Annotated in this window: 193 protein-coding genes, 5 tRNA genes and 4 pseudogenes (1 of these 202 running past the window's edge); 116 read left to right on the top strand and 86 right to left on the bottom strand. The window is 35.3% G+C overall.

Annotation, left to right across the window (positions count from 1 at the left end; genetic code table 11):
* Window positions 1-122: 122 nt before the first annotated feature.
* On the bottom strand, window positions 123-512 hold the full coding sequence (locus EKM01_RS02080) for an SPOR domain-containing protein (protein WP_126458404.1): 390 nt from the start codon (window positions 510-512) through the stop codon (window positions 123-125).
* 215 nt (window positions 513-727) lie between these two features.
* Here EKM01_RS02080 and EKM01_RS02085 point away from each other — a divergent pair, with 215 nt between their 5' ends.
* From EKM01_RS02085 to queG, 10 genes are all read left to right on the top strand, one after another.
* Window positions 728-2,062 carry a c-type cytochrome gene (locus EKM01_RS02085; protein WP_126766589.1) on the top strand — a complete coding sequence of 445 codons (1,335 nt, stop codon included), beginning with the start codon at window positions 728-730 and terminating at the stop codon, window positions 2,060-2,062.
* Window positions 2,063-2,091: 29 nt separating this feature from the next.
* Complete coding sequence (locus tag EKM01_RS02090; protein ID WP_126766592.1) at window positions 2,092-5,148, top strand: TAT-variant-translocated molybdopterin oxidoreductase; 3,057 nt, start codon at window positions 2,092-2,094, stop codon at window positions 5,146-5,148.
* Between the two features lie 39 nt (window positions 5,149-5,187).
* Window positions 5,188-6,591: an NrfD/PsrC family molybdoenzyme membrane anchor subunit gene (nrfD, locus tag EKM01_RS02095; RefSeq protein ID WP_126458410.1), complete on the top strand. Its 1,404-nt coding sequence runs from the start codon at window positions 5,188-5,190 to the stop codon at window positions 6,589-6,591.
* Entirely contained in the window at window positions 6,584-7,108 is a 525-nt protein-coding gene (locus EKM01_RS02100; protein WP_126458413.1) for a DUF3341 domain-containing protein, read from the top strand. Before nrfD ends, EKM01_RS02100 begins: the two co-directional genes overlap by 8 nt.
* 8 nt (window positions 7,109-7,116) lie before the next feature.
* Window positions 7,117-7,662: a cytochrome c gene (locus tag EKM01_RS02105; RefSeq protein ID WP_126458417.1), complete on the top strand. Its 546-nt coding sequence runs from the start codon at window positions 7,117-7,119 to the stop codon at window positions 7,660-7,662.
* 27 nt (window positions 7,663-7,689) lie between these two features.
* The gene (locus EKM01_RS02110; protein ID WP_126553155.1) at window positions 7,690-9,162 is read left to right on the top strand and encodes a quinol:cytochrome C oxidoreductase; all 1,473 of its coding nucleotides are present in this window, start codon (window positions 7,690-7,692) and stop codon (window positions 9,160-9,162) included.
* A gap of 19 nt (window positions 9,163-9,181) precedes the next feature.
* Window positions 9,182-10,318 carry a cytochrome c oxidase subunit II gene (locus tag EKM01_RS02115; RefSeq protein ID WP_126553157.1) on the top strand — a complete coding sequence of 379 codons (1,137 nt, stop codon included), beginning with the start codon at window positions 9,182-9,184 and terminating at the stop codon, window positions 10,316-10,318.
* Between the two features lie 30 nt (window positions 10,319-10,348).
* Entirely contained in the window at window positions 10,349-12,145 is a 1,797-nt protein-coding gene (locus EKM01_RS02120; protein ID WP_126562636.1) for a cbb3-type cytochrome c oxidase subunit I, read from the top strand.
* Between the two features lie 266 nt (window positions 12,146-12,411).
* Complete coding sequence (gene ruvB / locus EKM01_RS02125; protein WP_126454217.1) at window positions 12,412-13,434, top strand: Holliday junction branch migration DNA helicase RuvB; 1,023 nt, start codon at window positions 12,412-12,414, stop codon at window positions 13,432-13,434.
* Window positions 13,435-13,575: 141 nt separating this feature from the next.
* The gene (queG, locus tag EKM01_RS02130; RefSeq protein ID WP_126562634.1) at window positions 13,576-14,496 is read left to right on the top strand and encodes a tRNA epoxyqueuosine(34) reductase QueG; all 921 of its coding nucleotides are present in this window, start codon (window positions 13,576-13,578) and stop codon (window positions 14,494-14,496) included.
* 19 nt (window positions 14,497-14,515) lie between these two features.
* Here the strand turns inward: queG and EKM01_RS02135 are convergent, their stop codons facing one another.
* The 4 genes from EKM01_RS02135 to EKM01_RS02150 form a co-directional block, all read right to left on the bottom strand.
* Entirely contained in the window at window positions 14,516-15,544 is a 1,029-nt protein-coding gene (locus EKM01_RS02135) for a LacI family DNA-binding transcriptional regulator (RefSeq protein ID WP_126458431.1), read from the bottom strand.
* A gap of 550 nt (window positions 15,545-16,094) precedes the next feature.
* Window positions 16,095-16,982 carry a carbohydrate kinase gene (locus EKM01_RS02140; RefSeq protein WP_126562632.1) on the bottom strand — a complete coding sequence of 296 codons (888 nt, stop codon included), beginning with the start codon at window positions 16,980-16,982 and terminating at the stop codon, window positions 16,095-16,097.
* 2 nt (window positions 16,983-16,984) lie between these two features.
* Window positions 16,985-18,313, bottom strand: coding sequence for a sugar porter family MFS transporter (locus EKM01_RS02145; protein WP_126454209.1), 1,329 nt, complete (start codon window positions 18,311-18,313; stop codon window positions 16,985-16,987).
* A gap of 49 nt (window positions 18,314-18,362) precedes the next feature.
* Window positions 18,363-19,952 (bottom strand): glycoside hydrolase family 32 protein, encoded by a 1,590-nt coding sequence (locus tag EKM01_RS02150; protein WP_126766594.1) that lies wholly within the window; start codon window positions 19,950-19,952, stop codon window positions 18,363-18,365.
* Window positions 19,953-20,148: 196 nt separating this feature from the next.
* On the opposite strand from EKM01_RS02150, the gene EKM01_RS02155 reads away from it, so the two are divergent.
* From EKM01_RS02155 to EKM01_RS14955, 28 genes are all read left to right on the top strand, one after another.
* Complete coding sequence (locus tag EKM01_RS02155; RefSeq protein ID WP_126766598.1) at window positions 20,149-22,155, top strand: glycoside hydrolase family 65 protein; 2,007 nt, start codon at window positions 20,149-20,151, stop codon at window positions 22,153-22,155.
* 507 nt (window positions 22,156-22,662) lie between these two features.
* Window positions 22,663-25,650 (top strand): SusC/RagA family TonB-linked outer membrane protein, encoded by a 2,988-nt coding sequence (locus EKM01_RS02160; protein ID WP_233589281.1) that lies wholly within the window; start codon window positions 22,663-22,665, stop codon window positions 25,648-25,650.
* Window positions 25,651-25,660: 10 nt separating this feature from the next.
* Window positions 25,661-27,190 (top strand): RagB/SusD family nutrient uptake outer membrane protein, encoded by a 1,530-nt coding sequence (locus EKM01_RS02165; protein WP_126766601.1) that lies wholly within the window; start codon window positions 25,661-25,663, stop codon window positions 27,188-27,190.
* A gap of 265 nt (window positions 27,191-27,455) precedes the next feature.
* Window positions 27,456-30,773 (top strand): VCBS repeat-containing protein, encoded by a 3,318-nt coding sequence (locus EKM01_RS02170; RefSeq protein WP_126563413.1) that lies wholly within the window; start codon window positions 27,456-27,458, stop codon window positions 30,771-30,773.
* The gene (locus EKM01_RS02175; RefSeq protein ID WP_126766604.1) at window positions 30,766-34,026 is read left to right on the top strand and encodes a VCBS repeat-containing protein; all 3,261 of its coding nucleotides are present in this window, start codon (window positions 30,766-30,768) and stop codon (window positions 34,024-34,026) included. Before EKM01_RS02170 ends, EKM01_RS02175 begins: the two co-directional genes overlap by 8 nt.
* Window positions 34,027-34,059: 33 nt before the next feature.
* Entirely contained in the window at window positions 34,060-35,415 is a 1,356-nt protein-coding gene (locus EKM01_RS02180; RefSeq protein WP_126454194.1) for a vanadium-dependent haloperoxidase, read from the top strand.
* Window positions 35,415-36,332, top strand: a complete 918-nt coding sequence (locus EKM01_RS02185; protein WP_126563411.1) for a hypothetical protein — start codon at window positions 35,415-35,417, stop codon at window positions 36,330-36,332. Before EKM01_RS02180 ends, EKM01_RS02185 begins: the two co-directional genes overlap by 1 nt.
* Before the next feature lie 133 nt (window positions 36,333-36,465).
* Window positions 36,466-37,767: an MFS transporter gene (locus EKM01_RS02190; RefSeq protein ID WP_126563410.1), complete on the top strand. Its 1,302-nt coding sequence runs from the start codon at window positions 36,466-36,468 to the stop codon at window positions 37,765-37,767.
* On the top strand, window positions 37,751-38,947 hold the full coding sequence (locus tag EKM01_RS02195; RefSeq protein WP_233584048.1) for a glycoside hydrolase 100 family protein: 1,197 nt from the start codon (window positions 37,751-37,753) through the stop codon (window positions 38,945-38,947). The genes EKM01_RS02190 and EKM01_RS02195 overlap by 17 nt, the downstream gene beginning before the upstream one ends.
* Entirely contained in the window at window positions 38,948-39,886 is a 939-nt protein-coding gene (locus EKM01_RS02200) for a carbohydrate kinase family protein (RefSeq protein WP_126562619.1), read from the top strand.
* A 39-nt stretch (window positions 39,887-39,925) separates the two neighbouring features.
* Window positions 39,926-41,140 carry a sugar MFS transporter gene (locus EKM01_RS02205; protein ID WP_126562617.1) on the top strand — a complete coding sequence of 405 codons (1,215 nt, stop codon included), beginning with the start codon at window positions 39,926-39,928 and terminating at the stop codon, window positions 41,138-41,140.
* Window positions 41,137-43,002: a trehalase family glycosidase gene (locus EKM01_RS02210; RefSeq protein WP_126576547.1), complete on the top strand. Its 1,866-nt coding sequence runs from the start codon at window positions 41,137-41,139 to the stop codon at window positions 43,000-43,002. Before EKM01_RS02205 ends, EKM01_RS02210 begins: the two co-directional genes overlap by 4 nt.
* A 72-nt stretch (window positions 43,003-43,074) precedes the next feature.
* Window positions 43,075-43,500, top strand: coding sequence for a CBS domain-containing protein (locus EKM01_RS02215; protein ID WP_126458474.1), 426 nt, complete (start codon window positions 43,075-43,077; stop codon window positions 43,498-43,500).
* A 158-nt stretch (window positions 43,501-43,658) separates the two neighbouring features.
* Entirely contained in the window at window positions 43,659-45,935 is a 2,277-nt protein-coding gene (locus EKM01_RS02220; protein WP_126554769.1) for an NADP-dependent malic enzyme, read from the top strand.
* Between the two features lie 101 nt (window positions 45,936-46,036).
* Entirely contained in the window at window positions 46,037-46,618 is a 582-nt protein-coding gene (ruvA, locus tag EKM01_RS02225; RefSeq protein ID WP_126458479.1) for a Holliday junction branch migration protein RuvA, read from the top strand.
* Between the two features lie 26 nt (window positions 46,619-46,644).
* Complete coding sequence (gene sprA, locus EKM01_RS02230) at window positions 46,645-53,811, top strand: cell surface protein SprA (protein ID WP_126766607.1); 7,167 nt, start codon at window positions 46,645-46,647, stop codon at window positions 53,809-53,811.
* Between the two features lie 93 nt (window positions 53,812-53,904).
* Window positions 53,905-54,285, top strand: a complete 381-nt coding sequence (gcvH, locus tag EKM01_RS02235; RefSeq protein WP_126742529.1) for a glycine cleavage system protein GcvH — start codon at window positions 53,905-53,907, stop codon at window positions 54,283-54,285.
* Window positions 54,224-54,640, top strand: coding sequence for a VanZ family protein (locus tag EKM01_RS14950; protein ID WP_126742527.1), 417 nt, complete (start codon window positions 54,224-54,226; stop codon window positions 54,638-54,640). Before gcvH ends, EKM01_RS14950 begins: the two co-directional genes overlap by 62 nt.
* A gap of 221 nt (window positions 54,641-54,861) precedes the next feature.
* The gene (gene deoC / locus EKM01_RS02245) at window positions 54,862-55,605 is read left to right on the top strand and encodes a deoxyribose-phosphate aldolase (RefSeq protein WP_126562648.1); all 744 of its coding nucleotides are present in this window, start codon (window positions 54,862-54,864) and stop codon (window positions 55,603-55,605) included.
* On the top strand, window positions 55,595-57,748 hold the full coding sequence (locus tag EKM01_RS02250) for a gliding motility protein RemB (protein ID WP_126766612.1): 2,154 nt from the start codon (window positions 55,595-55,597) through the stop codon (window positions 57,746-57,748). Before deoC ends, EKM01_RS02250 begins: the two co-directional genes overlap by 11 nt.
* Before the next feature lie 105 nt (window positions 57,749-57,853).
* Window positions 57,854-58,756: a heme o synthase gene (cyoE, locus tag EKM01_RS02255; protein WP_126554776.1), complete on the top strand. Its 903-nt coding sequence runs from the start codon at window positions 57,854-57,856 to the stop codon at window positions 58,754-58,756.
* A 3-nt stretch (window positions 58,757-58,759) separates the two neighbouring features.
* A complete protein-coding gene (locus EKM01_RS02260; RefSeq protein WP_126766615.1) occupies window positions 58,760-59,347 on the top strand; it encodes a cytochrome c oxidase subunit 3 in 588 nt (195 codons plus the stop codon).
* A gap of 42 nt (window positions 59,348-59,389) precedes the next feature.
* On the top strand, window positions 59,390-60,367 hold the full coding sequence (locus tag EKM01_RS02265) for a cytochrome c oxidase subunit 3 (protein WP_126458495.1): 978 nt from the start codon (window positions 59,390-59,392) through the stop codon (window positions 60,365-60,367).
* A gap of 21 nt (window positions 60,368-60,388) precedes the next feature.
* Window positions 60,389-60,739: a cytochrome C oxidase subunit IV family protein gene (locus EKM01_RS02270; RefSeq protein ID WP_126454166.1), complete on the top strand. Its 351-nt coding sequence runs from the start codon at window positions 60,389-60,391 to the stop codon at window positions 60,737-60,739.
* A gap of 77 nt (window positions 60,740-60,816) precedes the next feature.
* The gene (locus EKM01_RS02275; protein ID WP_126458498.1) at window positions 60,817-61,458 is read left to right on the top strand and encodes a hypothetical protein; all 642 of its coding nucleotides are present in this window, start codon (window positions 60,817-60,819) and stop codon (window positions 61,456-61,458) included.
* Between the two features lie 11 nt (window positions 61,459-61,469).
* On the top strand, window positions 61,470-62,156 hold the full coding sequence (locus EKM01_RS02280; RefSeq protein ID WP_126554780.1) for an SCO family protein: 687 nt from the start codon (window positions 61,470-61,472) through the stop codon (window positions 62,154-62,156).
* Entirely contained in the window at window positions 62,157-62,741 is a 585-nt protein-coding gene (locus tag EKM01_RS02285) for a DUF420 domain-containing protein (protein ID WP_126766618.1), read from the top strand.
* Window positions 62,742-62,850: 109 nt separating this feature from the next.
* Entirely contained in the window at window positions 62,851-63,000 is a 150-nt protein-coding gene (locus EKM01_RS14955; RefSeq protein WP_317125129.1) for a hypothetical protein, read from the top strand.
* Window positions 63,001-63,033: 33 nt separating this feature from the next.
* Here EKM01_RS14955 and EKM01_RS02295 read toward each other — a convergent pair whose 3' ends face one another.
* A complete protein-coding gene (locus EKM01_RS02295; RefSeq protein ID WP_126766622.1) occupies window positions 63,034-64,443 on the bottom strand; it encodes a DUF4403 family protein in 1,410 nt (469 codons plus the stop codon).
* 240 nt (window positions 64,444-64,683) lie between these two features.
* Between EKM01_RS02295 and EKM01_RS14705 the strand changes: the two are divergent.
* The 5 genes and pseudogenes from EKM01_RS14705 to tsaB all read left to right on the top strand — a co-directional run.
* Window positions 64,684-64,820 (top strand): annotated as a pseudogene (locus EKM01_RS14705) (ATP-binding cassette domain-containing protein); the annotation flags it as partial.
* Window positions 64,814-65,365 (top strand): annotated as a pseudogene (locus EKM01_RS02300) (efflux RND transporter periplasmic adaptor subunit); the annotation flags it as partial. The pseudogenes EKM01_RS14705 and EKM01_RS02300, both read left to right, overlap by 7 nt.
* Before the next feature lie 82 nt (window positions 65,366-65,447).
* The gene (locus EKM01_RS02305; RefSeq protein ID WP_126554788.1) at window positions 65,448-66,818 is read left to right on the top strand and encodes a TolC family protein; all 1,371 of its coding nucleotides are present in this window, start codon (window positions 65,448-65,450) and stop codon (window positions 66,816-66,818) included.
* A 6-nt stretch (window positions 66,819-66,824) separates the two neighbouring features.
* Complete coding sequence (locus EKM01_RS02310; protein ID WP_126554790.1) at window positions 66,825-68,123, top strand: efflux RND transporter periplasmic adaptor subunit; 1,299 nt, start codon at window positions 66,825-66,827, stop codon at window positions 68,121-68,123.
* 97 nt (window positions 68,124-68,220) lie between these two features.
* Window positions 68,221-68,889 carry a tRNA (adenosine(37)-N6)-threonylcarbamoyltransferase complex dimerization subunit type 1 TsaB gene (gene tsaB / locus EKM01_RS02315; protein ID WP_126458522.1) on the top strand — a complete coding sequence of 223 codons (669 nt, stop codon included), beginning with the start codon at window positions 68,221-68,223 and terminating at the stop codon, window positions 68,887-68,889.
* A 57-nt stretch (window positions 68,890-68,946) separates the two neighbouring features.
* Here the strand turns inward: tsaB and EKM01_RS02320 are convergent, their stop codons facing one another.
* The 4 genes from EKM01_RS02320 to EKM01_RS02335 form a co-directional block, all read right to left on the bottom strand.
* Window positions 68,947-69,795: a mechanosensitive ion channel family protein gene (locus tag EKM01_RS02320; RefSeq protein WP_126766625.1), complete on the bottom strand. Its 849-nt coding sequence runs from the start codon at window positions 69,793-69,795 to the stop codon at window positions 68,947-68,949.
* Between the two features lie 66 nt (window positions 69,796-69,861).
* Entirely contained in the window at window positions 69,862-70,482 is a 621-nt protein-coding gene (locus tag EKM01_RS02325; RefSeq protein WP_199749384.1) for a hypothetical protein, read from the bottom strand.
* Window positions 70,483-70,992: 510 nt separating this feature from the next.
* Window positions 70,993-71,091: a dodecin domain-containing protein gene (locus EKM01_RS14960; protein ID WP_317125150.1), complete on the bottom strand. Its 99-nt coding sequence runs from the start codon at window positions 71,089-71,091 to the stop codon at window positions 70,993-70,995.
* A gap of 204 nt (window positions 71,092-71,295) precedes the next feature.
* Window positions 71,296-72,195: a NifU family protein gene (locus tag EKM01_RS02335; protein ID WP_126458528.1), complete on the bottom strand. Its 900-nt coding sequence runs from the start codon at window positions 72,193-72,195 to the stop codon at window positions 71,296-71,298.
* Window positions 72,196-72,363: 168 nt separating this feature from the next.
* On the opposite strand from EKM01_RS02335, the gene EKM01_RS02340 reads away from it, so the two are divergent.
* Window positions 72,364-73,362, top strand: a complete 999-nt coding sequence (locus EKM01_RS02340) for a type IX secretion system membrane protein PorP/SprF (protein ID WP_126562599.1) — start codon at window positions 72,364-72,366, stop codon at window positions 73,360-73,362.
* Between the two features lie 11 nt (window positions 73,363-73,373).
* Window positions 73,374-73,889 carry a gamma carbonic anhydrase family protein gene (locus EKM01_RS02345; protein WP_126458534.1) on the top strand — a complete coding sequence of 172 codons (516 nt, stop codon included), beginning with the start codon at window positions 73,374-73,376 and terminating at the stop codon, window positions 73,887-73,889.
* A 12-nt stretch (window positions 73,890-73,901) separates the two neighbouring features.
* On the opposite strand, the gene murI is transcribed toward EKM01_RS02345, so the two are convergent.
* The 8 genes from murI to EKM01_RS02385 all read right to left on the bottom strand — a co-directional run bounded on the left by murI (window position 73,902) and on the right by EKM01_RS02385 (window position 82,245).
* Window positions 73,902-74,681, bottom strand: a complete 780-nt coding sequence (murI, locus tag EKM01_RS02350) for a glutamate racemase (protein ID WP_126766628.1) — start codon at window positions 74,679-74,681, stop codon at window positions 73,902-73,904.
* A 110-nt stretch (window positions 74,682-74,791) separates the two neighbouring features.
* Window positions 74,792-75,292: an OmpH family outer membrane protein gene (locus EKM01_RS02355; RefSeq protein WP_126458540.1), complete on the bottom strand. Its 501-nt coding sequence runs from the start codon at window positions 75,290-75,292 to the stop codon at window positions 74,792-74,794.
* Window positions 75,293-75,313: 21 nt separating this feature from the next.
* Window positions 75,314-76,336: an OmpH family outer membrane protein gene (locus EKM01_RS02360; protein ID WP_126562598.1), complete on the bottom strand. Its 1,023-nt coding sequence runs from the start codon at window positions 76,334-76,336 to the stop codon at window positions 75,314-75,316.
* Between the two features lie 37 nt (window positions 76,337-76,373).
* Complete coding sequence (locus EKM01_RS02365) at window positions 76,374-79,103, bottom strand: outer membrane protein assembly factor (protein ID WP_126766633.1); 2,730 nt, start codon at window positions 79,101-79,103, stop codon at window positions 76,374-76,376.
* Window positions 79,036-79,776, bottom strand: a complete 741-nt coding sequence (locus tag EKM01_RS02370) for an isoprenyl transferase (RefSeq protein WP_126458549.1) — start codon at window positions 79,774-79,776, stop codon at window positions 79,036-79,038. The genes EKM01_RS02365 and EKM01_RS02370 overlap by 68 nt, the downstream gene beginning before the upstream one ends.
* 4 nt (window positions 79,777-79,780) lie before the next feature.
* Entirely contained in the window at window positions 79,781-80,455 is a 675-nt protein-coding gene (locus EKM01_RS02375) for a DUF6089 family protein (protein WP_126554807.1), read from the bottom strand.
* A 167-nt stretch (window positions 80,456-80,622) separates the two neighbouring features.
* Entirely contained in the window at window positions 80,623-81,507 is an 885-nt protein-coding gene (locus EKM01_RS02380; RefSeq protein ID WP_126554809.1) for an NAD kinase, read from the bottom strand.
* A gap of 78 nt (window positions 81,508-81,585) precedes the next feature.
* Window positions 81,586-82,245 (bottom strand): CBS domain-containing protein, encoded by a 660-nt coding sequence (locus tag EKM01_RS02385; protein ID WP_126766636.1) that lies wholly within the window; start codon window positions 82,243-82,245, stop codon window positions 81,586-81,588.
* Between the two features lie 113 nt (window positions 82,246-82,358).
* Here EKM01_RS02385 and EKM01_RS02390 point away from each other — a divergent pair, with 113 nt between their 5' ends.
* From EKM01_RS02390 to EKM01_RS02455, 14 genes are all read left to right on the top strand, one after another.
* On the top strand, window positions 82,359-83,072 hold the full coding sequence (locus tag EKM01_RS02390) for a pyridoxine 5'-phosphate synthase (RefSeq protein WP_126458562.1): 714 nt from the start codon (window positions 82,359-82,361) through the stop codon (window positions 83,070-83,072).
* 106 nt (window positions 83,073-83,178) lie between these two features.
* On the top strand, window positions 83,179-83,937 hold the full coding sequence (locus EKM01_RS02395; protein WP_126766639.1) for an alpha/beta fold hydrolase: 759 nt from the start codon (window positions 83,179-83,181) through the stop codon (window positions 83,935-83,937).
* Window positions 83,938-83,991: 54 nt separating this feature from the next.
* A complete protein-coding gene (locus EKM01_RS02400; protein WP_126458568.1) occupies window positions 83,992-84,336 on the top strand; it encodes a phage holin family protein in 345 nt (114 codons plus the stop codon).
* A gap of 86 nt (window positions 84,337-84,422) precedes the next feature.
* The gene (locus EKM01_RS02405) at window positions 84,423-84,794 is read left to right on the top strand and encodes a hypothetical protein (protein WP_126766641.1); all 372 of its coding nucleotides are present in this window, start codon (window positions 84,423-84,425) and stop codon (window positions 84,792-84,794) included.
* A 152-nt stretch (window positions 84,795-84,946) separates the two neighbouring features.
* Window positions 84,947-85,822: a DUF3347 domain-containing protein gene (locus EKM01_RS02410; protein WP_126766643.1), complete on the top strand. Its 876-nt coding sequence runs from the start codon at window positions 84,947-84,949 to the stop codon at window positions 85,820-85,822.
* A 19-nt stretch (window positions 85,823-85,841) separates the two neighbouring features.
* Window positions 85,842-86,312, top strand: coding sequence for a TlpA disulfide reductase family protein (locus EKM01_RS02415; protein WP_126563393.1), 471 nt, complete (start codon window positions 85,842-85,844; stop codon window positions 86,310-86,312).
* Window positions 86,313-86,318: 6 nt separating this feature from the next.
* Window positions 86,319-86,846, top strand: a complete 528-nt coding sequence (locus EKM01_RS02420; RefSeq protein ID WP_126563392.1) for a heavy-metal-associated domain-containing protein — start codon at window positions 86,319-86,321, stop codon at window positions 86,844-86,846.
* Window position 86,847: 1 nt separating this feature from the next.
* Entirely contained in the window at window positions 86,848-87,657 is an 810-nt protein-coding gene (locus EKM01_RS02425; RefSeq protein WP_126458580.1) for a hypothetical protein, read from the top strand.
* A 77-nt stretch (window positions 87,658-87,734) separates the two neighbouring features.
* Window positions 87,735-88,463 (top strand): DUF3347 domain-containing protein, encoded by a 729-nt coding sequence (locus EKM01_RS02430; protein ID WP_126563391.1) that lies wholly within the window; start codon window positions 87,735-87,737, stop codon window positions 88,461-88,463.
* 2 nt (window positions 88,464-88,465) lie between these two features.
* Complete coding sequence (locus tag EKM01_RS02435; protein WP_126458586.1) at window positions 88,466-89,026, top strand: AraC family transcriptional regulator; 561 nt, start codon at window positions 88,466-88,468, stop codon at window positions 89,024-89,026.
* A 106-nt stretch (window positions 89,027-89,132) separates the two neighbouring features.
* The gene (locus tag EKM01_RS02440) at window positions 89,133-89,354 is read left to right on the top strand and encodes a hypothetical protein (protein WP_126458589.1); all 222 of its coding nucleotides are present in this window, start codon (window positions 89,133-89,135) and stop codon (window positions 89,352-89,354) included.
* A 58-nt stretch (window positions 89,355-89,412) separates the two neighbouring features.
* Window positions 89,413-91,947, top strand: coding sequence for a heavy metal translocating P-type ATPase (locus EKM01_RS02445; protein ID WP_126563390.1), 2,535 nt, complete (start codon window positions 89,413-89,415; stop codon window positions 91,945-91,947).
* Window positions 91,948-91,949: 2 nt separating this feature from the next.
* Window positions 91,950-94,256: a multicopper oxidase domain-containing protein gene (locus EKM01_RS02450; RefSeq protein ID WP_126563389.1), complete on the top strand. Its 2,307-nt coding sequence runs from the start codon at window positions 91,950-91,952 to the stop codon at window positions 94,254-94,256.
* A 45-nt stretch (window positions 94,257-94,301) separates the two neighbouring features.
* Entirely contained in the window at window positions 94,302-95,120 is an 819-nt protein-coding gene (locus EKM01_RS02455; protein WP_126563388.1) for an MOSC domain-containing protein, read from the top strand.
* 482 nt (window positions 95,121-95,602) lie between these two features.
* On the opposite strand, the gene EKM01_RS02460 is transcribed toward EKM01_RS02455, so the two are convergent.
* From EKM01_RS02460 to EKM01_RS02480, 5 genes are all read right to left on the bottom strand, one after another.
* The gene (locus tag EKM01_RS02460) at window positions 95,603-97,054 is read right to left on the bottom strand and encodes an NAD(P)/FAD-dependent oxidoreductase (RefSeq protein WP_126563387.1); all 1,452 of its coding nucleotides are present in this window, start codon (window positions 97,052-97,054) and stop codon (window positions 95,603-95,605) included.
* 554 nt (window positions 97,055-97,608) lie between these two features.
* Window positions 97,609-98,148 carry a GNAT family N-acetyltransferase gene (locus EKM01_RS02465; protein WP_126458604.1) on the bottom strand — a complete coding sequence of 180 codons (540 nt, stop codon included), beginning with the start codon at window positions 98,146-98,148 and terminating at the stop codon, window positions 97,609-97,611.
* Between the two features lie 68 nt (window positions 98,149-98,216).
* Window positions 98,217-99,155: a hypothetical protein gene (locus EKM01_RS02470; protein WP_126455665.1), complete on the bottom strand. Its 939-nt coding sequence runs from the start codon at window positions 99,153-99,155 to the stop codon at window positions 98,217-98,219.
* A gap of 204 nt (window positions 99,156-99,359) precedes the next feature.
* The gene (locus EKM01_RS02475; RefSeq protein WP_126455663.1) at window positions 99,360-99,707 is read right to left on the bottom strand and encodes a type II toxin-antitoxin system PemK/MazF family toxin; all 348 of its coding nucleotides are present in this window, start codon (window positions 99,705-99,707) and stop codon (window positions 99,360-99,362) included.
* Window positions 99,697-99,927, bottom strand: a complete 231-nt coding sequence (locus EKM01_RS02480; protein WP_066082045.1) for a hypothetical protein — start codon at window positions 99,925-99,927, stop codon at window positions 99,697-99,699. The genes EKM01_RS02475 and EKM01_RS02480 overlap by 11 nt, the downstream gene beginning before the upstream one ends.
* Window positions 99,928-100,196: 269 nt before the next feature.
* Between EKM01_RS02480 and EKM01_RS02485 the strand changes: the two are divergent.
* Both EKM01_RS02485 and EKM01_RS02490 read left to right on the top strand, forming a co-directional pair.
* Window positions 100,197-100,730 (top strand): annotated as a pseudogene (locus EKM01_RS02485) (transposase); the annotation flags it as partial.
* Window positions 100,731-101,005: 275 nt separating this feature from the next.
* Window positions 101,006-101,734, top strand: coding sequence for a hypothetical protein (locus EKM01_RS02490; protein WP_126766645.1), 729 nt, complete (start codon window positions 101,006-101,008; stop codon window positions 101,732-101,734).
* A gap of 48 nt (window positions 101,735-101,782) precedes the next feature.
* Here the strand turns inward: EKM01_RS02490 and EKM01_RS02495 are convergent, their stop codons facing one another.
* A complete protein-coding gene (locus tag EKM01_RS02495; RefSeq protein WP_126766648.1) occupies window positions 101,783-102,619 on the bottom strand; it encodes an SHOCT domain-containing protein in 837 nt (278 codons plus the stop codon).
* 69 nt (window positions 102,620-102,688) lie between these two features.
* Here EKM01_RS02495 and EKM01_RS02500 point away from each other — a divergent pair, with 69 nt between their 5' ends.
* Complete coding sequence (locus EKM01_RS02500) at window positions 102,689-103,015, top strand: hypothetical protein (protein WP_126766651.1); 327 nt, start codon at window positions 102,689-102,691, stop codon at window positions 103,013-103,015.
* Between the two features lie 616 nt (window positions 103,016-103,631).
* Here the strand turns inward: EKM01_RS02500 and EKM01_RS02505 are convergent.
* Both EKM01_RS02505 and EKM01_RS02510 read right to left on the bottom strand, forming a co-directional pair.
* Window positions 103,632-104,108, bottom strand: a complete 477-nt coding sequence (locus tag EKM01_RS02505) for an RES family NAD+ phosphorylase (protein ID WP_126766655.1) — start codon at window positions 104,106-104,108, stop codon at window positions 103,632-103,634.
* On the bottom strand, window positions 104,108-104,608 hold the full coding sequence (locus EKM01_RS02510; RefSeq protein ID WP_126451734.1) for an antitoxin Xre/MbcA/ParS toxin-binding domain-containing protein: 501 nt from the start codon (window positions 104,606-104,608) through the stop codon (window positions 104,108-104,110). Before EKM01_RS02510 ends, EKM01_RS02505 begins: the two co-directional genes overlap by 1 nt.
* A gap of 381 nt (window positions 104,609-104,989) precedes the next feature.
* On the opposite strand from EKM01_RS02510, the gene EKM01_RS02515 reads away from it, so the two are divergent.
* The 4 genes from EKM01_RS02515 (at window position 104,990) to serB (ending at window position 110,115) form a co-directional block, all read left to right on the top strand.
* Window positions 104,990-106,315, top strand: coding sequence for a trigger factor (locus EKM01_RS02515; protein WP_126562747.1), 1,326 nt, complete (start codon window positions 104,990-104,992; stop codon window positions 106,313-106,315).
* A gap of 408 nt (window positions 106,316-106,723) precedes the next feature.
* Window positions 106,724-107,398, top strand: coding sequence for an ATP-dependent Clp endopeptidase proteolytic subunit ClpP (gene clpP / locus EKM01_RS02520; RefSeq protein WP_126458632.1), 675 nt, complete (start codon window positions 106,724-106,726; stop codon window positions 107,396-107,398).
* Window positions 107,399-107,484: 86 nt separating this feature from the next.
* Window positions 107,485-108,717: an ATP-dependent Clp protease ATP-binding subunit ClpX gene (clpX, locus tag EKM01_RS02525; protein ID WP_126515929.1), complete on the top strand. Its 1,233-nt coding sequence runs from the start codon at window positions 107,485-107,487 to the stop codon at window positions 108,715-108,717.
* A 162-nt stretch (window positions 108,718-108,879) separates the two neighbouring features.
* A complete protein-coding gene (gene serB, locus EKM01_RS02530; protein ID WP_126766658.1) occupies window positions 108,880-110,115 on the top strand; it encodes a phosphoserine phosphatase SerB in 1,236 nt (411 codons plus the stop codon).
* A 58-nt stretch (window positions 110,116-110,173) separates the two neighbouring features.
* Here serB and EKM01_RS14510 read toward each other — a convergent pair whose 3' ends face one another.
* A complete protein-coding gene (locus EKM01_RS14510) occupies window positions 110,174-110,323 on the bottom strand; it encodes a hypothetical protein (RefSeq protein ID WP_158616080.1) in 150 nt (49 codons plus the stop codon).
* Window positions 110,324-110,333: 10 nt separating this feature from the next.
* A complete protein-coding gene (locus EKM01_RS02535) occupies window positions 110,334-111,857 on the bottom strand; it encodes a GH3 auxin-responsive promoter family protein (protein WP_126766662.1) in 1,524 nt (507 codons plus the stop codon).
* A 102-nt stretch (window positions 111,858-111,959) separates the two neighbouring features.
* Here EKM01_RS02535 and EKM01_RS02540 point away from each other — a divergent pair, with 102 nt between their 5' ends.
* Entirely contained in the window at window positions 111,960-112,754 is a 795-nt protein-coding gene (locus tag EKM01_RS02540) for a DUF2797 domain-containing protein (RefSeq protein ID WP_126562754.1), read from the top strand.
* Window positions 112,755-112,988: 234 nt separating this feature from the next.
* Here EKM01_RS02540 and EKM01_RS02545 read toward each other — a convergent pair whose 3' ends face one another.
* Together EKM01_RS02545 and sppA are read right to left on the bottom strand one after the other, a co-directional pair.
* Window positions 112,989-115,601, bottom strand: coding sequence for an AsmA-like C-terminal region-containing protein (locus EKM01_RS02545; protein ID WP_126766671.1), 2,613 nt, complete (start codon window positions 115,599-115,601; stop codon window positions 112,989-112,991).
* Between the two features lie 186 nt (window positions 115,602-115,787).
* Window positions 115,788-117,548: a signal peptide peptidase SppA gene (sppA, locus tag EKM01_RS02550; protein ID WP_126563381.1), complete on the bottom strand. Its 1,761-nt coding sequence runs from the start codon at window positions 117,546-117,548 to the stop codon at window positions 115,788-115,790.
* 136 nt (window positions 117,549-117,684) lie between these two features.
* Between sppA and folK the strand changes: the two genes are divergently transcribed.
* The gene (gene folK, locus EKM01_RS02555; protein WP_126766676.1) at window positions 117,685-118,821 is read left to right on the top strand and encodes a 2-amino-4-hydroxy-6-hydroxymethyldihydropteridine diphosphokinase; all 1,137 of its coding nucleotides are present in this window, start codon (window positions 117,685-117,687) and stop codon (window positions 118,819-118,821) included.
* A gap of 10 nt (window positions 118,822-118,831) precedes the next feature.
* Here folK and EKM01_RS02560 read toward each other — a convergent pair whose 3' ends face one another.
* From EKM01_RS02560 to EKM01_RS02570, 3 genes are all read right to left on the bottom strand, one after another.
* Entirely contained in the window at window positions 118,832-120,919 is a 2,088-nt protein-coding gene (locus EKM01_RS02560) for a T9SS type B sorting domain-containing protein (RefSeq protein WP_126766681.1), read from the bottom strand.
* 20 nt (window positions 120,920-120,939) lie between these two features.
* Window positions 120,940-121,476, bottom strand: a complete 537-nt coding sequence (locus EKM01_RS02565) for an RNA methyltransferase (RefSeq protein ID WP_126451746.1) — start codon at window positions 121,474-121,476, stop codon at window positions 120,940-120,942.
* A gap of 68 nt (window positions 121,477-121,544) precedes the next feature.
* Window positions 121,545-121,988 (bottom strand): DUF1573 domain-containing protein, encoded by a 444-nt coding sequence (locus EKM01_RS02570; protein WP_126568061.1) that lies wholly within the window; start codon window positions 121,986-121,988, stop codon window positions 121,545-121,547.
* Between the two features lie 158 nt (window positions 121,989-122,146).
* Between EKM01_RS02570 and mutS the strand changes: the two genes are divergently transcribed.
* From mutS to EKM01_RS02590, 4 genes are all read left to right on the top strand, one after another.
* Window positions 122,147-124,783: a DNA mismatch repair protein MutS gene (mutS, locus tag EKM01_RS02575; RefSeq protein WP_199745210.1), complete on the top strand. Its 2,637-nt coding sequence runs from the start codon at window positions 122,147-122,149 to the stop codon at window positions 124,781-124,783.
* A gap of 148 nt (window positions 124,784-124,931) precedes the next feature.
* A tRNA-Gly gene (locus EKM01_RS02580) sits at window positions 124,932-125,004 on the top strand.
* Between the two features lie 14 nt (window positions 125,005-125,018).
* Window positions 125,019-125,104, top strand: a tRNA-Leu gene (locus EKM01_RS02585).
* 130 nt (window positions 125,105-125,234) lie between these two features.
* Window positions 125,235-125,582 carry a DUF1508 domain-containing protein gene (locus EKM01_RS02590; RefSeq protein ID WP_126563378.1) on the top strand — a complete coding sequence of 116 codons (348 nt, stop codon included), beginning with the start codon at window positions 125,235-125,237 and terminating at the stop codon, window positions 125,580-125,582.
* A gap of 159 nt (window positions 125,583-125,741) precedes the next feature.
* On the opposite strand, the gene EKM01_RS02595 is transcribed toward EKM01_RS02590, so the two are convergent.
* The 4 genes from EKM01_RS02595 to EKM01_RS02610 all read right to left on the bottom strand — a co-directional run bounded on the left by EKM01_RS02595 (window position 125,742) and on the right by EKM01_RS02610 (window position 130,042).
* Window positions 125,742-125,957: a hypothetical protein gene (locus EKM01_RS02595; protein WP_126458662.1), complete on the bottom strand. Its 216-nt coding sequence runs from the start codon at window positions 125,955-125,957 to the stop codon at window positions 125,742-125,744.
* Between the two features lie 200 nt (window positions 125,958-126,157).
* Window positions 126,158-128,326 (bottom strand): S46 family peptidase, encoded by a 2,169-nt coding sequence (locus EKM01_RS02600; RefSeq protein WP_126563377.1) that lies wholly within the window; start codon window positions 128,324-128,326, stop codon window positions 126,158-126,160.
* 23 nt (window positions 128,327-128,349) lie between these two features.
* Window positions 128,350-128,796: a GNAT family N-acetyltransferase gene (locus tag EKM01_RS02605; protein ID WP_126562773.1), complete on the bottom strand. Its 447-nt coding sequence runs from the start codon at window positions 128,794-128,796 to the stop codon at window positions 128,350-128,352.
* A complete protein-coding gene (locus EKM01_RS02610; protein WP_126576576.1) occupies window positions 128,789-130,042 on the bottom strand; it encodes a 3-deoxy-D-manno-octulosonic acid transferase in 1,254 nt (417 codons plus the stop codon). The genes EKM01_RS02605 and EKM01_RS02610 overlap by 8 nt, the downstream gene beginning before the upstream one ends.
* 229 nt (window positions 130,043-130,271) lie before the next feature.
* On the opposite strand from EKM01_RS02610, the gene EKM01_RS02615 reads away from it, so the two are divergent.
* The 3 genes from EKM01_RS02615 to EKM01_RS02625 all read left to right on the top strand — a co-directional run bounded on the left by EKM01_RS02615 (window position 130,272) and on the right by EKM01_RS02625 (window position 134,309).
* Window positions 130,272-131,402: a DegT/DnrJ/EryC1/StrS aminotransferase family protein gene (locus EKM01_RS02615; RefSeq protein ID WP_126766684.1), complete on the top strand. Its 1,131-nt coding sequence runs from the start codon at window positions 130,272-130,274 to the stop codon at window positions 131,400-131,402.
* 83 nt (window positions 131,403-131,485) lie between these two features.
* Window positions 131,486-132,499 (top strand): UDP-glucose 4-epimerase GalE, encoded by a 1,014-nt coding sequence (gene galE / locus EKM01_RS02620; RefSeq protein WP_126766688.1) that lies wholly within the window; start codon window positions 131,486-131,488, stop codon window positions 132,497-132,499.
* 355 nt (window positions 132,500-132,854) lie between these two features.
* On the top strand, window positions 132,855-134,309 hold the full coding sequence (locus EKM01_RS02625) for an NAD(P)/FAD-dependent oxidoreductase (protein ID WP_126766691.1): 1,455 nt from the start codon (window positions 132,855-132,857) through the stop codon (window positions 134,307-134,309).
* Between the two features lie 113 nt (window positions 134,310-134,422).
* Here EKM01_RS02625 and EKM01_RS02630 read toward each other — a convergent pair.
* Window positions 134,423-134,497, bottom strand: a tRNA-Val gene (locus EKM01_RS02630).
* 85 nt (window positions 134,498-134,582) lie between these two features.
* Window positions 134,583-135,803 carry a folylpolyglutamate synthase/dihydrofolate synthase family protein gene (locus EKM01_RS02635; RefSeq protein ID WP_126766695.1) on the bottom strand — a complete coding sequence of 407 codons (1,221 nt, stop codon included), beginning with the start codon at window positions 135,801-135,803 and terminating at the stop codon, window positions 134,583-134,585.
* A gap of 129 nt (window positions 135,804-135,932) precedes the next feature.
* Between EKM01_RS02635 and EKM01_RS02640 the strand changes: the two genes are divergently transcribed.
* Window positions 135,933-136,628 carry a MotA/TolQ/ExbB proton channel family protein gene (locus EKM01_RS02640; RefSeq protein WP_126576579.1) on the top strand — a complete coding sequence of 232 codons (696 nt, stop codon included), beginning with the start codon at window positions 135,933-135,935 and terminating at the stop codon, window positions 136,626-136,628.
* Between the two features lies 1 nt (window position 136,629).
* Window positions 136,630-137,025 carry a biopolymer transporter ExbD gene (locus EKM01_RS02645; RefSeq protein WP_126458690.1) on the top strand — a complete coding sequence of 132 codons (396 nt, stop codon included), beginning with the start codon at window positions 136,630-136,632 and terminating at the stop codon, window positions 137,023-137,025.
* A 216-nt stretch (window positions 137,026-137,241) separates the two neighbouring features.
* Here the strand turns inward: EKM01_RS02645 and EKM01_RS02650 are convergent, their stop codons facing one another.
* The 3 genes from EKM01_RS02650 to EKM01_RS02660 all read right to left on the bottom strand — a co-directional run bounded on the left by EKM01_RS02650 (window position 137,242) and on the right by EKM01_RS02660 (window position 141,107).
* Window positions 137,242-138,141: an energy transducer TonB gene (locus EKM01_RS02650; protein WP_126458693.1), complete on the bottom strand. Its 900-nt coding sequence runs from the start codon at window positions 138,139-138,141 to the stop codon at window positions 137,242-137,244.
* A gap of 601 nt (window positions 138,142-138,742) precedes the next feature.
* On the bottom strand, window positions 138,743-139,969 hold the full coding sequence (locus EKM01_RS02655) for a Glu/Leu/Phe/Val dehydrogenase dimerization domain-containing protein (RefSeq protein WP_126451759.1): 1,227 nt from the start codon (window positions 139,967-139,969) through the stop codon (window positions 138,743-138,745).
* A gap of 67 nt (window positions 139,970-140,036) precedes the next feature.
* Window positions 140,037-141,107, bottom strand: coding sequence for an anhydro-N-acetylmuramic acid kinase (locus EKM01_RS02660; RefSeq protein WP_126766699.1), 1,071 nt, complete (start codon window positions 141,105-141,107; stop codon window positions 140,037-140,039).
* An 88-nt stretch (window positions 141,108-141,195) separates the two neighbouring features.
* On the opposite strand from EKM01_RS02660, the gene EKM01_RS02665 reads away from it, so the two are divergent.
* The 10 genes from EKM01_RS02665 to EKM01_RS02710 all read left to right on the top strand — a co-directional run bounded on the left by EKM01_RS02665 (window position 141,196) and on the right by EKM01_RS02710 (window position 148,571).
* Window positions 141,196-142,335: an acyl-CoA dehydrogenase family protein gene (locus tag EKM01_RS02665; protein ID WP_126451761.1), complete on the top strand. Its 1,140-nt coding sequence runs from the start codon at window positions 141,196-141,198 to the stop codon at window positions 142,333-142,335.
* 99 nt (window positions 142,336-142,434) lie between these two features.
* A complete protein-coding gene (locus EKM01_RS02670) occupies window positions 142,435-143,112 on the top strand; it encodes a Crp/Fnr family transcriptional regulator (protein ID WP_126458705.1) in 678 nt (225 codons plus the stop codon).
* An 80-nt stretch (window positions 143,113-143,192) separates the two neighbouring features.
* Window positions 143,193-143,792, top strand: coding sequence for a peroxiredoxin-like family protein (locus EKM01_RS02675; protein ID WP_126458708.1), 600 nt, complete (start codon window positions 143,193-143,195; stop codon window positions 143,790-143,792).
* 2 nt (window positions 143,793-143,794) lie between these two features.
* A complete protein-coding gene (locus EKM01_RS02680; protein WP_126568075.1) occupies window positions 143,795-144,253 on the top strand; it encodes a YHS domain-containing (seleno)protein in 459 nt (152 codons plus the stop codon).
* Between the two features lie 186 nt (window positions 144,254-144,439).
* Window positions 144,440-144,646 carry a hypothetical protein gene (locus EKM01_RS14710; RefSeq protein ID WP_231507385.1) on the top strand — a complete coding sequence of 69 codons (207 nt, stop codon included), beginning with the start codon at window positions 144,440-144,442 and terminating at the stop codon, window positions 144,644-144,646.
* A gap of 9 nt (window positions 144,647-144,655) precedes the next feature.
* Window positions 144,656-145,144, top strand: coding sequence for a DinB family protein (locus tag EKM01_RS02690; RefSeq protein ID WP_126766704.1), 489 nt, complete (start codon window positions 144,656-144,658; stop codon window positions 145,142-145,144).
* Window positions 145,132-145,842 carry an NRDE family protein gene (locus EKM01_RS02695; RefSeq protein ID WP_126458717.1) on the top strand — a complete coding sequence of 237 codons (711 nt, stop codon included), beginning with the start codon at window positions 145,132-145,134 and terminating at the stop codon, window positions 145,840-145,842. The genes EKM01_RS02690 and EKM01_RS02695 overlap by 13 nt, the downstream gene beginning before the upstream one ends.
* Window positions 145,843-145,864: 22 nt before the next feature.
* Entirely contained in the window at window positions 145,865-146,914 is a 1,050-nt protein-coding gene (locus tag EKM01_RS02700; protein ID WP_126458720.1) for an ATP-grasp domain-containing protein, read from the top strand.
* Window positions 146,915-146,918: 4 nt separating this feature from the next.
* A complete protein-coding gene (locus EKM01_RS02705; RefSeq protein WP_126766707.1) occupies window positions 146,919-147,572 on the top strand; it encodes a hypothetical protein in 654 nt (217 codons plus the stop codon).
* Window positions 147,573-147,590: 18 nt separating this feature from the next.
* Complete coding sequence (locus EKM01_RS02710; RefSeq protein WP_126766710.1) at window positions 147,591-148,571, top strand: M28 family peptidase; 981 nt, start codon at window positions 147,591-147,593, stop codon at window positions 148,569-148,571.
* Here EKM01_RS02710 and EKM01_RS02715 read toward each other — a convergent pair.
* Window positions 148,564-149,142: a GNAT family acetyltransferase gene (locus EKM01_RS02715; protein WP_126563366.1), complete on the bottom strand. Its 579-nt coding sequence runs from the start codon at window positions 149,140-149,142 to the stop codon at window positions 148,564-148,566. The two genes, EKM01_RS02710 and EKM01_RS02715, sit on opposite strands and share 8 nt — an antisense overlap.
* A 131-nt stretch (window positions 149,143-149,273) precedes the next feature.
* Between EKM01_RS02715 and EKM01_RS02720 the strand changes: the two genes are divergently transcribed.
* Together EKM01_RS02720 and EKM01_RS02725 are read left to right on the top strand one after the other, a co-directional pair.
* On the top strand, window positions 149,274-149,951 hold the full coding sequence (locus tag EKM01_RS02720) for an SDR family oxidoreductase (protein WP_126451771.1): 678 nt from the start codon (window positions 149,274-149,276) through the stop codon (window positions 149,949-149,951).
* A 19-nt stretch (window positions 149,952-149,970) separates the two neighbouring features.
* On the top strand, window positions 149,971-150,573 hold the full coding sequence (locus EKM01_RS02725; protein WP_126458730.1) for a SprT-like domain-containing protein: 603 nt from the start codon (window positions 149,971-149,973) through the stop codon (window positions 150,571-150,573).
* A 4-nt stretch (window positions 150,574-150,577) separates the two neighbouring features.
* On the opposite strand, the gene EKM01_RS02730 is transcribed toward EKM01_RS02725, so the two are convergent.
* The 6 genes from EKM01_RS02730 to gcvP form a co-directional block, all read right to left on the bottom strand.
* Window positions 150,578-151,339 carry an ABC transporter ATP-binding protein gene (locus EKM01_RS02730; protein WP_126766713.1) on the bottom strand — a complete coding sequence of 254 codons (762 nt, stop codon included), beginning with the start codon at window positions 151,337-151,339 and terminating at the stop codon, window positions 150,578-150,580.
* Window positions 151,336-152,085, bottom strand: coding sequence for an ABC transporter permease (locus EKM01_RS02735; protein ID WP_126451774.1), 750 nt, complete (start codon window positions 152,083-152,085; stop codon window positions 151,336-151,338). The genes EKM01_RS02730 and EKM01_RS02735 overlap by 4 nt, the downstream gene beginning before the upstream one ends.
* 79 nt (window positions 152,086-152,164) lie before the next feature.
* Complete coding sequence (locus EKM01_RS02740) at window positions 152,165-153,013, bottom strand: glycosyltransferase family 2 protein (protein WP_126766717.1); 849 nt, start codon at window positions 153,011-153,013, stop codon at window positions 152,165-152,167.
* A 104-nt stretch (window positions 153,014-153,117) separates the two neighbouring features.
* Window positions 153,118-153,642: a methyltransferase gene (locus EKM01_RS02745; RefSeq protein WP_126766720.1), complete on the bottom strand. Its 525-nt coding sequence runs from the start codon at window positions 153,640-153,642 to the stop codon at window positions 153,118-153,120.
* 235 nt (window positions 153,643-153,877) lie between these two features.
* Entirely contained in the window at window positions 153,878-154,936 is a 1,059-nt protein-coding gene (locus EKM01_RS02750) for a 3-oxoacyl-ACP synthase III family protein (RefSeq protein WP_126766725.1), read from the bottom strand.
* A gap of 278 nt (window positions 154,937-155,214) precedes the next feature.
* Window positions 155,215-158,064, bottom strand: a complete 2,850-nt coding sequence (gene gcvP, locus EKM01_RS02755) for an aminomethyl-transferring glycine dehydrogenase (RefSeq protein WP_126766729.1) — start codon at window positions 158,062-158,064, stop codon at window positions 155,215-155,217.
* A gap of 240 nt (window positions 158,065-158,304) precedes the next feature.
* Between gcvP and EKM01_RS02760 the strand changes: the two genes are divergently transcribed.
* Window positions 158,305-159,024 carry a hypothetical protein gene (locus EKM01_RS02760; RefSeq protein ID WP_370274143.1) on the top strand — a complete coding sequence of 240 codons (720 nt, stop codon included), beginning with the start codon at window positions 158,305-158,307 and terminating at the stop codon, window positions 159,022-159,024.
* Window positions 159,025-159,280: 256 nt separating this feature from the next.
* Here the strand turns inward: EKM01_RS02760 and EKM01_RS14965 are convergent, their stop codons facing one another.
* The 3 genes from EKM01_RS14965 to EKM01_RS02775 form a co-directional block, all read right to left on the bottom strand.
* Window positions 159,281-159,532: a DUF2071 domain-containing protein gene (locus tag EKM01_RS14965; protein WP_126767046.1), complete on the bottom strand. Its 252-nt coding sequence runs from the start codon at window positions 159,530-159,532 to the stop codon at window positions 159,281-159,283.
* A 16-nt stretch (window positions 159,533-159,548) separates the two neighbouring features.
* Entirely contained in the window at window positions 159,549-159,764 is a 216-nt protein-coding gene (locus EKM01_RS14900) for a DUF2071 domain-containing protein (RefSeq protein WP_304984758.1), read from the bottom strand.
* Window positions 159,765-160,008: 244 nt separating this feature from the next.
* Window positions 160,009-162,036: a M3 family metallopeptidase gene (locus tag EKM01_RS02775; protein ID WP_126766737.1), complete on the bottom strand. Its 2,028-nt coding sequence runs from the start codon at window positions 162,034-162,036 to the stop codon at window positions 160,009-160,011.
* Window positions 162,037-162,227: 191 nt separating this feature from the next.
* Between EKM01_RS02775 and EKM01_RS02780 the strand changes: the two genes are divergently transcribed.
* The gene (locus EKM01_RS02780; RefSeq protein WP_233589282.1) at window positions 162,228-162,935 is read left to right on the top strand and encodes a hypothetical protein; all 708 of its coding nucleotides are present in this window, start codon (window positions 162,228-162,230) and stop codon (window positions 162,933-162,935) included.
* A gap of 51 nt (window positions 162,936-162,986) precedes the next feature.
* Here the strand turns inward: EKM01_RS02780 and purE are convergent, their stop codons facing one another.
* Entirely contained in the window at window positions 162,987-163,469 is a 483-nt protein-coding gene (gene purE / locus EKM01_RS02785) for a 5-(carboxyamino)imidazole ribonucleotide mutase (RefSeq protein ID WP_126458759.1), read from the bottom strand.
* A 107-nt stretch (window positions 163,470-163,576) separates the two neighbouring features.
* Window positions 163,577-164,728, bottom strand: coding sequence for a 5-(carboxyamino)imidazole ribonucleotide synthase (locus EKM01_RS02790; RefSeq protein ID WP_126766739.1), 1,152 nt, complete (start codon window positions 164,726-164,728; stop codon window positions 163,577-163,579).
* 216 nt (window positions 164,729-164,944) lie between these two features.
* Here EKM01_RS02790 and hpt point away from each other — a divergent pair, with 216 nt between their 5' ends.
* The 4 genes from hpt (at window position 164,945) to obgE (ending at window position 168,582) form a co-directional block, all read left to right on the top strand.
* The gene (gene hpt / locus EKM01_RS02795) at window positions 164,945-165,475 is read left to right on the top strand and encodes a hypoxanthine phosphoribosyltransferase (protein ID WP_126458767.1); all 531 of its coding nucleotides are present in this window, start codon (window positions 164,945-164,947) and stop codon (window positions 165,473-165,475) included.
* A gap of 13 nt (window positions 165,476-165,488) precedes the next feature.
* Window positions 165,489-166,061, top strand: a complete 573-nt coding sequence (locus EKM01_RS02800; protein ID WP_126766741.1) for an adenylate kinase — start codon at window positions 165,489-165,491, stop codon at window positions 166,059-166,061.
* Between the two features lie 162 nt (window positions 166,062-166,223).
* Window positions 166,224-167,498 carry a hemolysin family protein gene (locus EKM01_RS02805; RefSeq protein WP_126766743.1) on the top strand — a complete coding sequence of 425 codons (1,275 nt, stop codon included), beginning with the start codon at window positions 166,224-166,226 and terminating at the stop codon, window positions 167,496-167,498.
* Between the two features lie 82 nt (window positions 167,499-167,580).
* Window positions 167,581-168,582, top strand: a complete 1,002-nt coding sequence (gene obgE / locus EKM01_RS02810) for a GTPase ObgE (protein ID WP_126451789.1) — start codon at window positions 167,581-167,583, stop codon at window positions 168,580-168,582.
* Window positions 168,583-168,647: 65 nt separating this feature from the next.
* On the opposite strand, the gene EKM01_RS02815 is transcribed toward obgE, so the two are convergent.
* Together EKM01_RS02815 and EKM01_RS02820 are read right to left on the bottom strand one after the other, a co-directional pair.
* The gene (locus EKM01_RS02815; protein ID WP_126458778.1) at window positions 168,648-169,640 is read right to left on the bottom strand and encodes a glycosyltransferase family protein; all 993 of its coding nucleotides are present in this window, start codon (window positions 169,638-169,640) and stop codon (window positions 168,648-168,650) included.
* 80 nt (window positions 169,641-169,720) lie between these two features.
* Entirely contained in the window at window positions 169,721-170,536 is an 816-nt protein-coding gene (locus EKM01_RS02820; RefSeq protein ID WP_126766746.1) for a UDP-2,3-diacylglucosamine diphosphatase, read from the bottom strand.
* A gap of 144 nt (window positions 170,537-170,680) precedes the next feature.
* On the opposite strand from EKM01_RS02820, the gene EKM01_RS02825 reads away from it, so the two are divergent.
* Genes EKM01_RS02825 through EKM01_RS02850 form a run of 6 tightly spaced genes read left to right on the top strand, consistent with a single transcriptional unit; the run spans window position 170,681 to window position 175,400 of the window.
* Window positions 170,681-171,388, top strand: a complete 708-nt coding sequence (locus tag EKM01_RS02825; RefSeq protein WP_126766749.1) for a lipopolysaccharide assembly protein LapB — start codon at window positions 170,681-170,683, stop codon at window positions 171,386-171,388.
* A 37-nt stretch (window positions 171,389-171,425) separates the two neighbouring features.
* Window positions 171,426-172,781: a UDP-N-acetylmuramate--L-alanine ligase gene (gene murC / locus EKM01_RS02830; protein ID WP_126766751.1), complete on the top strand. Its 1,356-nt coding sequence runs from the start codon at window positions 171,426-171,428 to the stop codon at window positions 172,779-172,781.
* Between the two features lie 8 nt (window positions 172,782-172,789).
* Window positions 172,790-173,248 (top strand): GNAT family N-acetyltransferase, encoded by a 459-nt coding sequence (locus tag EKM01_RS02835; RefSeq protein WP_126458793.1) that lies wholly within the window; start codon window positions 172,790-172,792, stop codon window positions 173,246-173,248.
* An 11-nt stretch (window positions 173,249-173,259) separates the two neighbouring features.
* Complete coding sequence (gene radC, locus EKM01_RS02840) at window positions 173,260-173,955, top strand: DNA repair protein RadC (RefSeq protein WP_126451795.1); 696 nt, start codon at window positions 173,260-173,262, stop codon at window positions 173,953-173,955.
* 9 nt (window positions 173,956-173,964) lie between these two features.
* On the top strand, window positions 173,965-174,654 hold the full coding sequence (locus EKM01_RS02845; RefSeq protein ID WP_126766753.1) for a YjjG family noncanonical pyrimidine nucleotidase: 690 nt from the start codon (window positions 173,965-173,967) through the stop codon (window positions 174,652-174,654).
* 2 nt (window positions 174,655-174,656) lie between these two features.
* Window positions 174,657-175,400, top strand: a complete 744-nt coding sequence (locus EKM01_RS02850) for a hypothetical protein (RefSeq protein ID WP_126458800.1) — start codon at window positions 174,657-174,659, stop codon at window positions 175,398-175,400.
* Between the two features lie 62 nt (window positions 175,401-175,462).
* On the opposite strand, the gene EKM01_RS02855 is transcribed toward EKM01_RS02850, so the two are convergent.
* The gene (locus EKM01_RS02855) at window positions 175,463-176,740 is read right to left on the bottom strand and encodes a replication-associated recombination protein A (RefSeq protein ID WP_126451798.1); all 1,278 of its coding nucleotides are present in this window, start codon (window positions 176,738-176,740) and stop codon (window positions 175,463-175,465) included.
* Window positions 176,741-176,976: 236 nt separating this feature from the next.
* Here EKM01_RS02855 and EKM01_RS02860 point away from each other — a divergent pair, with 236 nt between their 5' ends.
* Window positions 176,977-177,774 carry a rhomboid family intramembrane serine protease gene (locus EKM01_RS02860; RefSeq protein ID WP_126766756.1) on the top strand — a complete coding sequence of 266 codons (798 nt, stop codon included), beginning with the start codon at window positions 176,977-176,979 and terminating at the stop codon, window positions 177,772-177,774.
* Between the two features lie 54 nt (window positions 177,775-177,828).
* Here the strand turns inward: EKM01_RS02860 and rlmB (EKM01_RS02865) are convergent, their stop codons facing one another.
* The 18 genes from rlmB (EKM01_RS02865) to EKM01_RS02950 form a co-directional block, all read right to left on the bottom strand.
* Window positions 177,829-178,563 carry a 23S rRNA (guanosine(2251)-2'-O)-methyltransferase RlmB gene (gene rlmB, locus EKM01_RS02865; protein WP_126458809.1) on the bottom strand — a complete coding sequence of 245 codons (735 nt, stop codon included), beginning with the start codon at window positions 178,561-178,563 and terminating at the stop codon, window positions 177,829-177,831.
* Window positions 178,564-178,633: 70 nt separating this feature from the next.
* Window positions 178,634-179,500, bottom strand: a complete 867-nt coding sequence (locus tag EKM01_RS02870) for a hypothetical protein (protein ID WP_126458813.1) — start codon at window positions 179,498-179,500, stop codon at window positions 178,634-178,636.
* 60 nt (window positions 179,501-179,560) lie between these two features.
* Complete coding sequence (locus tag EKM01_RS02875; RefSeq protein ID WP_126458816.1) at window positions 179,561-181,213, bottom strand: SusD/RagB family nutrient-binding outer membrane lipoprotein; 1,653 nt, start codon at window positions 181,211-181,213, stop codon at window positions 179,561-179,563.
* Window positions 181,214-181,230: 17 nt separating this feature from the next.
* Entirely contained in the window at window positions 181,231-184,437 is a 3,207-nt protein-coding gene (locus EKM01_RS02880; protein WP_126766758.1) for a SusC/RagA family TonB-linked outer membrane protein, read from the bottom strand.
* Window positions 184,438-184,971: 534 nt separating this feature from the next.
* Complete coding sequence (pruA, locus tag EKM01_RS02885; protein ID WP_126458822.1) at window positions 184,972-186,600, bottom strand: L-glutamate gamma-semialdehyde dehydrogenase; 1,629 nt, start codon at window positions 186,598-186,600, stop codon at window positions 184,972-184,974.
* 164 nt (window positions 186,601-186,764) lie between these two features.
* On the bottom strand, window positions 186,765-187,151 hold the full coding sequence (gene apaG, locus EKM01_RS02890; protein ID WP_126451805.1) for a Co2+/Mg2+ efflux protein ApaG: 387 nt from the start codon (window positions 187,149-187,151) through the stop codon (window positions 186,765-186,767).
* 81 nt (window positions 187,152-187,232) lie between these two features.
* Entirely contained in the window at window positions 187,233-188,498 is a 1,266-nt protein-coding gene (locus EKM01_RS02895; RefSeq protein WP_370274147.1) for a DUF5103 domain-containing protein, read from the bottom strand.
* Between the two features lie 252 nt (window positions 188,499-188,750).
* Window positions 188,751-189,515 carry a class I SAM-dependent methyltransferase gene (locus EKM01_RS02900; protein WP_126562913.1) on the bottom strand — a complete coding sequence of 255 codons (765 nt, stop codon included), beginning with the start codon at window positions 189,513-189,515 and terminating at the stop codon, window positions 188,751-188,753.
* Between the two features lie 52 nt (window positions 189,516-189,567).
* Complete coding sequence (locus EKM01_RS02905) at window positions 189,568-189,984, bottom strand: GxxExxY protein (protein WP_126554561.1); 417 nt, start codon at window positions 189,982-189,984, stop codon at window positions 189,568-189,570.
* Window positions 189,985-190,053: 69 nt separating this feature from the next.
* Window positions 190,054-190,872, bottom strand: coding sequence for a type I methionyl aminopeptidase (map, locus tag EKM01_RS02910; RefSeq protein WP_126561614.1), 819 nt, complete (start codon window positions 190,870-190,872; stop codon window positions 190,054-190,056).
* A gap of 43 nt (window positions 190,873-190,915) precedes the next feature.
* A complete protein-coding gene (locus tag EKM01_RS02915) occupies window positions 190,916-192,304 on the bottom strand; it encodes a TolC family protein (protein WP_126739849.1) in 1,389 nt (462 codons plus the stop codon).
* Window positions 192,304-193,650, bottom strand: a complete 1,347-nt coding sequence (locus tag EKM01_RS02920; RefSeq protein ID WP_126458830.1) for an HlyD family secretion protein — start codon at window positions 193,648-193,650, stop codon at window positions 192,304-192,306. The genes EKM01_RS02915 and EKM01_RS02920 overlap by 1 nt, the downstream gene beginning before the upstream one ends.
* Window positions 193,651-193,656: 6 nt before the next feature.
* A complete protein-coding gene (locus tag EKM01_RS02925; RefSeq protein ID WP_126458833.1) occupies window positions 193,657-195,315 on the bottom strand; it encodes a peptidase domain-containing ABC transporter in 1,659 nt (552 codons plus the stop codon).
* Between the two features lie 24 nt (window positions 195,316-195,339).
* Window positions 195,340-196,011 carry a TetR/AcrR family transcriptional regulator gene (locus EKM01_RS02930; protein WP_126458836.1) on the bottom strand — a complete coding sequence of 224 codons (672 nt, stop codon included), beginning with the start codon at window positions 196,009-196,011 and terminating at the stop codon, window positions 195,340-195,342.
* 350 nt (window positions 196,012-196,361) lie between these two features.
* Window positions 196,362-197,000 carry a leucine-rich repeat domain-containing protein gene (locus EKM01_RS02935; protein WP_126458839.1) on the bottom strand — a complete coding sequence of 213 codons (639 nt, stop codon included), beginning with the start codon at window positions 196,998-197,000 and terminating at the stop codon, window positions 196,362-196,364.
* Between the two features lie 344 nt (window positions 197,001-197,344).
* On the bottom strand, window positions 197,345-198,862 hold the full coding sequence (gene gpmI, locus EKM01_RS02940; protein WP_126561617.1) for a 2,3-bisphosphoglycerate-independent phosphoglycerate mutase: 1,518 nt from the start codon (window positions 198,860-198,862) through the stop codon (window positions 197,345-197,347).
* Between the two features lie 141 nt (window positions 198,863-199,003).
* Window positions 199,004-201,409 carry a DUF5916 domain-containing protein gene (locus EKM01_RS02945; protein WP_126739851.1) on the bottom strand — a complete coding sequence of 802 codons (2,406 nt, stop codon included), beginning with the start codon at window positions 201,407-201,409 and terminating at the stop codon, window positions 199,004-199,006.
* 132 nt (window positions 201,410-201,541) lie between these two features.
* On the bottom strand, window positions 201,542-203,935 hold the full coding sequence (locus EKM01_RS02950) for a DUF5916 domain-containing protein (RefSeq protein ID WP_126766760.1): 2,394 nt from the start codon (window positions 203,933-203,935) through the stop codon (window positions 201,542-201,544).
* A gap of 189 nt (window positions 203,936-204,124) precedes the next feature.
* On the opposite strand from EKM01_RS02950, the gene EKM01_RS02955 reads away from it, so the two are divergent.
* The 3 genes from EKM01_RS02955 (at window position 204,125) to EKM01_RS02965 (ending at window position 205,795) form a co-directional block, all read left to right on the top strand.
* On the top strand, window positions 204,125-204,847 hold the full coding sequence (locus tag EKM01_RS02955; protein WP_126458852.1) for a murein L,D-transpeptidase catalytic domain family protein: 723 nt from the start codon (window positions 204,125-204,127) through the stop codon (window positions 204,845-204,847).
* A 757-nt stretch (window positions 204,848-205,604) separates the two neighbouring features.
* Window positions 205,605-205,677, top strand: a tRNA-Gly gene (locus EKM01_RS02960).
* Window positions 205,678-205,722: 45 nt separating this feature from the next.
* A tRNA-Gly gene (locus EKM01_RS02965) sits at window positions 205,723-205,795 on the top strand.
* Window positions 205,796-205,850: 55 nt separating this feature from the next.
* Here the strand turns inward: EKM01_RS02965 and pepE are convergent.
* A complete protein-coding gene (pepE, locus tag EKM01_RS02970; protein ID WP_126766762.1) occupies window positions 205,851-206,558 on the bottom strand; it encodes a dipeptidase PepE in 708 nt (235 codons plus the stop codon).
* A 149-nt stretch (window positions 206,559-206,707) separates the two neighbouring features.
* On the opposite strand from pepE, the gene EKM01_RS02975 reads away from it, so the two are divergent.
* From EKM01_RS02975 to EKM01_RS03010, 8 genes are all read left to right on the top strand, one after another.
* The gene (locus EKM01_RS02975; protein WP_126766765.1) at window positions 206,708-207,469 is read left to right on the top strand and encodes a hypothetical protein; all 762 of its coding nucleotides are present in this window, start codon (window positions 206,708-206,710) and stop codon (window positions 207,467-207,469) included.
* Window positions 207,459-208,187, top strand: a complete 729-nt coding sequence (locus EKM01_RS02980; protein WP_233589284.1) for a carboxypeptidase-like regulatory domain-containing protein — start codon at window positions 207,459-207,461, stop codon at window positions 208,185-208,187. The genes EKM01_RS02975 and EKM01_RS02980 overlap by 11 nt, the downstream gene beginning before the upstream one ends.
* Window positions 208,174-208,551 (top strand): hypothetical protein, encoded by a 378-nt coding sequence (locus tag EKM01_RS02985; RefSeq protein ID WP_126766769.1) that lies wholly within the window; start codon window positions 208,174-208,176, stop codon window positions 208,549-208,551. Before EKM01_RS02980 ends, EKM01_RS02985 begins: the two co-directional genes overlap by 14 nt.
* A gap of 17 nt (window positions 208,552-208,568) precedes the next feature.
* A complete protein-coding gene (locus EKM01_RS02990; protein ID WP_233589285.1) occupies window positions 208,569-209,324 on the top strand; it encodes a hypothetical protein in 756 nt (251 codons plus the stop codon).
* 80 nt (window positions 209,325-209,404) lie between these two features.
* A complete protein-coding gene (locus tag EKM01_RS02995) occupies window positions 209,405-209,911 on the top strand; it encodes a DUF6702 family protein (RefSeq protein WP_126458867.1) in 507 nt (168 codons plus the stop codon).
* Window positions 209,912-209,970: 59 nt separating this feature from the next.
* Window positions 209,971-212,214: a M1 family metallopeptidase gene (locus EKM01_RS03000; RefSeq protein WP_126739857.1), complete on the top strand. Its 2,244-nt coding sequence runs from the start codon at window positions 209,971-209,973 to the stop codon at window positions 212,212-212,214.
* A 108-nt stretch (window positions 212,215-212,322) separates the two neighbouring features.
* Window positions 212,323-212,724, top strand: coding sequence for a twin-arginine translocase TatA/TatE family subunit (locus EKM01_RS03005; RefSeq protein ID WP_126451902.1), 402 nt, complete (start codon window positions 212,323-212,325; stop codon window positions 212,722-212,724).
* Entirely contained in the window at window positions 212,724-213,299 is a 576-nt protein-coding gene (locus tag EKM01_RS03010) for a phosphatase PAP2 family protein (RefSeq protein WP_126554537.1), read from the top strand. The genes EKM01_RS03005 and EKM01_RS03010 overlap by 1 nt, the downstream gene beginning before the upstream one ends.
* A gap of 133 nt (window positions 213,300-213,432) precedes the next feature.
* Here EKM01_RS03010 and EKM01_RS03015 read toward each other — a convergent pair whose 3' ends face one another.
* On the bottom strand, window positions 213,433-214,074 hold the full coding sequence (locus tag EKM01_RS03015; protein WP_126458875.1) for an O-methyltransferase: 642 nt from the start codon (window positions 214,072-214,074) through the stop codon (window positions 213,433-213,435).
* 80 nt (window positions 214,075-214,154) lie between these two features.
* Here EKM01_RS03015 and rlmN point away from each other — a divergent pair, with 80 nt between their 5' ends.
* The gene (gene rlmN, locus EKM01_RS03020) at window positions 214,155-215,198 is read left to right on the top strand and encodes a 23S rRNA (adenine(2503)-C(2))-methyltransferase RlmN (protein WP_126554535.1); all 1,044 of its coding nucleotides are present in this window, start codon (window positions 214,155-214,157) and stop codon (window positions 215,196-215,198) included.
* A 64-nt stretch (window positions 215,199-215,262) separates the two neighbouring features.
* On the top strand, window positions 215,263-216,240 hold the full coding sequence (locus EKM01_RS03025) for a polyprenyl synthetase family protein (protein WP_126766771.1): 978 nt from the start codon (window positions 215,263-215,265) through the stop codon (window positions 216,238-216,240).
* Between the two features lie 337 nt (window positions 216,241-216,577).
* On the opposite strand, the gene EKM01_RS03030 is transcribed toward EKM01_RS03025, so the two are convergent.
* From EKM01_RS03030 to EKM01_RS03045, 4 genes are all read right to left on the bottom strand, one after another.
* Window positions 216,578-218,149 (bottom strand): SusD/RagB family nutrient-binding outer membrane lipoprotein, encoded by a 1,572-nt coding sequence (locus EKM01_RS03030; RefSeq protein WP_126568127.1) that lies wholly within the window; start codon window positions 218,147-218,149, stop codon window positions 216,578-216,580.
* A 10-nt stretch (window positions 218,150-218,159) separates the two neighbouring features.
* Window positions 218,160-221,279, bottom strand: coding sequence for a SusC/RagA family TonB-linked outer membrane protein (locus EKM01_RS03035; RefSeq protein WP_126766773.1), 3,120 nt, complete (start codon window positions 221,277-221,279; stop codon window positions 218,160-218,162).
* A 595-nt stretch (window positions 221,280-221,874) separates the two neighbouring features.
* Window positions 221,875-222,957 carry a response regulator gene (locus tag EKM01_RS03040; protein ID WP_126576610.1) on the bottom strand — a complete coding sequence of 361 codons (1,083 nt, stop codon included), beginning with the start codon at window positions 222,955-222,957 and terminating at the stop codon, window positions 221,875-221,877.
* Entirely contained in the window at window positions 222,944-224,941 is a 1,998-nt protein-coding gene (locus EKM01_RS03045) for a PAS domain-containing sensor histidine kinase (RefSeq protein ID WP_126766775.1), read from the bottom strand. Before EKM01_RS03045 ends, EKM01_RS03040 begins: the two co-directional genes overlap by 14 nt.
* A 307-nt stretch (window positions 224,942-225,248) precedes the next feature.
* Here EKM01_RS03045 and EKM01_RS03050 point away from each other — a divergent pair, with 307 nt between their 5' ends.
* Window positions 225,249-226,034 carry a response regulator gene (locus EKM01_RS03050; protein ID WP_126458896.1) on the top strand — a complete coding sequence of 262 codons (786 nt, stop codon included), beginning with the start codon at window positions 225,249-225,251 and terminating at the stop codon, window positions 226,032-226,034.
* A gap of 130 nt (window positions 226,035-226,164) precedes the next feature.
* Here EKM01_RS03050 and rlmB (EKM01_RS03055) read toward each other — a convergent pair.
* The 5 genes and pseudogenes from rlmB (EKM01_RS03055) to EKM01_RS03075 form a co-directional block, all read right to left on the bottom strand.
* Window positions 226,165-226,895, bottom strand: a pseudogene (gene rlmB, locus EKM01_RS03055) (23S rRNA (guanosine(2251)-2'-O)-methyltransferase RlmB).
* Between the two features lie 101 nt (window positions 226,896-226,996).
* Window positions 226,997-227,998 carry a Calx-beta domain-containing protein gene (locus EKM01_RS03060; protein ID WP_126766777.1) on the bottom strand — a complete coding sequence of 334 codons (1,002 nt, stop codon included), beginning with the start codon at window positions 227,996-227,998 and terminating at the stop codon, window positions 226,997-226,999.
* A gap of 12 nt (window positions 227,999-228,010) precedes the next feature.
* On the bottom strand, window positions 228,011-228,853 hold the full coding sequence (locus EKM01_RS03065; RefSeq protein WP_126766780.1) for a hypothetical protein: 843 nt from the start codon (window positions 228,851-228,853) through the stop codon (window positions 228,011-228,013).
* A 95-nt stretch (window positions 228,854-228,948) separates the two neighbouring features.
* Entirely contained in the window at window positions 228,949-230,370 is a 1,422-nt protein-coding gene (locus EKM01_RS03070) for a SusD/RagB family nutrient-binding outer membrane lipoprotein (RefSeq protein WP_126766782.1), read from the bottom strand.
* A gap of 19 nt (window positions 230,371-230,389) precedes the next feature.
* Window positions 230,390-230,686: the 3' end of a SusC/RagA family TonB-linked outer membrane protein gene (locus tag EKM01_RS03075; RefSeq protein ID WP_126766783.1), read on the bottom strand. The gene runs 2,841 nt beyond the window's last position; 297 of the gene's 3,138 nt are visible here — the last part of the coding sequence; its start codon lies beyond the right edge, outside the window; it ends in the stop codon at window positions 230,390-230,392.

The following is a 230,686-nucleotide window of genomic DNA, read 5'->3' on the forward strand; positions in this document are numbered from 1 at the left end:
TAGAGGATAATTTTGCTATTTTTCAATTGTCTTTGGTTTTTTTTAATCCAATTATAAAAACAAAAAAACCACTTTTGAAGTGGTTTTTTTAAAATAGGAGATGCATGATTACTGATGCTGTTTTATTTGTTAGGCTTTATCAAATGTACATTGGAATAGCTTTTTTTGATCTCTATTAGATTTCGTTCTGCTTCAATTCGTGTTTTGAAATTCCCAACCCAAACTTTGTAGTTTGGAGTAAAAAAAATAATGGTGCCGTCAATATCTCGAAATTGTTGTCTAAATTGATTAAGAGTGTTTCTTGCTTTTTCACTTTCGCCACTAAATATTTGAATTTTATATTGGTCATTTATAGCATTAGAAATATTTGTTTTTCTCTTTTCATTTAGTAATTGTTCAAATTTAGGGTCTTGATTAACGGTTAAGTTTTTGTCTTGTGCAATTGCATGTATATAAGATATACAAAATGCAATAGTGATAAAAAAAGCTTTTTTGGAGGCTAAAATTCTCATAATGTGATTGTTTTTGTGTAAAAGTACTATTTAATAAATCATACTAAACTCAGAATATTATTTAGAATAGATATAAATTGAAATTAAGACTATTTTAAGGTTTTGAGAGTAGTTCTTAAGTCGTATTTTTGTGCAAGTTTAAAATAAAGGATCAGTTTTTATAAAAATAATTAGAAAAAACTGTGCCAATTTTTAGTAGATAATCATTATACTATATGAAAAAGGTGGGTAACCATAATTCGATCTCAAGGAAATTAATTCTTAGCATAGCTTTAATGCTGTCTGTTTCCTTTACTTCATTTGCTCAAGAAGCTACTCCAGCAGTAGCGGATGTTACTGCGGATGCTACAGCTACTTCACAAAGTGCTGATCCGGTTAAGGGTAAAGAGCTTTTTAATGCTAACTGTGCGGCATGTCACAAACTTGATGCGAAAGCAACAGGACCGGCTCTTAGAGGCGTGGGTGCTAAATATGATGCTTCATGGCTTCATAAGTGGGTTAGTAATAGTTCAGATCTTATCAAATCAGGAGATGCTCAAGCTGTAAAAGTTTATGAGGAAAATAACAAGGCCGTAATGTCTGCTTTTCCTCAATTATCGGATGCTGATATTGATAATATAATTGCTTACACTTCAGAGCCAAAAGCGGAGGCTCCTGCAGCAGCTTCAGGTACTGAGGCGGTTCCGGGAACAGCTGATGCAGACAGTGGGGTTTCGAATAATATTATTTTAGGGGCTTTGTCCTTGGTGATGTTAGTTCTTGTGGTAATGTTGTTTCTTGTAAATAATGTGTTAACTAAAGTAGCAAAAGCAAATGGTATTGAAGTTGCTCCAAAAACTCCAACAACACCTATTTGGAAATCGTTTGTTAGAAATCAGTTTTTAGTATTGGTTACTTCTGTGTTTTTGTTGTTGGCGAGTGCGTATTTTGTATATGGTTATCTGATGCAAATTGGTGTTGACCAGGATTATGCGCCAGTTCAGCCGATTCATTATTCTCATAGAATACATGCTGGAGATAATGAGATCAACTGTAAGTATTGTCACTCCTCGGCAAGAGTTAGTAAGAATGCTGGAATTCCTTCATTGAATGTTTGTATGAATTGTCATAAGAATATTGCTGAAGTTGCTGAAACAACAGCTACTCCTGAATACAGTAAGGCGTTTTATGATGAGCAAATTCAGAAATTATATACAGCAGTTGGTTGGGATCAAACAACTCAAACGTACACAGGTAAAACACAGCCTGTAAAATGGGTTCGTATTCATAACTTGCCGGATTTTGTTTATTTTAATCACTCGCAACACGTAACGGTGGCTGGTATTGAATGTCAAACTTGTCACGGTCCAGTACAAGAATATGAGATTCAAAAACAATTCGCTCCTTTAACAATGGGTTGGTGTATTGATTGTCACAGGAAAACTGAGGTAAAAATGGAAGGCAATGAATATTATACTAAGATTCACGAGGAGCTTTCTAAGAAATACGGTGTAGATAAGTTGACTGCGGCTCAAATGGGAGGTTTAGAATGTGGTAAATGCCATTATTAATCAAATTATTAAGATTTTAATATTTATATATGTCATCAAACAAAAAATACTGGAAAAGTGTTGAAGAGCTAGATCAAAATAGTTCTGTTGTTGAGGCCCTTAGAAATAACGAATTTGTTGAAGAAATTCCTACGGATGAATTTTTAGGAAATGATGGTACTTTGTCATCTTCGTCAACATCACGTCGTGATTTTTTAAAGTACGTTGGTTTTAGCACAGCAGCAGCCACGCTTGCGGCTTGTGAAGGACCGGTTAACAAGTCTATTCCTTACGTGCTTCAGCCGGAACAAATTATCCCCGGAGTAGCCGATTATTATGCAACGTCAGTTTTTGATGGTTTTGACTTTGCAAATCTTTTGGTGAAAACACGCGAAGGGCGCCCTATTAAAATAGATAATAATACTATTCAAGGTGCTGCGTTTAGTGCTAATGCAAGAATTCATGCTTCTATTCTTTCGTTATACGACAGTATGCGTTTGAAGGAACCAAAGATAGAAGGTAAAAATGCGGCTTGGTCTGCTGTTGATTCTAAAATAAAGTCTAGTATCGCTGCTGCTGCTGCAAAAGGCGGTCAAGTGGTGCTTTTGACTAATACACTGGCGAGTCCATCATCAGAAAAGCTTATTGCTGAATTTATTGCCAAAAATCCAAATGCGAAACATGTTGTTTACGATGCTGTTTCTTCTTCGGAAGCATTAGATGCTTTTGAAACTGTTTATGGAGAAAGAGCTTTAGTTAATTATGATTTTTCAAAAGCATCTCTTATCGTTTCTGTTGGAGCTGATTTTCTTGGAGACTGGCAAGGCGGGGGTTATGATTCGGGTTATACGCAAGGAAGAGTGCCAAAAGCAGGAAAAATGTCTCGTCATTTTCAGTTAGAAGCTAATATGACACTCTCGGGTGCTGCAGCTGATAAACGTTTGCCAATGTCTACGGCTAATCAAAAGCAAGCGTTAGTTCATATTTATAATGTGGTAACAGGTTCTTCTGTTGGCGTAACTTTAGAAGATAAATTTAAAGCTGAAGTTACTAAAGCGGCTCAGCAGTTAAAAGCTGCAGGTGCAAAAGGAGTTTTAGTTTCTGGTATTCAAGATAAAAATGCTCAGTTAGTAGTTTTGGCTGTGAATCAAGCATTGGCCAGTGAGGCTTTTACTACCTCTGGTGTAAGACAAATCAGAAAAGGTTCAAATGAAAAAGTGAATCAATTAATTAATGATATGAAAGCAGGAAGTGTTCATACGTTGATTATGAGTGGTGTTAATCCAGTCTATACTTTACCAGACAGCACTTCTTTTGTTGAAGCACTGAAGAAAGTTAATACATCAGTATCTTTTTCTTTGAAAGAAGATGAAACGGCTTTAGTAAGTACAATTGCAGCAGCTGTTCCTCATTATTTGGAATCATGGAATGATGTAAGTTTCACCAAAGGAACTTATGGGATTACTCAGCCTACGATCCGTCCTCTTTTTAATACCAAACAATTTCAGGATGTATTGTTGTCTTTAAATGGAATGACTGGTACATTTTACGATTATATTAAAGGGAATGCTTCGACAATAATAGCAGGTTCTTCTTGGAATAAAGTGTTGCATGATGGTGTTTATGTGGGTGTTGTACCAACTGTAGCTGCAGGTTCTGCTGATTATGGTGCTGCTGCAACTGCTTTGGCACAATCAAAAGCTTCTGAAGGACTAGAACTTGTTTTATACACCAAAACTGGTTTAGGGGATGGACAACAAGCAAACAACCCTTGGTTACAAGAATTTCCGGATCCAATTACAAGAGTTTCTTGGGATAACTATCTTACGGTTTCGAATGCTGATGCTAAGAAATATGATCTTTCGAATGAAATTGTTGCTAATGGGGGGTTAAACGGAAGTTATGCTAGCATTACCACAGCAGACGGAATTAAATTAGAAAATGTTCCTGTAATTGTGCAACCGGGTCAGGCTGTTGGTACTATTGGCTTGGCGTTAGGGTACGGTCGCAAAGCGGCTTTGAAGGAAGAAATGATGGTGGGTTTAAATGCCTATTCTTTATATAAAGGTTTCAATAATGTACAGTCAATAACCTTGGTGAAAGCTGAAGGTGAACATGAGTTTGCTTGTGTTCAAGGTCAGAAAACATTGATGGGAAGAGGGGATATTATAAAAGAAACATCTTTAGAAATTTTTAATACAAAAGATGCTCAAATCTGGAATCCTCAACCTATGGTGTCATTGGATCATAAGGAGGTAGAGGCTACTAAGGTAGATTTGTGGTCTTCATTTGATCGTTCTGTCGGGCATCATTTTAATCTTTCTATAGATTTAAATTCATGTACCGGTTGTGGTGCTTGTGTGATAGCATGTCATGCTGAAAATAACGTTCCTGTAGTAGGGAAAGCTGAGATTAGAAGAAGTCGTGATATGCACTGGTTGCGTATTGACAGGTATTATTCTTCCGAAAGTACTTTTGAAGGTGATAACGAAAGAAAAGAAAATATAGCAGGTTTATCAAGTTCATTATCTACATTTAATGAAATGGAAAAGGCAGGTGATAATCCTCAAGTTTCCTTTCAGCCTGTAATGTGTCAACATTGTAACCATGCGCCCTGTGAAACAGTTTGTCCAGTAGCGGCAACTTCACACTCGCGTCAAGGTCAAAATCATATGGCTTATAACAGATGCGTTGGTACGCGTTATTGTGCTAACAACTGTCCGTATAAAGTACGTCGTTTTAACTGGTTTTTATACAACAAAAACAGTGAATTTGATTATCATATGAATGATGATTTAGGACGTATGGTATTGAATCCGGATGTTAATGTTCGCTCTCGTGGAGTTATGGAAAAATGTTCAATGTGTATTCAAATGACACAAGCAACTATTTTGAAAGCTAAAAACGAAGGAAGAGTAATCATTGATGGTGAATTCCAAACGGCATGTTCAAATGCTTGTTCTAATGGAGCAATGAAATTTGGAGATATAAATGATAAAGATGCGGAAGTGGCTGCCTTAGTTGCTGACGAAAGGATGTATCATTTGTTGGAGCATGTTGGAACAAAACCTAATGTGATTTATCACGTTAAAGTTAGAAATACTTAGTACAAAAAAAGAATTAATTAAGAATCAATATAAAGGATTATGTCGTCTCACTACGAAGCAACCATTAGAAAACCCTTAGTTATAGGTGATAAAACTTATCATGATGTAACTGTAGATGTAGCAGCACCTGTTGAAGGTAAAGCAAATAAACATTGGTGGATTGTATTTTCAATTGCATTAATAGCCTTCCTTTGGGGTTTAGGCTGTATAATTTACACTGTTTCTACAGGTATTGGAACATGGGGGTTAAATAAAACTGTTGGATGGGCTTGGGATATCACGAACTTTGTTTGGTGGGTTGGTATTGGTCATGCTGGAACTTTAATTTCGGCAGTATTATTGCTTTTCCGTCAGCGTTGGAGAATGGCTATTAACCGTTCTGCTGAAGCAATGACAATTTTCTCTGTTATCCAGGCAGGTTTATTTCCAATTATTCACATGGGTCGTCCATGGTTAGCCTATTGGGTTTTACCAATTCCGAATCAATTTGGTTCTCTTTGGGTGAATTTTAACTCACCATTACTTTGGGATGTATTTGCAATTTCTACCTATCTTTCTGTTTCATTAGTATTTTGGTGGACTGGTTTATTACCTGATTTTGCCATGTTGCGTGACAGAGCAATAACTCCTTTTAATAAAAGAGTATATTCTATATTGAGTTTTGGTTGGAGCGGTAGAGCAAAAGACTGGCAACGATTTGAAGAAGTTTCTTTAGTTCTTGCAGGTTTAGCAACTCCGCTTGTGCTTTCGGTGCACACAATTGTATCAATGGATTTTGCCACGTCAGTTATTCCTGGCTGGCATACTACAATTTTTCCGCCTTACTTTGTTGCTGGAGCAGTTTTCTCAGGGTTTGCAATGGTAAATACGTTGCTGATTATTATGAGAAAAGTTTCAAATTTAGAAGCTTATATCACAGTTCAACACATTGAATTGATGAATATCGTAATCATGATTACAGGTTCAATTGTAGGTGTTGCTTATATTACGGAATTATTTGTTGCATGGTATTCCGGTGTAGAGTATGAACAATATGCCTTTTTAAACAGAGCTACTGGACCGTACTGGTGGGCTTATTGGTCTATGATGACTTGCAATGTTTTTTCTCCACAATTCATGTGGTTTAAAAAATTAAGAACAAGTATTATGTTTTCCTTTATAATTTCAATTGTAGTGAATATTGGAATGTGGTTTGAAAGATTTGTAATCATTGTAACTTCATTGCACAGGGATTATTTGCCATCTTCATGGACAATGTTCTCTCCTACATTTGTTGATATTGGAATTTTTATTGGAACTATAGGATTCTTCTTCGTACTGTTTTTACTCTATTCCAGAACATTTCCTGTGATAGCTCAGGCAGAGGTGAAAACAATTTTAAAAGGAACCGGAGATAATTACAAAAGAGAAAGAGAAGCAAATAAAGATTCACACCATGAGTAATAAAGTAATATACGCCATTTATAATGACGATGATATTTTGATGGATGCGGTTAAAAAAACCCGAGCAGCCCATCATCATATTGAAGAAGTTTTTACTCCATTCCCTGTACACGGTTTGGATAAAGCTATGGGAATCGCACCAACGAGATTAGCGATTTGTGCTTTCCTGTATGGTTGCGTAGGTATTTCGGTAGCAACAGCCATGATGAATTATATAATGATTCAAGATTGGCCTCAGGATATTGGTGGAAAGCCAAGTTTCAGTTATATTGAAAATATGCCAGCTTTTGTTCCAATTATGTTTGAACTTACAGTGTTCTTTTCTGCTCACTTAATGGTTATTACTTTTTATATGAGAAGTAAATTATGGCCTTTCAAAGAAGCGGAAAATCCTGATGTAAGAACCACAGATGACCATTTTTTAATGGAAGTTGCTGTAAACAATAATGAAGAGGAATTAGTTTCTTTTTTCCAAAGCACGGGAGCTGTAGAAGTTAAAGTAATAGAAAAGCATTAATTATAGATATGAAAAGCGTATATAAAATAACACTTTTATTTGGTATAACTATTTTAGTTTCCTCCTGCCATAATAATGCGGCACCAAACTATCAGTATTTTCCAAATATGTATGAGTCAGTAGGGTATGAAACTTATTCTGAATCAAATGCATTTAAAAATGGTAAAGAAGGACAACTTCCTGCTCAAGGATCCATAAACCGAGGGTTTGAGCCTTTTGAATACGAAAACTCTACGGCTGGATATGAGTTAGCTAAAGTGAATCTTAAATCTCCTTTAGACTCCTTAAGTAGAGAACCTGAAAAGGCAAAAGAACTTTTTGAAATTTATTGTATCAGTTGCCACGGTGCTTCTGGAAACGGTAAAGGTAAACTGGTAGAAAGAGAAAAATTTCTGGGTGTTCCTAGTTATAAAGATAGAGTTATTACTGAGGGAAGTATTTATCATGTAATAACGTATGGTTTGAATTCTATGGGCTCGCATGCAAACCAGTTGAGTGCCCATGAACGTTGGTTGGTTACTGACTATGTTCTAAAACTAAAAAGCGAATTATAATTGTTGAACAAACTGATCGTAATAGATATGTATACATTTTCAAGTAAATTAAAAACTTTTTCTTTCCTCTTAATGGCCATAGGCGTATTAGGGATTGGATATGGTTTTTGGAGTGCACCAAAGGATATTCAAGAAGTTGAAACTCTTCTTGCTGCTGAAAGCCATGGTAGTCATGGAGAAGTTAAACATGAAACTTCAAAACCTGTTGAAGAGCATGTTGTTTCTAACGGGCACGAGGAAGCTCAAAGTACAAAAGAGGGCAATGCAATAGTATCGCCTACGGACAGCACTTCAGAAGTTATTAATGAAGTTCATGAGAATTCGTTACACACCGAAGTAGCTGTAAAAAAGGGTGAACATGAAATTAGTGAAGAAGTGAAACATGCGGAACATGCGGAACATTTGAATCATGTTTTGCATCAGTTGCAAAATAAGCCATGGGCTGCTTTTTATGTTGCCTGTATATTCTTTATGTTGGTGTCTTTGGGTGTTTTAGCTTTTTATGCTATTCAACAAGTAGCTCAGGCTGGTTGGTCGCCTGTTTTGTTTAGAGTTATGCAGGGTATAACGTCTTATTTACCAGTAGGGTCTGTTGTCTTTTTTATAGTATTATTGTTATGTGGTCTTCATCTTAATCATCTTTTTATATGGTTAGATCCTGAAGTTGTTGCTACGGATAAATTAATTGCGAATAAAGCGGGGTATTTAAATTTTCCTTTTTGGATTATTAGGGCAGCTATATTTTTGACTGGTTGGAATTTGTATCACTATTTTTCTAGAAAATATTGTTTAGCGCAAGATGATGCTAGTGATGATTTATTTTACAAGAAAAACTTTAAATTATCGGCTGTCTTCTTAGTTTTCTTTATTGTTACAGAATCGATAATGTCCTGGGACTGGATTATGTCTATCGATCCACATTGGTTTAGTACTTTATTTGGGTGGTATGTTTTTTCAAGTTTCTTTGTTAGTGGAATCACCACGATAGCATTAGTTACTTTGTATTTGAAATCTAGAGGTTTTTTAGAGCACGTTAATACGAGTCATATTCATGATTTAGCAAAATTCATGTTCGGTTTTAGTATATTTTGGACTTATTTATGGTTTTCACAATATATGCTTATTTGGTATGCTAATATTCCGGAAGAGGTAACTTATTATATAACTAGAATCGAATTATATAATATTCCGTTCTTTGGTGCTGTGGTTATGAATTTTGTATTTCCTTTGTTGATCTTAGTTAATACTGATTTTAAAAGAATTACATGGGTTTTAGTCATGGCAGGTGCCGTTATTTTGGTTGGACATTATATAGACTTTTTCAACATGATTATGCCAGGAACTGTTGGAGACAGATGGTTCATTGGGGTTTCAGAGATAGCTTCTGTTCTTTTCTTCCTTGGATTATTTATATATGTTGTTTTTACAGCATTGACAAAAGTTCCTTTGTTGCCAAAAAGAAATCCATTTATTGAAGAAAGTAAACATTTCCATTATTAATATTTAAAGAAAAAAACAGATGACAAGTTTGTTGGTAATTATAGTTTTAGCTTTATTAGCTGTTGCTTTGTGGCAATTGACTAAAATATTCGATCTGACGCAAGTTGGATCCAATTCCGATAGCTCTGAAGTAGCTACAGATAATGACAATAACGTTCAAGGTTATTTAATGTTTGGTTTTTTGGCCTTTATTTATATTTTTTCAATATATGGTTTGTTTGCTTGGGGACCTTTAGTCCTTCATACATCTGCTTCTGCTCATGGTGAACAAGTGGATTATTTGATGAACATAACTTGGATTCTTATCTTTATTGTGCAAGCTATTACTCAGGTTTTATTGCATTATTTTGCTTTCAAATACAGAGGAAAAAAAGATCAAAAGGCACTTTATTTTGCCGATAATAATAAATTAGAAGCTATTTGGAGCGTTATTCCTGCAGTAGTTTTGGCAGGATTAATACTTTATGGATTGTATGCTTGGAATAATATTATGTTTGTTGATGAAGATGAAGATACAATCGTAATCGAATTATATGCGCAACAGTTTAACTGGAAAGCCAGATATTCAGGAGAGGATAACGTACTTGGAAAAGCAAATGTAAGGTTTATCGAAGGTGCAAATGCTGTAGGAGTTGATTTATCGGATCCATATTCTCAAGATGATATATTGGTAACAGAATTGCATATTCCAAAAGGGAAGAAAATTCATTTCAAAATGCGTTCTCAAGACGTTTTACATTCTGCTTACATGCCTCACTTTAGAGCGCAAATGAATTGTGTTCCTGGTATGGTAACTGAGTTCGCTTTTGAGCCTGTTTATACCACTGTAGAATACAGAGAATTGCCTTATATGGTTGAAAAAGTTGCAAATATTAATGCTTTAAGGGCTAAGAAAAGTGTTGGTTTGGTGGCAAAAGGAGAGGCAGCTTTAGATCCTTATACTTTTGATTATCTGTTACTTTGTAATAAAATTTGTGGTACATCTCATTACAACATGCAAATGAAGATCATTGTAGATACTCCTGAAGACTATAAAGCTTGGTTGAAAGAGAAGGCTACTATCGTTAATGAAGTTAAAGCAGCTTTAGCTACGCCAGCTCCTGTAGATACTGGAGCAAGTACTGATACTGCTGCTGCTGTAACGGCAATGAAATAATATTATAAAAAAAATTTAAAGTAAACATATATGTCAGCAGAAGGTCACGATCACGCAATAGATCACGAACACGAACATCACCATAAAGACACTTTTATTACTAAATATATTTTTAGTATTGATCATAAGATGATTGCCAAACAATACCTAATTACGGGTATCATTATGGGGATTATTGGTGTTGGGATGTCTATGCTTTTTAGAATGCAATTAGCATGGCCGGAAGAATCTTTCCGAATATTTAATATTTTACTAGGGGATAAATTTGCTCCTAATGGAGTCATGGCTAATGATATTTACTTAGCATTGGTTACTATTCATGGAACAATAATGGTTTTCTTTGTTTTAACGGCTGCCCTGAGTGGTACTTTTAGTAACTTATTGATTCCACTTCAAATTGGAGCGCGAGATATGGCATCCGGTTTTATGAATATGATTTCGTATTGGTTGTTTTTCTTATCTAGTGTAATCATGATTAGTTCCCTTTTTGTTGAGGCTGGTCCTGCTTCTTCAGGATGGACGATATATCCTCCCTTAAGTGCTTTACCACAAGCTATTCCTGGTTCAGGTATGGGTATGACATTATGGTTAATTTCAATGGCTATTTTTATTGCATCTTCTTTAATGGGATCTTTGAACTATGTTGTTACGGTAATTAACTTAAGGACTAAGGGAATGTCTATGACTCGATTACCACTTACTATATGGGCTTTCTTTGTGACTGCTATTATTGGTATAGTATCTTTTCCTGTTCTTTTATCAGCTGCTTTATTATTGATTTTTGATAGAAGCTTTGGTACTTCATTTTTCTTATCTGATATTTATATTGCAGGGGAAGTGTTACATTATCAAGGAGGTTCTCCAGTATTGTTTGAGCATTTATTCTGGTTTTTAGGTCACCCTGAAGTTTATATAGTTTTATTACCTGCTTTGGGTATTACTTCTGAAGTGATTGCTACAAATTCTCGTAAACCAATTTTTGGTTACAGAGCAATGATTATGTCAATTATTGCAATTGCATTCTTATCGACGATAGTGTGGGGGCATCATATGTTTGTCTCCGGTATGAATCCGTTTTTAGGATCTGTATTTACATTTACAACATTGTTAATTGCGATACCTTCAGCGGTAAAAGCGTTTAATTATATTACAACATTGTGGAAAGGAAATTTACAATTGAATCCGGCTATGCTGTTTTCTATTGGATTGGTTTCTACATTTATTACAGGTGGTTTAACAGGGATTATTCTTGGGGATAGTACACTTGATATTAATGTACACGATACTTATTTTGTTGTAGCTCACTTTCACTTGGTAATGGGAATTTCTGCACTTTATGGAATGTTTGCAGGTATTTATCACTGGTTTCCAAGATTATTTGGAAGAATGTTAAACAAGAATCTTGGATATGTACACTTTTGGGTAACTGCAATTTGTGCCTATGGAGTTTTCTTTCCGATGCACTTTATTGGACTAGCGGGTCTGCCAAGACGTTACTATACTAACACCAACTTTCCGTTATTTGATGATTTACAAAATGTTAACGTTTTGATCACAATATTTGCTTTAATTGGTGGTGCCTTTCAATTGGTTTTCTTGTACAATTTTTTCAGTAGTATCTTCTACGGTAAAAAATCAGTAATGAATCCTTGGAAATCAAATACATTAGAGTGGACTGCACCTGTGGAACATATTCATGGGAACTGGCCAGGAGAAATTCCTGAGGTTCATCGTTGGCCTTATGACTACAGTAATCCAGCTCATGATGTAGATTTTGTACCTCAAAATGTTCCAATGAAAGAAGGTGAAGAAGTTTTACATCACTAAAATATAAAAAAAGCCTCGCGAAAGTTGAGGCTTTTTTTTAGGACATTACTCAATTTTCATCCCTTTTGTAAGTGTGTAATCACTGTATTTATAGAAGAGTTCAATTGTCAATGCAGTGCATTCTATAACCATTGTGGTGTCTGGATTTTGTTTGAATGAATAAAAAAATAACATACTGAAATAGATTGCTTGATAGTATTGCTTTTTTATTTATAGCATTTGAAATTTAAATTTATAATTCAATATTGCTTTGCTATCTTTGTTATATGAATGAAAATTTAGACCCAACAGCAAATGGTTACAATTCAGAAGAGCTAGATCTTGAAAAAAAATTGAGACCACTTTCTTTTGATGATTTTGCAGGACAAGACCAAATATTAGAAAATCTGAAAGTTTTTGTTCAGGCTGCAAATCAACGAAATGAAGCACTTGATCACACGCTGTTTCATGGTCCACCTGGCTTAGGAAAAACAACTTTAGCCAATATTCTTGCCAATGAATTGCAAGTGGGAATCAAAATTACTTCCGGTCCGGTTTTAGACAAACCTGGAGATTTAGCCGGTTTACTGACTAATCTAGAAGAAAGAGACGTTTTATTTATTGATGAAATTCATCGTTTGAGTCCAATAGTAGAAGAATATTTGTATTCTGCTATGGAGGATTTTAAGATTGATATCATGATTGAATCTGGACCTAATGCAAGAACCGTCCAAATCAATCTAAATCCATTTACCTTAATTGGAGCCACCACGCGTTCTGGTTTATTAACCGCTCCTATGAGAGCGCGTTTTGGAATTTCTTCCCGCTTACAATATTATACCACTGAGTTACTCACCACAATCGTAGAAAGAAGTGCTACTATATTTAAAATGCCTATATCCATGGAGGCAGCTATAGAAATAGCTGGTCGTAGTCGTGGAACTCCTCGCATCGCTAATGCATTGTTACGGCGTGTGCGTGATTTTGCTCAAATAAAAGGGAATGGCACCATAGACATAGAAATTGCCCGTTACGCCTTAAAAGCACTTAATGTAGATGCTCATGGCCTGGACGAGATGGATAATAAAATACTAAATACAATTATCGATAAATTCAAAGGCGGACCTGTAGGTTTATCTACTTTGGCGACAGCCGTATCTGAAAGCAGTGAAACAATCGAGGAAGTCTATGAACCATTTTTGATTCAGGAAGGTTTTATTATGCGTACGCCAAGAGGTAGAGAAGTTACCGATAAAGCATATCAACATTTAGGGAAATTAAAAACAAACAATCAAGGCGGTTTATTCTGATTTTTAGGAGCTGTTTCCCGCTTTCCGCTGTATTTCCGATATAGAAAACAAGGCTTTTTCAGCCGTAGTTTTTGTTAATCGGGAGACGCCGATGCTATCAGGTCTTGGAATCCCGTTTATTAACTTCTATTTTTTAACTATATTAATACAAAAGCGACATACACGCAATTTATCAAATCTGAAGCGAAACGTCTCGGATTTTTATCCTGTGGAATAGCTAAAGCTGGTTTCTTGGAACAAGAAGCACCGCGGTTAGAAAACTGGTTGGAGAACAATAGAAATGGCCAAATGTACTATATGGAAAACCATTTTGACAAGCGTTTAAATCCAACTTTACTCGTTGAGGATGCTAAAAGTGTAGTTTCACTGTTGTTAAATTATTATCCAGAAGACCTGCAAAATACAGATTCTTATAAGATTTCAAAATATGCGTACGGTCAGGATTATCATTTTGTGATCAAGGAAAAACTCAAAGAATTTTTATTTTCTATTCAATCTACAATCGGAGATGTTTCTGGTCGGGCCTTTGTAGATTCTGCTCCAGTCCTTGACAAAGCTTGGGCTGCCAAAAGTGGTTTGGGTTGGATAGGCAAAAACAGTAATTTATTGACACAAAAAGTAGGTTCTTTTTACTTTATCGCGGAACTCATTATCGATTTAGATTTAGACTATGACAATCCTACAACCGATCATTGTGGTACGTGTACAGCTTGTATAGATGCGTGCCCTACAGCGGCAATAGTTGCGCCTTATGTAGTAGATGGCAGCAAATGCATTTCCTATTTTACAATTGAATTAAAAGAAAATATCCCTCAGGAGATGAAAGGTAAATTTGATGAATGGGCTTTTGGATGCGATGTGTGTCAGGATGTTTGTCCTTGGAACAAGTTTTCAAAAGCACATAATGAACCTTTATTTAACCCAAATCCAGAATTACTGTCCTTGTCCAAAAAAGATTGGATAGAAATTACTGAAGAAACATTTAAAGCTGTTTTTAAAAACTCACCAATTAAAAGAGCCAAGTTTCAAGGATTAAAAAGGAATATTGATTTTTTACAGTAACGAAATTTTGAAACTTAATTTATTTGAATTTTGTAGAAGATTCTCTAACAATAATGCTTGTTTCTAATTCAACAGTTCTTGGAGTAAAAGGAATTCCTTCTTTATGACAATTCATTTCTTCTAACAATAAGTTAAAAGATTCAATTCCCATTTCATGGCTTGGCTGATCTACAGTACTAAGTTTTGGAGTCAGTACTTGCGATATAAACCAATTGCTAAAACCAATTACCGCTACTTGTTCCGGGACATTGATTTTGTTTTCATTAAAATAGTCTAATACTCCCACTGCTACCAGATCTGTTATAGCAAAAATGCCGTCTATATCAGCATGCTCTTGAATAATCTGTTTAGCAAAATATCTTCCTTCTTCAAAAGTCACATTTTCACATGCAAAAACTAATTTTGTGTCAAAAGGAATGTTATTTTTCTCTAATGCTTTTTTATATCCAATATACCGATCTATTGAATTTTGTGGATTCAATGGCCCTCTAATGTGTGCTATTTTTCTACAACCAGTGTCGATTAAGTGTTGCACTGCATTAAAGGCCGCTTTTTGGTCATCAATTATTACTTTCGAGCATTTAGAAAGCTTTGCTATTTTGTCAAACATAACAAAAGGAATATTTCTATTCATTATTTCTTTTATATGATCATCATTATTGGACTCATTTGATAAGGACATGATGATTCCGTCAACTCTTTTGTTTATAAGCAGTTCTACTTGTTTTTTTTCTAAAGCCAGTGTCTCATTTGATTGTAAAATGATTACTAAATAGCCGTTTTTTTCAGCTTCGTTGATGATAGCATTGACCACATTCGAAAAGAAATGATGTACAACTTCAGGAATAATTAGACCAATGGTTTTTGATTCTTTTGTTCTTAAATTTACAGCAAAACTATTAGGAGTGTAGTGTAATTGCTGGGCAAGTTCAATTACTGCTTTTTTAGTTTTTTCACTAACATCAGGGTAATTTTTAAGCGCTTTTGAAACAGTCGTTATTGAAATTCCCAGTTTTGTTGCAATTTCCTTAAGAGTAATGTCTTTCATGAATCGAATTTCTACGTATTTAATTTTAAGAAAAGGTGTTTATAGTAACTTTGCTGTGCGTCCTTTTTCAGTCTTTGACATAGGTATAAAAAAGACTATAAGTTCAAATATTCCTTACCAAGGTATTGATTTTTATCTTATTTCTGTAATTTTTTAATAATAAAACAAATTATTACACATTCGTTACATAAACTAATTGGATCTGCCATTTTTAGTAAAGGCGGGAACATCCTAGGTTGACGTTCTTTCATTTATACGTGTTCCGATCTTAATGTACTTAAAACCAGAAGGGAATTGTTTTCTTTAATAGATTTCGGCATTCCTTCAATGACTCTGAAACGTGGGTTTTAGAAATCCGTAATTGAGTGGCTATTTCGTTGATAATGGGATTTTTCAAAGTTCAATACTTTTGTTTAAAACCCTAAAAAAAAGCACAATAACTTTTTTGTTATCCTAAAAAATTTCTGTAAATCAATCTTTTCATGATTGATTTACAGATGCATGGGTTTTTTTTGGGTTGTTGTAATTGTTAAAAATCAGTTTCGCTAAACTAGCATGGATTCATAAAGGCACTAATTTCATTATTTGAAATTTTGGGATTGGCTCCTTCATTTTTGGCTACAATGGCTCCTATTGCACAAGCGAAATCAATTGCTTCTTGGGGATCGGCATCCTTTAATAGTTTAGAAAGCAATCCGGCTAAAAAAGAATCTCCGGAACCCACGGTATCTACAACATCTATTTTATAGCCACTATTGTAGTACATTTTTTCATTGTAATACAACACCGCACCATGATTTCCTTTTGTAACGCAAATGTGTTTTGTATTCGTTTGTGTAGCAATAAAAAGAATATTTTGCTCTAATGAATGGTAGGGTGAATTCATAAAAGCACTTATTTCATACAATTCCTCATCATTAAATTTTATAAAATCTGACTGCATCATCAAATTAATCAGTAGTTCCTTAGTGTAAAAAGGAGCACGTAAATTAACATCGAAAACAGCATATTTTGCATAGTTAATTATTTCTAATAGGGAATCGTGCGAAACAGAATCTCTACATGCAAGACTCCCAAAAACTAGTGCATCTGCTTTCTTGACCATTATTTCGTCTTCCGGAATACATATAATTTTGTCCCAAGCAACCGGATAATTGATTGTGTATGAAGCAGCTCCTTTCTCATTTAATTGAACAATAACTTGTCCGGTAGAAGCGTTTTTATCAACTTGAATCGTATCGGTAACAACTCCATTTTTTTTAACAAAGGCAAGGAGTTTTTTTCCGATTTCATCATTTCCTACCCGGCTTATTATTTGAGCATCAATACCAAGTGATGCTAAACGCAGCGCCACGTTCAATGGCGCTCCTCCGATTTTTTGGTGCGTTGGGAAAACGTCAAATAAAACTTCCCCGAAACAGATTATTTTTTTGGTCATAATTATTCTTTTTTTGACAAACTTTCAGATAGTTCTTCTAATGTTCTCCCTTTGGTTTCCGGCATTTTTGTAAATACCCAAAGCAATTGGAAAACCATCATTATGCAGAAGACGGCAAAAACGGTTGTTGTTCCAATCTCTTTAAACAAAAACGGAATGAATGATGGGATTAATGCTGCTAAAATCCAATGTACAGAAGTGCCAAAAGAGGTTCCGGCAGCTCGAAGTTTATTCGGGAACAATTCAGAGATAAATACCCAAATGACGGCTCCTTGACCTATGGCGTGTGAGGCTATAAACAAAAAGAAAAATAACGGAACAGCCATTCCTTTCCATTCAAAATAAAAGGCGGTTGTCACTAATCCTAGAGAAATAATGTATCCTACCGAACCCAAATACATGAGCGTTTTTCGGCCATATTTATCTATTAGCGAGATTCCAATCATGGTAAATATTAAATTGATTATCCCAATTCCGATACTACTCAAAAAAGAGGCAGATTTTTCTAATCCTGCCAATTCAAAAATTCGAGGCGCATAATATAAAAAAGCATTAATTCCGGAGAGCTGATTGAAAAAGGCAATAAAAAACGCTAAGAGCAATGGTTTTCTATATTTAGCCATGAAAATAGATTCGTTTTTCCCCTCCTGAACAGTTTCTTTTTCTATAGCAGCAATTTCCGCTTCTACTGCTGCGTCACTATTGATTTGTTTCAAAATAGCGACTGCTTTTTGTCTGTCTTTTTTGTATTCTAAAATCCAACGCGGACTTTCCGGGATTCCAAATACCAGAAGTGTGTAAATGAAAGATGGAAACGCTTGTATTCCTAACATCCATCGCCAGGCATTTTCTCCTATATCTTGCAAATAGTAGTTGGATGTAAAGGCGATTAAAATCCCAAAAACAATATTGAATTGGTACAAAGCAACCAGTTTTCCACGGTCTTTTGCAGGAGCAATTTCAGAAACATAGGTTGGAGCAGCAATGGTTGAAGCGCCAATACCAATTCCGCCAAGAAATCTAAAAACGGAAAAGAAAATGGGATCATTTGCGAATGCAGTTCCAATGGAAGAAACCAAAAACAGTAATCCTATAATTATTAGAGTCTTTTTCCGACCTAAAATATTCGTTGGAAACGCACCAAAAATAGCGCCAATAACCGTTCCCCATAATGCGGATGACATCACTACTAATCCATGAAACAAATCAGAAGAACCCCATAGTTGTTGCAATTGTTTATCTGCTCCTGAAATTACGACGGTGTCAAATCCAAATAGAAATCCTGCAAAGGCAACGATAATGGACCAATAGAGTATTTTTTTGTTATTCATTATTCTGTTTTTTTTAGTTAGTGGTTTTGGTTATTATAAATGAATTTTATTACCAGATTCCTTTTATTTCAGCAATACTAAAATTTTTAATTTCTTGATTTTCATCTGATTGAATGGTTAGTTTGGTATATGGTTTGTTAGGGAAAATTTGTTCTGTGAAACTGTAAACGCCACCGTTGAGGAAAATTTCTATTGAGGACCAATCTACTATGATTTGATAATCAATAGCCTCAGGAATTATATTTGGAATTTTGGTGTTGTGTATTTCTTCTCCAAAACTTTTTTCAAAATTGACTACGCCGGAATGTCTTCTGTCAACAGAAAAAGTCTTTCGTTTCGCATCGTAATTCATGACCAAAGAATCCTTTACATCATTGGAAAAAACCAATTTTAAATTTTTATTTTTAGCATTAAATTGTACTGCTGATTGATTTAAATATTGGTAATTAAATGTAGTTTTTTGATTCGCTTTTAGGATAATTTCATCTTTAGAAAAGGCTATGACCTCTTGTTTTTTGAATTGTTCCACAGGAACGTTTTTTAGGACATAATCGCCATTGATTTTTGCAAGCGAAAGTTCTCTTGGTAACGTCATGGCGCTTCTCCAGTTTTTGGTAGGCGTATTTCTGGCATACAGCCAATTGCTCATCCAGCCTATGAATATCCGTTTGTTTTCTGGCGTATTATTGTACGTGACTCCGGCATAGTTATCAGCACCATTGTCAATCCATTTGATGTTTTTTTGGGTGGTTTTAAAACTTTTTCCATCAAAATCACCAATGAAATATTGTGTTCCTGAACCACCAAGTGGTGCACCGGGATTGATGCTAATGAGTAGAACCCATTTTTCTTCATTGGAACCGGCAATTTTTAATTTGAAAAGATCAGGACATTCCCAAACACCGCCATGAGCTCCTATATTTTTACCAAATTCACTTTCAAATTTCCAATTAATTAAATTTTTGGAAGTATAAAATTGTGCATGATCTCCTGCTACTAATACCATATTCCAAAGATTAGTTTCGGTATTCCAGAACATTTTAGGATCTCTAAAATCTTTCTGATCAACATTTCCTATGATTGGATTTCCATTGTATTTGAGCCAAGTTTCGCCTTCGTCTAAGCTATATGCCAATCCTTGCGTTTGATAATTTCTTTTGCCCGCTTTTTCGCCTGCCATGTCGTGATAGGTAAAAATGGCAATCATTGGTGGATTTTCTTTTGTTCCCAAACCAGAAGTATTTTTTAAATCTACAACGGCACTTCCTGAAAATATCATTCCTAATTTGTCAGGAAACAAAGCGATTTTTTGGTGTGTCCAATGGATTAAATCTGTACTTGTGGCGTGTCCCCAATGCATTGGTCCCCAAACGATATCATCTGGGTAATATTGGTAAAATAAATGATAAATCCCTTTATAGAAAACCATTCCGTTGGGATCATTCATCCATTTTTTTTCCGGAGAAAAATGAAATTGTGGTCTAAATGGTTCTTTGTATTTTTTAGAGGAATCTACTGCTAATTTTCCAGAAGCATCAATGGTGATAACATCATTTTTAGTTTCTTTTTTACAGGAAAACAAGGATAAAGAGACTCCCAATAGTATAAAAAAATAGGTGATTTTATTTGTGAACTTCATTAAAAAAAGGATTAATTAGTATAGTATCCTCATAAAAATAGAATTATATTTTGTAATTGTTCATTTGGGACCGATCAAAAACGTTTTCGATTAGTCGAAAACGTTTTCGATTTGTATTCCATATACTATATTGAGCTATTTAATGTTTTTACGAATAATTTATATATGTTTGAAGATATTATTAAAAAATTATATGATGAATTTAACAGTTAAAGCATTGGTGTTCATGTTCTTAGTTAGTGCTGTGGTTTGTGGTCAAGCCCAATCAGACGAGTGGCACTTATATGCTAATTCCAGAGAGAATTATTTTGGAGTTGCCATGGCCAATGGTCAAATAGGAATCGTTACTAACGACACACCTCTCAAAACAAAAGAAATTATCCTGAATGGTGTGTATGACGGAAGTCCTGAAAATGGGATCAGCAGAATAGTACGCGGAATCGAGTTTTTAAATCTGCATTTGAATATCAATAAGCAAGAAATCAAATCAGACAATATCGATAATTGGAGTCAAGTGGTTTCAATGAAAGAAGGAATGAGTACCACTTCCTTTTCGTTTAAAGATTTGGCCACAATTAATTACACGATTTTGGCTAATAGAGCTGTTCCTTTTTCAGCGATGGCAATTGTCGAAATTACTCCTATTAAGGATATAGAAATTACCGCTAACAATTACATGGTTGTTCCTGATGAACTGAAAGAGGCAAAAAGTCAGTTTCGGGTCTTAAAGGATAATCAGTATTTAATGCCGGTTTTTGGTACTACAGCTAAAACGCTAACCGGTAAATATACAGTGGCCGCTTCAACAACTTTTCTTTTTGATGATGAAAGCGAAACCTTAAAACAAACCGGAAATGAAGTTGGGTTTACTAAAAAATTGATCAAAGGCAAAAAATACCGTTTTGCGGTTGCAGGAGGAATTTGCACTTCCAAGGATGTTACGGATCCTTTGAACGAATCCGAAAGACAACCTATTTATGCCCTTCAGGAAGGAATTGATAAATTATTGAACCGTCACAAACAAGCTTGGGCCGAATTATGGAAAACGGGTGACATACAAATTGAAGGCGATCTGGATGCGCAACAACGGGTGCGTTTTGCATTGTATAACTTGTATTCTTATATACGTCCAGGAACCAGACAAAGTATTGCGCCTATGGGGTTGTCGTCTCAAGGCTATAACGGACATATTTTTTGGGATACGGAACTTTGGATGTATCCAACGCTCTTGGCACTGCAACCTGATATGGCAAAATCATGTTTGGATTATCGCTCAGATCGTTTGCAAAAAGCAAAACAAAAAGCCTTTATTTATGGGTACAAAGGAGCAATGTATCCTTGGGAATCTGATGATACAGGAGAAGAAGCAACACCAACTTGGGCCTTGACAGGTATTTTTGAACAGCACATCACAGCAGATGTTTCGATAGCTTTTTGGAATTATTACGCCTATACACAAGACACTTCTTGGTTGAAAAAAGAATGGGCGGTTCTTAAAGAAACAGCCGATTTCTGGGTTAGCAGAGTAGTTAAAAATCAAGACGGAAGTTTTTCTATTTTGAATGTAGTTGGTGCCGATGAGTATGCGCAACATGTAGATGACAATGCTTTTACCAATGCATCAGCGATCGAGTCTTTGAAAAATACGATTAAAGCAGCGACACTTTTAAATGAGCCGATCAATCCAGAATGGATAGCAGTATCAGAGAAATTAGTGATTCATAAAAAGGATGGGATTACTCAAAATTATAAAGGATATCAAGGACAAATGATCAAACAGGCAGATGTCAACTTATTAGCATATCCTTTGCATACAATCACTGACAAAGAACAAATAAAAAGAGATTTGGAATATTACGCCGAAAAAATTGATAAAAAAGATGGTCCAGCTATGGCTTCCGGAGTTTTATCGGTTCTATATGCTCGATTGGGAGATAGAGATAAAGCCTATAGTTATTTTGTGAAATCGTATTTACCTAACAGTCGGCCTCCTTTTGGCGTATTTTCGGAATCAGCCAATAGTAATAACCCTTATTTTGCTACTGGAGCCGGAGCAATGCTTCAAGCCGTTATTTATGGTTTTGGCGGAGTGGAACAAACGGATATGGGATTGAAATACAACAAGGGACTGCTGCCAAAACAATGGAAATCACTTAAGATTATTGGACTGGGAGTGGATAATAAAACAATTGTTGTCAAATAATACAGTAACCCGTTTGGTGTAATTACACCCAACGGGTTACTTTAAATAATTTTGCCGCGAATATACAAGCAATCTATTTTGAAGATTGTTATAGTATTCGTGGTTTTTTTGTTTTTAGAAGCCATTGGGTTTTATTCAATTTAAATTTTCGACAGAAAAAGCTGCATGATTGCTTTTACTATTTTAGGACTGATTATTTAGATAAAATAAATAGGATGAAGTGATAAATGGTTTAATTATGTAATTTATTCCGAATATGCAATTGATTTGAAGTGAAAAAGCCACTAAATTATAATAATATGTTTTTTAGTCTTTTTTTTTTATATTTAGTATAATTTTAGTATTAAATTTTTAAAGGATTAATTTTAAAATCGAAAACGTTTTCGGCGTAACGAAAACGTTATAGTTTAGTAGTATCTTAATATTATCATAAATTTATAATTATGTTTGATGTTAGTATTTAAACAAACCAATAAAAAAAATTATTAACCAACTTATTTATTACGTATGAAAAATAGTCTAATTAAAGGCTTGATGGTGTTTCTAACGATGCTGTGTACAAGCTTGACTTATTCGCAAGATGTGTCTGGTACAGTATCTGATGGCAGCGGTCCGCTTCCAGGGGCTTCTGTCTTAGTTAAAGGAACAACAAATGGAGCGCAAACTGATTTCGATGGAAAATTTACGATCAAAAATGTAGGCTCAAATGCAGTTTTAGTATTCAGTTACATTGGTCTTAAATCTCAAGAGGTAAATGTAGCAGGTAAGAGCACTATTAGTGTAGTCTTAAAAGAAGATTCTGCAGAACTGAACGAAGTAATCGTCATTGGTTACGGAACGGTTAAAAAGAAAGATGCAACTGGAGCAGTAGACATCATTACTTCTGAAGATTTTGATAATATAGCGGCAACATCGCCTGCGGAATTATTAAGAGGAAAAGTATCTGGAGTTCAGGTAACGCAATCTAGTGGAGAGCCAGGTGCAGGAGTTTCTATCAGAATTAGAGGGAATTCATCTATACGATCCGGGAACGGACCATTAATCGTTATTGATGGAGTTCCGCTTGACGGAGGAAACGTTTCTTCCGGAGGTTCTGAAATTGCTGATTTAGGGGCTTCCTCGGCTAAAAATCCATTAAATTTTGTGAATCAAAATGATATCGAGAGTATGAGTATCTTAAAAGACGCCTCTTCTACGGCTATTTATGGTTCTCGTGGTGCGAATGGTGTTATTGTTATCACAACTAAAAAGGGGAAATCAAAAATCCCTCAGTTATCGTACAATACATCTGTTAGTTTTAGTAAAATGTCAGGTGATTTTAAGTTACTTAACGGGGATGAATTTGTTGCTGCTGGTGGGACAGACAGAGGATCTAGGTCTTACAATTGGGAAGATGCTATTTTGCGTGGTGGTTTTTCTAATAATCATGATATTGCATTTAGTAGTTCAACGGACAACTCAAATACCAGACTTTCATTTGGAGCCAATGTCACAGATGGAATTGTGAAAAATACTGGGATTGATAAATATACAGCATCTTTCGCAAACACGAATGAATTTTTCAATAAAGCCTTAAAAGTAGAATCAAGATTGTTGTATGCTGCAATAAAGGATGAAACAACTTTATTAAGTAATAATGCGGGCTTTATAGGAAATTTAATTGGTAGTGCCCTTTACTGGAACCCGACTTTGCCAATTTATCAGGCCAATGGAGATTATACTTTTGTTGGGAATGATTATTTAAATCCGGTGCAGTTATTAAATGCCTATAAAGATTACACAAATACGAACAAGATATTAGGAAATATTAATGCTACGTTAAAGATAACGAATCATTTAAAATATCAAATTTTATTCGGTATTGAAACGTCAACATCAATAAGAAAAAGACAAATAGCTCCTACAATCCAAATTAATAGTCAAGATCTTGTAAAAAGTGATGCTGCTAATGGTGGTATTACCAAAAGAGGTTTTGCTGAAATTGCGGATTTAACTAAATTTAATAAAACATTAGAACATACACTTACATATACTAATGATTTTAGTGATAATTTATCTGTAAATGGATTAGTAGGCTATTCCTATTATTCCTATGATGTAGATGGTAGTAGTGCAAGAGGTCATGGGTATGTTAAAGAACAAACAAATTTAATAGACAATATTCAAGGCGGTATTCAAGCGGAATTTAGAGCGTCGTCTTTTAGAAATAAAACGGAATTACAATCGTACTTTGCAAGAGCTGAATTTGTTGTGTATAAAGATTTGATTCTTACTGGTACAGTTCGTGCTGACGGATCCACTAAACTGGGTGCAGATAATAAATGGGGTTATTTCCCCTCCGTAGGTGCAGCGTACAAATTGATAAGCAGTAAAGACGGTGCGGTGAATGACTTTAAAATTAGAGGAAATTATGGTATCACCGGAAATCAGGAATTTGCTGTGAATTCTGCGGTTTCGAAAGCCAATTATGGAAATGGTGGTTCGCCAAATACCATATCTGGAGCCAATAATTTATTGCGTTGGGAAACAACTACCTCTTATGGTATAGGGACTGATTTTACCTTCTTGAAAAATCGCTTAACAGGTTCCTTAGATTATTTTAACAGAGATACTAAGGATTTAATTGCTCCTGTACCGCAAGCTACCGCTCAACCAGGACCTGGATCGAACAGAAGTGTTAACTTGCCTGGGAATTTAATTAACAAAGGTTTTGAAGCTGCTTTGAGTTATAAAGTTATTGATTCAGAGGACATGGCCTGGGATATTTCAGGGAATGTAGCTTTCTTAGACAATGAAATTAAAAACTTTGGTTCAGTGTCCTTATTAGCAGGTGGAATCAATGGTCAAGGTTTGTCTGGGGCTAATGCTGAAATCATCAAAGATGGTTACCCATTATACACTTATTTTTTATATGATTTCCGTGGGTATGACGCTTCAGGTAATTCAATATATGCTGCAGCTGATGGATCTGATACAGGTTTAGGTAATGCAGATAAAAAATTATTAGATAAACAACCGTTACCAAAAATAAATTTAGGATTCTCTACTAATTTTTCTTATAAAGGATTTGATGTAGGAGCTTCTTTTTATGGTGCTTTTGGTCATTATTTATATAATAACACGGCTAATGCTTATTTCTTTAAAGGAGCATTAATCGGAGGAAGAAACGTAACTCCCGAGGCAGCAGCTACTCCTCAGGTTCAGTCAGATCCAAACTCACCATCGACAAAATATTTAGAAAGTGGTGATTTCTTAAGAATGGGGAATTTAACAGTAGGGTATACTATTAAAGGAGATGTTTTAGAAAAATTAAAAATTAAATCAGCGCGTTTCTTTGTAAGTGGACAAAACTTGTTCGTTATCACTGGATATTCTGGATTTGACCCGGAAGTAGATACTGATAAAGCTTTAAATGGAGTGCCTTCTGCAGGTATGGATTATTTATCCTATCCAAGAGAAAAAAGTATTGCTATTGGACTTAATGTAACATTTTAATTAACAAAAAATGAAAAGAATAAATATTATAAAAAGCATCTTTTTTATAGGTACAATTGCATGCGGAGTGAGTTGTACAAATTTAGAAGAAGAAGTATTAGACGGGTATGTCACTGCTGATGGCGCTGGTGGTAATGTAAATACAGGAAATTTTTTACAATCTGCTTATGAAGGATTAAGAGGTTTTCAGGACCAAGACAAAATGTTTACCATGAACGAAATGTCTGGTGATGGATTGGTAGGACCTACCAGAGGAGGAGACTGGGATGATAATGCGAAATGGAGACAATTTCACGTTCATACTTGGGGATCGGACAATGTTGAAATTAGAAATGCATGGAATTCATTGTTGACAAATGTTTACAATTGTAATTTGGTTATTAATAACACGGCAACTGCACAACAAAAGACGCAAGCTCGTTTTTTAAGAGCCTTTTATTATTATAACGTAATTGATTTATTTGGACAGGCACCTTATAGAGAGGTAGGGTCTCTTATTACAGAAAGCCCAAAATTCTATTCTAGAAAAGAAGCTACGGCATTTGTTATTACTGAATTAGAAGCTGTTTTGGCAGATTTGCCAGCACGTGTTGCCAATGACGCAAGTATTGCAAATAAAGATGCCGGTAATTTTCTATTAGCAAAACTATATTTGAATAAAGCAGTTTTTAATGCGGATAACGCCTCAGGTCCTTATACTTTTGATGCCGCTGACATGAATAAAGTTATCACTCATGTTAATGCGATAAACAGTTCATTAGTATCAGAATACTGGAGTAATTTTGCACCGACAAACAATACATCAGGAGAGATTTTATTTTCTTCTAAAAATGTACTTGGTACAGGTGGAGGAATTCAGTCCAGATGGAGAATGAGTATGCACTACAATCAAACTCCAGATGGTTGGAATGGTTTTGCTACGGTAGCAGAATATTACAATAGGTTTGATGCTGCGGATGATCGCAGACAACATACTTCCTCTTCGATCATTGCTAATTTTGGTAATCCAATTGGGTTTCAAGCGGGTCAAATGTTCGCTCCGGGAGGGGTAACGCCTTTAAAAGATAGAACTGGTAGACCTTTGTTTTATACTTCAGCAGTTACAATGATTACAAGTGGAGCTACCTTAGAAACCGCGGGTATACGTACTCAAAAATACGAGCCAGACAATGCTAATTTAGGAAATCCTGCTAACGATTATGTTTTAATGCGTTATTCTGATGCCTTGTTGATGAAAGCTGAAGCTGCCTTAAGAGGTGGTACAGGTGGAGCAGCAACAGCTAAAGTAATAATCGATCAAATAAAGATTAGAGCCAAATTGACGGCAAGTGCAAGTGCAGCAACTTTAGATGCCGTTTACTTAGAAAGAGGGAAAGAATTATGGTATGAAGGTTGGAGAAGAAATGATATGATCCGTTTTGGTAAATTTTTAGCTCCAAGAGAGTTGAAACCAACTACTTCAGATAGTAAATACGCATTATATCCAATTCCAGCGGATGCATTGTTTAATCCTAATGTAGTTCAAAACCCAGGCTACTAAAAAGTTATTTAAAATCAATTATTTTTGAGTTAGTTATAAAGAGGGTATTTAGTACCCTCTTTATTTTTTACATAATGCAGCAAAATGTGTTTTAATTTAATCTTGAGTTCTTAATCAATGTTAAAAGTAGTCTTCAAATAATTATAGAAATAAGGAACGTTTTTTTAACTGTAAAGCCTCTATTTTATCTATTTTTAATTTTTTTATATAATGTTTATTATATAAATTAGGCATTTCTAATTACCTAATCAAATAGTTTGTAAATATGTTTAATCGTATTTTTTTATTTATTCCTTTAATAATTATTTTTTCTAACTGTTCTAAAGATAACCCTGGAAACAACGATACTTTGTTCTCTAAATTAGATGCCTCCCAAACCGGAATTAATTTTATCAATGAAGTGAAGAATGGTTCGGATATGAACATATTCAAGTACAGGAATTTTTATAATGGTGGTGGTGTCGCTATTGGTGATATCAATAATGATGGTCTATCAGATGTGTATTTTACTTCAAATCTGGGCGATAATAAACTCTACTTAAATAAAGGAAATTTTAAATTTGAAGATATTTCTAAAAAAGCCAGAATCGAAGGAACTAAAACCTGGTCAACTGGTGTCGTGATGGTCGATATCAATGCTGATGGGTTTCTGGATATTTATGTCTGTAATGCCGGAAACAGCATGGGTGACTTGCAACAAAACGAACTTTTTATTAATAATGGTGACAATACTTTCACGGAAAAGGCAGCTGAATACAATCTTGCGGATACGGGCATAACAACTCATGCCGCTTTTTTTGATTACGATAAAGATGGCGATCTAGATGTTTATATTCTAAATAATAGTTTTATACCGGTAAGTAGTCTTAATTATTCTAACAAAAGAGATTTAAGAGACAAAGACTGGGATGTGGCTGAAATCCTAAAAGGAGGAGGCGATAAATTAATGCGCAATGACAACGGAAAATTTGTTGATGTCAGTAAAGAAGCAGGTATTTATGGAAGTCTGATTGGCTTTGGTTTGGGCGTTACCGTAGGAGATGTAAACGGAGATTTGTATCCGGATATTTATATTTCTAATGATTTTTATGAAAGAGATTATTTATACATAAACAATAAAAACGGAACCTTTACCGAACAAATTCAGGGATGGACGTCTCATATCAGTCAATCTTCTATGGGTGCTGACATGGCCGATGTAAACAATGACGGGAAAGCCGATATTTTTGTAACCGATATGTTACCGGAACCGGACGAACGCTTAAAAACGACTACTAATTTTGAAAATTATGATTTATTTACCCGAAAAGTAAATCTCGATTTTTATACGCAATATATGCAGAACACCCTGCAAATTAATAATGGGAATAATCAATTTCTTGAAATAGCAAATCATGCTGGCGTTGCTAAAACGGATTGGAGTTGGGGCGCATTATTATTTGATATGGATAACGACGGATACAAAGATATTTATGTTTGTAACGGAATTTATAACGATTTAACCAATCAGGATTTTGTAGATTTCTTTGCCAACGAATTCATGCAGAAAATGGTCGTTACGGGCAAAAAAGAAGAAATTCAAACCATTATCAGTAAAATGCCAAGCACTCCAATACCTAATTATGCCTTCAAGAATAACAAAAATCTGACCTTTACGAATGAAGCTTTGAAATGGGGATTAGATACACCAAGTTTTTCTAATGGGGCAGCGTACGGCGATTTAGATAACGATGGAGACCTCGATTTAATTGTCAATAACGTTAATATGGAGGCTTTTATTTATCGAAATAATTCCGAAAAAAACAAAAATAATCATTTCATAAAAGTAAAACTAAAAGGCGGAGGACAAAATACATTTGCGGTAGGAAGTGTCGTGGAGTTGTTCTCAGGCAAAGAAATTCTCAGACAAGAATTAATTCCTTCCAGAGGATTTCAGTCTTCGGTAGATTATGTGATGACTTTTGGAATAGGTACCAAAAAAATTGACTCTTTGCAGGTAATTTGGACAAATGGAAAGTTTGAAATGATTAAAAAAGTGGTAAATAATACCACGATGAATTTAAATATTGCGACAGCTAAATTGGATTATGTTCCAAAAAACAAGGTGCTCAAGCCATTGTTTTCTGAAAAGGAAGCACCGTTTTTAGCCCACAAAGAAAATAATTATGTCGATTTTGATCATGAAGGATTAATTTCTAAAATGCTTTCACAAGAAGGACCTGCACTTGCGGTGGCTGATATTAACGGTGACGGAAATGAAGATGTTTTTATTGGCGGAGCCAAAGGACAAGCCGGAAAAATATATGTGAACAAAGGAAATGGTAATTTCACTCTTTTGGCTCAAAAAGACTTGGAGTCAGATGCCGGTTTTGAAGATACTGCCGCTAGTTTTTTTGATGCCAATAATGATGGACACGTCGATTTATTAGTTGGTTCAGGAGGAAATGAGAAATCAGATCAGGCCAATTATAAAAACCGCTTGTATTTGAATGATGGAAACGGATTTTTTGTAAAAAGCAAAACCAATATCCCAACAACGAACAATAATGTTTCCGTAATTGCACCCTGTGATTTTGATGATGATGGTGATATTGATGTGTTTATTGGAAGCCGAAGTGTTCCTGGCGTATATGGTATAGATCCAAAACATCTACTATTAGAAAACGACGGAAAAGGTAATTTTGTGAATGTAACAGATAAAAAAGCTTTCAAAATAAATACGGTGGGAATGATAACCGATGCCGTTTGGGAAGATATTGATAACGATGCTAAAAAAGATTTAATTCTGGTTGGTGATTGGACTGCACCAATGATTTTCAAAAACACAGGAAGACGATTGACAGCATACAAAACGAACCTCAGTGGATACACTGGTTTTTGGAATGCTGTGGCTTGTGTTGACCTAAATAAAGATGGAAAAAAAGATTTAATTCTGGGCAATAGAGGGACCAATATGCCTTATAAACCAACCAAAGGAAATCCGTTGAAATTATTTACCAATGATTTTGACAACAACGGAACCATTGAGCAAATAGCCACCCGATCCGTTAATGGAAAGGATTTGCCAATCCATTTAAAACAAGAATTAGCAAGGCAAATTCCTTCTATAAAGAAGAAAAATTTAAGTTATGCCGATTATTCTAAGAAAACGTTTCAGGAACTTTTCACTCCGGAGATCGTCACTAATTCTATTCAGAAAACCGTTGCTATTCAAGAAACCGTGATTGCCATTAATAAAGGCAATGGAAAATTTGAAATACAAATGCTTCCAAAAGAAGTGCAGTTCTCCAGCGTAAACACTATTTGTGTGATGGATGTAAATAATGACGGAATACTAGACCTGATCTTAGGAGGAAATCAATATGAATTTAAACCTCAGTTTTCCAGATTAGATGCTAATTTTGGGAGTGTCCTCTTAGGAAATAAAAAAGGCACTTTCTCATGGACTCCTTATGATAAATCTGGTTTTTTCATAAAAGGCGAAGTAAAACAACTTACGGTGATCAAAGACAAAAACAATACGATTTCAATACTAGCCGTTGTAAATGATAATACCCCTAAACTATTTAGACCCAATGAATAATTTTATTAGAATAGGACTCGCATCACTTCTATTTATGGGGTGTTCCAAAAAAGAAGGGCAGTTGTTTGAAAAATTGTCTTCGGAGGAAAGTAATGTTACATTCAATAATCAATTATTAGAGTCCAAAAACATTTCCATTTTAGATTACCTTTATTACTATAATGGCGGTGGTGTAGCGCTTGGCGACGTCAATAACGATGGTTTGGTCGATATCTATTTTACTTCTAATCAAGGTAAAAATAAATTGTACCTGAATAAAGGCAACAATAAATTTGAAGATATTTCCGCTAAAGCTGGAGTAGAGGGGCAAAGTGATTGGAATGCCGGAACGGTGATGGCCGATGTAAATGGTGACGGATATTTAGATATTTACGTATGTGCCGTAGTAGGAATTAATGGTTTCGAGGGACAGAATGAACTGTTTATCAATAATAAAGACAATACATTTACCGAAAGTGCGGCTGAATACGGATTAGATCTTGATAATTACAGCTCTTCGGCAGCATTTTTTGATTATGATCTGGACGGGGATTTAGACATGTATTTGTTGAATCATGCGGTTCACTCCGAATTGTCTTTTGGAAATGCCGCTACAAGAAATAAAAGAAGTTACGAATGCGGGGATAAATTATTCCGCAATGACAATGGAAAATTTGTAGATGTTAGCGAGCAGGCAGGAATTTTTGGAGGTGCCAATGGCTATGGTTTAGGATTAGCCGTTTCTGATTTTAATTTAGATGGGTATCCGGATATTTATGTGGGAAATGATTTTCATGAAGATGATTATTATTATCTGAATAACGGAGACGGAACTTTTACGGAAAGCTTAAAACAGTACTTTGGACACACTAGCAGGTTCTCTATGGGGCTGGATGTCGCGGATGTGAACCATGATGGTTTCCCTGATATCTTCAGCCTTGATATGCTTCCTGAAGATGAAAAAGTATTAAAATCTTCCTTGGGAGATGATAATCCTCAAATGCTAAAAATGAGAACCGAAAAATTAGGCTATCATTATCAGTATGCCAGGAATATGTTGCAATTAAACCAAGCCGGTAATCATTTTACAGAAACGGCTTTATTAAGTGGACTTTCCGCTACGGACTGGAGCTGGAGTACCTTGTTTGGCGATTATGACCAAGATGGGGAGCAGGATATTTTTGTTTTTAATGGTATTCCTAAACGACCTAATGATTTAGATTATGTCAAATATTATTCAAATGATCAGATCAAGAGTAAAATTAGTACTACCAAGTTATTGGACAAAGAGGCGTTGAAGCGAATGCCAAAAGGAAATGTAACAAATTATATTTTTCAAGGATCTTCTGATTTGCATTATAAAAACAGATCAGCAGATTGGATAGAAAACGACTCTATTATTTCAAACGGAAGTGGTTATGCCGATATTGATAATGATGGTGATTTAGACGTGATTACTAATAATACAAATAGTATCGCTACCGTCTACATTAATAAAACGGACGGAAAAGCAAACTACCTGAAATTGAAATTGCGGTTTATAGGAAAAAACACCTTTGGGATTGGAGCCAAAGTGATTTCCTATGCCAAAGGAAAAAAACAATTCAAAGAACTGCAAACTACCAGAGGATTTCAGTCCTCATCAGAGCCAATAATTCATTTTGGATACGGAAAAACGACTAAAATAGATTCCTTAGTGGTAATTTGGCCGGATAAAACCTATCAAACTCTGAAGAATTTAAAAACGAATCAAACCCTCACTGTAAAAGCAAAGACAAACAGAAAAGCGTTTGATTACAGGAAATTACACCCTGCTGTTTTGCCCATTTTCAAAAAGGTGGAAACAGGATTGGGTATTGATTTTATACATAAGGAAAATGATTATATTGATTTCTTAGTTCAAAAACTGATTCCATATCAACGTTCTGACCGCGGTCCGGCTACTGCAGTAGGGGATTTAAATGGAGATGGAAAAGAGGATGTCTTCTTTGGTGGTTCCAAAGATAAAAAAGCGACAATCTACTTTCAAAATCAAAATGGATTTACCAAGAAAGGTTTTGCTGCCATCGAAAAGGATTCTGTTTATGAAGATGCTTCAGCAGTGATCGGGGATTTCAATGCAGATAAAAGGAATGATTTAGTAGTGGTTTCTGGTGGGGGCGAAAATGCATCCAATCTGGAAGACCGGCTATATCTAAGCAAAGACAATCAATTTCTAAAAGCAACCTTGCCTAAGCTGGCTCAAAACGCATCCGTTGTCAAGGCTTTTGATTACGACAAAGATGGTGATTTAGATATTTTTGTAGCCAATAATTCCGTAAATAATAGATTTGGAAGTATGCCCGATTGTTATTTATTGAACAACAATAAAGGCGTATTCACTATTGTTCAAAACAAAACTTTTGAAAAAATAGGAATGGTTACGGATGTCATTTTTACAGACTTCAATAAAGACGGTCAAACAGATTTAATTGTGGTAGGTGAATGGATGAAGCCTACTTTTTTTGCGAATAAAAACGGTAAATTCACGGATGTGACAACAACTGTTTTTCCTGAAAAAAGCAATGGACTATGGCAGTCAATACTTTCTTTTGATATTGATCAGGACGGTGACGAAGATTATTTGGTTGGTAATTGGGGAATGAATTCTAAATTTAAAGCCTCGCAGGAATTTCCAATGAAAATGTATTACGGAGATTTTGATGCGAACGGATCTTTTGAAACTATTGTGGCAATAGAAAAAAACGCAAAATATTACACCACTTTAGGTCTGGACGAATTAGTAGAGCAATTCAGTGGCATGCTAAAAAAGAAGTTCAATAGTTACAAATCATTTGCAGGAAAAACTCTCGAAGAAGTTTTTGATCCAAAAATGCTTGCGACAGGAAAATTATTTGAAGTTCATAATTTAAAATCCGGTTATTTAAAAAACGATAAGGAAACCTTTACTTTTGTCCCTTTTTCGAATAAAATGCAAGTAGCGCCTATCACCAGTTTTGTGAAATCTAATTTTGATTCAGATGCTAGGGAAGAAGTTTTTGCTGCGGGAAATTATTTTGGCGTTGCTCCATACCACAGTAGATTTGATGGGTTTTCCGGTGCTTTGATCAAGAACGAAAAAACAATCCTGCTAGGACATCAAATTGGAATTGATCTGACTCAAAAAGCAGTTAAGCATCTGGGGATTATCAATTTTAAAGGCAAAAGATATTTACTAATTACCATCAATAATAAAAAGGCAGAGCTGTACGAAATGCCTTCAGCTAAGAACTAATTTAATAAAAAAAACACACTTAAACCTAGTAAAATGAACTCTAAAATTTATCTTTTAGGACTTATAATGCTCTTTTTGACCTCTTGTGGCAAAGAGATGCCAATTAAAGTATCATCAGCTGATTTTTGTGCTGCAGTTGATACAGTAACAGGAATTATGGTTCATGACATATTTTCGCCGCCAGTAGCGAGTAGAATTTATGTTTATCCCAATGTTGCCGCTTACGAGATTATGGCACAAAACAGCACGAAATACGAAAGTTTACAAGGGCAGTTAAAAGGTCTGGATTCTATTCCTAAACTAGATCCTAAAAGTGGAGTGAATAAAAATTTGGCGGCGCTTATTGCCCATATTGAAGTGAGTAAAGAATTGATTTTTTCTGAGGAAGCTATAGAAAAATATAGAGATAGTTTGTATGAAAAATGGAGCGCTGAAAATCAAAAAGAATTTGATGTTTCCAAAGCGTACGCTTTAAGAGTGGTAGACAGAATAAAAATGTGGATGGGGAAAGATAATTATAAACAAACGCGTACTTTTTCTAAGTTTTCAGTGTATGCAGATCAACCCGGTCGATGGCAGCCAACGCCACCCTCTTATATGGATGGTGTGGAGCCGCATTGGGGCGAAATAAGAACTTTAGTTATGGATTCAGCCTCTCAATTTAAAGCCATCCCACCTTATCCTTATTCTACGGATAAAAATTCTGCTTTTTATAAAGAGGCAAAAGAAACCTATGATGTCGGAAATTTAATTTCTGAAAAATTAATTGAAGTCGAAAAAAATCCAAGCAAACCAATTCCTGAGGAATCGGCTATAGCTTCCTTTTGGGATTGTAATCCCTATGCTACAGTCATACAGGGACACATGATGTTTGCAAAGAAGAAAAATACACCGGATGCACATTGGATTAATATCACTAAAATAGCCTTAAAAAAATCGAAATCAGATTTTGAAACTACTGTTTTTGCTTACACTATAACATCTATCGGAATTTTTGAGAGCTTCATTAGTTGTTGGGATGAAAAGTATAGGAGTAATGTTGTGCGTCCTGAAACGTATATCAATCAAAACATAGATGAAAACTGGAGACCACAATTACAAACACCTCCTTTTCCGGAATATGTAAGTGGACACTCTGTGGTTTCGTCGTGTTCGGCAATTATTCTAACCTCGATTTTTGGAGATAATTTTAGTTATATCGATGACTCAGAAGTTTCTTTTGGGTTGCCTAAAAGACCTTTTAAATCATTCAAGCAAGCTGCGGCAGAAGCTTCAATAAGTAGGTTGTATGGAGGAATTCATTACAGAGCCGCTATTGAGAATGGTGTTGTACAAGGCAATAATATAGGACATTACATTAATAATACATTAAAAATGAGTAAAAAATAATGACAGTTAGAAAAAAAAGTATAGTAGTATTAAGCGTTGTGTTGTCCTTGTTTTTAGTTTGGTATTTTTTTCTAAAGCAGGCCGATTATTGTATTTCTTTTAAAGTAAAAGCTGCTACAGGAACCGTATTTCAAGGGATTCAGGAATGGTCGATCCTTCAATTGGAAAATGAAAAAGAAAATTACACTATTCTCGAAAAAAGAAATTTTGATTTTATCAAACAAGAAATGAAAAAAGGAGCTGCCCAAATGGAATATACTTGGGATATTAAGTTTGTAAACGATTCAGTTACAAAAGTAAGTGTTGGAATACACGATTTGAATCATAGTTGGTACAATAAAATAACCGTTCCTTTTTTTAATACGAGTTTCAAAGAGGATCAAATCAAGAAAATAACGAATTTTAAAAATGGTTTAACAGAACATCTAAAAAATTTCAAGGTCAGAATTGACGGGGAAGGTTCCTCCGAAGAAACATTTGTGGCCTATATTAGTTTAAAAAGTGTTTTACAGGAAAAAGCACAAAATATGATTGCGAATGACGCTGTAATTACCGGATTTTTATTTCAAAACAAAATAGAAATAGTTGGAAAGCCGTATGTAGAAATTACAAAATGGGATTTGGATAAAGAAATAATCGATTTTAATTATTGTTTTCCAATTAATAAAAAGACAAAAGTCATTGAAAATGAAGTGGTTAAATTTAAAACCTTACCTGCACGCAAAGGATTAAAAGCGACTTACTATGGTAATTTCAGAACTTCAGACAGAGGTTGGTTTGCCTTGATTGATTATGCAAAAAATCACAACCTTAAATTAGAAAATACCGTTTTGGAACATTACATGGACAATCCTTTTAATGGGGGTGTAGAATCAGAATGGGAAACAAAAATCATCATTCCTTTTGCTTCAAAATAAAGGTTGATTGTCGTTGATTTAAAATAATCGAAAACGTTTTCGGGTCTTCCGAAAACGTTTTTGTTTTTAATCTGTTTTTAATTGGCAATATTAAAATTATTTTTAGATAAAATTAACAAATCAACCAACCAAAATGAGCTTTAAAGTAAAATTAAAATTTTGGCAGATAATCAATATGAATGTTGGTTTTTTCGGCATACAATACAGTTTTGGCTTGCAACAAAGTGCCGTAAATCCTATTTATGATTTTTTACATGCAAGTCCGGATCAAATTCCTATTTTAAATCTTGCCGGACCCTTAACGGGCTTATTGATTCAACCCATTATTGGCGCGATGAGTGATAAAACGTGGCATCCAAGGTGGGGAAGGCGCAAACCGTACTTTTTTATCGGAGCCATAATTTGTAGTATCGCCTTATTTCTATTCCCATTTAGCAGTTCCTTATGGATGGCTGCAGGTTTGCTTTGGATTCTGGATGTTGGTAACAATACTGCTATGGAACCGTATCGGGCTTTTATTGCGGATACGCTGGATGAAGAACAACAACCAACAGGTTTCCAGGCGCAAAGTTTTTTTACTGGTTTCGGACAGTTTCTGGCTTATATTTCCCTTTTTCTGTTTCCAATTATTTTTGTAGGATATACAGGATCGCTACCAACGTGGATTTATGCCTCCTTTTTTTTAGGAGCAATTCTTTCAGTAACTTCCATTTGGTGGAGTATGGGTAAAACTACAGAAATCCCGCCAACAGCAGAAGAATTAGCTATCTTAAAAGCAGAACCTCTAAATATTTTTTCGCCTTTTATCGATATTTATAAAGCAGTTTTAGAAATGCCAACGGTCATGTGGCAACTGTTTCTGGTGTATTTGTTTCAATGGTATGCCATGATGTGCTATTGGCAAAATAATTCGAAAAGTATTGCTTTGTCCGTGTGGAATGTAACTCCGATGAATACAATGGGCTATGAAAAAGCGGTAGAATGGAACGGATTAATTGGTGCTTTTGGATTTATAGTTACTTTTTCAATTGCCTTTTATTTGGCAATATTAGCTAAAAAATACGGTGCAAAAATGATTCATTTTGTCTGTCTTTTATTTGGAGCCGTTTCTTTTTTATGGTTTCCAATGGTGCAAAATCAATACATATTTTTTGCAGTAATTATTGGTTACGGAATTGCTTGGGCCAGTATGATGGGAATACCATATTTGATGGTCGTTGCTGTTATTCCAAAAGAGCGCTATGGAGTGTACATGGGTATTATTAATATGATGATTGTTATTCCAATGATTATCCAAAATCTCTCTTTTGGTTATATTTTAAAGAATTTCTTAGATAATGATGCTCGCCAAGCCATTACTTTTGCTGGGGTTCTGATGCTAATCGGTGCTTTTTGTACTCTTTTGATTAAAAGTAAAAATGTTTCAAGACAATAATATGAACAGTGATTTGAATTATACAAAAGCAATGGAGTTGCTTGAGAAAGTGTCTTCTTCTGAAGGATTTCTAGCCAGTGCTCAAAATATTTCCAACTATAAAAGAGTCTGGGCCCGAGATGGAGTGATTTGTGGATTGGCGGCTTTGGCCTCGGGAGATAAAAAATTGATCGAAACATTCCGTAACACATTAGAAACATTAGCTAGTAATCAACATCAAAATGGCACTATTCCGTCTAACGTGATGACAATTGGCGAGCAAGCTGAGGTTAGTTATGGCGGATTGGCAGGAAGAGTCGACGCCGTGACTTGGTTTGTAATTGGGATCTGCCAATATGCGTATTATACAAAGGACATTACTTTTGTAGCAAAATACGATACTGAAATTGAAAAGTGTTTTGCGCTCCTGGAATCCTGGGAATTTAACAATAAAGGCCTTTTGTATGTGCCATTATCAGGAAATTGGGCGGATGAATATATTACGGACGGCTATGTTTTGTACGATCAATTACTCCGAATTTGGGCCTTAAAAAGTTACAATCATTTTGCACATGACGAGGATATTACCGTAAAGATTGAAACAATAACAGCGCAACTAGAAATTAATTTCACTCCAAATTCAGTTGGTGAAAAATACCACGAACGTGCATATAATGAATTGAACTTCCAAAAATACATGCCGTGTTCTTTTTCACCGGCTGGTTACAAAACACAGTTTGATGCTTTTGCAAATTCGCTGGCTTTGTACTTAAACATTGGTTCCGAAGATTTTCAAAATTCAATTTTAGAATATTCAATTGCACTCAAAAACGAAATGAAATTGCAGTTGTTACCTGCTTTTTGGCCACCAATACAAGAAACTGATTTAGACTGGAATTTGCTTAAAAACAATTGCAAATACGAGTTCAGAAATTACCCTAATGAGTTTCATAACGGTGGAAGTTGGTCCATGGTCAATGGCTTTTATGGTCTGGCTTTGCTTTCGAAAGGAAATAATAAGGAAGCAGAGGCGCTTTTAACGGCTATAAATGAAGCCAACGCTATTGAAAATTTTAGTTTCTACGAAAATTTTAATAGCGAAACCAAAGAGCCAAACGGCGTTCCTTTTTGCGCTTGGAGTGGCGCAGCAACGGTGCTGTTGCACCAAAGTGTACATACAAATTTTAAATTTTTAGTTTAAGTGAAAAAGTCAATAGACATATTATGTGCAGGCGAAGTTTTGATTGATTTTATTGGTCATGAAATGAATACGTCTATAAATAGAACCAAAGATTACCATCGTTTTCTGGGCGGTTCGCCAACAAATTTGGCCGTAAATGCTGCGCGTTTGGGTCTGAAATCAGTATTAGTGGCCACCTGTGGAGAAGATGGTTTAGGCGAATATATTGTTCGAAAGTTAAAAGCAAATCATGTCATTACGTCACAAATTAGAATATCAGAAAGTCATCCGACGTCTGTAATATTTGTTTCAAAATCGACAAGTACGCCGGATTTTATTCCGTACAGAGAAGCAGATTGTCAGATTGAGCAAAGTCAAATACCGAATGATTTACTGGAAAGTGCTAAAATTTTCCATACGACTTGTTTTGCTTTAAGCAAAAATCCAGCTCGGACCACTATTGTGGAAAGTGCCAAACGAGCGAAAGCATTAGGATTACAAACGAGTATTGATATTAATTTTTCGGAGAGAATTTGGCCTGATCGGGAAGAGGCAAGTGAGGTTTTAAAGGATTATTTGTCAACAAATCCTTTGGTAAAATTAAGCGAAGATGACTGTTACCGTCTTTTTACGGAAGAAAAAACCGAAAATTTTATTTTTGATTATTTTCATAGCTTGGGCGCTTCAACGATTTGTTTGACAAAAGGGAAAGATGGCGTAGTATTGTCTAATGTTGACTATGGAAGGTTTCATCAAAAAGCATTGCCGGTAGAAGATATTAAAGACACCACAGGAGCAGGAGACGCTTTCTGGACGGGTTTTTTATATGCACAATTGTTGAATAAAAACTTTGAAGAAACAATAACTATTGCACAGAAACTGGCAGTATTGAAACTTCAGAATGTAGGCAGATTGCCAGAAGGAATAGATATTCAGGAATATTTAATTTCCGATTTGTAATGTCTTCGAATAAAAATTAATTGTTATAATAGGTAAAACATGAAAAAAAGCACTATAAAATTAGCCATGTATCTCAACTACTTTGTATTTGCAATTCTGCTGAACAGCGTGGGAATTGTGATATTAAAGGCGCAAAAAAATTATGGTGTAGATGAATTTCAAGCCAGTGTTTTGGAAGCATACAAGGATTTGCCCATTGCTATAGTTTCGTTTTTAATCGCTTCGTTTTTACCCAGAATTGGATATAAGAAAGCTATGCTTATTGGTTTGGCTTTGGTTTCAGCAGCTTGCGTCAGTATGTATTATGGAAATTCTTTTGGAACGGCCAAATTGCTTTTTGCTACCGTGGGCGTTTCTTTTGCATTGATAAAAGTATCGGTGTATTCACTTATTGGAACCATAACAACCAATCAACACGAACACAATAGTTTGATGAGTAGCATTGAAGGCGTGTTTATGATAGGAATTGCATTAGCGTATTTCTTGTTTCCGGCTTTTAATTCAGATGCGAATCCAGATGCTTGGTTGAACGTGTATTGGTTATTGGCCGGTATTTCGTTATTGTCTTTTGGTTTTTTATTTTTTACTAAATTCGAAAATAAAATTGAAATTCCGGGCGTTGATCTAGCTGATGACTTCAAACAAATGTTCAAATTATTTGCGAAACTGTTAACCATCGTTTTTGTAATCAGCGCATTCCTATTTGTAATGATTGAGCAGGGAATTATGTCTTGGTTGCCTACTTTCAATAATAAGGTGTTGCATCTTCCGGAGAATATCAGTATCATGATGGCGAGTATTTTGGCTATTTCATTGGCTGTAGGCCGACTTGTTGCTGGGGTGATTACTAAAAGAGTCAATTGGATTTGGGTACTCAGTTTTTGTATTATAGCAGCTATGCTCATTGTGATTTTTGTACTTCCTAAAACAGTTGGATTGAATGTCAAAGAAATCAATTCATTAAGCGATATTCCTTTGATAGGATTTGCATTTCCGTTAGTAGGACTTTTTATTGCACCGATTTATCCGCTTTTAAATTCAGTAGTTTTAAGTGCCTTGCCAAAAAAATTACACAGTTCTATGACTGGTTTAATTGTGGTTTTCTCTGCACTTGGTGGCACTTTGGGCTCTAGAGTTATTGGTTACTTATTTAAAAATGAAGGGCCTGAAAACGCCTTTTATTACACTTTAATTCCAATGTCATTACTGCTTGTTTCTTTCTTTATTTTAAAAAAACTTACCGCTAAACAATGAAATTCATACTCAACATAGACAAAGTATTCCAGGAACTATTGCTTCAAGAGGATACAGATCAGGATAAAAAAATTACGAAAGACGACAATGGGCCTAAAAAATTTGTTTTGGTTGACGAAAACACCAAACAGGAAGTGGCTATCATAGGTACATATCATTTGTCCAATTTATTACAGGAATTAGCGCAGCTTAAGGAAGCGAATTCAGTATTGGGTGAAGTCGATTTGAGTCGCATTCAAGAGAATCCAGTTCACCGAATTTCAAGAAAAATCAAGGATGATTATTGGGAGGAACTGACTCGTACCATTGATAAAAAAGGGTTGAAACAAATTATTGAAGATGAAAAAACGTCCAGTGATGTGGCAACACTTTATGTTGCTGCCAAAGACAAAACGGGAGTTGCTTATTTTCAAGAATTAGAAAAAGAATTGCCAAATTTTAAAGTTGAAATTCTGCCTGAGAATTATTCGGTGGAATATGTGGAAACTTTAAATGAAAAACCAGGAATTCTGGCTTTGGCTTTGGAACAAAAAATATACAGTCTGCAAGGTGTGCCTTTTGTTGTTCCTGGTGGAAGATTCAACGAAATGTATGGTTGGGACAGCTATTTTATTGGCGTTGGCTTGTTAATAGATGGTCAATTAGACAAAGCAATCGCAATTGCTGAAAATTTTAAATACCAAATTATACAGTATGGTAAAATTCTGAATGCGAATAGAAGTTATTATTTGACCAGAACACAACCGCCTTTGTATTCTTCTTTGCTAATCGAAATTGCAAAAAAGAAAACACCAAGTGTAGACTGGTTAACAAGTCATTTGGAAACGGTCATTTTGGAGTACAATACAGTTTGGATGGTGCAAGGAAATCGCTTGACCCCAACAGGTTTAAACAGGTATAAAGCCGATGGGATTGGAATGCCATTTGAAGTAGAACCGGGGCATTTTGATGATGTTTTAGAGCCGTATGCTAAAAAATACAATTTACCTATTCGAGAATTTGAAAAACAATATTTACAGCGAACGCTTGTTGATGACGAACTGGACATTTATTTTGTTCATGATCGAAGCATGAGAGAAAGCGGGCATGATACAACAAACCGCCTGATAAATACGTGTACTAATTTGAATTCAGTAGATGTCAATAGTTTTCTTTACAAATATGAAAAAGATGTCGCTTACTTGATAAAAGAATATTTTAGTAATGCTTTTCAAAGTGGCGAGATCCTTTACACTTCAGAAGAATGGGAGCAAAAAGCACTTTCCCGTAAAGATAAAATGAATGAATTGTGCTGGAACGAGGACGCAGGTATGTATTTTGATTATGATTTTGTGAGCCATAAGCAGTTCCCGTTTGAAGCGGCGACAACATTTTTTCCTTTGTGGGCTGGGTTATGTGATGAAAATCAGGCCAAAAAATTAGTGGAAATTGCTTTGCCGCAATTTGTGAAAACAGGTGGAATTACAGGAAGCACTAAGGCTAGTATTGCTAATGCTTCAAAAGAGGTACCGCAACGACAATGGGATTATCCTTTTGGTTGGGCGCCGCACCAAATGTTGCTGTGGGAAGGATTGATTAACTATAATTATCTAGATAAAGCACAAGAAATGGTGTACCGATGGTTGTGGTTGATTACTAGAAATGCAGTGGATTATAATGGAACAATCCCGGAAAAATTTGATTTGGAAATCAGTTCCCATAAAGTTTTTGCCGAATATGGTAATGTAGGGACTGAATTTGATTACATCGCAAAGGAAGGTTTCGGCTGGGTGAATGCGTCCTATCAATATGGATTACAAATTTTGAATGAAGAATTAAAAGCTAAATTAGGAGCGTTGGTTTCTCCTGATGCTATATTTTAGAGCTTAAAAAAAAGTTTTTGTTGTTTGAATGCATATTTTTTTTAACTTTATGATTCACTAAATGAATCAATTATGACAGTTAATCAAATTTTAAGTACTAAAGGGAAGGAAGTGTATTCCATACTTTCCACTAACACTGTTTACGAAGCATTGTCAGTGATGAGTGAAAAAAACATCGGAGCAATTCTTATTATTGAAGATACGATTTTGAAAGGTGTGCTGTCTGAAAGAGATTATGCTCGGAAAATTGTTCTGAAAGCAAAATCTTCAAAAAAAGCCTTTGTTTATGAAATCATGGAGACGGATGTGGTTACAGTAAGTCCATCGGATAATTTGGAGTACTGCATGGAGTTGATGAGTGCCAAAAGAGTGCGTCACCTGCCCGTTTTGGAAAATGAAATTGTAATTGGAATTATCTCAATAAGTGATGTGGTAAAGGCTATAATCGAGATCCAAAAAGAGACTATTCAACATTTAAACTCCTACATTACCCAATAAAAAAGATTCAAAAAAATAATAATTATTTAAAGCTGCATTACGTGTAGCTTTTTTTTTGGAATCAAATCAGACCTTTTTATGCAAAAGAATGGGAGAAAAGTCCTCTCTTTTTAAATCTAGACCCCTATCTTTACGCGCTAGAATAAAATCTAAAAACAATGGAAAAGAATAGCAAAAGAAGAGAAGCATTATTATACCACGCAAAGCCGACTCCTGGTAAAATTCAAGTAGTTCCCACCAAGAAATATGCAACACAAAGAGATTTATCTTTGGCCTATTCTCCTGGTGTAGCTGAGCCGTGTTTAGAAATTGCTAAAGACGTAAACAATGTTTATAAATATACTGCAAAAGGAAATTTAGTTGCAGTGATTACTAATGGAACTGCAGTTTTAGGATTGGGAGACATTGGTCCGGAAGCGTCAAAACCAGTAATGGAAGGAAAAGGGTTGTTGTTTAAAATTTTCGCCAATATCGACGTATTTGATATTGAAATTGGGACAAAAGATATAGAAGAATTCATCCAGACGGTAAAGAACATAGCGCCAACTTTTGGGGGCATTAATCTGGAAGATATCAAAGCACCGGAATCTTTCGAAATAGAAAGACGGCTTGTAGAAGAGCTTAATATACCCGTGATGCACGATGATCAGCATGGTACAGCCATCATTTCTTCGGCAGCATTGCTAAATGCCCTTGAGCTGGCCGGCAAAAATGTAGAAGATGTAAAATTGGTAGTTTCAGGAGCAGGTTCAGCCGCTCTTGCTTGTGCAAATTTATATATTTTACTGGGTGTAAAACTAGAAAATATCCTAATGTATAACAGCAAAGGATTGTTGACCAAAGACAATCCGAAATTGTCTGATTTACAATTAAAATATGCCAAAGACATTTTACCTATCAGTCTTGAAGAAGCTTTAGTTGGTGCTGATGTCTTTTTAGGGTTATCATCAGGAGATATTATGACCCCTAAAATGTTACAGGGAATGGCTGTAAATCCTATCGTTTTCGCTATGGCAAATCCAGATCCGGAGATTGATTATAATTTAGCCATTGCAACTCGAAAAGATGTGATTATGGCTACTGGAAGGTCTGATTATCCTAATCAAGTGAATAATGTTCTTGGATTTCCTTATATTTTTAGGGGTGCCTTAGACGTGCGTGCGACCAAAATAAATGAAGCCATGAAAATGGCTGCAGTCAAAGCGCTGGCAGCTTTAGCGAAAGAGTCCGTTCCTGAACAAGTGAATATCGCTTACGGGGCTAAAAAGTTAACATTTGGACGGGATTATATTATACCTTCTCCTTTTGACCCAAGATTGATTATAGTTGTTGCTCCGGCGGTAGCTAAAGCAGCAATGGATTCTGGGGTTGCATTGAATCCTATAACGGATTGGGTCAAGTATGAAGAGGAACTTTTAGAGCGTTTAGGGAATGATAATAAAATGGTTCGATTGATTACCAATAGAGCTAAAATGGATCCTAAAAAAATCGTTTTTGCCGAAGCAGATCACTTAGATGTTTTGAAAGCAGCCCAGATAGTATTGGAAGAAGGAATAGGTTTTCCAGTTTTATTGGGGAATAAAGAAATTATTTTAGAATTGAAAGCAGAAATTGGCTTTGATGCCGATGTTGAAATTATTGATCCGAAAATCACTGAAGAAGAAGGTCGAAGAAATAAGTTTGCCACGACATACTGGACCTCCAGACAAAGACGAGGAATCTCATTATTAGATGCTCAGAAGCTGATGCGCGAAAGAAATTATTTTGCGGCTATGATGGTCAATGAAGGCGAAGCTGATGCATTGGTAACAGGATATTCCAGAAGCTATCCTACGGTGGTAAAACCTATTTTACAGCTTATCGAGAAAGCACCTGGGGCTTCGCTGGTGGCTACAACTAATATGATGATGACGGCTCGTGGACCAATGTTTTTATCTGATACGGCTATAAATATTAATCCATCAGCAGATGATTTGGCAAAAATTGCAGTTATGACAGCTAAAACCGCCAGAATGTTTGGAGTAGAGCCAGTCATTGCCATGATTTCCTATTCTAATTTTGGATCTTCCTCAAATGAAAGTGCCACTAAAGTAAGACAAGCGGTTGCTTATTTGCATGAAAATCATCCGGAAATGATTATTGATGGAGAACTTCAGGCTGATTTTGCCCTTAATCCAGAAATGCTGAAAGAGAAATTTCCGTTTTCTAAATTGGCAGGCAAAAAAGTAAACACCCTTATTTTCCCCAATTTGGAATCGGCTAATATCACCTATAAACTGTTGAAAGAACTAAATAAAGTAGATTCTATTGGGCCAATCATGTTAGGGATGGGAAAACCTGTTCACATATTTCAATTGGGAGCCAGTGTTGAGGAAATGGTAAACATGGCAGCTATTGCTGTGATTGATGCTCAGGAAAAACAAAAGAAAAAATAAATTAAATTCAGAAAAGCGTCAAGAAGCTAACAAAGTTAAATTAATGAATTTACTAAAATAGTATGCTAATTTTGTTATATTTGTTAACATATTGTTAATTCATGATAGCACACTTACAAGGGAAACTAGTTGAAAAATCACCCACTCACATAATTATTGATTGTGGTGGCGTAGGTTACCACGTAAATATTTCCTTACATACTTATTCGTTACTTCCTAGTACAGATTTTATAAAAGTGTATACGTATCTTCAGATAAAAGAAGATGCGCATACACTTTTTGGTTTTATGGAAAAGTCAGAAAGAGAAATATTCAAAATGTTATTGTCCGTTTCAGGAATAGGAGCGAGCATAGCAAGAACAATGCTTTCCTCGCTAGATCCTAAACAAATCATACAAGCAATTGCGACTGCGGATGTAATTACTGTTCAGTCTATAAAGGGAATTGGAAGTAAAACAGCACAAAGAGTCATACTGGATCTAAAAGAAAAAGTATTAAAATTATACGACTTAGATGAAGTTTCTATGTCACAGAACAATACAAATCGAGATGAAGCGTTATCAGCTTTGGAAGTTTTAGGTTTTGTACGAAAAACTTCGGAAAAAATTATAGAAAAAATTGTTAAAGAAGATCCGGACGCCACAGTGGAAACAATCATCAAAAAAGCATTGAAAAATCTATAAAAAGGGATTCAAGAAACACGAGTTGTATGCATAAAATTTGTATTTTTTCACTTGTTTTATTTTGTGGTTTTATGTCAAATGCACAAGTAACTCAGACAGTTCAGGATACCGTAAAAACTGGATTTTCTATAGGGAAGGTACAGTTAAAAAATCCTCAAAGTGTCCTTTCGGCATATACCTATGATCCTGTAACTGACAGGTACATCTATACAAATTCCGTGGATGGTTTTTCTATTAATTACCCTATTATTTTAACACCAAAAGAGTATGAAAATCTTGTTTTGAAGGAATCCATGCGGGATTATTTCAAGAAAAAAGTAGACGCTATTGACGGAAAAAAGGAAGGAAGTGAAATTGCTAAAAGAGATTTATTACCTCGATATTACGTAAAATCAGGGCTTTTTGAATCTGTTTTTGGTAGCAATACCATTGATGTAAAACCTACCGGATCTGTTGAAATGGATTTAGGAATGCGGTATACCAAACAAGACAATCCCTCATTTTCCCCGAGAAACAGGACTACTACTTCATTTGATTTTGATCAAAGAATTAGCATGAGCTTGATGGGAAAGGTAGGGACTCGGCTCAATGTAAATGTAAATTATGATACGCAGTCAACATTTGCTTTTCAAAACCTGATCAAGCTGGAATATGCACCATCAGAGGACGATATTATTCAAAAAATAGAAGTGGGTAATGTCAGCATGCCATTGAATAGTTCCTTGATCCGTGGAGCACAAAGTCTATTTGGTGTAAAAACACAATTACAGTTTGGGAAAACAACAGTCACCGGTGTTTTTTCGGAACAAAAATCGCAGACTAAAAGTTTAATCGCTCAAGGTGGAGGCACAATTGAAGATTTTGAGATGTTTGCCTTAGATTATGATAGTGACAGGCATTTTTTCTTATCCCAATATTTCAGAAACAGGTATGATAAATCCCTGGCAAATTATCCTTTTATTGACAGTAGAGTTCAGATCTCCCGAATCGAAATTTGGGTAACCAATAAGCAAAACCGTGTCACGACCACGAATAATAACCTTAGAAATATTATTGCACTTCAGGATTTAGGGGAAGGACAATTATCGGGTTTGGCAGACAACGAAGTAGTTGTTTTAGATCCATCAACAGGTATTTTTAATAATCCCTTAGATTCTCCTGCTGACAATTCAAATAATGATTATGATCCTGCACAAATTACTACAGGAGGAGGTTTGCTGAATCCCAATATACGTGAAATTGTAACGGCAAACTCCGGTTTTAATGTGACAGTAAGTGAAGCACAGGATTATTCTAAACTAGAAAATGCTCGAAAACTGAATCCAAATGAATATACTTTTAATTCACAATTAGGATATATTTCATTGCAACAACGACTGGCAAATGATGAGGTTCTGGCAGTGGCGTATCAATATACCATAGGCGATCAGGTCTATCAAGTGGGGGAATTTGGTAATGATGGAGTAGATGCAACGGTGGTTACGGGGAATGGTTCCTCAAATCAAGCGGTTATCTCGCAAAGTTTGATATTGAAAATGCTGAAAAGTAATTTGACTAACGTTAGAAACCCTATTTGGAACCTGATGATGAAAAACATCTATCAGATTCAAGGAGGCTATCAATTGAAACAAGAAGATTTCAGATTTAATATTCTCTACACGGATCCTTCGCCTCTAAACTATATTACGGAAGTACCTGGAAGTCCTTTTCCGGATGCTAACAATAAAAATGAAATTCCCTCAAAAGATTATACTGTTACCAGCACACCATTGTTGAAAGTTTTTAATTTAGACAAATTAAATTTCAATAATGATCCGCAAGCCGGAGGTGATGGTTTTTTTGACTTTATGCCAGGGCTGACTATAGATGCTCAGAACGGAAGAATTATTTTTACCACAAAAGAACCGTTTGGAGAATTATTGTTTTCTAAATTAGCAAACCCCGCTTTAATAGAAAATTATAACAATGTAAGTTCTTATAATGAGAATCAGAAAAAATATGTGTTCCGCAATATGTACCGCAACACCCAATCAGGGGCTTTGCAGGATAGTGAGAAAAATAAGTTCTTATTAAGAGGGAAATACAAATCTACAGGTGGTGATGGAATACCAATTGGCGCTTTTAATGTTCCTAGAGGTTCTGTTGTAGTGACCGCAGCAGGAAGGGTTCTGGTAGAAGGAATTGACTACAGTGTCAATTATCAATTGGGTCGCGTACAGATTTTAGATGCTTCACTTCAAGCCTCTAATACGCCTATTGAGGTGTCATTGGAAAACAACTCTGTTTTTGGCCAGCAAACCAGGCGGTTTATGGGTGTAAATGTAGAGCATAAAATTGCTGATAATTTTGTGGTTGGAGCCACTTTTTTGAAAATGAGCGAAAGGCCATTTACTCAAAAATCGAGTTTTGGACAGGAATCGGTCAACAATACTATTTTTGGATTTAATACTAATTTTTCAACCGAAGTGCCATTCTTGACTCGATTGGTAAATAAATTACCCAATCTGGATACGGATGTGCCTTCTAATCTTTCTATACGAGGCGAAGTTGCTTTCTTGAAACCGGATTCGCCTAAAGCAGATCAATTTCAGGGTGAATCTACGATTTATGTAGATGATTTTGAAGGAACTCAATCTACTATTGATATGCGAAGCCCATATTCTTGGAGTCTTGCATCAACCCCAGAAAAAAACACAACTAGTACGTATGATTTTAATGCCAGTGCCAATGACTTAAGTTACGGGTTTAAAAGAGCCAAATTATCATGGTATTCTATAGATCCGATATTTTATACACAAAAACCATCCGGTGTTTCTAATGAAGACCTTTCCTTCAATACCACCAGAAGAATTTTTAGTCAGGAATTGTATCCCCTGACAGATATCGCTCAAGGACAATCACAAGTGATAAACACATTAGATTTAAGTTATTATCCTTTAGAACGGGGGCCATATAACAACAGCCTAAATGTTGGTGCAAATGCCAAAGACAATTTTGGTGGAATCATGCGAGCATTAAATTCGACTAATTTCGAACAAGGAAATGTGGAATACATCCAGTTTTGGATTTTAGATCCGTATGTAGGAAATGGTCAGGCAGCACAAACAAATACGGGTAAAATATACTTCAACTTAGGAGAGATATCAGAGGATGTCCTGAAAGATGGAAGAAAACAATATGAAAACGGATTAGGACCGGATCAGATAGTGGCAAATCCACAGCCAATATGGGGCGATGTCCCGGCTTCTCAATCATTGATTTATGCTTTTGACACAAATGTTGATAATAGAAAAAATCAAGACATTGGTTTAGATGGTTTGTCTAATGCTAATGAAGGATCAGTATATACTAATTTTGCTTCTGAGCTGGATCCAGCGGCAGATGACTATACTTTTTACTTGAATGCATCAGGCGGCATTATTGATCGATACAAAATGTACAACGGTACTGATGGCAACTCAACAGTAGATATCAATGATCCTAACAGAGGGTCTACCACTCTTCCTGATGTCGAGGATATCAATAAGGATAATACGATGAATACCATTAATGCGTATTATGAATACAGCATTACTGTCCAGCCCAATATGGCCGTGGGACAAAATTACATTACGGATATTAGAAATACGCAAGTGACCTTGCCCGATGGTTCAAATACAGAGGCCCGATGGCTGCAGTTTAAAATTCCGGTTTCGCAACCTGAAAACACAATAGGAAATATTTCCGATTTTAGATCTATTCGTTTCATGAGAATGTTTATGACCGGTTTTGAAGATCAAGTAACGGTTCGTTTTGGAGCCTTGGATTTAGTTCGAGGAGAATGGAGACGCTATACCAATACCCTTGATTTTAATGATACTAACATAGACGATGACAATACTAATTTAGATGTTTTAGCCGTAAATGTTCAGGAAAACAACCAAAGATGTCCTGTTAATTACATTACTCCACCGGGCGTAACGCGTGAACAGCTGTTTAATAACAACACGGTAATTAATCAAAACGAACAATCATTAGCCTTGCGGGTATCCGGAAACGGACTGGAACCATTAGACTCCAGAGCTGTTTTTAAAAACGTTAGTATTGATATGCGCCAATTCAAGAAATTAAAAATGTTTTTGCATGCAGAATCGTTACCAAACGAAATTGCACTTCAAGAAAATCAAATGGTAGGTTTCATTCGTTTTGGAAATGATTTTACCCAGAATTTTTACCAAATTGAAATCCCTTTAAAAGTCACCACGCCATCATCAGCATCTAATTCTGATTGCTCGCCTTTGAGTGCCGAAACAGTTTGGCCCGCAGAGAATGAAATTGATTTGTCACTTGCTTTATTAACGCAATTGAAGATTCTGGCTATGAGTATCGATCCTGCCACACTGCCAGTAGATGGGATTTATTATCAAAATGAAGATGAATTGGATTCCTCCCTGGGCAATAAAATAAATAAATTAAGAATAGGAGTTAAGGGTAATCCTAATTTTGGGTTAGTACGAACCTTGATGGTTGGGGTCAAAAATAATGATGCCCGCAACGATATTAAAGGAGAAGTTTGGTTTAACGAACTTCGCCTGGCAGATATGGATAATAAAGGCGGAATGGCCGCAGTGTTGAATATTGATTCAAATTTAGCTGATTTCGCCACTGTTTCAGCTTCCGGTAGAAAAAGCACTATTGGTTTTGGAGCATTGGAGCAAGGCCCAAATGAAAGAAGCAGAGAAGATACGCAACAGTATACTATTGTTGCTAATGTGAATTTAGGAAAATTACTGCCTCCAAAATGGCAGATTAACCTGCCTTTTAATTACGCTATAGGCGAAGAAACAATAACGCCGGAATACGATCCTTTTAATCAAGATATAAAACTAAAACAGTTACTGGATAAAACCACGGATCAAAATCAAAGAGATAATATTGCCAGTAGAGCTATTGATTATACAAAACGCAAAAGCATAAACTTTATCGGGGTTAGAAAAGAACGTGGTCCGGAACAAAAACAGCATGTTTACGACCCGGAAAACTTTACTTTTTCGCAATCTTTTAATGAAGTAGAAAGACATGATTTTGAAATCGAAGATTATGTGGATCAACAGGTAAACTCTTCTGTAGATTATGCGTACACATTTCAGCCTAAATCAGTGGAGCCGTTCAAGAAAACTAAGTTCATGAAAAACAGTAATTATTGGAAGTTACTGAGTGATTTTAATTTTAATTATTTGCCTTCAAATATTTCGTTTAACAGCAATATTATTAGACAATACAACCGTCAGCAATTCAGACAGGTTGAGGTAGAAGGCATAGGACTTGATCCGTTGTATCGCAGAAATTTTGCTTTTAATTACCAATATGGATTTAATTATAATTTGACAAAATCACTGAAATTAAACTATACCGCTTCATCCAGCAATATTGTAAAAAGCTATTTGAACGAGAATAATGAGCCTATTGATACGTTTACAATTTGGGATAGTTATTGGGACATGGGAGATCCAAATCAACACATGCAACAACTGGTTTTGAATTATGAAATTCCAATTAATAAAATTCCGTTGTTCAGTTTTGTAAAAGCAACGTATTCTTATACCGGTGATTACAGCTGGCAGCGTACTTCTAATGCTTTGTCAGAAATACAAATTGAAGGCGCTAATTATAATCTGGGAAATACCGTTCAAAATGCAAATTCCAATAATTTGAATGCAACATTCAATATGGATTTGTTGTATAAATATTTAGGACTTGCCAAAAACAGTACTAAGACAGTATCTAAACCTAGAATGACTGCTCCAAAACCGGGAGAAAAAATAGTAAATAGGAATGCAAACCAAGCTCCAAAAAACAATCCATTTGTAGATGGTTTGATTGGGATGTTGACTAGTGTCAAAAACATTCAGATGACCTATACACACAATAGCGGTACCGTTTTGCCGGGATACACACCAAGCGTGGGGTTTCTGGGTTCTTCAAGACCATCGTTAGGATTTATTTTTGGAAGTCAGGATGATGTTCGCTTTGAAGCAGCAAAAAATGGATGGCTGACCAATTATCCGGATTTCAATCAAAATTTTTCCCGAGTGACAAATAAATTATTTAAAGCTACAGCAAATGTAGATTTACTGCCGGATTTAAAAATTGATTTGACTTTAGACCGGGCCTACTCTGAAAATTTTTCGGAACAATATGACGTTACCGATGGCGTTTATAACGCAAGATCTCCCTACACTGCCGGGATTTTCTCGATATCGACCGTTCTGATAAAAACTTCCTTTTCGGGTAGTGATGAAAATATATCAGCTGCATTTGATGACTTTAGATCAAACAGGCTTACTGTGGCAAATAGACTGGCAACACAGCGCGGCATCGACATTAATAATCCGAGTAACCTGGATCCGGAAGGATTCCCTTTGGGTTATGGAAAAAATAATCAGGCCGTATTGTTACCAGCGTTTTTAGCTGCTTATTCCGGGGGAGATGCTTCCGCTGTTTCGCTGGGAATTTTTAGAAATTTTCCAATCCCAAACTGGGCTGTGAAATATAATGGACTGATGCGTTATGAAGTTTTTAAAAAGAATTTCAAACGATTCTCCCTGCAGCATAATTACAGGGCTTCATATACGATAAATGCATTCAGATCAAATTTTGAATACGATAAAACACCCGACGGAACTGATGCAAGTGGTAATTTTTTTAATCAAACCATCATGTCTAATATCAATTTAGTAGAGCAATTTAATCCGTTGTTGCGAATGGATTTTGAACTGAAAAGTTCCTTGAAAGTATTGGCCGAAATCAAAAAAGACAGAGCGTTATCCATGAGTTTTGATAATAATTTATTGACCGAAGTCAAAGGAATTGAATATGTGGTTGGGCTAGGCTACCGTTTCAAAGATGTTATTTTTTCTTCCAGACTCGCAGATAATCCCACAGGAATAATAAAAAGCGATATTAATTTGAAAGCAGATTTGTCCTATCGGAACAATCAAACCATTGTAAGGTACTTGGATTATAACAACAATCAGCTGGCAGGCGGTCAAAATTTGTGGTCACTTACCGTAAAAGCTGATTATTCCTTTAGTAAAAACCTTACGGCTATTTTCTATTACGATCATTCTTTTTCTAAAGCAGTAATCTCGACTTCTTTTCCACTGACAAATGTTCGTTCCGGGTTTACACTTCGGTATAATTTTGGGAATTAATTTTCTTTAAATCTAAACCAGATTTGAATTGAGATTGCTACATTTGTCACATAAAATTCAAATTATCATTTAATAATTATCAATTACAATAATATGAACATACCAGCAAATTTAAAGTACACAAAAGATCACGAATGGGTAAGCCTTGAAGGGGATATTGCAACAGTAGGAATCACTGATTTTGCGCAAAAAGAATTAGGGGATATCGTGTATGTTGAGGTGGAAACTTTAGATCAGATTTTAGAGAAAGATGAGGTTTTTGGGACTGTGGAAGCGGTTAAAACGGTTTCTGATTTGTTTCTTCCTCTCTCAGGAGAAATTATCGCTTTTAATGACGCACTAGAGAACACTCCGGAAAGTGTAAACTCAGATCCTTATGGCGCCGGATGGATGGTAAAAATTAAAGTAACTAATGTTGCTGAATTTGATTCGCTTCTTTCGAGTGATTCGTATAAAGAAATTATTGGTGCATAAGCAACTATTTTTGTGGGCAGTTATTGTATGGGCTGGAATTATTGCCTTTTTTTGTTTAATACAATTGAACAATGTCCCTCTTGGGAATGTGTCCAATATAGATAAATATGTCCATGCTTTTTTTCATTTTGTACTAACGTCATTTTGTTATTTGTTTTTAAAAAAACAGATAAGCAGTTCGAATAGTTTAAAACCGTTAGTGTTTTCTTTTTTGTTTTCCTTTTTTTTTGGAATAGTAATCGAGATTTCACAAGAGTTGTTTACCCTTTCCAGACATGCAGACATATATGATGTTTCAGCAAATACATCCGGAGCGGTGCTGGCAGTAGCAATCGCGGTGCTGTTTAAGAAATAAAAACATAAAGATAAAGTCCCACTTCTTGTGGGATTTTATGTTTTAGGCACTAGAAGAGTTGCGGTTTTACGGAACAGGATTTTTACTATTTTTAATGTAGTGAAAGTATCAGTTGTAGTATCAAAAATAATTAAATTGTACGATCTAGCACTAAGCTCATGTGCATATAAAATGTATTTTTGTCAGTCAGAGTTCACTATAATTATGAAATCAAAATCGCTATGGATATCAAGCAATATTTAGACTCAACCTATTTGAAAACTGCGGTACAAGCGGGTCTCAGTCATGAAGAAAATACGCTTGTGGCTCAGGGATTTATTCAGGAAGCCATTGAGGAACGCTTTAAACTCATTATGATACGTCCCGAGATGGTTCCTTTAGCTAGAAAAATGATTCTTTCGGCACATTCAAATCTGGAAATAGGAACTGTAATTGATTTTCCGCAGGGCAAATCTTCAATTGAACAGAAGTTGATTGAGGCCGGACAGGCTATAGATAATGGGGCTGATGATCTGGATTTTGTTTGTAATTATGAAGCCTTCAAAAATGGTGAAATTGACTTGGTCAAAGATGAAATTCTAAAGTGCACGCAATTGGGATTGGCCAATAAGAAAGTTGTAAAGTGGATTATTGAAGTTGCAGCGCTCAATGATAAAGAAATCATCCAATTATCAAGTTTGATTAAAAATGTTATTGTTTCTAATTTTCAGCAAGAGTTGTTCGCTACGATTTTTGTGAAGTCTTCAACCGGATTTTATAAAACGGAAAATAATCTGCCCAATGGCGCTACGATTCCTGCTATAAAAATGATGCTCGAAAATGCGTCGCCTTTACCGGTAAAAGCTGCCGGAGGAGTGCGGACGTATGAGGAAGCTGTTGAAATGATCCGATTAGGCGTGAGACGAATAGGAACTTCGGGAGCTAAAATGATTGCTAACGGTCAAAATTCACACAATGAATATTAGATTTATAAAGGAAATTGAGGTAAAAAAAACAGTGTTTGTAATGCTTTTGTTCCTGTCTTCTTTCTATACAAACGCTCAGCAGATTAATAGTTTACTGCAAGAGTCAGGAAATTCAGCCGAACGATTTCCTGTTTTTCCAGATTGTGTAAACTTGCAATCCAAAACATTAGAAACGTGTTTCTATAATCAGGTTCAGGATTTTGTTTTTCAAAACTTTGAAATTCCAGAGCACCTAGTCCAAAATGATTTTCAAGGAGCGGTAAAAGTGCTCTTTGAAGTAGATAATACGGGGGTATTTAAAGTGATTTATGTAGATGCCATAGCGCAAGACCTGATAAAGGAAACCAAAAGAGTTTTTGCAAAATTGCCTAAAATTCAACCCTCAACCTACAACGGTAACCCCACCTATAATAAGTTTACAATGACGATTGCAATTCCTTTAAAAAGCAGGGAAGAAGTTGTTGCTGAAGCTTTGGCGAAAGCCGAATTCCTGCCTAGTAGCAATAAAAAGGTAACAGAACTGGATAGCATCGTGTATAAAAAATTTAATAACCCTGAATTTGATAGCCATTTGAATGTGCCCTTTTCACACAGTTATTATGCGCAATTTGATGCTTCGTTAAATCAAGTGGGGAGCAATAGTCATACGGCATCAAAACCATATACGTATACGGAGGTGTCAAAATATTATGACTTAAAAGGAGCCAATGAAAAGCTGAAAAAGAATGTTTCCGGCTGGTGGGCCAGAAAACTATGGAATGAGAGTACAGTTGCAATTCAAGGGGAAGACTATTGGTTTACAGTTAACCCTATTTTTGACCTGCAGCTTGGGAAGGCTACCCAAACGGAGGCTTCTTATACTTATGTAAATACACGGGGGATAAATTTTCGTGGTGGTATAGGAAAACAACTCAATTTTACCACAACCATTTTTGAAAGTCAGGGTCGTTTTGCGGATTATTACAATCGGTATGCTGAGTCAATCAAACCGGATGGAGGCAATCCTGCGATTATTCCGGGAATCGGAATTGCAAAAGATTTCAAAACGGATTCGTATGATTTTCCTTTGGCCGAAGCCAATTTGACTTTTGCGCCCAGCAAACATATTGATATGCAATTGGGTTACGGAAGAAATTTTATTGGGGATGGTTATCGCTCTTTGTTAGAAAGTGATGGTGCCAGTCCCTATCCTTATTTTAAATTGAATACTAATTTTTGGAAAATAAAATATACCAATACTTATATGTGGCTTAAAGACGTTCGCCCGGACGCTACGCTGGAAAGAACCTACGCTACGAAGTTTATGGCCAACCATTATTTGAGTTGGAATGTTTCGAACAGGCTGAATCTAGGTTTCTTCGAATCTGTGATTTGGACAAATACCAATGAGAGAGGATTTGACATGAGTTTTGTGAATCCCATAATTTTTTATCGTGCGGTCGAATTTGCTTCGTCAGCAAGAACCGGAAATGCGCTTTTAGGATTGACTTATAAATACAAATGGAGCAACCAGATTAACTTATACGGACAGTTTGTTCTCGATGAATTTTCGCTTGGTGATGTAAAAAAACGGGATAACAGCTGGAAAAATAAATACGGATACCAACTTGGAATTAAATATTTTGATGCTTTCAAAGTAGATAATTTACTATTGCAGTTAGAGTACAATCATGTTCGTCCGTATGTATATTCTCATAGTGCTCCAATCACAAATTATGGACATAATAATCAAAGTATAGGACATCAGTGGGGCGGAAATTTTAAGGAATTTATTGCAATTGCCCGATACCACAAAGGAAGGTATTTTGCTGACGCAAAAGTTACTATGGGAACTCGAGGCCTGGATTTTGGTACAACAGAAGATGTTTTTAATTATGGAGGAAATATTTACAAGGATTATGATGAAAACAGGCCGTTTGACAGTGGTGTAAAAGTGGGTCAAGGAAATAAAACAGCTGTTTTTATTGCGGACTTTCAAGGGGGATATTTAGTCAATCCGGCAACCAACCTAAAGTTTTTTGGAAGCTATATTTACAGGAGTTTCGACCCTTCAAAAAATACGGAAACAACTTTCAATCAGAGCACTAATTGGCTAACTTTAGGATTAAGAGCTGATATTTTTAACTGGTATTTTGACTATTAGTTTTCATTTTCATTTTAAAAAAGTTTTTTATGAATTGTTTTTTGTCAAATCCCTTTTGATACCCTACTTTTGCAAAAGTTTTTACAAAGCAAATCATCTTTAGCATTGAGCACAACACAAAGTACCCTTTCATTAAAATCTATTTATATCGATTTCCGCGAAATCACTAAGGCTCGTTTAGCCGTTAGTGTCGTATTTTCATCTATTGCAGGATTTATGCTTGGGATTTATGATTTGCACTCTTTAGATTGGGCGGTGTTGTTCAAATTAGCTGTAGGCGGGTATTGTATGGTGGGCGCTTCGAATGTCTTTAATCAGGTAATTGAAAAAGATTTAGATGCTTTGATGGACAGGACCAAAAATCGTCCGGTTCCAACGGGAAGAATGTCTCAACGCACTGCATTGCTGGTAGCAAGTTTGCTTACCGTTATAGGAATTGCGATGCTTTATACGATCAACCCGAAGACGGCCATGTTTGGTGCTATTTCCATATTTTTATACACAAGTGTTTATACGCCATTAAAAACAATGACTTCATTGTCCGTTTTTGTGGGGGCATTTCCGGGTGCAATTCCTTTTATGTTGGGGTGGGTAGCGGCAACGGGAGAATTTGGAATAGAGGCAGGAACCTTGTTTTTGATTCAGTTTTTTTGGCAATTTCCACATTTTTGGGCTATTGGTTGGTTTCTATACGAAGATTATGAAAAAGCAGGGTTCTTTATGTTACCAACGGGAAAGAAAGACAAAGGAACCGCTTTGCAGGTTATTCTGTATACAGTGTGGCTTATTTTGGCTTCCTTATTGCCGGTTTTAGGGTATACGGGACGTTTTTTTATCACGCCAATTGCAGCAATTGTTGTATTTTTACTGGGTATTTGGATGCTTTTTTATGCCGTTCGATTGTATAAATTACGAACCGCAAAAGCGGCTAAAACTTTGATGTTAGTTAGTGTAGCCTATATTACTTTGTTACAATTAGTCTATATATTTGATAAATTTTTAAGATAAATTATGGAAATGATAATGACAGCAGCCGAGCAAAAATCAAGAACGGCAAGATCCTATAAATTGATTTTGTTGTTTGCTATGGTGAGTATGATTATGATGTTTGCAGGACTAACGAGTGCTTTTGTAGTGAGTAAATCAAGAGCCGACTGGTTGAAGGATTTTCAATTGCCTATTGCTTTTTACTATAGCACTGCGGCAATTATAGGGTGTAGCGTGACTTTTTACCTAGCCAAAAAAGCGATTCAAAAAGACAATCAAACACGAACTACAATGTTTCTTTTAGCTACTTTAGCATTAGGAATATTGTTTGTTTTTTTGCAGTTTGCAGGTTTTGGAGAAATAGTCGAAAGCGGGTATTATTTCACGGGAAGTGGAAGCTCAATAACGACTACTTTTTTATATGTTGTAACGGTTGTGCACCTGATTCACCTTGCTGGCGGTGTGATTTCACTACTAATTATAATTTATAATCATTTTAAACAAAAATACAATTCATCTCAAACCCTTGGTATAGAACTAGGTGCAATGTACTGGCACTTTTTGGATCTATTATGGGTTTATTTGTTTTTGTTTTTATATTTCTTTAAATAAGAAAAAAACGTAAATTTGGGAACTTTTTAACGAATAATTTTTATGGAAGCGACAGTTACTACTGCAAATAGTGAAGAGAAAACTTGGGGAGGCGGCAATGAGCCAATGAGGGCAAGTTATGGCAAATTGATGATGTGGTTTTTTATCGTATCGGATGCTTTAACGTTCTCTGGATTTTTAGCCGCGTATGGTTTTTCTAGATTTAAATTTATTGAGACATGGCCGTTGGCTGATGAAGTGTTTACACACTTTCCATTTATGCACGGGGTATCTGCTCCGATGTATTATGTAGCATTAATGACTTTTATTTTGATCTTTTCATCTGTGACTATGGTTTTGGCCGTTGACGCAGGGCATCAAATGAAAAAAAATAAAGTAATCCTTTATATGTTTTTGACTATTATTGGAGGTTTGATTTTCGTAGGGTCTCAAGCTTGGGAATGGAAAAATTTCATCAAAGGCGAATACGGCGCTATTGAAACAAAAGGAGGTAGTTTGCTTCAGTTTGTTGATAAAGACGGAAATCGTGTAGCTTTGGCTGATTTTGCTGCCAATCTGCACGAAGAAAGAGAGCAATTGACTCCAAATAAAGCCAAATGGTTTATGAGTGAGCCATCATTACCTTCCTATTCTGTAGCCGAGGTTCAAGCCGGTTTCAAAGCACATCCTGAACTTTTGATTCGAACAGAAGTGATGACCGCAACCAAACAGAAAACAATTCTTTCTAGAGAAGAATCCGTATCTAGATTGGGTCAGGCACATTATGTTGTGGAAGGCGCAAATCTGGTCAGAAATGAATATGGAAGTAAATTATTTGCTGATTTCTTTTTCTTTATTACCGGTTTTCACGGTTTTCACGTTATTTCAGGAATAATAATTAATATTATTATATTTTTTAATGTATTAATTGGAACCTATGAAAAAAGAGGTAGCTACGAAATGGTAGAAAAAGTGGGGCTCTATTGGCATTTTGTCGATTTAGTTTGGGTGTTTGTATTCACCGTTTTCTATCTTGTTTAATTTTCAAAAAAAGTAATTATCATGTCACACGTACACGTATCTAACATAGGCAGAATCTGGAAAGTTTTCGGAATATTATCTGCCGTTACCATAATAGAAGTTATTCTTGGGATTTTGAAACCTGAAGTTCTTCACATGAATAATTTTATGGGTATGAATTTGCTTAACTGGATATTTTATGGCCTTACAATTTATAAGGCGTACTATATAGTTTGGGCCTTCATGCACATGGAGGGTGAAAAAAGTAGTTTAAGAAGTGCAGTTGTTTTGCCTTTAATTTTCTTGATCATTTACCTGCTTTTCATTCTTTTGACAGAAGGAGATTATATTCATGAGGTTTTTAAAAATTCCACGATTAAATGGAATTTTTAACACGATATTAATTCAAAAAAGGGTGCGCATTGCGTGCCTTTTTTTATTTTTGTACTTTAATAAATAGCATTGTCACAATGAAAAAAAATAGTGTTCTTTTTGTTCTTTTTATTTTACCCATCGTTGCGTACCTCTTTTTTGCTTCTGGTGTAAACAGTTTTACAAAACTTCCTATTGTAACCCCTAAAACAGCTGATTTTGGAGATTGGTCTACTTTAGACGGAGGAAAAATCAGTTTAAATGATAAGGTTACCGTTCTGGGGTTTTCAGGGACAGATCTTTTGATAAACCGAGGCAACCTTTTTAACCTAAATCAGAAAATTTATCAAACGTATCATAAGTTTAAAGATGTCCAGTTCGTAGTAATTTGCCCTATAGGGACTGAGAAAGATGCGAAGAAAGTAGTTGATGCCTTGTCCGCTTTTACAGATATGGCACAATGGCGTTTTGTGTTTGCCTCAGCTGAAGAAATTCAAGCGTATCACAAGCAATTAAAACTGATCGAGAATCTTGACCAAAAGTTAGGGACTCCCAAAGTGTATATCATCGATAAAGAACGCAATCTTCGAGGGAGGAAATTAGTAAAAGATACCAAAGAGGGGTATAATACGTTTCACCCCGCTGAGTTAAGCAATGAAATGCTGGATGATTTTAAAGTCATTTTGTATGAATATCGCGCTGCTCTGAAGAAAAATAAGAATGCCAGTAGAAAAATTTAAATTTATAGTTTATGTTTAAGAATAAATCATATATCGGTATTTCGTTTATTATTTTGATTTTTGGCATCTATGCGATTCCAAAAATTGTAGATAGAATTAAAAATGACAAAGTGGTTCAGGGCGACCGTCTTGACAGTGTGAGGCCAGCAGTTATAGAAGGTGAGAAGCTAACTAAAATTGGTCCAGCCCCACAATTCGAATTGACAAATCAAGACAATAAAAAAATAACGAATGAAACCTACAAAGGAAAGGTCTATGTTTTAGAGTTTTTCTTTTCAACATGTCCTACTATTTGTCCAAAGATGAATGAAAGTATGCTTCTTATTGAAAAAAGTTTTTTCGGAAATCCTAATTTTGGGATCGTTTCTATTACTATAGATCCAGAGCACGATACTGCAGAAGTATTAAAAGAGCATGCAGACTTTTTAGGAGTAAAATCTACGAATTGGAATTTTTTGACCGGGGATAAAGCCTATATTTTTAATTTGGCCAATAAGGGATTTAATCTTTATGCTGGGGAAAATAATAAAGCAGCAGGTGGATTCGAGCATTCAGGATTGTTTGCCTTGATTGATAAGAATGGAAATATTCGTTGTAGAAAAGATGATTTTGGGAATCCAATTTTATATTACGATGGTTTAGATAAAAAAGGAGTAAGGAACATTCAGCAGGATATTAATATTTTATTAAAAGAGTAAATGGAAAACAGTTCTTTAGAAAAAAAATACAATACGCTAATTATAGCGGTATCGGTACTAATACCAGTAGTTGTGGCTATACTCTTTGGGGTCAAATTAAAAGATTTGGGATATGATGTAGCGCCTCTTTCTTTTTTGCCACCCATTTATGCTACTACTAATGGGGTTACTGCGATTTTGTTAGTTGCAGCCGTAGTAGCAATTAAAAACGGAAAAAGGAAACTTCACGAAAGGTTGATGACAGGAGCTATTGCATTGTCTATCGCCTTCTTGGTAATGTATGTTGCCTATCACATGACGTCCGTTTCTGCTATTTTTGGAGATTCTAACCATAATCTTATATTAGAGGATTCTGAAAGAGTAGCTATAGGATCATTACGAATCGTTTATTTATTGATTTTAATCACGCATATTATTTTATCGATTGCGATTATTCCAATGGTTTTGATTACATACGTTAGAGCATTAGCACAAAATTTTGAAAGTCATAAAAAGATCTCCAAAATTACTTTCCCAATCTGGTTGTATGTCGCCGTTACCGGAGTAATTGTTTATTTAATGATTTCCCCTTATTATGTATATTAAAAGTAAAAGCCAGATTTCAAAAACCAAGAGTATAATCAGAAAGTGGTCTGTATCTATATTTGTACTAATTTGTTTTCTTTTTTCGTCTTCTGTAAAGGCTCAATGTGCGATGTGTCGCGCGGCATTGACGAGTGAAGGAAATACCACTACAGCAGCAGCGGTTAATGACGGAATTGTATATTTAATGGTAATTCCTTATCTTCTGGTTGCAGGGATTGGTTACGCTATTTATCGAATGAAAAAAAACAAATCCAGTTAAACAGCACTTTTTATTTTTTTTAAAATGGAAAAATTATTTCAGGCCGTTTATAGCGACATTGATGGTTCCTTTTACTTTTATAAAGGCTAAGATGGCTTGATTTGTCAATTGGATTCTTTGAAATTGAATGTTTTCCATTTTTCCATTGATGAACACGCCTTGCATTGGAGAATAATTTTTTAGATAAGGCAGTATATTTTTTTGACCCTCTTCAAGATTTGGTATCAAGGAATATCGGCAAGATTGTTCCATTTTTCGCAATACAAATCCTTGTGCAAGCCAACTAGCAGTGCGCATCAATTTATTTTTGGTATCCAAAGCATAGGTCAATTGATCAAAATAGATCTCTTTTGTTTGTTCATTATATTTGGGTAATCCGGACAAATAGAGTGTTCCGTTTACAGATCCTGTTATTTCTAGCGCAATAATCATTTTTCCGGTTTTGTGCCAAATTGCTACATTTTGCACTTTTACTTTCTTTGATCCTGAGCTAAATTCTTGGCCTGCAAAATTCCTGGTCATTATTTTTGAAGCCTCCTGATATGTCGAAACAGCAATGATATTTGCAGTGATGGCTTCTGGAATTTTAGTAACTGGTTTTAAAATGATCTTTGAGGCATCAAATTTAGAATCAGGTTCTTGTCCTATTATGGTTTCCATGTTGCATTTCATCCCCATTTGCAACACAAAAGTGTCTTTTTTTAGTTGGGCATTTGTAGAATAAATTTCAACAGGAACAATACGAAGCCAACTGTTGTAAGTTGTACTCATTTGAAAAGGGATGCAGACTTTTTCTAAAGCGGCCAACACATTCGGCTTGAAATCCATTGATTTCGCAATCGCGGCATCAATTTTATTTTCGATTTTCGATTTAAATAATTGGATGGCAGGATTGATTAAATAGGTAACTGGAACATTTTTTCCAAAAACGCGCATCGTTGGGCTTTCGTTCCAGTCCAATGATTGCAGTTGGGTTGTGGTATTCAATTTCCAATTGGTTAAGCTAATTTCGCTTACTAAAGTGATCACGCCATTCAGGTTGAATTCCCGCGTATCATACAATTCAATACCCATTTTTTTAGTGCCAATTCGGTATTTCACAACCGCTTTTAAGGGTAAAATAGTTTTTATTTTTTCTCCTGAGTTCTCCGGGTCATTCACGACACTTATTGGTTCCAATTTCCAAACTTTCATTTCAATGCCATCATCGTCAATGTTGTTGTCTTCGTAAATCAAGCCGTTCATTAGAGTGTTGGTTTGGTTTTGAATTTCTTTCAGTTTGATACTGATGGGCAAGTTGATAAAGGACGGAGTATTTTCATAGACTAATGGTGTTGCATCGTCAGGCTCAGGTTTCAAAGCTTCAATTTGATTTGTTGACGAACAGCTAAAAAATAAAATTATAGAACAGAGTGTAAGCAGGGTTGATAGCGTTTTTGGCATTTAATTCGGGTTTAAAGCGGTAAAATTAATAAAACTATTCTTTTTTAAGATTAAAGTGTAACATTTTATCTGCAACGAAGTCTTATGGTTAAAATCCTTGAAGTCATTCTTTTTATTTCCGTATAATTTACTGTTGAAACTAATTAAATAGTGTTTTAAAATTGCCAGATTATGATTGAAATTAAAGACCTGTACAAATCGTATAAAATATGAAGTTCTGATCTACATGTTTTAAAAGGGATTAATTTCAATATCAAGGAAGGCGAGCTAGTGGCCATTATGGGTTCCCCCTTGTTCAGGGAAATTAACACTATTAAACATACTTGGAATTCTGGATGAGGCAGATTCCGGGAATTACAATTTAGATACTGTTCCCGTAAAAGTAGGGAATCAGGTTGTTGAAAGTAATAACTTCAATGAAGGGACAACAATTGCAAGTGTTGCAGATGTAGGCCGAATGATATTTGTGGGAAAAATTGACGAGTCAGAAGTGGGCGAAATAAAAGAAAAATTACCCATCGAAATTACCATTGGCGCTATCGAGAACAAAAAATTTGACGCCGTATTGCAATACATTGCTCCAAAAGGTAAAACTGAAAATGGTGCCATCCAATTTGAAATCAAAGCATCATTAGCCAATAGTGAGAACACTTTTATTCGCGCTGGTTTGAGAGTAAATGTGTCAATTATACTTGAAAAAGTGGATAAGGTATTGGCGCTGAAAGAGGCGCTGATTCAATTTGATAAGAAGACACAAAAACCATACGTAGAGATTCAAACGGGGACGCAGGAATTTATAAGAAAGGAGTTAATCTTGGGTATCAGCGATGGTATTTATGTCGAAATCAAAAGTGGAATTAAAGCTTCCGATACGATTAAAGTTTGGAATCAAGTCTTAAAAAGCGAAGAAGTGAAACCCTAAATCTGTACTTAAAAAAGAAATTCAGTTTTTTAAAAAATGTTAAATATGTGTAGTACCTTTGTTACACTTTCATCTAAAATATATGAAAAAAAATAGTTATATCAGTTTCGTTTTTATCACGCTGTTCAGTTTGTCTATTCAGGCGCAATCCAAAAAATGGACCCTCGAGGAATGCGTGAAATATGCCATTCAAAACAATATTTCCATCAAGCAATCTGAATTAGATAGTAAAACAGCTCTTATTGATAAAAAAGGAGCCATCGGAAATTTTCTGCCGTCTTTAAATGCAAATGCATCACATTCCTGGAACATTGGTTTGAATCAGGATATTACAACAGGGCTTTTGCAGAACCAAACGACGCAGTTTACTTCGGCTGGAGCCAATGTTGGAGTGGATATTTATAAAGGACTGCAAAATCAAAATACACTTCGAAGAGCTAATCTTTCAATTGTGGCGGCTAAATACCAATTACTCAAAATGCAGGAGGATATTGCCCTGAATGTTGCCAACGCTTTCTTACAGATTCTTTTTAATAAAGAAAATCTAAAAGTACAAAAAGAACAGTTGGAAATTAATGAAAAACAATATGTACGCTCTGAAGAATTAGTTAAAGCAGGTTCAATTCCTCGTGGGGATTTATTAGATATCAAAGCTACAGTAGCATTGAACAATCAAAATGTTATTGCTGCAGATAATGCTTTATTAATTTCTAAATTAAGTTTAGCGCAGTTGTTGCAATTAAAAGAGTTTGAAGATTTTGATGTAGTAGATGATACTGACATTAGAGATAAAAATAATATAATGGTACAAACTCCAGCTGCTATTTATGACAAAGCATTAGAAAACAGAACTGAACTGAAAATTGCCAGAACAAATCTGGAGATTGCACAGAAAGATCTGGAGATTGCCAAAGGAGCTTTTCAACCTACTTTACAAGGTTTTTACAGCTTTAATAGCCGAGTTTCTTATGCAGATGTCCCTTTCTTTGATAGTATGAGGAATCTAATTGGCACTAAAAATTCAGCTCCGTTTTTCGAACAGTTTAATAGTAATAAAGGACAGTCTTTTGGAGCACAATTGTCGATTCCGATATTCAATGGGTTTTCGGTGAGGAACAATGTAGAACGTTCAAAAGTAAGTTTAGAACGGTCAAAAATTGCAGTGGAACAGCAGGATTTAGATTTGCAGCGTAATGTTTTTACTGCCTTTACAGATGCTAAAGGCGCACTAAATACCTATGAATCCTCAGTTGTGGCACTTGAGGCGAGACAAGGCGCTTACGATTATGCCAAAGAAAAATATGATGTAGGTTTGATGAATTCATTTGATTTTAATCAATCACAAACCTTACTGACGAATGCACAATCAGAAATTATTAGAACCAAATACGATTATATTTTTAAAATCAAAATACTAGAATTCTATTTTGGAATTCCAATTATCAAATACTAATTTATCATGTCAAAAAAAACAATTTATATTGTATTAGGTGTTTCAGTAGCAGCTATTGTATTGTTAGTAACGCTTTCAAAAGCAGGTGTTATAGGAAATAAAGATGAGGGAACAGAAATTGAAATCGCCCAGGTCAATCCCTCAACTATTATTGAAACCGTATCGGCTACCGGGAAAATTCAACCAGAAATTGAAGTTAAAATTTCATCGGAGGTTTCAGGCGAAATTATTTCTTTGAATGTAAAAGAAGGACAAGCCGTTAAAAAAGGCGATTTATTGGTCAAGATAAATCCGGATTTGTATACTTCAGGATACAATCGTTCCGTTTCTAATTTATCAGGCACACGAGCTGCTTTGAGTCAGGCGGAGGCCTCTTTTAAAGAATCCAAATCAAATTACGAGAGAAACAAAATATTATTTGAAAAAGGCATTATCTCAAAATCAGATTGGGATAAAGCAGTTGCTTCTTATGAAGTTGCTAAAGCATCAAAACAAACGGCTTACTTTAATGTTCAAAGTGCTGCGGCAACCGTAAATGAGGCTAAAGATAATCTAGGGCGTACCACCATTTATGCACCCGCTGACGGAACCATTTCAGTACTGAATGTAGAGCTGGGCGAGCGCGTTTTGGGTACGCAACAAATGACCGGAACGGAGATTTTAAGAGTGGCCAATTTAAATAATATGGAAGTGGAAGTGGATGTCAATGAAAATGATATTGTAAAAATTAAAGTAGGAGATGAAGCAAATGTGGAGGTAGATGCCTATTTAAAAAAACAATTTAAAGGGACGGTAACTAGTATTTCTAATTCAGCCAGTTCCGCCTTGACAGCTGATCAGGTCACTAATTTTAAAGTAAAAGTTAGAATTTTGAAGGAATCTTATCAAGATTTACTTAAAGGAAGACCAGAAACATATTCCCCTTTTAGACCTGGAATGACCGCAACGGTTGATATTATTACCGATACAAAAACAAATATACTGACAGTGCCTATAAGTGCTGTTGTTATAAAGTCAGATACGGCTTCAGTCAAAGAGATTAAAGTGGCAGATCCAGCTGAAGAACAAAAAGAAGCATCGCCTAAAAGTGATAAAAAATACGAATGTGTGTTCGTAAAAGTAGGGGATAAAGCAAAAATTAGAGTTATTAAAACCGGAATTCAGGATGATACTAATATTGAAGTTTTGACAGGTCTTAAAAAAGGCGATGTGGTCATTACCGGGCCATACTCTACAGTCGCTAAGGAACTGAATTCAGGAGATAAAGTGATGCTGAAAAAAGATAAGGAAATTATGAAAAAATAAAAGCGAAAAACAGGATAAATAATGCGAATTTTGTAATTCAAAAATAAAACAAATTAAAGGTTTCGAGAGGAACTTTAAACTTTAAACTTTAAACGGCTTGTCTTACTTATTAAATATTGAAACCGCCACTAAAAATTGCTCGGTAGCTCTTGCAAAAGGAGGAAAAACGATTCTCTGCAAAGAAATAGCAGAAGAAGGATATTCCCACGCGGAACGATTGCATGTTTTTATTGAGGAAATTATCAAAGAAGCCGGAATTACGCTTCAGGATTTATCCGCTGTTGCCGTAAGTCAAGGACCGGGTTCTTATACTGGATTGCGAATTGGGGTTTCGGCAGCAAAAGGGCTTTGCTATGCACTGAACATCCCATTGATTGCTATTGATACTTTGCAAGCGTTGGCATCGCAGGTTACAGTTTCCAGCGGATTGATTATTCCCATGATTGATGCGCGAAGAATGGAAGTATATAGTGCTGTTTTTAACCCGAATTTAGAAAAAAAACGAGAAGTTCTTGCCGAAATAATTACGGAGAATTCATTTGAAGATTTGCAGGAATCCATCTATTTTGTTGGAGATTGTGCCGAGAAATGCAAGCTGGTTTTAACTAAAAAAAATCATATTTTTTTAGAGGAGATTAAATATCCTTCTGCCAAAGAAATGAGCGCTTTGAGTTATGAGAAATTCAAAGTAAGTGACACCGTTGATGTTGCGTACTTTGAGCCTTATTATTTGAAAGATTTTTTGATTACGACTTCAAAAAAATAGTTATTGCTTTTGTGGAATCTGGGTTTTAAAATAATAGTGTCGTAACTTCTGCCTTTCTTATTCTATTTCATTACTCTCCGTGTTATTCTTTTTTGACGACTCCTTAACATAAGGCTGAATAATAATTCCAGCAGTATCAAACGCTTGTTTGCAGTTTTCCAATGTATCGGCATAAACATCCCAAAAATCTTCATTTGTGGCCCAAGGTCTTACCGCTATTTGGATGGCGCTGTCGGTGAGGTTTTTTACGGATACTTCAGCAGCAGGTGTTTCAAGCACTTTTGGATTGTTCTTTAGAACTGCCGTGATCATTTCGCGCGCTTTTTTAATATCCGTATCATAAGAAATAGCAATTGTCAAATCAGCTCTTCTGATCCTTTGTAAAGAATAATTTATGATATTTCCATTTGATAAAGATCCATTGGGTATAAAAATAGTTTGATTGTTAGCGGTGATTAATTTGGTTACAAATATTTGTATCTCGTTAACAGTTCCAATGACCCCTTGGGCTTCAATTGTATGGCCAACCTTAAAGGGTTTAAAGAGAATAATCAACATGCCGCCTGCAAAATTGGAGAGTGATCCTTGGAGAGATAAGCCTACAGCAAGTCCCATTGCGCCAAGAATAGCCACGAAGGAAGACGTTTCAATCCCTAGTTTTGAGATGAAAGAAACAAATAAGATGATCCGCAAAACCCAAAGTAAGATATCTGCCAGAAATTTTGTCAGTGTAGGGTCTAGATTCCTTTTCACCATTATTCTTCTTATGAATCTATTGATGAGGCGGATGATATAAAGTCCAGCAAATAGAATTATAAAGGCAGAAATCAATTTTGGAGAATAATCTATCAATACTTTTAAAAAAGTATTAGCGTAACTAGAAAGTTGGTCTGGATCTAAATTCATTTTTATGTAATAAAAAACCTTCTCAAAAGGAGAAGGTTAAGTTTGAAAGACAAAAATACGAATAAATTAATCGGCATCTTCTTCTTCTATTTTATTTATGGTTTCTTTTTTGCTCTGTTTTAGTTCTTCATCGCCCTCATGTGCAAGGGAACTTGCCTTTTCTTTTAGAGTGTCAACAACTTCAGAAGCGGTTGTTTTTGCATCACTGGCTAAGTCTTCTGCTTTGTCAGCAGTTTCGCTTGCTTTTTCTTTTAGGGTATCAATAACTTCAGATACGCTTGTTTTTTCCTCAATGGCCATATCTGATGCTTTGTCAGCAGTTGCATCAGTTTTTTCTTTTATACTATTTACTAAATCCCCAAGAGCTTCTCCGGTTTTGGCTGAATACTCGCTTAATACTTCTCTAGTATTGCTGGCAAAGTGTTCTGCTTTTTCTATAATTGGCGCTGCCGTTTCTTTTGCTTTTTCAAAAGTATCTTCAGCAAAAAGTTCTGCTTTTTCAAAATAGGGTGTTGCGCTTTCTTTTGTTTTTTCAAATGTTTCTGCTACGAAATTCTCTGCTTTTTCTAAGTAAGGTGCCGCTGTTTTTTTGGCGTGATCAAAACTAGTTTCTGCTTTGTTCGCTAATTCATTAGTCGTTTCTTTGGCTGAGCCAAATAATTTTTTAAAAAATGATGCTAGTCCCATGGTATTTCTATTTGATTGGTCTTACAATAGTAGTGATTTTTTTCTATGATTACTTTATTAAATCATTAATAATTTGTTGATAATCAGTATTTGGCATTGAACAGGTATAGTTTTGACTCAAGGATGACAGCTTTTCTTGGTTTGAGATGCGTGCCTGTAAAAAAGATAATTTGATAGTTTTGTATTTCTGTCATTGCTGCCTTAGTGCCATACAGGTTGGTTGTTAATGGCTGGGAAATTAGCGGTGTTTATAATCCTGGGCTTGTCTTTTTCTAGGGTTGGTGCCAATGATTTTGAAATCAGAGTTTTCGGTTTACTGGATTTTTGGGGTGTTGTAATAAATAGGGACTGGTTTTAAAATGGAATTTATTCATGGGAATTTTTTTAGCCCCGGTAGAAGTGGAAATCCTTTTTCTTTTTTCTTTAAAAAGAAAAAGATTGTAACGGATGACGGGAAATTGCTCCTAAAAAAAGCGCTTCTGATGAAACGCTTTGATTTTTTTAGCTACTCTATTCGTGTTCGAAAGTTAATTTTAGATTTATTCTAAATTCTGTTATAACACCAGTACTGATGGTTGCGCTTTGGTCATGGACATAGACGGACCGCATGTGTTTTACAGATTTTCAGGCTTTGGCTATTCTTTTCGAGCTCCATCTTGCCAACTTGTTTCAGAACTGCAAAGAATTTCAATTACTTTTGATAGTGACCTGATTTCTAGGTGTTAAGTTAAATATTAAAATGTATTTTCAATTTAAAACACATTTTTTTAACGTAACTATATTTAAATCAATGTTTTGAATTATTTTTCCTTTTTATGCATTTATTGCCTCTACTTTGATGCTTTCGTCATTTAACATGCTTTTTAACATGTTTTCTATCCCGCTTTTTAAAGTAAATGTAGAAGAAGGACATCCGCTACAAGCACCTTGTAAAATCACTTTTACAGTTTTGTCGGCTTCATTATAGGAATCGAAGGCTATATTTCCACCATCAGCTTGTACTGCGGGTTTTACATATTCTTCTAATATATTAATGATTTGTTGCGAAGTGACATCCAGGGTGTCAAATTCTTTTACTTTTATTTTTTCTTCTGCAGTTACCGTGGCAATATAATTTTCATCTAAAACAGTTCCGCCATTTTCTATGTATTGCTTGATGAAACTTCTTAGTTCTAAGGTAATTTCTTGCCATTCATTGACTTCGTATTTAGTTACGGAGATGTAATTTTCATCAATAAAAATTTCTTTTACGTAAGGGAATTTGAACAGTTCTTTTGCCAATGGAGAAGCGCCAGTTTGATCGATATTTTTGAATTCAATAGCGTTTTTAGTGAGTATTTTGCTAACTACAAATTTCAAAGCTGACGGATTAGGAGTTGTTTCGCCATACACGGTCACCGGTTGTTTTTTAGACTTATTTTCTTCTATAGTAATGATTGATCCGCCATCATTTACAAATTTTTCTATTTGTTGCGCCACAGCATCTTTGACATCATCCCATTCAACAATATTATATTTTTCAACGGCAATAAAATTCCCGGAGATATAAATTGTTTTTACGAAAGGCAGGTAAAATAATTGTTGTGCTAAAGGGGATGTTTTTGCCTCGTCTATATTTTTGAATTCAAAACTTTCATTTTGAGTGATGAAATCGTTAAATTCAAATTTTAATATCGTTGGATTTTGGGTCTCTTTTATGGTAACTTTGTTCATCAGTTTTGAATTTTTTACAAATTTACTAAAGTTATTTTCTACGAATACCTATATTTGATTTTTTAATGAATAAATTAACTTTAATTTACGTGTTTGATTCGGCTTTTGCTTTTTTTTAATAATTTATATTGTTTTTTGATCGCATCCGTTTTACTAAAAAGTATTTGAATGTATAATAAGATTAGATTTCTAGCCATTATTTTTTTGATGTCACATTATTCCTTTTCTCAGGAAGGAATACCGGTGTACTCAGATTATCTGTCAGACAATTATTACTTGATACATCCTTCTATGGCCGGAGCGGCAAATTGTGCTAAAATTAGGTTAACCGGTCGTAAGCAATGGTTCGATCAGAAGGACGCGCCTGAATTACAAACACTTAGTTTTAATGGTAAAGTAGGTGAAAAAGCAGGAGCGGGTTTTATACTTTTTAATGATAAAAACGGGTATCATTCTCAAAAAGGAATAAAATTGACATATGCGTATCACCTTATGTTTTCAAGAGATGAAATTGATTTAAATCAATTGTCTTTCGGGATTAGTGGTGGATTGATACAAAGTCAATTAGATGAAACCGCTTTTTTGCAGTCAGGGGATTTTGATCCAATAATTGACGGAACCGTGGTGCAAAAAGATTCTTATTTTAACGTGGACTTTGGAATATCCTATAATTTTTTAGATTTTTACGCGCATGCGACAGTAAAAAACGCAATTGAAACGAGAAGAAATATTTACACGGAATATGAAAGTGATAACTTAAGGAAGTTTCTATTCAGTGCAGGGTATGTTTTTGGTAATTCAGATCAAATTTTATGGGAGCCTTCTGTTTTATTCCAATTGGTGGATCAAACAAAAGAGAAATCAATTGACCTTAATTTGAAAGCATATAAAAATTTAGATTTTGGTAGAGTTTGGGGTGGATTGTCCTATCGAAGAAGTTTTGATGGTGCAGAATATCTTGATGGCAATACAATTTCCAAACAAAAACTGCAATACATAACACCAATTGTGGGTGTGAATTTTGATCAATTTATGGTCGCTTATACGTATTCTCAATTGTCTGGAGCGGTTAAATTTGATAATGGTGGGTACCACCAAATTACCCTTGGGATTGATTTGTTTTGTAAACCTGTAAAATACGATTGCAATTGTCCGGCAATTAACTAATTTATCTTATCATGCTAATAAAATCTGTCAACGGTAAATCACCTTCTATTCCGAAGGATTGTTATGTTGCTGAAAATGCCACTATTATTGGGGATGTTACTTTTGGAACCAACTGTAGTGTATGGTTTAATGCTGTTATCAGAGGCGATGTTAATTGTATTAAAATTGGAAACAAAGTCAATATTCAAGATGGTGCTATTATTCATTGTACGTACAAAAAACATCCTACACTCATAGGAAATAATGTTTCTATTGGACATAATGCAATCGTGCATGGTTGTGAGGTTCACGACAATGTATTGATTGGAATGGGGGCGATAGTAATGGACAATTGTGTTATCGAAAGTAATTCTATTGTAGCTGCCGGTGCTGTTGTTACTCAGAACACTGTTGTAGGCTCAGGGACAATCTGGGCAGGAGTTCCCGCTAGAAAAGTTAAGGATATAGATCAGTCCGATTTTGCAGGAGAAATTGAACGCATTTCGAATAATTATGTTATGTATTCCAGTTGGTTCAAGGAGGAGTAATATTCAGCCGTTTTAGAAATTTTCCTGTTCTACCCTATACTTGTTTTCTAAAATTTCAGTCAATACTTTTGGATTGGTGTTGGTATAAAAAATAGGTTCGTTGTTTTGTGATGATGCGAAACCTATATTTTCCCGCAATATGTTTTGAGTTTGTTTGGCAACTGCTTCACCGGAATCTATAATGTGAATGTGTTTGGGAAGGATTTTTTTTATTTGAGGAATCAGATACGGATAGTGACTGCAACCTAATACTAAATAATCAATATTGGCATTAATCATAGGAATCAGGTAGGCTTGAAGTAATGTGGTCATTTCGGGCGAGTTGATCTCTCCATTTTCAATTAATTGCACTAATCCATGTCCCACCTGCTCAATTATTTTAGTGTCTTGGTACTTTTCAGTGGTTTTATTGAAAAGTTCACTGTTTAGTGTGCCTTGTGTAGCCAGAATTCCTATTATTTGTGTTTTTGAATGAGTGACTGCTGGTTTTATCGCAGGTTCTATTCCTATGAAAGGAACATTATATTTAGATCTTAATTCTTGAATGGCATTAGTTGTTGCCGTATTGCAGGCAACTACAATTAATTTACATTTCATATCAAGCAGGAATTCGGTATTTTTCATGCTTAATGCAACAATTTCCTCTTTTGTTTTTTGTCCGTAAGGTGCATTCCTGCTATCGGCAAGGTATATGGTTTTTTCGTTTGGAAGTAGTTTGTGAATTGCTTTCCAGATGGAGGTGCCACCTATTCCTGAGTCAAAAATCCCTATAGGTTGATCGTTGTTGTTCATAGAAACAAAGTTACGCGCTGAAATTTTAATTTCCTAGAATATTTGTTAAACAAAAAAACTGCTCTGTCCTAATATAAGGTGAGCAGTTTTTTTGAATTTTGTTCTTTTTTTTAGAAACCTAAATCTTTTTTTACATCCATAGTCAAGTTTGGACCATCAGCAAGTAAAAGAGTTGAACCGTCTAAAACATATTGATATCCTTTTGCTTTACCCACTTTTTGGATCGAAGCTCTTACTTTTTCCATTAATGGTTTTACGATATCAGATTCTTTTTGTTGCAATTCTTTTTGAGCATTGTCTCTGTAGTCAACAATTCTTTTTTGCATGTCCTGAACTTCTTTAGAACGTTCTGTGTTTATAACTTCAGTAACTGTTGCTGCTTCTGCTTCGTACTTTTTTAATTTAGCTTGGTATTCTTCAACCATTTTTTTGTAATCAGCATCATACGTAGTACTCAATTTGTCTAATTGTTTTTGAGCATCTAACATTGCAGGCATTTTTGTCATAATTTCACTTACATCTACATGTGCTGTTTTTGTTTGTGCAGTAATTGTTTGATTTGCTCCTAAAATAACAAGGGCAGCAATTAATAGGGTTTTGATTTGTTTCATCGTTTTTAAAGTATTTAGTAATTAATTATTGTTTGTATTTTCTTTTATTTTTTCCTCTTTTGCTTTTTTGAGAGCTTCTCTGTCTTCCAGTATTTTTTTTCTTCTTTCTTCTAAAGCTTTCCTGCGATCTTCAATGACTTTTTTACGATCTTCCAATGTTTTAGTTCTGGCATCAGCTTGTTTTTGTTTGGCTAATTCAACAGTTTCTTTAGCTTTTTCTTTTTTTAAGTCACTTACTGATGGTGCTGTAACGGTGTCAATTGTTTTGACATTTGCAGAAACCGTGCCAGTTTTTTTAGCTTCTCTGTCAGCTATTATTTGTTTTCGCTTGTCGTTAAATTCTTTTTTTCTTTGTTCTTGAAGTAATTTTCGGTCTTCAAGCAATTTGTCTCGGGCTATTTTTTTATCGTTCAGGATTTTTTGTCTATCGGCTAAGGTAGGATTTTCATCTAACGCATCTTCCTTGCTTTCTCTGGCTTCTTCTTCCTGAAGTTGTTTTTTTGTCAGTTGTTCTCTTTTTTCTGTACGGTTCAATACACGTAAAACTTGCTCACTGATATCAAATCTTTTTGCTGCAAACAGCATGGTAAGATCAGAGGCTTTATCAAAGATGAAATCATATTTTTTTGCTTCAGCAATATCCTGAACGGCAGTAAAAATTTGATCCTGTATTGGTTTTACCAAAATAGATTTTTGTAGGATCAAATCGCCATTGGGTCCAAATCTTTTTTGTTGATAGTCTAAATTTTCATTTTCGAGGAAACTAATTTCTGTTTCTCTTTCGCTAATGAGTTCTTTGGTTAATAGTGCTTTTTCGGCTTTTAACGCATCTTTCAATTTATTGATTTCAATTTTTTTAGTTTCAATTTCTAGTTTCCATTTTTGGGCTTTTTGCTCTAATTGAACTTTTGCTTCGGTATAATTTGGAACATTCTGTAAAATGTATTCCATATCAATATAGCCCAGTTTGGTTCCTCTAGTTTGCGCTTTCATAGTCTGCGCAACTGCTAAAATTAAAAAAAGATATAAAAATTGTTTTCTCATAAATAGTAACGTACTAGAAAAATTTTAAATCAATTTTTTAGAATTGTTGTCCAATAATAAAGTGAGTTTCCCATCCGTTTGGTTCTGCTTGTCCGGGCAGAGCGTCAAAACCATGGCCAAAATCAATTCCCAATAAACCAAATGCGGGCATGAATACACGCAATCCAACTCCTGCGGAACGATTTAAGGCAAAAGGGTTATAGCTCTTGAAATCACTAAATGACGAACCTGCTTCCATGAATGCCAAAGCATAAATTGATGCGGATGATTTTAATGTTATTGGATAGCGTAACTCCATTGAAAATTTGTTAAAAACCGTAGCTCCAATTTGATCTCCTGTGCTATTTACGGGTGTCAATGAATTATTAGGATACCCTCTTAACTGAATGGTTTCTCTACCATCCATAGAAAAGTTAGCCAGTCCGTCACCCCCAAGATAAAATCGTTCAAACGGAACTGAACCTCTGTCTTGATTGTATGCTCCAAGAAATCCAAATTCAGTCAACGTTCTAAGGACTAATTTTCCGTAAATCTTAGTATACCAGTCCGCTTTAAACTTTATTTTATAATATTCCAACCATTTAAATCGCTCTTGATCTACTTTACTAATGTTTGTTGCCGCCAGGTTAAAATCGGTCACTTTGTTTCCGTTGGTGTCAATATAATCTCCAATTTGAACAATATTCCCATTTCCATCAGGCACATTTTGTCGGTCTACAGTGTTTTTTAATTTGTATTCTTCTTTATCGCCTAGTGTGGCATAATCTATTCCATTCAACAATGAATAGGGTGGTGTAAATTTAGCGGTTAAACTAAATTCAGAACCATACGTTGGAAATATAGGATTGAATCCTTTATTGGTATGCGTTAGTCCTATAGTATACGCTAAATTTCTGGAAGACCCGTTTCCAAAAGTAAATAATCCAGTGTTGTAATTATTTAAATCATAATGTTGGTAACTTACGGATTGAGATAAATATGTGTTATCATCCGGCACCGTTAATCTTTTTGACAAGCCAACGGACAATGTAATTATATTAAAACTCTTACTTTTATCGGCTCTTTGTGTTATAAAATTATTCAAAAATTGTTTGCTGTATGACAATGAGGTACTAAAAGATACGGGTTTTTTACCTCCAAACCAAGGCTCGGAAAACGAGACGCTATACGTTTGAAAAAAGGTGCTGGCCTGTAAACGTAACGATACTTTTTGACCATCTCCCATAGGAAGCGGTTTGTAGGCTTCTTTATTGAGTAAGTTTCTGGCTGAAAAGTTATTAAAAGAAAGTCCTAATGTTCCAATGAAACCACCACCACCGTAACCACCTTGAAGTTCGATTTGGCTGGATCCTTTCTCCACCAGATTGTATTCAATGTCTACAGTTCCTGCTCCTGAATCTACATTCCTGAATTTTGGATCGATGGCTTCCGGATCAAAAAATCCTAATTGGCCAATCTCTCTAATGGTTCGTACTAACTCTTCTTTGCTATATTTCTCTCCTGGTTTGGTTCTTAATTCCCGGTAAATTACACGGTCATTGGTCTTGTCATTTCCTACTACTGTAATTTTATTGAAGTATGCAATTGGTCCTTCAGTAACTCTGATTTCAAAGTCAATGGTGTCATTTGCGGTTCTTACCTCTACAGCATTGATATTAGAAAATAAATAACCGCTGTTTTGGTATAAATTCGTGATGTCCTCTCCGTCAGGTTTTGATTTGTCTGCAATTCTTTTCTCCAGAAGTACTCCGTTGTAGGTTTCCCCTTTTTTGACACCTAAAATTCTGTTTAGATATTGATCCGGATAAACGGTATTTCCTAAAAATTTAATGTTTCCAAAAAAGTATTTATTTCCTTCCTCGACATTTATTTTAATCATTAAGGCTTTTTTGTCTTTGTCATAGGTAACAGAATCCGAAAGTATTCTGGCATCTCTATAGCCTTTCTCTTTGTAAGAAGCGATTACGTTTTCTAAATCCGATTTGTATTTTTCTTTTATAAATTTAGAGCCTTTTAAAACACGCAGGAACTTTTTTTGTTTGGTATCCTTCATTGCTTTACGCAATACTTTATCGGATATTTTTGTGTTTCCTACAAAATCAATTTTTTGTATTTTTACTTTATTTCCTTTGTCTACATTGACAACCATGTTGACTTGGTTTATCGTAGCTGTGTCTTTGGCAGTATTTATGTTTACTTTGGTGTTGTAATACCCATCTTTTTTATACTTGTTCTCGATGTAGTTTTTTGTAGTGGTAATTAAATTTTCATTGACTACTTTCCCTTTGTTAAGGCTGTTGTCTTTAATTAAAGCTTCCGTTTTTGATTTTTTTACACCTACAAATTTTACACCACTCAATTTAGGTAATTCCACGATATTCAAATCAAGATAGATGCTGTCATTTTCTATTCTATTGATATAAAATGAAATTTCATCGAACAAGCCCAGTTTTCCTAGTTTTTTTATGGCGCTGCTTATTTGTTCACCAGGAATAGTTATCGATTGTCCTTTTTGCAGACCAGCAAAAGTAACTACAGTTTGAGTGTTGAAAGTGATATCGCCAACAACTGTTACATCTCCTAAGATGTATTTTTTTCCTTGATCAAAAGGAACTCTTTCTTGTGCTTTAACTTGTGTAAAACTTCCTAAAATTAAAACGGTGAGGGCTATTCTGATGCTTTTATTTAACACTAAATAATTATTTAATTTGTTCACTTGTTTTTCCAAATCTACGTTCTCTTTTTTGATAACTAATGATAGCCTCATATAAATCTTGTTCTTTAAAGTCTGGCCATAATACATCAGTAAAATATAATTCTGCATAGGCAATTTGCCATAACAAAAAGTTACTTATTCTATGCTCTCCACTAGTTCGTATTAATAAATCTACATCAGGTAAATTTTGCGTGTAAAGATGCTCATTAATAATGGAATCGTCAATAGTGTCTATTGAAATTATATTATTTTTAACTTTACTGCAAATGTTTTTTACAGCAGTGACAATTTCCTCCCTGGAACCGTAGCTTAACGCTAGGGTTAGTGTCATTTGCGTGTTGTCTTTTGTCTTACTAATAACGTCGAGGAGCTCTTTTTGTGCAGATTTTGGTAATTTTTCTAAATTACCAATAGCATTCAGTTTTATATTGTTTTCTTGTAAGGTTTTTAATTCCTTTTTTAAGGAGTTGATGAGTACCTTCATTAAGGTTTCTACTTCTAGTTTGGGCCTGTTCCAGTTTTCGGTAGAAAAAGCATAGAGTGTTAGAAAATCAATCCCTAGTTTAGCACTGGCTTCAATTATTTTTTTTACTGATTTTGTCCCGCTTTCATGACCTAAAGCTCGTAAGAGTCCTTTTTGTTTTGCCCAACGGCCATTACCATCCATTATGATAGCCAAATGGTTTGGTAGGTTCGTTGCATCTATAGTGTCTAGTAAATTCATTTTTTTATTCTGCACAATAACAGGGTTTGTTTCCAAAGGTATACGTTAGCGTAACGCCTGTGAAGACATACCAATCATTATTATTTATATTTCCAAAATTCCCATTATAACTTCCTTCTATATCATCGGTCAGCGTATACCGTGCTCCGGTTTCTAATCCCAATATTAAACTGGGAGATAGCGTTGACTTGATTCCTAAAATCATCGGGATCGCTATTGATTTTCTTCTTTCTGATCTGCCTTCTGCTGTTGTACCTGCTTGCGTGTCTGTCAATTTGTACCTGCTCAGGAAATAACTGATTCCTGAAAACACATAAGGTGTAATTTTAGTTCGAGAGTCGTGAAGATTAAAGTCAAAAAAGTTGAATTCAAGTCCTAAAGAGACTTCTTTTAGATTGTTTTCAAAACGATATCCTCTTTGGTTTCTTGCTGCTTCTTTTGAATCTGAATCATCTGAATTTATGTTTGACTGCATGTATGAAAATCGGTAAGCATGTCTTGGACTTTTATTCCATTTGTATAAAACCCCAAAAGCAGGTTCGTTTGGCGCAAGGTAAGTCGTAGGACCAACATCGCCTACAAAGTTACTTCCACCTGCAAAAACACCAATTTCGTGGATCTGAGCCTGGGTGTTCGTAAATGGGAGTAAGCAAAACAATAAATAGAAAATCTTGTTCATTCAATCAAAAATTGCGTGCAAATATAATAATAATCAATACGATTCAATACCCATTCAGTTAAATGTGTGTTTTTTTGATTAATTGACAAGTAAATTGCGCAAAGTGAGTATTTTATTTATTCAAACGAAAAAAAAACATAGAATCGTATATTATTTATTAAAATGATTTAGTTCCGCTTATCTTGTCCCCAAAGTAATTTGCTTCGAAGGGTTTTCAAAAAAGTTTCTTCGGGTATTTCTACCATATTGATTTGAAAGGGGGTTTTTTTTAAGGTCAGTATGGATTCGTTCTTTACCGAGGTAACTCTGGAGTCTAAGGACACTAAATAATTTTCCTCTCTTCCGGAAACTTTTAGTCTAATTTCTGTTTCATCCGGAACAACAAGAGGCCTGGCCGTTAGGTTGTGGGGAGCAATTGGGGTGATGACGATGCTTTTTACATCAGGTGTCAAGATTGGACCGCCGCAACTCAAAGAATACCCCGTAGATCCTGTTGGTGTTGATATAATTAACCCATCGGCCCAATATGAATTTAAAAATTCGTTATTCAAGTACGTGTCTATCGTAATCATCGATGTAGTGTCTTTTCTACTGACCGTAATTTCATTCATGGCAAAATCCATTTTTTGGATGGATTCATTTGGTGGCGTGCAGGTTACGCTCAGTAATGTTCTTTTTGAGATGGTGTATTTTTTGTCAATGACAAATTGCATGAATGTTGCGATATTCTCTTTTTGGACGGTTGCAAGGAAACCTAGTCTTCCCGCATTTATTCCTAAAATAGGAACTCCGGAATCCCGCACTAAAGTGGCTGCTCTTAAAATAGTTCCGTCTCCTCCAATGCTGATGAGCATATCAAAACTAGAATCAAGTTCAGTGTGGGATGTGAAGGTTTTGTATTTTTTTTCTACAATTTTCCTTTCGTTGAGCATCAGCAAAAAATGAGACTCAATAATCATCTCTACATTATTTTTGTTAAAAAAAACAAAGATGTCGTTTATAATAGGTTCGGTACTGTTTTGATAATATTGGCCGTAGATCGCTACTTTCATCTTTTTGTGTAATCGTTTAATGTTGATATGTTTGTTTTAGTATTTAATCGATTAAACAAATAATCGGTTAAACGAGCACTATATATTAAGGTACTTGTCTAAATAATCAGAGCGTTCCTTCAAATTATTGATGTAATTGTCTTCTTGATGCTCGGATATAATTTCATAATCATATCTTCTGAAAGTCTGTATTATTTCATTGATAGCGCCTAACGTTATTTTTAAGGTAACTTCAACGCTCTCAACATCTAATTCGGAGACGAATACACCTAAAAGTTTGCCATTGTTGCTTTCGACTATTTGGGTAATTTGACTCATAGAATAATCTAAAGCGGCTTTCTTGACAACGATAACGCCGCCGGGTTCCTTTAAAAAAGGAGTTTCATGAAAAAACTTCATGATGTCTTCTATTTGATAATAACCCACGTAGGTGTTGTTTTCGTCTAAAATCGGAACTAAATTAGTCTGATTTTTTGCAAAAACTTCCAGCACATCAAGCCATATTGTATTAGTTCTTGTGAAAAACCCTTCCAGTGAATAGCGAAAATCAGATACTTTTTTAGTGCTGTCAAAAGTTTCTAGATCTTCGCGGGCAATACTGCCCAGATACACCCCTTCTTCGATTATTGGGAAATGTGAAAAGTGGACGTCATTGAAGAATTCTTGAACAACCGCAATAGTATCTTGGTTGTTAATCGCTTTAAAATCATTGGTTATATAGTCTGTAATTTCGATCATAAATAAGGCAAAAATATTTCATGCAAAATAATCAAAAATAAGCAAAAACTCCTAAGTTTTACTTTGTATTTTTGCTTCAAGAAATAGTACTGGTTTAATCAAAAAGGGTTCCAATGACAAAATTAAGTGTAAACATCAATAAAATAGCTACTTTACGTAATGCTCGTGGAGGAAATGTTCCTGATTTATTAAAAGTAGCTGCCGACATTCAAAAGTTCGGAGCGCAAGGAATTACCATACATCCCCGTCCGGATGAGCGCCACATTCGCTATCAGGATGCACGGGATTTAAAAACGACTGTTTATACGGAATATAATATAGAAGGAAATCCAGAAAAAACCTTTATCGACCTTGTTCTGGAAATAAAACCGACTCAGGTAACTCTAGTTCCGGATGCTGTAGATGCCATAACATCTAATGCTGGTTGGGATACCATAAAACACGCTTCTTATTTGACTGAAATTGTTCAGGAGTTTCAACGAAACGGAATTAGAACGTCCATTTTTGTAGATCCTGTTCTCGAAATGATTGAAGGTGCAAAAAAAATTGGAACCGAAAGAATTGAATTGTATACCGAAGCATTCGCACACCAATACAGTTTAGGAAATCAAAACGGAATTGTGCCATACACACACGCTGCCATCCTAGCCAATGCGCTTGGATTAGGGATCAATGCAGGTCATGATTTGAGTTTGGATAACATTCAATTTTTTAAACAAAATATCCCGGGATTACTCGAAGTTTCTATTGGTCATGCACTGATTTCCGAAGCTATTTATCTGGGATTAGACAATGTGGTGAATATGTATTTGCAAAAATTAAAATAGTTTTTTTTAACCATTAAGAAATTATGATGGATTAAGTTTTAAGCTTAATAGCTTTACTTTCTTAATGGTTTTTAATTTAAATCATAACGTTAAAATCTAAAATTATATGCTTTTTTCAAAAATAGAAGGATCAGGACAGCCACTTTTAATTCTTCACGGATTTCTAGGGATGTCCGATAACTGGAAAACATTAGGAACACAATTTGCAGCTCATTTTCAGGTACATCTGCTGGACTTACGCAATCACGGGAGAAGCCTGCACTCAGAGAATTTTACCTACGAAATCATGGTTCAGGATGTAGTCGCCTATTGCCAATTTCATAAATTAGAAAAAATTAATGTCATTGGGCATTCCATGGGCGGGAAAATAGCCATGCTTCTGGCAACGTTGCATCCTGAATTAGTTAATAAGTTAATTGTTGCGGACATAGGACCAAAATTTTATCCGCAGCATCATCAGGATATTTTGGCGGGATTGAATGCGGTTGATTTTTCAAAAAAACCAAGTCGAAGTGATGTCGAAGAAATCATGGAGAAGTTTGTTCCTGATTTTGGAACCAGACAATTCTTGATGAAGAATTTGTTTTGGCAAGAGCCCGGGCAACTTGCCTTTCGATTTAATTTGGCAGTTTTCAATACAAAAATGGATGAAATAGGAATTCCGTTGCCTAAGAATTCCGTTTTCGAGAAACCAGCCTTGTTCATTCGAGGCGGAAAATCAAATTATATTTTAGACAGCGATTTTGAAATTATAAAACAGCATTTCCCGGATTCAAATATTGAAACGATTCCTAATGTAGGGCATTGGCTTCATGCCGAAAATCCAGCTGAGTTCTATCAAAAAGTCACTTCTTTTTTAAAATAAAGGAGATGGTTTCTAATTTTCACTACATTTATTAAAATTTAAAAAGATAAACTTATGAATTTACTCATCAAAATTCTTATTACCTCTGGTTTAGTATTGCTTATTGCGAACTTTATGCCGGGTGTGCGTGTAGATGGATTCGCCACGGCTTTGATTGTGGCAATTGTTCTTGGATTACTTAATATATTTATCAAGCCAATATTAGTGATACTAACTTTGCCGGTAACGATACTAACTTTAGGTTTGTTTTTATTGGTTATTAATGCACTGATGATTTTGTTGTGTACAAAAATTGTGGACGGTTTTCGCGTAGATACGTTTTGGACTGCCTTGTTTTTTAGTATTATATTATCCGTATCGCAGTCTATAATGAATGGAATTCTAGGCGAGGGAAAATAATAGGCTATTTTTAACACGTATTTATGACGTAATGCATTTGAAATTAAGAATCAATCAATATCTTTGTACTTTATTTAAACGATACTATGTCTAAAAATTTTTACATATTGTTACTAGTTACGCTTGGGTTCTTTATGACTCCAAGCGTAGCTATTGCGTGTGGAATAAAAGCAGAGAAATCGTGTTGCAAAAAAGAATTCTCTTCAAAAACGGAGCAAAAAGACTGTTGTAAGAAAGAAAAAAAATCAAATAAAGGCTCGCATGATGGTTGTAACGGTGCTTGCAAGAGTATTTCTTGTGGCAGTACAGCAATTCATTTGGGTTTAACATCCATATTTAATACGGAATTAAACAAGCAAATTTTTAGTTTTTCTACTGAAAAACAAAATTATTATTACTCGGAAATCTTTATCTCATCCCATTTCCGTTCTATTTGGCTTCCACCTAAAATAAGCTAAATTTCTTTTTTGACAGCCAAAAAACTGTCTTGTTCAAAGCAGTATATGCTTTAAAAACCAATAAACGTAGTCAATTACAATTCAAAAAACAGAGCAAAATAAGCTGTTGTTTTCAATGTTTTGCGACTAATTCACTTCAAAATAATATCAAAATGAATTCAATAAAAAAAATATTGATGGCAACTACTCTGTTGCTTTCAATCACAATCAGCCATGCGCAAATTAAAAATGCTACAACAGAAACGGTAAAAATATATGGCAACTGTGAGATGTGTAAAAGCACCATAGAAACTACAGGTAACCTGAAAAAAGCAGCGAAAGTCGAGTGGAATAAAGACACCAAAATGGCAACACTCACGTATGACTCGACTAAAACAAGTCAAGACGAAATCCTGAAACGCATTGCTTTAGCAGGGTATGACAGTGATAAGTTTCTTGCTCCAGATGCTGTTTATGACAAACTACATGGCTGTTGCCAATATGAAAGAGAAGCAAAAGTAGCCGTTTCTCCAGCAACGAAAATGGAAACCGTCACTACAGAAAATCATGCAGGCCACGCCAATCACTCAGATAATGCAGTTCCAAAACAACAAGTAGATACTACATTAAAAGCTGTTTTTGATAGCTATTTTCTTTTAAAAGATGCTTTAGTGAAAACAGACGGAAACAGTACTTCCTTGAAAGCGAAGGATTTATTAACGGCAATCAATTCCGTGAAGATGGAAACACTAAAATCGGAAGAACATATTGTTTGGATGAAAGTTTTGAATGACTTAAAAGAACATTCTGAGCATATTGGTGATACAAAAGATATTTCTCATCAGAGAGATCATTTCATGGATTTATCAAAATCGATGTATGAATTGATAAAAGTGGCTAAATACGAGACTCCGGTTTATCTTCAGTTTTGTCCTATGGCAAATGGCGGTAAAGGAGCCAACTGGTTGAGCAAAGAAAATGACGTTAAGAATCCGTATTACGGTTCGCAAATGATGACTTGTGGAAAAACGGTAGAGACGCTTCAATAATTATTTAAAGGAAAATAAAATGAAAAAAATAATTCTGGTAGTAAGTGTAATAATCAGTTTTTCAACGGCTAATGCCCAGATGAAAATTGGAGATAATTTACCTGATTTTGAACTTAAAAATAATAAAGAGGCCACTGTAAGTTTGGCTTCTGTAAAAGGGAAAACCGTCTTAATTGACTTTTGGGCTTCTTGGTGCGCACCGTGTAGAATGGCCAATAAAAAGCTGGTGCCTTTTTACAATCAGTATAAAACAGAAAATTTCGAAATTATAGGAATATCCCTGGATACGGATCAAGCGAAATGGTTAAGTGCCATTCAAAAAGACAAATTAGAATATGAGCAGTTGATTGATCCCAAAGGGTTTGATGCGCCATCGGCTATAGTCTTTGGCGTAGAGCAGTTGCCTAGTGCCTATCTTTTTGATGCAACAGGGAAACTGGTTGCTGTAAATCCAACAGAAGAACAAATTTTAATGCAAATAAAAAAATAAAATAAGATGAAAAATATAAATATAAAATTCATTGGTATTGCTTGTTTGGTTTTGATGGCAAGCATGAAGTCCTATTCTCAAATTTCAAAAGCAGACATAATTGCAACGGGTTTAACGTGTTCCATGTGTTCGAATGCAATTAACAAACAGCTAAAGGCCATGACTGAAGTAGACAGCGTCAGTACAGATCTAAATACGAATACGTTTACCGTTTATTTGAAGGAAAATAATTCAATAAGTCCAAAAACTTTAAAAACGAGTGTCGAAAAAGCTGGTTTTTTTGTGGGCTCCATGGTGTTGACAATGGCTTTCGATAATTTGAAAATAGAAGACAACCTAGCATTGAAAAAGGGTGAACACACCTTTATATTTGTTGATGTGAAAGCAAAGACAATGAACGGGGAAACAAAGTTAAAAGTGGTTGATAAAGGTTTTGTTACTCAAAAAGAGTATAAAAAAACATTTAAAACATTGTCGAAATACCCTAGTTATCTGGTCGAAAATGAAAATAATTTTCACCTTAAAACAATTTAATATGAGTTATTTACGCTTTGCTGTCCTATTCCTGATATCGGCTCAAATGCAAGCCCAGGAATTATTTGTTGTTACGGACCCAGCCAGTAATATCCCTGCAAATTCATTGAGTGTAAGACTGTCACAATCCCTTTTTGAGGAGCAATTTAGTGAAGAGTACAACTATCATTTGATGCCGGAAGTAACCTATGGTTTGAATAAAAATTTGATGGTTAGGGCTACCGCATTTGTCAGTAATAGAAACAGTCAATTGGTTACAGAAGGAGGCGGTTTTTATGCTAAATACCGGTTTTTCTCGACAGATGATTTAAACAGTCATTTTCGTTTGGCTGCTTTTGGAAGGTATAGTTTTAATAACGCGGATATTCATCAGGATCAAATTGAAATAATGGGGCACAATACGGGTTTTGAGACCGGATTAGTAGCCACGAAACTGATAAAAAAAGTAGCAATTAGTTCGTCGGTAAGTTTTGAAAAGGCATTTGATAATAAACCAAATTATCCTTTTCCAAGTGAATTAGGCAATAACGCCACGAATTATACCTTGTCTTTTGGCAAACTGATGTATCCCAAAAAATACACCAGTTTTAAACAAACAAATATTAACCTGATGGTTGAATTTGTTGGGCAAACGATCAATGAAAATGGAAAATCGTATCTTGATGTGGTTCCGGCAATACAATTTATTTTCAATAGTCAAGCCCGTTTGGATTTGGCTTACCGGAGGGAAATTATGAGTTCTATGATGCGTACAGCACCCAATGGAATTTATTTAAATTTAGAATATAATTTTTTTAATATCATAAAATAAATAGATAAAGCTTAAATTTATAACAATGAATAATTGATTTTAAATAAAAGTAAATTTGTAATTATAAAAAAAACACAATGAAAAAAATAATGCTTTTGTCCTTAATAACGGTATTTATGACGGTTTCTTGTGACCAGAAAAACAAAGAAGCAGCAGCTACAAGTTCTGAAAAAACAGAAAAAGCTACGGAATTATATGCCTGTCCGATGCATCCGGAAGTTACTGGTGCATCCGGTGGAGAATGTTCAGAATGCGGGATGGAACTAACCGAGAAAGTGGTGCAAACAATCCCTACTGAAAAAGAGCTAACTCCTGTTGAAAACAGGGCAAAATCCGGTGCTGTGCTCAAAACGGAGAGTGCTGATAAAATGACTTTTCCAACCGATGCTATTGTATCTAATTATCTCAAAATTAAAAATGCATTAACCAAAGACGATTCAAAAGGAGCAGCCATCGCGGCAAAAGATTTGCATACTATATTGAATAGTTCCAGCGCAACTTCATTAGACACCAAATTAAAAAATAAATACAATGCTTTTGTGGCGGATGCCAAAGTAAATGTCAAACATATTGGGGATAATGCCGGTAAAATGGAGCATCAAAGAACGTATTTTTCGTTATTGAGCAAAGATGTTTTTGATTTGATAAAAGCCTTTGGAACCAAACAAACCGTATATCAGGATTACTGTCCCATGTATGGAGCAGGAAAAAACGGGTATTGGATCAGTGAAACCCAAGACGTGATTAATCCCTATTTTGGTGCGGAGATGCTAAATTGTGGCAGGAGAATAGGAACCGTTCAATAGCGATGAAATTCTATGTCAAAAATATGGTTTGTGGTCGCTGTATAATGGTTGTGAAATCCGAGCTCGAAAAACTTGGAATTTTTCCTGTTTCGGTGAAGTTAGGAGAAGTCGAAGTAGTAGAAAATTTCAAAGAAAATCAGAAGCGAGAGTTAGAAATAAAATTACAATCGTTCGGGTTTGAATTGTTAGAAGACAAAACAACGATACTGACAGAGAAAATTAAATGCCTAATTATTGATTTGGTACATCATCAAAATGAGGAATTAAAAATTAATTTATCACACTATTTATCAGAACAATTAGGGCAGGATTACAGTACTTTGAGTAATTTATTTTCAGAAATGCAAGGCATAACTATTGAGCATTATTTTATTGCTCAAAAAATTGAAAAGGTAAAGGAATTATTAATGTACAAAGAATTAACTTTAAGTGAAATTGCAAATAAGTTAAATTACAGCGATGTAGCGCATTTGAGCAATCAATTTAAAAAAATCACGGGCGTTACGCCAACTCATTTTAAACAGTTAAAAGAAAATAACAGATCGCAAATTGATGCGTTGTAAAACTTACAAATCATTTCCAAAATTCTACAACAAGTTAAAATAGAAGGTTATGTACCTTTGTTTAGTAGCAATGAATGTTTAGCTAAATATTTTAATAATAGAAAAAATGAAAACATTAATTATCGTACTAAGCGTATTCTTAGCAGTGAATTCCATAGCATCAGCTCAAGAAGTGGTGAAATCTTCCCAAAAGGAAACCCATAAAGCAATGTATTCTTGTTCAATGCACCCGAAAGAAATGAGTGATAAATCTGTAAAATATCCAAAATGTGGGATGCAGATGACTCCAAAAGCAAGTGATACAAAAGAAGAGAATCATCAACATTAAAGTTTTTTTAAATCGGTTCTATACTTTTATAGAACCGATTTTTTTTAAATTCAACATTATGAAACATACTTATACAGTCACTGGAATGTCTTGCGACGGTTGCCGTTCCAAAGTAGAAAAAACATTGAATGTTATTGATGGAATTCAAGCGACAGTTACTTTGAATCCGCCAATAGCGACTATAACAATGGATCAACACATTTCCACAGTTCAATTACAAGAGGTTTTAACTGGCGCTGGAAACTACACCATAGAAATGAATACTAGTGTTGATTCTCATGGAATTACTGAAAAACCAATTGAGAAGTCATGTTGCAGTTCGAATAAACCACAAGAGAAATCAACCGTAATTTTACCCGCTACTGCGCAAGGCAAATACTATTGTCCGATGCATTGTGAGGGGGGAAAAGTCTATGATAAACCGGGAAGTTGCCCTGTGTGCGGAATGAATCTGGAAAAAGTTCCCGAATTGAGTGTTGCAAAAACAAGGTACACGTGTCCGATGCATCCCGAAGTAATCAAAGACGGTCCCGGTTCCTGTCCCATTTGCGGAATGGATTTAGTACCAATGGAACCCACCGCTTCTGAAGAAAACAAAGTGTACAATGACTTAGTCCGCAAAATGAAAATAGCGGTAGTTTTTACAGTTCCCATTTTTATTATTGCCATGTCAGATATGATTCCGAATAATCCAATAATGAAAATTATGGATTTAGAAAAGTGGAATTGGGTACAATTATTATTTTCACTTCCTGTCGTTTTTTATGCGTGTTGGATGTTTTTTGAGCGTGCATGGAAATCTATAGTTACTTGGAATCTCAATATGTTTACGTTGATTGGAATTGGTTCTGGAGTCGCTTTTCTGTTTAGTTTGGTTGGATTGTTTTTTCCCGCTATTTTCCCGGATGAATTTAAAACGGATAACGGAGCGGTTCATCTTTATTTTGAGGCTACAACGGTGATATTAACTTTGGTTTTATTGGGGCAATTACTCGAAGCTAGAGCGCACAGTAAAACCAGTGGAGCGATAAAAGAATTATTGAAGTTAGCGCCAACCGAAGCTGTTTTGGTTAGCAATGAAGGGGATAAAGTGATTTCGATTCATGATATCAAAAAAGGAGATTTATTGCGGGTAAAACCGGGAGATAAAATTCCGGTGGATGGAAAAATTACCGATGGAGAAAGTACTGTTGATGAATCGATGATAACAGGTGAACCCATTCCTGTAGATAAAAAAACAGGCGATAGTATTAGCTCCGGAACCATTAACGGCAATAAATCCTTTGTGATGATTGCTGAAAAGGTAGGTTCGGAAACGGTGCTTTCGCAAATTATACAAATGGTCAACACTGCCAGTAGGTCTAAAGCACCAATCCAGAAACTAGCGGACAGAATCGCTAAATATTTTGTACCAATTGTAGTTGGGGTTTCCATAATCACTTTTTTTGTTTGGGCACAATTTGGTCCTGAACCCGCAATGGTGTATGGATTTATCAATGCGATTGCAGTATTAATTATTGCTTGTCCGTGTGCCTTGGGATTGGCCACGCCCATGTCCGTAATGGTTGGTGTTGGTAAAGGAGCGCAATCTGGAGTTTTGATAAAAAATGCCGAAGCGTTAGAGAATATGAATAAAGTAAATGTGCTGATTACCGATAAAACAGGAACCATTACGGAAGGAAAGCCTTCTGTTGAAAAAGTATTCTCTTTAAATAATGAAGAAGATTCTTTGTTGCAAAGTATTGCTTCTTTAAATCAGTATAGCGAACATCCTTTGGCGCAAGCCGTAGTCAATTTTGCGAAAGCGAAAGCAGTTTCATTAATCGAAGTCAAGGATTTTGAAGCGATTTCCGGCAAAGGAGTTATTGGAACCGTAGTCGATAAAAAAGTGGCACTCGGAAATAAAAAATTGATGGAGCAGGTAAATGCCACGATTTCCGAAGAATTAGAAAATAAAATTATCGCCGAACAGAAACTCGGAAAAACGGTTTCTTATATTTCAATTGACGGAATTGCGGTGGGATTTGTCTCGATTACAGATGCCATCAAAGCCACAAGCATCACAGCTATAAAAGAACTGATGCGTCAGGGAGTTGAGGTAATCATGCTTACCGGTGATAATGAAAATACGGCAAAAGCAGTGGCTCAGGAGTTGCATTTGAGTTCGTATAAAGCGGGTTGTTTGCCTGAAGACAAGCTCAAAGAAATTAAACGATTGCAAGCCGAAGGGAAAATTGTAGCCATGGCAGGTGATGGAATCAACGATGCGCCGGCTTTGGCACAAGCCGACATAGGAATTGCCATGGGAACAGGAACAGATGTGGCTATCGAAAGTGCCAAAATAACGTTAGTGAAAGGCGATTTGCAAGGAATAGTCAAAGCCAAAAACTTAAGTCATGCGGTGATGCGAAATATTAAGCAAAATTTATTCTTTGCCTTTTTCTACAATGTGCTTGGAATTCCAATTGCAGCGGGTGTTTTGTATCCGTTTTTTGGCGTGTTGCTTTCGCCAATGATTGCGGCTTTGGCCATGAGTTTTAGCTCTGTTTCAGTAATTGCAAATGCGTTGCGATTGCGTAATTTAAAATTTTAATTATGAAAAAATACTCCATAATAATTATACTCTTGCTTTTTGCTTGGAATGCTGAAGCGCAAAAAATAGTTCGGTATGATTTATATGTTCGGGATACGATTGTCACTTTTGGCGATACACCCAAAAGAGCGATTGCCGTAAACGGACAGATTCCCATGCCGACACTCACGTTTACCGAAGGCGATATTGCCGAAATTTATGTACACAATGAATTAAATGAAGATACTTCGCTGCATTGGCACGGATTGTTTTTACCCAATAAAGAAGACGGCGTGCCTTATTTGACTCAAATGCCAATAAAACCGCATACCACCCATAAATATACGTTTCCAATTATTCAACACGGAACACATTGGTACCACAGTCATACGGGGTTGCAGGAACAAATTGGGATGTACGGTTCCTTTGTTATGAACAAACGAAATGAGGATCCAACTTTTAGAGCAGGAATTGATGATTTACCAACCGTTCCAATCATTTTGAGTGAATGGACGGATTTAAATCCAAAAAATGTCCATCGGATGCTGCACAATGCAACCGATTGGTTTGCAATTCAAAAAGGAACTACCCAGAGCTATGCCGAAGCCATAAAAGCAGGACATTTTAAGACAAAAATTACCAATGAATGGAAACGAATGAATGCGATGGATGTAAGCGATGTGTATTACAATAAGTTTTTGATCAACGGCAAAAATGAAAGTAAAATAGATGGCGTTTCTTCTCCCCTTTCCTTTGAAGAGGGGTCTGGGGTGAGGAAGTTCAAAGCGGGAGATAAAGTGAGGTTGCGGATTGCCAATGGTGGCGCTTCTACTTATTTTTGGCTGACGTATGCCGGTGGAAAAATTACCGTGGTGGCCAGTGATGGAAACGATGTGGAACCAGTTGAAGTCGACCGATTAATCGTAGCTGTTTCTGAAACGTATGATGTTGTTGTAACGATTCCAGCAGATAAAACGGCGTATGAATTTTTAGTTACTTCGGAGGATAGAACTAAATCAGCTTCGTTGTATTTAGGAGATGGAATCAAGCAACTGATGTCGCCTTTGCCAAAATTAAAATATTTTGAAGGAATGAAAATGATGAACGGCATGATGAAAATGAATGGCGATTTAGATGATATGGGAATGAAAATGTCACTGAACCAAATGGATATGAATGTAGTAATGTATCCTGAATTATCCTCCCCCAGCCCCTCCGAAGGAGGGGAGACTAAAAAAACCGATATGCTATTAGATGATGAACATGCAAACCATAATAAGTATGATTCTAATTCACTTTCTGATATTGTCACTTTGAATTATGCCATGCTGAAATCACCTACTAAAACAACGCTTCCAACTCCCCCTTCGGGGGCTGGGGGGACAAAAGAACTGCGGTTTGAATTATCAGGAAATATGAATCGCTACGTGTGGAGTCTGGACAATAAAGTGGTTTCTGAAGCCGATAAAATTTTAATTAAAAAAGGAGAGAATGTTCGAATTGTACTCTTCAATGGTTCCATGATGCGCCACCCGATGCATTTACACGGGCATGATTTTAGAGTCCTGAATGGTCAGAAAGAGTTCGCTCCCATGAAAAATATCATCGATATTATGCCGATGGAAACCGATACGATTGAGTTTAATGCGAATGTCAAAGGCGATTGGTTTTTTCATTGTCACATTCTCTATCACATGATGGCGGGAATGGGTCGCGTTTTTAGTTATGAAAATCAAGAGCCCAATCCTTTGATTCCAAATCCAAAATTAGCGCAACGCAAATTATTTGCCGATGACAGAACCTTCCATGTGATGGCTGAAAATGATTTTGCCACCAATGGGAACGATGGAATGCTGATGATTCAAAACACGCGTTGGAGTATTGGTACCGAATGGCGTTTGGGTTATACCGATCATCACGGGTATGAAACGGAAACGCATATTGGACGATATTTAGGGAAAATGCAGTGGCTAATGCCATTCATTGGTTTTGACTGGCGGTATCGAAAAATGGAAATGGGAGCAATGGAAGAGAATCTTTTTGGGCAAACCAATACCAAAGACAATCGCGCCGTTTTTAGTGCCGGAGTCGAATATACCATGCCAATGCTGATTAAAGCGCAAGCCGAAGTGTATACCGACGGGAATTTCAGGTTGCAATTTGAACGCATGGATATTCCGGTTTCTAAAAGATTGCGCATGAATTTAATGTGGAATACGGACAAAGAATACATGGCGGGATTGCGGTATATAGTCAAGAGAAATTTTGGAATTACCACGCATTATGACAGCGATATGGGAATGGGTTTTGGATTGAGTTTGAATTATTAAAAACGGAATACTTTGTTTTTGTAATTTTGGGAAAAATAGAGTGCTATGGTACAACTTTCAGAAATCTGGATTTATCCTGTAAAATCATTAGGTGGAATTAAATTGCAAAAAGCTCAAGTGACCGATCGTGGATTGGAACACGACCGCCGTTGGTTGTTGATTGATGAAAACGGAATGTTTCTGTCGCAAAGGGAACATCCGGAATTAGCTCTTTTTCTGCCTGAAATTATAGGGGATTTCCTGAAGATTACACATCGCGTGCAATTAGAAACAATACAACTTCCGCTGCAGCAATCTTTTTCGGAAGCCGAAACTAAAATTGATGTGATGGTCTGGGAGGACTCCATTCAGGCGTATGAAGTAGATTCAGTTGTTTCAGATTGGTTTTCTCGAATATTGGGATTTTCGGCTCGTTTGGTATACATGCCTGAGGAAAGTCACCGAAAAGTAGAGGCTAAATATGCCGTTACGCAAGCTGATATTAATTCTTTTTCGGATGGCTATCCTTTTTTGTTGATTGGTCAATCGTCATTGGATGATTTGAATTCCCGTTTAAAAAAAGCACTGCCGATGAATCGGTTTCGACCTAATTTTGTTGTTACAGGAGGTGACGCTTATGAAGAGGATTCTTGGAAAGAATTCACAATAGGTGAGCTGACTTTTTTTGGAGTGAAACCTTGCGGGAGATGCGTAATGACAACTGTAGACCAAGAAAAAGGAGTGACATCAGGAAAAGATCCTTTGCGGACTTTGGCAAAATACAGGACATCGGGAAATAATGTGTTGTTTGGACAAAACTTGATCGGTTCTGGAACTGGTCTTGTTACTGTTGGTGATGCTATTACCATTTTGATTTCTATTTAAATGGCCTTTTCTTTTCGCGAATATGAGGTAATCCGTTGACTAAGTTTCCAGATTTTTTACTCAAATTTATTGCTTACTGAAATAGTATTAATAGTCGGGAGACGCTGCAGAGCAACCCGACTTTTAATACTATTCTTGTTCATCTCTTGTGTGTTACAACGTATGTACAAGCAATCAAATCAATCTTTTTTATGTTTTTGTTCCGTGTGATTTTGGTATCCGTTAATCGTATGGTCTCCCACATTCATTCCGTTTGACCTTTCAATCATCAATGCAGTAATAATAGCATGATTTTTCTTTTAGCCAAAGAATTGGGCGTTTAGATTGCACCAAACGTGTTTTAAATACTTTGACAATCTATTTAATTTGCATTATTGATATGTTGTTGAACGTTCTCAGGTTTTATTAGGATTTTGGAGCTCGAAGACCGTTTACTTCCGGATTATTAGTACCCAATTCTTTACTGTACTCTTGAACCTCCTTTATTTGAAAAACGTAAGTCGTTTGTCTTTAACGGCATCCAAGCGAAGCATTTTATAATCCAGCACATAATTTTGGTAAATACGCCAAGGTGCTTTGTTTCCCTGACTAGGAAGCGTATTCGCTGCTCTGTTAATGTAGCCGCTATTCAGGTTGAGTAGTGGAACCGGTTTTAAATTTGTCTCGACTACTTTTGACTGCACCGCTTTATAATGGTGTTTGTCCAAATAATTTAAAACCCGAGATATATATTCGCTGGTAAGGTCACTTTTCAACGTCCACGAAGCATTGGTATAGCCAACAAAAATAAAGAAGTTGGGGAGTTCGCTTAACATGAGGCCTTTATAGACAAAAGATTTAGAAACATCAAAAGGTTGCGAATCCAGTTGAATTTTTACGCCTCCAAACGCCACTAAATCAAGTCCAGTTGCGGTAATTATAATGTCGGCGGCCAGTGTCTTCCCCGATTTTAGTAAAATCCCATTTGCTGTAAAACAATCGATATGATCCGTAACTACCGCTGCGTTCCCTTTTCTGATGGCTCTAAAAAAATCTCCGTTTGGCGCAATGCAAAAACGTTGTTCCCATGGATTGTAATTGGGTATAAAATGAGGGTCCACGGGAAAGTTACCCAAAGCCTTTTCGGCCCCTTTTATAATGAATTTTTTCATTGCCTCTGGAAAGAACTTGCACAGATTAAAAAAGACAATAGCGTAAAAAATATTTTTATAACGAATCAGTCTATAAGCTACTTTTTTTGGGAACAGGCTTTTGAGGCGAGCAGCAATTTTGTCTTTATTGGGTAAAGCAGCAATATAGGTTGGCGATCGTTGCAGCATGACAACTTGTGCACCTTCGGCGGCAAGCTCCGGAAGGATGGTCACAGCAGTGGCGCCGCTGCCAATTATAACCACTTTTTTATTGGCAACATCTAATTTTTCAGGCCATTTTTGAGGATGGACAATTTTACCTTCAAAACGGGATTGATCTTTAAATTCAGGAGTGTACCCTTTGATATAATTATAATAGCCGCTACAGCTAAAGATAAACTGGCACCTATAAACTGTTTCTTCTTCCGTGACGGTATTTACGGTAGTGACCGTCCATGATTTTTTTTCTGTATCGAAGTTATAAGAAAGAGCGCGTTGATTGTAGATGATATGCTCTCGCACTTTATATTCGTCTGCGGCTTCATTGAGGTATTTTAATATAGAAGGTCCGTCGGCGAAAGACTTTTGATCCTCCCATGTTTTGAAGGAATACCCAAAAGTATACATATCCGAATCGGAACGGATTCCAGGGTATTGAAACAAACTCCAGGTACCTCCAAGTTCCGCTCTTGCCTCTAAAATAATATAGTTTTTGTCTGGATTTTTACGTGACAAATGACACGCGGCGCCAATACCGGATAAACCCGCTCCTATTATAATAATATCGATATGATTAGTATTCATGTTTTTATTTTAGAATTAAATGCTGTTGCAAAATACAAAATTGTAGCAATAAAAAAACACCATTACTTTTTCTTAAATAACGGTGTTTGTAATTGCTATGAAAACCTTTTGAAGTGAAAAAGAAGGTTTTTTTATTAGGATTAAACGACAGATTTATTTTTCAATAAACACGATGTAGCGTTGAGGTCATTCTTTTGTCCAACTAGTAATTTGGCTTTTAAAATTTCCAGGTCTATCAGATATGTCGTCACTAAGGTTAGCGCGGTTTTGTAAACCGTGGTCACCGGCGCATGCAGATAAAACAAGTCAGAAAAGCTATATCCTTAAAACGGCATAGCTTTTACATTTTAATGTCAGTTTTTTTATGGTTTTGTTAGCTTTATTTCTTCGGCTACCTACCGACTAAGTGTTATAATTACCAATTGGAATGGGCACGGTTTGCAAAACCGCGCTATTTGTTAAAGAGAAAACTGAGTGTATTTCCGAGCCATCTGGTGCTGGTATAAAATCTTAACTTAATGACATTGCGCTTGCGCTAGCGGGGATTTTTATTTTTAATCAGTACATAAAATGGCATATCCATAATTATCAGACCAACCTGATTTTAGAGGTAACAATTTTCTTGTATGCGCTTCCCTTGACATTCCAACTTTTTCTAAAACACTTATTGAGCCAATATTTCCGATCGCGCAACCTGCCTCAATTCTGTGAAGTTTTAATGTTTCAAAACCAAAAGCTATTATTTTTTTTAAACTTTCTGTAGCATAACCTTTATTCCAATAATTGGAATCAAATTTAAACCAAACTTCAGCATTTCTATACTTTTCTTTTCCTAAATTTATTCCAATTAATCCGATAAATTCTTTTTCTCCATTTAATTCGACCGCAAAAGAGAAATGCTTGTTATTCTCCAAATTATTGTTAAAAATCCAATTTTCGACAATAATTTTGGTTTCGTTAATATTATTTGGAATTCCTAATGTATTAAATTCATCAGTTTCAGCCAAACTATGTAATTTGTGAATGTTATCAATGTCACTTTCTGCGATTGTTCGCAAATTCAATCTTTCCGTATTAAAATTTAAGTTATTCATTTCAGGTTTTTATTCTAATTTTAAAATTTTGGGTGAAATCTTCAGTTTTTCTTAACTCCTCTGTTATATTATATTTCCTTGATAGCTTCATTTTCAGCTTTTTTTTGTTTTAAGAGTTTTTGTTGTTCGTCGTTTTTGTCATTATCCAACTTTCTTTTATGTTTGTATTCCGTTGAAATATACCTTATGTAGATAATGTTCTCAGTGTTTCTTATTACTTTCCTAAATCTAGAATTTGTGTTAATAAAACTTGATTGTTTTGTAGCAAATAAACCACCTAGCATCTTATCACCCTCATCACTTTTTCTATATTTAGCCATTTCAGGACTCTTATCTAAAGAATACTCTATACTTGGTTTGTGTATTTGACTTTGTTCAAGATGTTGTGAAATTATTATGTCGGCGGTAGAGGTTTTAACTGAAATTGAATCCTGCTGTAGAACGTACATTTCACTACTAATACCTTTATTTTCTTCGTCCTTTAAACCTGCTAGATTAGAACTATCTATAAAAGCATTTGGTAATCGTATTAACTTGTTATTTTCATCAAGATATGACATTGCGGGACTATATTTAGGATTGTCCTCCCAAACAGATTTTTCTTGGTAAGTTATTTTCTTTAGAGCAGGTAATTTGTATTTTTCTTGGAATAATTTGTATAGACATTCTGATGCCGATAATGTGATTTCGTATAATCTCCCGTCCGCAAAATAAGGATAGAACTCTGTTCCGCAATTTTCCACCTGATAATAGTACTTGTCTTGTTCGTTGATATGTGACAACTTCCCTTCAGACACCAAAAATTTATTTACTTCACGAAATTCACTAGTAGTCATTCCTCCCCAATATTGAAGGAAAAATTTTTTCTTCTGAGCAATGATTTCACGAAGTTTTAAACTATCTTGATTTACTTGTTTTACCTCTGTATGAACTTTTTTGTTATTCTGGCAGGATAAAATAAAGACTGCTAAAAATAGTAGTAACAGTGTATTAGTTGTTTTATTCATAGAATATTTTTCAAAGTTTTTCTCGCTTCTACTATAGCTTCTCTTTTAGGAGATTAAGCTATCATATAAAGTTCCGCCGCTTCTCGTCAGTTGCGAAGTTCGGAACTTTATATTTTCCATTAAAGATAAAATTTCTTGCGAAACGTATAAGTGAATTTACCACAAAATTCGCAATCTTGCCAAATGGCTGTTGTGCGATCGTGCTTATTCTAGGTCCATGATAATCGCAATATTTTCTTTTATTTTTTCAATTAAATCGGTTGGCAATTTTCCAACTTTTTTAAATAATCTTTTGTTGTCGATTGCTCGAATTTGATCAATCATTATGTCGCAATCTTCATGTAAATTTGCCATTCCCTTTTTAATATGAACTCTTAAAATATCAGAATCATCTTCAACGTTTGTAGTTATTGGACAAACGATTGTTGAGGGATGCGATACTTTATTCAGCAAATTTGTTTGAACAATTAGAACAGGCCTAGATTTACCTGCCTCAGTTCCTATTTGTGGATTCAAGTCAGCAATCCAAATTTCGTATTGATTAATCTGCATAGTCAATTTTTTCAAATTCTTTTAAAATGTTCATTGAATCTTTTTTGACTAATTCGGATTCGGCTTTAAGTCTTTTTTCTAAAATTTGTCTTTTCTGTACTTTATTATAATATTCAATTGCTTCGTTGATATATCTATTTCTAGGAATACTGATTCTTGAAAGAATTTTTTCGGTTTCTCCGAAAATTGAATCATCTATTTTAAGTGATACTGTTTTCATATGTTTTAATTTGATATCACAAAGGTATATCTTTTTTAGACATGAAGTTGTTTAGTACGATTTTTTTTTTCGCATGTCGCACAACGTCAGTTCGTCTAAAACCCTCTAAACGAACTGTATTTGGTTAAACAGTGAGTAAATATATGTTATTTAAACTACAATTAAAACTCGTTCTGGCAAAACTCGCTTTATGATTATTAAAATAAAACAGTCCGTAAAAAGGGTTAAATATTGCTCTTAGTATCCCAAAATATAAATCCATTTGCACAGAATACGAACAAATCCGGAAAGAATTGTGGCGCAAGCCTTGGGTTGTATTTGCTAAGAAGCCTTTTGGAAGTCCAAAGTCTGTGGTGGAATATTTGGGCAGATACACCCATAAAATTGCCATTAGCAACCATCGAATCAAGAACATTGACAATGAAAACGTGACTTTTACTTATAAGGATTACCGAGTAGCGGGTGTGAAAAAACAAATGACACTCACGCATCATGAATTTATCAGGCGTTTTGCGTTGCATATTTTGCCCAAACGTTTTACTTCGTCAGTTCGCCCTTTGGGCTCGGGTGTTAAGATCCGACATTAGGGTTTTTTGAGCAGCACTTGGAAGCGACAAAAGCTCAAGCTTTTACAAGAAAAGCTCAAAGTGAAAGTCTTGGAAAAAGTAGAAAAGAAGCCCTTTTTACCCAAGTGTCCGTGTTGTAAAACAGGAAATTTACACCGAATAGCAGTCTTTGACCAGCGTGGTCCACCGGCTTGGTATCTTGGCGGTAGCCAAAACACCATTCCTTGTAAAAACTAAATTACGGGTAAGGGAACTTATGTTCACAAGTGAAGGAACACACGAAAAAAACCAAGCAGAAAACACTCCAAAAAAAAAGAGGCTCGCTTGCCTCTTGTAATTCTCTCTAAAATCTTTACGACAAGTGCATAGGTTGACGGACGTGGAATCGGTTCCGTTCAACCCGGGTTTCATTGTCGTGCTGCGCACGCAACGAATCCCTAGCTGTTGGCGGTTCGGCTTTCTTTTCCACCACAATTTAATTCTTTTTTCTTACGTTTGTCAAAACTATTTTTATGAAAAAATACTTATTTACTTTCAGTATCCTCCTCAATATTGTTTTTACTATTTTGTGTTTCAATTTCTATAAGTCTTTTAAAGTTATCTACGATAAGACTGAAGTCAATACTGTGCTGTCTAAACATAATCAAATCTCCAATGATGTCGCTATCAATATTATTTTTGGTAAAATTGACTCCAACTTCAACTTGATTATTATGACTGTAACTATTCTTTTTGGTCTTTTTTCTTTTCTTACGTTTTTTAGTGTCAAAGAAAAATTCAGAGTTACTATAAAAACGCTTAAGCAAAAAAGTAGGGATTCCGAGACTACCTGGGCTGAACATAAAACAGATTTATTAGGTGTTAAAGGTGATTTAAGCTTTGAAATTGCAGATAAATTATCTAGAGATTTAGACACAATGTTTGAAAATAACTCTCAAACATATAAAGACTTTGTTAATATAGTTGAATTGACTTTAACTTGTTGTGATTATTATGCACAAAGCCTAATTTTTAAAAAAGATGTATATCCTAAATTTAAAGCAAGTGTTACATTGCTGATTAAAAACCATCTTTCAAACACAGCTCATTTAATATCTACAAGCTCTCAGTTTGAACTCAATGCTTTAGGATATGAGAGATTTTTAAGGATTCAAGATAATATTCACAAAGTTGCTGACTTAGAAGATAGACAAAATTTAGCCTCTATTTTTAGTAAACTTTCTTTTACAACTTTAGATTAATTTTTCGTATACTTAACTTTTTAAACCGTTGACTAGAGTCATTTTTACTTATTGTAATCTATTTTCTTTTACTATTATTTTTTCAAATACAGTTATTGGATATTGACCGTTCGGTAAACATAAATTATTATCATAAAAAATAAAATCACCTTTAGTTAAATGTGAAAACTTACGATATGTAATACACCTTTTACCATCTTTCAACTGAATGATTTGTGGTTTATAAAAGTTAACTATTTTTTTGTTTTGTACTTCGTAAAGATATTTATCACTAATAAATATGTTATTAGATATACTACCACTAGTAGTCTTTACAATACATCCTAAAATGTTATTTGTCTTTTCAGGAATACCGAGTATTGTTAAAATTTCATTATTTATTAAAGTTACTTTAAAGTCGTAAACTTCACTTATTATATCTTCAGTTTTTTTGATAGAAACTGTCTTTATTAGTTTAACTTTATTTTCAAACTCTTCTTTAGTTAAAATTCCGCTATCAAATAAACTTTTTAGCTGTTTGTATTCTAAAGACTTTTTTAGATTCTGTTCTGTTTTTTCTGCATCAATTTTTTTTACTTTTGTCTTGTACTCTTCATCTGTTAATATTCCTTTATCTTTCAAATCTTTTAAGCTTGAAATTGAGTTATCCAAATTAATTTTAACTTGTTCAACTTTTCTTTCTGTTATTTTTTCTGTTGAGTTGTTTACTTTATAGCTATTATAAGCCAAAACAACTAAAATACCTACCCATTGTGCGGGTGGAAAAATAAAAAAGATTAATAAAATTGTTTTTTGCACACGGCTGAACTTTTCATTGTTCCAAACGTAAATAGAAGAAGCTAAAACCAATCCTACAATTGCACCAACTCCAACATTGTGTTCCATAAAGTTATATTTTAAGCTGCAATTTATGAATTTATTTCTTACTTTTGGTTACAACTTAAAATATGTATTATGTCTGATAAAAATCCCGCCGATATCCCTGCAACTAAGAAATTTCAAGAATGTTTAAAAATAATACAAGAGGAATATAAAAACGCCTTAAAAACAGGAGAACATCCAGATAAAGAAAAAATATCTTATCATTATACTTCGGGACAACATTTTAGTAAACAATGTCAAATAATATATAAAGATAAAGTAGATAAACTATGCCTGTATATAATAAAGTATCATAAAACTACATCTTCTTCACATATTGATTTAAATAGCTATACAAGGTTTAACGAACTAGTTTGTAATGCAAAGCATAAAACTCACGATTTTTTAAATACAATCTAGTTTGTTTAAATCCGTCTCTACAAATTGCTTTAACCAATGCATTAAACCCGACCTATCAGATATAGTGTCCCTAAGGATAGCGCGGTTTTGCAAACCGTGCCCGCCAACGAATGCAGATAAAACAAGTCAGAAAAGTTATATCCTTAAAACGGGATAGCTTTTTTACGTTTTAATGTCAGTTTTTTTTATGGTTTTGTTAGCTTTATTTCTTCGGCTACCTACCGACTAAGTGTTATAATTACCAATTGGAATGGGCACGGTTTGCAAATCGCGCTATCTGTTAAGGAGAAAACTGAGTTTATTTCCGAGCCATCTGGTTTTATCTGATGGAACACGTATAATTTTGAACGCTTACAGTTTAATTCTCGTCTTAGAGTTACGTTCGAGAATTGATAATAATCTGCTGAATTTGATTGAGAATCTAAAGCACCATCATTTACCATCAGACCAAAAGCCAGAAAAAGGAAAATAAGATATTTTAAATTCTTTGTTAATCTATTTAATTTTAATTATTGGTAAGTTGTACAACTGGTTTTGTTAGGATTTTATGGCTTGTACGACAAATTTATTGTTTTAATGAATGCTTTGCCGAGCTTTGCCAGCTGTTAACGGTAATTTATTCTTTTACACTTTTTAATCGCTGATCAAACATCATTTTTGAAGTGCTAAAGACCTTAATTTTTGATGAATCTGGATGAACAGGGTTTATTAAATAATTAAATTCTTTTGGTACGATACTACTAGGGACTTTTAAAATGGCAGCTTCATTGTAATTTACGAAATCATCACCGATGGTCTGAGTTATTAAAGATGGTGGTTTTGAATTCCAATCATTTGGTAAATCTTCCAGCTTTACTTCCTGTATAGTAATTCCATCAGGTACTTCAATTTCGACATAAAAACGATCATCGGGTAAATCCTCGCTTAAATCTAAATGAACAGAAACTTCCAATGTTGCCAGAGCTCTAGTTTCAGCAGTATAAACAATTCGAGTATTAAGACTATTCCACCGATAACCTTCAGAAATCGGCGCGCCAATTCCAGTTAACGTAGTACTCAAATATTTTTCACGTTCAATTCTAAATACTATCATTACGCTAAATTTCCGAATTCTAAGCGATTCAAACTAAACTTAACCTCGTTAATCCCTGTTATTGTGTCAAGCATATTTTCGGGTGAGCTTCCCCCAATAGACAAGTTAGGTTTCTTTAACCAGCGTTGAAATTTTTCTTCCTCGTTATTGAAAACTTCCAAGCCATAGTCAATTAACTCGTTAATTAGAATCACTAATTCACTATTTCTACTGTCCAAAAGTAAATGTTCGCTTTTTTTCTTATTATATGTAGTCTGTGGAATCCCAACTATTGCCAGAACTGACTTAATGGGATTATTAAGTCTTTTGCTAATTAATTCAATTGAATCATATGGAATGCCAGCTCTGATGACATTAACACGCTCGAGCTTATTGCTCCATTTATATTCCTTGCCATCAAAACTCAATAAAGATTTTCTAATATTTACAGCATTACCAGATGCTTTTAGGACACTTCTTTTAGTGTCGAAAGGCTTTGTTTTACGTGTGGCTTTCCCCATGGCGCAACTAATTTACTGTAAACATACAATATTTTTGTTGTTAAAACGAAAAAATTCCAACATAATTATCACTAATTCGTCAAAATTTCTAAGCAATTTTATATGTCGCATACCACGATCCGCGTGAAGGATGGCAGTGGAGCTCTTTTATGGGCTGCCTTTTTTTGGCAGGCGATAAAAAGCGGGAACGAACAGCCTGACCCAAAGTTGCGAGGAGGAACGAGGAAGCAATCTGCAGGGACACGCCCAAATTAGTTTCCTTTTCCAACCTGTGATTTTGTCAAATAACTGCCTAAAATTCAAAATGGTAAAATATTTGTTTGGGTTGCAAAAATTTTATAATTTTGCAGTCCAATTTTATTATGTAAATTAAAGAAGAAGATGGATATCAAAAGAGTAGCAATAGACGCTGTGACGGAAACAATTGTAATGACTGTTGTTCACATGGATTACAAAGGACAAGTTGCAAAAAGAATAAACGAAAAAATGCCTTTGGCAACGGTTAAAGGATTTAGAAAAGGAGCTGTGCCTAAAGATCTTGTTGAAAAACAATACGGTAAAGCAATCAAACAGGAAGAGGTTCAGAAAGTGGTAGATTTAGCTTTGGAGCGTTTCGTACAATCAGAAAGATTAAACCTTCTTGGAACGCCACTTGCTAAAGTAAACGAAGACTTTGACTGGAGTGCTGAAGAATTGGTTTTTGAATATGAAATAGGATTGGTTCCTAATTTCGAATTGGATCTTGAAGCTAAAAATGACATCGTTAAATATGTGGTTTCAGCGGATGATAAAATGATCGAAGGCCAGTTGGAAAGAATCCAAAAACAATTTGGAACTGCAATTCCCCAAGAAGTTGTTGCTGCAGATTCAGATGTAACGGGAACTTTTACAAACGAAGAAAAAGGAATTAATAACGCAACCACTATTGCTGCTGATCTTTTTAAAGACAAAGCGACTTTTGATTTATTCATCGGTAAAAAAGCAGGAGATGTTGTGACTGTAAATACTAAAGGTTTATTTGAAGACGACCACCAATTGATGGACGTGATGAAAGTAAGTCATGATGACGTTCACGGATTAGAGGTTGAAGTGAACTTCACAATCGAAGCGATCAACACGGCTGAATTAGCAGAATTGAACCAAGAATTGTTCGACAAATTGTTTGGTGCTGGAACTGTTTCTTCACTTGAAGAATTGAAAGCGAAAATCAAAGAAGATGCCGAAACTCAATTTGCACAACAAGCGGATCAAAAATTATTAGGGGATGTTACGGAGTTTTTGATCGAAAGCACCAAATTTGATTTACCTTCTGAATTCCTTAAAAAATGGTTGCAAACTGTAGGGGAGAAAAAATTATCTCCTGAGGAGGCTGAAGTTGAATATGCACGTTCTGAAAAAGGATTGCGTTTTCAATTGATCGAAGGTAGAGCTATGGCTCAATCTGACATCAAAATCACTTTTGAAGACTTGAAAACATTCACTACAAAAAACATCCGTCAGCAAATGGCACAATTCGGACAAACAAATCCTACTGACGAAGAAGTTCAAGGAATTGTAGCAAGAGTTTTGTCAAACCAAGACGAAGTGAAAAGACTTTCGGACCAAGTTGTTGCTGATAAATTATTGGAATTATTCAAAGAAAAAGCAAATCCTACCACTAAAGAAGTAACGTATGACGAATTTATTGCAGCGTCTTACGGAGAATAAATTTTAGTCGTAAAGTCAAATGTCATAAAGTCAAAAGTTGAAAAGACGGAAACAATTTCGTTAGTTGTTTCAAATTTTAAGATTCTATTACAAATATAAAACAATAAAAAATAGTTATATTTGAGCGTCAGAAAAAATATTTTTTGACGCTCTTTTGTTTCAATTAGTTGCGGGAGCCAATCCAGCTGTACGTTACAAGTTTTTTCTTCCGTTTTAGTTTTTTAAATTCCTGCAAGAGCTTCTTTCAGTCGCTTTGCAAGAATAAAAAAACTTAAAAACGGAATTCAAAAAGCTTTTTACTCCCATCTGGGCTACAAATAAGACATATTGACATCATTTGTAAATAGGTATGACCTTTGCATTAAAAGAAATAGACAAGATATAACGTAAAACTTAGAACAAAAAAATATGAACTACGGTAAAGAATTTAAAAAATTTGCTACAAAGGACCACGGCGTAAACTCTATGTATTACGATAAAATTGTAGGCGCAATGACTCCTAAAAACATGACTCCCTATATCATTGAAGAACGTCAGTTGAATATTTCACAATTAGACGTTTTCTCCAGATTGATGATGGACAGAATTATATTCCTTGGAACAGGAATAGACGACCAAATTGCAAACATCGTTCAAGCACAATTGTTATTCCTTGAAAGTGCCGATGCTTCTAAAGATATTCAAATTTATTTGAACTCTCCAGGAGGAAGCGTTTACGCAGGATTAGGAATTTATGACACGATGCAATACATTAAACCAGATGTAGCAACCATATGTACCGGAATGGCAGCTTCCATGGGAGCAGTGCTTTTATGCGCCGGTGCAGCAGGAAAACGTTCGGCATTGCCACATTCAAGAGTAATGATTCACCAACCATCAGGTGGAGCGCAAGGAGTAGCAACGGATATGGAAATCAACTTACGTGAAATGTTGAAACTTAAAGATGAGTTGTATAAAATTATCTCTCACCACTCCGGACAAACTTTCGATAAGGTTCATACGGATAGCGAACGTGATTATTGGATGATCGCCGAAGAAGCAAAAGCATACGGAATGATTGATGAAGTTTTAGTAAGAGGATAAAAATATAGTCGAAAGTCTAAGGTCGAAAGTCTAAAGCAATGCTAGGAACTTTCGACTTTACGACTTTTGACTTTAGACTTAAAAGAATGGCAAAAGTAGTATTAGAGTGTTCGTTTTGTGGAAGAAAGAAGCCAGAAACCCAATTATTGATTGCTGGGATCAATGCACATATCTGTGATAAATGTATTGAACAAGCGCACGGGATTGTTCTTGAAGAAATAAAATCTAGTGGAAGTTCAAAGCTGGTTGGAGATTTGATTTTAAAGAAACCAAAAGAAATCAGAGCGTTTTTGGATCAATATGTGATTGGACAAGATCAAACTAAAAAGGTGATGTCGGTTGCGGTTTACAATCACTACAAACGTTTGATGCAACAGCAATTAGACGATGAGGTTGAGATTGAAAAAAGTAACATCATCATGGTGGGACAAACTGGAACAGGAAAAACATTGGTGGCTAAAACCATTGCAAAAATGTTGGATGTGCCTTTAGCGATTGTTGATGCGACAGTTCTTACTGAAGCAGGTTATGTTGGGGAAGATGTCGAAAGTATTTTGACACGTCTTTTACAAGCTGCTGATTATGATGTTGCCAAAGCAGAACGCGGCATTGTATTCATTGACGAAATAGATAAAATTGCACGTAAAAGTGACAATCCTTCTATTACGCGAGATGTTTCCGGAGAAGGGGTGCAACAAGCATTATTGAAATTATTGGAAGGAACGGTTGTGAATGTACCACCAAAAGGAGGACGCAAGCACCCGGACCAAAAATTTGTGGAGGTAAATACACAAAACATTTTGTTTATTGCCGGTGGTGCTTTTGATGGAATCGAAAGAATAATTTCGAAACGATTGAACCGTCAAGCGGTGGGTTATTCTACTTCAAAAAATGTGGACAATATTGACAAAGACAATTTGTTGCAATACATTATTCCAAAGGATATCAAAGATTTTGGTTTGATTCCAGAGATTATTGGTCGTTTGCCAGTTTTGACGCACATGGATCCTTTAGATAGAGAAACCTTGCGTGCAATTTTGACACAACCTAAAAATGCGTTAATCAAACAATACGAGAAGTTGTTTTTGATGGATGATGTTGAATTCACGATTACCAATGAAGCACTGGATTTTATTGTTGATAAAGCATTAGAATATAAATTAGGCGCTCGTGGATTGCGTTCGTTATGTGAAGCTATCTTGACCGATGCGATGTATGAATTGCCTAGTTCTGATGATAAAGTATTAGAAATTGACGTAACTTATGCTAAAGAAACGTTGAATAAAAATTTATTGAAGCGTTTGGAGATTGCATCGTAAAAAATGCATTTTTCTTAAAAATATAAACCTGTTCATTCATTTGAACAGGTTTTTTTATGGGGAAATTACACTATTTGTTATTGTTCAAAAAAAGGAACATTATTATTTTTTATCAACGTCAGATTGTCGATTTTTGTACATTCTAAATCAATTATATATAAGATGCAAAAAGACGAGATAGAGGTAATTTTATTAAAAGTTTCTGGACAAGATAAACCGGGAGTCACTGCTGGTTTAACATCCATCTTGGCTACTTATGATGCTATTATTTTAGATATTGGACAAGCGGATATTCATGATACGCTTTCTTTAGGTATTTTATTTGAAATAAAAGCGGGTTCTTCTTCTGGTCCAGTTTTAAAAGACTTGTTATTTAAAGCATACGAATTGGGTGTCAAAGTCAAGTTTATTCCTATATCTATTGCAGATTACGAAATTTGGGTCAAAGCGCAGCGCAAACAACGCTACACCATCAATGTTTTAGGAGAAACCTTAACGGCTGTACAATTGGCGGCAGTAACCAAAATACTATCCAACCAAAATTTGAATATTGATGCAATTAAAAGATTAACCGGCAGGGTATCTATTCTTGAGAAAGAAGAATTCCCTCGTTCGTGCATACAATTGTCGGTTACAGGAACGATTGTCGACAAAACGTTTATGACCGCCAGTTTTATGGAAATTTCCAGAACGTTAGATGTGGATATTTCTTTTCAAGAAGATAATATGTACCGAAGAAACCGCCGTTTGGTGTGTTTTGATATGGATTCGACGCTAATTCAAACCGAAGTAATTGATGAACTGGCAGAGTTAGCGGGTGTGGGAGAGCAAGTTAGAGCCATCACAGAAGCAGCCATGAATGGTGAAATCGATTTTAGCGAAAGCTTCAAGCAACGCATGGCCTTGCTTGAAGGCTTGAGTGAAGAGGTACTGCAAACAGTTGCTGAAAATCTGCCTATTACTAAAGGAGCACATCGCTTGATGAAGGCCTTGAAATATTACGGTTATAAAACCGCTATATTGTCCGGAGGTTTTACGTTTTTTGGGAAGTACCTGCAAAAAGAATTAGGTATTGATTATGTTCATGCGAATGAATTGGAAATTAAAGACGGAAAATTGACAGGTAACTATTTAGGTGAAATTGTGGATGGTAAAAAGAAAGCGGAATACCTTCAGGCGATTGCTGATAAGGAAGGCATTCATATCAACCAAACTATTGCAGTTGGTGATGGTGCCAATGACTTGCCGATGTTGAATTTGGCAGGTTTAGGAATTGCTTTTCATGCCAAACCAACGGTAAAAGAAAAAGCAGAAAGTTCTATTTCCAGCTTGGGTCTCGACGGTGTTTTATACCTATTAGGTTACCACGACAGGCATATTGATATGATGGAGGAGTAAAATACTGCAGTAATTATAAAAAAAGGCTATCCAAAAAGTGATTTTTGGACAGCCTTTTTTATGCTTTAACGGTAAACGCTTTTTCAGGTTTTTCCAGTGTTTGTTTTTCGGGAGATTTACAAATTCCTCTGGCGCCACAACGCATTCTATGTGGTCCGCAGGAACTCAAGAAAATTCCTGTCAACAGGATATAAAGAATTTTTTTCATCTCATCATTTTTATACGCTTTGAAACTGCATACTTTTCAGTTGTTCCAAATAATCTCTTTGGTTAGATAGTCTTGGAATTTTGTGTTGTCCACCCAATTTGTCCTTGCATTTTAACCAATCATAAAACAAATTTTTTCGCGCTACATTGATTACTAACGGATTTAATGTCATGTTGTTGTAACGCTTCGCTTCATAATCGGAGTTTAAGGATTGTATCGCTTCGTCTAATGCTTTCTGGAATTGTGATACATCAGCTGGAGGGTTTTTAAATTCAATCATCCATTCGTGAGCACCTTTTTCTTTGCCTTCCATAAATATAGGCGCAACGGTGTAATCAACTACTTCCGTCTGGGTTAGTTTGCATGCTTTGGCAATAGCCTGATCGGTATTTTCAACCATCAATTCTTCACCAAAAACATTAATGTGATGCTTGGTTCTTCCCGTTACCCGAATTCGGTATGGATTCAATGAGGTGAAACGAACAGTATCACCAATCAAATAGCGCCACAAACCAGAATTGGTGGTAATGACCAAAGCATAATTTTTGAACAATTCCACATCTGCTAATCGAATAACTTTTTGATCCGGAGTCCCAAAAGTATCCATTGGGATGAATTCATAGAAAATTCCGTAATCCAACATCAATAATAAATCACTGGAATTATTTAAATCCTGAATGGCAAAAAAACCTTCGGAAGCATTGTATATTTCGTAATATTTAAACTCTTTTTTTGGGAATATTTTTTGGTACTGTTCCCGGTATGGTTCAAAATTTACGCCGCCGTGAAAGTAAACTTCCAAATTTGGCCAAATTTCAAATAGATTTCCCTTTCCGGTTTCTTCGAGCATTTTATTCATTAAAACCAGCATCCAGGAAGGAACTCCGGCAAAACTGGTTACATTTTCGTTTTTTGTTTCGTTTATAATCGCAGCAATTTTGGTTTCCCATTCGCTCATCAAGGAAATTTTGTTGCTCGGGGTACTGCTATATTCAGCCCAAATAGGCATGTTTTCGATTAATATCGCAGATAAATCTCCAAAGAACGTATTGTTGTCTTCATAGATTTGAGAGCTTCCGCCAAGACGCAGGCTTTTTCCAAGAAACAGTTCTGAATCTTCATTATTATTCAAATACAAGCACAACAAATCCTTAGTGCCTTTATAATGACATCCTTCCAGGGCTTCGTTGCTTACGGGTATGAATTTGCTTTTGGCATTTGTGGTTCCACTGGATTTGGCAAACCATTTTATCGGTGTTTCCCAAAAAACATTCTGCTCACATTTACGGGTTCTTTCAATCAATGGTTGTAATTCTTCGTAAGTAGAGATCGGAATTCTATCGGCAAAAGTGGCATAGGAATGAATCGAAGCATAATCATATTGTTTGCCTAAAACAGTATTTTTAGATGACTGAATTAAATTCATGAGCAATTCTTCCTGAACCTCGTTTGGATATTTCAGGAAAAGTTCGATCTGATGGATTCTTTGTTTGAGAACCCAAGAGGCAAACGAATTGATTATGGTTAGTGGCATTTTTAAATTATGAATTATGAATTATGAGTTATGAGTTATAACTTTACCAAAAATAACAAAATTTGTTTAACTAGATGTGTTAAACGGGAAACTTTAATCACAATGACATACGAAGGTGTACTTACAAAAATGCAAACTGAATTTGGAAATCCAATTCAATATTACTTGGTTTTTGAGAATAGTTTTTTAAACGTGAATCAGTTGCTGAATAAAGAACTGGAAATCAATTTTGTGGGATATCAATGTTTGAATTGTGGCAAGAAGAAAAAAATATTCCGTCAGGGATTTTGTTATGATTGTTTCTATTCCAGTGCAGCTGTTGGCGATTGGATTATGAAACCGGAGTTGAGCACCGCCCATCTTGGAATTCAGGATCGGGATTTAGCGTATGAAGAAAAAGTACAATTGCAACCGCATATTGTGTATCTGGCTTTGTCCAGCGAAGTCAAAGTAGGTGTTACCCGCAAGTCGCAAGTGCCAACCCGATGGATTGATCAGGGCGCAACCCAAGCCATTTCTATTGTAGAAGTCCCTAATAGATACTTAGCAGGAATTACCGAGGTAGCATTGAAAAAACATTATGCCGATAAAACCAATTGGAGAAAAATGCTGACTAACAATGTGGAGCAAATTGACTTAATCGCAGAACGATTGAAGGTTGAGAATCTTATTCCAACCGAAGTTCAGGAATATTTTTATTCGCAAAAAAACGATTTGTATGAGATGCACTTCCCCGTTTTGCAGTATCCAAATAAGGTAAACAGTTTGAGCTTAGATAAAACACCACAGTTTCAGGGGAAGCTTACCGGAATAAAAGGGCAATATTTACTTTTTGAAGACGGAACCGTTTTTAATGTCCGTGGTTCCGAAGGGTATATGGTTACAATTGCGGTTTAAGTAATATAATTTTGGGCGTATCCTTTTTTAAAATAAAAATTTTAAAAAAAGGTCAGGCTGTCCGCTGTATCTTTTACTCCGCTGCGCTTCATAAAAGGATGCCGCTACCATCCTTTACGCACGTACAGCTACACGAAAATATCATGCAGACAAATCACAAACCCAATATTGCTAGCCAAGAAAAGAGGAATTTCATCACCTAAAATCCTCTTTATTATATTTTGTAAAGTTACTTTAGTTTACTTTTGTCGTATCTACTGCTTTACTTTTCTTATTAAAAAATCCGTTTAATAATGCCGCAGCCTTAGATTTTACTTCTTCCTTAGTTACCGGAATTTTAGGAGTGGCTGTTTTTGTCGTGTCTCCTGGCTTTTTGTTTTTATTGATGTAATCCGTCAAAGCGGACGTTCCTTGTTTTACCAGTCTGTCTTTTTGTTGGTTTACGAGTTGAGTGGTCAATTTAGCTACCGCACTGTTGATGTCCGTTGTGATTTTTGGATTTGTAAAATTACCCACCAATACAGCATTTATCGGAAAGCTTTCTAATTTTGCCGCATCTGCAGCAGATAATTTTGCTATTAAAGCATTGGCCTCTGAACCTAAATATTTAGCGGGAACATCAAATTTTAAATTATAATTCATGCTTTGGTCAAAACCGTGCGTTCCTCCAATGGTTGCCTTGATGTCTTTGTACTTGATATCAAAAGGTTTTACATTTACTTTTCCATCTTTGAACGTAACTGCCGCTTTCAAATCATTTAAATTGATTTTACTGACGTCAATGAATTTCAAGTTAGCACCTAAAGCGGTCAGCAAAGTCGAATTAGTTGAGTTTACAGTCGTGGAAAGCAGTTGTCCTAGTAAATCTCCAGTAAGGGTTTTCAAGTCAGGAGTCAGTGCTGTTGCATCAAGATTCCCGTTCAATTTGATGCTTGAATTTAATTTCCCGTTGATGATTCCGGAAATTGGAGCAATTTTTTTCAACAGATCCAGTTGGTTGAAGGATTGCGCAATATCGACTTGATTTAATTTTAAATCCATATTAAAAACCGGTGTTTTTCCTTTTGTGGAAACAGCTCCATTCACCGCAATAGTTCCCCCAAAAATAGATGTTTTTATATTTTCTAAAGTCACTTTTTCATCTTTCACAATCAGTTTTCCCGAAACATCTTTCAGAGTCAGATTATCATATAGCACCGTAGTCGCTTTTGCGGTAAGCGTACAATTTAAGAAAGCAGGAATCTTCATGGCATCTGCTTTTTTAGTTGCCGTTTTAGTCGTTTCACCAGTTGTCATAAAATCGTCAATGGCCAATTGTTTAGAATTCATATAAAAGTTTCCTTTCAATTCTTGATTTCTAAATATAAATCCGTAAAAGTTTTCTAATACTCCCGTTACACTAATGTCGCTTTTTCCGGTAGTCGCATTCAGTTCTTTCAAATTGACTTGACTAGGATTAAATTGGATCAAGGCATTGCTGATGTTCATGGTTTTGCCGTTTTCATCCGCATAATTAAAACCCGATACACTCATGGTTCCCGCATTTTTAATGTTTTCATATTGACTTTTCTCTACTGATTGCATATCAAATTTTGTAGTCACATCAGCCTTTAAAATCCCGGATAATGGCTTATCGAGTTTTATAGGATACGCTTTAGAAAGATTGGACAAATTGATAGTTCCTTTTAACATGGCATCAACTAGTGCGTTTTGAGTAATGTTTTTGATGTTGGCTTTGGCATTAAAAACATCTTGATCTATCTTGAAAGAAAGTTGGTCAATATTGACATACGTGTCATTTAAAATTCCGGTTTCATTGGTGATTTTTGTGTCAATAATGATGTTTTGAACCGTTTTTGGTAAGTCAGGGTATTTAAAGGAAGCATTATGGGAAGCGATTTCTATATTAAATTTTGGCACTGTTGTGTCAGAATACAAACCTTTTGCAAAACCTGCCACCGTAAAATCACCGGTTGTTTTTACGTTGTCTAAGCGTGAGGCATAGGCTGCAGGAATTATTCCCAAGAAATTTTTGAAGGAGGAAGTAGGTGTTTTAAATTTCAAATCATACTGCTGACCGGTTTCGACCATTTGAATAAATCCATCAAATTCCAGCGGCAATTGGTTGATTAACGCTTTATTTTCTTTGAAGGTGTATTTACTTTTTTCTAAATCGATTCCCAAAACGGCGTCCAGAGTCAAAGCAACATTTTTCATGTAATTGACTTGTTCCATATCCAGCGATATTTTTGCAGTAGATTTGGTTACCAAATCTAATTTTTGGGCTGCAAAATCTCCAGTTCCTTCGTGGTTCAAACTGTCGACAATCATTTTTATTTTTGAACTTTCGTCAAAATAACGAAACTTGAAATTTTCGATTTTATACTCTTGGATTTTTAAGGATAACGGACTGCTTGTTCCATCGGCTGTCGTTTTTTTCTCTTTCAATGCAATGTCATAATTCCCTAGTCCGTCTTTATTGAAAATGATATTTATTAATCCGTTTTTCGAAGTGATTCCGTCAATAACTATCGCTTCATTTTTGGCTTTAAAAAGTTCCTTAATAGACATTTTTAAATTCAATTTGCCCAGTGATAGCAATGTATCGCCTTCAAAAGGAGCTTTGTTTATGATGACTAGTTTTTCCAGTGTTACATTTGCATTAGGAAAATTTTTGAATAAGCTTAAGTCCGCTTCCGCAAAGGTGACTTTGGCATCTACTTTTTCATTGATGACTTGAGAAATTTTGGCTTTTATTTGGTCTTTAAACAGAAAAGGAGCTGCAAATAAAGTCAAGACGAGCAGGATAACGAGTATTCCGATGATTTTTAAAACTTTCTTTAGCATGATTTGAATGTCTTTAGATTTATATCTTTGGCAAAAATGGTGCCTTGTATTCCTTTACAAAAATAGTATTTTTAGGACAGTGTAACTTTTATGGTGTTTTTATAAACAATACTTTAACTATATTGTATGAAAAAATCCGTTTAAGCAAATGCAAAAACGGATTTAATAGCAGCTTTATCTTTTTCTTTAATGCATGTTAATTTCAAACGGCATTAAGGCTTGAACGCCTTTTTGCATTTGTATTTTTTTAATTTCCTGCATAATACGATAATTTTCTTCCCCTATTTCTTCTTTTATAAAATCTGCTTTCGATTTTGCAAAAGGAAGATTTGCTAAAAGATCATCAAAGTTTTTCTCGTATTCCGGATAATTTTGAGTGCTGTAATTTTTTGTTTTCCCCAAGGAAGCCGCTTTCGCAATAGCATCGTCTAATCCTCCAATTTTATCTACGAGTCCAATTTTCAAGGCTTCTGAACCTGTCCAAACTCTACCTTGCGCAATAGCATCTACTTGTGCAAATGTCATCTTGCGTCCTTCAGCCACATGGGTTACAAAAGTTTTGTAAATGTGTTCCACACCTTCCAGCGTAACTGCTTTGAAGTTTTCATCAATGGGAACAAAAGGACTGTAATTGGCGGAATTTTCATGTGTTTTAACCTGTTCCGTATATATTCCTATTTTAGTGGCTAATGGCGTAAAGTTTGGCAATATTCCAAAAACACCAATGGAACCAGTGATTGTGTTCGCTTCAGCAAATATAGTGTTGGCATTACACGCAATATAATACCCGCCTGAAGCCGCATAATTACCCATAGAAACGACTACGGGTTTTACTTTTTTAGTCAGTTCAATCTCTCTCCAGATCAAATCTGAGGTCAAAGCACTTCCGCCCGGACTGTCAATGCGAAGGACAATTGCCTTTACATTTTTGTTTTTTCGAGCTTCTTGTAACGAGCGACGCATTGAACCTTCACCAATCACATTGACATCTCCTTCGCCACCCATAATTTCTCCTTGGGCATAAATAATGGCAATTTCATCCGTGCTGTCAGAACTTTGGGAAGTGGTAGCGATTTTCTGTGCATAATCAATTACAGATACTTTGTTGTATTCCTTATCTGTAGTTACATTAAGCACTTTTCGTATGGCATTATGGTACACATCTTCATAAGCAATGATATCTACTAATTTTTGGTTTTTTGCCATTTCCGGAGTTCTTGCAAGAAGTCCGTTGGCAATTTCATTTAATTTAGCCACAGAGATGTTTCTGCTTTTAGCAATGTCAGTGGTGATGGAGTTCCAAACAGAATTCAGTAAAGCTGTCGTTTGTTCTCTATTGGCATCACTCATTTTATTTTCTAAAAACGGCTCCACAGCACTTTTGTATTTTCCATGGCGGATTACTTCCATTTTTAGACCTGATTTTTCCTGAAAGTCTTTAAAAAACATAAGTTCAGCAGAAAGTCCTTTGAAATCCAGATCTCCCACAGGATTTATATAAATGGGACTGGCCACAGAATTTAAGTAATATTCTTTTTGCGAATAGGAGTTGGCGTAAGCCATGACGAATTTTCCTGATTTTTTAAAGTGTTCCAAAGCATCTCTCAAGGCCTTACTCTGAGCCATTCCTAGCGATGAAACATTGTTCAATATAGAAATTCCTTTGATATCATCATCCGTTTCAGCCGCTTCAACGGCATTGATAATATCAGATAAACCTACTTTTTTGTTTTCTGAAAAAATAGTCATCCACGGATCTTTGTATTTTCCGGCATAATCATTCTGTATGTCTTCTAAATTCAGTTCAATAACAGTATTATCTTTTATCGTAACGCCTTCAGATTCACCGCCAAAAATGGCTCCAACAAGGATTATTCCAAAAAAGAATAACATGAAGAAAACAAAAATACCTATAATAGTCGCTAATACATTTCCTAAAAATTTCATAATTATATTTTTTTTATAAGTCGTACAAAACATTGAAATGTTACAAGCCGTGGGGGAAAATCCCAAGTTTGATTAGCAACACCGCATACAAATATATTGCTAATTCTAAAATTCTTTAGTTAATTTGCATCTAATTATGAAATCACAGCATCAGGTCATTTTATCGATAGGAAGTAATCAGGGGAATCGATTGGAAAATATCGAACATTGTTTACAAGTAATACATAAGGAAATAGGGACGGTAATCAAAGTTTCTAAATTATATGAAACTCCTGCTTGGGGTTTTGAAAGTGATGCTTTTTATAATTGTGCATTGGTTTTGCATACTTTTAATTCGGCTCATAAAGTGCTAACACAGATTTTAAAAGTGGAAAAACGATTGGGACGTTTGCGAACAAAGGCGCAGGGGTATCAATCACGAACAATTGATGTAGATATGATTGCTTTCGACTCGGAAGTTATTACTACTGAAAAACTCCAAATTCCACATCCCTTAATGCAGAACAGGAATTTTGTGTTGTTACCCGTGCAGGACTTAAATTTAGATTGGAAGCATCCCATTCTTCAAAAAAATATTTCGGAATTATTGGCTTTGTCTCCAGATGAAAGTGTTTGTACAGTCGTTCAGAATTTAGTGAATCCTTTGCAGGATGTTCCGTTGGAGCAATTTAATTATGTTGCTTTTGAAGGGAATATCGGAGCAGGAAAAACAACTTTGGCTACTAAAATTTCTGAGGATTTTAATGCAAAAACAGTATTGGAACGTTTTGCAGATAATCCTTTCTTACCTAAATTTTACAAAGATCAAAACCGGTATGCGTTTCCACTTGAAATGTCATTTCTTGCAGATAGATACCAGCAATTATCAGATGATTTAGCACAATTTGATTTGTTTAAAGACTTTCTGGTTGCCGATTATCATATCTTTAAATCGTTGATTTTTGCCAAAATAACATTGGCCGAGGATGAATATCGCTTGTATCGCAATCTTTTTGATATCATTTACAGAGAAATGCCAAAACCGGACTTGTATATTTATTTGTATCAAAATTCAGAAAGGCTTTTGCAAAATATAAAAAAGCGTGGCAGAAGCTATGAACAAAAAATTCCAGCTGAATATTTGGATAAAATCAATAGCGGTTATCTGGATTATATTAAATCTCAAACCGATTTGAATGTGCTGATTATTGATGTTTCTGATCGGGATTTCGTAAAAAATCAAGCAGATTATTTGTATATTTTAGAAGAAATCCAAAAGAAAATTAAGGTTTAAAATTTGAAAATTATCTTTTTAGCGAAAAGTGACCTTTTTTTTCTCTGCCATCTTCCAGTTTTAAGGTGAACCAATAATCATCTGCAGGTAAAGGGATTCCGTTAAAGGTGCCATCCCAAGAGGGTTTCGTTGAATTTAATTTGGTGATCAACTTTCCGTACCGATCAAAGATGGTTACTTCTGCTTCAGGATAATTGACCAATCCTTTTATTTCCCATACATCATTGTGGGAATCATTGTTTGGTGTGAAAAATTTTGGAGTAATTAATACTATAAAAGCTTTACGGTCAATTCCGCATGAATTTACTTCTCTAACATAAGCAGTTTGCAAACCGCTCGCTACATTAAAAAACACATTTGAACTTTGATAATCAATTCCATCAACGGAATATTCAAAATAATCTTTTGGATTTTTCAAATAAATTACAACCGTGGTTTCATTGACGTCAATTCTATCGATGTCTGGAGCATCATGCGCTATAACAGTAATTTTTTTGGTACTGCTACAGTTGGCATTATTTGTTATGTCTACACTATAGACGCCTGGAGTAGTGACCACAATTGTCTTCGTAGTTTCGCCGGTTGACCATAAATACTTGAGGTCAGGAATTTCTGCATCAAGGGTTAAACTGCCGGATTCACAAAGTATTAATTCTTCGTCCATAACTATTGGAGGATCGTAAATCATGATTTCAACAGCAATCCGTCTACCGTTCGAACATCCGTTATTTATGGCTTCTGCGTAATAGGTTGTGTTTTCTGAAACGGTAGTTGTAAACTGCATTCCGGTAGACACAAGGCTTCCTCCGGTTTGGGCTAAATACCAATTTACGGTACTATCGGGTGTGTTTGTAGTAGCTTTTAATGTGGTTGGGCCTGCACCGCATCTTGTCACGGGGGTATTGGTCGATGTTATAGTAGGAATTGTGTTTATGGTAGCAGTAACTGCCGTTCTGTTTGTGGGGCATTCAGCAGCAACGTAATAGGTTGTTGTTGTGTCTAAAAAAGGAGTTGTGTATGCATTACCCGTGTGTAATAAGTTCCCATTACTTGCCGTATCGTACCAATTAACGGTTCCTGCAGTTGCGATTGCTTGTAATGTAACGGTTCCTGAACCACATCTCCAGGCAGGAGTGGTGCCTGAGATTTGAGAGGTGGTTATTGTGGTACTGGCTGAAATTTGAAGAATTGGGTCGTCAGGCATTCCGCCGTATTCTACAATATATCCCTTAGGTTGGTAATCCCCGCTTGCATCACCATTCAATTGCAAATCATTCCAGGAACCTGATATTCCAATACCAGGCGCAGTTATATGTGCATAGTGTTCAATGCCGTTGCTATTGTTTGGTTCGTTATTATTCCAAGCCGCAAAATTAGGACTTGTACCATTAACTCCTCCATTCCAAAAGGTTACTCTGTCAACAGCCGGTCCGGTAACCCATTTCCATACCCCTTCTGTTTCGGCGTCACTACCGCCAATCCATCCTGCTCCTTTAGCTTGTTCTCCTGCTAGTTGCGCTTCGTCAGCTGCGGTGATTGTCGCTAAATAGCCTTGAAGTCCAAAATAGGTACTGGCTTCAGCTGCTGCTTTTGCGGCTGTCCAGCTAATACCTATGTTAGGGAAATATTGGTAATAATGGCCATTTCTAGGTAAATAATTGGCTGCTCCAAGGGTAATAGAAAAATCCCTTCTGCCTGATGGAGTTGTTGAGGAATTGCTAAAAACTACATCTTTGATAGCATTTACGAAGTCTGCGTACAGTACTTTTGTTTCAGCAATAGGACTCGATAATTTAAGTTTTCCTTCGGTAGGACTCCACTCTGAGCGGATATTCGGGTGTAGCGCGGGATTGGACAATTGGATTACATCCTGTCCATTTACATATCCCGTAGAAATTTGGATATAAACCGCCTCAGTTCCAATATCACTGGCATCAGACCCAGTTATAGTTACATCAGTTACTATTTTTAAGGGATTCCCTGGACAATAAATTTGATTTCCTGTTGCTTTAATTACAGGGGGATCAATTGCATAAGCTGTTTTTGTTATGAAAAGTGAAAGTGCTAGAATTATTTTAAAAAAAACAGTTGTTTTCATTCTATAAAAGTACTAATTTTCTATTTTGGCCAATTCATTTTTTGAAATAAATCCCAAACCACAATGCCGGCACTTACGGAAATATTCAAAGAATGTTTGGTGCCTAGTTGTGGGATTTCGATGGAGCCATCGCATAATGCAACCGCTTCCTGTGAAACTCCGTAGACTTCGTTCCCAAAAACCAAAGCATATTTCACTCCTTTTTTAACTTTAAAATTTTGAAGAAAAACGGCACTTTGTACCTGTTCTATAGCTAGCGTGATAACGCCTTCTGTTTTTAATTTTTCGATAACTTCAAGAACATTATCCTGATGTTGCCAAGTTACTGTTTCAGTAGCACCAAGGGCTGTTTTATGGATTTCCTTATGTGGTGGTGTGGCGGTGATGCCACATAAAAATATTTTCTCGACTAAAAAGGCATCGGCAGTTCTAAAAACAGAGCCAATATTATGCAGGCTTCGAATGTCATCTAATACCAAAATAAGGGGTGTTTTTTCAGATTGTTTAAAACCCTCAACGGATTTTCGATCCAGTTCACTATTTTCGAGTTTTCTCATGTGTGTAAAGTATTCAAAAAAAAAGCTTCCGAAATGAATGGAAGCTTTTTTATGTATTCGTTAAAATTTTAGCTTTTTGCAGGTTGTGCTGCTAAAACGTTTCCTTTTATCGTCAATGTTTTATTAGGAACAGTAGCATTTGTTGTCAACGTAACGGTTTTTGTAAATGCCTGACCTGCTCTTGAAGTATCATATTTTACTCCAATAACTCCTTTTGCACCCGGGGCGATTGGCTCTTTTGGATACGTTGGCACGGTGCAACCACAAGAACCTTGAGCATTAGTTATGATTAAGGGTTTGTTGCCGTTGTTAGTGAATACAAATTCACGGCGGCCCTCAGCGTTGTGTGCTATAGTACCATAATCAATGGTTTCAGTTACAAAAACCATTCCTGCTCCATTTACTTTGGCAAGTGTGGCGCTAGTCGCTTTTATCTTTTTTGATGTTTCTTGTGCATTAGAAGTCGTTATTCCTAAAACCACTAGTAATGCGAAGGCAATTATTTTTTTCATGTGTGTTTCAATTTAATAGAGTCACAAATCTAAAAAAAATAAATAAATTAGGCCTTAAATATTTCTTAAAAAAAAGGTTAATTTTTTAAGGAGGTTATTTATTTGCTTTAAAATCTATAAATTCGCTGATATTTTTTCATTTTTAAACACAAATACAATTGGCATCTAAAGATAAAGAAGTTAAAGAAACTCCGTTAATGAAACAGTACAACGAGATCAAAAGGAAGTATCCGGATGCGTGCTTGTTGTTTCGTGTTGGGGATTTTTATGAGACATTTGGGGAGGATGCTGTTCGTGCCTCTAAAATATTAGGAATTGTATTGACCAAGCGTGGAGCGGGCTCTGAAACCGAGACGGCTCTTGCCGGTTTTCCGCACCATTCCTTGAATACCTATTTGCCAAAATTAGTAAAAGCAGGGCTTCGTGTAGCGATATGTGATCAGCTCGAAGATCCAAAACTGACTAAAACCATCGTGAAACGCGGCGTGACTGAACTTGTAACTCCCGGTGTTTCCATGAATGATGAGGTTTTACAGTCTAAAACGAATAATTTTTTAGCAGCTGTTTTTTTTGCCAATAAATCCATAGGGATTTCATTTCTGGATGTGTCTACCGGTGAATTTTTGACGGCACAAGGCAATGCGGAATATATTGACAAACTCTTACAGAATTTTAATCCCAGCGAGGTTCTGATTCCAAAAAATAATAAAAATGATTTTCGAGAGATTTTCGGAGACGACTATCATAGTTTTTATCTGGAGGATTGGATTTACAAAGAAGACTATGCATTCGAGACCTTAACCAAGCATTTTCAAACGGTGTCTTTGAAAGGATTTGGAATCGAAGACCTGAAAGAAGGAATTATTGCTTCAGGAGCGATTTTATATTATTTATCCGAGACGCAGCACAATCGGGTGCAGCATATCACCTCGATTCAACGCATTGCCGAAGATGCTTATGTCTGGATGGATCGTTTTACGATTCGCAATCTGGAATTATACCATAGTTACAATCCCAATGCGGTGACATTGCTAGATGTTATTGATAAAACGCTTTCACCAATGGGGGGACGTTTGTTGAAACGTTGGTTGGCATTGCCACTGAAAGACAGTGCTAAAATAAAAAGTAGACATGAAGTAGTTTCGTATCTAAAAGACAATCAGGACGTCCTGAAAAACATCCAAAATCAAATCAAGCAAATTTCTGATTTGGAACGTTTGATTTCGAAAATTGCCGCCGGAAAAGTCTCGCCTCGCGAGGTTGTGTATCTAAAAGAATCATTAGATGCGATTATTCCAATAAAAACCTTGGCACTGGAAAGCCCGCAGGAAGCTGTAAAAGTAATTGGTGATAGTTTGCACAACTGTGAATTGTTGCGTGAAAAGATAAAAACGATTCTCAATCAAGATGCTCCTGTGGCTATTGCCAAAGGGAATGCGATTGCCAAAGGGGTCAATGCAGAGTTAGATGATTTGCGGGCAATATCAACTTCCGGAAAGGAATTTTTGGACGGAATCGAAAAACGCGAATCACAGTTGACAGGAATTTCCTCGTTGAAAATATCTTTTAACAACGTTTTTGGTTATTATATTGAAGTACGAAACCTGCATAAGGATAAAGTTCCTGCGGAATGGATTAGAAAACAGACCTTAGTTAATGCGGAACGCTACATTACGGAAGAATTAAAAGAATACGAAACCAAAATACTCGGTGCCGAAGAGAAAATCCATAAGATAGAAGTAGAATTATTTGAACAATTGGTGAGTTGGATTGCCACGTATATAAAACCCGTTCAAATGAATGCTAATTTAGTAGCGCAACTGGATTGTTTATGTTCTTTTACGCAATTGGCTATCGAAAATAAATATGTTTGTCCGGAACTGGACGAAACATTCGAACTGGAAATCAAAAACGGAAGGCATCCTGTTATCGAAAAACAATTACCACTTGGCATGCCTTATATTGCTAATGATGTTTTCTTGGATAGAGAAACGCAGCAACTGATTATGATTACGGGTCCAAATATGTCTGGAAAGTCAGCCATTTTACGTCAAACCGCTTTGATTGTACTCTTGTGTCAAATGGGGAGTTTTGTCCCTGCAGACAGCGTGAGAATGGGAATTGTCGATAAGATATTCACTAGAGTAGGAGCAAGTGATAATATTTCGATGGGAGAATCTACTTTTATGGTCGAAATGAATGAAACAGCTTCCATTTTGAATAACATTTCGGATAGGAGTTTAGTCCTTTTGGACGAAATTGGGAGAGGAACGAGTACGTATGACGGTATTTCAATCGCATGGGCAATTGCGGAGTTCTTACACGAACATCCTTCAAAACCCAAAACATTATTTGCAACGCATTATCACGAGTTGAATGAAATGAGTGAATCACTGCCAAGAATTCAGAATTATAATGTTGCTGTCAAAGAATTGAAAGATACCGTGCTTTTTATTCGAAAATTGGTAAAAGGAGGAAGTGCCCATAGTTTTGGAATACATGTGGCAAAAATGGCCGGAATGCCTCAAATCGTTATTTTGAAAGCACAGAAGCTTTTAAAAAAATTAGAAAAGAATCATTCCAGCGATGCACTGAACGGAATTAAAGCTGCAAAAGATGGCTCGAGCCTGAAAGGCGAACAGGCGGAGCAAATGCAAATGAGTTTCTTTAATCTGGATGATCCTTTATTGGAAGAAATTAAAGAAGAGATCCTAAATCTCGATATCAATACCATTACGCCTATGGAAGCGCTGATGAAACTCAATGAAATTAAAAGAATGCTGACTAGAAAATGATTTTATTTGTTTTAAAGTTTAGGTTATCAGAACGTTAACTTTAATCTGTGAATTTTTCATAAAAAAGGCTTGTGTAATTCAATAAATGTCTTAAATTTGCATCCGCAATACAGAACAAGTATCGCGGTTCTTTCTAAGAATTGAAAATGCGAAAATAGCTCAGTTGGTAGAGCGCGACCTTGCCAAGGTCGAGGTCGCGGGTTCGAGCCCCGTTTTTCGCTCGACACCACATAATGCTCGGATGGTGAAATTGGTAGACACGCTGGACTTAAAATCCAGTGAACAGCAATGTTCGTGCGGGTTCAAGTCCCGCTCTGAGTACTAAACCGCTTCAACTGAAGCGGTTTTTTTTTGTTTTATGGTTTTTAATAAAACTAAATCTGTTGGAGCCAATATCAACTCCTTGCTTTTTCGTGATTCATAATTTGAATTTTTGTTATTTTAATAAACTATGGGGGCTTTCGTAATAAGTAAACGATATAATGACGAATATAAATTTGTTTTTACTTCCAGAAAGGGGAAAATAGTTTTTACAAGTTTGAGTTATGAACTGAAATTTGAGTGTGAAGAAGATATTGAAAAATTTAAAGCAGCAATTGAAACTGCTGACTTTTTAAAATTTAAGTCTTCCGGTGGGAAGTTTTACTTTAAATTGATAGTAAGTGGTAATCATTTTGCCACGAGCAGAAAATATACCACTTCGCTGCGTTTGCAAAAAGGGATTGACGAAATTGTACGCTATGGATCACTATCCGAAACATTAGACTTTTCAGCAAATGATTTTGTTTTTATCGATTGAATCTTTAAATAAAGACATAAAAAAAGAGAATCTCGGCTAGTTGCTGAGACTCTCTTTTTTGCTTTTGAAAATCTGTTTCTCGAAAGAGGAGGTTTTGCAAATTAAAAAAGCCATCTCGCATAGCGGATGGCTTTAAAATTTTTAGAATTTGAGTTCTAATTATTTTTTTGCAGCTTCAGTAGCAGCAGCTTCAGTAGCAGTTGCAGCAGAATCAACAACAACAGCAGCAGAGTCAACAACAACAGCAGCAGAATCAACTACCATAGCAGCAGAATCAACAACAGCAGCAGCGTCTTCAGCAGGAGCGTCAGCTTTTTTACATGATACAACAGTCAAAACAGCAACAGCAGCTAAACTTAAAAATACTTTTTTCATCTTAATTTAATATAAAAGGTTAATTATTAATTCGTGGCAAAGATATAAATTTTTTAATATGTAAAATATTTTTTTATTTTTTTTTTAAAAAATATTATTTTTTATGCACGCTAGGATAAAAAGCAAATAGTGTGCCAGTCAAAGTAAATATTTAAGAAACGTTTAATATTGGTGCTATACTCTCGTTTTTTTTGCTGTTTTTATTTTAAGTTTTTCTTTTTCAAGGAGTTGGTTTTCTTGGGGTGAACTAATTTTAATTCGGTGATTAAATTTTTTGCACCTGCGTATTTATCGATAATGAACAAAACATAGCGGATGTCCACCATGATATTTCTGCAGATACTGGGGTCGTAATAGAGGTCGCTCATTGTTCCTTCCCAGACCCGGTCAAAATTAAGTCCTACTAAGTTTCCGGAAGCATCAATCGCAGGGCTTCCTGAATTGCCCCCGGTAGTATGATTGGTGCCAATAAAGCAAACTGGCATTTTACCATTTTCGCTGTACGGGCCATAATCTTTTGTGTTGTAGAGGTTCACTAGTTTTTCAGGAACATCAAATTCATAATCTCCCGGGATGTATTTTTCCATAACACCATCTAAATAGGTTATTGGAGTGTATACAGTAGCATCTTTAGGCTCATATCCTTTTACTTTTCCATAGGTTATTCTCAAAGTACTGTTGGCATCTGGAAAAATCCTGCTATCCGTGTTTAATTCTAACAGCGCTTTCATGTAAGTACGTTGCAGTGCTGTAATCTTCACGTTGATTTCGTCATATTTTGGAGCTACTTCTTTAGCGTATTTATCGGCTATTTCTTTAACTAACAGGAATCCGGGGTCGTTATTTAAATTTGTTAAAACAGTTCCGGCGTCACCTGACAGCAATTCTATTAGGCCGGCATAATTTTGAAGTTTGGATTTAGTATATATTTCCGAGGCCAAATTCCCTGCATTAACGTTGACCAAACTTTGCGGTAAAAATTGTTTTGGAGATTTTGTCGCATACAATTCGATCAATTGTTCAAAAACTTTTTGATCTACAGTTGAATTGAAGTTTTTATAAAAATTAGCCAATCCGGGTATTAAATTATTTTTTCGGTCTGTAAAAGATTGTTCTCCTTTGGCTTTATACACTTGTTCTAATAGGTATAACTTGTATCCAGTACTGAGCAATTCCGTATTGCGCAGAACTACTTCCGTAAAATAGTCTCTTGCTAGCGCATAAGGAGCTATTTCTGTGTAGTTTTTGTCAAAATCAGCCAATACTGTTCCATATTCTTTTTCTTTGCCTGCTTTTGTTATTTTTTGTTGAAACGTTTTCTCAGATTCTCTTTTTACAGTAACTGCATTTGATTTTTTTAATCCTTGTGTCTCGCCAATCCATTTTTTCCAATAATTAGCAGTACTTGCATATTTTGAGGCGTACTGAATTTTGATGGCGTTGTCTTTTCGCATAAAACTATCAGCTATTTTCAGGGCTTTGTCTCTGACTTCGATTTTTGCAGGATTCAGTTCGGTTATAATTTGCTCAATTGCAACAGCGGGTAAATATTCGTTTGTTTTGCCCGGGTATCCAAAAACCAATGTAAAATCATCCTCAGCTACGCCATCCAGTGAAATAGGCAAGAAGTGTTTGGGGGTGTAAGGCACGTTGTCTTTTGAATATGCAGCCGGACGATTGTTTTTATCGGCATAAATTCTAAACAAAGAAAAATCACCAGTGTGACGTGGCCAAACCCAGTTGTCAGTGTCAGAACCAAATTTTCCGATGGCAGTAGGTGGAGCGCCAACCAAGCGCACATCCGTAAAGGTTTCCGTGACAAAAAGCATGTATTGATTGCCTTCGTAAAACGTACGAATTTTATTTTCCTGCCAATTTTCCTTTGGCAACAAATTAGACAATGCCGTAATGTTCTCTTGAATTTTCTTTTGTTTTTCGGCTTCACTACTAAGGGAAGCAGTACCTTCCAGAATCGATGTGGTTACATCCTCAATTTTTACCATAAAAGTAACTGTCAAACCTTCATTTGGTAATTCATCTTCCATTTTGTATGCCCAAAAACCATCTGTCAGATAATCATGGTCAACGGTAGAATGCGATTGAATTTGAGAAAATCCACAATGATGATTGGTCAGGATTAGTCCTTTTGGAGAAATAACTTCAGCGGTACAGCCACCGTTAAAATGAGGTACAGCATCCTTGATGCTGGATTGATTTACATCATAAATGTCTTTGACGGACATTTTCATGCCCAGATTTTTCATTTCAGTTTCATTCATTCCTTTTAGCAACGAAGGAATCCACATGCCGCCTTGCTGGGCTTGCATCTGAATGACAAATAGGACTAAGAATAATTTTAAAAATTTCATAGTATTAAATTTAGAGTGTAATTTTATATGATTTTGTACTTCATTAATTGTCTGTTGTGCGATTCAAAACCGCTGGCGAGATACAATTTTTGTGCTTTTTCATTGTGCGGTTCCACTTCTAGATAAAGCAACTGTAACGATAGTTTACGACTTTCAGTTGTAATAAATGCAATGGCTTCGTTACCAATCCCTTTTCCACGTGCTTTTTCGGTGACATACAATTCGTCTAAAAAAGCAATTCTTCCTTGGTGTTCAAAACTAAAAACAAAGGTTAGAATAAGATAGCCCACAATTTCGTTGACGGATATAATGAGCCATGCTTTTCCTAAATTTTCATTGGAAATAAATTCTTGAAATAAAGTTTTGGACACATCAACAGAAATGGGATAATTATCTATGGCATAAAATTCCTGCATCAGCGAGACAATGGTTTCAATATCAGTAGCAACCAGAGGTTTAAATTCAATCATTCAAAATATGGTTTAAAATAATGGTGGTGGCGCCTTTATTCATTTGTACAAAAGTGCTGGATATATGACCTTTCTCCTGTCGGATATCATCATTATGAATCAGGTTTTCAAGGGCTTCGTCCAATTCTTTTTGGTTGTTGACGGCAACACAGGCTTCCATATTGACCAAAGCAATTGCTTCTGCAAAATGCGAATAGTTGGGGCCAATAAGGATTGGAACACCAAAAGTTGCCGGTTCTAAGACATTATGAACGCCGGGATTCCCAAAACCGCCACCCACATAGGCAATATCCGCATAACTGTATATTTTTGTCAAAAGACCAATGATGTCAATGATAAAAACATCGAAATCCTGTAGGGACAAGTCGCGACTTGTCCCTACAGTCTCCATTTCAGAGAATAAAACAGTTTTTTTGGTAATGCTGTTTTTTAAATTCTGAATTTGTTCCTCCTTTATATTATGTGGCGCAATAATAAATTTGACATTGAAAGTATTCGAATTTATAAAATTCACTATTAAATCTTCATCTTTTGGCCACGAACTTCCCACGACAATAGTGAGTGTGTTGTTTTTAAAATCAGAGATAAAATCCAACGAATTGTCTTTTTCTAAAATTGTAGCCACTCGATCAAATCGGGTGTCGCCAGAAACAGCAACGTCTGTTTTGCCTAACTGCTGCAGTAATTTTTTGGAAGTTTCATTTTGAACAAAAAAGTAGGTAAAGGCATCCAGCGCTTCTCTGTAAAAGCCGCCGTACCACTTGAAAAACAGTTGATTTTTTCTAAGAATTCCAGAAATCAGGTAGGTTTTAGTATTTGATTTTTTGAGTTCAAATAAATAATTGGGCCAATATTCGTATTTGATGAAAAACACTAAATCCGGATGAACGAGATTCAAAAATTGTTGTGCATTTTTCTTGGTATCCAAAGGCAAATAAACTGTAACATCAGCAACTGTATTGTTTTTACGGACTTCATAACCCGAAGGAGAGAAAAAAGTAAGCACGATTTTGTGCAAAGGAAACTGCTTTTTTATCTTTTCGAGCACGGGTAAACCTTGCTCGTATTCACCCAAAGAAGCGGCATGAAACCAAATTGTTTTGTCAGTACGTTTTATTTTTTGTTCCAAAATAGGGAAAACTACTTTCCTGCCATCCATGAAAAGTTTCATTTTTGGACTGAAAAGTGCTGTGATTTTTAATAAAAAACCAGCAAATTGAACCACTAAAGTATAGAGAAAAAGCATGATTAAAATTTTTGGGCTAAAATACGGTTTCTTTATTTTAATTTCTTCCACAGCAATATTTAAATTTTGGTTGTTAGGAATGTCATTTTTAGTTCATTTGAATGATATCTTTTTTTAATGTAGGTTGTATTGGTTTCAACTCATAAATAGCTATTTTTGTTCTTCGATTTAAGAAAGTATTTACTGTATTAAGAAATGGTATTCTTTCGAACATTAAACAAAAATTGTAATGAAAAAAATCCAAATGGTTGACTTAAAGAGTCAATATGAAAAAATAAAAGATACCGTTAACATTTCTATTCAGGAAGTTTTAGATACTAATACTTATATTAATGGACCTCAAGTTCATCAATTTCAAAAATCATTAGAAGAATATCTGGATGTAAAACACGTAATTCCGTGTGCAAATGGAACTGATGCGTTGCAAATTGCCATGATGGGACTGGATTTAAAACCAGGCGATGAGGTAATCACTGCCGATTTTACCTTTGCAGCCACAGTGGAAGTAATTGCTTTGTTGCAATTGATACCGGTTTTAGTCGATGTGGATCTATATAATATGAATATTTCTATCGAAGGAATCAAAAAAGCGATTACGCCAAAAACAAAAGCGATTGTACCGGTACATTTGTTTGGTCGTGCCGCCAATATGGAAGCGATTATGGCGATTGCAAAAGAATATAACTTATACGTTATCGAAGATAATGCGCAAGCGATTGGTGCCAATTGTAAATTTTCGGATGGCACTAAAAAGAAAGCGGGAACGATTGGACACGTAGGAGCAACTTCGTTTTTTCCTTCAAAAAATCTTGGGTGTTACGGAGACGGCGGAGCTGTTTTTACCGATGATGATGCTTTGGCGCACAAACTTCGCGGAATTGTAAATCACGGAATGTATGAGCGATACCACCATGATGTAGTAGGCGTAAATTCCCGATTAGACAGTATTCAGGCGGCCGTTTTGAACGCAAAGTTGCCTTTGTTAGATGAGTATGGAAGAGCCAGACAAGATGCAGCCAGGAAATATTCTGCGGCTTTTGAAGGGCATAAAAATATCGTTGCACCAACTATTTGTTCAATTTGTGACTGTCACGTTTTTCATCAGTACACGTTACGAATCATTGATGCTGACAGAAATGGCTTGATGCAGCACTTATTGGAAAAAGGAATTCCTTGTGCTATTTATTACCCAATTCCGTTGCATTTACAAAAAGCCTACGCTGATTCCCGTTACAATGAAGAAGATTTTCCGGTAACCAATCAGCTAGTAAGGGAAGTGCTTTCATTGCCGATGCACACCGAATTAGATGACGAGCAAATTAAATTCATCACGGATTCAGTTTTACAATATTTAAAATAATATTGTTGTAGAGACGCGATTCATCGCGTCTTTTTTATAAACGATTAGATGCAGTTTATTGCGTCTGTACAAAATTAGAAATCATGAAAATAGTAGTCACAGGTGGGTTAGGGTTCATAGGGTCTCACACCGTAGTGGAATTGCAAAACGAAGGGTTTGAAGTTGTCGTTGTAGATAATTTATCGAATACTTCCTTGAGTGTTTTGGACGGAATTCAGAATATTACGGGGAAAGTTCCGGCTTTTGAAAAATTAGATTTGCGCGAAAAAGAAAAAGTGCAGAATTTTTTTAAAAGGCATCCTGATATTTCAGGGGTCATTCATTTTGCAGCTTCAAAAGCAGTGGGCGAAAGTGTTGAGAATCCGTTGTTGTATTATGAAAATAACATCAATACACTGGTATATGTTTTGCAGGAATTACAGCTAAAACCGGAAGCAAATTTCATTTTTAGTTCTTCTTGTACGGTTTATGGTCAGGCCGAAACCATGCCAATAAATGAAAATGCTTCTATTCAAACCGCCATGTCTCCTTATGGGAACACGAAACAAATAGGAGAAGAAATCATTACTGATACTGCCAAAGTTACTAATATCAACGCTATATTATTGCGTTATTTTAATCCAATAGGAGCGCATCCTTCTACTGAAATCGGAGAATTACCTATTGGAGTTCCTCAGAATTTAGTGCCGTTTATTACACAAACCGGTTTTGGATTGCGAAAAGAACTTTCGGTTTATGGTGATGATTACCCTACTCCAGATGGAACGGCAGTACGCGATTACATTCACGTAGTTGATTTGGCGAAAGCCCACGTAATTGCTCTACAGCGCTTATTGAACAAAAAAAATACGGCTAAAGTAGAAACCTTTAATCTGGGAACCGGAACCGGCAGCTCAGTATTAGAGGTTATTCATACTTTTGAAAAAGTAAGTGGTAAAAAATTGCCTTATAAAATTGTAGGTCGCAGAGAAGGAGACATTACCTCAGCTTACGCCAATACAGATAAAGCCAATACTATTTTGGGATGGAAAGCACAATCCACGCTGGAACAAGCTATGGCAAGTGCCTGGAAATGGGAACAGAAGATTAGGGGATGAAAAAATCACACCCGCTTCATACCAAAAATCAAAAACCTTCAAAATCATTTGATCTTGAAGGTTTTTGATTTTTGGGGTTCTTGCGGAACTGTTTGCGAATCATTTCATCTAGGATTTGAATAAAATGACTCTGAGGAATCCTTTCTGGTTTAATTTGGAAAAAGTAGTTTTGTATTGCTATCTTTTTGTATTAAAGTTGCAAAACTGCCACAAGCGGTAAGAACTAAAAATATAAATTTCTCATGTTAAATTATATGAAAGTCAGGATCTGGACTGTATTTAAAAGCCCAACAGTAATAGTATTAGCTTCGTGTTCGTGTAGCGAAGAGTCAACATCAAGTGAAATAAAAAGGAAGTGAAAAAAGAGGAAGATGAAGGAGCATGCTGGGCTATTTGTACGGAATGTCAGGGACGTGGCAAAAAAAGTCGTGGGATCAGCAAGAAAGCGCGACTCCGCTATCAACTAGCATTTGATCTATTTGAAAAAACAAAAGGCGAAGGAGCGGCTCCAGTGTATCCCAAGGGTCACTTATACTCCTGTTTGAACTGTTACGGATCCGGTTTGGTTCATTCGGATAGTCACCCGGTTGCGGATAAAAAAAACTTCCCACACGTTGCTATTATCGGTGGTGGTATTGGAGGAGTAGCTCTAGCGGTGGCTTGTTTGCACCGCGGGATTCCTTTTACGCTATTTGAGCGCGACAGTAACTTCGATGCTCGCTCTCAGGGCTACGGACTTACTTTGCAACAAGGGAGTAAAGCGATCGAGGGATTAGGTATTTTTTCTTTAAAAGAAGGAGTGATTTCAACAAGACATCTGGTTCATACTGCAGAAGGAAAAGTGATTGGGGAATGGGGAGTCAGAAAATGGATACAGTCAGATACGAAAACATCTCCCAAGCGTTCCAATGTACATATTGCACGACAATCGATGCGTTTAGCCTTACTAGAGCAACTCGGCGGACAGGATGCAGTACAATGGGGGCATCAGTTGGTAGCGTTTGTGGCATGTAAGGATGGTGTTGATTTAAGCTTTCAAATAGACGGGAAAATAAAGAACTACAAAGCAGATCTTGTGGTTGGAGCCGATGGCATTCGTAGTTCGGTACGGACGCTACTGATTGGGGAGGATATTACTCCATTACGTTATCTGGATTGCATTGTTATTTTGGGAATTTGTCCTTTAAGTGCTCTCGAAGATCGTACAAGCCATTTACTAGACTCTGCAACTGTATTTCAAACCGCCAATGGCAATGAGCGGATCTACATCATGCCTTATACGTCAGACTCAGTGATGTGGCAACTTAGCTTCCCAATGCCAGAACAAGAGGCTAAGACATTAAGCGCTCAAGGACCTCAAGCACTCAAGGAAGAAGCGTGTCGTAGAACGCAGTGGCACGATCCCATTCCTCAGATTTTAGCGGCGACCCTGGATGCGCAGATTTCTGGCTATCCTGTGTATGACCGCGAATTACTCCAGTCAGAAATGATGGAGAAATGGGGGGCAGAGACTTTGATTGGTGATGCGGCTCACCCGATGAGTCCCTTCAAAGGACAGGGGGCAAATCAAGCCTTGCTAGATGCACTTTCGCTGGCTCGGGAAATATCAAAGGGATGTAGTCCTTTATCTCAATGGAGAAAAGGTGGAATAAGGGAAAGTGTGTTAACGAAGTTTGAAGCGGAAATGTTAGAACGCAGTGGGATCAAAGTGCAGGATTCAGCTACAGCTGCAGAGTTCTTACATTCTGATATCGTGCTTCAAGAGGGTAATGCGCCCAGAGGACGGAGTCTAAAGAAAAAAGACACTTAGATATAACTTGCAGAGATGGTTGCGTGTATTGCGGAAATAATTTTAATTCTAAACGAAGTGTTCCGTTAAGTAGTAAACATAAAAAAACTCCATTAGAAATAATGGAGTTTTTGTGGGCGATGAGGGGTTCGAACCCCCGACCCCCTCGGTGTAAACGAGGTGCTCTGAACCAGCTGAGCTAATCGCCCTAAACAATTTGGTTACTTTCGTTTCCGTTATTGCGTGTGCAAATATACGCCACTTTTCTAGATTTGCAAGTAAAAACCAAAAAAATTATAAAATTTCTGCTACTACAAAGGTGCTTCCACCAATGTATATAAAATCAGTTGCTCCGGCATTTTTCAGTGCGGCATGATAAGCTTCTGAAACAGAATTGTATACTTGGCCTTTTAGGTCAAAGCTAGCCGATTTTTGTTTTAGAATTAGAACATCCAGCCCACGAGGAATATTGGGTTTGCAGAAATAATAGATAGCTTTTTTAGGAAATAAAGGCAGGATTTCATTTAAATCTTTGTCATTTACAACTCCCAAAACAATATGTAATGCTTCAAAAGTTTGTTTTTGGATTTGATTCAACACAATTTCCAGTCCATTTTTGTTATGTGCAGTATCGCAAATAACTTTGGGGAATTCTCTTAATTGTTGCCATCTTCCCTGCAGTCCGGTATTTTTCATCACATTTAATAAGCCAGATTTTATATTTTCAGGAGTGATTTTAAATTCGTTCTGACTGTTTAAAACGGTGATGGTTTCTAATACCGTTCTTTTATTGTGCCTTTGATAATCGCCAATTAAATCAGAAGAATAGGTTTCTGAAATTAAATCAGCAGCAAAATAGATTTCCGAATTGCATTCTTTGGCTTTAGCCAAAAAAACAGATCGGGTTTCAGGAGTGTATTCTCCTATTATCACGGGAAGGTTGGGTTTGATAATTCCCGCTTTTTCAAAAGCGATTGATTCAAGTGTGTTGCCCAAAAATTGCGTGTGGTCCAATCCTATATTGGTAATCACCGAAACTAATGGAGTGATAATATTGGTAGCGTCTAATCGTCCGCCCATTCCCACTTCTATAACGGCGATGTCTACTTTTTCTTTGGCAAAATAATCGAAGGCTAAACCAACGGTCATTTCAAAAAAACTCATGTCATTGGATTCAAAAAAATGTTTGTGTTCATGGATGAAATTAGTAACAAATTCCTCGGAAATATCCTTTCCACTAATTTTTATACGTTCCCTAAAATCCTTTAAATGTGGGGAAGTGTACAAGCCAACTTTATACCCAGCTTCTTGAAGTATGGATGCCAACATGTGCGAAGTAGAGCCTTTTCCATTAGTTCCCGCAACATGAATGCATTTTATTTTTTCTTGAGGATTGTCAAGATGTGCTGTGAGTAAATGCGCATTGGTTAAATCTTTCTTGTACGCCGAGGCGCCCTGAAGTTGGTACATCGGGAGCTGGTTAAACATCCAATTGGTGGTTTCCTGGTAGTTCATTTTTGTAATAAAATAGTAATTGTTTGAAATATTTTTCGTTTTTTTTAGTTTAATAGTACATCGAAAAGTATCTTTAGTGCAAAATTGAAATAATTTTTAGAATTAATGATTAAAATACAATAATATTATATGTTTAGTTTTATACAATTACAGGCCGACACGATTACCAACGCTGCTTCAAACGTAGTTATTGAAAAAATTGCTCCAAATGCCGAAATATCCACTTTAGGATTCCTTTTAAAAGGGGGCGTGTGGCTTATCCCAATCGGGATTCTATTATTTTACACTTTTTATCTTATTATAGAACGCTATTTGTATATCAATAAAGCATCAAAAATTGATACTCTTTTGATGCGCGATGTACGTGATAATCTTAATTCAGGGAATCTTGATTTAGCTCGATCTATTGCAGAACGAAATAATACGGCTTCAGGAAATATCATAAAAGAAGGAATTCTGGTTATTGGGCGACCAATTATTGAAATTGAATCTAATATGGATCGTGCTGCAGATATCGAAATAGGAGAAATGGAAAAGCAGTTAGGTCACTTAGGCCTTATAGCCGGAATCGCACCTACGTTAGGGTTTGTTGGAACTATTTCTGGAGTAATTAAAATATTTTATAGTATTTCAGTTACTGAAAATATTAGTATCGGTAATATTTCCGGGGGATTGTATGAAAAAATGATCAGTAGTGGTGCGGGCTTAATCGTTGGTATCATTGCCTACAGCGGATATCATATATTAAACGGCAAGATTGATAATTTTGCTTTAAAAATTCAAAAACAAATCCTGGAGTTTGTAAATATTATTCAAAGATCGTAACATGTCTATAAAACGAAAAAGAAGATTTCATGCTGAGGTAGCCACATCGTCATTAAGTGATATTATGTTTTTCCTGTTGTTGTTTTTCTTGATTATATCAACCTTGGCAAATCCTAATGTGATCAAGATGACCTTGCCAAAAGCTCAGGCGAACGAGAAAACAAATAAGCAATACATTAGTTTATCTGTCACTGAGGATAAAAAATTCTACATAGACAAGCAGGCGGTTTCCTTTGAAGAACTCGAAACAACCTTGATGTCTAAGATGAATTTAGAGAAGGATCAAACGGTTATTGTTCGCATTCCATTCAATTTGCAAGTGCAAGACTTAGTTGATGTACTGCAAATAGGAGTCAAAAACAATTTGAAGTTTGTGATTGCTACCAGTCCAAAGTAATACTGTCATTTTATTTACAGGATTATTTGGGCGTGACCGTAATAGAAAAAGGGGCTAATCAGCATAGTGTTGATTGGCCCCTTTTTCTATTGCGGTCGGGCTATCCGCAGTACTTCGGTACTTGCTACTATCCCTTACGCAAAGTTGTATCTGATGTTACGCAGTTGTCATTACTTTATTCCTCGCAATGATAAAAAGATACGCTTCCTAATTGCTCTAATTCAAATTGAAATTGTAAACAATTTTACCGACTTGTTTTTCCGGGGCATCGCTGCTGGCATCCCATCTCGTGCTCATTGCTGCAATTCGGGCTTGGTCTAATAAACATTTTGCGGTATTCGTGGTTCCTCTAACACCAGCAACGGCATTTACTGTCCGTCCGGATCTGTCTACAGATACTTCAACTACAACTTTGCCTTGTTCATTACACGTGTATTTTGGTGCGGGTTTAGAAACAGCTTTTCTGTTTCCTAACGAATATCCCACTCCGCCGCCAGAGCCACTTCCGGTTCCACCCCCGCTTCCGGAACCATAGCCACTGCCAGTTCCTATTCCGCTTCCGGTACCGTTTCCGCCGCCTGTTCCTCCTCCAGAACCACCCGTTCCATAATAACCGTTTGAACTCAGGCTTCCGTTTGCTTTTCCTTTGTTTCCGGCTACTTTGTCATCGCCATCTCCGCCTTTATTGGAGCCTTTCATGAAACTGGATAAAGCATTATTGGTATTGTTAGAAACTTTAGGTTTTACAACTACTGGTTTTGCTGCTTCTTTTATAACTACTGTTGGTTTTTTAGTTTTTTCTTTTGTCGGAATCACAACACTTTCTTCAGTGCTGTTTTCCTGAGATAAAATAGCTTCCTCTGGAGTTGATTTAGCAGGCGTTTGTCTGGTTTGGTTTTTTACCTCCAAAACTTCGCTTTTATAATTCGCACCCGAACCTAAATCGCTGTCGCCAAAATTTACTGTAACGCCACCGCCACCACCGCCACCAGCAAGTTCATCCATGTTTGCAGGAGGCCAGAAACGGATAAAAAATAAAATTAACAACATTGTCGCATACAAAAGAATGGATAGTGCTAACGATTTCTTTTGATCTGATAAAATGGTGAAACTCATTTGTGTTTTAAATTTAAAAAAGTGTATTACTAAAAAACGTTGAAAAGTACTAAAAATTGTTAAGAGTAAAAAGCTACTGCCGGAATATAACACTCCTAAGGCATGAGTTTTTAAAATAACCGCAGATTTGCAAATTTATTTCTTGAAAGCTTGAATTTTTGTAATTAGAGAGAAGCTAATTTACCTCGTCAGTTTGTTTTACTTGTGTGTGATAATTCCGTTTAAAGCGGTTAATTTTAGATAAAATTTTTATTAAAATCAGCGAATTAGCGGTAAAAAACTACCTTTTTGCTTAAAACTAGAAATAAGAAAAGGGATTAAATAGATTTTAAAATCTGCTTAATCCCAGTTCTGATAAATATTAAAGAATAACACGTTGGGTGTAATTAATAGAAATTTCAATTAATTCTAAATAAAAAAATTGAACCTCATAGAAGCATAGAAAAAAAGAGTCAGATATCCCAATTCTTGGGTTCACATAACTATGGTTTTCTATAGAAAAGTGAAACGCCTGCCATAATTTTAAAGTCTATGTTTCTATGTGGTTAAAAAATTAAACAAATTGAATTACCCCCAACGGATTAAAGAATACTTTTTTATTTTAAGTAAGCTGCTTCAATGCTATTTCAAAAGCAGTGGCGCTAATATTTGTTCTACTTGGATTCAAATTATGCGCTTTTTCAATCGCTTTTTTAATAATTTCTGAAGTGTCTTGAAAAATAGCTTCATCCGTCATTTGTACTTTCTTTTCCATGAAATAAGCAAAAACACGAGCCATACCACAATTAGAAATAAAATCAGGAATCAAACTCACTTTATGATCTACATCTTCCATAATTGGACCGAAAAATATTGCTGTGTCAGCAAAGGGAACATTTGCACCACAAGAAATTACTTCAAGCCCATTTGCAATTAAGCTGTCAATTTGTGATTGAGTGACTAATCGGGAGGCGGCACATGGAGTGAATATTTCAGCACCAATTGTCCATATTTTTTGATTGATTTCTTCAAAAGGAATCATGTTTTCGGCCACCAGTTTGTTTCCGTCTTTGGCCAAAAATAAAGCTCTAATTTCTTCAAAAGTGAATCCTTCTTCCTTTATTAATCCACCATCTCTGTCGATAATACCAATTACTTTAGCACCCATTTCGGCTAAGTAAAATGCGGCAGCTGAACCGACATTTCCAAAACCTTGTACGATAGCTTTCTTTCCTTTTACATCGCCACCATAAATCGTGTAATAATTACGAACGGCTTCGGCAACGCCATAACCTGTAATCATATCAGCAATAGTATATTTTCTGGAAACATCTGGTGAGAATTTTGGATTTTCAATCACTTTCACCACACCCTGACGCAATTGTCCAATTCTGTTGATTTTATCTGCTTCTGTCGGTTTGAAGTGACCGTTGAAAACGCCTTCTTGAGGATGCCAAACGCCACATTCTTCCGTCATGGGAATTACTTCATGAATTTCATCCACATTCAAATCGCCACCGGTTCCGTAATAGCTTTTCAATAATGGAGAAACGGCTTTATACCAGCGTTGTAAAACGCCTTTTTTTCTTGGATCATTCGGGTCAAAATTAATTCCAGATTTAGCGCCGCCAATAGCTGGCCCGGAAACCGAAAATTTCACTTCCATGGTTTTTGCCAGAGATAACACTTCATTCATATCCAGCCCTTTTCTCATACGAGTACCGCCACCGGCAGCGCCACCACGTAGCGAATTGATGACTGTCCATCCTTCAGCTTCAGTTTCAGCATCTTTCCAATGGAAAACTATTTCAGGTTCTTTATTTTCGAATTTCTTTAATAAATCTTTCATTTGTTGCGATATATTTAATTTTGGCAAATATAAAAAATAGAATAATGTGAAATCTGTATTTTTAGTTTTATTTTGGAGAATAAATAATTCCCGAACTGTGATCTGATTTTGCACCTGTAACGCTGCTCAATACATTTATTTCGCCTCGTAATTTTAAAACGCCGAGTAATGCAAAAATCAACGCTTCTTTAAATTCCAGAATTTTAGTTGATGGAATAATAATTTTCATTTCCGGTAAATGACATTGAATGCGCTCCATCAGAAAATCATTGTAAGCGCCACCGCCAGTTATGAAAAGGCTTCCTTTTTTATTGGGTAAAGCCACCGCAATTTGCAGCGCCACGTGTTCCGTGAACGTGTGTAATTTGTCTTTTATGGGAATGGAATAGCTTTCTATAAGAGGTAAAACGGTTTCTTTCACAAATTCAAAACCCAACGATTTAGGATGTTTCTTTTGGTAAAAATCCAACGCATTTAATTCCTGTACTAAATCTTTGTTGCAAATTCCTGTTTTCGAAATACGGCCTTTGTCATCATAATCTAATCCCAGTTGATTGGCATAAAAATTCAAAACAGTGTTTACCGGTGAAATATCAAAGGCAATTCTTTTGTTGTTTTGTTCAAACGACACATTCGAAAAACCGCCTAAATTCATGCAATACTCGTATTCAGAAAATAAAATGCGGTCGCCAATAGGAACCAAAGGGGCGCCTTGACCTCCCAATTGCACATCCTGAATTCTGAAATCACAAACAACCGTTTGGCTAATTAAAGGGGCAATTTCCGGCAAATTTCCAATTTGAAGTGTGAATCCGTTTTGGGGTTGGTGCAAAATAGTATGGCCGTGGGAACAAACGGCATCGAGATTTTTTATTTCATGTTTTTCGATGAAATCAGAAATGATAGCAGCTAGAAGTTGCGTGTAATCTTGGTTTAATTTTTCGAGAGCAGTTTCAGAAAAACCGACAGCTATTTTCAATTTGTTTAACCAATCAATGCTATACGGAACCGTCTCGGATTCCAGGATTTGAAAGTCCCATTCATTGTTTTTGACAGTAAAGACAATATATGCCAAATCTACACCATCCAGTGAAGTTCCGGACATGACTCCTATAATTGTATACTTTTCTTTAAACATTGGCTAAATTTACGAAATCGTTTGAAATCTAATATTTAATAATTACTTTTGACGACAAATTTAAGAACATTTAATTTACAATAAAAATATGGATTTTAATCTAACCGAAGAGCATTTAATGATTCAGCAAGCGGCACGCGATTTTGCAAATGCAGAACTGTTAGCCGGAGTTATAGAAAGAGACGAACATTCAAAGTTTCCTACTGAACAGGTGAAAATGATGGCTGATTTGGGTTTCATGGGAATGATGGTGGATCCTAAATATGGTGGATCCGGTTTAGATAGTATTTCGTATGTTTTGGCTATGACCGAAATTTCAAAAGTTGACGCTTCTGCGGCAGTAATTATGTCTGTGAATAATTCATTAGTTTGTGCTGGTCTTGAAAAATATTGCAATGAAGAACAAAAAATGAAATATTTGGTTCCGCTTGCAAAAGGAGAAGTAATTGGAGCATTTTGTTTGTCAGAACCAGAAGCGGGTTCAGATGCCACATCTCAAAAAACAACGGCAATAGATAAAGGGGATCATTATTTGTTGAATGGGACTAAAAACTGGATAACCAATGGTTCTTCAGCGTCAACCTATATTGTAATTGCTCAAACAGATATTGAAAAAGGACATAAAGGAATCAATGCTTTTATCGTAGAGAAAGGTTGGGCGGGTTTTGATATTGGACCTAAAGAAAAGAAAATGGGAATTCGTGGTTCAGATACGCATTCTTTGATGTTCTCTGATGTGAAAGTTCCGAAAGAAAACCGAATTGGAGAAGATGGTTTTGGGTTTAATTTTGCTATGGCAGTTTTAAACGGAGGACGAATAGGGATTGCTTCCCAAGCATTAGGGATTGCAACCGGAGCGTACGAATTAGCATTGAAATATTCTCAAGTGAGAAAATCTTTTGGAAAGGAAATTTTCAAACATCAAGCGATCGCTTTCAAATTAGCGGATATGGCTACTCAAATTATGGCGGCAAAAATGCTAGTTCTAAAAGCAGCTTCTGAAAAAGACGAAGGGAAAGATATTACGCAATCGGGTGCTATGGCTAAGTTATTTGCTTCTCAAACGGCAATGGATACTACAATTGAAGCTATTCAAATTCACGGCGGAAATGGATATGTAGCTGAATATCATGTGGAGCGAATGATGCGGGATGCTAAAATTACTCAAATTTACGAAGGAACTTCTGAAATACAACGAATTGTAATTTCAAGAACATTAGTTTCCTAATTATATTGCATACTATTTTACAAACCCTTTCAAGTTATGATTTGAAAGGGTTTTATTTTTCAAATCATTTTTTCAATACATTTACGGAAATTTTTTTTTATGTACGAAGATTTAAAATATTGGTATTTGCGCGATCATAAATTATTCCGGACGTTGAGTTTTGGACAAATCAGGGAATTGTGTATCATCACCGGTTTTAAAAAAGCACAGAAAGGCGAAATTATTTATTTTTCTTCTTCGGATTTGCCAAGAATTTTTCTTCTAAAAAAAGGGAATATAAAAATTGTGGCAGTTGATGAAGACGGCAATGAAACAATTAAGGATATTATTCAAAAAGGAGATTTATTTGGGGAACTGGCTTTGGAAGCCGACAGCCACTCTAATGAATATGCAAAAGTACTTTCGGATGATGTGGCTATCTGTAGTTTTCTAATGTCGGATTTTGAAAATTTATTATTGCAAAATCCAAGTCTGGCGTTGTCTTACACCAAGTTTGTAGGATTAAAGATGAAACGCATTAAGAACAGTTATTCTAATTTGATTTCTAAAGACGCCAGAACCAGATTGTTTCAGTTCCTGAAAGATTGGGCAGAGAAAGAAGGAAAAAAAATAGGTGATAAAGTAGTTATTGAAAATTACCTGACCCAAAATGATATTGCCCAAATTATATGCACTTCGAGGCAAACAACTACACAATTACTGAATGAAATGGAAACGAATGGTACTATTGTTTACAGCAGGAGAGAAATTATTATAACGGACATCAGTGCATTATAATTAATTTAGTGGAACTGTAACATAGCCGACAAATCAGTTCGAAATAGTACAGTAGTTTTACAACTTAAAAATGTAACACTATGAAAAAAATAATTTGTCTGGCCTTATTTACAATTGGATTATCCGCTTACGCTCAAAATAATTTACCAAAATTAGCCACAGAAATCGCTCCATTGCTTATTGGAGAAAAAATTCCTACTTTTACTTTGAAATCTGTAGAAAATAAGGATGTTAATGTAACGGAATTAATCAGTAAGAAAAGAACGGTTTTAGTTTTTTACCGTGGTGGTTGGTGCCCGTATTGTAATGCTCATTTAGCCGCTTTGGCCGAAGCCGAAAAAGAATTGTTGGATTTAGGATATCAAATTATCGCAATAAGTCCCGATGCTCCAAAAAGCTTGAAAGGCACAGATGATAAAGAAAAGTTAAATTATTTGTTATTGTCAGACAGTGCAGGTGAATTGTCGAAGGCGGTTGGGATTGCTTTTCAAGCACCAGAAAATTATAAAGCCATTCTCAATAAAGATTCTGAAGGAGTAAATAGTTCTTTTTTGCCTGTTCCGGCGGTGTTTATTTTAAATGTAAATGCGGAAATTGAATTTGAGTACATCACTCCAAATTTCAAAAACAGAATTTCAAATGATTTGTTGATAGCCGTTGCAAAATCGTTAAGTAAATAGTCATGAAAAAGGTACTGTTTGTTCTAACCGTTTTGTTTGCTTTTTCTGGCTTTGCACAAAACGACAGCAAACGAATGGATCATTTTAATCTTGAAAAAAATGTGGCTATTCAAGGACATGATCCTGTGGCTTATTTCAAACAAGGAAAAGCAGTGAAAGGCAAAAAAGAAATAACAGCATTGCATGAAGGCGTGGTTTATTATTTTTCGATGCCAGTAAATAAAGACTATTTCTTAAAGAATCCTTCAAAATTTGAACCGCAGTACGGAGGTTGGTGTGCTTTTGCGATGGGAGATTCTAATGAAAAAGTGTCTATAAATCCGGAGACTTTCAAAATAAAGAATGGGAAGTTGTATTTGTTTTACAATGCTTTTTTTAATAATACATTGAAAAGCTGGAACCAGAATGAATCTGGATTGATGATGAAGGCCGATGTAAATTGGAATAAAATAGTGAATTAAAAAAATAGAAATCATGAAACTATCTCTGTTTTTCTGATTGCTGAGATTTACGACAGCAGTAATTTTAGTCCAAACGCTGAACTTCAAATTTACGGGGAGTGAAGAATCGGTTTCTGTTTTTTCTACTATGGGGTAGAACCTTATGGACGAATTGGCACTGGAATTGCCGAGTTGATTGTGGTAATTTTGATCTTAATACCAAGAACTTTCTTGTTTGACGCTGTATTGGGTTGCGGAATTATGGTTGGTGCGGTTTTTGCCCATCTGTTTGTGCTTAGGCTTGAAGTTAAAAATGATGGTGGGACACTTTTTATTTTGGCTCTAATTGCCTTTCTTTGTTGCGCTACTTTAATTATTAATGACAGAACTAAAGTGATGAATTTGTTGAATTAAAACGTAAATATGCTACTACCTTCTATTAATAATAGTTTAAACGAACTGATTGATTTGCTGAATCAATTGTCGCAAAAAGAATATTCAAATTCTTGTGCGGAATTAAGTAATGCAACTATTGGGGAGCATACCAGACATATTCTTGAAATGTTTCAGTGCTTAGAAAATCAATATAATTCAGGCATTGTGAATTATGACAAAAGAGAACGAAATGCCCGTATTCAAACGGATACGACTTTTGCTATTGAAAACATCGTCTTGATTCAACAAAATTTAAACAAGAAAAACAAAAATATCGAGTTGTTGCAAGTTATTGATGGAGAGGAAATCCGAATTGAGAGTAATTATTTCAGAGAATTACTGTATAATCTAGAACATTGCATTCACCATCAAGCACTTATAAAAGTAGCTATTTTACAATGTGAAACAGTAATCATTGACCCTAATTTTGGAGTTGCCCGATCTACCATCGAATATAGAAATCAATGTGCACAGTAAGTTTTGTAGCAACGAATGATACAATTATCATTACCTCCAATCGGGATGAAAAAACAGTAAGACCCAGTGCAATACCTCCAAAAAGTTATACCGTAAACGGGAAAAATATTATTTTCCCAAAGGATCCAAAAGCAGGAGGAACGTGGTTTGTGGCTAATGCTGACGGAGTAATTTTGGTGCTTTTAAACGGTGCGGATGAAAAGCATGAAGTACAGCTCCCATATCGAAAAAGCCGTGGCTTGATTGTTTTAGAGATGATCAGTAGCTTATCTCCAAAGGATTTCTGGAGCGAAATTGATTTGGAAAACATTGAACCTTTTACATTAGTTTTATTTCAAAACAATGCTCTTTTTCAATTGCGCTGGAACGGAAAAAAGAAAGAAACAATATCTTTAGACATACGTAAAAACCATATTTGGTCTTCATCAACGTTATATTCATTAGCCATGCGTGAACAGCGTTTGCAGTGGTTTCACACTTTTATGAATGAGAATCCTGAAATTTCCGAATCAAAAATGCACGATTTTCATCGCTACACCGAAGAAGGAAATGATGAAAATGGTTTGGTTATCAATAGAAATGACGAAATGAAAACGTTGAGCATTACACAAGCAGTTATTGAAAAAAATAAAGTTGCTATATTGCATTACGATTTGATTGCGCAACAGGATTTTTCGACCTCATTTATCACCGTTTAATACGTACACATTGACCCGAGTTATGACGAACAGGCGAATCAAACTATTTTTTTATAAAGTTACGCATTGGGAATACTGGCCTTTCCAGATTGTGTATATTCCAATTTATTTTCTTTGGTCCTATTATTCCATCAAGGCAAAATCTATTTTTTTCTTTAATGCGTCTAATCCAACCATAAAAAATGGCGGTTTTATGATGGAGTCCAAAAAACAAATCTACAATTTGATTCCACAACACTATTACCCAAAAACGGAATTAATAAAAGAAGGAACTACTCTTGAAGAAATTTTAAAGACGATTCAAGTATCAAAAATAAAATATCCTTTGATTGCAAAACCAGATATTGGACTGCGAGGCTCCGGAGTCAAAAAAATTAACAATGTTCAAGATTTAAAAGAATATGCTGAAAAAGCAAATTTTGATTATGTAGTGCAGGATTTAATTCCGTTTGACAATGAAGTCGGGATTTTTTATGTGCGTTATCCTCATGAAAAAACCGGTAGAATTACTGGAATTGTTTCTAAAGAATTTCTGATTATTACCGGAACCGGATTCTCTACCGTAGAAGAATTAATCAAAGAAAATCCGCGATACGAACTGCAATTAAAGGTTTTGAAACAAGAATACGGAAAAAAACTACTCGAGATTCTTCCAAAAGGAGAAAAATTGAATCTGGTGCCGTATGGGAATCATGCACGAGGTGCAAAATTCATTGATGGAAGCCATTGGGTCACACCAAAATTGACACAGACTATTAACGAAATGTGTTTGCAAATTCCTGGTTTCTACTTTGGGAGAATGGATGTGATGTACAATACTATTGAAGAATTAGAACAAGGATTGAACTTTTCAGTTGTGGAGCTGAATGGAGCTGCAAGTGAGCCCACCCATATTTATGATCCAAAAAATTCTTTGTTTTTTGCCTGGAAAGAACTTGCGCGTCACATTACCTACATGTACGAAATAAGTGTGGCAAACCATAAAAATGGCACTCCATATTTAGGGCATAAAGAGGGGATGAAAGAATACAGAATGCATCTGAAACAAAGCTATAAAATTGTAAATTTCTAAAATAATGAAGGCATTAAAGAACATTTTTGTTGGTTTTTTAGTGAGTTTTATCGGCTCGATACCCTTGGGTTATTTGAATGTTATTGGTTTCGAAATCTATTCAAAGCTAGGAATGAATAGCTTGTTTTTCTTTTTATTAGGAGTGATTTTCGTAGAGATGGTTGTGATTTATCTCACTTTAATTTTCGCAAAGCAATTAGTAAACAATAAAAAATTAATCAAAATTATTGATTTTTTTGCCGTTCTCTTTCTGTTGATTTTAGGGTATTCTTTTTATGCTAATTCCAGTCAAATAATGGAAGAACAAGGGATTTTAGAGAGTTATGCTATGTGTTCTCCTTTCCTTATTGGTGTATTGTTGAATTGTATCAATTTTCTTCAAGTACCGTTTTGGACCGGCTGGAATCTCTATTTAATAAATGGGGATTATATTTCCATTGTAAATAAGCTCAAACTGTATTATATTGCAGGAACTTTGGTAGGCACATTTTTTGGGATGTTAAGTTTAGTTTTGATATTAAATACCTTATCTAAAAACACAACCAGTTTTTATCAATATGTAATGCCAGTAGTAATTCCGTCATTTTTTGTGGTTTTGGCTCTTGTTCAAATGGGTAAAGTCTACAAGAAATATTATCGAAATAAAACCCTTTTATAAAATAGAAATCTCAATATCATGAAAAAAGCATTCCTATCTCTTTTTTTAATTTTCTTAGGTTGTCTGTCAACTCAAGTTATTATTGCCCAAACAGCTAGTAAGACGCAAAAAAAACCAGTTGATATTGACTATAAAGTATCAGAAAATGACGTTGCTAAAACATTAAAATATTTAGCTTCGGATGAACTGGAAGGAAGGGAAACCGGAAAAGAAGGAATGGTAAAAGCGGCGGATTATTTAGAGCAGTTTTTTAAAGACAACAATGTAAAACCTTATTTCAAATCGTATCGCGATACATTATCCACTTTTAAGGGAACCGCTTTTAATATCGTCGGTTTTGTTGAAGGGAACGATCCGGTTCTTAAAAATGAATTTATAATGCTAAGCGCACATTACGATCATATTGGCTTGGATAAAAAAGGAGTGAAGGGAGATTTTATAAACAATGGTGCCAATGATGACGCTTCAGGAACAACTGCAGTTGCTGAAATGGCAAAATATTTTAGCATAGCCAAAAACAATAAGCGAAGTATTCTTTTTGTATTTTTTGCAGGAGAAGAAAAAGGGTTATTAGGTTCTAAGCATTTAGCCAAAAAACTGAAAGCGCAAGATTTTAAATTGTATGCTCAATTCAATATTGAAATGATTGGTGTGCCAATGAAAAGAGCGTATCTAGCTTATATTACTGGTTTTGATAAATCCAATATGGCAGGAAAAATCAATGAATATACTGGAAAAAATACGATAGGTTTTCTTCCAAAAGAAGCCGAATATAAATTATTTTACAGATCCGATAACTTCTCTTTTTATGATGTTTTTAAGGTGCCTTGCCAATCAGTGAGTACATTCGATTTTGAAAATTTTGACTTTTATCATCATGTTTCGGATGATTTCAAAGCGATGGATATTCCTCACATGACTTCTTTTATTCAAGAATTATTACCCGCTGTAACGCAAATGGCAAATACGCCAACACAAGAAATCGTATTGCTTAAATAGTTTTAGAAACCGGCTGATTCATATTATACGCTAATATAGAATAGTCATTATTATTGAACTGAAAATCCCCAATAATGGTCCATTTCAGTTTTTCGGTATGCGCTTTCATAGACGGGATATTTATTTTATTGATAAATGTCAAACCCAACGCATATTTTTGTGCCATGTGTATTCTCATGAATTCAAACAATGGTTTGATCAATCCCCTGCCACGGTATTCCTTGTGAATGCAAATGGGTCCGTATTGAAAACTATTTGTTGTGGTGATTTTAAAATCTAAAAAGTGTAATTCAGGAAACAAGGAGCTCATGTAATTGAAAATGGGCCATTGTTGGAAAAACTCCCAACTTCCTGCAAAAATGTAAGCAATGATTTTGTTGTTTTTCTTGGCAATAAATAATTCTGATTTTTGAATAACTTCGGTTAGTTGTAGTATTGAAAATGGCGTAGTAACAAATCCAGAAATTTTTTCTTCTTCGGATAAATTTACTACAAGATACAATTCTTGTAATACCAATACTCCATCAATGTCACTCATTTTTGCAGTTTCGAATTGTATGCTTTCGGTCATTTTTCTTGAAATCTGATGTTAATTTGGTTTGTCAAAAATAAGTAAAATTCCTGAAATTTTTAATTTTTATTGTAACAACAATCCTTTGCCTAAAGCCTTACTTTTTTGTCGTTTTTGTTTATTTTTGCTACATGAAAAATATTATCATCACAGGAACGAGTAGAGGAATAGGATTTGAATTGGCATTGCAATTTGCCAATGCGGGACACCAAGTACTAGCCATATCCAGAAAGATTCCTCAAGCTTTATTGGGCAACGAGAATATTATCTGTCTTTCAGTTGATTTGTCCAATGAATCTGAATTAGTGAAAGTAAGTGATTTCCTTTCTAAGTCTTGGAAACAAATAGATGCAGTCATTCATAACGCCGGAAGTTTATTGTTGAAACCTTTCTCAGAAACGACTCAGGAAGATTTCGAAAACATCTATAAGGTCAATGTTTTTGGAGTGGCTAATTTGACTCGAATTTGCCTGCCTTATCTGCAAAAAGGAAGCCATGTAGTAACCATAAGTTCTATGGGTGGGATTCAGGGAAGTTTAAAGTTTGCTGGATTAGCAGCGTATAGTTCAAGTAAAGGAGCCGTGATTACGTTATCAGAGTTATTAGCTGAAGAATATAAAGAACGCGGGATTTCTTTCAATGTTTTGGCTTTGGGTTCCGTGCAAACAGAAATGTTGGCAGAAGCTTTTCCGGGATATCAAGCGCCAATATCAGCGGGTGAAATGGCTAATTATATTTATGATTTTACTTTAACTGGAAATAAATATTTCAATGGTAAAGTGTTGCAAGTTTCTTCTACGAATCCTTAATTTATAACTCACGTCTATTTTGAGCGAAACCTTAGCCAGATTTATTCCAGAGCATGCGGTAAAACCCGTTTTTGAACTTATTGTTGCTAATCAAGTGCATCTTAAGATTGTCAACGAGCGTCAGACACGTCATGGTGATTATCGAAAAGGCTTAAACGGGAAGCATGAAATCACGGTAAATTCAAATCTCAATAAATACAAGTTTTTGATTACGTTGATTCATGAAATATCGCATTTGGTTGCGTTTGAAAAGTTCGGCAGAAATATTAAGCCGCATGGGGACGAATGGAAATATTCTTTTCAACGGTTGATGATTCCTTATATTCGACCAGAAATTTTTCCGAATCATTTGTTGCCTTTGTTAGCTCGACATTTCAAAAATCCTACAGCCAGCAGCGATACTGATGCTACTTTGGCATTAGCCCTGAAACAATTTGACCAGCAAAATGACAAAAACTATGTATTCGAAATCCCATACGGTAGTGTTTTTCGAATCCAAAACGGAAAGATATTCAAGAAAATTGCCGTAAGAACTAAGCGCTTTGAGTGTCTGGAAATGAGTTCTGGAAAAACCTATTTATTCAATCCTAATGCTGAGGTGGAGTTGTTGAGGTCAAGCTAGCTTTTTACGCTTTCAAATACGCTTCACGTACTTTTTTGAATAAATTTGAAGAATAAACAAAGGCGACAACAGCCTCATTATCGGTTCTGAAAATTTCTTCTTTGTTTCCTTCCCACGCTTTTAAGCCATCTTTTAAGAATAGAATTTTCTCTCCAATTTCCATCACGGAGTTCATATCATGTGTATTGATAACCGTTGTGATGTTATATTCTTCTGTAATTTCTTTAATCAAATTATCAATTAATATAGCGGTATTTGGATCTAAACCAGAGTTAGGTTCATCACAAAATAAGTATTTGGGGTTGTTTACAATGGCGCGGGCAATAGCAACGCGTTTTTGCATTCCTCCTGAAATTTGCGAAGGGAGTTTTTTATGGGCGTCAGTAAGATCGACTCTTTTTAATACAAAATCTACGCGCTGCTGAATTTTTGCTTTATTGTCTCTAGTGAACATTTTTAATGGGAAGCCAACATTTTCAGCGACAGTCATCGAATCAAATAAAGCACTTCCTTGAAAAACCATTCCAATTTCAGTGCGGAGTTCTCGTTTTTCGTCAGACGTTAATTCCGAGTAAATTCGGCCATCAAATGAAATTGTTCCAGATTCCGGAGTATGAATACCTAAAAGACTTTTGAGCAAAACTGTTTTTCCGGATCCACTTTGTCCAATAATTAAATTGGTTTTTCCGGTTTCAAAAACCGTAGAAATACCTTTAAGAATTTTATTTCCACCAAATGATTTTTCTATGTTTTGTACTTCTATCATGATCCTAGTAACAACTGTGTTAGTATATAATTGAATAGTATTATGGAAACTGATGTCCAAACAAAAGAAACGGTACTGGCTTTACCTACTTCAAGCGCACCGCCCTTCATATAATAGCCATGAAAAGAGGGGATTGTGGCCAGTAACATGGCAAATATCAGTGTCTTTATGAATGCATAAACAATGTGGTACGGGATGAAATCCATCTGTGTGCCATTTATAAACTCAGTACTAGAGATAAAACCACCATAAACGCCTGCCATCCAGCCTCCCAAAACTCCCAGAAACATAGCAATTCCTATTAAGAATGGGTATAATAATAAGGCGATTATTTTAGGAAAAACCAAGTAATTTAAGGAGTTTACACCCATCACCTCTAAGGCATCAATTTGTTCGGTAACCCTCATGGTTCCTATACTGGAGGTAATAAACGAACCCATTTTTCCGGCCATAATCACGGAGATAAAAGTGGGTGCGAATTCTAATATTACGGATTGTCGTGTCGCAAAACCGATAAGATATTTTGGAATTAATGGGTTAGTTAGATTTAAAGCAGTTTGTATAGCAACTACACCTCCAACAAAAAAAGAGATAAAGGCAACAATACCAAGAGAGTCAATGATTAGGTCATCAATTTCCTTGAAAATTAAATTTCTCATCACAGACCATTTGGTCTGTTTATTAAAAATTTCTCTCAGCATTAGGAAGTATCTTCCTATCTGTGTTATATATCGAATGAGCATCATAAGTTTTGCGAATATGGGCTAAATTACAAAAATTGTAAGGAGTTATATCTTTCAATTTAGCAGTTTTTGATTTTGGAAGCTAAAAAAGCTTTTCCTTCATTTTTTTTAAACGATATTTTCTAATGAATTTTGCTTGTTCTTCTGTAACTAATAATGGAGTTTTAGCTACTTTAGCTTTCCAATAACCGCTGATGTAATCTACAAATAGTAGCGGTTTTTTCTTCATTATTGCCAGCTTTGCCGAAGCGATGGAAGTGATTAAAAAGCCGTAGCCTAAAGTATAAAATGCTTCGCCTTGTTTGTAACGTGCAGTTTTATTGTAATTAGCGCCAGTTGGTTTTAGGTGTTTTACCAGTAATGAAGTGTCCGCAATGACTTTCCATCCGTAAAATTTACATAGTAATTCATCTACGGTGTCCCAACCCATTGCCGGTTTTAAATTGCCTATTTGCTCGAAGCATGCTTTTCTATAGGCTTTGAATGCGCCACGAATATGGTCTTTGTCAGTAAGATTTTCCAGAATCCATGTGCCATTTTTTTCGATATAAGCAAATCCGCCTGCCATTCCTATTGTTGCATCTTTTTCGAAAATGTTTAAAATAGTTTCAAAATAGTTGTTGGGCAGAATTAAATCGGCATCCAGTTTCACGATTACGTCATAATTTTCATCTAATGTTTCATAACCTTTGTGAAAGGCCTGAATAACTTTACTTCCCGGCAAATGAATTGCTTGGGAGGTTTTAGTGACCAATGTGATAAACGGATTTTCTTTGGCGAAAGCCATAACGATTTCGGCCGTTTTATCAGTAGAATTGTCATTGACTACGACTACTTTTTTGGGCAAAATGGTTTGCGAAATCAAAGAATTTAGCGTTAAAGCAATAAATGCTTCCTCGTTATGGGCCGGAATAACAATGTAATAATTCATTTAAAAATTTTTAGATTTTAGATTTTAAATTTCAGATTAACGATTTGTTGCAAGTCGTTAATCAGAAATCAGAAATCAGAAATCGTTAATCTACAATCTTAAATCTATTTGATTTTTTCAGCGTAAACAATATAATATCGGTTGGTAAACTTTCTTAATAAGGGACGAATTCCAAATTTTTTAACGGGATTGGTCCATTTTTGCCGATCTATTATTTTCCAGCCTGTTTTTTCTAATAGCCAATCGAGTTGCCAGTCTTCAAATTCATGGTAATGCCTATCCCAGGGGTCTGTTTTACTGCGGTAAGCTGGAGAAAACCACAGTCGCAATGGTATAGAAATAAAAAGTTTATCCGATTTTATTTCGTTTAAAATAGTGAAAGGATTTATTAAATGTTCAAAAATTTCGAAAGCGGTTACAACCTCTTTTTGTTCTCTTAAAAATACGGATTGGTCTTTGTCTAAGTCTTCTCCGGCTGTGTTTGTAACTGTAAATCCTTCGGATTTCATGATTTTAGAGAAAGGGTTTTCAACGCCTAAGTCTAAGATGGTCTCTGAGGAGGAGACATGTTTTTTTAGAAATTCTAAAGTATGTTTGAATCTTTTATTGGGAAACGTTTTTTCGTACATGTTTTTTTGATTTGTCCGCTGGTGAACGAAGGCACAAATATAGTAATAAATGTGTTTTTGAAGATTGTTTTTTAGCCCGGATGGTAATGAAAATCCCGGAGCTTCAAAATGTAGTTTTTCAAGGTGCAAAAAGCGACTAAAAGAAGCTTTATTGCACCTTAGAAAAACAAGTTTTGTAGTGAGGAATTGTAATGGACAGCCGGATTAGCTCCTGATTACAATTTCCTAAAAAGAATTAATATCGGTAAATAAAGGCGTTGATGTTCATTCCTGCTCCAACCGAGGCAAAAATCATAACATCTCCTTTGTGTATTTCCTGATTTTCTATTTTGCCTCGGATGAGCAGGTCAAAAAGAGTTGGAACGGTAGCAACACTGCTGTTTCCCAGTTCATGGATACTCATGGGCATGATGTCTTTAGGAACTGTTCTGTCGTATAATTTGTAAAAACGCTGTATGATTGCTTCGTCCATTTTTTCGTTAGCCTGATGGATAAGAATTTTTTTGACATCATCAATACTTAGTCCACTTTTGTCTAAACAACTTTTCATGGCTGCAGGGACATGATTTAATGCAAATTCATAGATTTTACGTCCGTACATTTTTATGTAGCGAATGTCCGGATCTAAATCAGGATTGTAGGATTTTCCAAAGAATAAATAGTTGGCTTCGTCATTTGCATAGGTGGCACTTTCATACGCTAACAAACCGGCGTCATCATCTGAAGCTTCAATGATAGAAGCGCCGGCACCATCTGAGTAGATCATGGAATCCCTGTCATGCGCATCGACTACTCTGGAAAGCGTTTCTGAACCTATAACCAAGCAGCGTTTTGCCATGCCGGATTTGATGTAAGCATTGGCTTGAAGTACGCCTTCGATCCATCCGGGACAGCCAAAAAGGATGTCGTATGCAACACATTTTGGGTTTTTTATTTGTAGCTTGTGTTTGACACGTGTGGCTAAACTTGGAAGCATATCGGACTGGCTTGTGCCGTATTTTACATCGCCAAAGTTATGAGCAAAGATGATGTAATCTATTGTTTCAGGATCAATTCCAGCATTTTTTATTGCTTTTTGAGCGGCAAAAAAAGCGAGATCGGAGGAGTTTAAATGATCCTCTGCATAGCGCCGGTGTTCAATTCCGGTAATGCCCTTAAATTTATTAATGACTACTTCGTTTGGATAACCAAAAGCGGTTCCATCCTCGTTTAAAAAAACATGTTCGCCAAAATCTGTATTGCTTATTTTTTTCTCAGGAATATAACTTCCTATTCCAGCTATTTTTATTTTCATTGCGTTAATTTTCCAAAATTTATGCTAAATTAATCATTAAAAAATTAGTACAGTCACAATATTTACTATGCATGCATATAATTGTGAAATAATAATTTATTGGCTAAAATATTGAATTTTTTATTGTAAAAGGAATGTTTTGATGCGATTTTTATTTCTTACTTCTTTCAAGTTAAAAAAAAATCTTTTTCATTTTTTTTGATCAAGGGGCTTCTCTGGTCAGGTAATTTTATTGCGCAAAAAAAATGTCTCGATTTCTCGAGACATTTTGTGGTGGTTTAACTTTCCATATAGGCTTCAATTGGTGCGCAGGAACAAACTAAGTTTCGGTCTCCATAGGCATCATCTGCTCTTCGTACGGTTGGCCAGAATTTATTCTCGGCAATATAATCTAATGGGAAAGCGGCTTGTTCCCGAGTGTAAGGAAAATTCCAGATATCAGTAGTTAGCATGGCTAATGTGTGGGGCGAATTTTTCAAAACATTGTTTTTGTCTTCTACTGTTGCGTTTTCAATTTCTTTACGGATTGCAATCATGGCATCACAAAAACGATCTAACTCTTCCAGGTTTTCACTTTCTGTAGGTTCAATCATTAATGTTCCTGCCACTGGGAAAGAAACCGTAGGTGCATGGAAACCGTAATCCATCAAGCGTTTTGCAATATCAGTAACTTCAATTCCTTTTTGTTTGAAAGGGCGGCATTCTAAAATCATCTCGTGTGCGGCACGACCCATTTCTCCAGAATACAACGTATCATAATGACCGTTTAGTTTCTCTTTAATATAGTTGGCGTTTAAAATGGCATATTGAGTAGATTGTTTCAATCCTTCGGCACCTAGCATACAGATATAGCCGTAAGAGATCAAGCACACTAATGCGGAACCCCAAGGTGCGGCAGAAATTGCTGTTATCGCGTTTTCTCCACCAGTTGGAATTACAGGATTAGTAGGTAAAAACGGCACTAATTGTGGCGCAACGCATATAGGTCCTACTCCTGGTCCGCCGCCGCCGTGAGGAATCGCAAATGTTTTATGTAGGTTCAAGTGACATACATCAGCGCCAATAGTTGCAGGATTTGTCAATCCAACTTGCGCATTCATATTCGCACCATCCATGTATACTTGGCCTCCGTTATTGTGTATCAATTGTGTGATTTCTCTAATGGCACTTTCAAAAACTCCATGAGTCGATGGATAGGTTACCATCAAACAGGCAAGATTGTCTTTGTGTAAAACTGCTTTTTCGCGTAAATCTTCTACGTCAATATTTCCGTTTTCCAATGTTTTAGTTACCACTACTTTCATTCCTGCCATCGCTGCTGATGCAGGATTTGTTCCGTGCGCGGATGATGGAATTAAAGCAATGTTTCTGTGGTGATCTCCTCTTGACTGGTGGTACGCACGAATCACCATTAATCCGGCATATTCGCCTTGAGCACCTGAATTAGGTTGTAATGTTGTTCCTGCAAAACCAGTAATGACGTTTAATTGGTTTTCTAATTTAGCCAACATCTCCTGATATCCTTGCGCTTGATCAAGTGGTGCAAACGGGTGAATGTTATTCCATTGTGGCATGCTTAAAGGCAACATCTCTGAAGCGGCATTCAGTTTCATGGTACAAGACCCTAATGAAATCATCGAGTGATTCAACGCTAAATCTTTTCTTTCTAACATTTTGATGTAACGCATCAAAGCTGTTTCTGAGTGATGTTTATTGAAAACATCGTGTTGTAAAAACGTTGATGTTCTGTTTACGTTTTCAGGAAAATGATTGGTTTTTGATAACGTTTCAATCAGTGTAAGCGGAGTCCCATTTGCAGAAGCGAAAACAGCAATAATTTTATTCAAATCAGCAATGCTTGTCGTCTCGTTTAAGGAAATTGAAATCGTATTATCATCAATGTAATAGAAATTAATTTCGTTTTCTTCTGCAATTGTTTTTACTTTTTTAGCATCAGCCTTGACGACAATGGTGTCAAAGAAAGCAGTGTTCATTTGCTGGAAACCAGATTTTTCTAATGCATTAGCCAATGTCGCTGCTGAAGCATGTACTTTATTTGCAATATATTGCAATCCTTTTGGTCCGTGATACACGGTATACATTCCGGCCATAACGGATAATAATACTTGAGCGGTACAAATGTTAGAAGTCGCTTTATCCCGTTTGATGTGTTGCTCACGGGTTTGCAACGCCATACGCAAGGCGCGGTTTCCATCCGTATCAACTGTCACGCCGATGATTCTTCCTGGCATACTTCTTTTATATTCGTCTTTTGTTGCAAAATAAGCGGCGTGCGGACCACCGTATCCTAGCGGGATTCCAAAACGTTGTGTTGTTCCAAGAACAACAGCAGCGCCTATTTCTCCGGGTGGTGTCAATTTAGCCAAACTCAAAATATCAGCGGCAACAGCTACTTTTATTTCGTTTGCAGCTGCTTTAGCGATAAAGGCAGTATAATCATGTACTTGCCCAAATTTTCCCGGATATTGAAGGATTGCTCCAAAATAGTCCGAAGAAAAATCGAATGTTTCATGGTTTCCTAGTACTAATTCGACACCAATTGGCGTGGAACGTGTTTGTAAAACGGATAAAGTTTGGGGTAATATTTCTTCAGAAACGAAGAATTTATTGGTGTTGTTTTTCTTTTGATCCCGAGAGCGAACGTCAAAAAGCAGTGCCATTGCTTCTGCGGCTGCAGTTCCTTCATCTAATAAAGAGGCATTCGCAATTTCCATTCCGGTTAATTCGATAACCATCGTTTGGAAATTCAAAATGGCTTCTAAACGGCCTTGCGCAATTTCGGCTTGATACGGCGTATAGGCAGTATACCATCCTGGATTTTCAAATACATTTCTTTGTATCACTGCAGGAATAATTGCGGCATTGTATCCTAAACCAATGTAGGATTGAAAAACTTTATTTTTATTTCCTAATTTCTGAATGTGATTTGCAAACTCATATTCGGTCATTGCAGGTTCTAAATCTAAATCAGATTTTAAACGAATGTCACTTGGAATCGTTTCCTGAATCAATTGTTCCAGCGTTGCTGCCCCAATTGTCTTTAACATGTGTTCTAAATCATTTTCTCTAGGGCCAATGTGTCTTAATGCAAAAGCGTCTGTTTTCATTGTATATAAAATAGGTTGTGTGTTTCTTGTTTTAAAAGGCTGTAAAATTAAATATTAATATGCTATTAATTGCCTTTTTTAATCGGATTTTCTGTGAATTTTTCAACTAAAAGCCGTTCTTATTAACACTTTGATTAATTTTGTCTAATGAGGTTTTTTAAACAAATATTCGATTTTTATATAAATAGTAGTATTCACGTGGGTTTATCGTGTTATGCTTTGGTCCGAATGACGAACTATATGTTCCACATTCCAGTAGGTGAACCAGTTGCTAATTTTGTTTTTTTTGGAACTATTGTGGGGTATAATTTTGTGAAATACGATGCTTTGGCTCGATCCAAAAAGATAAAAATGCGCAAGGAACTAAAAGGGATTGCTTTGTTTAGTTTTTGCTCCCTTCTATTTGTAGGCTATTATTTCTTTATGCTGGAACGAGTGACGCAAATTACCGCTATTGTTTTTTTGAGTGTTACCTTGTTGTATACGCTTCCTTTTTTTCCAAATAAAAAAAATGCAAGAAATTGGGCTGGTGTCAAAATTTATATCGTAGCATTGTGTTGGGTGGGTGTCACGCTAGGACTCCCAATTTTAGATGCGGGCATCCCAATAACCATAGATTTCTATCTAAAATGCATGCAACGCTTTATCTTGATTTTTGTATTGGTGCTTGTTTTTGAAATCATTGATATGGCACACGACGATCCGCATCTTAAAACCGTACCCCAACAAATAGGAGCAAACCGTACCAAAATATTGGGACTGTTACTTTTGATTCCATTTTATTTATTGGAGTTTTTTAAAAGTAATTTAGATAAAGATCAATTGATTGTAAACTTCATTTTAGTACTGATGATTTCATTATTTTTGATTTTTGCCAATGAAAAACGATCAAAATATTATACTTCTTTTTGTGTTGAAAGCATTCCGATAGTTTGGTGGTTGTTACTTTTATTATTTTAAAAAGCACTTAATTGGTGAGTACGTTCACTAATAATAGTATTAATTTGGTGAATAGGATATTTTTCTAGTGTTGATTAAAGATAATTTTCGAGAATTTTTGAAGTAGTTTGGTCTTTGTGTACGTAGTGTGTTGGTTTTTACTGTTTATTTTCAGACAAAGCTTTTAATACTTTGTTTCTTTCGAGGATAAAAGGAATAAGGGGTTTTTAGAAACCAAAATATTTACCGCGCCAGGTAACCGTTTCGTTGTAGTTAATTAATCCGTAAGTAATTCTTTTTCGTAAACGCCTTCGAAATCAATTACTGACTCGTTTTTCGTTACTTCAAATTGTTGCCATCGGGGATGCGTGACTTCGTATTCAAAAGTTGCATTTTCGTTGATTTTGGTATACCCAAAATAATGCTCCGTAATGAACTCAGCTTCGGAATCCGGTGCAATTGCAATGGGATTTTTTTGGGTTGTTACCTGAATCGTATTCCATTTGTTTTTTACTTTCCATTGGTAAATAAATTCTCTGGAGTTTTCATTTACTTTTCAACGTATGTTTCATGGGTAACGTCTGGTAATGCTCATTGTGAAACGTATTAGCGACAAATGAAATGGCAAGTTTAGGGACAATTTCGCTGATAAAAACGGCACCTCTTTTCCATACACCATTTTCAAAACGCTTTACGTAAAAACGAAGATTGATCTCTTCAAAACCAGAAAGAAACGGGATCTTCATTCCTAAAACGCGCACGTTTTCGAACAAGAAACCAATAAAACTAACATAACATTTGCCGTTCCATCAATCGATTTCTGTTCCTTTTGGGACATATTTCTCTAGAATTTCCGGATTGACCATATAATTAATTCAGGGCTAAATTATTCCACTCGGCTTATAAGAAACTCATTTTTTTGTTGGTTTTAATTTTTTGTAGGTATGTGAAATACTATTGAAAAAACCCGAAGCCTGTTACTTCGGATTTCCAATAAGTTTGTTTCTAAACCAATCCTGCTCTTCGTAACAAAGCTTCCGGTTTTGGTTCCTGTCCTCTGAAGCGTTTGTACAAAATCATAGGGTGTTCTGTTCCGCCTTTTGAAAGTATGTTTTCTTTGAATTTGGTGGCCACTTCTGTATTAAAAATACCTTTTTCTTGGAAATATTCAAAAGCATCAGCATCCAGCACTTCGGCCCATTTATAACTGTAATAACCCGAGGAATACCCGCCTTGAAATATGTGTGAAAAAGAAGTGCTCATCGCATTTTCTTTTACTTCAGGATACAATTGTGTGGCTGCAAATTGTTCGGTTTCAAAAGCTTTGATATCCTTAATATTAGAAGGATCTTGTGCATGCCAGCCCATATCTAATAACCCAAAACTCAATTGACGCATCGTTGCCATTCCTTCCTGGAAACTGGCACTTTCCTTAATTTTATGGACTAATTCCATCGGAATCATTTCGCCGGTTTCATAATGATAGGCAAACAACGCCAAGGCCTCCGGTTCGTAACACCAGTTTTCCAGAATCTGACTTGGTAATTCCACGAAATCCCAATATACTGAAGTACCGGACAAACTTGGATATGTCGTGTTGGCTAACATTCCGTGCAAGGCGTGACCAAATTCATGAAATAAAGTTGTTACCTCGTTAAAAGTTAATAAGGATGGTTTTGTTTCGGTAGGTTTCGTGAAATTACAAACAATAGAAATATGAGGTCTTTCGTTAATTTCTTTTTTAACATATTGCGATTTAAAAGAAGTCATCCAAGCTCCGTTTCGTTTGCCTTTTCTTGGAAAGAAATCAGCATAAAACACCGCAACTAATTGACCGTCTTCATCTTTTACTGCGTATGTTGTTACTTCTTCATGGTATTTATCTACTTCGTAAACTTCTTCAAAAGTAATTTCGTATAATTTTTGCGCTACTGCAAAAGCACCGTTCAAAACTTTTTCTAATTGAAAATACGGTTTTAAAATTTCATCATCCAAATTGAATAATTGTTGCTTCAATTTCTCCGAATAATACGCACCATCCCATTTTTGAAGTTGCTCGATTCCGTGAAGCTCTTTTGCAAAAGCGGTCAATTGTGCAAATTCTTTCAAAGCTGCCGGTTTGGCTTTTTCTAATAAATCATTCGAGAAGGTTTTTACTTTCTCCGGACTTTCGGCCATTCTTTCTTCAAGTACAAAATGAGCGTGCGTAGCATAACCTAAAACTTGCGCTCTGTCAAAACGCAATTTGGCAATTTTTAGTACAATTTCCTGATTGTCAAATTCGTTATTTTGAAAACCTTTGGCACCGAAAGCGATTGCCATTTCCATGCGTAATTCCCGATTGTCAGCATAGGTCACAAACGGAACATAACTAGGATAGTCCAATGTGAAAATCCATCCTTCTTTTTCTTGGCTTTTAGCCAATGAACGAGCAGCTTCGATAGTTCCGTCTGGCAAACCGGCTAAATCTGTTTTGTTAGTAATATGCAGTTGATAGGCCTGTGTTTCGGCCAAAACATTTTCGCCAAACTGCAAACTCAATTTCGATAATTCTTTATCAATTTCTCGCAATTGATTCTTTTTATCTTCCGGTAAATTCGCTCCATTTCTGGAAAAGCTTTTGTATTTTTTGTCTAAAAGCGTGGTTTGCTCCGGATTGAGATTCAGTTTTTCTCGTTGCTCATACACTGTTTTTACTCGTGCGAATAAATCCGGATTAAGACGCACATCGTTGCCAAACTCAGAGAGCAGAGGCGAAACTTCCTGAGCGATTTTTTGAATTTCGTCATTGGTTTCGGCTGAATTCAAGTTGAAAAAGATGCTTGAGATTCGGTCCAAAACATCGCCGCTGAACGCTAATGCTTCAATCGTGTTTTCGAAAGTGGGTTTTATCGGATTTTGTACAATCGCATCGATTTCGGCTTTTGCCAATTCGATTCCTTTTTGAAAAGCAGGAAGGAAATCTTCATTTTTAATTTTCGAAAAAGGTGCAGTATTGTACTTTGTATTGAAAGGGTGTGTTAGGATGCTCATTTGTATTTTGTAATAAAAATAATTTGATGTTTAAAGAAATCAAAGGTACGGATTTAATAAAAAAAATGTGTTTGTCCAAGGAATTGATTTGGGCCAAAATAGCGGATTCAAAAGTGTTATTTAAATGTTATTTATTTCTTTTGGAAACAATAAAGCCTTAAATTGTCAAAATAAGATTGGTTTTGTAAAAAATGAATCGAAAAAAATATAATAAACTAAAAGAAAAGATGAATTATCAAATTACAATAAATAGAGCGAATACTGTTGATGAGGTTGAAGAATATTGGACAAATGAGGATTATATAAAACTCTTGGGAAAGTTTGATTATCCGGATGCTGCTGATGGGGATGTTGCCAGTTTAAGGGAATTATTGTTTATGGCAATAAGTGATTTCGAACCAAAAGATGCCGCTGCAATACTATTGGAATACAAATTATCAGAAGATTTGAATGAAGGTCAAATTCAGCAAATTTCAAACGATATGCTTTTAGATAAAGTATGTGAAGAATATCCCGAAATTGGATTGCATTCAACATTGTTTCATATCAATCAATTGCTTTTCAAAGCTTACAACGGTACTTTTCCTAATGCAAAAGCGACGATTGTTGAATGCAGTTTGGTCCCGGTCGAAGGTGAAAATGAAAGCGAATTGACTAAAGAAAATATTCTGAAATTATTAAACAACGGTTTGTCTGGCAGTAATTTGATCAAAAGATTGTTCGATCTGCCAATGACTGAAAACGTCCCTTTTTCGGAAGCGGAAGATATTTTATGGGATGTTAAGACCACGGATAATGTGAATTATACGATTACAACTTCTGAATACTGGTTAAGCAGAGAGGACATTATTGCATCAGAATTTGAAGGAGTTCTTGAAATTGTTGTTGATGCAGAATAAATTATTTCACTATTTGAATTCATAAAAAAAGCTCCGTAATGGAGCTTTTTTTTATTTTTGGAGGCTTTGGGAAGCGATATTGACGGCTTCTTTCAATCCGGTTTTGTACTTAATTACTTTCTCTAGGACACTTTTGTTGTGACTTCCTATGATTTGAGCGGCAAGAATACCTGCGTTCTTGGCGCCATTTAAGGCTACGGTTGCTACGGGAACGCCACCTGGCATTTGCAGAATGGATAAAACGCTGTCCCAGCCATCGATTGAATTACTGGATTTTATAGGAACGCCAATTACGGGAAGTGGCGACATTGAAGCGACCATTCCGGGTAAATGTGCCGCGCCGCCAGCACCTGCAATAACCACAGAAATACCACGGGTGTGTGCGTTCATGCTAAAATCAAATAATTTTTCAGGCGTTCGGTGTGCCGAAACGATATCGACTTCAATTTCGATTTCAAATGCTTTTAGGATATCTATGGCTTCTTGCATGATCGGCATATCTGAGATGCTTCCCATTATTACGGCTACTTTCATTGTTTCTTATTTAAAGATTTAAAGATTTAAGCATTTAAAGATTTTTGAGAAATTCAATTTAATTAATTTTTTGAATTTTTCAATCTTTAATTTTTTCAATCTTTTAATTAACTTATCACTCTAATCGTATTCTTTACATCCTCAGCAATTCTTCGGGCTTCGTTGATGTCTTCATTTACGATGGTTACGTGTCCCATTTTTCTAAAGGGACGCGTTTGTTTTTTTCCGTAAATATGTGGCGTAACACCATTCCATCCCAGTATTTTTTCGATGTTTTCGTAGACTACATCTCCTGAAAAACCTTCTTCGCCCACTAGATTTACCATGATTCCGGCTACTTTACTGTCTGTATTCCCTAAAGGCAAATCTAGAATGGCACGCAAATGATTTTCAAATTGCGAGGTATAACTGGCTTCAATCGAGTAATGACCTGAATTGTGCGGGCGTGGAGCCACTTCGTTCACAAGGATTTCATCGTCTTCGGTTTGAAACATTTCTACGGCTAATAATCCCACATGATTGAATTTTTTAGAAACATTCAATGCGATAGCTCTTGCTTTTTCGGCTACTGTATCATCAATTCGAGCTGGGCAAATCACATATTCTACTTGATTGGCTTCTGGATGAAATTCCATTTCTACTACAGGATAGGTTTTTATTTCACCGGAAGGATTGCGACAAACGATAACAGCCAATTCTTTTTTGAACGGAATCATTTCTTCGGCAATGCATTCTACATTGGCTAAATTATCCAAATCCGAAATGTGTCGAATCACTTTTACGCCATTTCCATCATAACCAAATTCCGTACATTTCCACACAAACGGTAGTTTTGTTTTCGAATCTAGAATGTCAACAATAAGACTTTTTAAATTGTCAAATCGCTTGTAATTTGCTGTAGGGATGGTATGTTGAATGTAAAAATCTTTCTGAATTCCTTTGTTTTGAATGAGTTTCAACGTTTTTGGCGAAGGAAATACCTTTAATCCTTCTTCTTCCAGTTTTACCAAAGCTTCCAGATTGACTAATTCGATTTCAAAAGTCAAAACACTTACTTTTTTACCAAAGTTATACACGGTTTCAAAATCCATTAAATCCCCTTTGAAGAATTGGTCACAAGCTATTTTGCAAGGTGCTTCATCACTTGGATCCAAAACATAGGTTTGTATGTCGAACTTTCGGGTGTCAAACAATAGCATTTTGCCCAGTTGTCCGCCACCGAGAATTCCTAATTTGAAATCAGAAGAAAAATAATTCATGGTGTAATTGTATGTTTGAGCAAAGATACTTTATAATGATGGAATCCGAAAACACAATTTTATTTTCTTCGGAATTTTTATTATAACTTTTGTTACTTTCAATACATTTTGAGGCCCTTTTATGTGAAATTTACTTAAAATTACAAATTAATTCTCATTTATCAATTCACAAATCCGAATTCTGTATCTTTGCACATTATTTTAAAAACGAAAATAATGATACAACTTCACGACAAACAATTTGTTCCGTTTATTTCTGCTAAAGAAATTGATTTTGCCATTGCTAAAATGGTGGCGCAAATAGAAGATGATTTCGCTGATGAAATACCAGTTTTTGTAGGTGTATTAAACGGAGCTTTTATGGTCGTTTCTGATTTTATGAAACAGTATAAAAAACCATGTGAAGTATCTTTTATAAAAATGGCTTCTTATGAAGGAACTTCTACCACAAATGAGGTAAAACAATTAATCGGATTAAATCAGGATTTGACTGGACGTAGCGTTATCATACTAGAGGATATTGTAGATACCGGAAATACTTTAGTGGAACTCAAAGAATTATTCAAAAAACAAAATGTAAAGCATTTCAAAATAGCGACACTTTTCTTCAAACCAGAGGCATACACAAAAGATATCAAAATAGATTATATTGGGATTCGAATCCCAAATAAATTTATTGTAGGTTTTGGTTTGGATTATGATGGTTTAGGAAGAAATTTATCCGAAGTATATAAACTAAAAGAATAATTACCAACACATTATGACTAACATTGTTTTATTTGGAAAACCAGGAGCAGGAAAAGGAACTCAAGCAGAATTTTTGAAAGACAAGTACAAATTAACGCATATTTCCACGGGCGACGTATTTCGTTTTAATTTAAAAAACGACACAGAATTAGGCAAACAAGCAAGAGTTTATATGGATGCAGGGGATTTAGTACCGGATGAATTGACGACAAAAATGTTGATTGATGAGGTAAATAAACATCCAGACACAAACGGAATTTTATTTGACGGATATCCAAGAACACTATCACAAGCCAAAGATTTAGATGCATTTCTTGTTTCAATTAGTTCGACTGTTGCCGCAACAATTGCACTCGAAGCTGATGACGAAATCCTGGTACAACGATTGTTAGAAAGAGGAAAAACAAGTGGCAGAATTGACGATCAAGACGAAGAAAAGATCAGAAATCGCTACCAGGAATACAATGAAAAAACAGCGCCATTAATGGATTATTATCAGGGACAAGGAAAATTTCACGCAGTAAATGGAATTGGTACCATTGCAGAAATTACCCAAAGAGTAAGTACCGTTATTGATCATTTATAGGAGCAGTTCCAGCTGTACTTTGCAAGCCTCAAGAAAAATAGTTTTTTTACCTTTGGGCTTTTCACTGTTATCTGGGCTATAAAATTGAGGTTACAAACAACCGATTTCAAAACAAAAAATGGAGGAATCACATTTTAATACACAAACGAATCAACTAAGAAATTGGAAATACTAATAATATTTTTTCTAATACTGCTTAATGGAATTTTTTCCATGTCAGAAATCGCATTGATTTCGGCACGTAAAAATAGATTAGAAACTTCTGCAAAAAAAGGGAATAAAAATGCTCAAATTGCATTGGAATTAGCCAATTCTCCAAACAAATTTTTATCAACCGTACAAATAGGAATTACCTTGATAGGGATTCTAACTGGTATTTATAGTGGGGATAAAATCACATTTGACGTCGAAACTTACATCAATAATTTTGAGATACTCAAACCGTATGCCCATTCTGTTTCTGTTGGGATTGTTGTAGTGGTTTTAACTTTTTTTTCTATGGTTTTAGGAGAATTACTACCCAAAAGAATTGGTTTAAATCATCCGGAAACCATTGCAAAAACGGTGGCATTACCCATGAAAATTATTTCGGTAATTATGGCTCCATTCATTTGGATGTTGACGCATTCAACGGAATTTTTGTTGAGTATTTTACAAATAAAACCAACAGCTGACGGCAAAGTTACAGAAGAAGAAATTAGAGCGATTATCAAAGAAGGAACTGAAGGAGGCGAAGTTCAGGAAATAGAGCAAGATATTGTGGAACGTGTTTTTCATATTGGTGATCGGAAAATAAATTCTTTGATGACACATAGAAAATCAGTAGTTTTTCTACCTTTTCATGCAGATAAAGAACAGGTTAGAGAGTTTATGCTTAAAGAGTTGCATTCTATTTATCCTGTTTACGGTGAGAATTATGATGATATTGTAGGGGTTGTTAACCTAAAAAATATTTTTGCCCATTTTGAGAACCAAAATTTCAATTTGGCTGATATTATGACCGAAGCTCCCTTTATGATGGAGCAAACCACGGCGTATGTAGCGTTAGAGAATTTTAAAAAAACCGGAATACATTACGCATTTGTATCTGATGAATATGGTGTTTTTCAGGGTGTTATTACACTGAATGATATTCTGGAAGCGCTGGTTGGTGATGCTTCGGATTTTTATAAAGATGATTTTCAGTTAATTGAAAGAGAAGATGGAACATGGCTGGTTGACGGACATTATTCGTTGCACGATTTCTTGACGTACTTTGAGTTAGATGAACTAATCAATGATTATGAAGTTACTACGGTGAGTGGATTAATAATGACGGAACTATCTCATATACCCAAACAAGGAGAGAAATTAATTTGGCAAAAATTTGAGTTAGAAGTTATCGATATGGATGGCGTCAAGATTGATAAAGTGATGGTGAAAGCCTTAAAGGGTTAAAATTTGGTTTAAAGTTTAATGTGTAAAGTTAGTGTGCCGCTAATCTTTAATCTTTAAACTATAAACTTTTAAACAAAAAAAAATGACTGAAGGGAATTTTGTAGATTATGTTAAAATATATGTTTCATCCGGAAAAGGAGGAAAAGGATCTACGCACTTGCACAGAGAAAAATTTATTGAAAAAGGAGGCCCTGACGGTGGTGATGGTGGTCGTGGTGGCCATGTATATTTGGTAGGAAATAAAGCACTTTGGACATTGTTTCACCTAAAGTTTGCCAGACATATCAAAGCCGGTAATGGTGGAGATGGAAGTGGAGACAGGAGTACCGGTGCAGATGGTGACGATAAATTTATCGAAGTGCCGCTGGGTACTGTTGTAAAGGATAAAGAAACGGGAGAAATATTATTTGAAATTACTGATGAGGGTGAAAAACAAATTCTTTCTCGCGGTGGGAAAGGTGGTTTAGGTAACTGGCATTTTAGAAGCTCGACAAATCAAACCCCCAGATATTCTCAACCGGGATTGCCTGGAGCAGAGATGGATGTTATTTTAGAATTAAAAGTGCTGGCTGATGTAGGTTTGGTAGGTTTTCCTAATGCAGGAAAATCAACATTATTGTCAGTTTTGACTTCTGCAAAACCAAAAATTGCCGATTATCCGTTTACTACCTTGAAACCAAATCTTGGTATTGTAGCCTACAGAGATTTTCAATCTTTTGTAATTGCAGACATTCCCGGAATTATTGAAGGAGCAGCCGAAGGAAAAGGTCTTGGACATTATTTCTTGCGCCATATTGAACGGAATTCAACTTTATTGTTCTTAGTTCCAGTGGATACTCCGGATATCAAAGCGGAATATGATATTTTGGTAAATGAATTGACAAAATATAATCCCGAAATGCTTGACAAAGAGCGTTTGCTGGTGATTTCTAAATGCGATATGCTTGATGATGAGTTAAAAGCAGAGCTAAAAGTAGAATTAGACGTTGCTTTCAAGGATGTTCCGTATATGTTTATTTCTTCTGTGGCTCAACAAGGTTTGACAGAATTAAAAGACAAGTTGTGGAAAATGTTGAACGACTAATTTTCATAAATTTCACAAAAAAGGTGTTCTAAAAGAACACCTTTTTTGTTGCCATAATTTAAGAATTAGTTACTGTTGTAGGTGTCAAATAAGAACTGTAATGTGTCAGGGACTGTATTAGCTAGTATATTAGGTGTAGGAGTATCCTTATTAAGCCAGTTTTCTATGATTAAATCAAAATTATCACCTACTTCATAAACTACTGGAACCCCCATTTTTTTTAGTGCTGCAGCATTACACTCCTGCTCATAATGATTTCGTATAGGAATGCTGAGTATTTTTTTTCTAAGATACAATGCTTCTGCGGGTGTTTCAAATCCACCACCGGTTATGACACCATGACAGTTGATTAAGCTTTGATTGAACTGTTTTTGATTTACAGGATAATACGTGATGTTGCCAATGGTATGTTTTAGTTTTACATCATTCAAAAACCAGTGAAAATTAATTTCGGAGCGTTTATTAAACGCTTTTTCTAAACAATCTTTTTGGAAAGACGGTAAATAAACCGTTATGTGTTTTAAGTCTTTTGGTTCGGCTTGTATGATTTCATCTTTAATAATTGGAGGGAGAATGAAAGAATCGTATTTCTCAAAATGCAGTCCAATATACTGTGGAGAAGGAGCATAATGTTTTAGAATTATTTCTCCCATAAGGCTTTTTTTTTCTGGTCTTGGTGTCAATTTTGACGCAAAACTAGCTTGATGTCCAAATTGTACCGAATGTACTTTCTGTAATTTACAAGCAAGAGAAGTAATTGAATCAAAATCATTTATTACAACATCATAATTTTTTAAAGGTAGAGAGCTTGCATCTTTGAACATCTGTATTGGCCTAATGTTTTTTGCAATATTCCAGTAGTTCAAGCCACCACATTTACTGTAGTGCAAGCTGCAACCGTCGCTTTTGTATTTTACTGGTAAATCAATTTTTAGGCTAGCATTATTTCCACTCATGAAGAAGTCTACAGTGCCAAATTTTTGTAAATAAGGATAAAGTTGCATGGCTCTACTGATATGACCGTTGCCAGTGGCTTGAATAGCATAAAATATTTTCATGTTTGTTATTTAGATTGGATTATAACTGATTTCTTTTAAATATGGATTTATTAGGATAAGATGATTTTTCCTCAGGGTTATTAAGATAAAATTTTGGTTACAATGTCATTTATAATTGCATCTTCTTTGTTCTCATGGTCTATATAGTCCGTTTTTTTATACTGGTAAATACTCCATTTTTCTTTTTTGTATTCCAATGCGGTAAGGTTTTCGACCCAATCACCGCTGTTTAAATATATAACCTTTCCATGTTCATTTTGTACTTCCCTCATTTGGGGTTTGTGAATGTGTCCGCAAACTACATAACTGTATTTTTTTTGAATAGCAATTTCGGCGGCTGTAGTTTCAAAATTTGACACAAAAGAGACGGCTTTTTTTACACTGTCCTTAATCATTTTAGAATAGCTTCTTTTTTCTTTTCCCAAAAGCACTAAAACCCAATTGATAAAACTATTTATCAAAATCAATAAATCATAGCCTTTTCCGCCAAGTTTAGCTAAAATTTTAGCATAGCCTTTCGTAGAAGAATCGAAAACATCCCCGTGAAAAATCCAGGTTTTTTTTCCGTCTAAGTCCAGAATTAATTTATCTGCCAATTCAAAATTCCCTAAAATAAAATCGGAATATTTTCGTAAAGCTTCATCATGATTACCAGTAATATAAATAACTCGAGTTCCCTGATTCGACATTTTTATGATTTGTCGCAATACATTCATGTGTGAGGCAGGAAAATATCTTTTGCTAAAACTCCACATATCAATGATGTCTCCATTTAAAACCAGCATTTTTGGCTGAATCGATTTCAAGTATTGTAGTAATTCGGTGGCCTGACAACCATAAGTTCCTAAGTGTACATCGCTTAATACCACTAAAGGAATTTTTCTCTTTCTTTTCATAATTTGTTTTGACGAAATTAATTACTCTGTGTTATGGTAATGTTTCGTATGTATTATTATTACACGCTACACATATTGATTTGTTAACTTTTTTTAAGATTAAAAAAGCTCTTTATTACTTTAAATTTTCCTTATTTTTGAAGAATGAAACATTTTATATTAGTTTTTTTATTATTTCCTATTATGATTTGGTCACAATCCAATTTTGAAAAAGCGCAAAAACTCTTCAAAGAGGAAAAGTATGAGCAGGCACAAACAATATTTGAATCAATACTAAAAACGAATCCTTCAGATTTGAAGACGATAGAGTATTTAGGCGATATTGCCGGTTATTATAATTCATGGGAAAAAGCAATTACCTATTATAAAAAGCTAAAAACAGTAAAACCATCAGAAGCCAATTATTATTATAAATATGGTGGTGCGATGGGAATGAGAGCTAAAGAGAGCAGTAAATTTAAGGCGCTTGGGATGATTGCGGAAGTTAAAGCCTCCTTTGAAAAAGCCATCAATCTGAATCCAAAACATATAGAGGCGCGTTGGGCTTTGATTGAAATATACATTCAGTTACCGGGAATTGTTGGCGGGAGTGAAACTAAGGCTATGAAATATTCCGATGAATTATTGCGGTTGTCGCCTGTTGATGGTTATTTGTCCAGAGGACATATTGAGGAATATTTCGAACGATATAAAGGTGCGGAACAGCAGTATAAAAAAGCAATTCTGGCTGGTGGTTCAAAAATAAGTTACCAAAAGCTGGTTAGCTTATATAATGATAAAATGAATGAAACTGAAAAGGCAAAATCTCTTTTAGAATCCTATAATAACAAAAAGGTTCAAAGTAGTTTTTAATTCACTTGAACTGTAAAACTCTAAATTAAAACAATTAATGCGTACACATTTTATAGCTGTCGGAGGTAGTGCCATGCACAATCTTGCTCTGGCATTACACAATAAAGGATATCAAGTTACAGGAAGTGACGATGCTATTTTTGAACCGTCAAAATCTAGATTAGACAAAAAAGGCATTTTACCGCCAGCATTAGGCTGGTTTCCTGAAAAAATAACATCAGCTATTGAAGCTGTAATTCTTGGCATGCATGCCAAAGCAGATAATCCTGAATTATTGAAAGCCCAGGAATTAGGACTCAAAATATATTCGTATCCGGAGTTTTTATACGAACAATCTAAAAATAAAACACGTGTGGTTATTGGTGGTTCTCATGGAAAAACAACTATAACTTCGATGATTTTGCATGTAATGCACTACCATGACATTGCTGTAGATTACATGGTTGGCGCTCAACTGGAAGGATTTGATACAATGGTGCATCTTACGGAAGAGAATGACTTTATCGTTTTAGAAGGAGATGAATATTTGTCCTCGCCGATAGACAGAAGACCAAAGTTCCATTTATACCAACCTAATATTGCATTAATTTCGGGCATTGCTTGGGATCATATTAATGTTTTTCCAACTTACGAAAATTACGTGGAGCAGTTCGAAATTTTTATTGGCAAAATTACCAATGGCGGGATTCTCGTGTATAATGAAGATGATACTGAAGTAAAACGTGTTGCAGAAGCGGCTACAAATCCAATCCGAAAATTAGCCTATCATACCCCAAAATATACTGTTAATGAGGGTGTGACACTGCTGGAAACTCCGGAAGGCGACATGCCAATTGAAGTTTTTGGAGCACATAATCTTAATAATTTGGCTGGTGCCAAATGGATTTGCCAGAATATGGGTGTTGATGAAGCTGATTTTTATGAAGCCATTGCCAGTTTCAAAGGTGCATCAAAACGATTAGAAAAAATTGCGGAGAGTAAAACAAAAGTGGCCTATAAAGATTTTGCACATTCCCCAAGTAAAGTGGCGGCAACGACTAGGGCGGTAAAAGAACAATATCCAAATCGTACTTTAGTGGCCTGTTTAGAACTTCACACTTATAGTAGCTTGAATGCGGAATTCTTAAAAGAATACGAAGGCGCACTTGAATATGCTGATACAGCAGTAGTTTTCTATTCGCCCGATGCCGTAAAAATCAAACAATTGGAGGAAGTAACACACGAGCAAATTGCTACTGCTTTTAACAAAAAAGATTTAATTATTTATACCAATCCAAAAGATTTTGCGGATTATTTGTTTAATTTAAACCTTGAAAATTCGGCTTTGTTGTTGATGAGTTCCGGTAATTACGGCGGATTGAATTTTGATGAAGTAAAGGAATTGGTAAAGTAAATAATGCTATGAAAGATTCTATAAGAATTGCTAAGACTACAAGCGAAAATCCTGATTTTATGGCTCTTATTAGCGCTTTAGATAAAAGTTTATGGGAGCGTTATCCCGAATTAAAAACCGACTATTGGGGTAATAATATTTTGGAATTAAACCCAAATGTTATTGTTGTATATCTAAAAAACGAAGCTGTTGCTTGCGGTTGTTTTAAAAAATATGATAAAAATACAATTGAAATAAAACGTATGTTTGTTTCTCCTGAGGTGCGAGGAATGGGATTGGCTCAAACTATTTTACGAGAATTGGAACTTTGGGCGCAGGATTCTGGATCATCATTTTCTGTTTTGGAAACATTATACAAGCAAAAGGAAGCCATTGCTTTGTATCAAAAAGCGGGATATGTTATTGTTGATAATTATGAGCCTTATGTGGGTTTAGAAAATAGTATTTGCATGCGCAAACAAATTTAAACAACAAGCGAATGGCTGAAAATTCCTTTTTTCCTATTACCAATTGGTCCGAAGACGATAAACCACGTGAAAAACTAATGCTGAAAGGTAAAAGTGTTTTGAGTGATGCGGAACTGATAGCTATTTTGATAGGTTCCGGCAGCAGGAATGAGTCAGCGGTGGATTTGAGTAAACGGATTTTGGCAAGCGTAGATACTAATTTGAATGCCTTAGGAAAATTATCACTGTCTCAGCTCATGCAATTTAAAGGAATAGGAGAGGCAAAGGCCATTTCTATTATTGCTGCTTTAGAATTAGGAAGACGCAGAAGAGGCGAAGAGGTTGTGGAATTGACGAAAATTACTTCCAGCAAAATCATTTTCGAAATCATGCAGCCTATTATTGGGGAATTACCACACGAAGAATTTTGGATTATTTATATGAATAACTCCAATAAGGTACTGTCGAAATCCCAATTGAGTAAAGGCGGAATCACCGGAACATTGGTCGATGTGCGAATCGTTTTCAAAACGGCGCTCGAAATAGGAGCTACAGCATTGATCTTGTGTCACAATCATCCTTCCGGAACCTTGATTCCTAGTGATGCTGACAAACAAATTACAAGAAAATTGAAATTGGCAGGTGATAGTTTAGAAATAAAAGTATTAGATCATCTTATTATAACTGAAACCAGTTATTTCAGCTTTGCAGATGAAGGGATATTTTAAAATTACAAAATGAAACAAACACATATAAAGAACGTTTTTTTTGATTTAGATCATACCCTTTGGGATTTTGATAAAAATTCAGAGCTCACTTTTGAGACTATTTTTAACAGAAATCATCCAACGATAGCAACCAAGGAATTTATTGAAAAATATGTTCCAATTAACCAAGCGTGTTGGGCACTTTATCAATACGATAAGATTACCCATCAGGAGTTGCGGTACAATCGATTGAAACACTCGTTTGATGCGTTGAGTTATACTATTTCAGATGAAGAAATAGAGACTATTGCGGATGATTATATTCGGTTTTTGCCGGACAACAATCATCTTTTTGATGGGACAGTGGAACTTTTGGAGTATTTAAAACCTAAATACAATTTGCATATTATAACCAATGGTTTTGCGGAAGTGCAATTTAAAAAATTGAACAATTCAAAAATTGGAAGCTATTTTCAGACCATAACTAATTCAGAAATGGCTGGGGTAAAAAAACCAAATCCTATTATCTTTGATTACGCTTTAGATTTGGCCAAAGCCAAAAAAGAAAAAAGTATCATGATTGGTGATAGTTTAGAAGCGGATGTTCAAGGAGCACTGGATGCGGGACTGCAAGCTATTTTTTTTAATGAAAGTAAAGTTCAGGTAGAACAGCACATCATACAAATTAACCATTTATTAGAACTTAAAAAATATTTATAAAGATGAAAAAATCATTAGTATTCCTGCTGATATTAGTTGTTAGTTATTCCTATTCTCAATCGGTAAACGATTATAAAGCTGTGATTATTCCCGTTAAGTACGATTTCCTCAAAACAGAGAATCAGTATCGACTGACAACAATGTCTAAATTCAATCTAAACAAAGCCGGTTTTGAAGCTTTTTACAGCAAAGAAGCCATTCCAAGTGACTACAGTGACCGTTGCAGTTTGTTGTATATGGATGTTGTTAAAGAAAATGCTTTTTTGATGACTAAGTTATTTGTGACACTTAAGGATTGTTACGGGAAAATAATTTTCCAATCTGCAGTGGGGAAAAGCAAGGAGAAACAATATGAAACTGCGTATGGCGAAGCGCTTAACAAAGCTTTTGAATCCGTTAATGAGTTGCAATATAAATATAACGGTACTATAAATACAACTATGGAGCCAGAAGTCACCAAGCCCTTGGCCGCTCCGGTGGTGTTGGCTCAAAAAGTAGTCAGCGACTCAGTATCTGATGAAAAAGAAATGGATTTGCTTTATGCTCAGCCTACGGCAACCGGTTTCCAGTTGATTGATAGTTCTCCAAAAGTTGTTATGAAAGTTTTTAAAACCTCTAGTGCCGAATCTTTTATCGCTTTCAAAGGAGATATTAAAGGTGTTTTAATTGCTAAGAACAACCAATGGTTTTTTGAGTATTATGAAAACGACAAATTATATTCTGAAAAAATAGCGGTAAAGTTTTAGTGCAATTATAAATTAATTATTTTTCTAAAAGGGATGTACTGCGGTGTATCCCTTTTTGTGTTTTAATAGCCATATTTATTTTTCCAGCGGTTTTTTAAGAATTCTCTTGTGATGTTTTCTCGGGAGTTATTTCCGGGAATATAAATGGGATTGTTGGACAGTTCATTAGGAAGGAATTCTTGTTCTGCAAAATTATTTGTGTAATCGTGTGCATATTTATATTCTTCGCCATACCCTAATTCTTTCATTAATTTAGTGGGCGCGTTGCGCAAGTGAATTGGTACCGGTAAATCGCCAGTTTGTTTTACAAGTTGTTGCGCAGTTCCAATGGCCAGATACGAAGCGTTACTTTTAGGGGAAGTGGCTAAATAAACGGCACATTGGCTTAATATAATCCTGCTTTCCGGATATCCAATTGTGGCAACCGCCTGAAAGGTATTATTGGCCATAATAAAAGCAGTTGGATTGGCATTTCCTATATCTTCACTACTCAGGATAAGCATTCGACGAGCGATAAATTTAACATCTTCACCGCCTTCAATCATGCGGGCAAGCCAATACACAGCACCATTTGGATCACTTCCCCGAATGGATTTTATAAAAGCTGAAACAATGTCATAATGTTGTTCGCCAGTTTTGTCATACAAAACGGTATTTTGTTGTACTAAAGCAAAAACACGTTCGTTAGTGATTATAACATCGTCTTCTTCGGATGCATGTACAACAAGTTCAAAAATATTCAACAGCTTACGTCCATCGCCACCGGAAAGGCGCAATAAGGCTTCTGTTTCTCTTAGTTTAATGTTTTTGGTCTGCAAATAAGCGTCTGTTTTTATGGCGCGTTCCAGAAGTGTTTCTAAGTCTTTTTTGCTAAAAGCGTTCAAAACATACACCTGACATCGGGACAGTAGTGCTGGAATAACTTCAAAACTAGGGTTTTCTGTTGTGGCACCAATTAGGGTGATCCACCCTTTTTCTACCGCAGCCAATAACGAATCTTGTTGGGATTTGCTAAAACGATGAATCTCATCAATGAATAATATAGGGTTTTTAGCCGTAAACAAACCCCCACTTTGCTTTGCTTTTTCAATCACCTCGCGAATGTCTTTCACACCGGAATTGATGGCACTCAAAATATAAAAGGGTCGTTTTGATTCCTGTGCAATAATTTGTGCTAAAGTAGTTTTACCAGTGCCCGGTGGCCCCCAAAAAATTAAGGAAGGGATAATTCCTTTTGTAATTTGTTGTGTCAAGGAACCATTTGGCCCAACCAAATGGGATTGACTAATATACTCTTCTAATTTTTGTGGTCGTATGCGCTCTGCAAGTGGTGCTTCCATTGTGCAAAATTAATATTTTTTTTAATCTAAGCCCATTTATGATTGTCAAATTTATTTTTTGGAGCTATTTCCAGCTGTACACTATATCCACGCGAAAAAGCGTGGGATGCCGTTTCCATCTGGGCTAGGAATTCTTGTGTTTAATTTTACTATTAGGTTACACTATGACAAAATTGCATTAAATTGCTTTTGGAGAAGTTTTTGAACTAAGAAGATCGTATAAACAAGTAGGATTCATGGACAAACATTTTAAATTCACGAATTTAGTTATTGGACTGCCTCTTTTTTTTGTAGTATTCCTGTGGTTTATTTTTTGGCTCGAAATCCGATTTGATTTTGACTTTGTCCAAAACGGTATTTACCCTCGAACATTTTCAGGTCTGCAAGGAATCTTGTTCAGTCCTTTTATTCATAGTGATGTAGAGCATTTGTACAACAACTCAATACCTGTATTGGTATTATTGGTCGCTTTACAATTTTTCTATGCGAAACAATCGTTGGCGGTTGTTGGGTATGGAATTCTATTGTCTGGATTTATTACGTGGATTATTGGTCGGGAGAATTACCATATTGGAGCCAGCAGTTTAATTTATGTGTTGTTTAGTTTTATTTTTTTTAAGGGAATTCAAACAAAGTACAATCGATTAATAGCCTTGTCTCTTGCCGTGATTGTTGTTTATGGGGGGTTAGTTTGGTATGTTTTTCCAAGTCCTGAGATTTCAGGTAATAAGTCTATTTCTTGGGAAGGTCACCTGGCAGGGTTGCTCTCCGGATTCCTTCTTACGTTAGTATATAAAACTCCAGAATATAAAAAAGTCCATAAGTATGATTGGGAACATCCGGATTATGATCCCGTGGCAGATAAATTCATGCAGCGATTTGATGCCAACGGTAATTTTGTAAATCTTCCAAAAAATGAAGAAAATGAGGAAAATGAAGTACAACAGCAATTATCAACGTATTATACTCTCAATTTCCATGTAGGGTATCACATTGTTACAGACAAAAAAAATGAATCAAAACGGGAGTCTTGATTCATTTTTAGTGTATTTGTTTTGGTTCCCTATTCTTTGGGAAGGGTTTGGAAATTAACTTCTCTGTCTTACCGCTTCGTATAAAAAAGCTCCACAAGCTACGGATACATTCAACGAACCAATAGTTCCAAACATGGGAAGTTTAGCTTTTTCGTCAACAATCTTCAATACAGATGGGTTTACACCACGATCCTCAGATCCCATAATTATGGCAACAGGCTCGTTCAAAGAGATATCATAGATGTTTTGATCTGTTTTTTCAGTTGCAGCAACTGTTTTGATACCGCTTGCTTGCAATAAGAAAATAGCATCTTTGATGTGTTCTACTTTGCAAATTGGAATATTGAATACAGCTCCTGCAGAGGTTTTTACCGTATCACCATTCACAGGAGCTGAGCCTGCTTTTTGGACAATAATGCCGTTTACACCGGTGCATTCAGCAGTTCTGATGATAGCGCCAAAATTACGCGCATCAGAGATTTGATCTAATATTAAGAACAATGGTTTTTTCCCGTTTTCAATTACAGATTCAATCAATGTTTCTAAATCAAAAAAGGAGATAGGGGATATGGTTGCCACTGCACCTTGATGGTTATTGGGCGTTAGTCTATTTAGTTTTTCAACCGGAACATAAGAAAAGTTAATATTACCGCGCTTCATCACTTTCATTAAGTCTTTCATCAGTTCGCTGCTCGCTTCCTTCTGAATGTAGACTTTGTCTACTGTTGCGCCTGCTTGTATGGCTTCGATTATAGCTCTAATCCCAAATATTTGATGTTCTTTTTCCATGGTGCAAATATATAAAAAAAAACCACCATCGTAATGATGGTGGTTTTAGATATATGGAAATTTATTTAATCTAAATTTTAACTAAGGTAAAAGTTTGATTTTGTGACGATCCACTGAAGTTTAATCTTAAGTTAATGTCCCCAGTACAAGAACCTACAGATCCTGATCCAGTCACTGTTACCTTCATCCAGCCTGTGTAGTCGAACTGCTCATTAGCAGTAACAGTTGCCACTGCATTTGAAGGGTTGATTGTTACTATCATATAGGATGTCGAAGGATTGTTTAAGTATGGATTGTTTGTATTTCTAATTCTAAATGTATACAATCCATCAGTGGATACGTATTGAACAGGCACTATATCTCCAACTGCGTAGTCAGCCCAAGCATCAGCGGTTACTTTGTAGTTACCATTGAAAGCAGCTGCACTAGCTAATGGACAAAAGAATTGAACTGAATATACAAATCCTGATGAGAAGTAAACTCCACCTACAACTGTACTAGAAGAGTTAGTATTAGTAAATGTTCTACCATCCGTTAACACTAATTCTAATCTCATTGTAAATTTATCGGATGTAGTGTAACCTCCGGTTGTAAGCCCTAATTTAGCCAGAGTCTCAGCAAGTGTAGCACTTACTTCACCTGTAGGTAAATTATTAGATCCTTTTGGAAAGGCTGTTGCGGAATATGATTTCACTAATTTTTCGGCACTTGTTACTCCATTTTTAGTGTGTTTTACATACAATCTAACTTCTGATAGAAGATCTCCATTTTTACTATCTTGTTCTTCAATATTTACTGACCATTTAGAAGTTGTATCAAAGAAATTAAAAGTAGATTGGTTTACTTTTAAAGTTCTTAAAATTGCGCCTCTTGTAGTGTTGGCAAGTACATTGTCTGCAGTACTTTCATCACTACTACAAGATTGTAATAGTACCATGCCCATTGCAAGTAAGCAATACGTTAAGTTTTTTATATATTTTTTCATGTTTAATATTTATTAGTTACCAATTGGAAATCCAGTTGTAGCATTGTTATCCCAGAATACTCTTGCTGAAACGCTAGTTTTTTGCTTCATATTTGAATTAGAAGAAGATTCATTTGCTGGATATAAAAATGATCTTATAAATTGCCCAGGATTTGGTTCTAGATTTGGTTGAATTCTTTGAGGGAATCCAGTTCTTCTATAAAAGTTGTATGCATCTGTTCCGTTTCCGAAAACCGAGATGAACAATTCTTTCGCAAGAATTTCTCTTTGACCTGTTAAAGTAGCAGCATCAAATTTATTTCCAACTTCGTTCATATAAGTTACATCTCTTGTTGTAGCAGGTACAGTTGATACTATAGCACCAGCATCTCTAGATATAAAAGCTCTCACTTTAGTGAATGATTTTTGAACTCCAGATAAAATAAATGCTTTTGCACTTCCTATACCTCCGTATAACGCAGCTTCAGCTCTGTAGAAATCCATAGTAGAACTTAGTAATATTGGTGTAATTCCATCTCCTTTAGCTCCACTTAAGTTATTTACAGTTTTAAATGTGTTATCATCAAAACGACCTCCTGCAGGATAAACTCCATAAGCAGTTTTCTTGTCAGCATCTGGTGGAATACCAAAATTGTCTCCATGATCTCTGCCCCAGTATCCATTAGCTACAGTACAGTAAGTATAACCTCCGGCTACGTAGTGAGCTGGAGCTGGTTCAATAGAACATTTTAATGTAGTAGGGTCAATTGGTGATTGTCCGTTTAACTGTCTGTAGAAGTAGAATTTCATTCTAGGGTCAGCTATAGACTTGTCACTTAGCATTAAATCCATAAACCAGTTTGATTGGTATTCAGAAGTACCTGTAGTTAAATAGTTGTCTCTGTATAAAGGACTTCTTCCATCAGGGTTGTTAACATTTGAATTCCAGTCAAATTGGAAATCATCTGAAGCAGTTTGCATAAAGTTTCCTGTTGCTACAATAGTATTAAAACTAGCGATAGCTGAAGGGTCAACTAATCTTCTTTGAATGTAGATTTTCATCTTAATAGAATTAGCTAACTTAATCCACTTAGTCCAATCTTTATTGTAATAAAAATCATTGAAAGTTGTTGTTGTTGGACTAGTTTCTGAAAAATTTACAATTGCTTTATCTAGTAAAACTAAAGCAGCATTGTAAATTGATGCTCCAGTATCTGCCTTTGCATTTAGATTAGTAGCTCCTAATAAAGCTTCAGTATAGGGGACATCACCAAAAAAGTCAACTAAGTTAACAATAGTGTATGCTTCTAATACCTGTCCCATACCAATATGGCGTTTCAATCCTTTTTCTGCAGCTTTAACATTCATTAATTGGATGTTCTTTAAAACTGTTTGATAAGAAACTGCCCATTTTGAGTCTAATGTAGCAGGGCTATAAGCATTTTCATAACTTCTACCAAACATATTAGTCATCCTTGTTACTTCCATACTTGTTCTACCATAAGCTTGCATGTTAAGTGCAAAAGAACGTTGAACACCATTTAAATAGAAATCCACATCTGCCTTGTCAACAGATAATGCATTTGGATCCTCTTTCATATCCATGTCTATTGTCTCGCAAGAAGAGTATAATAATGCCCCTAAGAACAAAATTATTACACTTGCTATTTTTTTCGTATTGTTCATAATTGTTATTTTTAAATTTAGAAACTTGCTTTAATACTAAAACCATATCTTTTAGCCGTTGGGCCATTCAAGTGGTCAAATCCTTTACCATTACCTACTCCAAGACCAGCTACGTTAGGGTCGAAATTGATTCCTTTAGGAGTATTTATAGCATTGTAATACAAGTTGTTACCTGATACAGATATAGATAGAGCTCCAAATGGAGTTTTATCTAATAATTTACGTGGTATGTTATATCCAAAAGATATTTCAGAAAGTCTAATTACAGTTGCGTCATAAATTTTCATTTCGTCAGCACCAGCTATAATATTACTGAAATAATTATCTGAATTGTTGATTTGAATATCATTTACAGATCCATCAGCTTTTACACCAGGAAGAATATATGTATTTAATCTATCTACTGTATCAGTTGTAAGACCTCTACCTAACAAAGTTGCGATTGTTTGTGAAAACATATCTCCACCTGCTGTATAATTAATTAAAAATCCAAAATTAAAATTTTTGTATGAAAAACTATTAGAAACGTTTAATATATAATCAGGGTTTGGATTACCAATGTTAAAGATACCTTGTTCGATTTTATACAAACCAGTACTTTCTACAACTTTATTTCCATTAGCATCTCTTTGAATTCTACTACCTACAATTATACCAAATTGTTGTCCAGGAATTGCAGCATTACCTAAGTTAGAATATCCATCGTAAACAATTTGTTCTGTGTCAGGACCTAAAGAAGTAACGATAGATTTTGATTTAGTTACGTTAGCACTAACATCCCAGTTAAATCCATCGTTTGCGTGATTTATAACGTTTATACCTAAATCAACCTCAAAACCTTCTCCGTCAATTTGACCGATATTTGTTTTTGTTGATCCAAATCCAGAACTTGGAGGTAATGGTCTGTCGGTAATTAAATCTTTTGTTTTTCTTTTGAAATAAGAAAAATCTAAACTTACTCTATTACTCAGAAATTTGGAATCAAAACCAAGTTCAATTTCAGTCAATAGTTCGGGTCTCAAATTAGGATTTCCTAAGTTATTTGAAGCTGATACAATAGGAAATGTAGTTCCTGCATCGTTTATGTTTCCTCTTGGAGCTAATGTTACGTTGTTTGAAACTGGATATCCTGTTGCAAATCCAGCAGAGGTACCATAACCCATTCTTAATTTCAAATAATTCAAACCCTTATCTGATGCTATTTCAGAGAATATTTTTGTTGGAATAAGCGCTAAACTCGCACTTGGGTAATCCAAAGTATTAATATTTGTATTAGATACCCAGTCCTTTCTTTCAGAAAGTGTCAAATAAGCCCATTTATTATAATCAAGTTCAACTTGACCATAGATACCTGCAATATTTCGGCTTTCTGAGTACTGAATTGGCGTTTGTGTTTTGAAGTTGAAGTGTCTAAATACTCCAAATCCTAATTGCTCTACACTATTAACTCCCTGACGGTCATATTTAGTAGATCTGGAAGTTGCCCCTACACTGAAATTCAGTCCTAAATTATCAGTAAGCGAGTACTGCCCGGTTACTAATATGTTATGATCCCATATTGTATTAAGGTTATCAAATGTTCTGTAGTCTCCTAAAACTGGTCCAGAGGTAGATGCTCCTCCAGAACCTTTATTAGTTCCTGAAACGTTTCTTTCAGTATAATTATCAATACCTACTCTATAAGTTATGTTCAAATTGTCGTTAATGTCGTATTTCAAAGCTGAATTACCAAAAACTCTATTTGTTAATTGTGATGTGAAAGCATTGTTTACTGTCCAATTTGGATTTACAATTCCACCATCATTTCTGTAATAAACACTTCCTCCTGTAATAGGATCTTGGAAAGGTAATCCCATCAGGTCTACGTTACGAGGTGTGTAAAACACATCTGAAAACACAGACAAACCTGTTCCTGAAGCTCCTGAGCCTGTACTTAAAGCAACTGGTGGGCTTTTAAAATTAGTATTTGAATAGTTTAAAGTTCCGCTAATTGTAAATTTATTACTTAAAGCAGACTTACCACCAATAGAGATTGAATTTCTACCTAATTTGTTACCAGGTGTAAATCCTTCATCTTCTAAATGACCAAAGTTAAAGTTGAAACTAGTTTTTCCGTCAGCTGAAGCTCCAGCAATATTAACAGAAGTACTAGCAACTATACCTGTTCTAAAAAAATCTTTAACGTTGTTTGGTTTTGCAGAATAAGGTACTCTTTTACCAATATATTCTGGAAAAGCAGAATTTAAGTTTGCTCTGTCGTATGGGTGTTTGATTGTGCCATCAGCAGCAATTCCAGAATTTGGATTTGTGTAACCACCAATACCATTTGGATAAAATCCAGGACCCCAGTTACTGTAGAAGTTACCAAAAGCTTGGTCAAATCCGTTACCAAATTTATTTTGGTAATCTGGTAAAGATGCTATTTCGTTAGCAAAAAGGGATTGACTTACAGAAATCTCTGTTTTTTTAGGTCCTTTTTTTAAACTTCCACTTTTTGTAGTAATTAAAATTACACCATTTCTACCTTCAGTTCCGTAAAGTGTTGCAGCTGCAAATCCTTTTAGGATACTTACGTTTTCAATGTTGTTCGGATCTAAATCCAAGAATCTACTTGAACCAGAGTTACCATTAATGAATGAACCATTAGCATTCGTGTCTGAGCTAAAAGGAACTCCATCAACGATGAATAATGGTTGAGATGATCCACTAACAGAGTAGTTGCCTCTAATGTTGATGTTTGTTGCGGAACCAGAAATACCACTACCATTAATGATTTGCACTCCTGAAGCCTTTCCGCTTAAAACCCTAGCTATATCACCTTCTGACCTTTGTTCTAGATCTTTTGCTTTAACTTGGCTAACTGCGTAACCAATTGCTTGTTTCTCTCTTTTTATACCTTGAGATGTAATTACGACTTCTTCTAGAGCTTGTGAGTCTTCCATAAGTTTAACCTTCAAGTTCTCGAAATTTGCTACTCTTTCCTGAGTTTTCATTCCAATATAGCTAAAAATCAAGATTTGGCTTGATGTAGCTTTGATTGAAAATTTTCCGTCAAAATCAGTTTGTGTCCCTGATTTAGTCCCTTTTACTAATACACTGACTCCCGTGATAGGCATTCCTGCATTATCAGAAACGATCCCTGAAACAGATCGTTCTTGTGCAAAGGTCAATTGCGTCACAAGTACTAGTAGTAGTACTAAGAATCCATTAAACTTTAGTTTCATAGTTATGATTTTTGGTTATATTCTTCAAAAATCTAAATTTTAAGTTAAAAATCCTAATCTTATCTTAATTTTTTATTTTATATAATAGTAATTAACCTTAAAAAATGTTTTTTGTTTCTTTTTAAAGCCAAAAAATTGAACTAATTATAATTTTAGTATTGTTTTTTATTTTATTGGGCTAATTAATTCTTTCCAAAGACGAATCAATTAATTGAAATTATTTTCGATAAAGGCCAGTCTGTTTTCTTGAAAAGATAGAATTCGATTTGTCTGAAAAATAAAAGGGAAGTCAAAAATCGCTAAAGTTTCATTGCGCTTTTTTAATAAAGTAACAAAAACAATCCAAAGGATGTAATTGGGGTGGTTTATAAATAGTTTTCAAAGGGGCAATCAGTTTGGAAAAGTATTTATTGGATAACAGCGTTTTTTTGGTGTTAACGTCTAGTCCTAAAAAAAATCCCAAGATTCAATTGTTTTGAATCTTGGGATTTTTTATGAAATACATTGTTTGGTGAGGTGAATTCCTCATTATAGCTATTCTCCTAAGAAAGGGTATCTGTAATCTACCGGAGTAACGAAAGTTTCTTTGATTGTTCTTGGAGAAGCCCAGCGCAATAAGTTCAATGGAGAACCTGCTTTGTCATTGGTTCCTGAAGCTCTTGCTCCGCCAAAAGGTTGCTGCCCTACAACGGCACCCGTTGGTTTGTCATTAATATAGAAGTTACCGGCAGCATTTTGTAATTTTACTGTCGCCACTTCAATGGCGTAACGGTCCTGACTGAAAACGGCTCCTGTTAATGCGTATTCAGACGTTGTATCTACCAATTCTAGTGTTTCTTCCCATTTTGCATCTTCATACACAAAAATAGTCATAACTGGTCCAAATAATTCAGTTGCCATGGTGGTATAATGAGGATTAGTCGTTACAATTACCGTTGGCTCAATAAAGTATCCAACTGATTTGTCATAGTTCCCACCAACGATAATCTCCGCATCAGTATCTTTTTTGGCTTGGTCTATAAAACTGACCAATTTATCAAAGGAGCCTTCATGAATAACGGCAGTAATAAAATTACTAAAATCTTCTGGAGATCCCATTTTCATTGATTTTACATCAGCAATAATTTGCTCTTTTACAGCGGGCCATAAGCTTTGTGGGACATAAGATCTAGAGGCTGCAGAGCATTTTTGCCCTTGGAATTCAAATGCGCCTCGAACAATTCCCGTAGAAACTTGTTTAGGGTTTGCGCTTGAATGCGCTATGATGAAATCTTTTCCGCCTGTTTCCCCCACGATTCTTGGGTACGTTTTGTAATGATGAATGTTTGTTCCAATTTTTGCCCAGATATCTTTAAATACGTGAGTGGAACCTGTAAAGTGAATTCCAGCAAAATCCCGACTTGCCAGAATGGTATCGGTAATCATTAAAGGGTCTCCAAAAACTACATTGATAACTCCATCAGGAACACCAGCTTCTTTGAACACTTCGATTATAATTTGCGCAGAAAAAACTTGACTATCACTTGGTTTCCAGATTACAACGTTCCCCATCATTGCGGCGCTTGCTGGAAGATTTGCGGCAATTGCAGTAAAGTTAAAAGGCGTGATCGCATATACAAATCCTTCAAGAGGTCTGTACTCTAGACGGTTCCACATATCTGAGGTGGATGCCGGCTGGTCTCCATATATTTGAGTCATGAATTCTACGTTGAAACGTAAAAAGTCAATTAGCTCACATGACGCATCAATTTCGGCCTGATGAACATTTTTAGACTGAGCAATCATGGTTGCGGCATTAATTCTGGCTCTGTAAGGGCCAGCAATTAATTCAGCGGCTTTAAGGAAAATGGCTGCGCGCTGTTCCCAAGCCATGTTAGCCCAAGCTGTTCTTGACTCTAATGCATTTGCAATAGCTTTCTCGATATGTGATTTTTCGGCAAGATGATACGTTCCTACACTATGTTTGTGGTCATGAGGCGCTGACATTGTTTTGGTATTCCCTGTTCTAATTTCTTCGCTTCCTATATATAATGGTACGTCAATTTTAGAATTCCACATTTTAGTATAAGCGGCTTGTACGGCGGCTTTTTCAGGTGAATTTGGCGCATACCCTTTTACTGGTTCGTTTACTGCTTTTGGCGCATGAAAAAATCCTTTTAGCATGATATTGTAATTTGATAATCTGTTTGAAGAGATTAAGATTAGAAAATTAAAAAATAAATTACTCGATATTTTATCAAAAAATTACTGTACTGCAAAAGTACAAAGGATAATTTTAAAATTGATAAAATAGGAATAAGAAAAAGGAATATTTTAAGCGAAAAAAATTAATTTAAAGCAAAGGGAGCACACAATCGGAAGGTAGGTACAATGACTTTGAAGTTTTTTGTTGAGGTAAAATTAATCATGTTAAAATACCCTTTCATCGCACCATAAGGGGATGATAATAGACAACCGGAACTATAGGTGTGAAATTCGCCAGGTTTTAAAACAGGCTTTTTCCCAATTACCCCTTCGCCATCAACAATTTCGATATCATTTAAGGAATCATAAATTTCCCAATGACGCGAGATTAATTGAACGGAATCTTTACTGTGGTTTTCAATAGTAATTTCATAACTAAATGCAAAATGAAGCTTGTAGTTCTTAACGTACGTACCTTCAAAACTAGTCAATACTGAAATTTTTATACCTCTTGTTATTTGAGAAACCATATTAAATGGGTGTGTAGGAGTTTAGTACTAACAAATTTACAAAAAAAGGGTATCGTTTTGTTGAATTTTATGAAAGTTTTTTTAATTGATGGTGTTTATTGAATTTGCCATTCCTTTGCCCACAGCCCTGTCATAACGACCTATGTTTTCTCTGTAATAGACTACTATTGTATATTCATTTTCTGTTTGATAAAAATTGCCATCTATCGCATTTTCCGGATCAAGAACTCCTTTGTCATCCGCAACAAGGTATTGAAAGTTTGTGAACCCTTGTTTTATTAAAATAGCCTTTTCATAAAGCCCTTTTTTAGGATTATAGTCCATCTTATATTCAGGGATTAATGCGTAGTTATTGAACATACCGGCAACATAAATATTTTTATTCATTCTGAAAGTGGGGGCCGAAAGACTGAAATAGACCCAGGCATAATCCGCTTCGAATTCGCTGTCAGCAGCGCTTATATTCTTGACTACAAAAGCCCCATTAACATCTTGGGTAAAAGAATACGGAAAATTGGCTCTAGCAGCATTAGTGTATAAAAAAGAACCATAAATAGGGGTGTCAAAGTCTACCCGACCAATGTTGTTGTTTGCGGCTCTGATGTCTTTATTTTCGAAAAACAAAAACTCATTTCCCGCCCAAAACTGCGTTTCAGTATCGTATTTGTAGATCAAATCATTTCCTATCGTATACTGCGGAATTATATTTTTTATACCGCTATTTAGTTGTCCGTTTTGAAGTAATAACAGTTTGACATTCCGCAACGGAGTTTGGAAAACAATGGAATTGGATTTAATCGCAAAATCTAAATTGTGTTTCAATTCGATAGTGCTGATTGTTCGTGCTCGTTTGACTTGAATGGGAACCGTGACCAGATCTTCGTATAAAATAAATTTTCTCGAAAACAGGATGTCTTTATTTTCATCTAAAACCTTTATCATGTAATTTCCGCTGATTTTTAATTGGAGCGTAAATTGATTTGGAATGGCTAATTTGTAATGCGAATAGATTTGTAAAGTATTAAAAGAGTTGGTGTACTCCTGAATTCTTTGGTTGTCAAAACCCTCTAAATATTCGTTTTTAGGTATTGCCGTTGGATTCCAGCTGTAATCGCAATGAATTATTTCGTAATAATAATTGGCTTCATTGCCAAAAAGATCATCAAATTGCAATTGAAATCCTTCGCCTAGTTTTAAAATTGGAATTATAGTTTGGTCATTTTGAACAAATGAAATGGTTTTAATGTGGTATGGCGGAGCAACTTCTTTTTCTATTTGTGCCAAAGAAACGCAGGAATAAAATGCAGTAAGCATAAAAGCGGCTATTTTGAGCAAAGGGTTTTCCATTTTATAAAACGTAAGATTGTGTAAATATAGCAATTACCTTTTGTCTTTGCTTCATCTAGTTTTTACATTAATTATTTCGAAAGTAATAGCTGTCAAAATCGTTTTAATTCGTTCCGGTCTTAAAGACTAACTGATTATTTTTATTACAAATAAACGGCTTATGAAAAAAATAAACTGACGCACTAATAAACTAAAAACCTGCTAAAAAGTAACTTTAGCAGGTTTTTTTATGGTGTAAATTTATACTTTGAATTATTTGAAACAAACCGGGATAATTTCCCCTTTGGCCAAACAATATTTTTCTACTAATTCAGGTGCAATTTTATTAGTATACTCTTCTTCGATTACTTTGAAGCCGATACTTCGTAATTTATCAAAATAATCACGGCCATAAATACGGACATGATCGTATTGACCAAATATTTTAGCACGTTCTTTTTGATCCGTAATAGAATCATCTGCAAAAGTGGTGGCTCTGGATAAATCCTGTGGAATTTGTAAAATTGCCATTCCGCCCGGTTTCAAAACCCGATACAGTTCCTGCATTGCTTTGGTATCATCCGGAATGTGTTCTAAAACATGATTGCACAGAATAACATCGTATTGATTGTCCTCAAAAGGTAAATTACAAATGTCTGCTTTCACATCTGCTAACGGTGAAAACAAATCGGTTGTCGTGTAATCTAGATTTTTCTGGTTTCGAAACAGTTTATAAAAAGCTTGTTCCGGTGCAAAATGTAAAACTTTTTTTGGAGACGTAAAAAAATCAGTTTTTTCATTTAAGTACAACCATAATAAACGGTGTCTCTCTAATGAAAGGGTACTTGGTGAAAGCACATTGTTTCTTTGTGTTCCGTAACCGTAAGGTAAAAAAGTTTTAAAGCTTCTTCCGTCAATAGGATCAGTGAATGTAGTTCCTTTTAACGCAAGTGCAAGAACTGGGCGTGCCACATAACTTAAACGAATAAGTATGGGCCGCGGAATGGTATTGAGTATAAGTTTAAAGAGTTTTTTCATTGTTGTTTCACAAAGATTCGCAAAGTAAACTCAAAGATTCACTAAGTTTTTTTTAAGAATCTGAAGTTGTATTTATAAATCGTTTTATATTGTTTTTTAAAATTTTACTATTGTAATTTATTAGTAATCCCAACGGATAATTTCCAAGCTTTAAATAGGTAAGTATTTGTGCAAAATGTACGGAAGTATAATTTTCAACTGTTTTCAATTCAATAACTAACTTGTTCTCTACTAGTAGGTCAATTCTATATCCTTGATTAAGTTTTATTTCCTTGTATATTATAGGAAGCGTTATCTCCTTTTCTACCTGCAAACCTGCTTTTTTGATTTCATAAAAAAGACATTCTTGATAGGTTGATTCCAAAAGTCCCGGACCAAGCTGACGATGAACTTCAATAGCTAGACCAATTACTTTATAAGAAATTGCTTGTAAATCTTCAGAGATCTCTATAAATTCTTCGTTTGTCATTTATAAATAATTTAGGACTTAAATTTTTGTGAATCTTTGAGTTTACTTTGTGAATCTTTGTGAAATGCTTTACAATACTAAAGGCTCTCGTCTAAACTCATCTTCTTCTGTACTTACAATTCCTAACGCTTTATAAACATAAGCAAAAGTGGATAAAATTTCTGGTTTTCCATCGATAATGGCTACGTCGTGTTCAAAATGGGCACTTGGTTTTCCGTCAGCTGTCGTGATTGTCCAGCCGTCTTTGTGTTGCTTGATGTTTCTAGTACCCATGTTAATCATCGGCTCAATGGCAACAACCATCCCTTCTACAAAAAGTTTGCCTCTTCCTTTTTTGCCATAATTAGGCATCTCAGGATCTTCATGCATTTTTTGTCCTACGCCATGACCCACTAATTCCCGTACGACACCGTATCCATATGATTCGGTATATTTTTGAATGGCATTGCCCACATCTTCCACGCGGTTTCCTATTTTAAATTCTCGGATTCCTACATATAAAGATTCTTTGGTTATCTGTAATAGTTTTTTAGTTTCCGGAGCCACTTCGCCAATTTCAAAAGAGTACGCATGATCGCCATGGTATCCATTTTTGTAAGCTCCACAATCTACCGAGATTACATCCCCGCTTTCTAATGGTTTGTTATTTGGAATTCCATGGACTACTTGTGCGTTTGGACTCATGCAAAGGGAGTTTGGAAAACCATATAAGCCAAGAAAACTTGGTTCAGCTCCATGGTCGCGAATGAAGGTTTCGGCTAATTTATCCAGGTATAATGTGGTCACTCCTTCTTTGATTTCAGAAGCAATCATTCCTAATGTTTTTGATACGATCAGCGCACTTTCGCGCATTAATTCTATTTCTTCACGGGATTTTATAATAATCATAATTTCATTTTTTCAAGTTGCAAAAATACAATTTTATAAGTATTTAATCCGGATTGGCCATGATTTTAAAAAGGTCCGAATTAGAGATGTAAAAACGGTTTTCTAATGCTATTTTCGAAAGTTGTGCCGTAACTAAATTATTTTCCCGGATATTGATTAAAAACAACGAGCTTTCACCAAAAGAGAACAAACGTTCCTCTGAATTTAGCATGATGAGATTGTCTTGCACTAAATCTTTGATTAACTCCTGTTGTTTTAAGAGTGATTTGATTTCTAGTTTTTGGGCATTGATTTTATTAGTCAACTGCACTTTTTCCAAATCCAATACAAATTCAGATTCCTGTACTTTGTATTTTGCCAGTTTCAAACTACCGCGTTCTTTTCTAAGAAATAAAGGAAAATAGAAATCCAATCCAATTTTATAATCCTCAAATTGATAGTTGTCAATATAACTGGGTTCTGAAATATAAGAGTACCCCACATCAATTTTAGGCAAAAGCATGTTGGCTTTTAGTTTTCGTTCCACATTCAGCATATCAATTTTGCTTTGCAATGCATTTATTTTGGGGTGATTGGTGATGGAGAAATCTGAATTCAATAAGTCATTGGTTTTTAAACTTTCCTGAATGGTAAATTCTAATTGTATTTCAGGAATTAAGGCATCGGATAATTCCAGCGGAATGTTGTTTTCTAGCCAAAGAAAAGTTGCTAGTTCTAATTTGGCTTTAGCCAATTTTAGGTTCGAATCCTCCAGGCTCAGCTTTCTGTTTTTCACAATAATTCCTGCTTCAACACTATCAATGGCGGGTTTGTCCCCTTGAATGATTAACGATTGAATTCCTTTGAAACGAATTTGTGCATTCTGGTTGTATTCCTGGTACAAGGCAACTTCGTTGAAGTTTTTTTTCCAATTGAAATACGCCAGTGAAGCATCATATAAAACCACAATGGCCTGCAGTTTTCGTTCTGCCAGACTCAGTTGCATTTGCATTTTGGCTTTTCGAACATCAGCCATCCTTTGATTTATAAACAAACCTTGCCCAAGCGGAATGGTCACTCCTAGCGAAGTTAATCCTTGATTGGGAAGCGTGTTTTGGGGATTCAAGTACACACCTTCACTATTATCGAAGCCCGCTTTAATCTCGATGCCATACCATGTGGGTATTTTGAAACTGCTGTTTAAAATGGAATAATATTCGCTGCCTTTGAATTGTTTTTCACTGAAATCAACTTCAATTTTTGGGTCAAAACCACCACGGGCCATCATCAAATTAGCTTGGGATTTACTGATTTCTAAATTGGCATTTTTCACTAAGGGATGGTACTTTTTTACATACCCCAGAAATTCAGTAAAGGTCAGTTCGTTGGATATTTTTTCTTGAGCACCCGCAGAAAGCCCGAAGAATAAAAATGCTAAAAATATCTGTTTCATTATTTTTTTTCTGTTGTTATTGTAGGCGAAGGTTTGTAATAATTAGGCGGAAATCCGTTTAAGGTTCTCCACAGCTCGAACCATACAGGAACATTGTCCAATAAAGCGATTGTTTGCGCACCAGCACCAATACTTAATTGAACAGGCCATTTATCTTCGTTTTTATCTGGAGCAATCAAAACTCGGTATTTTCCATTGACGCTAATGAAATTTTCAATAGCTACAATTTCACCTCCAAAAGTTCCGTAAGACATATTAGGCCATCCTGAAAAAACAATAGTAGGCCATCCATCAAACCAAACGCGTACTTTTTCACCTTTCGCTAATAATGGCAAATCGATTGGATTTACAAATGTTTCCACAGCGATATCATAATCTGAGGGCATGATAGTGGCTATTGGAGTGCCTTCTTTCACTGTTTCCCCAAGGCCGGATTGCAAGGCCCTGTTGATATAGCCGTTTTGGGATGCTTTGATGTAATACATTCCATTACGGATGCTGTAGTTTGCGTATAGATTCTCCAGTTTAGAGACTTGAACATCTGTTTCAAACTGGCTGCTGAGCGCTGTGAATTTTTCACTATTTGCTTTAGAAACTTTCTCCGTATACTCCGCACTTATTCGGTTTATTTCTACTTTTGCATTGATCAACTCGTTTTTACTGATTAAGTACTTGTTTTCTTGAGTGATGATTTTAGCTTCAACTTCCTGCAGTTTTAATCTTTTTTCTTCAATATCAGTTAGCGGTTTCAAGCCTTCTTTGTTCAATTGTACGGATCGATTGTATTGTGTGGTTGCAATTTTTAGTTGGGTTTTTACCGCCACAAGATCCATACTGTCACTTTCTATTTTTAAAACCGATTGTTTGATTTTGTTTTGTGCTTGTTCTAGTTTTAAGACTTTCTCCCTTTCAATGGCTTGAATTTGTTCTAAAAGCGTGCTTACTTTAGACCCATAAGATTGCAAAGATTGTTTTTTGGCATCGATCTGACTTTTGGTATTTTGCACTAAATTTGGATCCATATAATCTTCTTTGATCTCTGAGATAAAGAGTATGGTGTCGCCTTTCTTGACAAAATCGCCTTCCTGAACGTACCATTTTTCAATTCGACCGGAGATTATACTTTGGATAGATTGTGGTCTTTGACTTGGTTTTAAGGTGGTAACAGCTCCAGTACCAGAAATATTTTGAGTCCATGGCAAGAAAAGTGCAATTATACCAATTATGGAAACACCCGCTATAATTTTATTTAAAATTTTATAATGCGGCCTATTTGTTAGATTTTTGACCGCTTCGTATTGGTCTAGCTGTTGCAGTTTTATTTTGTTGTCTGAAATGTTTAGCATGACTAATTATTTTTTTAAATCAAGTTGAATATGCCCATTTTTCATCGTGATTTTTCGATTGCATTTGGTTTCCCAATACGGGTTTTTTGAGGATACGATAATCGTCCATTTATTTTTATCGGATGTAATAAAATCTATAATTTCATTAGCTACTTTTTCATCCATGGTGTCAGTTGGGTCTTCGTAAAAAAGTATTTTGGGTTTGTGAATGATGCTTCTGGCTAATAGTACTTTTTGCGCGTTAGACGAGGATAATTGTCGTCCTTCTGGGTAAATTCGGGTATCTAATCCTTTAGGGAACAATTTGATAAAAGAGGTGAGTTGTACTCCGTCTACCGCCCATTTTATATCTTCGGAACTGACGGAAGGATCGTTAAAAGTAATATTTTCTTGCAAGGTTCCCTCAAAAGGTTTCTCTCCATAAATGACACTTCCTATTTGCGAGAGGTATTGTTTTATGTTTATTTTACGAAAAGTATCGTCATTTACATAAAAGGAACCGCTGGTAGGCTGCAATAAGCCGGATAATATCCTAATTAAAGTTGTTTTTCCAGAGCCATTTTCTCCATTTATTACAATTCGGTCTCCTTGTTCTATTTTTAATGAAATAGAGTTTAAAATTTCTTTTTCTGAATCTGGAAATTTGAATGTAAGGTTTTCTATTTCCATTGAGATTTTATTGTAACAGATGTCACTGTTAACAATGGAAGAATTTTCTAATTCTAAGTCCGTTACCTCTCCAATTTTTTCAATAGATGTGAGTACGTCATAAAAAGTTTCCAATCCAATAATTATTTTTTCGACGGAATTGATAACTAATAAAATAATAATTTCAGCAGCTACAAATTGGCCAATATTCATTTGTTGAGATAAAACTAAGAATCCACCGATGGATAGTAAACTTCCGGTAATGATGACTTTGAAAATAATCAAATGCGTAAATTGTTTTTTGATCACATTAAAATGTTTATCTCGATACACCAGGTAATCGGTTACAATCATGTTGGTTTTTTTTAAAGCAAAATCATAATTTAGCTCGTTTCTAAAACTAAAATTATTGCGAGCTATTTCTTGTAGCCAACTCGCTACCTTGTATTTGAATTTAGATTCTTTTAAGCTCGTTTCCAGTCCGGATTTAAAAGAAAATTTAAAAATAAAATACAGCAATGCAAGCAGTAAAACACCAAATATGATAAAGTAAGGATGGTATAAGGACAATAATATTATCCCGAAAACAATTTGTAACAATGCTGCAGAGAAATCAGTTAGTAACTTTGAAGTCCCTTTTTGAATTATCATTGTGTCAAAGAAACGATTGGCTAGCTCCGGCGGATAGCTGTAGTATAATTCTTTTGATTTTATTTTAGGCAGTCGTGCAGCAAACTCAAAAGAGGAACGTACAAATATTTTTTGTTGTAAGTTTTCCGTAATCCGCAATTGCATGATGGATAAAATACCCACTAATGCCACACCAAAAATGACTAAAATGATTAGCACAATCCATGATGCGCTAACTCTTCCGGATTGGATAAAATTTGTAATTGCCTGTATTCCCAGTGGAAGGGACAAACTGAGTAGTCCGGCAAAAATGGCGTAAAAAAATATTTGATAGACGTCTTTTTTATCTAATTCAAGTAGATTGTAAAATCGTTTTAAGGGAGTCATAATGGGAGTGTTTTTTTTTTTTTTTTAACTTAAAACTTTTTCTGCAAGATTTTGATAAAAATCAGTGGTGCTCTCAGAATCAGTACAATCTGTGATGGTTTTTAAATGATCCATTAAAAAATGTTGGTGCAAACTTCCTTCAACAATTGTTGAAATTAGGGATTTTGAAAAGGGGTATTCCGGATTTACTTCTTTTACAATAGCCACAATTCTATTGATTACTCTTTTGTAAATCAAGAAAAAACCTTCCTTGTTTTCCTGATCGATTTCTTTGGTATGTAACGTTTTAGTAAATTCTGAAATGATAATTTTATTTAGAACGGCCTCGTTAATGTATAAGGCACTATTGTCATTCGTTATTTTTTCAGTAACAATTGTAATGGCTTTTCTGAGTTTTTCTTTGGGATCCAAAACATTTGTGGTTGCAAAAACTAGCTTGTATTCCATCCAACTCCAATGCCAGGACGATAAATAAACCAGTAATTTATGTTTGTTCTCAAAATACCGATAGATGGAACTTTCATTAGATTTGATTTTCTCTCCTAATTTCTTGAAAGTAAAATTATCAAAGCCAATCTCATGGATTAAAAGGATACTTTGCTCTATGATTTTTTTTCCTAAAGCTGATGTCTCAGGATCCTTTACATAGATTTTTTCGTTGATTTGTATTTTTAAATTGGAGAGAACCGTATTCATTTTATTGAAATTTTATATAAATATAGTAGCATTACCAGCTATAAAAAAGTGTTTTACTAAATATATTGTAAGCATTGAATTTAGATACATTTATTCTCTAATTTCTAGGGATAATTTCTTTAATTTCAGATCCTATATTTGGTTAAAGCGGATGCTTAGCGCACCATAATTAGCAGGATCATTCAGACGAACTGAATAAATTGTAATAGAGCTAGCCGTTTTTTGTACTGCCCAAGTTCTTTACTTTTGTTAAAAACAAATAAAAATGTAGCAACTACTCGTTTTAATACGGCCACCATACTAAAACGTTCAGTCCGTGAATGGTTGCTACTCTGTTTTTTATGCCTGTCCTATAGATTTACTCTAAAACCAAAATTTAAATTTTCTGTAGACCGCTCTGGAACCATGATTTTATTATCTTTTATTTCTAGCAATTGTAAGTGTTTTAATTGTTTGATTTCTTTTGGAATTTCTTTAAATTGATTGTTGTTCAAATATAAAAATTCTAAATTTTTTAAACTACTGATGGATGATGGCATATTGTTTAAATTGTCATTTTCTAAATGTAATATTCGTAAAGATTTCATTTTGCTCATTATTTCTATATTCGCCTCTAAATTTAAATTTGTTTCATCGTTTAAAAAAAGTTCTTCTAAGCTTTTTAACTTCCAAAAATCTTCTGGCAATACTGAAAAATCATTTCCGCTTAATTCTAGTACTTTAAGTTTTTTTAGTAGTGTTATTTCTTTTGGAATTACCGTTAAATGATCATTTTTCAAACTTAAGTACTCAAGATTTATGAATTTTGACCAGTTAAGGCTGTCCAATTTTAAGGTTTGATTACTCAAATTTAGGCGGAACACTTTCTCGGGCTCCTTTAAAGCCTGTTCTATATTAGTGAACTCTTTTTTGATTTGAATCGAATCAACGATTTGCCCAATACTTATTTGGGTCATTAAAAAAAGGGTGATTGTGTAAAATATTTTCATTGTGTTTGAATTTAGTTTGATTCGTAGGGTTATTACCCGTCTTTTATTTGCTATTGAACACAAGTACAGTAGAATTCATGCTTTCTTGTTAGTGATTGTTTCTTGTTTGCAAATATAATAGTAACGCTATCAAACATAAAAGTATTTAACTTTTTTTTGTAAAAAAAAACTACTTGAATCAAGTAGTTTTTTATTGGGACATTTTTATGTAAGTAATAACCATGGTATAATGGCGTATTTTAAAATCAGGATAAAATTATGTAACAATCTGATTTAAAGCTGTTTTGCTTAAAGTTAATTCTTTTGACTTTACGACTTTTAAACTTTCGACTTACTTAGTATCCTTAAAGTAAGGAATGACAGGTCATAACAGCAGGTTTTTCCACACCCATTAATTCCAAGATTGTTGGAGCAATGTCGCCAAGAACTCCATCATGAATGGTTTTCAAGTCGTTGTCTACTAAAATAATGGGAACGGGATTAGTTGTATGTGCAGTGTTTGGACTTCCATCAGGATTGATCATCGTTTCACAGTTTCCGTGATCTGCAATGACAATGGTAGTGTAATTATGCGCTAATGCAGTTGTGATTACTTTTGCTACGCATTTATCAACGGCTTCACAGGCTTGTATGGCAGCACTCATAATTCCGGTGTGTCCTACCATATCCCCATTGGCAAAATTTAGGCAAACAAAATCTACCTCTTCTTTCTCTAGTTCACAAACTAAAGATTCTGTTAATTCAAAGGCACTCATTTCCGGTTGTAAATCATACGTGGCTACCTTTGGAGAGTTTTTCAGGATGCGGCTTTCGCCAAGAAAAGGCTGTTCTCTCCCGCCAGAAAAGAAGAAAGTCACGTGAGGATATTTCTCCGTTTCGGCAATACGAATTTGCTTTTTATGGGCTTTTTCTAAAACTTCCCCAAGGGTTTCCGTGATATTATCTTTGTTATATACGACTTTTATGTTTTTGTAAGTTTCATCATAATTGGTTAGCGTCACATAATACAAATTGAGTTTGTGCATGTTTTGCTCATGACAATCTATTTGTGTCAATACTTCGGTTAGTTCTCTTCCTCTATCCGTTCTGAAATTAAAGAAAATAACCACATCATCATCTTCTATGGTTGCTACAGGTTTGCCTAGTTCATCCACCATAACTGTTGGGTGAATAAATTCATCCGTTACATTGACGTCATAGCTTTCTTGGATAGAAGCTACTGCATTTGTGGTAGGTGTTCCAATTCCGTTTACCAATAAATCGTAAGCTAGTTTTACTCTTTCCCAGCGTTTGTCCCGATCCATTGCATAATAGCGTCCCACAACCGAAGCCAGTTTTACAGTAGTATTCGCCATATAATTCTGTAAATCCTGAATGTAATGTGTACCGGATTTTGGATCCACATCGCGACCGTCCGTGAAAGCATGAACGAAAACTTTTTGTAATCTGTGTTGTTGTGTAGCGTCAATCAAACCGCGCAAATGAGAGGTGTGTGAGTGTACACCACCATCAGAAACTAGGCCTAAAAAATGTACTTTTTTATTGTGTGTTCTGGCATACGTAAAAGCATCAACTAAAACGGGCTCCTTTGCTAAAGTTTCATTTGCAACAGCAAGGTTAATCTTAGCTAAATCCTGATATATAATTCTACCTGCTCCAAGATTCATGTGTCCTACTTCACTGTTTCCCATTTGGCCTTCAGGAAGTCCAACATTTAAACCGTCAGTTCGTAGTTGAGCACTGGGGTAATTTTTATATAGGCTATTAATAAAAGGGATATTGGCATTGTCGATTGCAGAAACTTTTGGGTCAGGAGATTTTCCCCAACCATCCAGAATCATAAGAATTACTTTTTTGTTCATGGAAATTTATTTTAAACAAAGATAAAACATTTCTAAAAAGGTTCGAATGAATAAAAAACACTATTATTCATTCTAAGGGGATCACCTGCAAATAATGATTATTTTGCTATAGAAAAGGGACTTTTTTGAAATAAACGTATTTTAGAATTTGTTCTTAACCTCATTGTAATCGATAAAATAGCGAATGCTTATCGAAAAAACATGGCTTAGTGCTTCGTTGTTCAATAAATTAGTGACATTCTCACTAAATTCTTTATTAATATTTCTTTCAAATGCAGCTGCATTATTTCGATAGAGAACGGACACTTGGCTACCGGGGGCAAACCACCAGGAATAGGATAAATCCGTATTCCAGGAGTAAAAACTGGAATTTTTATTGCTAGTGTAGGCCATGAAATTAGCCAATCTGCCGTTTTGTTGCAATGACAATGCGTTTTTGTTTTCAGCATACGACCAGTATTGACGTATTGAGAGATTAAAAGTCATCTGACTGTTTAATGAATATTTCCCTGAAAGAGTATTAGAATACGTAATTACATTTCTATTGGCAAAAACAATTGTGTTTGGTGTGGTTGCATTCATGTCGTCATTCACACTGTCTACATACCCTTTGTTATTGTTTTGTCTCAAAAAGTTGAAATTGTAATTCAAAGATAATTTATCGCTAAATCGGTATCTCGGACCTAAAGAAAACCCATAAGAGTTTCTTCCGGTTTCATCAAAAATTGCAAATGAAGGGTTAAAATTAATTGCAAATGGATTATTATAATTTGAAGAAAGATAAACAAAGCCACCAATTTTGGTTGGTTTTATTACAAATCGATCTGCCGATCTGGGTTCATAATAATCAAATGTTTCTAATGGATTGGCATCAATTCCCATTCCAAAATAATGATTTTTTTTGTTATTTGAGTTAATCTGAAAGCTGATGTTGCTGGACTGCACTTTGCCAGTTTCTTTTTGAAATTGGGAATACATATTTATTCGAGCATTAAAAGTGTTGAAATACTTCGTTGGATTCAATATTCGATAACTGGAATTGCCATAAATGCTATAATAATTAGTCTCGAAATTGATTCCTAAATCATTGTTGTCGAAATTTTTAGTTGTGATATCAGCGCCCAGCCCGTAACGAAATTTTCCGCTGGTTTCAGAGAAATTCAATTGGGAGTTAATCCCTGTTTTCTCTTCGGTATCATTTATGTAACTGTACTTAAAATCTCCTGAAATGTTGTAGGTGTTCTTTTTTGTATTCAAATCCCAAACTAATGCCGTAACATTCCCATCACGAAAATGTCCGTTCCGAGTTACATTGGTGTTTACAAATGCAACTGAGGAGTTTTTGCGAAAGCGCTGGTCTAAAACCAATACACTATAGTTAGCCAGAGGTTCAAGTTCAGTTCTTAATGCCCTGCTTTCATTGTTGAAAATAGTCGTTGGGGTATTTTTAGTAACAGCGTTCAAAATTCCGATTCCTAATCCGTCTTTAGTTCGTCCCGAAATTTTAAAGGCATTAATAAGACTAATATTTGGGGCTTCCGCAAACGATTCATTTTTATTTAGTTTGTAGGAGGGCGTTCCCCCAATCCGTCTGGAATATAGTAGATTGCCTTTGCTGAACAAATCCGTTCCCTCTGTAAAAAAAGGTCTGTTTTCGTTGAATTGCTGTTCAAAAGGACCGAGATTTAGAATTTTATCATCAAATTTTGTTTGTCCAAAATCAGGCACAAGGATCATGTCCAGAGTAAAAGCATCATTTATTCCGTACTTCAAATCCAATCCGCCTTTGAGTGTCCCGATAGTTTTTTCTTGGCTGTTTGCATTTACATAAAAGGAAGAATACGGCAAAAGAAAGAGTCGGGTAGGTGGTTTTATATTTTCAATTCCTTCCAGAATTCCGGTTTGCTGGGTAAAGGTGCCTAATTTAGAATCGATGAAATTCCAAGTGTATTTATGACGGTCTCGTCGTATTTCCCTAAAGAAATTAAGTCCCCAAGTTTGTTTCTTTTCTCCCGAAAAACGCAAGGCTGCATAGGGAATTCGCATTTCTACAATCCAGCCTTTTTTCGTAATTACTGCTTTGCTATTCCATACGGCATCCCAGGAATAATCTTCGCCATTGGTATCTGTAGTGATGCAATCAGCCTGACCGTCTGCTGCATTGACAAAAAATTGAAAATCTTGTTGCCCATCATTAAAACCATTTATAAAAACGCCAAAAAGATCAGTAGTGCCAAAATTATCTCTTTGGGTAATTTCTCTCAGGATTTTATCAGGATTTTCATCATACATAGTTGCGCCAATATATAGGGCATCATTATCGTAGACTATGCGAACCTCTGTTCTTTTATTGTCAGGAATTTTTTTGCCGTTATCAGGTTCAAACATGATAAAATCAGTCGCTATTGCTGCGGATTGCCATGTCGCTTCATCTAGGTTTCCATCGATAGTAATTTTATCCGAAATAAATTTAGTGTGTAATACTTTTTTTTGGCTGTAGCCAATAAAAGAGAGTGCTAAAAAACAAAATAAGAAAGAATTCTTCATGAAATAGTTCAATGGTTGGAACAAAATTAGAAAAACTAAAATAGTTTCAAAGTGAAAATGTACCAATTCACACAATAGTTTATTCTACTAGACTTTCTTTTCAATGGAATGTTACAGTTTGATTCAAAAAAATTAAAATTTATTTTTGATCACATTGTAGTCTATAAAATAGCGGATGCTAATAGAAAGCACATTGGTCAGGTCACTGTTGAAAATGTTTTTAAGATTTGCAGACAAATCTTTTTCCACCATATCTGTTCTTTCTATACCAAAATTCCGGTACAAAACAGAGATTTCACTTCCTGGAGCAAACCACCAGGAATAGGATAAATCGAAGTTCCAAGAATTAAAATTCCTGTCTTTATTTTGTGCGTAGGTATTGTTTGGAGTCAAATAACCGGAGTTTTGTAAGGTAAGGAATTTATGATTTTTTGAATAGGACCAATAATAGCGTGCGGTTAGGTTTACAGTCATTCTATTGTTGATCGCATATTTTCCGGTAAAATCATTTTGGGCAGTTTCTCTGCTGCGTTCTGCAAAAATTATCCCCGTAGGATCCGAATCTACCCAGCCACGATCATTGGTTTTGTTAAAATAATCCAATATGTAAGTAATGGAAAGTCTGTCGTTAAATCGGTATTTTGGACTTATATACAACCCATAAACGTTTCGGTTCTTTTCATTGTATTTTGTGAAGGAAGGCTGGAGTACTAATGTAAAAGGATTGTTGTCGTTAGACGTGAAATTTACTGCTGCAAAAACTTTTTCCGGGAGAAATACATATTTGCCATATTCTCGTGGTTCATAAAAATCATAGGTTTTCAATGGAGAAAACTCTACTACAAATTCTAAAGCGTCGTTATTTAATGTTGTGGCCTTAGTTTCTGTTCCAAAAGCACCAGTCTGTAACTTACCGGAGGTGTTGTCTATTTCAAAATTGACATATTGATTGATTCTGAAGGTATTAAATAGTTTTGTCGGATTTACAATTCTGTAGCTTCCATTTGCATAGGCATTGTGGTAATTAGAATAAAAATTGATTCCTAAATCATTGATGTCATAGTTTTCTGAGACGTATTTTCCAGAAAATCCATACCGATATTTCCCACTCGTTTTGGCAAAACCTATTTCTGTTTTAAATCCGTCGTAATCTTCAGTCGTTTTGATGGAACTGTATTTGAAATCGCCATACAAACTATAGGTATTGGCTTTTGTATTCAAATCAAATAACAATGCAGAGGTATTTGCATCTCTGAAATCGCCATTTCTGGTGGTGTTTGCATTTATAAAAGAAACAGATGAGTTTTGGTTAAAACGTTGATCTACTACAAACAGATTATAATTAGTCAAAGGTTCAATTACTTCTTTTCTAATTTGGCCGGTGTCGTTGTTTAAAATAGTAGCTTTAGTCTTTTCCGTAACGGCATTCAGGAATCCAATTCCCAATCCTTTCTCGGTTCGGCCGGATATTTTTACGGCATTCAGTAAGTTTACGGTACTGGGATAATTTGTTATTTCTTCTTGATTATCAAGGAGTAATTCTGTAGTGGATCCTCCGCCAATTCGTCTGGAATAAAACAAACCACCTTTGTTAAAAAGATCGGTTCCCTCTGTAAAAAAAGGCCGGTTTTCTTCTAATTGTTGCTCAAATGGTTCTAAATATAATATTGCATTATCAAATTTTGTCTGACCAAAGTCAGGTACCAAAATAGCATCTAATGTAAAGGAATCATTGATGCCGTATTTGATATCCAAGCCCGCTTTTAAAGTAATGCCAGAGCCTATCGCACTTTGTTGGTAATACGCCGATGAATACGGAATCAAAAAAAGTCGTGTCGGTGTCTTTATATTTTCAATTCCCTGCAGGATTCCCGCTTGCGGAATTACGGCTCCAATTTTAGTATCAATCCTATTCCAGGTATATTTTTGTACGTCGCGCTTGATTTCCCGCATAAAGTTTAACCCCCAGATTTGTTTGTCCGCTTTGGAAAATCGTAAAGCGGCGTAGGGAATCTTCATTTCTACAGTCCAGCCAAATTCAGTGAGTGTTACTTGGCTGTCCCAAATGGCATCCCAACTAAAATCTTCAAAATCTTCCGTTGCTATACAGTCCATTTGTACGCCTGCCGCACTTACAAAAAAACGAAAATCTTGCTGGCCATCATTGAATCCGTTGATATAGACGGAAAAATGATCGGAAACGCCAAAAATATCTCTATTCGTAATTTCTTTCTGAATTTTATCAGGTTCGTCATCATATAGCAGTGCTGAGATGTAAATGGCATTATTGTCATACAATATTTTCACCTCTGTTTTTTTATCCGCACTGATTGGTTTGCCATTATCAGGCTCAAACATGATAAAATCCGAAGCTACTGCGGCGGTTTTCCATATTTCCTCATTAAATCTTCCGTCAATTATAATGTTTTCTGTGGTGGGTTTTGCCTGAAGCGTTTTTTTTTGACTTTGTGCATTCAAACTAGAGAATATGAAATATAATAAAGTGATAGGTAGTAATTTGAACATAAATCTGAAGGATAATTGAACAAAAATAGTAAAATTAACATATAAACGGTATTTTTTTTAAGTTTATTACTCAATATTTCGTCACTTTTTTCGTTAGAGTTAGAATAAACTTTGTTAAAAAGTGGTTTCTGGCTTGATTTTTAACGTACGTTTGCAATCCTCAATTAGTCCATAACTTAAAGACAATCAATGATTTATAACATATTTCTTACTATTTTTTTGCTGCTAGTTTCGTTTGTGCCAATCAAAAACAACTTTCCTGAACCAAAGACACACACGCCAGTGATTTACGCTGAAGCTGTGAAACCGAGTTTAGACGATAATATTACAGTGGCATATAATAATTTGCATTCCAATAAATTTGCACTGCCTAAATTAGAAAGTTTCTCCGAAGCGCTAAAAGGATACTATTTGTTAAAAGAAAAAGGATTAGTCAAGAAGGAAATTTTGACCTTAATTGATTTTAGTTTGTCTTCTAATATTAAAAGACTCTGGGTGATCAATCTGGGTACCGGTGAGGTCTTATTTAATTCTTTGGTTGCACATGGTAGAAATACGGGCGATGAATTTGCTTCGAATTTTTCAAATACTGCGGAATCCTTTAAGAGTAGTTTAGGCTTTTATTCGACAGGCGAAATTTACGCTGGTAAACATGGGATGTCACTTCGATTAGATGGTCTGGAAAAAGGAGTAAATGATAATGCCAGAGCAAGAGGCGTGGTGATGCATGCAGCAGAGTATGTTTCTAATTCATTTATAAAAAATAATCAAAGATTAGGAAGAAGTTTGGGTTGTCCTGCTGTTCCTGTAACCTTGTCTAAAGCAATTATCAGTGTTATCAAAGATAAATCCTGTTTCTTTATTTATCATCCTTCAAGAGTGTCAAAATTTGGATCCAAATCAGCTTTGTAATTTGCCGTATAAAGCAGCATCAAAAGTATCGCTATCATCTTTAAAAACCAATTTGTTGTTCTCGCTCCAAGCAGTCCAATATAAGAGATGAAAGGCGACTTCTTTTTTGATTTTGACAAATTTTGTTCTTTCGTTCTGTAACGTTTCTGTGATTTATTCCAGATTTCAATTGATTCCGTCGTTCAGTAAATATTCCGTTACTATTAACTCCTTTATAAAATACTCTGTTTTTTTGTAAAAGCCAAGGGCTTCTTTTGGGGAGTTGAACTAAATTACATTTGGTTTCTGTTTGAGATGCCGTTTTTCTCCGGTAACAATTCGTTTTTTGCCTAAACCAGTTTATTTGATACTGTTTTAGAATGGTCATTACCCATATTTGAAATTGCTTTTATTGGTAAATAAATCATTTTTAGCCTTGAATACGAGGGCTGTTTTTAAGAGATTATAGCAGCATACTATTCAAAACGGCAAGTTGTTGCTCAAGTATCTCCGTCAAAACGACCGTTTTCTAGCGAGTTCTCCTCCCTAAATTTAGGATATTGTACTGAAAAAGTCTCCAAACAGCCCTTTTTTTGATATTTTGCTTTATTTTTTTTAAGTATTTTTTGAGTGCTATAAGGATATAATATTTTCATATTAAATTCTTTATGATTTGAATCCTCTTTTAAAAAAAGACTGTCGGAGTAAGTTTGAGACTTTTTAAGAAAAAAACTTGCATTGAAGCAAACTTATTAATTATATTTGCACCGTTGTTAATGCGAAAGTAGCTCAGTTGGTAGAGCTCCAGCCTTCCAAGCTGGTTGTCGCGAGTTCGAGCCTCGTCTTTCGCTCTGAATTTCAAATTTTAGTTTGAAATTTTATTTTACTGTTATCATGCGAAAGTAGCTCAGTTGGTAGAGCTCCAGCCTTCCAAGCTGGTTGTCGCGAGTTCGAGCCTCGTCTTTCGCTCTTTCAAGCCAAAACATAATTGTTTTGGCTTTTTTTTGTGTCATTTATTTTAGGATTACTTTACAAAACTCAAATCAGTTCCGCTTTCTAGTTCTTCAGGACTTTGATTTTGTCGAAACAATCGTGCGGTCAGATTGCCTTTCAGGGTGATTGAATCTCCTTTTATATCCAGCCAGCTTCCTTCTCTCAATCCTAAAACCGGAACAGTATTAAATGCATGGTATTCTTTAATTCGGGTTTCGCGAGTTTCGCCCATGTGTGTTGAAGTAGTATCCGGATCTAAATAATGCGGATTCAAATTGAAAGGAACCAATCCCAGCGTTTGAAAACTTGGGGGATAAACTATTGGCATGTCATTTGTTGTTTGCATCGTTAATCCGCAAATATTACTTCCTGCGCTTGTTCCAAAATACGGAGTTCCGTTTTTTACCACATCAGTGAGGGTTTCCATAAGGTTGTTTTTGTATAATTGTGATACTAAAACAAATGTATTTCCACCTCCTGTGAAAATTCCTTCTGCTTTTTTTACAGCTAATGTGGTGTTTTCAAACTCATGAATTCCAATTATTTCTTTATTTATTTTGGCGAAAGCCAAGCGTACCATTGCAGTATACTCTTTATGAGAGATCCCACCAGGTTTGGCGTAAGGAATAAAGAGAATTGTATTACAGTTTTGAAAATGCAATTGTAATTCTGGTAATAAATAGTCCAGATAGTTCTCGTTTGCAAGAGTAGATGTGCTTGCAATTAGGATGTTTTTCATTTTTTTTGATACATAATTTGCGCTAAAGGTATTAAATCAGGCTTTTTTATTTCAAATTTTTAATTAACATTTTTTTACCAAGGCATTAGTAATTAATTTGGAGTGCATTAAGATACTTTTACGATAAGTCAATAAGGACTTCAAGAACGATGATTAGAATTGTGTATTTGTTTTTGGCTTTTGCAACAACAGCGGCGATGTCACAAGAAAGAAGCCGAATACAACTGAACGGAAAAGTGACAGCTGATGTTTCTGTTCCGGAAGGGGTTTATGTCATAAATAAAAAAACAGAGAAGACTTCTATTACGGGTCAGGATGGTAACTTTTCTATTATGGCTGCCGTTGGTGATACGTTGTTGTTTTCAGCAGTGCAGTTCAAAGATACCAAAATACTTTTGACCCAAGTCCATTTTGATCAAGGGATTCTTTTTGAAAAAATGACACCTATTGCGAATCAATTGCGGGAAGTTATTGTTCGAAATGGGATCAATATCAATGTAGTATCAATGGGGATAATTCCTAGAGAGCAAAAAATTTACACCCCTGCGGAACGCAAATTATATACTGCCAGCAATCTTAATGCCAGTGCTAATGTGGGTAGCATGATGGGAGGGTCCGTGTCAGCAGATCCGTTATTGAACTGGATTTCAGGAAGAACAAAAATGCTAAAAAAAGAACTTGAAGTGGAGCAGAAAGAATCCTATTTGAGGCAATTAGAGAACCTGTTTGCCGTTGACTATTTTGTGAGTAAGTTAAAAATACCGGTTGAGTATGTCAAAGGATTTGAGTATTACAGCGTTGAAAACGAACGATTTGTGGCTGTTCTGAAATCTAAAAATGTGGCGATGACCACTTTCTTGATGGGGGAATTAGCAATAAAATATAAAGAAATAATTGCCAGTGAAAATTAAAAATACCTTACAGTTGTTATTCTTTCTCGTAGTTCAAGCCACTTTTGGACAGGTAGAAATGGTAAAGGAAATTCGAGGAAAAATCACTTCGGATTCTGTTGCTGTTGACCGCATTAATATTGTAAATATATCAACAGGAAAAGCAACCGTGTCACAGGGTAATGGCTTTTTTGTTATACCTGCAAAAGAAGGCGACGTTTTAGTCTTTACTGCCGTTAATCTGGAAACATTACGCCGAAAAATTAATAAACAAGATGTATTAGAAACGGTTTTTTCAGTGATAATGATCCCAAAAAGCATTGTTCTGAATGAGGTTGTAGTCGGTGAATCTTCTATTTCAGCAGAGAGTTTAGGGATTATTCCCTACGGTCAAAAGAAATATACGCCTGCTGAGAGGAAATTATACACCGCAACTTCCGGTGGAGGAATTGATGGATTGCTCAATACTATTTCTGGACGAAAAGCCATGTTGAAAAAAGAAATTATAATTGAGAAGAAAGAACAGTTACTAGCGAGAATTGATGGGCTTTTTGAGGATAAGTACTATACGCAAACATTAAAAATACCCTCGGATTATATCAAAGGATTTCAATATTATTGTGTGGATAATATAGCTTTTGCAAATGCGTTGCGTGCTAAAAATAAAACATTGGTTATGTATTTAATTGTAAGCCTTGCTGCAAATTATAACGAAATAATAGCCCTTGAAAATCAATAGTGTTTTATCGGGGATGTTATTTTTACTAAACCAAATTTCTTTTGGACAAACGCACCATGAAAAGCTGCTAAACAAGATCAATGGGAGAACGAAACGGCTTAAGAAATTAGTTGTTTTGGAGAAAAAAGAAAACGATATCAAATTAATTTCTGAATTGTACAATCCAGAATATTTTACGGTTCAATTGGGGATTACAAGTGATTACGTTACTGGTTTTAAATATTTTATAGTAGAAAATGAAATTTTTTTGGAAGTTTTAGCCTCCAAAAACAAACAAAAGACTACTTTTTTTATGGTAGCTTTGGCCGAAGAATATAAAGCTATACTTGCCAAAGAAAATAGACAACAGTCTTTAAAAAAATAATACTAAAAAAAATTACAATGAAAACAAGAATAAAAATCATTTGTTTAATTTTCTTTTGCCAATTTTCTTTTGGTCAAAATGAAAGCAGGAAGTCTTTACATGGTCAGTTTATTAACGAATCTGCTTTAGTGGATCACGGGTATGTTTTTAATTTAAATTCAAAAACCAGAACTTTTATAAGTAATCAGGGCTTTTTTGATATTTTGGCGAAAGCGAAAGATACGTTGCTTGTTTCAAGTAGTTTATTCAAGTCTAAAAAGATAGTTGTTGCGGAAAAAGATTTTGAAAAATCGTTGTTTGTAATTAATTTAGAGACGCAAACTACGCTGCTCAATGAAGTTATTGTGAAACGAAAAGCCGAAATTAAACCCATAGTAGGAGGTTCGCAGCGCATTGTAGATATGGAATTTGTAGATGACGAAAAATCATCTCCTATTAATAGAACAATGCCGTCAGACGGAACTATAGAAAACGGAATGGATTTTGTCAGAGTGTTCAAAATGGTTTCGAAATTATTTAAGAAAGATTCCGAAGATAAAGCAGGTTTAAATCCAAATGTAGATTTTTCGGATGTAGTCTCGAAAGGAATGGATGCTTATTTTTTTACCAATACATTGAGGTTGAAAAAGGATGAGATAGGTCTTTTTCTGGATTATTGTGAGGGTGATCCAAAAGCAAAAACCCTTTTGAAACAAGAAGATGAATTTTTACTGATTGATTTCTTAATTACCAAGAACGAAGAGTTTAAAAGAATTACTACTTTTGAAAAATGAAATCGCCATGATTCCAGAATACAAATAAGATTGAAGAATGGCGATACCATTTTCCGATAAAAAACAAATAGAATCTTCGAATGAAAAAAATAATTTTAATTTCCTTTTTTGGACTGCTATTTTTGACGTTAACTTCGTTCAGTATGCACAAGTTTTACGTGGCATTGTATCAGGTGAATTACGCTCCCGAAAAGAAAATGCTCCAAATCACCTCGCGTATTTTTGTAGATGATTTGAATAGTGCTATTGGAAAAAAGTACAGTAAAAAAATCAACTTGGGTTCTGAGAAAGAAACCGCTGCGGATTTGGTTTTATTGAAAAAGTATTTCACTGAAAAGTTTTCCATAAAAATAAATGGACATCCCACCACGATGTATCTTTTGAGTAAAGAAATGGAAGGCGATGTGCTTATTTGTTATTTGAGCATAAAAGATATTCCAAAAATAACGACTCTTGAAGTGTACAATACAGTCCTTATTGAAGGAAATAACGAGCAGCAAAACATCATGCATTTTAAGGTTTTTGGGATTAAAAACACGATGCTGTTTACAGATTCTGTATCAACTGGAGTTTTAAAGTATGAATAAATTTTGAAACGGCTATTTAAAATGCTAGTTTCACACAATTAAAGAACCATAAATTTACTATGAAAAAAATATTTTTATTTTTATTTCTTCCTGCGTTGTTAGTTGCGCAAGAAAAATCGACTTCGGTAACGCCAAAACAAATTGGAAGGTACGATACCAATAAGTTTAGTCAAATGTATGATTTGTTAGCTACGCCTAACCTATTTCGTACGGCTTCAGGAGCTCCGGGTCCTGCTTATTACCAGCAACAAGCTGATTATAAAATCAATATTGATTTAGACGACAAAAATTCTAAGCTAACAGGCTCTGAAACTATTACGTATTATAATAATTCACCTGATACCTTAGAATATTTGTGGGTACAACTAGACCAAAATCAATCCGCTAAAAATTCGCAAACCCCTTTAGCAGAAAGCCAAAGAATGGAACAGGTTTTTCCGGCGGGAAACTTCACAAATAAGTTTTTAAAACAAGAATTAGAGCGTGGTTTTAATATTGACTTTGTAAAAGACGCGAAAGGAAATCCGTTATCTTTTACGATCAACCAAACTATGATGCGTATTAATTTAGAGACACCGATGAAACCAGGAGAGAAATTCTCTTTTGCAATCAATTGGTGGTATAATATCAATAATTACAGAGCTGAAGGCGGCCGATCAGGGTATGAATTATTTGAAAAATCAGGAAATAAATTATATGTAATTGCGCAGTTTTATCCTAGAATGGCAGTATACAATGATGTTGAAGGATGGCAGAATATGCAATTTTGGGGAACGGGAGAGTTTACGTTGCCTTTTGGTGATTTTGATGTGAACATCACGGTACCTGCAGATCATATTATGGAAGCTACGGGTGATCTTATGAATAGGAGTGAAGTGTTTACGGCGGCGCAACTAAAAAGATATGAGTTAGCACAAAAAACGTACGACAAACCTGTAGTTGTTGTTACGCAAGCAGAGGCGGAAGCTAGCGAAAAAGGATTTTCAGATAAGAAAAAAACATGGAAATTTAGCGCTAAAAACGTGAGGGATTTTGGTATTGCTACTTCTAGAAAGTTTATATACGATGCAATGGCCGTTAAATTGAATGATAAAACGGTAATGGCAATTTCAGTTTATCCAAAAGAATCCAATCCACTTTGGGGAGAAACGGCAACAAGAACCGTAGCACACACGCTGAAAAGTTATTCAGCGCATACTTTTGACTATCCTTATCCTAAAGCAGTTTCAGTATCTGCTGAAGATCAAGGAATGGAGTATCCAATGATTTGTTGGAATTACGGGCGTCCAGATGAAAAAGGTGTTACTAGTGATCGCATAAAAAATGGAATGATAGGTGTAACAATTCATGAAGTAGGACACAATTTCTTTCCTATGATTGTAAATTCTGATGAACGTCAATGGTCCTGGATGGATGAAGGATTGAATACCTTTATGCAGTATATGGCAGAGCAAGAAATGGGAACTAATTTTCCTTCCAGTCGTGGTCCAGCAAGTAAGATCGTTCCGTACATGAGCGGGGATCAAAAATTCTTGGAGCCTATTATGTCTAATTCGGAGACAATAGTTCAATTTGGGGCAAACGCCTACGGAAAGCCAGCAACAGGCTTAAATATCCTTAGAGAAACTATCATGGGAAGAGAGTTGTTTGATCATGCTTTTAAAGTATATGCAAACCGATGGAAATTCAAGCACCCAACACCAGAAGATTTTTTTAGAACTATGGAAGACGCTTCTGCAGTAGATTTAGATTGGTTTTTCAGAGGTTGGTTCTACTCCACGGATTTTGTAGATATAGGTATCAAGGAAGTTAAACAATATTATGTTTCACTGACTCCCACGAAAGATTTAAAAGACGCCACAGTACGAAGAGGTCGTTTTGGACAAGAAAAAGGACCCTTCCTTTATTTAGTCCCAGAAACAAGTGAAGAATTGTCCGCTAAAGATAAAAAAGCATTAGCAATTGCAGATGTAAATTTACTTTCGGAGTATGTAAATCAAAATTTTACTGCAGATGAAAAAGCTAAACTTAAATCGCCAAAGTATTTCTATGAAGTAGATTTCAACAAGCCAGGCGGTATGTTAATGCCAATCATTGTTGAGCTAACCTATGAAGATGATACAAAAGAAACCTTCAAATATCCTGCGCAAATCTGGAGAAAAAACAATGATACGGCTAAGAAAGTGTATGCAACTGAAAAAGCAATCAAAAAAATTCAGATAGATCCAAAATTAGAAACAGCTGATATTGATGTAACCAATAACACGTGGCCAAAAGAAGAAGTGAAGTCTAAATTTGATTAAATAAACGGTACTGCTAAAAAAAGACTCTAAAAAGAGTCTTTTTTTATGAAAAAATTAAAACGCAAAGTTTCAAAATTAGGTATCTTTGTAGCAACTAAAACAAAAAATATGTTTGGCATAGGCGGAGGAGAATTAATATTTATTATGTTTATAGTGCTCATGCTTTTTGGGTCAGATAAAGTACCTGAAATGGCACGTACGATGGGTAAAGCAATGGCGCAATTAAAAAATGCAACTAACGATATAAAAAGCGAAATTCAAAAAGGAGCAGAGGCGAATGGGTTTGACACCAAATCTTTGAGCGATTTTCGAGGTAATATTACGACTGAAATCAATAAAGCAAAGGACAATTTGATGGGGGATACCTCGCAATTTAAAAACATTACAGAAGGCGTATCGACCGAAATTAATAAAACTACTGAGAGTTTACGGGAAGAAACAACTTCGCAGATCAACACAACAAAAGAAATTATTGAAGATGCCGCAGGTCCCATAAAACGTCAGGTATAATGATAGAAAAAATAGTATCCCTTGATACCCAGTTATTTGTTTATTTGAATGGTTTAGGTTCGACCACTTATGATGGGTTTTGGCTGTTTATCACCAGTCAATTCAATTGGATTCCGCTTTTTTTGCTTTTGTTGTATTTCATTTATAAAAAATTAGGCCTACAGCAAACCTTATATGTATTGTTGTTTGCAGCTCTTTTAGTGACAATTACAGATCAGACAACGAACTTATTCAAGAACGGTTTTCAACGATTGCGTCCCTGTAATAATCCGGAAATCAATTCCTTTATTCGTATTGTGCAAGTCCGCAATTCCTTTAGTTTTTTCTCGGGTCACTCCTCAAACACAATGGCTGTTTGCGTTTTTTTATACTTTGTTCTCAAAAAAACGACTAAATATATGGCCTTTCTGTTCTTATGGCCTTTAGTTTTTGCCTACAGTAGAATCTATTTAGGATTGCATTATCCATTGGATATTTTATCCGGCTATTTATGTGGCGTTATTTTTGGAACACTTATGTTTAAAGGATATACAATAGCACAGAAAAAATATTTCCCAGTTAATCCTATCAAGTAGCAGGAGTCGTTTCCTGCTCTAGACTGTATTTCCGATATAAAACTACGCTACGATTAAAGATCTTGTTTTTCTACATCGGGAGATGTCGTTCCTGCCGGGGCTAAGGCATTTGGTTTCAAAGAAAGATTGCTAACTAAAGCACTCTGCTCACTGTCAATCCATCACGAATAGGCAATAAAACAGTTTCTATACGGGGGTCATTTTTTAATAATTGATTGTAGGCTTGTAATACTTTTGTACTCACATCATTGGTTTGTAAGGGTTCCAGAACTTTTCCGCTCCACAAAACATTATCGGATAGGATAACGCCGCCTTTATTCATTTTAGGAACAATCATTTCAAAATAATTCAGATAATTTTCTTTATCAGCATCGATGAAGACCAAATCAAATTGCAGTTCTAAAGTTGGGATTATGGCTGTTGCTTCACCTAAATGTTGTACAATTTGCTTTCCCCAAGATGACTTGTCAAAATGTTTGCGCTGGAAATCAACTAATTCTTCTTTGATGTCAATCGTATGCAATTGACCATTTTCCCGCATGCCTTCGCACAAACATAAAGCGGAATACCCGGTATAAGTCCCAATTTCCAGAATGTTCATAGGCCGAATCAATTTTGATAGCATACTCAAAACCCGACCTTGAAAATGACCACTTAACATGCGTGGCAATAAAATTTTCTGGTAGGTTTCTTTATTTAGTGCCGCTAATAAAGCAGGCTCTTTTTCGGAATGTTGCTCGATATAATCTTCTAATTCTTGGGAAATGAAATGCATTAGTTGAGTTTTTTCAATTTGTGACAAAGTTATCAAATTATCAAATCAACAAATCAACAAATTGTCATTAACTTTGCACCATGCAAATCGAGAAAAAAGACATACGAGCGGTATCCAAAGAACAATTACGCGAATTTTTTATCACTAACGGAGACAAAGCCTTTCGCGGAAATCAGGTCTACGAATGGTTGTGGAGCAAGGGTGCGCATAGTTTTGAGGATATGACTAATGTGTCTAAAGAAACGCGTGCTATGCTTGAAACACACTTCGTGATCAACCATATCAAAGTAGATACAATGCAACGCAGTGAAGACGGAACGGTAAAAAATGCTGTACGTTTGCATGATGGGTTGGTGGTGGAATCAGTCTTGATTCCTACTAATACCAGGACTACAGCTTGTGTTTCCAGTCAGGTGGGGTGTAGTTTGGATTGTAATTTTTGCGCTACAGCGCGATTAAAAAGAATGCGAAATCTGGAGCCAGCGGAAATTTATGATCAGGTAATAGCCATTGATAAAGAAAGCCGTTTGTATTACAATCATCCGTTATCAAATATCGTTTTCATGGGAATGGGAGAACCTCTTATGAACTATAACAATGTCTTGAAAGCTATTGAAATGATTGTTTCTCCAGAAGGGTTAGGAATGTCGCCTAAACGCATTATGGTTTCTACTTCAGGAGTGCCTAAAATGATTAAGAAATTAGCGGATGATGAGGTGAAGTTTAAGTTGGCCGTTTCGCTACATTCAGCAATCGATGAAATTCGTTCCAGAATCATGCCGTTTAGCGCAAACTTTCCATTGGCAGAGTTGCGGGAATCATTAGAGTATTGGTACCGAAAAACAAAAAGCAAAATTTCCTACGAATATGTTGTTTGGAAAGATATAAATGACAATAAAGCTTCGATAGAGGCCTTAGTAAAGTTTTGTAAATATGTTCCTTGCAAAGTGAATCTTATTGAATATAATCCCATTGATGATGGGGAGTTTCAACAAGCCTCTGATGAATCAATAGAGGCGTACATTAAAGCGCTTGAGGCTGCCGGAATTGTTGTAAAAGTGCGAAGAAGTCGCGGTAAAGATATAGATGCTGCCTGCGGACAATTAGCAAACAAGGAAGCGTAAAAGGATTCGGTTTTTATGGAAATATCAAAATAATGGCAGGTTAATAATGTACCTTTGAATTCTAATGAATGTGACCTCTAAAATTAAACAGCCCATTTTTGATGAAATGGAACTTTTTGAAAAAAAGTTCTACGAATCGATGACGTCTCAAGTGGCTTTGTTGAATAGAATCACGTATTATATTGTCAATAGAAAAGGAAAACAAATGCGTCCCATGTTTGTTTTTTTGACGGCCAAAATGGTTTCGGCAGGAGTTGTAAACGAGCGTACATATCGCGGCGCTTGTGTTATTGAACTTATTCATACCGCTACATTAGTTCATGATGATGTTGTAGATGACAGCAACCGCAGAAGAGGTTTTTTCTCGCTAAATGCGCTTTGGAAAAATAAAATTGCCGTACTTGTTGGTGATTATTTGTTGTCCAAAGGATTGTTGCTTTCTATAGACAATGGTGATTTCGATTTACTCCGAATTATTTCCGTAGCAGTACGTGAAATGAGTGAAGGGGAATTACTCCAAATTGAAAAAGCCCGAAGACTTGACATTACAGAAGATATCTATTATGAAATCATTCGGAAAAAGACAGCTACACTTATTGCTGCCTGTTGTGCTCTGGGAGCAAGATCAGTAATTGAAGAGGAAGTTCAGGTTGAAAACATGCGCAAGTTTGGAGAACTCATAGGCATGGCTTTTCAAATAAAAGATGATTTATTTGATTATACGGAGGAAGTTATTGGTAAACCAACCGGAATTGACATCAAAGAACAAAAGATGACATTGCCACTTATTCATGTTCTGAATACGTGTACTTCAAAAGAAAAAACGTGGTTGATCAACTCCATAAAAAACCATAATAAAGATAAAAAACGCGTCAAAGAAGTGATTGCTTTTGTGAAAAACAATAACGGATTGCTTTATGCGGAACAAAAAATGATCGAATTTCAGCAAGAAGCCCTTTTGATTTTGGATAACTATCCCAATTCTGAATTTAAAGAGGCACTTATTTTAATGGTAAATTATGTCATTGAAAGAAAAAAATAACTTTTTTTAAAATTATTTTCTCTCGTTAACTATCCATTTTATTAATTTTTTTAAACCTAAAATTTTGGCAGTGTTTTTCTTTTTAAGAACTCTTGCTGCGTTTCAAACTTGCAAAGGGTTTAGTTTTTAAATGACAGTCTTACTTTGTCTTTTTTTTATAACTTACGCAGTGGATTGGAGGACATAAGCACGGCATGAGCCGAATTTGATAGTACGGAGCGTAATTCAAATAGAAAGCTTAATCTGTGTCAAAGGAACTTAAAAAAAAAACAGTAGCAAACATTTGTTTACTACTGTTTAAAAATTATTTTTTTATTTAAAAAAAATTAAATGAGAATTAATTTTTGTCCCAAATCAATTTAGTGGTTAGTAAATCACCACCTATATTAGAGGATGCTTGTTGATAATTTTCGCCGTTTAACTGAGGGGAATTCACGGGATAATTAAGGCGACTTGGCATTTCTGTCAAATTGTTTAAAGCTTTAAAGGTATAGGTTGTTGCACCTTCAAAAGGATTATTCAAGGCATAAGTACCGCCTGGTTTCAAGATTGTATTAGGGAATCCAGTTCGTCTGTGTTCTGACCAGGCCTCTGTAGGCTGCATGTAAAGCGCTATGTATTTTTGAGTCAATACATTTTCTTTTGATGGTGGTGCCAGGTTCGTTAAGTAGGTACTAATTTTAGCTGCTGTGACTCCCCAACGTTCCATGGAAGCTCTTACGCCATTGGTGTAATTTGTATTGTTCCAATTGTTATTTTCGGCCAATAAAAATTCAACTTCCGCATATTCCATAAAGTATTCAGTATAATTAGTTTTAAGAATATTAGAACTAAATCGCGATGTATTAGGTAACTGTGATGGTGCTGATGCACTAGGAATTCCATATGGCATTCCGATATATTGGGCTAAATCATCAGTTTCTGTATACAAGTTGTTACCCACATCTTCTAAGGATGCAGTTATTGGAGCTGCATATTTTTGCAACCTTGGATCCGCACCATTGTTTCCTAAAGTTCCTTTTAATAAGTCTACAAAAGTATTAGAAATCGTAAAATCATCTCTGTTGTTTATAAAAAAAGCAATATAGAGTGGGCTAGGATTGATGGCATCATTTTGATAAGTCAAGCCAACATTATCTGAATTTGAAAGCATAACGCCCGAAGCGATTGCATCAGTAATGTGACCTTCGGCACCAGAAACAACTCCTTTTACTCTGTTTGCTATTCGTAAGCGCAGGGAGTTAGAGAATCTTTTTAGTTTTTGAGCATTTCCCTGAAAAAGTTGATCCCCTCGGGTAAAAACTACTTCAGTAGCTACAATCATTTCAGAGGCTTCTTGTAATTCTTTTAGAATATCAGCATATATTTTTTGCTGACTGGCATATTTGGGTTTCAGAATGCCTTTTTCTAATTGCAAAGCTTGAAAATCGGCATCACTATTTCCGTAAGAGTAATAAGGGACATCACCATAGGTGTCTACTAATTGAGAAAAAGTATACGCCAGCATTATTCTTGCCGCAGCTATTTGATTGTCATTATTTCCATAAGATGACATTTCAGCTCTTGTTGCAGGATCTACATTCAAATCTATGACTAACTTATAATTATTGGCAGCTAAATAATAGGAGTTGTATAAAGCAGTATTGGTTTCCTGTCTGAATTGGAAACGATCCTCTTCTGTGTAATTTGTCTGTGCCGAATATTGAACCCATGGTAAAGTCATTCTAGCAGAAGAGAATGGGCCTCTGGTTCCGTCCATAATGGCTTTATTGGCAAAGTTGAATACTCCATAGCTAGGTACGGATACCGGTCTGTTTGGGTCATTGTTGATTTCTTCTAAATCAGCGGTGCAGCTTGTGGTTACAAGTATAGCAATAAATGCTAAGGCAGATATGATTCTTTTTTTCATGATTTTTTTATTAGAATTTAAATTCCAGGTTCATTCCGTAGGTTCTGGTAGAAGGCAATGAACCTCCTTCGATACCTTGTGTATTGCCACTTCCGTATGAAGCCATTTCTGGATCCATTCCTTTCCAGGCCAATCCCCAAGCAAATAAGTTTCTTCCATAAACAGATAGTTTAATACTGCTAAAAGGGCCTTCTTTTTTGATTGGCAAGTTGTATCCAAAAGATACTTCTCTTAATTTGATGTAATCAGCATCAAAAACATTTTGAGCATCTACAGTGTTGTAATGTGCTTGTGCCCATGTTCTTGCAGGAATATTTTGTGTATTTTGTGTTCCGTCAGCCAAAACACCATCTACAACAATTCCATTTTCTCTTATTCCGTTTGCTGCAGAATTTTCAAGCATTCCAGAATAAGTTCCCCACATGTGAGTAGTAGAGAAATAACTACCACCTTTTTGAATGTCAATTAAAGCACTCAAGCTAAAGTTTTTATACCGGAAAGCATTTCTTATTCCCATGTTGTAATCCGGTATAATAGATCCGAGTGATTTTTGTTCAGAGGCTACGTAATTTCCATCTGCTCCCACTAGCTTGTTCCCATTGTTGTCATATACAAAGTCAGTTCCGTAGAGTTGACCGTATTTTTGACCTACAACAGCTAATAAACGTGCTCTAAAAGGCCCTTGTGCTAATTGTAAACTCGTTACATCTTCGAATAATTCGACTAATTTGTTGTCATTTTTAGCAAAGTTCCAAGTGATGTCCCAGTTGAAATCTTCAGTTCGTATCGGGTTAATGTTCAAGGTAGTTTCGATACCTCTGTTTTGTAATTTACCTGCGTTAATCAGTTTAGAGCTAAATCCTGTGCTCGTTTCTAATTGTATCGGTGTAATTAAATCAGTTGTAATTACGTCATAATAGGATACGTCTAAATTTACTCTTTTTTTGAATAAACTGAATTCCAGACCAATTTCTTTAGTAGTTTTCAATTCAGGTACAAGATCAGCGTTATTAGAGCTTAAAGCCGTACTATATCTTGGATCACCTTGAAAAGGAGAATAAACGTCAATATAATTTTGAAGACGGTAAGGTGATGTGCTGTTTCCGGCTTGTGCCCAACCTGCTCTTAGTTTACCAAAATCCAACCAATCAATATCAGTCAGTTCAGAAAAAATAAAACTACCCGTTACCGAGGCGTAGTTTACGGATTTGCTAGTGGTACTAAACCAGTCATTTCTATCCGTAACTTCAAGAAATAACATGTTGTCATATCCCACCGAAGCAAAACCATAAAGACTATTAGTGGTCATGAATTGTTGCTCATTAGTAGCTAGAGCTTGTTCAGAACTGTTGGATAAGTTATACAATCCTGGCAATACTAATCCTCCTACAGACTCTCCGCGAATGGAGTTGAAGGAATAATTTCTTCTGTTTGCACCTAAAAATGAATTAACACTAAATTTTCCTATTTTTTTGTCAAAATGGACTCTTCCTTCATAATTGAAATCACTTAAAGTTCTGGTTTGATCCGTATAACTCGATTGTGCCTGTGAGCCTATAGCGACTCTTTCACTTACTCTAAAAGTATAAGTGTCAGCATACACATTTCCTACTACATATAATTCATCAGTGATGTTATATGTCAATTTAGCGTTTCCAAAAAGACGGTTTCTTTTGTCTTCGGATGTATTTTCATTGATGGTCCAATAGGCGTTGTCAGAATAATTTGGTGTAGCATCGTCAAAACCTTTTCTGTTCCAAGTTCTTTGGTCGCCATTGGCCAGTTTGTAATCCTTTAATTCATTGTAGTCCAATTGTCTTTGTCCCCATTGAAAGAATTTTTGTCCTAAACTATTGTCTCCATATCCTTGTTCGGGTCTGTTAAAACCTTTGGTCAAAGTATAGGTAGCCATAGCTTCTACTTTTAATTTATCCGATATTTTAGTACTCGCATTAAAAGAGAAGGTGTTTTTGGACAGTCTGCTATTTGGAACGATTCCGTCTGTACTTTGGTTCGCATAGGCAACTCTGATATTAGAATCTTCGGTTGCTTTCATGAAAGAGATCGAGTTGTTGCGTGTTACACCAGTTCTAAAAAAAGAACGAACATCGTTAGCAGGTGCAACCCATGACCTTTCTTTTAGAAAATCATTAGAAAATTCAGGATCAAAAGCATTCCAGGGAAGGTATTTTAAATTGGGATCGTATTTAGGTCCCCAGCTTTCATCTGTTCCATAATCAGGAACGTTGTATGTGGTTCCGTTTATGTTAGCTGTTCCAAAAGTAGTTGAATTACCACCACCATAAGAGTTTTGAAGGTTTGGCATGATGTTGATCGATTCGAGAGTGATTCCACTGTTGAATTCGATTACACCTTTTCCTTTTTTAGCTGATTTTGTAGTGTACAAAATGGCACCGTTACCGGCTCTATTCCCGTAAAGTGCGGCAGCAGGACCTCCTTTTAATACCGTAACGGATTCGATATCGTCTGGATTAATATCCGCAGAAGCGTCTCCATAATCCCTACCTCCGGCTCCTCTTTCGGTATTGGAGTCGTTATAATTACCATTGTCTAAAGGAATACCATCTATCACAATCAAAGGTTTGTTTTCTCCGGTTACGGATCCAATACCTCTCATGATAATTCGTGAAGAGCCTCCCATTGTTGATGGTGCAACTACTTGAACCCCTGCCACATTTCCAGAAAGAGCTGATACTGCATTGTTTTGACCACCTTGAGACAGTAAATCACCGCCTACTTCCTGAGTTGCATATCCTAGTGATTTTTTTTCTCTTTTGATTCCAAGGGCTGTAACTACAACACCTTCTAATTGTACAGCATCATCTTTCAGTTTGATTGTCAAATTAGTTGATGAAGCTAAGACTTCTTTACCGATCATTCCAATGTAGGAAAAAACCAGCATTTGTTCTGGTGCTACCATGATTTGAAATTTACCGTCAAAATCAGTCTGAATTCCGTTTGTGGTTCCTTTAACCAGAATGTTAACTCCTGGAATTGGTAATCCGCTTTCGTCGGAAACCAACCCGGAAACCATTCTTTCCTGAGCAAATGTAACTTGCGAAATCAGTGCTATTGCCAGCACTAAAAAGCTATTAAACATTAATTTCATATTAAAATATTTTTGAATTAGAATTTCAAAATTCTTAATAAATTCTTAACATTCCTAATTAAAACCTATTAAATATTAACGATAATTCAATAGATTGAACAAATACTATTAATTATTCAATTTTTTTATTCAAAATAAATTAAGTATAATTGTGTTTTTTATCATAAAAAAGCACCTATTGATCTCAATATTATGATAATTTTTTGCGGATGCTTAATCTAGATATTATATGTGGAAATGGAAGGAGTAGTTAAATATTATTAGTTTTTTTGCTTCGAAAAAGAACGGTATTCGGCACAGTTATATTGCTAGGATTGAAAAACTGATTTGTATGAAGATACCTAATGAATTAATAATTAGGGCTTTATTTTCATACTGCCTTGGAGATTGCAAGTAACGATACTTATTGCGCTTTTTTTTTAATAATATCGAAGTTTTAAGTACTAAAGATGTCTTTGTCTTGTTTTATTTATCCTAAAAAAATACAGTATTAAATCAAACAAAAATACGAAAGAGGTTAGGTAGTTTAAACAGATTTAGCGGACACTAATGGTCTTTTATTAGTTGAGAAACTGCAGGATGCTTGTTATGTGTATCAGCAATTAGAGTCTAATGGAAGGAATATTTTAATGGTAGTGCCTTCATTCTCTTTTGAAACAATACTGAAAACACCATTTATTTTTTTTATAATTGTTTTGCTTAGATAAAGGCCCATGCCTAATCCCTGTTGTTCTCTCTCTTCTCTTTTGAATTGTTGCGCAGCACCAATTTTATTTAATTCAGCAGAACTAAACCCTATGCCAAAATCTTTAATAACCAGTTCATAGTATTCCTCATTATATTTTTGGCCGGAAACAATAATTGTAGGATCCTTTTTAGAAAATTTCAATGCATTATCAATTAATTCAAATAGGATGAATTTTAAGTGTCTTTGACTAATTTTTATAGTAGCTTCATCTATTTTGAAATTAATTGTATTGTTTTTTTTATCATAAATCTCAAAAATTTTGCTTGTAGTATTTACAAATGTCGTCGCTATTTCAGTTTTTGACTGGTGATCAAACTCGATTGTATTGTTTTTAAGATTTTGATAGAGTATTAAGTTTTGCATTGTTCTGTTTAATCGTTCTCCAGAGACCCTTATTGAATCATAAAATGTAGCGATTTCATTTTTTTTATAGTTTTCTGTAGCATCCATGAGCAATTCTATTGAACCTAAAATCCCGGAAAGAGGGGTGTTTATTTCATGTGCAAAATGATTTTTTTTGCCAATATATAAATTATTATTGGCATTCTTTATTTTTTCAAATCGTTCTATTTTTACATCTATTGTTTTTATTAACTCTTTGATTTTAAATGGTTTTGATAAAAAATCATCAACGCCTTTTAACAGGCATTTTCTCATCAAATTATTTTCTTTTTTTGCTGTCAGAAAAATAAAAGGAATGGGGCTCAAAGATTGGTTTTCTGAGATTGTTTTATGGAATACATGTCCGTCCATTACGGGCATCATTATATCGCATATAATTAAGTCAGGAATCCAGTATTCTAGTAGATCTAAAGCGTTTTGGCCATTAGAGGCAACTTTTACCTCGTAATTTTCATACCTTAGAAGTTCAGCAATGGTCTCTCTAATATTTGGGTCATCATCAACTAAAAGGATATTATTTTTTTTCATAAGGGAAAATTAATTTTATGCGAGTTCCAATGTTTTCTTGAGTTTTTAGTTCTATTTTACCGTTTAAAAAATCTGTAAATTGTTTTACAACTGCTAATCCTAATCCGGAACCAGTTATTGCCGTTGTATTTGAAGCTCTAAAAAAGGATGTAAATACATATTGAATATCATTTTCGGGAATTCCAATTCCAAAATCAATCACCTCTATTTCTAGTTCTTTTTCTAAATAGGTTATAAGGAGTAAAGGGTCTGGTTTTCCTTTGGAATATTTAAAGGCATTATTAATTAGATTCGTTAGAATGTGAGTCATTAAGATTTCATCAGTAATAAAAAAATGTTTTTCACCTTTTATTTTAACTTGAATTTTGCGTTTGTGATGTTGATTATTAAAATAAAGATTTAATAAGGAGTTAATGAATGTATTAAAATCTAGAACTTTTATTGTTTTTTGAATTTTTTCCGATTCGTATTTTCCAAAAATTAATATGTTGTTCATTAACTCGATCATTCGATCTACTTCATTTTTTATTCGTAACGTTATTTTTTCTAAGGATTGGTGTGTGTTTTTGTCAAAATGATCTAATTTAAGCTCAATGAGTTCCGCATTGGAATAAATAACCGTCAAAGGGGTTCTAAATTGATGAGACGCCATTGTAATAAACCTAGATTTCATTTCGTTAAGTTCTTTCTCTTTTTCAAATGCTATCTTGATTTCTTCGGTGGCTTTAATTCTATCGCTGACATCTCTGCTGGAAGTTTGTATACCAATGATTATGTTTTCATGATTTAATATTGTTTTTAAAGTGGTTTCCAGCCATATATAGGCATTGTCTTTTTTTCTAAAACGATACGTTACCGTTTTGTTTTTACTGCAATTAAGAAACGCTTTATAATAATTCAACATGTCTGTATGATCGTCAGGATGGATGTAATCAAATATTTTTTTGTTTATTAATTCATCAGGTGTATATCCTATTATTTCTTTTGAAGAATTTGAAATATAGTAATAACTTCCGTCCATTTTTTGTTGACAAATTATATCGGTTGTGTTTTCTGCAATGAATCTAAATTTAGCTTCGGACAACTCTAATTGGTTTTCTTTTTCTCTAATCTCACTAATATCAGTATGTGTTCCAATGACTTTTGTCGGCTTTCCTTTTTTATTTTTTTTAAGTATTCCGGAATATTTTATCCATATTATATGTCCATCTTTATGAATCATTCTTGAAGTTCCTTCATACCGATTTAATTTTTGCGTAACAAAATATTCTAAATCGATTGCAATTTGAATCATGTCCTCTGAGTGAATGCTTTTTTGCCATAATTCTTTATCTTGTATGATTTCTTCTTCAGTATATCCTAACATTCCTTCCCAATTATGAGAGTAGGTTGTTTTCTTAGTTTTAATATTCCATTCCCACATTGCTTGATTTGAACCGGCCATGTAAAAATCAAATCTTTCCAAAGTTTTTTTTAATTTTATATTAATTTTATCTTTGTAAAGCCTGTCTCCAATATTTTTAGCAACTGTGTGTAAGGTTTTAATTTGTTCCTCTTGCCATTTTCTTTCCTCTTTGCATATGGTGTAGCTGATCCAGCCCCAGAATGTAGTTTCCGAAAATATAGGGGTAAATAAATAGGATTTTATTCCTTTTGTTTCCATATATTTTTTAGAAATCACATTTTTATTGTCTCTGACAAGACCATGCAAAGACTTGTTTTTTGATAATATTTCATAAAGTTCTGAAAAATTATCGTAATTATGGTCGTTTTGATTAGGATTGTTAATTTCATTATCTGGTCTTTTATTGACAGAATGAAAGGTTATTATGCCGTTTTTTGTTTTGTTCTTATAAATAGTATAGCTGTCGATTTGTTGTTCTTTGGCAATGTCGCTTAAGTATAAGTCTAAGGCGTCATTTATGGAGTGTTTTTTTAATACAGTATTAGTGACTTTAGAAATGTTTATTAAGAGATTTTTCATCAATCTAAGACGGTTTTATTTATTTGATTTTTTCAATATAATAAATCAATTTTATTAAGACTAATTTATTTCTAATAAAGCATACGCCTTTCTGTTGTATGCGCAAAATTATTTTATCAGATAAAAAAATAATTGTAAATCAATCGGTCTCTTTTGTTAGATTTTTTAGGTGTAATTGCTTCATTTGCGAGGTGTAGTTCTTTAATCATAAATAAAGATATTTTAATTTTAATTTATATGAATACTAGTCCTAATGATTTAAAAAATAATAACAATAATTTAAAATAAAAATAGTTAATTTAGGTGCATGATAAATCAAAAAAGCGGAATAGTATTGATTGAAGATGATGTAGCGCTTGGCAACTCAATCTCGGAGTTATTGAGCCTGAGTGGTTTTAATGTGAACTGGTTCAAAGACGGTATTGATGCACTGTTATACTTAAACAAACACATACCCGATATTATTATTAGTGACTTGATGATGCCTAATATGAATGGAGAAGATTTGTATTTTAATATAAAAAAAAATGGTAAACTAAACGCAGTTCCATTTGTAATAATCACTGCTAATATAGACGATAGCGTTCAGTATAAGCTACTTGAAAACGGAGTCAATGATTTTATAGTAAAGCCTTTTAAGGTTAGAGAGTTAATTTTTAAAGTCAATAATTTACTTGAATTCAAAAATAATATAGAAAAAAAATTCAAACCAGATCCGTTTTCAAAAGTTACTATAAAATTATCTGAAAAAGATTTTCTTACGAGTGTAAATGAACATTTGTTGAATAATTTGAAATTGAATGTTGATATAGATGAATTGTCCAAACAGCTTTTTATTAGTAAATCAACTTTAGATAAAAGAATCAGAAAACTGACAAATAAGAACATCAGCCAATATATGAGAGAGTTTCGATTGGATTACGCCATTAAGCTGATCCATCTTGGAGAAAGAAACATACAGTTCTTGGTTCATGAAACAGGATTTAATTCATTTTCATATTTTACCACTAGTTTTAAGTTATATAGTAATCTGACGCCCAGAGATTATATAAAATCCATCCATAATGACAGTAAATTGCTGGAGAATAACTAAGAAAATAAGGAATAATTAATTGTTGTGTTTTTTTAATTTATTAATAAAGGTCTGGACTTTTTACAAGTAAAAAAAATGAATTTACCGAAGTCATAACTCTTCTTTAGAAGAGGTTGTTACAATAAAAATTCTAAGATCGTTGTCTTGTCGCTTCACATAAGAAAGCACCACAGGCTACCGAAATGTTTAATGATCTAATGGTTCCAAACCATTGGAAGTTTTGCTTTTTTATCAACAATTTCAAGAAACGAAGGATTTACACCACGATCTTCAGATCCTATAATAATCGCTACGGGTTCATTAAGTAAAATGTCATATATATTGATCTGTTTTCTCAATGGCCACAACGTTCTTTATACCAGTAGCCTGCAACAAAAAAATAGTGTCTTTGATGCGTCCTACGGTACAAATAAGAATATTAAAAACGGCGCCTGCAGATGTTTTACCTTATCATCGTTTATTGGTGCTGAACCTGCTTTTTGAACGATGATTTCATTTACTCCTGTACATTCGGCCGTTCTTTTGATAGCACCAAAATTATGGGCATCCGATATTTACCAAAATTAATAACAAAGGTTTCTTTCCATTCTCTATTACGGATTCAATCAAAGATTCTAATTCAAAAAAGGAAATTGTCGGGATAGTTGCCACCGCACCTTGATGATTGTTAGGAGTCAATCTGTTTAGTTTTTCAACTTGAACACACGAAAAGTTGATGTTTCTGCGCTTCATCACTTTCATTAAGTTTTACATTAGTTTGCTTCTTGCTTCCTTTTGAATATAAACGTTGTCTACTGTTGCACCCGCTTATATAGCTTCAATTATCGCTCTAATCTCAAATATTTTATATTTTTTTTCTATCATGCAAAAGATATAAAAAAAAACCACCCCAAAAAATGGGGTGGTTTTAATAAAATAATTTAAAACATAGTTTACATAAACTACTTATTGTAAACTAGTTTTTATTTTTTATTATTCATTCTAGCTTGTTTAATAGTATTTAGTACAGTGTTTGCTGTTTTTAGAGTAGCTACCGTTGTAGGAACGCTATTTTTCAACGTATAAACTCCGTTGTTAACAATTATAGTAACAACATAGTCGAAAGGCTCTGATGTATTGCCTTGTTCATATCCAAGTGCTTTTGAAGTTGTAGCAAATTTAGCTTCTTGATTAAATGAACCAGATACATTGCTACCGCCTCTCGAGTAATCTACAGAAATAGGAATAGTAAATTCTGGTGTGTTCATCGTGTGAAGACCATGATTGTCATAAAGATCATAATAGATGTGATATGTACCATTAGGAAATTTTGCGGGCGTAACTGTTAAAATTTCTGGACACCCAGATGCAGCTGCTTGATATATTTTAGTATCTTTCAGATTAGCGTCTAATACATAGAAATCCATATCGTAACCGATACCACATAAGGTTTTAGTTACTGATCCATCTGAAAATGATTTATTGAAGTTAAACTTTAAGTCTAAATTATCAGATAAAGCATTAACAATAGTGAATGATACAGTAGTTGCAGGAATTGAAGCATTGGATATATTTACATCACCGCCTATTTCTAAAACGAAATTTTCAGTTGCCTCAAAAACTCCATCACTTAAAATGCTAATATTTCCTGTTACAGATGTAGTATACGCTTTAATTAAAAGTTGGTCATCAAAGTCAAAATCCATTCCTCTAGTGGCTGTTCCGGACTTCAGTTTCACTTTTACATAAATATCTACTGGTTGAGCATTAGTTATATTAAGTTTGTATTGATACTTTCCTTCATTTTTTTCATTCACTGTTTGTGTTGCAGCCAATGGAGCAACAAACTGAACAGTACCCGTAACATTTTGAGCAACTTCAACTGTGCTTTGTCCAGTAAGTTCAGGTTCTTCCTGACATCCTACAAAAAGCAGTGCTGTCATTGAAAGTGCTGAAAATATAAATTGTTTGGTTATTTTTTTCATTTTCTTTTTTTTTTAGTTGACTACTCTTTCTAAAGCTTCATAAAATTCACGTGGTCCTGATCCTCCAGTATAGTAACCATAAGTTCTGTAAATTCTGTCTTTAGAATTAACGTCATCTTTAGTTACAGTGTTTTGAGGTCCTGAATATCCACATGAAAGTTTCATATCTATAGGATTAGATGTACAGTTAATTAATGGCCATCCATTCAACAATTGCACAGCTCCTTTGTAGGTTTGTGGTGTTTTAACTACATTTGAAGCATCAATTGTGAAATAGTGTGTATTAGTAGCAGCCTGAAAAGGACCAGCATAATCAACAAATCTGTAAGTTGTAGCATCTACTGATTCTATTACACGAATCCCACCGTTCCATCCACCATTACTAACGCCAAGTCTCCAGTAATTACTATCGATAACTTTATAAGTTCCTGCAAAACGAGTTCCTACAGCAACTTTAGTGCTTTTAGAATTATTATGTACATTACTTTCAGAAGTTGTAGTTACATATCTCAAAGTCCATGCATCTCCTATTTTTAATAAACTATCATCGGTTGGTAGAGGTTGACCACCTACAGTTAGACCGGTTTTTAGCTCATTGTATGTTACTGTAAAATCAATAGTTTGATTTTTGGGTGTAGTTGGAAGATCAATAGTCCTGAATAATATCTCGTTGCTTTTTACTCCAGCCACGTTTGTGAATGATTTGTATATTTCAATTTTAGTAGTGGTTACATCACCTTGAAAAACTGTAACTTTTACTGGATATTTAAAATCATTACCGTTTCCAACCACATAGCCAACTAAACCTGAGTTTACGGTTATCAAACCACCTGTTTCTGCTCCGCCTGTTAGCATATCGCTGTCTTTTTCACAAGAAAAAAGGCTAGTTAAGACTAAAAGAGCCAAAGAATATAATTTAAATTTTTTCATTTTTTTCTTTTTAAATATTATTATTTCATCCACCAAAGACGAGATGTTAATTTGTCACCACTTGTTAATGTTGTAGTTGCAGCTTCATAATTTACTCTGTTAAGTGAAATCTCCTGAGAATTATAATATAATCTTGAAGGAATAGTAGTTTCAGCTGCTTGAACAACTGGAAATAAAGCTGGGTAGCCTGTTCTTCTCCACTCTGTCCATGCTTCAAAACCTTGACCAAAAAGAGCAAACCATACTTGTTCTCCAATTTTAACTCGAGCATCAGCTTGATTTGTAAATTCAATGTTAGGCTGTGCAACATATGCAGCGGCGCTTCCTTCGATGCCGTTGAATTTAAAGTTAGCAGTAATCCCATTTTTGTAATGAGACAATGCTGCTGCAATACCTCCGGATACATATCCTTCATTGATTGCTTCAGCTAATAAAAATTCTGATTGTGCATAAGATAGTAATACACCAGGTAATGTAGGATTTAGATAAAAGGTACCTAAAGATGAAAAACCGTTATAATTTCCAGAATTTTCTTGGCCTGGGATGTTTCCAACGTATAGACCGGTGTTGTTTTTTTGTGCAAAAATTGGCAATCTTGGGTCTGCTAGAGCTTGTAATTTTTTAACTAAAACAGAACTCACTTTATATTCAGATCGTGTACCAAAAATGACAGTTTCATAAATAGGATTTGCATCAGGTTGTGCTGCCAAATATAGTAATTTGGCACTGTCATCACTAGAAGACATTAATTGCCCGGCATTTACTAGAGCTTGAAGTTGTGTACTGACATTTTTAGCTTTTGAAATTCTCATTAAAGCTTTTAGTTTTAATGAATTAGCAAATTTTCTCCATTTCGAAGTGTTTCCAGCATACACTAAATCAGAAGTTGCAGGCACTTCTCCTGTTCCATTTGCCAAAAGTGCGTCTGCACGAGTTAACATATCGATTATACCATCGTAAACTACTTCTTGTTTGTCATATACCGGTTTTAAATTACCAGTTTTATTAAATTCTGTAAAGGGAATTGGACCATAAAGATCAGTCAAAATTTGAAACCCATTGGCTTGAAGTACTAATGAAATTCCTTTTAGATTACTGTTTCCCTCGTTTTCTGCTAATGTGTACATGGATTGCGCATCTGCAATTACAGAGGCATACAAGTTATTCCATACACCGTCTATAGCTCCTCTTCTTGGAATGTATCTTTCCTCGTCATTGTATTGTACCTTAGACAAATGTTGTGCCCAGACCATTCCCATATCTCCACCTTGTTGCATACCATAAATAGTATTTTGGTTGACACGTACAATATTTCCCAATAATAAATGAGCGGGAACTGAAACTGAATTATTCGGATCTGTATTTACTGTTTCGAAGTCTTTATCGCAACTTGCACTCAAAAGCGCAATCAATGCAATAAATAAAATTGATATTTTTTTCATGATTTTCTAATTATTAGATTTAAAATTTAACTGATATGTTAAACCCATAAGACCTTGCTGAAGGAATTTGACCAAATTCCATACCTTGAACACCATTACCACTACCAAATCCAGTTTCTGGATCAATATGTGGAGCTGCTTTATATAAAATTGCTAAATTTCTAGCATTTATAGAAAACTTGAAGTCCGTGATTGATGTACCAGCTAACCATTGTCTTGGGAATGTATATCCTAAAGACATTTGTCTTAATTTAATATAAGTAGCATCAAAAATAGCGCTTTCCTCAATCGTATTGCCATACGCTGTTTGATTAAA

Source organism: Flavobacterium sp. RSP46, assembly GCF_003984825.1.
GTDB lineage: Bacteria > Bacteroidota > Bacteroidia > Flavobacteriales > Flavobacteriaceae > Flavobacterium.

Bases quoted from the DNA above. Each gene is read 5' to 3' on its own strand.
- EKM01_RS02080 (WP_126458404.1), bottom strand. From the start codon at position 512: ATGAGAATTTTAGCCTCCAAAAAAGCTTTTTTTATCACTATTGCATTT.
- EKM01_RS02085 (WP_126766589.1), top strand. From the start codon at position 728: ATGAAAAAGGTGGGTAACCATAATTCGATCTCAAGGAAATTAATTCTT.
- EKM01_RS02090 (WP_126766592.1), top strand. From the start codon at position 2,092: ATGTCATCAAACAAAAAATACTGGAAAAGTGTTGAAGAGCTAGATCAA.
- nrfD (WP_126458410.1), top strand. From the start codon at position 5,188: ATGTCGTCTCACTACGAAGCAACCATTAGAAAACCCTTAGTTATAGGT.
- EKM01_RS02100 (WP_126458413.1), top strand. From the start codon at position 6,584: ATGAGTAATAAAGTAATATACGCCATTTATAATGACGATGATATTTTG.
- EKM01_RS02105 (WP_126458417.1), top strand. From the start codon at position 7,117: ATGAAAAGCGTATATAAAATAACACTTTTATTTGGTATAACTATTTTA.
- EKM01_RS02110 (WP_126553155.1), top strand. From the start codon at position 7,690: ATGTATACATTTTCAAGTAAATTAAAAACTTTTTCTTTCCTCTTAATG.
- EKM01_RS02115 (WP_126553157.1), top strand. From the start codon at position 9,182: ATGACAAGTTTGTTGGTAATTATAGTTTTAGCTTTATTAGCTGTTGCT.
- EKM01_RS02120 (WP_126562636.1), top strand. From the start codon at position 10,349: ATGTCAGCAGAAGGTCACGATCACGCAATAGATCACGAACACGAACAT.
- ruvB (WP_126454217.1), top strand. From the start codon at position 12,412: ATGAATGAAAATTTAGACCCAACAGCAAATGGTTACAATTCAGAAGAG.
- EKM01_RS02135 (WP_126458431.1), bottom strand. From the start codon at position 15,544: ATGAAAGACATTACTCTTAAGGAAATTGCAACAAAACTGGGAATTTCA.
- EKM01_RS02140 (WP_126562632.1), bottom strand. From the start codon at position 16,982: ATGACCAAAAAAATAATCTGTTTCGGGGAAGTTTTATTTGACGTTTTC.
- EKM01_RS02145 (WP_126454209.1), bottom strand. From the start codon at position 18,313: ATGAATAACAAAAAAATACTCTATTGGTCCATTATCGTTGCCTTTGCA.
- EKM01_RS02150 (WP_126766594.1), bottom strand. From the start codon at position 19,952: ATGAAGTTCACAAATAAAATCACCTATTTTTTTATACTATTGGGAGTC.
- EKM01_RS02155 (WP_126766598.1), top strand. From the start codon at position 20,149: ATGAATTTAACAGTTAAAGCATTGGTGTTCATGTTCTTAGTTAGTGCT.
- EKM01_RS02160 (WP_233589281.1), top strand. From the start codon at position 22,663: ATGAAAAATAGTCTAATTAAAGGCTTGATGGTGTTTCTAACGATGCTG.
- EKM01_RS02165 (WP_126766601.1), top strand. From the start codon at position 25,661: ATGAAAAGAATAAATATTATAAAAAGCATCTTTTTTATAGGTACAATT.
- EKM01_RS02170 (WP_126563413.1), top strand. From the start codon at position 27,456: ATGTTTAATCGTATTTTTTTATTTATTCCTTTAATAATTATTTTTTCT.
- EKM01_RS02175 (WP_126766604.1), top strand. From the start codon at position 30,766: ATGAATAATTTTATTAGAATAGGACTCGCATCACTTCTATTTATGGGG.
- EKM01_RS02180 (WP_126454194.1), top strand. From the start codon at position 34,060: ATGAACTCTAAAATTTATCTTTTAGGACTTATAATGCTCTTTTTGACC.
- EKM01_RS02185 (WP_126563411.1), top strand. From the start codon at position 35,415: ATGACAGTTAGAAAAAAAAGTATAGTAGTATTAAGCGTTGTGTTGTCC.
- EKM01_RS02190 (WP_126563410.1), top strand. From the start codon at position 36,466: ATGAGCTTTAAAGTAAAATTAAAATTTTGGCAGATAATCAATATGAAT.
- EKM01_RS02195 (WP_233584048.1), top strand. From the start codon at position 37,751: ATGTTTCAAGACAATAATATGAACAGTGATTTGAATTATACAAAAGCA.
- EKM01_RS02205 (WP_126562617.1), top strand. From the start codon at position 39,926: ATGAAAAAAAGCACTATAAAATTAGCCATGTATCTCAACTACTTTGTA.
- EKM01_RS02210 (WP_126576547.1), top strand. From the start codon at position 41,137: ATGAAATTCATACTCAACATAGACAAAGTATTCCAGGAACTATTGCTT.
- EKM01_RS02215 (WP_126458474.1), top strand. From the start codon at position 43,075: ATGACAGTTAATCAAATTTTAAGTACTAAAGGGAAGGAAGTGTATTCC.
- EKM01_RS02220 (WP_126554769.1), top strand. From the start codon at position 43,659: ATGGAAAAGAATAGCAAAAGAAGAGAAGCATTATTATACCACGCAAAG.
- ruvA (WP_126458479.1), top strand. From the start codon at position 46,037: ATGATAGCACACTTACAAGGGAAACTAGTTGAAAAATCACCCACTCAC.
- sprA (WP_126766607.1), top strand. From the start codon at position 46,645: ATGCATAAAATTTGTATTTTTTCACTTGTTTTATTTTGTGGTTTTATG.
- gcvH (WP_126742529.1), top strand. From the start codon at position 53,905: ATGAACATACCAGCAAATTTAAAGTACACAAAAGATCACGAATGGGTA.
- EKM01_RS14950 (WP_126742527.1), top strand. From the start codon at position 54,224: ATGTTGCTGAATTTGATTCGCTTCTTTCGAGTGATTCGTATAAAGAAA.
- deoC (WP_126562648.1), top strand. From the start codon at position 54,862: ATGGATATCAAGCAATATTTAGACTCAACCTATTTGAAAACTGCGGTA.
- EKM01_RS02250 (WP_126766612.1), top strand. From the start codon at position 55,595: ATGAATATTAGATTTATAAAGGAAATTGAGGTAAAAAAAACAGTGTTT.
- EKM01_RS02260 (WP_126766615.1), top strand. From the start codon at position 58,760: ATGGAAATGATAATGACAGCAGCCGAGCAAAAATCAAGAACGGCAAGA.
- EKM01_RS02265 (WP_126458495.1), top strand. From the start codon at position 59,390: ATGGAAGCGACAGTTACTACTGCAAATAGTGAAGAGAAAACTTGGGGA.
- EKM01_RS02270 (WP_126454166.1), top strand. From the start codon at position 60,389: ATGTCACACGTACACGTATCTAACATAGGCAGAATCTGGAAAGTTTTC.
- EKM01_RS02275 (WP_126458498.1), top strand. From the start codon at position 60,817: ATGAAAAAAAATAGTGTTCTTTTTGTTCTTTTTATTTTACCCATCGTT.
- EKM01_RS02280 (WP_126554780.1), top strand. From the start codon at position 61,470: ATGTTTAAGAATAAATCATATATCGGTATTTCGTTTATTATTTTGATT.
- EKM01_RS02285 (WP_126766618.1), top strand. From the start codon at position 62,157: ATGGAAAACAGTTCTTTAGAAAAAAAATACAATACGCTAATTATAGCG.
- EKM01_RS14955 (WP_317125129.1), top strand. From the start codon at position 62,851: ATGTGTCGCGCGGCATTGACGAGTGAAGGAAATACCACTACAGCAGCA.
- EKM01_RS02295 (WP_126766622.1), bottom strand. From the start codon at position 64,443: ATGCCAAAAACGCTATCAACCCTGCTTACACTCTGTTCTATAATTTTA.
- EKM01_RS02305 (WP_126554788.1), top strand. From the start codon at position 65,448: ATGAAAAAAAATAGTTATATCAGTTTCGTTTTTATCACGCTGTTCAGT.
- EKM01_RS02310 (WP_126554790.1), top strand. From the start codon at position 66,825: ATGTCAAAAAAAACAATTTATATTGTATTAGGTGTTTCAGTAGCAGCT.
- EKM01_RS02320 (WP_126766625.1), bottom strand. From the start codon at position 69,795: ATGAATTTAGATCCAGACCAACTTTCTAGTTACGCTAATACTTTTTTA.
- EKM01_RS02325 (WP_199749384.1), bottom strand. From the start codon at position 70,482: ATGGGACTAGCATCATTTTTTAAAAAATTATTTGGCTCAGCCAAAGAA.
- EKM01_RS14960 (WP_317125150.1), bottom strand. From the start codon at position 71,091: ATGCGGTCCGTCTATGTCCATGACCAAAGCGCAACCATCAGTACTGGT.
- EKM01_RS02335 (WP_126458528.1), bottom strand. From the start codon at position 72,195: ATGAACAAAGTTACCATAAAAGAGACCCAAAATCCAACGATATTAAAA.
- EKM01_RS02340 (WP_126562599.1), top strand. From the start codon at position 72,364: ATGTATAATAAGATTAGATTTCTAGCCATTATTTTTTTGATGTCACAT.
- EKM01_RS02345 (WP_126458534.1), top strand. From the start codon at position 73,374: ATGCTAATAAAATCTGTCAACGGTAAATCACCTTCTATTCCGAAGGAT.
- murI (WP_126766628.1), bottom strand. From the start codon at position 74,681: ATGAACAACAACGATCAACCTATAGGGATTTTTGACTCAGGAATAGGT.
- EKM01_RS02355 (WP_126458540.1), bottom strand. From the start codon at position 75,292: ATGAAACAAATCAAAACCCTATTAATTGCTGCCCTTGTTATTTTAGGA.
- EKM01_RS02360 (WP_126562598.1), bottom strand. From the start codon at position 76,336: ATGAGAAAACAATTTTTATATCTTTTTTTAATTTTAGCAGTTGCGCAG.
- EKM01_RS02365 (WP_126766633.1), bottom strand. From the start codon at position 79,103: ATGAGGCTATCATTAGTTATCAAAAAAGAGAACGTAGATTTGGAAAAA.
- EKM01_RS02370 (WP_126458549.1), bottom strand. From the start codon at position 79,776: ATGAATTTACTAGACACTATAGATGCAACGAACCTACCAAACCATTTG.
- EKM01_RS02375 (WP_126554807.1), bottom strand. From the start codon at position 80,455: ATGAACAAGATTTTCTATTTATTGTTTTGCTTACTCCCATTTACGAAC.
- EKM01_RS02380 (WP_126554809.1), bottom strand. From the start codon at position 81,507: ATGAAAGTAGCGATCTACGGCCAATATTATCAAAACAGTACCGAACCT.
- EKM01_RS02385 (WP_126766636.1), bottom strand. From the start codon at position 82,245: ATGATCGAAATTACAGACTATATAACCAATGATTTTAAAGCGATTAAC.
- EKM01_RS02390 (WP_126458562.1), top strand. From the start codon at position 82,359: ATGACAAAATTAAGTGTAAACATCAATAAAATAGCTACTTTACGTAAT.
- EKM01_RS02395 (WP_126766639.1), top strand. From the start codon at position 83,179: ATGCTTTTTTCAAAAATAGAAGGATCAGGACAGCCACTTTTAATTCTT.
- EKM01_RS02400 (WP_126458568.1), top strand. From the start codon at position 83,992: ATGAATTTACTCATCAAAATTCTTATTACCTCTGGTTTAGTATTGCTT.
- EKM01_RS02405 (WP_126766641.1), top strand. From the start codon at position 84,423: ATGTCTAAAAATTTTTACATATTGTTACTAGTTACGCTTGGGTTCTTT.
- EKM01_RS02410 (WP_126766643.1), top strand. From the start codon at position 84,947: ATGAATTCAATAAAAAAAATATTGATGGCAACTACTCTGTTGCTTTCA.
- EKM01_RS02415 (WP_126563393.1), top strand. From the start codon at position 85,842: ATGAAAAAAATAATTCTGGTAGTAAGTGTAATAATCAGTTTTTCAACG.
- EKM01_RS02420 (WP_126563392.1), top strand. From the start codon at position 86,319: ATGAAAAATATAAATATAAAATTCATTGGTATTGCTTGTTTGGTTTTG.
- EKM01_RS02425 (WP_126458580.1), top strand. From the start codon at position 86,848: ATGAGTTATTTACGCTTTGCTGTCCTATTCCTGATATCGGCTCAAATG.
- EKM01_RS02430 (WP_126563391.1), top strand. From the start codon at position 87,735: ATGAAAAAAATAATGCTTTTGTCCTTAATAACGGTATTTATGACGGTT.
- EKM01_RS02435 (WP_126458586.1), top strand. From the start codon at position 88,466: ATGAAATTCTATGTCAAAAATATGGTTTGTGGTCGCTGTATAATGGTT.
- EKM01_RS02440 (WP_126458589.1), top strand. From the start codon at position 89,133: ATGAAAACATTAATTATCGTACTAAGCGTATTCTTAGCAGTGAATTCC.
- EKM01_RS02445 (WP_126563390.1), top strand. From the start codon at position 89,413: ATGAAACATACTTATACAGTCACTGGAATGTCTTGCGACGGTTGCCGT.
- EKM01_RS02450 (WP_126563389.1), top strand. From the start codon at position 91,950: ATGAAAAAATACTCCATAATAATTATACTCTTGCTTTTTGCTTGGAAT.
- EKM01_RS02455 (WP_126563388.1), top strand. From the start codon at position 94,302: ATGGTACAACTTTCAGAAATCTGGATTTATCCTGTAAAATCATTAGGT.
- EKM01_RS02460 (WP_126563387.1), bottom strand. From the start codon at position 97,054: ATGAATACTAATCATATCGATATTATTATAATAGGAGCGGGTTTATCC.
- EKM01_RS02465 (WP_126458604.1), bottom strand. From the start codon at position 98,148: ATGAATAACTTAAATTTTAATACGGAAAGATTGAATTTGCGAACAATC.
- EKM01_RS02470 (WP_126455665.1), bottom strand. From the start codon at position 99,155: ATGAATAAAACAACTAATACACTGTTACTACTATTTTTAGCAGTCTTT.
- EKM01_RS02475 (WP_126455663.1), bottom strand. From the start codon at position 99,707: ATGCAGATTAATCAATACGAAATTTGGATTGCTGACTTGAATCCACAA.
- EKM01_RS02480 (WP_066082045.1), bottom strand. From the start codon at position 99,927: ATGAAAACAGTATCACTTAAAATAGATGATTCAATTTTCGGAGAAACC.
- EKM01_RS02490 (WP_126766645.1), top strand. From the start codon at position 101,006: ATGAAAAAATACTTATTTACTTTCAGTATCCTCCTCAATATTGTTTTT.
- EKM01_RS02495 (WP_126766648.1), bottom strand. From the start codon at position 102,619: ATGGAACACAATGTTGGAGTTGGTGCAATTGTAGGATTGGTTTTAGCT.
- EKM01_RS02500 (WP_126766651.1), top strand. From the start codon at position 102,689: ATGTCTGATAAAAATCCCGCCGATATCCCTGCAACTAAGAAATTTCAA.
- EKM01_RS02505 (WP_126766655.1), bottom strand. From the start codon at position 104,108: ATGATAGTATTTAGAATTGAACGTGAAAAATATTTGAGTACTACGTTA.
- EKM01_RS02510 (WP_126451734.1), bottom strand. From the start codon at position 104,608: ATGGGGAAAGCCACACGTAAAACAAAGCCTTTCGACACTAAAAGAAGT.
- EKM01_RS02515 (WP_126562747.1), top strand. From the start codon at position 104,990: ATGGATATCAAAAGAGTAGCAATAGACGCTGTGACGGAAACAATTGTA.
- clpP (WP_126458632.1), top strand. From the start codon at position 106,724: ATGAACTACGGTAAAGAATTTAAAAAATTTGCTACAAAGGACCACGGC.
- clpX (WP_126515929.1), top strand. From the start codon at position 107,485: ATGGCAAAAGTAGTATTAGAGTGTTCGTTTTGTGGAAGAAAGAAGCCA.
- serB (WP_126766658.1), top strand. From the start codon at position 108,880: ATGCAAAAAGACGAGATAGAGGTAATTTTATTAAAAGTTTCTGGACAA.
- EKM01_RS14510 (WP_158616080.1), bottom strand. From the start codon at position 110,323: ATGAAAAAAATTCTTTATATCCTGTTGACAGGAATTTTCTTGAGTTCC.
- EKM01_RS02535 (WP_126766662.1), bottom strand. From the start codon at position 111,857: ATGCCACTAACCATAATCAATTCGTTTGCCTCTTGGGTTCTCAAACAA.
- EKM01_RS02540 (WP_126562754.1), top strand. From the start codon at position 111,960: ATGACATACGAAGGTGTACTTACAAAAATGCAAACTGAATTTGGAAAT.
- EKM01_RS02545 (WP_126766671.1), bottom strand. From the start codon at position 115,601: ATGCTAAAGAAAGTTTTAAAAATCATCGGAATACTCGTTATCCTGCTC.
- sppA (WP_126563381.1), bottom strand. From the start codon at position 117,548: ATGAAATTTTTAGGAAATGTATTAGCGACTATTATAGGTATTTTTGTT.
- folK (WP_126766676.1), top strand. From the start codon at position 117,685: ATGAAATCACAGCATCAGGTCATTTTATCGATAGGAAGTAATCAGGGG.
- EKM01_RS02560 (WP_126766681.1), bottom strand. From the start codon at position 120,919: ATGAAAACAACTGTTTTTTTTAAAATAATTCTAGCACTTTCACTTTTC.
- EKM01_RS02565 (WP_126451746.1), bottom strand. From the start codon at position 121,476: ATGAGAAAACTCGAAAATAGTGAACTGGATCGAAAATCCGTTGAGGGT.
- EKM01_RS02570 (WP_126568061.1), bottom strand. From the start codon at position 121,988: ATGAAAAAAATAATTGCCTTCGCATTACTAGTGGTTTTAGGAATAACG.
- EKM01_RS02590 (WP_126563378.1), top strand. From the start codon at position 125,235: ATGGGGGCTTTCGTAATAAGTAAACGATATAATGACGAATATAAATTT.
- EKM01_RS02595 (WP_126458662.1), bottom strand. From the start codon at position 125,957: ATGAAAAAAGTATTTTTAAGTTTAGCTGCTGTTGCTGTTTTGACTGTT.
- EKM01_RS02600 (WP_126563377.1), bottom strand. From the start codon at position 128,326: ATGAAATTTTTAAAATTATTCTTAGTCCTATTTGTCATTCAGATGCAA.
- EKM01_RS02605 (WP_126562773.1), bottom strand. From the start codon at position 128,796: ATGATTGAATTTAAACCTCTGGTTGCTACTGATATTGAAACCATTGTC.
- EKM01_RS02610 (WP_126576576.1), bottom strand. From the start codon at position 130,042: ATGCTTTTTCTCTATACTTTAGTGGTTCAATTTGCTGGTTTTTTATTA.
- EKM01_RS02615 (WP_126766684.1), top strand. From the start codon at position 130,272: ATGAAAAAAATCCAAATGGTTGACTTAAAGAGTCAATATGAAAAAATA.
- galE (WP_126766688.1), top strand. From the start codon at position 131,486: ATGAAAATAGTAGTCACAGGTGGGTTAGGGTTCATAGGGTCTCACACC.
- EKM01_RS02635 (WP_126766695.1), bottom strand. From the start codon at position 135,803: ATGAACTACCAGGAAACCACCAATTGGATGTTTAACCAGCTCCCGATG.
- EKM01_RS02640 (WP_126576579.1), top strand. From the start codon at position 135,933: ATGTTTAGTTTTATACAATTACAGGCCGACACGATTACCAACGCTGCT.
- EKM01_RS02645 (WP_126458690.1), top strand. From the start codon at position 136,630: ATGTCTATAAAACGAAAAAGAAGATTTCATGCTGAGGTAGCCACATCG.
- EKM01_RS02650 (WP_126458693.1), bottom strand. From the start codon at position 138,141: ATGAGTTTCACCATTTTATCAGATCAAAAGAAATCGTTAGCACTATCC.
- EKM01_RS02655 (WP_126451759.1), bottom strand. From the start codon at position 139,969: ATGAAAGATTTATTAAAGAAATTCGAAAATAAAGAACCTGAAATAGTT.
- EKM01_RS02660 (WP_126766699.1), bottom strand. From the start codon at position 141,107: ATGTTTAAAGAAAAGTATACAATTATAGGAGTCATGTCCGGAACTTCA.
- EKM01_RS02665 (WP_126451761.1), top strand. From the start codon at position 141,196: ATGGATTTTAATCTAACCGAAGAGCATTTAATGATTCAGCAAGCGGCA.
- EKM01_RS02670 (WP_126458705.1), top strand. From the start codon at position 142,435: ATGTACGAAGATTTAAAATATTGGTATTTGCGCGATCATAAATTATTC.
- EKM01_RS02675 (WP_126458708.1), top strand. From the start codon at position 143,193: ATGAAAAAAATAATTTGTCTGGCCTTATTTACAATTGGATTATCCGCT.
- EKM01_RS02680 (WP_126568075.1), top strand. From the start codon at position 143,795: ATGAAAAAGGTACTGTTTGTTCTAACCGTTTTGTTTGCTTTTTCTGGC.
- EKM01_RS02690 (WP_126766704.1), top strand. From the start codon at position 144,656: ATGCTACTACCTTCTATTAATAATAGTTTAAACGAACTGATTGATTTG.
- EKM01_RS02695 (WP_126458717.1), top strand. From the start codon at position 145,132: ATGTGCACAGTAAGTTTTGTAGCAACGAATGATACAATTATCATTACC.
- EKM01_RS02700 (WP_126458720.1), top strand. From the start codon at position 145,865: ATGACGAACAGGCGAATCAAACTATTTTTTTATAAAGTTACGCATTGG.
- EKM01_RS02705 (WP_126766707.1), top strand. From the start codon at position 146,919: ATGAAGGCATTAAAGAACATTTTTGTTGGTTTTTTAGTGAGTTTTATC.
- EKM01_RS02710 (WP_126766710.1), top strand. From the start codon at position 147,591: ATGAAAAAAGCATTCCTATCTCTTTTTTTAATTTTCTTAGGTTGTCTG.
- EKM01_RS02715 (WP_126563366.1), bottom strand. From the start codon at position 149,142: ATGACCGAAAGCATACAATTCGAAACTGCAAAAATGAGTGACATTGAT.
- EKM01_RS02720 (WP_126451771.1), top strand. From the start codon at position 149,274: ATGAAAAATATTATCATCACAGGAACGAGTAGAGGAATAGGATTTGAA.
- EKM01_RS02730 (WP_126766713.1), bottom strand. From the start codon at position 151,339: ATGATAGAAGTACAAAACATAGAAAAATCATTTGGTGGAAATAAAATT.
- EKM01_RS02735 (WP_126451774.1), bottom strand. From the start codon at position 152,085: ATGATGCTCATTCGATATATAACACAGATAGGAAGATACTTCCTAATG.
- EKM01_RS02740 (WP_126766717.1), bottom strand. From the start codon at position 153,013: ATGAATTATTACATTGTTATTCCGGCCCATAACGAGGAAGCATTTATT.
- EKM01_RS02745 (WP_126766720.1), bottom strand. From the start codon at position 153,642: ATGTACGAAAAAACGTTTCCCAATAAAAGATTCAAACATACTTTAGAA.
- EKM01_RS02750 (WP_126766725.1), bottom strand. From the start codon at position 154,936: ATGAAAATAAAAATAGCTGGAATAGGAAGTTATATTCCTGAGAAAAAA.
- gcvP (WP_126766729.1), bottom strand. From the start codon at position 158,064: ATGAAAACAGACGCTTTTGCATTAAGACACATTGGCCCTAGAGAAAAT.
- EKM01_RS02760 (WP_370274143.1), top strand. From the start codon at position 158,305: ATGTTCCACATTCCAGTAGGTGAACCAGTTGCTAATTTTGTTTTTTTT.
- EKM01_RS02775 (WP_126766737.1), bottom strand. From the start codon at position 162,036: ATGAGCATCCTAACACACCCTTTCAATACAAAGTACAATACTGCACCT.
- EKM01_RS02780 (WP_233589282.1), top strand. From the start codon at position 162,228: ATGAATCGAAAAAAATATAATAAACTAAAAGAAAAGATGAATTATCAA.
- purE (WP_126458759.1), bottom strand. From the start codon at position 163,469: ATGAAAGTAGCCGTAATAATGGGAAGCATCTCAGATATGCCGATCATG.
- EKM01_RS02790 (WP_126766739.1), bottom strand. From the start codon at position 164,728: ATGAATTATTTTTCTTCTGATTTCAAATTAGGAATTCTCGGTGGCGGA.
- hpt (WP_126458767.1), top strand. From the start codon at position 164,945: ATGATACAACTTCACGACAAACAATTTGTTCCGTTTATTTCTGCTAAA.
- EKM01_RS02800 (WP_126766741.1), top strand. From the start codon at position 165,489: ATGACTAACATTGTTTTATTTGGAAAACCAGGAGCAGGAAAAGGAACT.
- obgE (WP_126451789.1), top strand. From the start codon at position 167,581: ATGACTGAAGGGAATTTTGTAGATTATGTTAAAATATATGTTTCATCC.
- EKM01_RS02815 (WP_126458778.1), bottom strand. From the start codon at position 169,640: ATGAAAATATTTTATGCTATTCAAGCCACTGGCAACGGTCATATCAGT.
- EKM01_RS02820 (WP_126766746.1), bottom strand. From the start codon at position 170,536: ATGAAAAGAAAGAGAAAAATTCCTTTAGTGGTATTAAGCGATGTACAC.
- EKM01_RS02825 (WP_126766749.1), top strand. From the start codon at position 170,681: ATGAAACATTTTATATTAGTTTTTTTATTATTTCCTATTATGATTTGG.
- murC (WP_126766751.1), top strand. From the start codon at position 171,426: ATGCGTACACATTTTATAGCTGTCGGAGGTAGTGCCATGCACAATCTT.
- EKM01_RS02835 (WP_126458793.1), top strand. From the start codon at position 172,790: ATGAAAGATTCTATAAGAATTGCTAAGACTACAAGCGAAAATCCTGAT.
- radC (WP_126451795.1), top strand. From the start codon at position 173,260: ATGGCTGAAAATTCCTTTTTTCCTATTACCAATTGGTCCGAAGACGAT.
- EKM01_RS02845 (WP_126766753.1), top strand. From the start codon at position 173,965: ATGAAACAAACACATATAAAGAACGTTTTTTTTGATTTAGATCATACC.
- EKM01_RS02850 (WP_126458800.1), top strand. From the start codon at position 174,657: ATGAAAAAATCATTAGTATTCCTGCTGATATTAGTTGTTAGTTATTCC.
- EKM01_RS02855 (WP_126451798.1), bottom strand. From the start codon at position 176,740: ATGGAAGCACCACTTGCAGAGCGCATACGACCACAAAAATTAGAAGAG.
- EKM01_RS02860 (WP_126766756.1), top strand. From the start codon at position 176,977: ATGGACAAACATTTTAAATTCACGAATTTAGTTATTGGACTGCCTCTT.
- rlmB (WP_126458809.1), bottom strand. From the start codon at position 178,563: ATGGAAAAAGAACATCAAATATTTGGGATTAGAGCTATAATCGAAGCC.
- EKM01_RS02870 (WP_126458813.1), bottom strand. From the start codon at position 179,500: ATGGTACTATTACAATCTTGTAGTAGTGATGAAAGTACTGCAGACAAT.
- EKM01_RS02875 (WP_126458816.1), bottom strand. From the start codon at position 181,213: ATGAACAATACGAAAAAAATAGCAAGTGTAATAATTTTGTTCTTAGGG.
- EKM01_RS02880 (WP_126766758.1), bottom strand. From the start codon at position 184,437: ATGAAACTAAAGTTTAATGGATTCTTAGTACTACTACTAGTACTTGTG.
- pruA (WP_126458822.1), bottom strand. From the start codon at position 186,600: ATGCTAAAAGGATTTTTTCATGCGCCAAAAGCAGTAAACGAACCAGTA.
- apaG (WP_126451805.1), bottom strand. From the start codon at position 187,151: ATGGTTTCTCAAATAACAAGAGGTATAAAAATTTCAGTATTGACTAGT.
- EKM01_RS02895 (WP_370274147.1), bottom strand. From the start codon at position 188,498: ATGGAAAACCCTTTGCTCAAAATAGCCGCTTTTATGCTTACTGCATTT.
- EKM01_RS02900 (WP_126562913.1), bottom strand. From the start codon at position 189,515: ATGAAAAAACTCTTTAAACTTATACTCAATACCATTCCGCGGCCCATA.
- EKM01_RS02905 (WP_126554561.1), bottom strand. From the start codon at position 189,984: ATGACAAACGAAGAATTTATAGAGATCTCTGAAGATTTACAAGCAATT.
- map (WP_126561614.1), bottom strand. From the start codon at position 190,872: ATGATTATTATAAAATCCCGTGAAGAAATAGAATTAATGCGCGAAAGT.
- EKM01_RS02915 (WP_126739849.1), bottom strand. From the start codon at position 192,304: ATGAAACAGATATTTTTAGCATTTTTATTCTTCGGGCTTTCTGCGGGT.
- EKM01_RS02920 (WP_126458830.1), bottom strand. From the start codon at position 193,650: ATGCTAAACATTTCAGACAACAAAATAAAACTGCAACAGCTAGACCAA.
- EKM01_RS02925 (WP_126458833.1), bottom strand. From the start codon at position 195,315: ATGACTCCCTTAAAACGATTTTACAATCTACTTGAATTAGATAAAAAA.
- EKM01_RS02930 (WP_126458836.1), bottom strand. From the start codon at position 196,011: ATGAATACGGTTCTCTCCAATTTAAAAATACAAATCAACGAAAAAATC.
- EKM01_RS02935 (WP_126458839.1), bottom strand. From the start codon at position 197,000: ATGAAAATATTTTACACAATCACCCTTTTTTTAATGACCCAAATAAGT.
- gpmI (WP_126561617.1), bottom strand. From the start codon at position 198,862: ATGAACAAAAAAGTAATTCTTATGATTCTGGATGGTTGGGGAAAATCT.
- EKM01_RS02945 (WP_126739851.1), bottom strand. From the start codon at position 201,409: ATGAAGAATTCTTTCTTATTTTGTTTTTTAGCACTCTCTTTTATTGGC.
- EKM01_RS02950 (WP_126766760.1), bottom strand. From the start codon at position 203,935: ATGTTCAAATTACTACCTATCACTTTATTATATTTCATATTCTCTAGT.
- EKM01_RS02955 (WP_126458852.1), top strand. From the start codon at position 204,125: ATGATTTATAACATATTTCTTACTATTTTTTTGCTGCTAGTTTCGTTT.
- pepE (WP_126766762.1), bottom strand. From the start codon at position 206,558: ATGAAAAACATCCTAATTGCAAGCACATCTACTCTTGCAAACGAGAAC.
- EKM01_RS02975 (WP_126766765.1), top strand. From the start codon at position 206,708: ATGATTAGAATTGTGTATTTGTTTTTGGCTTTTGCAACAACAGCGGCG.
- EKM01_RS02990 (WP_233589285.1), top strand. From the start codon at position 208,569: ATGAAAACAAGAATAAAAATCATTTGTTTAATTTTCTTTTGCCAATTT.
- EKM01_RS02995 (WP_126458867.1), top strand. From the start codon at position 209,405: ATGAAAAAAATAATTTTAATTTCCTTTTTTGGACTGCTATTTTTGACG.
- EKM01_RS03000 (WP_126739857.1), top strand. From the start codon at position 209,971: ATGAAAAAAATATTTTTATTTTTATTTCTTCCTGCGTTGTTAGTTGCG.
- EKM01_RS03005 (WP_126451902.1), top strand. From the start codon at position 212,323: ATGTTTGGCATAGGCGGAGGAGAATTAATATTTATTATGTTTATAGTG.
- EKM01_RS03010 (WP_126554537.1), top strand. From the start codon at position 212,724: ATGATAGAAAAAATAGTATCCCTTGATACCCAGTTATTTGTTTATTTG.
- EKM01_RS03015 (WP_126458875.1), bottom strand. From the start codon at position 214,074: ATGCATTTCATTTCCCAAGAATTAGAAGATTATATCGAGCAACATTCC.
- rlmN (WP_126554535.1), top strand. From the start codon at position 214,155: ATGCAAATCGAGAAAAAAGACATACGAGCGGTATCCAAAGAACAATTA.
- EKM01_RS03025 (WP_126766771.1), top strand. From the start codon at position 215,263: ATGAATGTGACCTCTAAAATTAAACAGCCCATTTTTGATGAAATGGAA.
- EKM01_RS03030 (WP_126568127.1), bottom strand. From the start codon at position 218,149: ATGAAAAAAAGAATCATATCTGCCTTAGCATTTATTGCTATACTTGTA.
- EKM01_RS03035 (WP_126766773.1), bottom strand. From the start codon at position 221,279: ATGAAATTAATGTTTAATAGCTTTTTAGTGCTGGCAATAGCACTGATT.
- EKM01_RS03040 (WP_126576610.1), bottom strand. From the start codon at position 222,957: ATGAAAAAAAATAATATCCTTTTAGTTGATGATGACCCAAATATTAGA.
- EKM01_RS03045 (WP_126766775.1), bottom strand. From the start codon at position 224,941: ATGAAAAATCTCTTAATAAACATTTCTAAAGTCACTAATACTGTATTA.
- EKM01_RS03050 (WP_126458896.1), top strand. From the start codon at position 225,249: ATGATAAATCAAAAAAGCGGAATAGTATTGATTGAAGATGATGTAGCG.
- EKM01_RS03060 (WP_126766777.1), bottom strand. From the start codon at position 227,998: ATGAAAAAAATAACCAAACAATTTATATTTTCAGCACTTTCAATGACA.
- EKM01_RS03065 (WP_126766780.1), bottom strand. From the start codon at position 228,853: ATGCTAACAGGCGGAGCAGAAACAGGTGGTTTGATAACCGTAAACTCA.
- EKM01_RS03070 (WP_126766782.1), bottom strand. From the start codon at position 230,370: ATGAAAAAAATATCAATTTTATTTATTGCATTGATTGCGCTTTTGAGT.